Genomic DNA, 230686 nt, shown 5'->3' with positions numbered 1-230686 from the left:
GTTTTAGATGACGGGGATACCCAGCATGGATTATCGGGGCTTGTTCGACCTTTTTTAGGTGCCCATTCTGCTGACTTTATCGACTGGGTTTACTATTCATTATGGACGATCAATATTATTGCCGAAGCTGTAGCGGCTGCATCCTTCTTACAATTATGGTTTCCAACGATTCCACCTTGGACCTTTGTCTTAATTCTAGCCGTGTTGACAACGTTGATTAATTTATATTCTGTGCGGTTATTTGCTGAAACTGAGTATTGGTTGGCATTTGCTAAAATCAGCGTAATCATATTGTTGATTATCTTCGGGATATACCTGGTAGGTCATCAAATGTTTGACATTGGGGTCTTTCCTACACTAAACAGTATTACGGATCATGGTGGCTTTGCCCCTCATGGTATGAAAGGAATCGTCAACTCGTTACTCGTAGTTATTTATTCTTATGGTGGTTCAGAATTGATTGCGATCACAGTAAGTGAAGCCGACAATCCCAAAAAAGCGATTCCTAAGGCAATTCGTGGAGTAATGGGACGAATCATTTCATTTTATATCATTCCATTGTTCTTGTTGTTAATCATTTTCCCTTGGGATACCTTGGCAAACTCATCTGCTAGCCCATTTGTGATGGTATTTGAAAAAATGCATATTCCATTTGCCGCTGATCTTGTAAACTTTGTGATCATCTTAGCGCTCTTTTCTTCCATCAACTCAGGTGTATATGCTTCTTCACGTTTGCTGTATTTCCGTTTAAAAGACAAAAAAGGTGCAGCAAAAAAACTATCTGTTTTAAATAAACACCATGTTCCACAACGTTCCGTATTATTTTGCGCAAGTGTTTTATATTTAGGCGTTGTTCTTTCTTACTTTGTTGGTGACAAACTATTTGGCTATTTGGCTGGTTCTCTTTCCTACACTGTCTTAGTCATCTGGCTTATGATCAGTATTGCAGCCTTTATCCTTGCATTAAAGAAAGGTTCTCTTTTTGAAAAAGGGGTAAACTTATTAGCAATCGTAGTTTTAGGATTGATCTTTGTGGGAATCTTCTTCACTAATTCAATTGGTGTGACATTATTGACTGCCCTTCTTTACTTGGTGATTTTCTTTAGCTACCGCAAGAAAAATGATATCTTTGCTTAAAAGCCCTATAAATAGCTTGAGTTCCTTAAGCCAAAAACAAGCAACTAAGTTGTACCAAACAATTTAGTTGCTTGTTTTTTTGTAAGCTGAGAAGATAAAAGTTGGGGAAAAAATAAAAGGAGTGTTTTTAAATGAAAAAGTATTGGAAATTTTTATTAATGATTGGGGTATCGACCGTCATCATGTTTGGTATGATGTATTTGAATGTCTACTCGATCGATCATCTTTTCTTTAGTCGTACACGGGTGTTCATGGCATTGATGATGGGCGCTGTAATGGCGATCATCATGCTCTTATTTATGTGGAAAATGTATGAGAATAAAACATTGAACAAAATCATTTTAGGGGTAAGTGTCTTAGTATTTGCCGGTTCTTTGTTTATGGTCCGTAGTCAAACAACAGTCAGTGATGTCGCTTGGATGAAAGCCATGATCCCTCATCATTCGATTGCTATTTTAACCAGTAAACGTGCCAATTTGAAAGATCCTGAAGTCAAGAAATTAGCAAACGACATCATCGAAGCGCAAGAAAAAGAAATCGAACAAATGAAGAAGTTGATTGAAGAACAAAAATAAGTATATCGTAAAAAAACGCCCGAAACATTGCTGTTTTGAGCGTTTTTTTGATTCAAATATTCCGAGAGTTTATTCGTTTGTATCGATACCAAGCGTTCCATTCGGCTTTTCGTCTATTTTTGCGATCCCTAATCCAGTAAAGGCGCTAACCATTGAAAAAACTGGTGAGAGTAAACTGAAAAAGACAAATGGTAAGTATGTGAGGGTTGGAATCCCAAAGGTACTAGCTACAAAGCTGCCCGCAATTCCCCAAGGTACAAGGTAATTGATCACTGTGCCACCATCTTCTAACGTTCTACCTAGAACAGTTGGGTCAAACCCAGCTTTCTGGTAAGTCTCTTTGAACGCATTCCCAGGTAAGATAACTGATAAAAATTGTTCTCCAATAAAGAGATTGACACCAATACTTGTCATCAATGTGGTGAAAATCAATTTTGGTGTATTGGTCATTTTCTTAGAAACGACATCCATAACAGTTGAAATCAAACCGAATTCAATGAGTAATCCACCAAGTGATAATGTTAAAATGATCAAAGAAACAGTTGGCATCATACTTTCGATCCCACCACGACTAAGTAATGAATCAATTTGTTGATTGCCAGTAGTTGCAACGAATCCAGATTCAATCACTGTCGCTAAACCACTAAGAGAAGTTTGCGGATTCTGAATAAAGATCATCCCCACCGCCACAGCTATATTTAATAGAATAGTCAAGATAGCTGGTACTTTTTTCCAAGCACATAATAACATCAAGAACAAGGGAATCAACGACCAAAAAGAAATTGTAAAGTTTGCTTCCAGAATATCAGTGACTTCTCGGATAGCCGTTAGACTAGTTTCTCTATTTGTGTGTCCAAGAACCATGAACAAAAAGAAGGAAACGACAAAAGCTGGAACCGTAGACCACATCATATGTTTGATGTGCTTGAATAAATCGGCATCAACGATTGCTGCGGCTAGATTGGTTGACTCTGACAAAGGAGACATTTTATCTCCAAAAACAGCACCTGAAACAATTGATCCCACGACTAACGCTGGATTAATTCCTAATGTCGTACCAATACCGAAAAATGCGATCCCAATCGTTGACATGACAGTAAAAGCACTCCCTACTGCACTACCGACGATAGCACAAACAACAAATACAGAAGGAACAAACCACTTGACACTTATCAATTTAAAACCAATAACCATAAGTGTCGGGATAATTCCTGCTTGGATCCACACCGCAATCAGTGCGCCGACCAATATAAAGATAAAAATCGGAATGATCCCCGGTTTGATTCCATTGATAATTCCTTCATGTAACCACTCTGTTGGGTATCTTTTCACTACAGCGTAAAGCATGATCATTCCAATTGCTGCTAAGATCGTAATGTTTGGTGATAGTTTTAATCCGACAACCCCAATTGCTATACTTGCCACAATCACCAATAAGACAAATACAGCTTCTTTAAAACTCGGTTTTCCTTTTTTCTTCATAATCATTCTCCTTTTTTAGTTAATCGAAGTACTAAAAAAGAATAGATATCGAATGACTCCGCCACAATTCATGGGCATTTCCCCCTCTGATCAAACAAAAAGAACTATTTTCAACTAAGGACGAATGACTCCGCGGTACCACCTTAATTAAAAACAGTTCTGTTTTTCACTTTGATTTAACTATTTAGTTTTTATTCCTTTTCATGTAATTCGACATTTCGGCTTGATCGGTTCGCAGCTACCACCGACTTTCTGAACAAAACACCTGAAACGCTACTATGTGAAAAGTTGACTTTCATGAAGTTTACCTTCTGCGAGATTTTTTGTCAATACAAAATGACTATTTTTTTCAAATCATAAATCATTATTTATTTAAAAAGTCGAACCAGTTAATTGACTTTTTTCTAAAAGTTGTTGGTGTTCTTCCTGAATCTTTGTCAATAAAGCTGGTTGTTCGAATAAATCTAAAGCGGTAGCCGCTAATAGTTCTGCTGCAATGGCGATCGATGCCAACCCTTTTTCACTTTTTGCGGTTGCTTTAAACTCTTCCGAATGTCCAGCGATATACTCATCTGAAATCGAAATAGTTGGTTGAATCGTCGGAATCACTTGACTGACATTCCCTACATCAGAGGACCCTAAGCTGGTCTTTTCTGTTACATCGATTTCCGTTTCTGGAACTCCAGCTGCTTTTGCATGTGTAAAAAACAACTCATCGAAAGAAGGTGTCGGAATCATATGATCTACCGCATTTTGAAACAAACCAAATTCATAGCTTGTGCCCGTACTCAACGCAGCCCCTTTCACGATTTGTTCCACTTTTTTAAAGACTATATCTAATGTTTGGCGATTGCCAGCACGTAAATAAAAACGTCCTGCAGCATATTCAGGGATGACGTTAGCAGCAACTCCGCCGTTAGTGATGATCCCATGGATATTGACATCTTTAGGTAATTGTAAGCGTAGTGCGTTGATACCATTAAAAACTTGGATCAGTGCTTCTAATGCGTTTACTCCCTTTTCGGGTGCTGCAGCAGCGTGAGAAGCAACTCCATAAAATTTGATATCAACTGGATCATTAGCTAGCGATTCGGTTGTTTTTCCGTAACGGTAAGCTGGATGAGCACATAAAGCAGCCGCCACATCGTCAAATAATCCCTCACGAACAAAGCTCCCTTTCGCTGAACCATTCTCTCCTCCTTCTTCCCCTGGTGTTCCATACACTCGGATCTCACCACCAATTTCGTCAATTTGTTTCTTAATGATACTCGCGGCTAATACGGAATACGTTCCAAAAAGATTATGTCCACACGCATGTCCAATTCCAGGAAGTGCATCAAATTCAGCTAAAAATGCAATCGTCGGACCTGGTTTATCTGAGCGATAGCTAGCAGCAAATCCTGTACGGTGTCCAGCGACCTCCTTTTCAACTGTAAATCCTTCTTTTTCTAATTGGCGAATCAAAGCAGCAGATGAATAAAATTCGTAATTGCTCACTTCTGGATGTTGATGGATATCCAAGGCAAGTGCTTGATATTCTGGTAATCTTTCTTGGATCGCTTCTTTCAATAAACTGGATCGATTCGTTGAAATAGTTGATGTAGTCATAAAAAAATTCCTCCTTGTATGCTGGCTTCAGATAAAAATTTCTAGTTCATTTGAGCTGTACTTTCTGATGATGCTCATTTACGACCAAAGGTTTTCCATGCTGGAACACTCGAACCTTTTGACGTTTCTTCAATGACTTTAGCAGTTGCTTCAGTTTGATAAGTATCAATGATTTTTTGATACGTACGGTTTGTTTCATCTTCTTTTCGGGCAACAATGATGTTGACATAAGGGCGGGCACGATCATCCACTGGTTCTAAGAAAATTGCATCTTTCGTTGGTGTGAACCCTGCATCGACTGCTATCCCACTATTGATGACCGAAAGACTCACATCGTTTAGCGCACGTGCTGTTTGCGAAGCATCCAATTCTGTGAGCTTAAGTTTTTTATCGTTTTCTGTCACATCAGAAATCGTCGGAGTCTGTCCCTTCGATGGATCAACTTTGATCAGCCCCGCTGATTGAAGAAGAAGTAAAGCGCGTCCCCCATTGGTTACATCATTAGGGATGGCTACTTTTGCACCTTCTTTTACTTCCTCAATCTTTTTGATCGTATTGGAATAGATTCCTAATGGGGCATTTACGGTGTTTCCGATTGAAACTAGATTTGTGCCATGTTCTTCATTATAGTTATCTAAAAAGAACTGGTGTTGAAAGGCATTCAAATCAATTGAGCCATCAGCTAAGGCTGCATTTGGTTGATTATAATCGGTAAACTTTACATATTCTAATTCAATATTCTCCTTTTTTAGACGTGCTTTTACATCGTCCCAAACATCTGTATCTTCACCAATCACCCCTAATTTGACAGTTGTTTCTTTTGTTTTTGTATCTGCCTTTCCTTGACTACAGCCTGCCAACCAAAATAATGCGACGAATGTCACTACAGCAAATCGAATCACTTTTTTCATTTTTTCTCCTCCATTAATGTGATATTTTTTTAATTAAAAAATTACTGATAAATTGACTTAAAAACACCAATGCCAAAATCAATAATGTCGCAACAACCGTTACGTCTGTTTGAAATCGATTATAGCCCCGAGAAATAGCTAAATTTCCTAAACCACCAGCTCCTACAGCACCTGCCATTGCGGTTAAGCCAATAACATTGATGATCGTTAAAGCTGAGACACGAATGATACTAGGTAGTCCTTCCAGTAAATAAACACGAAAAATGATACCCAATGGACTCGTTCCCATTGCTTGTGCAGCTTCGATAACACCGGGATCAACTTCAAGCAAGGCATTTTCGATTTGTCGAGCAAAAAAAGGAACGATGCCGACAATCAAAGGAACTAGTGCTGCCGTTGCTCCAATTGTTGTTCCGACAATAAAACGAGTCGTCAATGCAAGTAAAGAGAGTAAAATGATAAATGGAATGGATCGTACGATATTGATCACCTTATCAAAAAGTTCAAAACATAAGCGGTTTTCAATTAATCCTTTAGGGCGGGTAACGACTAAAACGACCCCTAAAATAATGCCCAAGATTCCCCCAATCAAAGCAGACCAGAAAGTCATATATAGTGTTTGCTTTGTCGCTTCAATGAATTCATCTGGGATCAAATAAACATTTGGCAGATAGCTTTTGAGCCATTCGTTCATCTTAAACGCCTCCTTCAACGAGTTTGATTCTTTCTTGTGTTTCATGTTTTTGTAAGAGATTGACTTTGATACCTAATTGGATCAAATAATCTAGAGCTTTTTGTTTTTGAATGCTATCTCCCGCTAAAGTTACCACCAAGCTACCTATCGGTGTTTCTTGCAGCCATTCGATATTGCCATAAAGAATGTTTGCTGTTACTTGGTATTTGCTATACAACTGGGCAATCAACGGTTCATTCGTTTGGCTCCCCACATAACTCAGTTCAACTAGCCATTTATCCGTAAGCTCTTCTGCAAAGCCTTGCTGTCCAGTAATCTTTTCCAATGCTTGATCTAAGTGAGTCGCTGTACGTATAAAATCTTTCGTTAGTTCTTCTTTTGGATGACTAAAAATTTGAACACTACTTCCACTTTCGATGATTCGTCCAGCTTCCATCACCGCCACTTTATTACAAATTTCTTTCACTACTTGCATTTCGTGGGTGATCAAGACGATCGTTAATCCTAATTGGCGATTTAATTTTTTGAGCAACGCTAGAATTTGATGAGTCGTTTTTGGGTCAAGGGCACTCGTCGCTTCATCACAAAGCAATATTTTGGGATCATTTGCTAAAGCTCTCGCAATCGCTACTCGTTGTTTCTGTCCTCCAGATAATTGGTTGGGATAGGCAGAAGCTTTTTCCTTTAACCCTACTAAATCCAGTAAGTCACTTACTTTCTGACGACGTTCCTGTTTTGATTTCCCAGTATACTTTAAGGAGAAATCAACGTTGTCAAAAATTGTGCGACTTTCCATTAAGTTGAAATGTTGAAAAATCATACCAATCGTTTTCCGTTCTTTTCTTAATTCTTTTGGTGTGAGATCACTTAAATTCGTCTGCTGAATGATTACTTCCCCCTTCGTTGGTTTCTGTAAGAAATTCATCACACGAACTAATGTGCTTTTTCCTGCCCCAGAATAGCCCACAATGCCATAGACATCTCCTTGAGCAACTGATAAATTCACTTCATTGACAGCTGGGATGTTTTTTCCTTTTTGTTCAAAATGGACACTGATATTTTTTAACTCAATCATTCGTTTTCCTCCTTGTTGTATAATAAAAAAGGCATCCTCAAGAAAATGAACTCAATCATTTCCTTGAGGACGCCCTTTTGCGTGTTACCACCTCATATTCAAGCCACATTCACATGTCGCTCCTCTTCAAGTACAAACATACTCTAGCGAGATACCGGTCGCAGCCGTTACCGCCTCACAAAATGCTTGGGGTAAAATGCTCAGTAGCCATTTTCCAATCGTTCCTCTTTGCTTCTTCTCAGCTCCCGAAGCTCTCTGTTAAAAGATTTCCAACTGTACTTACTACATCATTGCAAAAAAATATATAAAAAAAATCCTCTTACCAACAAAAAATGTTAGTAAAAGGACGACAAATCGTGGTACCACCTTTATTCGGAAGTTTCCTTCCCTCTAGCCAACGTCTCATTCCTGAGAGATTGGGGTTCAGTTTAACGGTTGAACGACGACCGAATTTATCTACTTATCGACAAATTATTCTCCAAGGCCATTTTCAACTTTGCGGATTTGACTCTTTTCACCAAACAGAGCCTCTCTAAGAAATCGTTCAAGTTTACTTTCCTTATCAACGAATATACTTATTTAGTTGTTGCGAATAATTTACCGTACTCATAATTAAAAGTCAAGGAAGAAGTTTACAAAAAAATGATTGAATTATTTTGTTGTTTTTTTATCTAACATTTCAATAACAGTTCGTAAGTCGTTTCCTTCAGCAAGTAAATTTAATTTTTCTTTTTCTTCTGCTGTATAATTTCGTTCAAAACTAGTATCTGGAATTAAAACAACGCCCATCCCAGCTCGGGAAGCAGAAGTAGCTCCAACTAAAGAATCTTCCACTGCAAATGCTTCTGAAGCAACTAATTTTGTTCTTTCTAAAGCGGTTAAGTAAGGAACAGGTGAAGGCTTGTTTTCACTTACTTCATCACCGAATGTCATCGTATCAAAATAATTAGCCAAATCAAATTGGGCTAAGATATCAGTCGCTCTTTTAGTAACTGTCGTTGTCGCTAATCCAAGTCGTAAGTCACGTTTTTTTAATTCAGCTAAAACTTCTTTCGCATAGGGTTTTAATTGTATCCCACCGTTATGAAGCTGTTGATAAAAATATTCTTCACGCTTAGCACGAACTTCTTGAACTTTTTCAGGGCTTCCAGCTGCTTTCACTAAAATGTCAAAACTTTGCTTCCAGTTTTTACCTCCCCAAGCATCTACTACTTCTTTGGGAATCGCTAAATCATACTGTTGGAATCCCCATAACCAACCATCACGATAAGTTTTCTCCGTGTCAACTAATAGTCCATCTAAATCAAATATTGCGCCTTTCATTTTTCACTATTCCTTTCAGAAAACAATATCCATAGTTTAGCATGTTTCATTGTTATTTGCACAGAACGAATCATATTTTCCTTTCATAATAAAATGAAAGGTGTAGAAAAAAATGAGTCCGAGGCACTTTTGAAGTGCCCCGAACTCATGATTAGAGGTGAGAACGGACGGGTAAACGGTGTTCATTCATCAACTCCTTGCAATAAGCCTGAATTTTTCAAAACATGAGAAGCTGTTTCAAAAAATTCTTTCTTATTGACTTTGGAGCTACCCGATGACTTCACAACCTCTTTTTAAATGGTATTCATCAACCATTACAATAGTTCACCAAATTTTTTAATATAGAATTTTTTGACCATTGTCACTAATGTCAAGTAAGCTAAAATCGTTACGACTAACCAAGTCCAGTAAGTTCCTGGTAACGGCATCAAACCTAGTTCTGCACCAAAGCCTGTAAATGGCAGAATCGAACCTACAACGATTCCTAATGTCGTAATCGTAAACATCGCAAATGTCGCATTGCTTTGAATAAATGGAATCTTTGGTGTCCGTAGTGCGTGTAGGACTAATGTTTGTGACCATAATGATTCAACGAACCAACCTGCATGGAACAACGCAATAAATACGATCTTTTGTTGTGCATCTAATGTATGGAAATCTCCACCTACAACTGCTGGACAAATGATAAAGTACATCAATAAGTAGGTAGTGATATCAAAAATCGAACTCGTAGGTCCAAAATACACCATAAATTTCCCAATGCTTGATGCTTCCCATTTTTTAGGCTCACGTAGATATTCTTTATCCATTTTATCCCATGGAAGTGAGATACAAGACACATCGTAAATCAAATTCAAAAAGAGAATTTGCAGTGGCAACATTGGTAAAAATGGTAAGAATGTGCTGGCAACTAAGACAGAGAACATATTCCCAAAGTTTGAACTTGCAGTTGCCTTGATGTATTTCATGATGTTCCCAAATGTTTCTCGACCAGATAAAAGACCTCTTTCTAAAATCGTTAAATCTTTTTCTAGTAAGATCACATCGGCTGATTCTTTTGCGATATCTACTGCTGTATCAACCGAAATACCGATATCCGCTACTTTCATTGCCGGTGCATCATTGATACCATCACCTAAAAAGCCCACGGTATGGCCATTTTGACGTAAAGCAGTCGTTAAACGAGCCTTTTGTTGAGGATTCAATTTAACAAATACTTCATGATTTTCAGCAACTTGTGCTAATTCGCGATCATCCATTTCTGAAATCTTTTCGCCAGTGATCAATTCATTAATTTCCAGACCCACTTGACGACAAACCGAACGAGTGACTAATTCATTATCACCAGTTAAGACTTTGACTGCAACACCATGATCTTTCAATGCTTTTAGTGCTTGTTTCGTCGTTTCTTTTGGAGGATCAAGGAAAGCAAGGTATCCAATCAATACCATATCTGATTCATCTTTCACTGAAAATTCGCCAACTACGCTTGGGTTTGTTTTTTGGGCCACTCCGATTACACGTAGACCATCTTCATTTAAATCTCTCACTTTTGCAAGAACTGATTCTCTTTTTTCATTGGTTAATGGACTAACGATCCCATCAATGTCGATGTAATTAGAGATACTCAACATCTCTTCGATCGCACCTTTGGTAATCATTTGTGTTTTACCTGCGGTGTCCTCTACAACGACACTCATCCGACGACGTTCAAAGTCAAATGGAATTTCATCCACTTTGCGGTAATTGATTTTATCGGTTGCTAATGTTTGTTTGGCTTCATCAATAATTGCTACATCCAATAGATTTTTTAATCCTGTTTGATAGTAACTATTTAAATACGCATGGCGTAAAACACGATCATCTTCTTTACCAGAACAATCCATGTGGTATTCTAAAATGATTTTATCTTGAGTCAATGTCCCAGTTTTATCCGTACATAACACGTCGATCGCACCAAAGTTTTGGATTGCATTCAAATTTTTGATGACTGTTCCTTTTTTCGCCATCACACTAGCGCCTTTAACTAAGTTCGTAGTAACAATCATTGGTAACATTTCAGGTGTAAGACCGACTGCTACAGATAAACCGAATAGAAAAGCTTCCAGCCAATCCCCTTTAGTCAACCCATTGATAACGATAACTGTTGGTGCCATTAAAGCCATGAATTTGATCAATAACATGGATGTTTTATGAATACCAATTTCAAAGCTTGATTTGATCGGTTTTTCAGAGAGCGTTTGAGCCACATGTCCAAATAATGTTTCATTACCAACAGATACAATAATACCTTCAGCACTCCCACTGATAACGTTACTTCCCATAAAAGCCAAATTTTCATAACTAGTTTCACTCAAAGTCTCATCATCGTAAACAATCGCTTGCTTTTCGACAGGGTAACTTTCACCAGTTAAGGCAGCTTGTGAAATAAATAAATCTTTGGCTGACAACAGACGCATATCTGCAGGAATCATATCACCTGCTGATAATCGAACAAGGTCTCCACAAACGATTTCTTCCATTGGAATCTCAGTATAATCACCGTTACGTTTAACTGCTGCGGTTACTTTTACCAATGATTTTAATTTTTCTGCGGCTTGGTTAGAGCGAACAGATTGAACCAACGTCATCGTTCCACTGACGATGACCATCGTAAAGATGATAATTACTCCAAATAAATCTTTATCCCCAGGAGCGGCTAACACGTATTCTGTGATAAATGAAATCACTCCGAGTGCAATCAATACCAAGGTGAATGGTGTAATATAAGCTTTTAAAGCTTCTACAATAAAGGGTGTTTTCTTCCCATAAGAGATTGAATTTTCACCATATTTTTCTCTTGATTCTTCAATTTGTTCGTCTTTCATTCCTTGATCAGTCGAATGAAAGAAGTTCAATAATTCTTGTTTTGTCTTTCCTGCAAATGCAGCATACATTTTTTGTGTATCTCTCTTTTTTTCCATCTCATTTTTCTCCTTAGACCCAGTAAATATAAGCAATACTTATTTAAGCTGGGTTATTTTTAGTTAGTTGAGTAATGGAGAAAATGCTGTATTTAAAGGGGCTGAAAACAGATAGATAATAGCCTCAGCCAGCAATTTCTCTCGCATTATTTTCTTCGCAGGACTGTCATCCATTTGTTCTCATCTCCTTTAACTTGATAGAATTGTTCTTGTTTCTCTTTCGTTTTAAAAGCATCAACTTCCCAACGAAACCACCTCCATTTTTTGTTTGTTAGGATTGTTTCAACACAAAAAGACCTTTCATCAAAAATTCAGCGAAAGGTCGAAAAAGCACATAAAAAAAAGCTTCTTTGATCTCATCGTTGAGTTTTGACACTGTACAACGTAAAAAGCAATTCCTTGCTTTTAGCTACCTTATGAAAAGCCTTGTCTCGACAATTCCTGTTCTACCCATTGGCGTCTCTCGACGTTTTTGGGCAGTAGCCTGTGTTTGTATAGGAGCCTCACCTAACAAATCCTATTTAGTTTTCCTTCGTAAATATAACAACTTATGCACCGATTGTCAAACTTATTTTTTGCTTTTTCCAAACATTTATGGTAAATAAATTGTTTTTGATTGATGGGGTTAGAAAATTCTTATTGTACTTAATAGCTCGTATGTTGATCAGCTTTTTCACTTTGATTGTGGGTTTACTCAGACACCAGTATAATAAAGGTATAACAAAAAAAGGGGTGTATCAGATGGAACGTACATTGGTCATTATCAAACCGGATGGTGTCAGACGTCATTTAATTGGGCGGATCATCCAACGATTTGAAGAAAAAGGATTAGCAATTACTGAAATGAAGTTTGCAACAATGACAAAAGAACTCGCACAAGAGCATTATCATCACTTAAGTGGTCGGAGCTTTTTCGATGAATTGATTGATTATATGACCTCGGGACCAGTAGTCTATCTTGTTTTAGCTGGAGAGGATGTCATCGATATCGTCCGTAAGATGGTCGGTGCAACTAAAGCTGTAGATGCTGTTCCTGGAACGATTCGTGGAGATTATGCCTTACCTGGAACTGAAAATATCATTCATGCATCTGATTCAAGAGATGCTGCAACCAATGAAATCAATCGTTTTTTCCCATTATTCGATACAAAAAAGCAAAAATCTGAGATCGTTCATCCTGAATGACCAAACAGATTTGCTCTGACTGATAGTTGAGTGAAAGAGCAGAAAAGTACCTGACAGTTCGTTTAGTCAATGATTGTTGCAAGGTCTTTTCTACTCTTATTCACTTGTCTTACTTATTCTTGTTCTATCTTGGCAATCTGTTCAAACAGCATTATTTTTTTCTCTTCTTCTTTTATCACTTCCAAGAGTTTCTCTTCAAGACGTTTGCGCTCTTTCTTGCCTAGGGTATATTCGATGACCGTAAAAAAAGTATTCAACTCTTTTGAAAGTGGCTCACCTAAGGCTTGTGCAATTAGCTTTCTGTAGTATTCTGTCATCAAACTTTCATAAATGATTGTTGATTTTTCTTTGTGTGCCAAACTGCGAGACATATCGAGGTTGATACTACGCGCTTTTTTGAAACGTTTTTTATCGATATAATAAAGCGTGAGATTCATTAAAAATGTAAATAAATAGTCTTCATTCAAAGAATCGGTCATTTGTCGCATTCTTTTTTTGATTTTCAAGTAATGATTATCTAGAAATGAATCACTGAAAATATAGGGATACTTGGAAAGAATATCTAACTCAAAATGACCATATTCCCTGATTTTCATAAAGTATTCTTCAATCGTACGACACTCATATCCTAGAAATTCTAATTGCAACTCCATTTTTCCATTCGTCTGCCAAAACATCTGTAGATTTAACATTAAATAGTATAAATCAGCTGTTTTTTTATATTGCTTTCGGTTGTTGGCAATTTCCTTATAAGGATCAAAGTTCTCTTCTTGGATTTTATTTAAAAGATGCCGACTTTTCTTCGTTTTTTTGGGTTCTTCAAGCTGATTACGTAACCATTCATATTCGGCCAAAGAAATATTTAAGCGTTCCAAGAAGGCTTTTAGTGTACAAAAAGAGATCTTCTTTACGGTATGATTTTCGATTCCTACTAGAGATGTTTTAGAACAGATTCCCTTTGCTAACTGTGTTTGTGTCAACTTTCGATTCACTCGAAGTTGCTTGATTAATTCTCCATCATACATAATTGATCGTTACCAAAACCAATAACTGAGTGAGTGCCATGTACGAAACAGTTGATCTTTCATCCTTCTTGTAACACTTCTACAACACGTATCACATGACCGTTTGTATGATAAGAAATGTTTAGCCAAAGTGTTGAAAAATAAATTAGCTGCTTGGATCTGTGCTTCTATATGTACATGTTCGTTCATTGCCAGTTGTTGTTTTGATTAAACGTTTCCCCTCCTTGTTGTTTCTGATTTTTATTCTTCGGTCAACCTATAGCTGACAAGTTTATCCTATTTTCCTTTTCTATTTTTATTTGATTCAACTGAATTCAGCCATCATTTTTTACACCTATCCAAATTTCCTCGGATTTTTCACTTCCAAAAGAATCGCTGTAAAAAATTTGTTTCCTTCACTAATTACATACGCTAAAATAAAAAAGTTTACGAATTATATAAAAAAAACTTCCAAAAAAGTGAAAACAAATCGACTTTTTTGGAAGTTTTATCAACTATTCATTTAATTATTCTCATCTGTATCTGCAGGGTAAAGGTTAGTCGTTGTTTTATTTCCATTTTTAGAATAAACACTCGTGGACTTGCTTCCTTTTTGTTTTTCAATGGTTTCATTTTTCTCTGCATCATTTTTATAATCATACTTTTTAGGATCAATCGTTTTAAAGTTATCTGGTACATAGAAACGTAATAGATTCTCTTGATTCAACTTATCAGATAAACTTAAAGCCGTTTTGACTTGATTCTGATCTTTTTCCACTTCTTTTTGGATACCAGCTTTTTTAGGATCAATGATTTCCCCTGTTTGGTTATCATAAGTTTTTCCATCTAAAACGGTATATTTAGGTGTCACAAAATTACCATTTCTAAAGGCAACCAACTGATCATGCTGTGGTGAAAGCAAATCTGTACCAAAATGGATATAGTCTTTATCATTGATTCCTACTAAGTGTAACAGGGTAGGTAACACATCAATTTCGCCACCATATTCATGATTGATCTCACCTTTTTTATAACCTGGAATGTGGAACATCAATGGCACTCGCTGCATTTGAGCATTATCAAAATCATCCCAAGTAGCAGGGTCTTTTCCTAAAGCTTTCGCCAAGTCTTTATTATCCGTATTGGATATTCCAAAATGATCTCCGTAGATGACAAACATCGAATTTTGATAGATACCGGATTTTTTCAAATACGTAAAGAATTGTTCCAACGATTGATCTAAATAATGAGCTGTCCGGACGTAATCATCTACTCTGCTATTGCCAGTCTTCAATGATGGGAAATTAAAATGTTTATCGTCTGTATAGTATGGCGTATGATTGGTTACCGAAAGAAACTTAGTGTAGAACGGTTGTTGTAAATGTTCCAAATATTTAGCTGATTCTCTGAATAAGTCCTTATCTAAAATACCATATCCCAATGTTTCATCTGAACTATTGAAATAAGAACGATCAAAGAAGTTGTCATAGCCTAAATTTTTATACACATGATCTCGGTTCCAGAAGCTCCCGACATTCCCATGGAAAACCGCGCTCGTATAGCCTTGCTGTTGCGCCAAGATTGCTGGAGCAGCTTGGAACGTGTTATCTGAACCTAGCTCGGTAAACAAAGAACCTTGTGGTAAACCAAAAGTTCCCGTCTCTAACATATTTTCTGCATCACTTGTTTTTCCTTGTCCAACTTCATGGAAGAAATTGTCAAAGCTGATCGTTGATTGATTCTTATAGATACTATTTAAGAATGGCGTTACTTCTTGACCATCTACCTTCATATTGATTAGAAATTGTTGGAAGCTTTCTAAATGCAGGACAATGATGTTTTTCCCTTTAGCCACGCCAAATGTTGCTGGATTAGGAGCAGCATAATGATTTTCGGTGTATTTTCTCACTTCTTCCACACCATTACTACTTGCATGCGCACGAACACTACTTGTCATCCCTGTTTTGATAGCATCGTAAATAGTATAGGCATCGATTCCCAAATATTTGACGATGTAAGAACGGTCAAACGTCCGTTGCAACAATTGGGGACGATTTGCTTCACTAAGCGCTAAATTTCCTGAAAAAATCAACGCTGACAGACAAGTGACTGCGATCGCCACTGGTTTAGAGACTGCAGGACTTTTTACTGGTATTTTTTTAACAAACATCCAGATGATGAGTCCTACAAATACTAATATATCCAACCAATACAAAATGTCATGAGGTCTCATTAATGCAAAGGAACTTCCTGATAAACCTTGCGAAACTTTAGAAAAGCCTAGAATAGACTTTACGGTCACGAAATCTGTAAATTCTCGATAAAAAATAATATTCAAATAAAGCAAAAGCGTATTTAAAATATCAATGATTAAAAGAACAATCAATGCGGGTTTCAATTTTTTTATATATAATGCTAAACCAAAAAACAACAATGTCGTTGCAATTGGATTAATCCACAGAATAAAGTATTGGATGCTGCCTTCAACGCCCAATGAAAAATCAACGTAATAGGCAAAGATCGTTTTCAGCCAAAAGAAAAAACTAGCTGTCAAAACAATCAGCAAACGATTTTGGCACAATTTTTTCAAATGTGTCACAAGTATCACTTCTCTCTTTTATTTTTTTTTATTCTGCTCCTAAAAAATGAAAATTTCCTAAAAAAAGGGTTATTTTAAGATTTTTTTTAGAAATGAAGGGAGCAATTATGGATATCTATGCCAAAAAAAAGAACCCCTCGGACTAAATATGTCCATCCTGAGGAGTTTTTGTTAGCTGTTTTTGTTTTGGTCAACCTGAACTACAATAGTTCTAGTTATCGAATGAAGCAAGAACAATCAGTCAAAGATTCAGCAAAAAACAGTAACTTAGTAAAAACAAATGAACTTCCATCATTTCAAACGAATGACTATCATGCACCTTTCAGTACTTGAGCTGGAAAAGACGTGTTGTCCCATCTATTTCACAGTTTGCGTACTCTTACTAAAATACTCGTGTTACTTTGCCTTCTGTTGCTGACTTGCTTTGCTGTTTTTTGTGCTATTTTTAGTTGTACGACTCAATTGCGTCTTGGACTTACTTTGGGTCGTACTTTGAATTGTTTTCGAACGTTCAGAAGAACTTTCCTGAGTCGGCTCAACCTGAGTCGTATCAGAATTTTCTTTGACTTCTTTATTCATTTTTATCCAATCTTTCAGACGGGTACTAACAACCTCACGATTCACCTTATCTGAATAGCTGGTTATTACTTTTCCGTTCTTTAATCGAGCTAGTTTTTCTCCGTCATTGGTTAAAAGTAAGACGGTCAAATGTTTATCGTTGAATTGATATTGTCTTAACGAAATAGCACTTAAGACATCATCAATATTGATAAACTGATTACTTTCCTTGTCTTTTGGCAAATAAAGCTCTAATTCTCCCTTATCATAGTTGGCTACTATCTTGTAATCCTTCCACCAATAAGTAGAAAATTCTTTTTTAAATTTATCTACTGATTCTTTACTTGCAATGATTTTTTCTGTTTCTAGTTGAGCGATATCTGCTGTCATTTTTCCTGAAACTGCGGCTGATAAAAAAAGCAGTAAGAAAAAACCAACTAACCAAAAGAGAAGAAAAGGACGTTTTTTTCTCATACCTTTCTCCACTCCCATTCAAATTTGCCTATTCCATTATATACAAAAAATGAAGAGTAAAGACAAAAAAGTAAAAAAAGATATTAAATAACGAAAATTTTTTTATAAATAACCCATACTGATGGATTGTTTTATAAAAAAGGTTGTAACTAATTTATAGTAAAGCAAATTTAGAACGTTTCTAAGATCATACTTTCACCAAAAAAACGTTATACGTACATTGAAAATAACCTGAAACTTACAACACTTAAGACTATTAATCATTTACAATAATTACCTTTTGGATTAGTTTTGATAAACAATTTTGTTAATTGCATGCTTCGATTTATTTACCTTCGTTTTGGCTTGATCTTTTCTTGAATAGACTTGAATAGACAGATTTCACTAATTTCTGTCCCCCTTGTTTACTTGATTACCCGAAAGTTATGATTTACTTCAGCATGAATTTGTTGATGTTTTCTTAAATAATCAGCAATCAGTTCAGTCATATCGATTTGGATTTCACGAATGATTTTATCGGCAGAAAACATGTGATAATTCCCACCACCGACCGCTCTGTACTGATTCATGACTACTTCCAGCTCTTCCTCAGGATGGATCGGTTTGCCTGCTCTGGCTAATTTAGTGATCCTTTGCCCTACTGGTTGACGTAAATCGATCTCATAATCAATGCCCTCATACATGTCATAATTATAATACTGTGGTTTAGGTTCAATGAACGCAGGATTAAATACGATCTCGCCTGATTCTATTGCCAAGAAGTTTGCTGTTTGTTCTAAGGCATCTCTTAGATCCTGCCCTGTAATTTTAAGAACTGCTAAAGTATTAGGATAAATATAATTGGTAATAATTTCTCTCATTGTAATAGTTTCATTGAATCCTTGACCTTCATTGTTGAACAGAGCCGTTCCAGAAATCGATACTCCGCTGGCAGCCATTTGCACCCGATTAATAAACTCAATATAAGGATGTTCCACGATTCGTGCTTGCATCGGATCAGTGATTTTCATGTCTCCTTGTACCTCTCCCACTGGTTGATCAAGCCATGTTTGCAATTCATTTTCTGTTTTTTGAACAAGCGAAAGAATGTCTTCATCTGCCTCGTCAGTTACTAAGGAAATCAGTTCTGCTTTTCCGTCCGAAACACGATAACCATTAACCGTTCGTTCCAAGGATAATTCGATTTTACCTAAAAATTCGCCACGATAGCCCGGTTGGATAATCGGCACACCATTTACCTTCGTAGCAATCACTCGATGTTGGTGCCCAGTAATCAACGCATCCATCCCAGTTACTTCTTGGAGTAGTTGGAAGCCTTCATTTTCGCCAGTCAATGCTTCGGTGGGTTCGCCAGTCTCTAAATCTTTCTCGAATCCACCATGATAAGCTACAACCACTACATCTGCTAATTCTCTAAGTTTAGGTACATATTGTTTTGCTGCTTCAACTGCAGAAACAAATTGTAGGTCTTTAATTGTTTCAGGTTGTTCCCAATGGGGGATATATTGCGTGGTCAACCCTAAAATCGCCACTTTGATCCCTTGTTTTTCAATCATCACATAGGGCTGTCCAAAATAAGGATCGCCTTTGCTCGTTAAAATATTAGCAGATAAGACAGGATGATAATAACTAGCGATAGCTTGTTCTAAGTAAGATAAGCCATAATTAAATTCATGATTTCCTAATATACTAGCATCCACATCCATTTCATTTAAGACATTCGTTAATTCTGAGACGTGGTGATCTTGTTGTTTTGCTAAGTAGTAACTAAAAGGTGACCCCTGAATGAAGTCACCGTTATCAATGACATAAAGAGGGTCTGGGCTAGTTTCTCTGATTTGTTTGATCCTACTGGCAATTTTTGCATAGCCATAAGGTTGTTCTTGATCCGTCGCATAGTTCGTTGGATAGATATACCCATGGACGTCACTAGTTGCTAACAATGTTATTTTCATACTTGTCTCCCATTTCATGAGACTGAACCAAAACTTGCATCAGTCTCTTTTAGTCTCTCTAAAAACGAATAAACGGCGTTCAAGAAGCAACTCCTCAACAATAAGCGATGATTTTCTAAAATATGAGGAACTATTTTAAAAAATCCTCTTTTATTCGCTCGGAGCTAAACGCTTCTCTCACAGCCTCTTGTTCACAGCGAGACAAAAGCAGCATCTTCGAAAAATAAGCCGAAATTGACCCAAAATTTGAGAAGAAAATTTCGGAAAATCCTTCTTATTTCTTGATGTTAAACACTTTTGTCACAACCGCCTAAAGCAAACAAGCTAACGTTCTTAACGTTCTTTCGTTCGATTGTTTATTGATTCCAAGCATCTTCCAATTGAGGAACGGAATCTTTTATCAGTTTCTTCGTATCTTGATTCGTATTCGATAAAATGTTTTCCATGATCGAACGTACCTCATTATAAGCAGGATCTGCGTTTTCAATCACAGGGATCGAGAATAGATCAGAAGTAGCTGCTTCTAAATATTGTGGTACTTTTGTTTCTGTAGAATTCTTGTATTCATCACTTTCAAGAACCGATTCAACGATTGGCATATAACCAGTCATATTTGCCCAATACAGTTGGTTTTCCGGTTGCGCTAAAAATTTCATATATTCAAAAGCAGCTGTGCGTTTTTCAGCACTGGCACTACTGAACATATAGATATCCGTTCCTTGTTGCAAATTGATTTTTTCAGGACGTGGCGCAACGCCATACTCAAATTTTCCTTCAGTATCTTTTTTCACATAACCTTCTCCAGCAATCGAGCCAACAAACATTGCCACTTGTTCATTTGCAAAAGGACCTGACAAGTACTTATCCGATCCAGCAATTCGGAAATAACCATCTTTGACGCCCTCAGCATAGTAATCGATCACTTTTTGTGATTCTTTCCCATCTAAAGCTAAGTCTTTGTCAAAATCAACCCCTTGATTCTTCATACCGATCGCATAGTAGTTATTCAATGAATCAAACCCAGCACCCACCACTTGCCCATCTGATTTTTCATAGATCGTTTTTGAAGCTTCTTTTAATTCTGCTAGTGTCGTCGGCACTTCAACGTTATATTGTTTTAATAGATCTGCATTGTAGAAAAGCATTTCCGTTGATTTGTTAAAAGGGATACCATATTGTTTGTCATCAATTTTAGCACCTTCTAATAATGAATCACGGATTTCTTCCTGATCCTTCCAGCCAATCGTATCATTTTCGATATATGGGTTTAAATCAACCAACATCTCATCTTGAGCGGCATTCCATAGCCATCCTGGGTAAGCTTGAGTGATTGTCGGCAGATCCTTAGGTGAAGGTAATGTCGAATTGATTTTTGCTTGAAGATCCGAATATTGCGATTGATTTTGCAACTCTACCTTGATATTAGGATTTTCTTTCATGAAGTCATCTGTAAGTTTAGTTAATGCTTCTTCTTGCGCACCATTCATCGCATGCCAAAAGTTGATCGTTGTCTTTTCATTGATTTCTGTTACGATATCCTCACTTGAACTATCTACCTTTTCATTCTTTCCACAAGCACTTAACGCAAATACTGCTGCTGCAGCCACAAACACAGAAGCCCATTTTTTCATTTTCATCTTCTTTTTACTCTCCCTTTTCTCTTATAAAATAATTTGTTCGCCACGTTTTGGCAAAATTCTTTCTCCATAAGGATTGACTAATTTCTCGGGTTTTAACGTATGGATCGGCACTAACACTTTTGGTTGTATCTTGTCGATGATTTCAGCTAAATCAGCTGGAAATGCGTGTCCAGACAGCGATAATCGAACAAATTCAACTTGCTTTTCAGCTAAAATCTTTAAAAAGACAGCATATTGTGGATCAAAATCTCCCAATGGTTGGGCATCACTATGAATGTATAAACCTCCTCCTTGCAAGTTTTCTATATTATCAACGACTTGCCAAACAAAAGTTGTTTCATCGTTGCGTAAAACTTCGTAGGGATATTCTAATTCTGACTGAAGAATCGGAATGACTGGACTATCCGTTAAATAGTAATAGGGGACATCCATTCCTAAAACTTCTTTCATTAATGCAGCCATATTTGCTTCTAAAACCATCGTTCGTGGGGATTGTTTTACCAGCATCTCAAAGCGTTTAAGGTTTGCTGGGTACCCATTGAAAGTAATTTGACGATTAGGATATTGATCGACCAGTTCACAAAAGCGCTGCACTAGCTCTTCTTCCGTAGCAATTGGCGTTTGTTCGCTTATTTCTCGGTCAGGAAAACTGATGCTGACGCCTTCCATCATCAATAAGTCAGTCTGAAATGATTTTTGACAAAACGTTTCTGTCATTTGCCGGTCATATCCATGAAGACGCAAGTCACCAGTGTAAGTCAAGAATCGGTCAGGCGTTTTGATTAGTAAAGCAGCTGCACCATACGCATCATGATCGACTGGTAGAATCTCCACACTGATTTCTCCGATCTGGACAGTTTCATAAGGAGATAATCCATTCATTTCACGTACAAACCCTTCTTTTTCAAAAGGAGAAGGAATCAAGAAATCGTTGTTTCGATGGAGGGAATGTAAGATTTGCTTCGTTTCATTTAAAGTGTATAAAGGAATTGCTGGATCAAGATAATTGATCATTTTTGAATGATCCAAATGAGCGTGAGATAAGAAAACGGCTGTATGCTGATACGGCTCTCTTTCTCCTGCTTGTATGTGCTGTACTTGATCAAACAGCCTTGGATCATATAATCCATTCAAGTCAGGAATCAATCGATGTTCAAGCAATGTATTTAAAGATTCATCAGCTAAGTCTAATTCTGGACGGTACTCTGTGCCAAAATCAAAAAAGATGTGTGAATCACGGTAGGCAACTTCAATGATCGTTCCACCGATCGTTAAGATTCCACTATGGAAAGTAATCACTGTTTTATCCTTTGATTCCATTTTTCGCCACTCCTCGTATAATTTCTTTTCTAAAAATCAAATAAATAATCAAAATTGGGATAACTGTTAACGTCGCCGCCGCCATTTGTAAATGAACGTCACTCCCACTTTCAGAGGTAAAAGCAGCTAAACCATTATTTAACAGGCGGAATTTTTTCTCGTTCGTCACAAGCAGTGGCCATAAAAATGAATTCCAACTTGAAATAAACGTCAAGATACCCACCGTGACTAATGCTGGTTTAGACATCGGCACTAAAATTTTCCAAATATACTCTAGATCACTGGCACCATCGATTTTAGCTGCTTTATAAAAGGTACTGGAAATACTCTTTAAATACCCGTTCAAATAATAAATATAAAAAATACTGGTCAAGAAAGGAATGATCAATGCACTATAGCTGTTTAGTAATCCCATTCGTGAAATCGTATTGTAATTCGTAAAAATAATGGACTCATAAGGAACCATTAGTAATGAGATCATGATCCCGATAATCAATTTTTTAAAACGAAATTCCAGACTTGTTAACGCAAAAGCCGCTAAAACAGATGTGATGACTGTAGCGATCGTAGTTACTAACGAAACAAAGACGGTATTGAAGAAATAACGTAAAAATGGTGCTTTTTCAAATACCTCCGTATAATTTCCCCATTGAAATGATGTTGGCAGTAAGGTTGGCGGAATACTCGTTGCCTCGCTATATGTCATCAACCCAGCTAAAATCATATAAATAAATGGAAAAATCGTTACGATTCCTAAAATTCCGATAAATAGCAATGAGAGTCCTGTAACAACTTTTTTCATCCTCTTCTCCCTACTTTCTTCAACAATTTATTTTGAATAAATGTGATCAGTAAAATGACGAGGAACAAAATGACCGTCGCCGCCATAGCGATCCCTGGTCGACCAGCGATGTGGAATTTATCGTAAATATAAAAGACCGCTGTCGTAGCACTTTTGGCGATCCCTGGCTGCCCACCAAACAAAGCATAGACTTGAGTATAGACTTTAAACGCTCCGATGATATTGACAGTCAACAAGAAGGTGATCGTTGGGATCAATTGAGGAAACGTGATCCGACTAAAAATCTCCCAAGCATCTGCTCCAAACATTCGAGCGATTTTATAATGCTCTTCGTCAATATTTCTTAAACCAGCCAATAAGATAATGATATTGAATGCGAGACTGGTCCAAACCCCAAAGATGATCAACGTTGTCATACTCATCGAAACATTATCTAACCAATTGATTGATTCAAATCCTAAAAAATTCAGCAAATAATTAATGAGCCCATAGGACCCGTTGAAAAAATAGCGAAAGACAATCCCGATAGCAATCGTACTTGTCACATAAGGCATGAAAAAAATCGTTTCAAAAAAAGTCTTATGTTTCACTTTTTCAAAGATCACCCAAGCGATTCCCAGTGAAAGGAACAATGAAATAGGAACAACTGTAAAAGCAAACAATGCGGTGTTTCTTAATGCTTTGATAAAGACTGGGTCTGACAACACACGCTGATAATTCTCAATTCCTGCAAATTGTTGATTGATTAAGGAGCCTTTTTGAAAGCTCATCGCTAGTGAACGGAACAACGGATAGATACTGAACAAAACAATAATGACCAATGATGGCAGTAAGAAGAACCAAGCTTTCGGTTGATTTTCTGGATCATATGCTTTTTTGAACATTAGTACACCCGCTCCCCTTCTTCATCGAAAAGAAACATTTTATGGTACTGAAAATCAAAAGAGAGTACCGTATCTTCCTCGATGAGCTTTTCAATACTAACGATCGATTTCAGACGTTTCGCAGCGAGCGAAAAATTCAAAATCTGTTCACGTCCGATCAATTCAACTCCAGAAACTTGTACTTCGAACAATCCGTTAGTCGTTGGAAAAACGTCTTCTGGTCGAATCCCTAAGATATATTTTCCATCCACTAATGGTTTTCTTAATTGAGCGGATTCCAGTTTCGTCAGAGGAATTTGAAAATCCGTATGGCTGATTTTCCCTTCACGAACATTGACCTCGACCGGTAACGTATTGATGATCGGGTTACCGATAAAATTGGCAACAAACAGGTTAGCCGGGTCTAAGTATAAATTCTGCGGAATATCATTTTGTTGAATCACACCTTCATTCAGTAAAATGATTTTGTCACTAATCGAAAGTGCTTCTTCTTGATCATGCGTCACAAAAATCGTAGTGATTCCAACTTCTTTTACCAAACGACGGATTTCTTCTCGTATCTTTAATCGCAAGCGTGCATCCAAATTACTTAAGGGCTCGTCTAATAATAAAACTTCTGGTTTCTGGACTAAGGCTCGTGTAATAGCCACACGTTGTTGTTGTCCACCTGATAAAGTCCCTGGTTTTTTATCTTGGAGTTCTTCGATATTCGTTAGTTTCATATATTCCTGTGATATTTTTTTAGCTTCTGCTTTTTTGATTTTATTTTCGCCAACCGTTAATGGAAACATAATATTCTCAACCACAGTCATATGCGGGTATAAAGCATAATTTTGAAATACAAAACCAATATTCCGATCTTTCGGTTCCGTTCGTACCACCGACTCTCCACTAAAACGAATGTCCCCATGACTAGGGCTTAATAACCCCGCAATCAAATTCAAAATCGTTGATTTTCCACAACCACTAGGGCCCAGCAAACAAACCAAATCCCCTTTTTCGATTTGAAAATCAACAGACTTCAGTGCTTCAAACCCATTATCGAATACTTTCTTCAGATTGATAACCTCAATCATTTTTCATAGCCCCTCACGTAATAAAATTTCTTTTTACAGGTGTTAATAATTTCTACCTTATAATCAATGCTAACGCTTCTATGTGTAGATTGATTTAATTCTGTGTAAATATCTTGAAAAGAAAACCATCTGCTCACACTTCCTCCAAAAAAGATAACGTTCGTATTTTAATCATATAGAAACGGTTACAATTGATAAAAACTAAAAAAATCACTTAAAAAGCATACTTACTTTATAAAGATATCAAATAACATTCTTTATTTATATATATTCAAAAGCGTTTTCATTGTATTCTAATTTTTCAAACAAACAAAAATATTCCTCTTGACCGTTTATTAAACGGAGCAAGAGGAACGTTGACTTATTTATATTGTAAATTGGTTGGTATCAGATAGTTTTTTAAACCAGTGACCAGATTTTTTGATCGTCCGTTTACCATCATTCGCTAAATCAACGGAAATAAATCCATAACGATTTTTGTAAGCATTGGTCCACGACCAGTTATCCATACACGTCCACATATGATACCCCAAGCAATTAGCACCTTCTTCGATTGCTTGGTGAACGTATTTTAGATGTTCTTGGACAAATTCAATGCGATAATCATCGTGGATCATCCCATCTTCTTCGATAAAACGCGCTTCATTTTCAACACCCATACCGTTTTCAGAAATGAAACAGTCAATATTACCATAATGGTCTCGAACATTGATTAAGATATCATAAATTCCCTTTTCATAAATTTCCCAACCACGATAAGGATTCATTTTACGATTTGGCATTTCATAATTATCAAAATAATCTTCTGGCATTGGTCCATTTTCATGATCAATCGGTGTTTCTTTCGCTTTGACTCTTCTTGGTTGGTAATAATTGATCCCTAATAAGTCAATGGTATTTTCTTTAATGATCGCTAAGTCATCTTCTTGCATCGCTGGTACCATGTCTAATTCTTTCACAATGGCGATCAATTCTGGTGGGAACTCACCTTTAACTGCTGGATCAAGAAACGAACGATTAAAAAAGGCATCAGCTAATTTAGCTGCTTTGACATCTTCTGGGTTGTTTTCATCCCGAGGATAGCTTGGTGTTAGATTCAAAATGATTCCGATTGAGCCATCTAATGCCATGGAATGATATGCTTTGACGGCTAATGCAGAAGCCAGCGCTTCATGATAGCCTACTTGGATCGCCTTTTTCATATCGGACTCTTCCGGGTAATGCCAACGGTAAAGATACCCAGCTTCAACTGGCACGATTGGTTCATTATGGGTAAACCATTTTTTGATTTTCGTCCCAAATAATTCAAAACAAATCTTAGCATACCTTTCATACGCTTCAACCGTTTCCCGATTGAGCCATCCGCCTTTTTCTTGCAAAGGCATCGGCATATCAAAATGATATAAATTCACAAATGGTTCAATGCCATTAGCGATCAATTCATCGAAATACGAATGGTAAAAATCAACAGCTTGTTGATTCACTTCGCCAGTCCCTTCAGGAATCAGGCGACTCCATTGGATCGAAGTACGAAAACTATTGTGTCCAGTTTGTTTCATTAATTGAACGTCTTCTTTATACTTCGTGTACACTTGTGATGTTTTTTCAGGACCTACTTGATCAAAGAACTTTTCTGGTTCTTGGCTAAACCAATAATCAAAAATATTCTCTCCTTTACCATCGCCAGCAACACGACCTTCTGTTTGCGGGCCACTTGCGGCTGATCCCCACCAAAAATTACTTGGAAATTGATAATTTGTCATCCACTCACACCTTCTATTAAAGAGTTCAGTTTATTTGCTAAATAATACTTGTTCCCTACTCAATATAGCAAACGTTTACACCAGTTACAAGTTAATTTAGCAAACGTTTTATTTAGTGGAAACGACTCGTACACCCCTACTTTATTTGCTGTACTGAGCAAACCAGTCCTTTTGAAGGGGAGTTGACATCTGTAAAGAAATGAGATTGAATAGAAGAGACATAAACACCTTTTTTCAATGGAATAGACAAAAGCTAGTATTCCTAAATCTTATAATAGAAGCTATACTAATTTATTAGTCACAGTAAACACAACGACAGAAACCCAGCCAACTTGGTTGACTAGCGGATTCACACCGTTTGTAGTTAAAGCTGTATCATACAATGGAGGAAATATTTTGAAGAAATTAGTCATCATGGTTCTTTCGCTTGTCAGCTGTTTTACTTTATCAGGATGCAGCCTATTCGGTGGATCTGGTAACTCAGCAGACCAAACGACAGATTCATCGACTCTACAAGCTGAAAAAGAGGATATCAGTAACAGTAACTATTCATTAAAAGTCCGCAAAGATATGAATTTAGTCAGTGGGCAAATCATTTTTAGCGATCATAAAATGGAATGGACACGTACCTATACAGGAACTGAAAAAGATACCGCAAGTACTTCTCAAGAAAAAACAGTACTCAATGATATCAAGATCAAGACCGAAGCAGACACTTATACCATCTCTGGTAAAGAAGATGGTAAAGAAGTATCCGTTACCTTCAAAAAGATCGGAAACTACCGAATCGAAGATCAGGACGGAAATATTTATAGTTTGTAAAAGACCTAAAAAGACCGACTTGACCTGATCAGTAAAGAAAAAACTTTTAGAACAGCTTTTATTTTTGAAAAAACTTGCAACTGTTCTGGCTGTTTTCTTGTCACTTCGTACAAAAAAACGAGAGCTGACATCGCTCACTCGCTAGGAATTAACCGGAATTAAGAGAAATTGTTAATTTCTCTTAATTTTTTTGTTTCTGCCATTTCTTTCTGGTATATTGGGTAAGCACAATGTGATAAAGGAGAAAAAAATGAGTATATTTGATAGTCATGATTATTGTACTTGTACAACCAGTAAAAATATTCATACCGAATTTAGTGATCAAGGAAGCTTAAGTATTTGCGATCACTGTCATAAAACTGTAAAAGATTCATTTAAGTCATTTGAATCCTATACGAAAGAAAGACATGCGGATGTTTTAACTGTTAAATAAAGTCTCGGCCTTATTTTGTATAAGTATGGCAGGATACCAATAGGTCAAAAGATTTGAAGATGTCAAAAGACACGTTCAAATCTTTTGATCTATTTTTACTATCTTTTTCACTTAGCCAAAAACAGCTTTTTCCTTGATAAATTGATTACTATCGAACTGTGTCCTTTCGAATCATGTCTTTTCAGGAACCGCTCTATCAAAAACAAGCTGGAAAACCGCCAAATCGTTTCGACTATCTTGGAGGTTTTCCAGCTTGTTTCTTAAAATGAACGATGTCATCATCTTTTTAAAATGGAACATTATGACTGTTTACTGACCCAGTCCTTGTCCTTTTGCATGTTGATTCTCAGTAAAGTATTTCCCTGCCTCTACATCGCTTAATTCTGCTAATTTTTGTTGGATTTGTTCAATGACCTCTTTTGCATGTTCTGGCTTTTCAACAAAATCGAAGCGGTCACCATCGATTTGAATCTTCGGACAAACATCAAAATCTTCATACCATTGATCATAACGTTGATTTAAAGAGCGATAATAGTCATAAAGTGTCTCATCACTTTCCAGCTGTTCATAATCACGACCCCGTTTTTTGATGCGATCCAACATTGTATCCAAGGACACTTTGATATGAACCATCAAGTCTGGACGTTTCTTAGGAGCAACATCATCTAACTCGTTAAGCATCGTATCCAATAAATTATCATATTGTTGCACTTCAATATCGGTCACTCGACCTAGATCTGCATTTAAATGAAATAGCAGGCTATCTTCATAGATCGAACGGTCTAACACATTATCATCATCCACTAAAGCATTTTTCATCGCTAAAAATCGTTTATTCAAAAAGAAAATTTGCAATAAAAAAGCATACTGTTCCGGATTTGAATAAAAAAGTGGTAACACTTCATTATCCTCAACACTTTCATAAAATGGTTTTGAGTCGATTTCTTTCGCAAGCATATCTGTCAAACTGCTTTTTCCTGCACCAATCGTTCCTGAAATTAATATCACTGACATGCAATCCTTCCTCTTTCTATTTCTATAAGTACTCGCCTACGTATTTCGTTACTGGTAATGTTTTAAAATCGTAGTCACGTACTTCGTCAACTGTTTTTAAATAAGTATGCAAACTTTGAGTAATCATCAAATTAGTTGGAACAGTCTCTTCTTGGAAAACAATCATTGGTTTTTTCATCATTGTCGCTGCCCCTAATTCATAAGCTGTCCCTGGATCAATGATTTGATGTTCATAATCTAAAATAGCTACTACGTAATCAGCTGCTGTTAGTTCTGCCATATCTTTTTCATAAACTTCTTGTGCCCAACCTGCACTAAACATTTCATAATTACTTTCTTGATGATGTCTTGGTGAATAAAAACCAGTCACCGTTGGATTTTCTTCCAATGCTTTTTCGATACGAGCAACACGCTCGACTTGCTCCTCTGAAAAGAATGGACCTGCTAAATAAATTTGACTCATTAATTTGCCTCCTCTAATAATAGTTGTGTTTCACTTACTTCTGCGCGTAATAAATCGACTAGTTCTAATGGGTTATTTGAAAAAAAGACGTAATCCAGCCATTTGGCATCCATAAATTCTTCTTTGGCAAACGTTTCTAATAACGTCTTTAAACCTTCATAATATCCTCCGATATCTAAAATACCAATCGGTTTCTTCGCTGTTAAATCAATGGCCATCCAAGATAAAAGTTGAGAAAACTCTTCTAAGGTTCCCAATCCTCCAGGAAAGATCAAAACAGCATCTCCTTTTTCAAATAACAATACTTTTCGTTCGTCGATTGTCTCGGTAGGAATAAAAGTTGTTACATTTGTATTCGGTAACTCAGAATCAAAAAGCCCTGTTGGATAGATACCAGTGACTTTCCCATTGTTTTCTAGTAAAGTCTGACTGAAAACTCCCATGATACCTGATTCTGATCCACCATAAACCAGCTCAATCTCTTCTTGAGCCATATATTTTCCTAACGTTTGGGCAATAAATTTATAGCTTTCTTTATTACCAAAACGGGAGCCACAAAAAACTGTTAGTTTCAAAAAAACACATCCCAACTCAAAAGTCTAACTTCATTTTACACTTGTTTTTTTAAAATAAAAGACTAGATTTTGTGATTTTTTAGTGGTATATAAGAAAACAAACACTATATCTAGTGTTTGTTGGCGAAAACTTTTTTAATCTTTTTTATTTTAAAAAAACATTAAATAACATAAATGTTTAAATTTGAAACGACTTTCTTAATTAAGAAAGCTTGCTTTCATCGTGTTCTGACAATAACATTCACTCATTTAACGAGAATCTAGCATCATTCTTTTCTCGCAAAAAATTTGATAAAATAATTGTTATGTTTCATTATCTGTAAATGTTTCGCTAAAAATTTTATGTACATGAACTCCCCAATCAAATGTTTTCTTGAATTGTTCTATTTTCTGATATTCATCACATTTTGACAACCAATAAGAAAGACCAACTTTTTATCTAATAGCAAAAAAATAAGCCAATACTTGAAAGAAAATCTACATTCCTTCAATATATCGGTTTTATCTCATGGTACGACGGCTCACTCAATTATTGTTCTGATCTTGAAAAACGATAGAAACAGCCAAATGCTTTTATTCTAAAACATGTGCTTTTTTATGTTCCTTGAAAAAGCCAAAACCAACATTGACACACTTTACTCGCCCAAGTAAACTCTCCCCTATTTGTTGCACTTGCTATCTTCATTTTACTCGTTATCCTCAGGTGTATGTTTTTGGATAAAAAAATGGACTGGACACATCGTATCCAATCCATTTATGGCACAGTAAATAAAACACATGTAGTTCATCTATTTTTCTCATCAAAAAAGGTAGATTTCTCCTTTAAGATTCGATACAATAAACGAAGTTGATGGTTTCCATTGACTATGGCAAACTTGATTGGTCAATGTGGTTGACTTTTTCAAGACCTCTGTTTCTGGCTGCCACTAGAAATGGAGGTGCCTTTTTTTATTTGGCTGTTTCTATCTGTTCCTTATAATACTGATCGCTTACGTGGTAGTCAAGATAAAACGAAAACCTACAAAAAACTGTACTGTTTTTCTCCCAGATTTTTGTCAAAAATATTTCTCCTTCTTTTAGACCCTAAAAACAACAGAGAAAGTTAGCGATCTAAAACGACCGCTACAGTTGTAAATCTATCCAATCATTTCTGGATTTTTACCATCAGCTTATTCAACTCTTGGCTGATCCGCTATCTACTAAAAGCTAACTTTTAATATTTCAGACGATGTCAAAAAGTCTCGAAACACTGATTCCCGTTTCAAGACTTTCTTAACGCTCCGATGCATTTTATTTCGTCAATTCATCACAAGACTATTTCTTAGCGAATCAAATCGACATCTGGCGCATCTAGTAATTGTTGAACCTGTTTTCTAGTTGTGAGCGGAACATCTCCTTGGATTGCATGAGCCAAACGAGCATTTCCTGTTGCAAACTCGACGGTTCTAGTCATTGACCAGTTTTCCGCATATCCTAATAATATCCCAGCCGCAAAAGCATCCCCTGCACCAATTCGGTCTAAAACAAATAACTCGTAAAAAGGTGTTTCAACGTCTTCTGTGACGGTTATCAAATATCCTTTTAATTGTTTTCTTCCTTCATGGCTGGTTCGTTTCGTACCAGCAAACCATTCGATGTCATAATAAGCTAAAAAGGATTGGATATAGGCGATAGGATTTTTCGTTGAATCGCTTGTTCGCCATTCTAATAATTCCGTCAAATCACGGATCGAGCCAAATAAAATCGTACAATAAGGTAAAATTTCCTCATAGCGTTGTTTCAAGATGTTTCTTTGATCTTGTTCCTGGTTCAATGTTGGCCGAAAGTTGAAATCAAAACATACTTTTTTTCCCTGAGCATGAGCTTTCTTGGCAAGAGAAATCGCTGTTTCGGCACACTGATCAGACAAACTCAAACTGATCCCGCAAATATGCACAAGATCTACTGTTTCAATAAACGCCTGTAATTCATAGTCATTTTCTTGAGACAATCCAAAAGAACTATGTTTTCGATTTTGGTAAGTAACTTCAGTAGGACGAACCCCATACCCCATTTCTGCGAAATAGGTACCGATATGTTGTTCTTGTTGGATTACATACTTCGTTTCAACACCGATACTTTTTAAGTTAGCTAACGCAGCACTGCCTAAGCGATTATCGGGCAGAGCCGTCAATAGATAACTCTCCATATCAAAATGAGCTAGATTACCAACTAGATTCACACCTGTTCCGGTATATGCCAGTCTTAATGTATGGGTTTGTTCTAGCATCAAGTGTTCTGGAGGTGTCAATCGCAACATCACTTCTCCGAATGCCCCAAATTTCATTTTCTCACCTTTTTTCATCTTAGCTGACAACTTTTTTCATGATTTGTAGTAATGTCCGGACATCCTCTGGCTTCGTATTGCCCGTTTCAGGGTCAATAATCGAGCTGTAGACATGAGGAATAATCTTTTTCACCTTGGCATCGACAGCGATTTGAAGGATCTCTTCAAAGTTGGTTAAATCAATTCCTCCTGTTGGTTCTAATGCAAAATCATAAGTGGCACAAGCTTGCGCTACCGCCTCATATTCTTTCTGATGTGCTAACCCTTTCATTGGAAAATACTTGATTGATGTTCCTCCCATATCTTGCAGTAAGCGAATCGCTGTTTCAATCGTGACTACGCCTGCTGTACCTTGAGAACTTAAAGGACCGGTTGCAATATTGACATACCCTTCTTTACCTGTTGGTGAAACTAATCCATTGACCACTGTTTCATTTTGACCTAACACAGCTCGTGAAGCACCCACTCCAGTAAATACTTGGTTCACATGTTGTGGTTGCAAGACTTTTGCCAAACGAGTCACCATTTGACTCTGGTTTGGATCACCTGCTCCCAAGCCAACTGATAGCGCATTATTCGTTGCTGCTTGATACTTTTTCATGTCAGCAATCGCTGCTTCGTCTGTTTCATAGTTTTTTGAAAGCACCCCCAGCAAAATATGTCCTTCAGCTGCTTCATAACACTCCACCGCATTTTCAACAGAATTAGCTAAAACATTCAAACAAACTTGATCGTGTAAATAGTTAGGAATTCGTGACATTTTTTTCTCTCCTTTTTCACTCAAGATAATTTTGTTTCATTCATGATTTCTTGCAGGCGAACAATGATTTTTTTCATTTCTTCTTGATTGACCGAACGTATGTCAAATTCAATGATACCATGATTCGCTTGATAATCTCGTGTATAGACTGCTGGATTTTTTTCTTTTAGTGCCTGAATAACTGAATGTGCAGGACGATCACTGATTTTAACACTCGCTCGATAAATCTCTCGACCAGCTGGATCTTGAACAATAGTTGCTGACAAATGATCAATGTGATTCAACTCTTCAACAAATGGTTGTAAACGGTGCTTCATTGACTCACCAGATTCACTGCCATGTTCAAGATAATCGGTGACCGCTTGGGTAAATCCTAAAATGTTCTCTTTACCGATTTTCATCGAACGACCGATCCCTTTTGACTGTAATCGCACCCATGGTATATAAGGATTCTTTCCAATCACCATTCCTGCACTTGGACCTTCGATTGCCTTTGCACCCGAATAGATCACTAGGTCCGCTCCTAGTTTAGTGTATTTGAATAAATCCTCTTCTGCTGCTGCATCAATAATCAACGGGATTTCATGTTTTTGAGCAACTGCTACTGCTTCTTCTACTGACAACATACTTTTTTGAACCGTATGGTGACTTTTGACATAAAGAATCGCTGCGGTATTTTCAGTGATACAGCTTTCAAGATGTTCAGAGCTACACATATTGGCATAACCTGCCTCGATTACTTGCCCCCCACCTTGTTGAATCATTAATTCAACGGATGTGCCGTAATCAACATTGTGTCCTTTGGGTAAAATAATTTCCTTTTTCTTGATAGTTGTTGAATAAGGATGATAAACATGAGTTAGACTTCCTTTGCCAATAACCGCTGCCACTGCTTGAACAATACCAGCAGAAGCACAAGAAACGATCTGAACATCCTCAACTGCTAAGAGATTCGCCAGATAAGCACCCGTTTTTTCACTCAGGTCTGACATTTCAAAAAAATGTTCGCCGCCAAAGCGTTGCGCTGCCAAAACAGATTCCGATACTTTGGAAACACCTAAAATCGTCATCCGGCCTGAAGCATTGATCACTTCTTTTAAATTGAATTTATCATAACTTACACTCATAACTCTTTCCCCCAATAATTACGCTAACTGGTTTGATTTGTTGATCGATCACTTGCTGTTGTCCATTCGAGTCAGTAATCATCTTTTCTTGGTCAACAAATTCAAATATTGTAAAATCCGCATCAAAACCTACTTCTATCTGACCTTTCGTTCCTAAATGGAAATTTTTAGCCGGCACACAAGTTACCTTTTCTAAAATTTCTGACCAGGAATAGCCGATAAAATGCAATTTTTCCATCGTTGTCGCTAAATCGTAAACGGGGCCGTTCTTTCGATTACGAATATAGATATCCGTGCTAATAGAGTCCGCTTTGATTCCTTGGTCATAGGCTGCTTTTGCCACCTCAAAATTAAAACTGTCAGTGCCATGACCAATATCGAAAATCACCCCTTTGGCTAAGGCATCTTTGACAAACGGTTTAATCTGATGAGTTTCTTTCTCCATAATCCCGTTATCTTTCCCATTAAAACAATGGGTCAAGATATCGCCTTTTTCCAGTAGCTGCAAAATTTCTTCTAAATGTGGTGGGGCAGAGCCAATATGCACCATCAAAGGAATTTGATGATTCTCTTTTTGAATTTTTTTCGCCCATTCCAGCGGTGTCAATCCATTATTCCCAACCACGGTTTTGCTCATTCTGGCTTTGATTCCCACGATAAATTCTGGAAATTCAGTCAATTTTTCTTTGACCAAATTCGCTTGTATCTTGGATAAATCAGCTAATTCATCTTGTTCTACGATGCCCCACTTTGAAATATTCAACAAGGCATACACATTGGTTTTGGCTTTTTTTGCTCGTTCATAAAATTGATGGATATTTTCGGCACCTGTTGTTCCTGCATCGATAACCGTTGTTACCCCTTTACTCACACCAATCTGGTCTGGGTAATCATAATATAAAGTCATTTCCTCAAAACAATGGACATGGTCATCGATCCAGCCAGCAGAAAGATAGTGCCCTGCCTGCAACGTTTGTTCTGTTTTTCCTTTTTCTGGGATACTTGTTGCGATTTTCTGGATTTTTCCATCATTGATCCCAATATCCATTGTTTCGCCAGTTAATCTACGTGCATTTCTGATCACTAAATCGAACATCACAACGCCTACTTTTCTATAAATTTGAACTTCGACCATGGGTGGATAAAATCTAGTAAGAGATGTTCTTCTGGTACAATTGCACCAACTTTATTTTTCCTTGCATCCCGATGTGGTTCTAAAACAATTTGAAGTTCATTTTTGTATTTGCCAAATGTATCATTTCCAATGACTACATCACCAATTTGAAATTCATTTTCATTGTCATGAGCTTCATTTTCTGCATTTTTATATTTTTTTCGAACTTCAGTGGAACGAATAACCTGTTCAGTGATATCTCCTCGACGAACATGTTGTTCTCCTAATACAATTTGTCGTTCTACTTCATGAGCAGCTGTCTGCCACTCGATCGTAAATACTGTTTGATAGCGATCCATTTCCCCTAACATACGCAGCTCTTCTTCAGATGCGTAGGCATTTCCAATAATGACATCATCGATCAACCCAGTAGCAAACAAATGTTTTGCTGCTACATGGACCGGTAAATGACGGTGCATCTCTAACGTAGTCAACCCATCATTGATATTCCAAGGTCCGATTGTTCCTGCCTGAGAAGAAACAAAAGCAGCCGTTCGTAACCCTTGTTTTTTAAATCGTTGGCTGCAAGACTCAAAAAATCGGTAAGGTAAGCCTGTTCCTTCTTGAGGATAAAAATTATGACACCCATAGAGAAAGGGTTTATTTGCTTGATGAGACAAAATATTATCCAAATAAGCAACATCATTACTCATATTCAACTCAATCGCTAAATGATAAGGGTTATATGACAGCAAAGCTTCTTTTCCGCCGTCAAATCCTAAATCAAGACGGATTCCATCTGCACCAGTTTCGTGGAAAAAACTTAAGTCGTCATACGAAATGTCCAACTGTTCAAAAATGTTGGGAGCAACATCTAAAATCGTTTCAAATCCCAATTCTTTCGCAAAATGAATCAATTTTTGAAACTTTTGTTTTACGATCAGAGGATCTTCCGTTACTTCTAACATACTCATAAAAATACGGGTAAACCCATAACGTTGTGCTAATTGCAAGTATTCTTGGTCTTTGATTGGATCACTATGATCTGGGTAAAGTGAAATCCCTAGTGCACGTTTCATAACCCTAACCTCCATTTTTTATTATGCTTGTTCCTCGGTAACGCCTGTCACCATTGGTGCTTCTTCTTCCGCTTGTTCTTCTGCTTCACGAGCCAGTTGTTGTTTTTCGAATACTTTGAAGAACGGATAATAAATAGCCAATGTGATCAGGAAGTTAGCAATAACTAACACGCCAGCTGCTACGCTCCAGTTTGTACTCATCCAAGCGGCGATTGGCGAAGGAATAGCAAATGGTAACCGAGCCGTCATCATTGGGATGAGACCACTAACCGTTAAGACATATGACAAAGTAGTCGTTACTAACGGTGCAAGAATGAACGGAATCCCTAATACTGGATTCATTACAATCGGTGCCCCGAAGATCATTGGTTCATTGATGTTGAATAGTCCTGGTAAAATCGATAATCGACCTAAACTCTTTAAATATTTTGATTTGGAGAACATGAATAAAACCACTAAAGCCAAGGTTGTTCCTGCGCCACCAATCCACACGTACCACTGTAAAAACTGTTCTGTAAAAATATTCGGCATATTATGAGCATTCGTACCAGCGTTGAAAGCATCAATGTTTTCAGCAATCGAAATATCCCAAAATGGGCGAATCACTGGGCCCATAATGGCTGGGCCATGAATCCCAAGAACCCAGAAAAAACAAATCAAGAAGACTGTTAATAAACCACCAAACAAACTATTCCCTGCAAGTATGCCTTTTAGCGGCATCAACAACTCACTTAAGAAGCCATTCAGATCAAAACCAAGCATATGTCGGATCACCCAGAAGAAAATCAAAATTACCGCACCAGGAATCAATGCAACAAAAGAGTTTGTCACTTCTGGTGGCACCCCATCAGGCATCTTGATTGTAATTTTCTTTTCAATGAAGAAACGATAAATCTCGACAGAAATAATTGCTGTAACAATGGCACCAAATAATGAACCTGATCCTAGATTCGCAATATTGATATAACGTCCTGCTGTGATTCCTTCCAAGTCTTCTAATACCTGTGTCGGTGGTGCTGCCACGATCAGAAAAGACATCAATGCTAATATACCAGCCGTCAAGGAATCAACTTTATAACTTTTTGCTAATGATGAAGCAATCCCAAATGTTGCGTATAATGCCAAAATCCCTATCGTATAACGAAAAGGAATATCCAAAATTTGCCGATAGGGTTCGATCACTGCTGCCACAGATTCAATCGGAATGTTCAGTAAAATCGTAAAAAATGAACCGACGATCGTTAGTGGCATCGTTGCAATAATTCCTTTTCTAATTGCCGTCATGTGCCTCTGTGTTCCAATTCGGTTAGCTACTGGCATAATCTTTTGTTCAATCAATCCTACAAACTTATCCATTACCGCTCTCTCCTTTTATAACATTATAATGTTTATCAAAGTAATCATACCATATTATGCTAACTTTGTAAACGATTTCTATAAATAGTAAAAATTTTTCTACTCTCTAAGGAAGCTTATCCTAAAAATACACAATCCTTCCCCCATCACAAAAAAACACCTGCGAATATCTTGACCCATGTATCTGATGGCTTCTGCGGTAATAACGGCGTGCCTTACAAAATATGAAAAGCTATTTTCTGGCAAGCCTTTAACCTGAGGCTTTTACCTCCTGTTAGACGGTGTTTGAACGATTGCTTCTGCGGTAATAACGGCGTGCCTTACAAAATATGAAAAGCTATTTTCTGGTAAGCCTTTTACCTGAGGCTTTTACCTCCTGATAGACGGTGTTTGAACGATTGCTTCTGCGGTAATAACGGCGTGCCTTACAAAATATGAAAAGCTATTTTCTGGTAAGCCTTTTACCTGACGCTTTTACCTCCTGATAGACGGTGTTTGAACGATTGCTTCTGCGGTAATAACGGCGTGCCTTACAAAATATGAAAAGCTATTTTCTAAGGCACGCCGTTATTACTTGAAGCAGAACATCGTTCAAACAACCTTATGTTTCATAGTCTATATGATAAGGATGCAGATTGGTCTCGTAAATTGCTTCTGAATATTCGATTGTTTTCCCCAAGTGAGTCTTTGATTGTCGCGTTCTTTTAATCGCGATCTCTGAGGTGGTTTTTAAAATTTCCCGTTCATCCTTTGTTAGAAACACAGCGGAAAAATCATCGGCAAAGGAGTCGATGGCATAACCTTTTTGGGTCAATAATCGATATAAAGACTCTTCATCAAATACTTTGCGCTTGATTTCTAACAAATCACTTGGCAGATAATGCGTAAAGTAAATATAAGGACGGTCGTTTAAGTAGTATAATCGCTTAAAACAGACAGCCGTTGAGCCAAAAGAGGCAAATAATGGGTGATCTTTTTTTAAAGTAATTTTCTTTAATTCCAACGTTTCTTTGTGAACTGTATGTTGTGAGTTTTCTAGAATCTGTGTAAAACTTGCCGCTTTTGACAAACGATTGTATGGACGATTACTTACTACCGTCGTCCCTCGCCCGCTTTTCTTTTCGACATATTCATCTGTTGCTAATAATTCAATGGCCTTACGAACCGTGATCTTACTTACTTGAAACATTTCTTCTAATTCATTTTCTGTAGGCAACATGGTGCCGACAGGATACTTTCCTGAAAAGATATCTTCTTTGATCTTGTCTGCAACTTCTAGGTATAGTACACGTGTCCTTTTCATAACTTCACCTTTCGATTTTATTACTAGAATCATAGCACATATAAAATAAAAAAAGAATATAAACGCCATGGATTAGCTATATTGGTGGGTTGAGGATTGAGACAATAGTTCTTCTTTTTTATCTATAAAATTATAATAGGAAGAAATTATTTTATCAGTTACAAAAAACACCAAAGTAAGCAAAACGCAAACTTCGATGTTCTTATTAGGCTTCTAACTTATTGATCAACATGCTTATTTTCAATGATGCTTATAGCTTGCATAGTAAAATCCTGATACGAATATTGCACCGCCGACAATGTTACCGATATAAACTGGGATAAAATTCAAGAGAAATTCTGTCCAAGTTGCTTGTCCTTCAAAAATTGCGGCTGGGATCACAAAGCAGTTAGCCACACTATGCTGAAAGCCGATAGCAACAAAAATCATTACGGGGAACCAAATAGTCAATACTTTTCCAGCTGCATCTTTTGCTCCATAGGATAGCCATAATGCTAAGCCGACAAACCAGTTACAACCGATTCCCGAACCAAGTGCTTGCCACCAAGAAGCTTCGATCTTATGATCAGCAATATGGATGACTTGGTCCAAATAAACGCCTGAATGAGTCAATCCGACAAAGTGTCCAAAGAAATATGCAACAAAAATGGCACCCACGATATTAGCTAACGTGATAATTGTCCAATTTTTAACTAATTGTGTAAAAGTTACTTTTTTATCCATAAAAGCAATTGCAACCGCCATCATATTTCCAGTAATTAATTCCCCGCCACCAAGCAGGATCACCAATAGTCCGATAGGAAACACAGCCGCCCCTACTAAACTAGTTAAACTCGCCAGTGATTCTGGAATCGAAGCTGAAACTCTGATGTAGGCTAAATAACCTAACGAGATCATTGCTCCTCCGATAAAACCTAGAATTAATTTTGCAAGAATTGGCTTTTGGATCTTTTTCGTTCCAAGATGGATACTGATATCCATAATTTCTTCTGGTGTATACATAGATGTTCAAACCCACACTTCCCATATTTTTTCAAAAACAATAGTGATTTATTTCACATTTTCATTTTAGATTATATCATCTTCCATTCCTAATCCCTATGATTATTTTAAAATAACCGATATTTTTTTATCATTCTATGACAGGGCACACAAGTGAGACTTTCCCACATCTCGTGATTTTTTTCTTTAGAACAACAAGAGTAAAATGAATCGCTCGATCAAATAGAAAAAAGACCATTTTCGACAGTGATTTGTCAAAAATGACCTTATTTTCTTTATCAGAAATGAACTATTCTTAATTTCTTAGTAAACAACGGTTCTATCATGAATACAAACTTACAGTTTTTCTCCATTGGTGGCGATGACTTTTTGATACCAATCAAAAGATTTTTTCTTTGAACGATTTTTGGTTCCGTTCCCTTCATCATCCAAATCAACATAGATAAATCCATAACGTTTACTCATTTCACCAGTCGAAGCACTTACCAGATCAATACATCCCCATGGTGTATATCCCATGAGTTCTACTCCATCAGCTACCGCTTCTCCCATTGCTTCAATATGTCGACGTAAGTAATCAATACGGTAATCATCATTGATTTGCCCGTCTTCTTCTACCTTATCAATTGCGCCTAACCCATTTTCAACAATAAACAATGGTTTTTCGTAACGGTTGTACAACTCGTTTAATGCAATCCGTAAACCTTCTGGATCAATCTGCCATCCCCATTCACTGGCTTCTAAGAACGGATTTTTAACTCCACCTAAAAGATTACCGGCTGAGGCCGCTGCATCTGGGTCCGTTTCGTTGACTGCAGTAGACATATAATAGCTGAAACCGATATAGTCGACTGGATATGCTTGCAACAACTCAAAATCTTCAGTCGTTTGTTCTAATTTGGCACTATCTACGCCATATTTTTCATACGTGCGGTTTGTGTATGCCGGGTATTTGCCTCGTACTTGAACATCTGCACAGAAGAAATTGAATTCTTGGTTCTGGATCAATGTAGCTACTTGATTGATTGGATTAGCATCTATGCTATACGTCGTTGCATAGATAATCATACAACCCACTTGGCTATCCTCCCGTAATTCATGAGCGATTTTTACAGCTTTACTACTTGCTACAAATTGGTTATGCCATGCTTGGAAGATATTTTGATAATCAGCCGCACCATTACTTTTTACTAATCCTTGACTCAAAGCTGGAAAATGAAAAGCTGAATTGATCTCATTGAACGTCATCCAATATTTGACTTTATCGCTGAATCGTTCAAGCACCACTTTAGCAAAGCGTTCGTAAAAATCAATCAGTTCTCGGTTTTTCCACCCGCCATATTTTTTTGCTAGATTTAATGGCATCTCGTAATGGGAAATCGTAATCACAGGTTCAATCCCATATTTCAAACATTCATCAATCACTTCTTCATAAAACGTTAAGCCTTTCTCATTCGGTGTTACTTCGTCTCCTTGAGGGAAAATCCGAGTCCAAGCAATGGAGAAACGATAACATTTAAAGCCCATTTCAGCAAAAAGCGCAATGTCTTCTTTAAACCGATAATAATGATCGATCCCTTGATGGTTAGGATAGGTATATTTATCTGGTTGGATCGTCCAATCAAAGTCTTCACTGCCAATAACTGCAAATCGTTGTTTCCCCCCAGGCATCGCGTCAGCAACTGAGAGCCCTTTCCCATCTTGATCGTAAGCACCTTCTAATTGATTGGCAGCTGTAGCGCCACCCCATAAAAAATCTTTTGAAAACTTTGTAGTCATCTGCTATTTCCTCCTTATTTGACAATTGCTAGAAAATCTTCACTAGCAATCAGTTCTTCTTGATTTAATTCCAACACATCAGCAAAATGTTCCGTATTTGTAATAACAATTGGCGTGATCACACTGTATCCAGCGGCTTTAATCGCTTCAATATCAAATCGAACCAATAAATCACCAGCTTTTACTTGATCCCCTTGTTTTACAAAAGTCTCAAACCCTTGTCCTTCAAGCTCAACGGTATCCATACCGATATGCATCAAGATTTCAATTCCATCTTTCGTTGTTAAACCAACCGCATGACCTGTTGGGAAAATGGTCGTGATCTCCCCATCTGCTGGCGCAATCAATTCACCTTTTTCCGGATCAATCGCAAGCCCTTTTCCCATCGCTCCAGAAGAGAAAACTTTATCCGGAACATCAGATAATGGCAGGACTTTCCCGCTTAAAGGACTTTTTAGATTATGTCGAGCAGAACTAATCGTGTCACCTGCTGTTGTTTGTTGATTTGTTTCTAGTTTTTCATCTTGGACGGTTTCATCAAATCCAACGATCAGCGTACCTACGAATGCTAAGACAAATGAAAGAGCTGTCGCAAGGATTGCCATGGTCACATTGGATTCAACTGCTTGGTTCGTACTAATAAACGTTGGGATCGTTAACAAGCTTACTAACCCGCTAGAGAAAGCTTTCACACCAGCAAAACCAATCATTGCGCCTCCGATACCGGCTGACAGACAAGCAACGACAAACGGTTTCTTTAACGGTAAAGTTACCCCATAAACAGTTGGTTCCGTAATGCCAAAAAGTGAGGTAATTGTAGATGAAATACCTAATGAACGAAGCTTAGTATCTTTGGTCCGAATCGCCACTGCTAAGGCTGCACCACCTTGAGCTAAAACGGCTGGTAAAAGCATTGGAACCATGACGTCAAACCCATATTGTTCAATATTCAAGAACATGATCGGTACAAAGCCCCAGTGCATCCCAAACATTACGAACACTTGCCATAAACTTCCCATAATCAAGCCCGCAACTAATGGACTAAAGCTGTAAATCGAATTAAATAGACTACCTAACCCATTACCGATAACTGTCCCGATTGGACCTAACAGTAAGAAAGTTAATGGCACCATCACCAATAAAACGATCATTGGTACAAAAATCATTTGTAAAAATTGTGGAATCACTTTTTTCACCAGCGGTTCAAATTTGCTTTGGACCCAAACAGCCAAAATGATCGGAATCACTGAAGATGTGTAACCTGATTGAGCTAACACGATTGGTAATCCAAAGAAATCCACTGCCCCTCCAGCTCCAGCTAGTTGCGTGATTGCTGGATAAACTAACGCCATAGCAATTGCCACAGATAAAAATTGGTTCGTTTTGAATTTTTTGGCTGCAGTAAAAGCTAACATCACTGGTAAAAAGGTAAAGACACCATCTGCGGCTGCAAATAGAATTTGGTAAGCCCCAGTATCCGCTGAAAGCCACCCTAACACTGTTGCCAAAGATAAAAATCCTTTTAAGATCCCTGCAGCTGCCATTGCGCCTAAAAATGGCGTGAAAATACTAGAAATAATATCAATCAAGCGATTCAAAGGATTTTTTGACTGATCCTCTGTTCCTGATTGATCTGTCAGACCTTGCTCATCAACGATTGCTTGGTAAACGTCAGCCACATTACTACCGATAACTACTTGGTACTGACCACCACTTTGTACTACTTGAATCACATCTGGATCCTGTTTTAACTTTTGTGTGTCTGCGACCGATTCATCTTTTAATTTGAAACGTAAACGTGTCGCACAATGTACTAAACTATTGACATTCTTTTCACCTCCGACTGCCTCCCATACTCTTTTACCAACTGCTTGATTATCCATCTTATTTTCCTTCTTTCTAGTTGATTTAATCAAATAAAAAACCTAGATTGAAAAAATGGTCACGAAAATTCGTGCCCTATTTTTCAATCTAGGTTTTGCCTGCTTTACCAGTAACAATCCTTAAGATTGGGTACTTTGTTTTTCACTCACTACACGTTGGATGTGAATCGTTAAATAGATTTGTTCTGCGACTCCCATTGGTTCCTGTTGCGTTTTTAAGAGATAGTCATTGATCCGTTCCGAACAGCGAAAGGCTTTTGGATATTTCCCTTGAACGAGCGCATAGAGAAATTCATCCTGCTCATCCGAACTTTCGCCTTTTAAATAGCGTTGTGTAAAAAATTGTAAATGGGTGATGATTCGTTGGTAATTCAACGATTCCTCGTCAAATGTCACACCAAAGAACTTACTAATAATGCTGAGAATATCTCTAACGATCGTCGTTGCAGTCATCGTGACTTGCATATCCCCATTTCCTTGTTGGCTATTCACTAAATGAAAAGCGATAAATCCTGCTTCGTCAATCGGTAGACTGACTCCAACTTTTCTCTGGATCAATTGCAATACTTCTTTGGCCACCAAGTATTCTTTCGGATAAAATTTCTTTGTTTCAAAAAGAAGCGGATTTGGTAACTGGATATTTTCGTTCGCTCGACAAATCGCATAATGAATATGATCGGTCAATGTCAAATAAATATTTGACGACAACGAAACGCCTAATCGTTCTTCCGCCACATCAACGATCTGTTTGACTAATTCTACTTCTTCTAATGGGACATCCGCCATCAGCTGTTGAAATTGATTGGTTGCTAAGGAATCTTTTAAAACAAATTCTTTTTGAACTGCTGTTTTATCAATCCTATCACCAGGTCTTTTTTGAAACGCGAGGCCTTTGCCCATACAGATAATCTCTTCACCTCGTTCGTTTTTTGAAATGACGACGTTATTATTTAAGACTTTTTCAATAACCATTTTCCCTCGCCCTCTCATAAAAAAATAAAAAAACCTAGAATCCCCCTGTACTTTAGGTTGAATTCTGGTTTTGCCTGCCGAACAGTAACAATCCATCGATTATCTGAACCAAGCATAGCACCCTTCTTTTATTTTTGCAAGCCTTTTCAACTTTTTTTTTTTAGTAATTGTAAAAATGAGAAATTAAAAAACCGGCGAAAACTATTAGCTATTCGAGCGAACTAGCAATCGTCGGTTTTTCATTAACTATTTTCGTCTAAAATGTTCGTGTTTCCATATTGAATGCTGCCTTCATTTCTTTCGTCGCTTTTTTCATTGGTGTAACCTTCTCTAATTCGCCTTGAACGACTAATCGAGTCACCGCATTCATATCTCCGCACGTAATCAACGTAACGAGCGATTTTCCTTCTTGGATATTTAACAGCTGGGTTTCCGTCGGTGCCACTTTTTCTTTAAAGGTTGCTTTATACGTATAGACATTTTCCAAATCTACCAAATAGATTTTATCTCCTAATGATAAATTTTCTAGTGGCGTGAATAATAGTTGTGGATTGCTCGAACGATGACTCGCTAAAGCATAATTTCCTTTTCCCATTTGCTGATTAGGATCTAATGTCCCCGCACCATAAAGCAAGTTCGCATTATCTAAACCTCTAAAAATCGGGATATTGATTGCCACAGAAGGAACAGCAATACTACCAATAACTGGTAAGTCCGTTCGATTCAATTGGGCACGCAACACACTTTCCGTACTCATTGACTCCACTGCATCAAAATCAAAACTTGCCTCTTTTTCGTTGTTTTTCTTGATTTCATCTTTTGTCACATTGGCAATTGCGTATTTATCTCCGGTATTTTTAACAAAATAATCTTTGATCTGTTCATTAAAAATTAACGCTAAGCCAACCAATAATAGTAAAAATAAGAAAAAATTGGCGATCCATCTTTTTACTCGACCTTTGCTTGGTTTTTCCTTCATTCACTTGCCTCCCTTATTTAGCTAAAATAAACACAACCTGTAGTTTCACACTTAAAGTTCTGTATATTTCTTTCGTTGTCCTCGACTTGCTTCTACTGGATATTTCAATTTATTTTTTGCTAATTTTTCTTCAATAATTTCATCAAGATCCAACTGTAAATTGTCAGCCATCATGTAAGAATAGATCAAGACATCTGCCAGTTCTTCTTTGATCCGTTCTAATGAAGTTTCCTTCACTTCTTCTGGTTGCTTCCATTGAAAAAGCTCCAGTAATTCAGAAGCTTCTAAGGAAATAGAAATTGCAAGATCTTTTTCGTTATGAAATTGTCGCCAATTTCTTTCGTCTCTAAATTGATTGACTTTCGCCATACTATCCATGAACATTCACCTATTTCTTTATTCGATTACTAATAATCATACCATGTTTTTAATAGAAAATAAGTATATTTACCTAGATAAAATAAAATATACGTATTTATTTAACGATCTTTTTATAAAGCAAAATGATAACGAATGTTACTTATCCACTGATAACTTACACCAATGGATGTTATTCTTGTAAGCTGAATTTTAATTCTTTTACACCAGTAAGTGTCCACAAGACCACTAGACTGACAAGATAAATACTACTTAGAAAAATAATCACAGCAGATAATTGATAATGATCCATCAAAAAGCCAATAATGATCGAAGAAAATCCACCTACAGCTCTACCTAAATTCATAATAAAGTTATTGGCTGTTGCACGGATCTCAGTAGGATACAGGCTACTAATGATTGCACCATAGCCGCCATACATGCCATTGATAAAGTAACCAACAACCACCGCTGCTGCTACTAAACTCCATTGACTACGAGCTAAAACGAGTAAGAAGACCGAGAGCGCTGAACAAATCAAGAATAAAGTAAAGGCTGTTCTGGGACCTAATTTATCCATGATGATCCCAAAAGTCAACATACCTAATGACATCCCCACAATCGTACTCACCATCCATAAAGACGAACCTGAAACGGATAATCCTAGTTGTGCTTGCATGATCGAAGGTAACCAATTCATCAAACCAAAATAACCAGCAATTTGGACAGTCACCATGATACTCAAGCCAATCGTCTGCCAAGTAAGTTGTTTCGTTTCAAATAGATTGCGTAACTTTGTCGCCTTTTTAGTTGCTTTCGCAGCTTGAAATGCCTCCGGTTCTTTTAAGCCATGTCGGATGACTAAAACTAATAATACAGGTAATACACCAATCACATATAACATGCGCCACCCGAGCCATGGAATGACGATTGCCGCCAAAATAGCAGCTAGAGCCGCGCCTACTTGGGCTCCAATACCAGCAATGGACGAAGCTCGTCCAATTTGTTTTTTTGAAAAAGTTTCAGAGATCAAAGACATACAAGCGCCATACTCGCCCCCAGCCCCGATTCCGGCAATAAACCGAAACAAGTAGACTAAATAAATCGTTGAAGAAAAATACATCAATAATGAAGCAATTGAAAATAAGATAACCGTTTGAGAGAACACCTTTACTCGACCATATTTATCCGCCATCAGACCAAAAAAAATACCTCCAACGAGCATCCCCAGATTAGTGATCGTCGCAATCATTCCCGCTTGCGTTCCACTAATATGAAAAGTTGCAATCATTGAAGATAAAGAAAAAGCTAGGAACATGATATCCATATTCTCTAATGCAATCCCTGATGATGTTGCTAATAAAACCTTCCGTTGATACTTCGTCATTTTTGTTACCCCTTTTCTTTCATTTTTACCCTAAATTGTTAAAATCATATATAAAAATCAAGAAAAAAGCAAGAAATTTTGTTTTTTTATGTAAATTCATTCACTCAACTGATCTACGCTGTTTTTGAGAACTATCACTTGCTCAATAATTACGAAATCGCTACACTTATTTTGTAGTCAAAAAATAAAGCGTTTTTCTAAATCGCTTATTTGTCTGAGCAAGCAATTTATCTTAGATAACCGTTATCTAAGTAATCACTTTTTTGCTATCATTGGCATAGCCTTAGCCTTTTGCGAAACGTTTTTGTGAAACTGAGAAAAAACTATAAAGGAGAAAATCAGAATGGACAAACAATTATTCTTAGAAAAAATTGCTGGTGGGCTGATCGTTTCCTGCCAAGCCTTACCTGGAGAACCTTTTTATACAGAAGAAGGTAGTTTGATGCCTTATTTTGCTTTAGCTGCTGAAAAAGCAGGAGCTGTTGGTATCCGTGCGAACTCAGTACGGGATATTATGGCGATCAAAGAAAAAGTGGCCCTGCCGATCATCGGTATCATTAAACGTGATTATCCTCCTGAAGCGCCATTTATCACAGCAACCATGCGAGAAGTTGATGAACTAGTAGCCACAGGGGTTGAAGTTATCGCTTTAGATTGTACTTTACGCAAACGCCACGATGGTCTGACCATCAATGAATTCATTGCTAAAGTCAAAGAAAAATATCCACAACAATTATTGATGGCTGATATCGCCACTTTTGAAGAAGGAAAGAATGCTTACGAAGCAGGAGTTGATTTTGTGGGGACAACTTTAAGCGGCTATACAGAAGAAAGTGTGAAACAAGCTGGTCCTGATCTCCCACTCATCCAAGAACTGATCCAAGCTGATATATGCGTTATTGCAGAAGGTCGGATCCACACGCCACAACAAGCCAAACAAGTCAAAGATCTAGGCGTAGCTGGCATCGTTGTAGGTGGTGCGATCACACGCCCTCAAGAAATTGCTCAACGCTTTATCGAAGCATTAGATTAAGAGACTCCTTCATTTTTTCAGGAGAAATGCTTTTTCGTCCTTCGAACTAAATCAGCTAAATAGAACTAACCAAAAACAGCCAGAACGAGACTGAGCCAAAATTTGCCTCAACCTCATCCTGGCTGTTTTTCAGTTTATTATTCCAAATTTATTCACAGCCTCTGTCTCACCAGATTCTCAGATCCGCTTAAAATCGACATCAGATGACAGGGGGACCTACTGTTCAAAACAAAGGCTATGACTCAGATCAACAGCTTAGAAAGATGATCCTCCCTGGTTTCTCAACAATAAATCATCAGATGAGAAGGAAGAACTTTTAGTGTGACAGGCAGATTGACACCTTCATCGCCATCCACATTTGTTGCTAATTCTTGGTCTTCATTCAAAGCAATCTGGATCGTTTCACAGGTGTAATAAGCCAGATGATCGGTAGAAGAATCAACACCTTTTAACAAATCAGGCAATGTTTTTAGCGTATCTAACAATGAAGTATCTTTTAAATAAACCAAGTGCAATTTGCCATCGTTTACTTTAGCATTAGGTATCAATGTTTCAAAACCACCAATTGAATTAGTTAATCCTACCAGCAATGTACTACTTTCAATTTGTTTTTCCTGCCCATCAATGACTAACTGGAATTTATAAGATTGGGTTCCAGCCAATTGCTTGATTCCTGAGATAAAGTAAGCAAACTTACCATATTTTGTTTTCTTTTCTGGATCTACATCATTGATTGACTCAGGAATGGTCCCGATCGCCACGACATTCATAAAATATTGGTCATTGATTTTCCCAATATCTAATGGTTGCAACGCATCCATTGAAAGATGAGCGATAGCTTCTTCGGGTTCTAACGGTATCCCTAAAGCACGGGCTAAGTCGTTGACTGTCCCTAACGGAATAAAACCAAAATTTGGACGATGTGCTTGTTCAGCGATCCCATTGATTCCTTCATTAACAGTACCATCTCCACCCATGACAAACACGCTGTGATACCTATCCACTGCTGCTTCTCGAGTAAAATTCTTGGCATCTCCAGCTTTTTTCGTATGAAGAACAACGACTTCATCAAACATCGTGGTTAACTTTTGATGGGCCAGTTTTTCATATTCTTGTGCTTGTTCTCCTCCAGAACTTGGATTAACGACCAACAACGCTTTTTTCATCCTGTTTCCCCCTTCGTTTCACAACATGACTTTGACTAAACTATAGCACAAAAAAACTCAGAACATCTAGTTTCAGACATTCTGAGCTACACCAGCTGATTGGCTATCTTATTTTACGAATCAAATAATAACCCACCGATCCGACGATCATCGTTCCCAGAAAGACCAGAATGGATGAGGAATGTTCATTTGTTTTTGGTAAATGTTCCGCTTCAGAATCAGTCGAAGATTCAGAAGCAATCTGGAGCATCGCCTCTTTTTTAGTTGTACTTGGTCCAGAGTTTCTTAAGTCGATGGTGCTTGATTCCGTTGTGCTTGGCTCCGTCGTGCTTGGTTCCGTTGTGCTTGGCTCCGTTGTGCTTGGCTCCGTTGTGCTTGGTTCGGTCGTTTTTTTCGTATTCGTGATCACAAAAGAATTGCCATTATTGGTTACAGTACTCTCAAACTCATCAGGTACATTCACTTCCGCTACTTGATAAGTAAAGTCTTCTCCTTGATTATTGTATTTTGGTAAGACCGCTTTTTCGTTTCCCACTGGCAGTTCCTTGATCGTTGCTTGATAATTATCTTGTTTTCTTAAAGAAAGCACCGCTGAACTTTGCCAACTCGTAGGATCAACGACCGAACTCCTGCGAATCACATAGTCAATAGTCTCTGGGATCTCGGATGCCGCTACATTTTTCCATTTTTTTGCTACTTGGATTGTGGTTGTCGGTGCCTTGATTGAAGGGATTGGAAAATCAAGTAATTCACTTTCATTTGTTGGTGCTAACGTTGTCCGTCCATTACACAAATACCAAGTTTCGCCTTTAAAATGAGTATTTTCAGTGTTTAAACGGACTTGATAGGTACACGTAAGCCGTTCATTTTCCCCTAATGCAATATTTGCAATCGTAATCGTTTGGTTCGCTTCCGATACAACTACATCAGCCACTACATCATTGGCTTGTTCCCAATTTCCTTGTTCATTTTTTCGCCAACCGACTAATTGATAGGAGCGTTCATTAAACTCACCCGCTCCTTGGAGTAAAATGTCTTGCCCCATAGGATCAGTGATCGTACCATTAGGAATCGTTTTATCAATTTGGTTGGCGATCTCTGTTAAGGCAGAACCCAAACCGCTTAGATTTTCATCGGTTGTAAGGTATTGTTGCGGTTTAGAAGCTAAGTTTCGCCCAATATATTCCCCTCGAGCAGAAGGTGCTGTCGCTATCGAATAACAGGTAAAACCCGAATGCTTGAGAGAAACAATCGTCCCTAAGGTCGCATCTGTCACAATTGAACTACTAACAGAAATTGCATTGGGATCAGAAGGGTTACTGTTTGTCGTATAGTATTTGTCAGAATCAGTTTGAAAATCTTGAATATAATGATCGGTATGGTAGCCATTATAATCAATGATCTCTCCCTCATTTGGATACTCTTTCGCTCCTTGTACTGGAAGATAACTACGATTGGCACTATCATCACCAATATGAATAAATAGTTTTTCCGCTTCTGGCCGACTTTTCTCCAATAATAACCGTTGCCCTGCTAATAATCCTTTTTGCATAAATGTTCCCGAATGTGACTCAGCGGTATATTTCAAGAAGTTCTCTAAGTCATTCATATTACTTGAAAAACCATTTGTTGAATAAACCTCCCGATTGTATGCTACGATCCCCACACGTATATTCCCATTAGCTAACGAATCCGCTAATTCATTGCCAAATTGTTGTAATCCGATTAAAGCATTGGTTAATTTTTCGCCAGTCATGGAGGAAGAATAATCGATCACCAAAACTAAATCAATCGGTGTTCCGATCTGGTTACCTTTCACATCTAACGTGACGTCAAATAAACCTTGTGTCTTGCTATCTTCTGTGACACTCTTTTTTAAATATGCACGGTCGGCGTAATTAACATAATTTTCTTCGTCAAATACGGCTTCTGGTGCATGGCCATAATCATAATTATAGGTATTCCCTACTGCTGTTCCATTTGTTAAACGTTGTCCCGTAGAATCGGTATAAGCAAAATCAACTGTCTCCGCAAATGATTTTTGCATTCCTATTCCCAGTAAAATACTCATTAATCCTACGAATAAAATCACTATCTTGAAATAGCTGTCTTTTCTCGTTCCCATCATTTCTCTCCTTTTCTACCAACAGATTTCCCCATCCTTATTAAAACCCTAGAATTTTTTCAACAATTGCTAGTATAAATTTTCTGGAATCTTTTCTGAGCTAAAAAAATGTACATTTGGAATACATTAAAATCCTCTTTTTATGATAAGATGGCATCAAGTAACAGCTAAGAATCGAGGGAAATCTTTGGTTAGGAGTTTTTTTATGGAAATATTCAATGATTTTTTTGGAAATGATGTCAAAAAAGAAATCGAACTTTTGCATTTTTTATATCATCAAAAGCGCTTTGTAACGATTGAAGAAATGAGCCAAGCCCTCAATATGGATCGGCGTTCGATCTACAAATATTACGATGTCCTAAGCAATCATTCCCTAATGACAGATGAAAGTCGTGAACCAATTTTTCATACAAAACATGGTCTCGGCTATAAATTCACAGGAACCAAAACAGACTATAAAACGGTGATTCGTAAAATATTACAAGAAAATCCTTTTTTCAATTTATTTGAAACTTTATTGTTGGAAAATGAAGTGAATCTAGTCAAATTCGCCTACGAGAATTATTTATCCGAATCTACTGTACGAAAGCGAAGCTATGAACTAGAAACGCTACTACAGCCATTGGGGTTTACCGTAAAAAAAATAAAGGAACGCTCTATTTAGTCGGTGATGAACCTCGTATTCGCTATTTTATGGTTGCTTTTTTTTGGAAAAATTTTTCTGGTCTTCACTGGCCATTTCCAGGTATTTCTCAACAAAAATGTGAAATGCTCGCCCGACACTTTTATGAAATCAATGAAATTCCTTTCAATGAGATTGAACTAAAAATTACTACTTATGTACTAGCAGTGACGATTATTCGGTTTAGAAAAGGTAAAAAAATAACAGCTGAAATGATCACTTTAGCTCCTGATCTACCGTCTAAAGACCACGAACTGTTCCAACAATTGACGGATCAGCATTCATCACTCTTAAAAAAACTGACAGATGAGTTGAGTGAACACTTCTTACTCGAAACAATGGAGAGCCATTTTATTTTCTTGTGGCTACGATCAAATCTGGATCTCACTTTTTCTAAAGAGCAGTTAGCTGATTATTTTGCCATCCAAGAGGAAAGCGCTCAAAATCGTTCTTATTTGCAAGCAATCATCCATTTGTTACTGAAAGATACAGACTCTCAACAATTGTCTACCAGAAAAAAGAACTTGATTTTGCGAACGATTCTTTCTGGAATTTTGTCCGTCGAACTATTTGGAGAGACGATCCATACCTTGACCGGCTATAATCTACAGCACTATGTCTCGCAGAATTTTCCCAACCTTTTGATGCGTTCTGAACAATTGTTAGATCAAATTGATCTTTACTCATCCTCAGATAGCAAACGAAAAGGACTTGCGTTACATGTAGCAGTTGCTTGGACCTTGGTTTCACCACCATCCACCTTTATGAAAAAAATCAACCTTAAACTCGAAACAGATTTACCTTTGGCACTTTCTTTAACAATCAAAGAACGTATCGAGTCTTCTTTTCAAAGCTACTACCATCTGGATATTCGCAGCCATTTTGAAAACGAAGACTATGATCTCTGCCTTAGTACCGCTCCTTTAACAGAAAGTTTTGAAACCGTCCCCGTTTTACTGATCAATGCCCAAGTCACATTAGCCGATCTGCTGGCAATCAAACAAGTACTTGAAGAGCTGGTGTAGTAAGAGCAGAAGAAATGGAATGTTCATTATTTGAACTGCGAATAACACTTCTTCGATCATATTTATACTTTTTCAATTCATAAAAATAGCCTAAGATTTGTGGGAAATAAAAGCAAAAAAACTGGGACATTCTTCAGATTTATTTCTGATGAATGTCCCAGACTCTTAGTCAATACTATATTTCTAAAGTTAAAGATCTTATTTTTTTAAAGCCAGACTAGGTGATAGGTTGACCAATCGATAATTAACAAAACCAGTTATGCCAAAAACTAAACCAATATTTACTAACAACAAAAGCAGCCCTAGTTGGAAATTAAACTCTAGATTATAACCAAAGTTATGGCTATATACAGTATTAAAAATAAGAAGCCATATACTACTAAATAAGATGGATAGTAGACAAAATAGAACGGTTTCTCTTCTCAATATCTTAGAGATATTTCTGGTACTATATCCTAAGCAACTTAGTATACCAACTTCAGAATATCTAGTGATAGAAATTCGATAGATTATAATAAAACTAACAGAGATAAATAGGAGTAAAAGTAAATTGGATAATATGGTAAACAACTTTATAGTATCAGCAAAACTATTTTTAAAAGCACGAATGTCTTTTTCCTTAGTGTATATATCGTACCCCTCACTTTTCAGCAGGCGATGAATTTTGGGAATGTCCTCAAAATTTTTCACACTAAACGCTATAGCAGATGCCTCACCTTTAGCTACTTCTTTATAAATTTTCTTTTCCAGCTTCGTACTCATTGTAAAGTTATCAAAAGTATCGTTTGAGATACCACTCACTTTCATTTTTATTTTATGTTTTTGTCCCTCCTTATCAAAGTATTCAAAGTCAACGTACTTTCCAACTAATTGATTAATATTCTTACTCAAAGACGAGGCAACACTTAGAGATAGACTGATTTCATTCCTATTATCTTTAGGCATGTCCCCATAAATCATCGAAAGATCGGAAGAAATGAATGTTGGTGATTTAGTATCTAAGTGTTTATTCTTATGATCATATTTAAGATTAATATTTTGGAGATTATATTGGTAATACACATCCTTAACGTTTGGTAATGTTTGTAAATAAGTAAGCCCTTCAGATAAAGGCTTTTTTGAAAAAGCAATTGATCCTTTACTATAGTAATCATTTTTTTCTTTAAATGACTGTATTTCATTTTTTATTGTATTTTTTATTCCTAACGTTGAAATAAAAGAGACCGTTCCTAATGAAATCAATACGATAGCAAGTAAATTTTTTAAAAAATGTATTCTAAAATTCCTGATTGCTATCCAAAAAAGTAATTTTGAGTTGAGTTTTGGGACAATCTCTTTAGCTTTTTTCGCTGTGAAAGTCTGACTTTCTTTACTATAGTCTAATTCATATCGCTCTTTTTCTTTAACTATTTCTATTGTATGATTTTTTAAACAGACTATTTCATCGGCGTACTTTGAAACTTTTTCACTATGCGTAATAACAATCACGGTTCGATTCCTTGCCAACCTTTTTAGTATCTTCATCACACCATCACTATTTAATTCATCTAAAGCAGCCGTTGGTTCATCTGCAAGAATTATTTTAGGATCGTTCATTAAGGCTCTCGCTATAGATGCTCTTTGTTTTTGACCACCGCTTAACTCATGGACCATTTGATTTGCCTTGTTTTTTAAACCGAGTTCCGTTAATAAATTCAATGCTTTTTCGATTTTCTCTTCTTTCGTTAGTTCAGAGTCTAAATGTGCCCCCATTATGACATTTTCAAGTACTGTATATCCATTTAAGAGATGATAATCTTGAAAAATAAATCCCACATTGTTGAATCTATAATTAGACAAGTTTTTATTCGAGAAATTTTTTTCCTTAAAACATAAATTTTCAATTTCCCCATCATAATCTATATCTAAGCCTGCTATTAAATTTAATAATGTTGATTTACCAGCTCCACTATTCCCTAATACACAAGTTAACGTACCATCTTTAAATCGATAATTGGCATGTAATAGTATATCCAAATCTTTGTACTTTTTACTGACATTATTTAAGTAAATCATTCGAATCACCTTGTTTCATTTTATGAGTAGGATTAGTTTTAAGAAATAATAAGTAGGATAGGAAACTGATTATTATTGATTGGACAAATGGTAGCAACAATACAAAAACTAAGTTATTAGTAGATACTATATATATACTAAATAATTTTTGACTTAAAAGACTAAGCATTGGGAAAGTTATCAGAAATAGAAGAGAAGACATTATTCCAAGTATAAAGTATTCTGAAATGATTAAACTTAAAATATTTTTATTACTGAAACCATTGAATTTGAAAAAACGAAATTCACTTTTCTTTATATAAAAATTGAACAAAGCCAGAACAATACTAATTGTTAGTGACAATACAAAGAATATCAAACTGATGGTAACCCCTTGCTCCTCATTTTTCTTTCTCAATCGGAGCATGTCTTCAATCATGCTAAAATCTCCAGAAGGTTGTAAACCTGCTTGTTGTAGTTTATTCACGATAGGTAAAATATCATCTAATGTTTTTGCTCTTACGTTATAACTTATCGATTTCTCAATGCCTGCTTGTTGGCGCATTTTTTTGATAGCTTCTACACTAAACAACAACGGGCCATCCGTTAGTTTCCCGTCACGTCTTCCTAAAGTGCTGGTAATTGCTCCACCTTTAGGATTATTTTCAATGACTCCCACTACTTTTACATCATTTAATGAGACCTTTGATCCTGTAATTTCATTGCTTCCAATCTTTGGATTTACGTCTATAAGTCCTGTCATATTTAAGTTTTTCCCGATTACGTCGGTGGGTTTTAGACCTAGTAAATCCAGTAACCGTTTAGGAACAGCCACTTCTATTTCTCCAATTGAAGGATATCTTCCAGCTATCAATTTCGTAATTGCAGGCAAGTTAAAGCTATCCTTCACTTCATAATTTTTAATCAAATCTCCTACGTTTAGTTTCAAATCACCCACTATTTCCAAGGGTGCCACAAAATCTACTCTGGGATCATCTTTTAATAAATCTACTGCTCCTGAAGTATCTTGTTTTAGAGAACCAGAAGGACCACCACCTGTCGATTCTTTTGACAAAGAAATATCTTTGATCGTCTCTCCTCTTTCTTTAACAAGACGGCTAAAATTATCATCTTGTTTTTCTTTTATTTCCCCACTCAAATTAATCAACATAAAAAAGGAAGAAAGTATGAGTAAAATAATCGTTAATATAGAATATATGGATGCGCCTTTTAGAATGTTAAAAGATTGAGAGATACAATTTTTTAAAGATAAATAAGGAGGTTTATTCAATCGATTGTTTTTCCCGTCATCTTTTGAGTATTGTTTACTTTGCCCTACTAATTTTAGTTGTCCTTGCTCCATGCTATAGACATTTGCGTCTTTTTCAATTAAACCTTTATCATGAGTGACTATTATCACTATTCTTTCTTTAGCGATTTTTTTTAGCTCCGTCATTATTTTATTAGCAGCTAAAAGATCTAATGCTTTAGTTGGTTCATCTGCTATGATTATTTCTGGATCTTTTACTAATGCTCTAGCTATCGCTACTCGTTGTTTTTGTCCGCCAGATAATTTTGCCACTTTCATTTTAGCTAATCCAGATATTCCTAGTTCCTCTAATACCTTTGCTACTTTCATTTTTCGTTCTGCTTTATTTAAGTTCGATAGGCTTAGAACTAAATCAATGTTACATTCTACACTTAAGTATTCTATCAATTGGTAATCTTGCCAGATAAAACCGATTGAATTGTAATAATAGTCGGATAGTTCTTTTTTCGTAAAACGTTTCATCGACTGATTGTTAAAATAAACATCTCCTTCAAAATTTTGATCCATACCACTAATGATATTTAATAGCGTTGTCTTCCCACTACCCGATGGACCGTAAATAAAATTGAGGCCTTTTTGGAAATCTCCTGATAAATGATTCAATACTATTTCATTTCCAAATACTTTTTTTATTTCGATTAAACTTAACATAAGAATCTCCTTTTATAACGAATTTGGGTTATTGCTCTGCTAGAATAAACTGTAACGTTACGTTATATTCAAGGAGGTAATTATGAATAATTATTTAACAATCAGTGAATTTGCAAAATACGTCAATTTAAGTAGAAGAACCTTAATTTATTATGATCAAATTGATTTATTCAAACCAAAAAAAATATCTACTCATGGTTATAGATATTATACTTGTGACCAATGCTTTGAATTAGACGTTATACTAACCTTGAAATTTCTTGATGTACCTTTAGAACAGATTAAATATTTTCTCGATAATCGAAACATGGATGACACGCTGACAGAATTTAAAAAGCGAAAAGAAATTTTAGATGAAAAAATCAATGACTTAAAACATATGCAGACGTTTTTAGAAAATTATATCGATCGGTATACAACATTGAAAAATATAAATTTTGATATAATTACTCATTCTTACAGAGAAGAAGAATCTTTTATTTGTTCTGATTTAATGCATTCTCATTACTACGACTCCATCGATTCTTTATCTAGTTATAGTGATTTTTATTTATCCTTAGATCAAAAAGATTTATTTAATGGCTATCCTATAAATTTTTTAGTAGAAGATTCTATTTTTTCTGACATTCAAAAAACTCCTTTTAGGTCACTAATTAAAATAAACAAGGAACAAAGCCATCTTTACGACGCAGAGAAAATTATAACCAGATCGAATGGAACATATGTCTCTTTCTTCATAGAGGATTCAAATTATAATAAGCAAGAAATCAATCAGAAACTACTGAACTATTTTCAAAAAAATAAATTTATTCCAGAAAGATTTTTTTGGAAAATATTATGGCAAGATGAAATTACTACCACGATTCCTGAAAAACGTGTATTTGAAATCTTGATACCTGTAAAAAAGAATTAATCGTTTACTGAAACTAAGAAAGTTCCTTATTTCCCCTTCTTAAAACAACCTCTTAAAAATGATTCAATTTGTATATATATGCATTATTGTTTTAAAATATACTTAAAAGGTACCTAGGAGATTTTTATAGGTTTGGGAAAACTATGAAAAGATCTCACCCACATCTGGCTTCCTCTAATGGTTGAATCACCAAGCTGATCGTCAGCTAATGATAGACAATGAAAAAAAAGAGATTGGGACAAAAGTTGTCTCAGTCTCTTCTAGTATCTCTAAAAACAAATAAACGGCCGTCATTGATCAGGTCAGTAATCGAATTTGCTGCTTTGGGCTTTGGTCAATTGTTCATGAGCAGCGTCGCCTAAAATTCCACCCAATGCGATGACAATTTTTGAGATAAGCCTCCACCTATCTTTGCGGTTGTTGTTGTGTGATACAGTGAATATTTCCACCACCGTATACGATCTCAACTGTATTTACGCCTACGACTTCTTTATCTGGAAAGAATTCTGCTATTTCCTCAAGTGCCAGCTCATCATTTTTATCTCCATACTGAGGAACGATCACACCGTTGTTCGTGATCAGAAAATTCATATAAGAAGCAATACAAATGTCGCCATCTTCACGTGGCATCGTTCCTTCTACGTAATCGATCTTGAAATCCCCATTGATCGTGACATTCTCTACTGGGCAACAAAGCTTATGAACTTTTAATTTGCGACCTTTGGCATCGGTCATTTCATTCAAACGCTTGTAAGCAGCTTGAGCCGCTTCATAAAATGGGCTGTTTTGATCTTCAGTATAGATACAAGCCACTTCTCCTGGACGAACAAAACATGCCACATCATCCACATGTCCATTGGTTTCTTCCGGATCGATCCCGTCACCTAACCAAAGTACTTTCTCACAGTTTAAGTAGTCACATAATTTTTGTTCGATCTCTTCTTTTGTCATATGAGGATTCCGACCTTCACTCAATAAACACATCTCAGTCGTTAAAACAGTGCCTTCTCCATCAACATGAAAGGAGCCCCCTTCTAAAATAAAATCCTCCGTTCGATACGAATCCACGTGTTCGATTTCACAGATCTTTTGTGCAATCAAATCGTCTTGATCCCAAGGGAAATACAAGCCATCGACTAATCCGCCCCAAGCATTGAATCCCCAGTCATTGCCTCGTAATTCACCATTGTCGTTGATGACAAAGCTAGGACCACAGTCACGAATCCAAGCATCGTTGTTCGACATTTCATAGACAGTGATGTCGGCAGGCAATTGACGACGGCAGTTTTGATATTGCTGTTGCGACACGACCACATTCATTGGCGTGAATTTGCTGATCGCTTTTGCAACTTCGGCAAATGCTTCTTGAGCCGGTTTGCCTCCATCACGCCAGTTATCCGGACGCTCTGGCCAAATCATCCATACTTTCTCTTGTGGTTCAAACTCTCCAGGCATTCTAAACCCGTCTTGTTTCGGTGTGGTCTTTTCGATTCGCTTTGCCATGATACAGCACTCCTTCTTTTTTGATTTTTTTGATCCAGATAATGATTTCACCAACGAGGGCAAATATAATTGCTCCAATCGTGATTGGTAATTGCTGACTCAGCGATTCAGCATCAAACTGCAAAGGAATCGCTGTGAAAATCAATGAGATCACGATCATGATCATCGGTAGTGCGACTAATACCTTCAAGAACAAGTCGCTGCCGCTCACCTTGAAAGGTCGAGGTGTTTCTGGATCGATTTTGCGCAATTTATAAAACGCAGGAAAAACAGGTACATATGATAGTAGGAACATTACTAGGTTCAACGAGAAAAATGCCCAAAATAAATCTTGATTTGGTAAAATTGGTGCGATGATGACAACGATAGAAGCAACAATACCATTCATAATCGCCGCACCAGTAGGCATGCCGTTTTTTTTGCTGCGTTTGGCAAATACTTTCGGCATATCGTCATTTTCGGCTGCATAACAAGCAGTATTGTTAACCCCTAACGACCAAGAAATCATATTGCCAAACAATGTCAGTAAGAATAAAAAGGCCATCGAAATAATGAACCATCCGCCTGTTGATCCTGTCAATAACTTAAAACTATCCATCAATCCGCTGCCTGTACTAATCTGATCCGTAGGAATTGCTACACCTATCCCGAATGCAGAAAAAATGTAAATGGCTGCAATCACCAGTCCACCGGCAATGATCGATTGAGGGATTTGCTTTTTAGGATTTTCCATATCATTCGCGAATGTACAAATCACTTCGAATCCTAATAAGTTAAAAATGATTACTGAAATAAAGGACAAACTATTTAAATTGAAACTTGGCAGCATGGAAGAAAGAGTAAACTCATTCGCCACACCCTTAGTAAACGCAGTATAGAGACCTAAGCCACCGATCAAGATTGCCAGCAGCATTTTGATAACAGCTGCTCCATTCAAAATCCACACGCTGTCACTGACCGGATAAAAACTAATCCAAACGATGATCCATATAAAGATCAGTTCGATCACGATAGCAGCCGCTGTTGAAAATTTGCTTCCTGTGATCGTCATCAATAAATCAGGGCAGACTACTGCTAGAGAAGCTAACCACAGTGGATAATTGATCCAGTAATACCAAGAAACGCGAGATCCCCAGCGATGTCCGAAGGCTTGTGTCACCCAATCATAGATACCGCCATCACCGATATAAGTTGTTCCTAACTCTGACGAGATCAATCCATACGGCAAAAGGAATGCAATCAATAAAAAGATCCACCAAAAAAATTGTGAATTTCCGATTGCTGCTACCGGTGCAGCCGCTTCTGCCACAAATACAACACAAATAACAGATAATATAGCACTCATCAAACTAAATTTTTTCTTTTCTCCCATTGTTTTCTTCCTTTCCGGTACAAGGGAATAAGGTTGGACCAACGATTGAACGATTCTTGTAACCTGCGGACTCACCTCGTATGATTTCTAGTGCGGCATAAAAGCTACATTAGTGTGAGATCAAGATTCTGCTAGAAAGAATCGATTTTCAGATCGTTAGCCCCTCCTCTAGAACAGAGACAATCCTCACGCATCGTCATGATACGCAGATTATTTCCTTTCCTCATCTCTTGCGTCTAAAATGTTTCACCTAGCAAAGCTTCCAAGTCTTTTTTAGCCGCTGCTTTTTTGGTCTCATCGATTGGATTTTTTTCCGCATAATCCCGCATCAAGTACACTAAGAGACCGCGAATCGAAGTCAACCGATTTTCTGCTTCATCAAAACAGATCGAGTTCGGTCCATCCATGACTTCATCTGTGACTTCTTCCCCACGAGTGGCAGGCAAGCAGTGCATAAATTTCGCTTGTTCCCCAGCACTTTTCATCAGGTCCGTATTCACTTGGTATTTAGGATAAAAAATACGCATGCGTTCCTCTTCTGATAGTTCAGCTTCATACAGTCCATACCAAACATCTGTATAAACAAAATCCGAACCTTCGATAACATCGATTTGATCGGATATCGTATAGGAGCCGCCAGAATCTTTGCAAATTGCGTCTAGTCGTGCGCGATGGTCTTCGTTTAACTGGAACCCTTCTGGTCCAAATTGAACGAATTCCATTCCCATTTTTGTTGCAATCAATCCTAAAGAGAAACAGACTTGTGTGGCATCTCCAATAAAGGAAACCTTGCAGTCTTCAATTTTTTTGCCTGCTGGAAGATGTTCGATCATGGTGCAAAGATCGCCAATTTCTTGCGTTGGGTGGTTGAAGTCAGACATCCCGTTAATAACTGGGATCGTGGCATTCGTTGCTAAGTCATACACACTATGATGACGTTCCACACGAGCCATCAAAATATCAACTAAACGAGAAAGAACTCGGCTCGTGTCTTCTATCGTTTCATGACCACCCAATTGAATTTGCCCTGGTGCTAGATATTCTGCGTGCCCCCCTAATTGTGTCATTGCTGTTTCAAACGAAACCCGCGTTCTGGTAGAAGACTGTTGGAAGATCATCCCTAACACTTTGTTCTTTAGCAAAGGAGGATAAAAACCATTCTTGATGGCCGCTTTGATTTTCAATGACAGGTCAACAATTTGTTGAATCTCTTCCTTCGTGTAATTTTCAGTTGTAATAAAATCTTTTTTTCCCATAATGAAACCTCCTAAGTAATTTGTTTGCTTTGCATCTTCACTTTAGGAAAAAAAGTGAGAGTTTACGATAAGCTATTAGTTGTAAACGTTATCATTGTCGATCTATACGTGCTACAGGCTGGTTTATTTTTGGATATAAACCATTTATTTTCCAAGGGTTTACAAAAGTTTAGAAGGAAGTTTATAGGAATTAAAAGTAAAGATAAAAAAATCGGTGTTATAATTAAAATAAGAAATTTAAGGTAAGGAAAAAATGAAAGGGGATTCAATATGATAGCTATTTTTGTTTACAACATTCTGTTGATCATTTTATATTCAATCACGATGACTTTTGCTATTTATGCTTATTTAAAAGAAAAAAACAACTTATTTCTCTGGATCAGTTTGTATTTGGCATTCTTCATTTTTGATAACACGATTATTTATATGACGGAGTTCCTCAATTCCTTTGCACAAAGTTATGATCAAGCATTTATGAGTGCGCCAGCAGTTAAAACGATTATTTTTATGGGAAACGCCTTTTTTTCCATTTCTATTCTTGCCGAACTACAAAAAGAAAAACTTTCCCCTCTCCATTATGCTTTACTGCTTGCTTTGGCTGCTTGGATGATTACCATCCCATTGATGGATAATTCAGCCTTTAAAGTCTGGCTCTATTATCTGGGCAATCAACTCTTCCTGTTTTACCTAGGAATTTATTGTTGGCGAGGAACAAAAAAGGATGTACCTTTGCTGAACAAACGCTATTTAAAGCAATTGATGTTCATTAATCTCTTCTTTAGTATTTTGATCATTATTGAAGATAGTTTCGTGATTTTCAATGTCGATCAATATAGCTCCTTAGTGACAAAAATTTATAATCGTAGTGTCTCAGAGGATATTTTTTCGATTGTTATATGTGTTTTATTACTGCACTTCTTTATCAAAAAATATCAACCTCAGAAAGAAAAAACACAAAATCAAGACACCTCTCTCTTGATTCAAGACTTTTGTCAGGTTCACCAGTTTACTCAACGAGAAACGGAAATTTTTGTATTGCTACTGTCACATCGAACCAATCAGGAAATTGCTGACCAGCTCTTTTTCTCATTAGGAACGGTTAAAACTCATGTCCACAATATTTTTATTAAACTTGACATAAAAAAGCGCACGCAAATTATCCCCCTTTTTGAAAAGTATAAAGAAGCCATTGAGTCAACCGTTTAAAAAAGTCCTGGAAGTATCCCTTCCAAGTTCTCAGTCTGTAGACGAGTCTGGGACATTAATCAGAAAAAATCTAATTAATGTCCCACTTTTTTATGAGGTTAATCATAAAATAAAAAAATGGAGAATGAGACAAAAGCGGCATCTTCAAAAAATTTTGATGCTGAACACTTTTTTCTCAATCTTTCACCAATCATTCTAGAATTTCTCTTTACCAACATCATTTGACAAAGGGTCTCTTTTTTGTCCAAAATTTTGAACAAAACTAGATAAAAAGACATTCCAAACTCAAATTACAAGTTTGAAATGTCTTTTATCTATAGTCTGATCAGCGAAATATTTCTTTGGCTTCATCACTCATATATTTTATCTTACTCATCTTCATCATCGTCATCACTGAAAATCCGTCCATTCACATAACAAATGTTACTTGTAGCAGATTCGATTAATGAAAGTTCTGTTCCAATTAATTGACTGTTAATGAAGTCAATGACCATTGGCATGTTCATGCCTGCGTATAAGTCAATTACTTGACCCTCGAGAATTATTTTTGAAACTACATTACACGGAGTGCCACCCATTAAATCTGCTAATACTACGAAATCATCTAAATTGGCAATTACTGTTTCAAACTTTTCACGAAAATCTTCCGCTGATTCAGAAGGAAGAAGGCTTACTGTGTGAATACTTTCCTGAGGCCCCATTATCATTTCTGTACTTTTTTTCAATTCTTCACAGAAAAGTCCATGACTAATTAAAACTAATTGTTTTCCCATTGAACCACTCCTCATCACTAATTGGAATCAGCCTGACTTATTTTGAAATCACGCCTAAAGCTGATAATGCTACACAAACCACTAATACTATGAAAATTGCCTTAGTAGAAGTCATATTCTTTTTGCCAAGCATCCAATAAATTGCTGCAACGATACCGGCTGGTAATAATCGTGGTAAAATCATATCCAGGTTGTTTTGCATGTTTAACGTCACATCACCAATACTTGGTGCCCAAGACAATTTTACATTAATCATGGTAGCGACCAACGCTCCAACCATGAAGACCCCTAACAAAGTTGCAGCATCTGTCAAGGCAGTTAAGCGATGTTGCATCGTGGTAACTAAAGAGATTCCTTCACGATAAGCAAATTCTAATTGTTTCCAACGGAAAATCATAACAGCGATTTGTGCGATAATCCAAATAAAAATTCCAGTTGGGTTGCCATTAATTGCCATATTGGCTGCTAAGGCTCCAAAAATTGTTGGAATTAACGCTGCGAAAATCGAATCACCAATTGCTGCAAAAGGCCCCATCAACCCAGCTTTTAAACCTGAGACAGTGTCTTTACCATCAATACCTTCCTTTTCCTCAATAGCCAAGTCAATCCCGGTAACGATAGTATTGAAGAAGTTTGATGTATTAAAGAATTGTGTATGAGTTTTCATCATTTCTTTTAATTCAGGAGAATTATCACCATAAAGCTTGCGTAATTGCGGCAGAATTGTATAAAGATAGCCTGATCCTTGCATCCGTTCATAGTTCCAGCCTAATTGGAAAGTAAACAAGCTTCTGCGATTGATCTGCTTAAAGTCTTCCTTCGTTAACTTATAATTAGATTTCGTCATCTTCAATCTCTCCTTCATCTGAATCATTCGATGTAACATCTTTAGGGGCTGGCGAATGTGGTATCAGCTGTCCATTTTTGTAACTGATGGCTGCTAAAGAAAATCCAACTAGGGCAATTGCTAACATTGGAAGTGAATTAAATATTCCTTCGAAATTCTTCACAACTCCTGCAACACCCGTTCCTAAAACCTGCATGTTAGTAAAGACGGTTCCTAGTAATGCCGTTAATGTAAATCCTAAAATTAGGTAAGGGAAATGCTTTTTAACTGGCAAGTAACGTAGTAGAATAGCAAAACCGACAGCTGGTAAAACTGCTCCAGCTACTGATAATCCATCGCCTAACCACTTCAAATCACCATTTAGCACGGCTACCACTTGTTCTACTAGTCCTCCTCCAAATGCTAATGCTAGAAAAACGGGAATCATACGAGAAAGTGACCAAGAGAGGGCTCCCATTAAGAAATTACGTTCGATCCCTTTATAGTTCATATCTTCAACTAATTTATCAATGCGATGCGCAAAATACGTATTCGCAAAACGGGCTAATATATCTAATTGAATCATCAAGCTAGCTACTGGTACCGCAATTACGGCAATTGCTTGCTCTGGGTTCATTCCTAGCGCTACTGAGAAAGCTGTCGCTAAAATCGTTCCAGAGTTGGCATCAATTTTTGATGCACCCCCAAAGGTACCAACACCAAGTACAGTCAATTGCATACTACCACCAATAATAAGTCCTGCTTTTAGATCCCCCATCACTAGACCAGCAAATAATCCGGCAAAAACGGGTGCACTCAGCGATGAATAAATTTGTAACTCATCTAAAATTTGATACCCTGCGTATAATGTTAATAATAAGATCTGCCACCATAAGATATCCATTTATTTATCCTCCTATTTCGCTAATAAAGCCATAAAATTTTCTGCTTTATCACTTGGAACCATCTGCGCTACTAAGCGAACACCTTTAGCCTGTAATTTGTTAAATACTTCTACATCTTGATCAACCACATTGATTGATTTAGTAATGGACCGTGTTTCATTCGTCTGTGACATATTCCCAACATTAATTTCTTCAATTGGGACTCCTAATTCTACCAACTTCAATAAACGATCCGGCTCCCGAGCAATAATCAATAATCGTTGAGAATCATATTTTCCTGCTAAAATATTATTAGCAGCTTTTTCAATCGGCAATACACTTAATTTAACTCCTGGTGGAGTTGCCAGCTTTAATCCACTTTTTTCAATATCATTTTTTGCAACTTCATCATCTACAACCATAATCCGTGTGATGTTCAACTTGGTTGTCCATAAGTTGGCTACTTGTCCATGAATTAAACGTCCATCAATTCTTACTCCGATAATACTCATTGTTTATCCTTCTTTCATTTCTTTATATAGTGGTGCTTTTACTAATTGGATCTCTGGTTGGAAAGTTCCTTCTGTTTCAAAAATTACTATTTCATTGTTTCCTTTTTTAAATAAGCTTTTCGGAATATATAGCGAAAGTGTTGGCCCAACTTCCCAAAAACGTCCAATATTGGTCTGATTAACAAATACGACACCTTTCCCAAATTTTGATAGATCAATGAAGCTATCTTCCACTTCATCAAGTGTTACTTCATAGCGATAAAAACTTGGCTGGTTAGGATGCCATTCCTTTGAAAAATCAACCTTCTCACATGACTCTAGTGGTAAACAATACTGATTCCAATCAGTGATAAAATGTAGATCAGCCATGACCCCTGTACGAATTCCCTTTTTTTGTGTATCGGCTAATAATTTATGACCATAATTAACACGCCCCATATTTTCAATTAGAATATCTAATTGATTGTTTTCCTGAGGCATTGGAACAATGATATCTTCACCAATTTCTGTCTGATATTGTGTAGCTTGCAGTTTTTGATTTAAAAATAGTTGGCTACGGTCTCTTCCATCGATTACTCTCAGTCTTTCATGTTCTGCATCTTTTTTTATTGAGGTGCGATACAGAATATAACCTGTATTTTGTCCTAACATTTCCATCGTTTCTGGATATTTCATTTTTACTGATTGACTAATTGTATCTAATGTTGAAAATAAACTGACTTTATCAATTAATGGAATATCTTTCATTTCCATTGTGTCTTTTGTCAAAGGTTCCATTTGTTGGATATCAGGGAACGTTTCATGAATCATTGTCTGGATTGCATAATATTTTTCGGTTGGATTTCCTTGCTCGTCTAAGGGTGCTCCGTAATCATAAGAAGTAATCTGTGGCAAATCAATCACTCCTCTAGCTGAGCAACCATTCATAAATCCAAAATTTGTTCCTCCATGGAACATATACAGGTTAATACTTCCTCTCAGCACGACCTCTTTGATTGCCTCAGCTAATTCTTTTGCATCACGTTGTACAATCGGTTCCTTCCAACGATTAAACCAACCATCCCAGAATTCCATACACATTAAAGGCCATTTTTTCCCATGCTCATTGAAGAAAGCTTCCATTGAAGAAAAATTTTCTTCAGCCTTTGAACCAAAATTTCCAGTAACTAAAATATCTTCATCAATCATGCTGCCTGCTCTGAGTGTCGCTCGCCATGGTCCATCCGAAGTGAAAAATGGCACTGTTATTCCTCTGTCCAACATTAAATCACGTATCGAACGTAAATAGTCTTTTTCTTCTCCATAAGAACCGTATTCATTCTCAATTTGTATCATTAAAATATTTCCACCATTTGTCAGCTGATGCGGCACGATTTTTTTTATTAAAACATCATAATAATCTGCCACATGGTTCAAATAAACGGTTTCATTTGTTCGGATCCGAGTTCCCTCATTAAGTAACCAAGCAGGAAAACCACCAAACTCCCATTCTGCACAAATATATGGAGATGGTCTAACAATCGCGTATAGTCCTAATTCCTCAGCAATGGACAAAAAATGTTCTAAGTCCAAAATTCCCTCAAAATGGAAATCTCCTTTTTTAGGTTCATGTAGATTCCATGGTACATAAGTTTCAACTGTATTAAATCCCAATGCTTTCAGATTATATAACGAGTGATACCAATCGGCTGAATCCACTCTAAAATAGTGGATAGCTCCTGAGAGTATCTTAAAGGGCTTACCGTTTAGAAGAAAATCTTCTTTAATCTCAAATGTGTTCAAAAGCTCCCTCCTTAAATAAAAGCGTTTTCAATATATTGATATATCAAATAATTTGAAATAGAAAGTCAACCCTATCCAACATAACAGAACGTGTTAAAATCAAATTATACATACAAAACCAAAGACTCTAACGAAAAGTTTAATTCTTTGATGTTGTTTGAAGGGTTAATTTAGACATCCCAAAATGGCAATAAACTTTATACAGAAACAGAATTAATATAAATATTTAACGTAAGCTCTATTACAGTCATTCGCTCCCTGAATGAATAAAGGATGGATTCATAATTTGTCATCAAGGTCGTGACTCATTTGTTTCACGTAAAGAAAAACTGGTCTAGTTTTCTGACATTGAATTATTCACTATCAGTAATGATCAAGTCCAAGTTTTATCAATCGCTCGAGGGAATGATCCACACTATTTAAACAAGCTTGAACTGCCAGCCTTAGCATTTTATGATTGCATCAGACATTTACGAAAAACTAAAAAACTGCATATATCTATCAGCAAACTTATTTGCCCGAACAATATGTGGATCCTAATTCTCAAGAATTGTGTTATTACAATTCCAGCTGTCAGCGCTTTAAACAAGACTACAATATCCACATGAATGAGGAATATTTTACGGAAACAAATAAAATTATATTTCCAACTCCTTTAAATGTTGCGAAATTATTAAAGATTCTTACCGATGAAACGACCGTTCTGCAAGTCCGAGTGACGAAACTTAGAGATTCACAACAACTACTGGAGTACGCTGAATCCTACAAAAATGGAACTTCTACCAAATTGAGTTGGTCTCAAAAAATCATTGATTTTATCTAGATCGATTTTCTCACTCAATCTTTTTTACAGTTATTTTTTCAATATGCGATTGAATATTCATCAGTGAAACATGACCTGTTTGTCCTTCTTGTGCATTAGCCATACCAGTAGCCATACAAAACTTCAAAAGTTCTATTTCATCCATTTCTTGTGATAGGCCGTAGGCAAATCCAGCGACTGTAGCATCTCCTGAACCAACTGGGTTGACTGCTTTTATCGTAGGGAGCGTAACTCGATAAAAACAATCTTTATGTTTTGCGAGAGCTCCAGCTTTTCCTAGAGAAACAATGATCCATTCAATACCTGCGAAGATAGGTTGAATCAATTCTTCCTGGACTTCTTCTAATCGATCAATCGAAAATGAATGTCTCAGTAGTGTCGATAATTCCTCAAGATTTGGTTTGATTAAAAATGGCTTCTGTTTGCCAGCTAAAACCTGATGCAAGCTTTCCCCAGAGGTATCGACAAGAACCTTTGCGGACTGCTCTTCTGTCAATTGGACCAACGTTTGGTAAAAATTTGATGGCAATCCTTTTGCAAGACTACCTGAGATTGTGACAATCTTTGCTTTTTTTATTAGCTCCTTGAAGTTTTCTAGGAAATTCTGCTGTTCTTCATAGGAAACTGTTGGGCCCGCTTCCAAAATCTCAGTTTGATTTCCTTCATGCAAAATAGCGATTGAATCCCGGCTTTCTTCTTTGATCTCTGTAAATTTCTGCTTAATACCGGCATGCTTTAATTCATCTGCAATAAACGCCCCATGAAACCCACCGAGAACTCCTGTAGCGAGTACATCCCCCTTTAGATCATGGATTACTCGGGTTACATTAAGTCCTTTTCCACCTGCTGTTTTATTAACTTGATCTGTTCGATTGACAGTATCCACATTCAAGGAAGCAAGCGGATAGGAAATATCAATTGACGGGTTCATCGTTACAGTTACTATCACGAGCTCTCCTCCTAGTTCACAGCTGCTTCTTTTTCAACTTGGACTTTGTCATACCAAGAACTGGCTGTTTGTGCCAAAACGTTGTTCAAGCTTTCGATATTTTCACGACCTTCACTTTTCAGCCAGGCACGAGCAGATTCTTCACCAGATTTGATAAACGGCTTCACACCATTTTTCCAAGTAGCTCTACCACAAAGCACACCATTAAAGGTCGAACCTGAATCTTTAGCAAAAAACAATGTTTGTTGGAATAGCTTCGTAGAAACACCGGCACTCAAGAAAATAAAAGGCAAATCTGTCGCTTGACTTTGTTCCAAGAAGTACTTTGCCGCCTCCTCTTTGGTATACGCTACTTCATCTGTACTGAAACCCTCTACAAAGTTCATATTGACAGGAACTTCTACCTTTAAAACATCTACTTTGTACTGTGGTTTCGAAAATTCCTTCATCATGCTATTGACTTTATGCGGTTTTACTTTGGCATATTCAAGTGAATGAACATCTGAAATTTGAGTATCATATGATAGCAATTCTAAATAGAATGGCAAATCTTCTTCGGCACACTCGCTACCTAAACGTTCTACGAAGACATGCTTCTGATGATTGATTTCCGGATCTTCATCTACGTCATAATAAAGTAGAAACTTAATCGAATCGGCTCCTTGCTCTTTTAATCGTAAAACTGACCAATCTGCTAATAAATCAGGCAAGCGTCCCGGTGTTGTTACATCATAGCCGGTTTTTTCATAGGCCAACAACAAACCAGCATCTTCATGTCGTGCACTTGCAGCAGGAAGACCATATTCTGGGTCCAATAAAATAGAAGATGCATAAGGGGTTAATTCACTAGAAACTAACTCCTTGAAACGCTCAATCTGTTCATCGTTTAATTCTACATTTAAGGCTTTGATCATTTTTTTTAATGCTCCGCGTTGATCAATCGCTAAGGCACTGATAATACCATCTTTTGTCGATAAACGATCCATTGCTGCTTTTTTTCCTCTGGTTAATGTAATCATGGTTCTTCCTCCCAGTTTATTTTTACTTATATTTGTGAATCGTTACACCTTTTACAACTCGGTTAACTGTTCCTGTTGGTGATGGTGTATCTGGTTTATTATTCACTTTAATCGATGATAACAAAGCGACTATTTGGGCAACCATGATATAGCTTAGTGCTAAATAGCCATCTGGCAATAATTCGGCCTCAGTTGTAAACTCGAATTTATCGCCAGTGAAATTCCGTTGCCCTGGTTGAGTAATGGCGAACACTCCGGAAGCGATTTCATCTCCACGCACTTCTTCTAAGACATCCAAGTCGTAATCACGCGTGTAAGGATTATTATTAACAAAACCGAACATGATTGTTTTTTGATTAATAAACGACTTTGGACCATGGCGAAAGCCCATTGATGAATCAAAGATGGTAGCAATTTTTCCGGCTGTCAATTCCAGAATCTTCAATTGCGCTTCCCTTGTTAATCCAGCTAGACTTCCTGAACCAACATAAACAATGCGTTCAAAATCAAGCTGAACGATTTTTTCAATTTCATTTACTCGGGTAATTACTTCATTTCCTAAATTACTTAAAACCTTCAGGTATTGTTGTTTCTTCACTAATACTGTTTGATCGAATGTCAACAAAGCTCCTAAAGTCATGCAGGAAAAGCTACCAGTCATAGCAAAGCCACTATCATTCGAACGTGCTGGCATCAAGAATAAAAAACTATTGGAATCGGATTGACTAATTTGAGCTAGTTTTCCTTCTACAGCACACGTAATTGATAAATGATAGATCGTATCAACCACCTGATTTGCAATTTCAACTGCTGCCAAGCTTTCAGGACTGTTTCCACTCCTCGCAAATGATACAAGTAAAGTTGGTTCTTCTTTAATTAAATACTCTTCAGGTTCTGCGACAATATCAGTCGTTCCAATACTTTCAAAGCTAAATGCTTGGCGATCACCGTTCTTGCGCAAATAAGGAACTAATGTGTCTCCTACATATTGAGATGTTCCTGCACCAGTGAAGATTACACGTGTTCGCTGACCATTTGCCTTTTCTTTAACTATTGCAAGAAAATTATCTAATTCCTTTTGAACTGTTTGATAGTGATCAAGGGTTTCTTCCCAAAGTTCCGGCTGTTGGCGTATTTCGCGAGTCGTGATCTCAGCACCCAGCTGATCCAGTTTTTCTTTTCCTACTGTAAACATGTTTCGATTCTCCTAACTATTTCGAATATGGCGGATCTGATAATGAAATTGATCCGCACGGGCGACACTTAAAGTAAATTCGATAATTTCATTTTTCATATTATAGGTTTGACGTGCTAAATGAAGGACAGGTGCTCCTTCTGAGATTATCAGCTGTTTCGCATCTTCCTTTGAGGCAACACTTGCATATAGCTCTTCATCTGCCAATCGAACGGTCTGATTAAAATCCTCGGAAAAAAGATCATATAGAGGTTTGCTTCTTAAAAGCTGATCATTTAATGATAAGAAAAATTTGACTGGCAAATAGGTATCTTCGATCATAAGCGGTTCCCGATCAGCTATCCGCAATCGACTTAATTTGAAGACTACTTCTCCTAATGAAAGATTCAATTGTTTTGCAATAAATTTGTCCGCTTCAATTTTTTCAAAAGCTAAGATCCGCGTCTCAGCAGTTCTACCTAAACTTTTCATTTGTTCAGTAAAGCTATAGGTTCCTGCTAAATCTGCTACGTTCTTTTTGATATCGGATACAAATGTTCCTTTTCCATGTCTCCGATAAATATAACCTGTATTTTCCAACTCTTTCAAAGCTAATCGAACCGTTGTCCGACTAACTCCGTATTGAGCAGTTAATTCTCGTTCAGAGGGTAATTTATCATGGGGTATCATGTTACTTTCCATCTGATTTTTAAGTAAATCTACCAACTGATGATACAAAGCTTTGTTTTTAAAAGAATTTCCCATAGGTTTCTCCTTCTTTTAAACTGGTTATAACCACAAACTAATGGTAAGATGGTTTTTTTATTTTTGTCAACAAACAATCTGGAAAAAATTCTACAACCGTCTTAAATCATTGATTTAGCAATGATTATTTTATTGAAATAATAAAACTATCCATTTTTAAGAAATTGTTCCTAGCGAAAATAACAGTCATAAGTGCTGAAATCTGATACCAGTTGAAAAAAATAGGAAATAAAAACCTACTAATCTGAGTATCTTTATTTGCTTAAAAAAGTTTTACCGTGACGAATCAAGATTCGCCGTTTGAAATGATAAAAATTTCGTTTAAATACTTTGATAGGCTTGTTTAAACATCCTAGTGGTCCATTTGAGTAATTGTAGCAGAAGGCATTTCGGATCTGTGTCAGAAACTTTCTAAATGTTCGCAAAGTTGTCGTATAGGTTTCGATTTCTCTGGTTAAATAGCCCCCAAATAGTGAATAATGTCTTTTCTATACCGTTTAAATCATAAAAAATGTTGGCGAATTTCGCCAATATCAAAAAATGTAGAGCCTAAAAAAGCTTCTGCTTTCGTATAGATAGTACAACTCTCCATCCAATCTATATATTCTTCCTATCTGTATTTAATCTAGAAAAAAAGAATCAATCCCTTATTCGTTGGGATTGATTCTCTATCCGTCTCTTTTTTAACTTCTGTAGGCAATTTTTGTTTTATACTCTGAATCTTTCAGCTAACCTCAGCTCTCATCAAAGAGCTCCCTTATTCACTTTTTCTGACTAACTAAATTTGTTACAACTGATTCTCTGTATAATTCATTTCGATAAAACTGGCATTATGGTAATTGGCATCTAATTTTCTCTGACATAAGTCAAAAAACTGGCGATTATGGGTGGAAAAGATGATCTGTGTTCCTAGCTTAAATGCAAGGATTCTTAATAGATCAATAAAAGATAATTCATTAAGACTATCTAAGTGTTGGATTGGATCATCCATGAAAATCGTATTCACTTTGTCTGTATTCTCTAGAGCGGTTCCTAGAAAAATACTTAAAGACAATATATTTACTTGGGCAGAACTTAGATATAAAATCGGGGCATCCTCTTCGTCCTCTGTTCGTTTGCACATAATATCCAGTCCTAATTTATCGGGATTTGCTTCATTGATTTTAAAACTAATCTTACGAAAATCAGGGTGAGGTTCGATCATTTGAAAAATCTGATTGACGGTATCTAAGTTAAATGTACTTTTGATTTGCTTTTTGATCTCGGTTAATTTACTGTCTTTTAATTCTTTTAGTTCTTGTACTTTGCTACTTAAGTGGTCATAGATTTTTTTTACTTTTGCTTGTTCGCTTCTTTTCTCTTCGATACCTGTTTCAGAGATAAAATCACTGGTAAGCCCAGATAGTTGACCCAACAGTTGATTTTTTTCATTTAATTTGTAAATAGCTGTAGTCAACTTTTGCTTATTTTTTTCCAATTCTTCTGGTGCAATGATTACTTGGTCAAACAGTTGATAAGATATCTTTTCGATATATTTCCTCCGTACAACGAGCTGCCGAATCTGCTCTGCTTGGATTCGTTGTTCTTCTACTAATTCTGTTTTACTTTTCCCATTTACTTGTTCTAGTCGTTGTTCTTTTTCAGCAATAAGCTTGGTTTCTTGTTCATTGATTTTTTCTAACTCGCGTTTACATTGCCTTTTAAAATCAGAGATAACAAAAATACCAAGCGCTTCATAAAACGCCTGTTCTTGCTGATAATATTGATACTGTTCGTTTCCTTTTAAATCATTTAAGCTTTTTTTCGCTTGTTGATAATGTAATTCGATCGTTTTGAGCGTATGAGTATTCTTGACATTCAGCTGTTCATTTTGATTGATTTTTTCTTTGATATTTTGGTACTCATTCGTTAATTTTACCAATTCCTCCTGTAGTGACTTTACTCTTTTCTGGGTTTCTTCAGCAATTTTTTCACAGTCAATCCCATATTTTTGGCTGTATTCATTTAACTTGTACCAGTGTTTCTCATTGGTTAAATACGCTTCTTCTTGTTGTTTTAATTTTAAGGTTACTTGTAACAGATCTTGGTCAAGTTGGTTGATTTCAGTTTCCTTAATCGTTATTTGTATCTGAATCTGTTGTTTTACTCCAGAAACTACATCAGTTAACCGCCTAGTTGATTCATCGATCATTCCTTCTAAGTGGCTGATTTCCTTCGTCAGTTGCTCAATCGGTAAAAGATCTGCCGTACTAGCTTCAATTTTTTGGATGATATGTTGAAATTCTTGATGATCATGGAGACATAATGGACAGACAGACGAAGACGTATCCGTTACGATAGAATAACCTAATTTTTTCAACTGTTCTAATTGACTGCCCAGATCTTCTAAAGAGGAACGTTCCTTCTTCTTTTGTGCTAAATCAACTTCCAATTTTTTTCTTTCTTGCCAAATGTCATCAAGTTGGCTTGTCTGTTCCAACAAAAATGAATAATCAGGATCTTTTGAATAGTCTTTTTGGCTTAACTGATGATCGTCTAAGTTTAGTAATGAAAACAATTTTGTCAACGTTAGCTTTATCTTACCTAACTTGGCTTCCAACTCTATTTTTTTCTTTTTCTGTTGTTTGATTTCATGATCAAGTAATTGTCTTTTCGCTTTAACATCGGAATAACTGTTTAATTCTTTGATTTCTGTTAATTGATTCGTCCGCAACGCTCGTTTATTTTGACACTCACTTAATGTTACTTCTTGCTCTTGATGCTCCTTTTGTAAAGTAATCAATGCTTGTTCACATTTTTTTCGTTGATTGATCCATTCATTGATTTCTCTATTACTGTTTTGTTCAGCCATTTCTTGTGCCTGAAAATCTGCTTCATGATTGATAAGAAAGTTACAACGCTTGAGATGGTTGATCAAGTCTATTTTTTCGTCAAACAGTGCTTTCTTTTTTTCTTCGATTGTCTCAATTTCTGTCAAATGGGCTAACTTTTCGTTGACATCAGCAACCTGCTTTTCAGACCATTCGATCTGCTGCGGTATTTGTCGATACTCTTGGGTCATTGTGATTAAATTTTCTAGCTGTTGTCGCTCCTCTTCAAACTGGTTCAATTTTATTTGATTATTGCTTTTTAATTTGTTCGATTCGATATACAATTCTTGTAAACCTAATTGATTCTTTAACAATGGATCTTTTTTACTATTCTTTCCGTTTAACTTGGCATAATTTTCTTTCAGCCGGTTGATTGTTTGCCATATTTTTGCATTACTTTCGAGTTTTTCAATCTCTTTTGTTAGCTGATTCATTTTAGTTTCTTGTTGTCCTAATACTTTATTCATTTCATTGACGAATAAGACTAGATTTTTATAATCCTCAGATACATTTTCTTTGTCCCAAAAATTACTTAAAGCATCATATCTTCCTTCGGCACTCTGTGATCGCAAAAAAGCATCGATTTGATTGTGTGTCAATAAATTTTTTTGTCGTAAAATCTTTAATTCTTTCGCTGTTAAATCAACCGTTTTTTTGATCTTATTCCCTTCAACGTAATCCGTTGTTTGCTTTCCATTTAACCTTTTCGTCGTTAATGCATAAAAACTGCCATCATCAAATGCTAGTTCCACACTGCCCACTTCGGCTGAGGAATATTTGTTCTTTAAAATATACTTTCGCTCTTGGGAGGCGATATCACGGACATTTTTATTTTCATTCAGTCGACTGATTTCGCCAGTCAAGCTCCATTCGATGGCATCAAAAAAAGAGGTTTTTCCGGTTCCATTTGGCGCATACAAAACAATCAAATTTGATATTTCATTAAAAACAGGATTCACACAATCAAAATATTTTTGCCTTTCAAATGCTCGAAACGAATCAATTTTTATCCCTTTCAATTTAAGACTCATCGGTTCCTTCCTTTACGTTAAGATTTGACAGCTCATGTTTTATATACTCTTGTATTCGTGCTTTTTTCTCTTTTTTAGCCATCGTTTTTAATTCTGCTAACAAATGGATGATTTTCTCATCATTTTGCCGCTCATTCTTAGCCAGTTTCTTTAATGGTTTTGTCTGTTCCAGATTCAATAATAATCTTTCTTGAATTTTATTTTTTTGTGCTTCTTTTTGTGCTTCTTTTTGCGCATCATTAGTACCAGATTCTCGAAAATTATCCACGATCACCTTTCTGGTTGCATACTTATCTTGTTCAATACTGGCTTTGATTGGCTTCGCTACTTTGGCTTTGACAAAAAGAAAAAAATAAATATTCCATCGTTCAATCTTCCTTTTTAATTGACTTTGAAAACTGTAGGCAATCTGATCGTTGATTTCTTCATAGTTGGCTAATAACTCATCTTGATTATCAAATACATAACAAAAAAAATGGAGTCGATACTTTTTGTTTGCTTGTTGGTACGTGTAACAGGTCAATCCCGTCGTTTTTTCTATTATTTCATACGTAGTGATTTCTTTTAATATCTCTACCATTGTTATCTACCTCCATTAGTTTGCAATTTCTTCAAACAAACGAGTTAACTCCTCTGGAAACCTCTGAGAAAACTCAACGGCTGTTAACCCTTTTGTGTCGTGTAAAATCTGATCAATTTCATTTTCGATATAATCGATATGAACAATAGGAAATAATTTTTTTTCATTGGGATTATCAATCGTTAACCGATCAGAAACTTCTGGATGATCGATGTTCACGACGATTCCCTCAATTTGTTCTCGCTTGGCAATACTCCCACCCCGAAATTTTCTCCTTTGATTAGTTACAAACAAAACATCTTGTTTATCTAGCTTGTCATAAAGTGTACTTCTAAATAAACTCCCAATGAAACGGTCAAGTGTTAGATGATTTGTAAATAATACATGGATACCAGCTCTTTCCTTTTCCTGAGTGAGTAATTTGAAACAATCATCAATCTCAAAAGCAATACTTGTTTGTAATAACTTGTAAAGCAAGATCTCCAGCCAAGCGATCCACAAGAATTTATTGGTATAATCCTCATTTTTCTGAGAAGGAAGAAACAGGTAATCACTTAACCGATTATGGATCAATTTAGGTGTTATGTCGGAAAAACATTCACGATAACATTTTTCAATCAGAAAAATCAGCTTATTTTCTTGTCCACCTACTTCTCGTAATTCATTTATGATAGATGTCAAATATTCACTAAAATCATTCAAGCAACGAGGTACCAGCATGATATCAAACTCTTCTAAAAAGAAAGCAACAATATGTGCGATATGAATCCCTTCAACAATTCCTTGTTGCCCCGCTGACTGAAGTTTCGTAATAATCCCAGTCAAATAACACTTACCTTCTCTTTCGACGTACACTCCTGATCCTGAGCAACCTCGTATGTTCTCATACTCCGTGTTGTTAGACGATCCTATTTCATTGTCCAGTACCAATTTAAAAATATCTGGCTTACTGATTTGAGTTGCCTTTCCTCGATAAGGAGTTCCACCGTCTTCTTTCATACACTCTGGATAACCATAAAATACGATTTCTTGCTTATTTTCTGGTTCCATTATAAGCAGTTCAGGATAACCTTTTTTTACCTTCACTTTGATAATCGCTAAATCTAGACTATCTGAGCATCTTGGTGGTTCTAAGATTTCTAGTTCAGATTGGGTATAATCAAATAGTTTGAAGTCATTAATTGTTTCCCCAACCACACAATGTTTTGCGGTGATCACAAAACCCGTTTCACAATCCTGCTGATACAATAAACCTGAACCATAAGTATTGGTTCCTCTAATATTCACTGATAACTCTTCAAAATCATTCATATGTCAATCGTTAGTACCCTCTCATTCATTTTTTTCTTAATCAATTGAATCCCGTATTTTTTTATTTCTTCATTTGTAAATGACCCCTCACTCGCATCAGAATAATTAAAATAAAAATTCGTTGGTCGTTTTTTTGTGTAGTTGTGGTAAACAATCCTTGATAAGGCTTCTTTGTGTGGAAAACCATGACGATTCCCCTTATTTGAACTAATCAAATAATTTTCACATTCAATCTGTTTTAATAAATCGTCACTAGTATTCGCTTTACTCCCATGATGAGCCACTTTTACCAAGTCAAAATGCAGCTCTTTTTCCCCATACAGTTCTTTTAACTTCGCAGTGACAGTACTTGGATGAGCATCTGCTAGCATCAACAGTCGTTTGCCTTCATACTCCAATATAAAGCTAATACTGCTCCCATTTGCGACAGCGCGATCTTCTTGGAAAGCTTTTTTGATCAGTTCTTCTACGCTTCCCTGATGATTGACATTACGACCACTGATCAGTTGATCCCTGGTTTCTTTTTGAATTGCCTTTTCCCAATCTGTATATAATTTTCTTAGACTTGCTTCATCAGGTGTCAAAATCGTCATTTTTGCCCCATTGAGTAATTTGGGCTGACAAGAATTGTCAATAACTGTCATCTTTTCAATCTTCAAATCCTCCAAATACCGATCGAAAGACTCCCCTTGTTTAAAACTAATCTCTGACTTTTCTTGAACGATCTCCAGTTGATCATCATAAACAACCTTTGTATCAAACTTTTGCGATAACAGCTTTCTAGAATTAAAAAACACTCGTTTAATACATGACTTGTCAAAACTCGACTGAGAAAACAAACTCAAAAATCCCCGAATATGATCGGCATCAATATGTGTCAAAACCAGTAAGTCAATGCACTCGCCTTTCTGGCTAATTGTTGCAATTTCCTCTTTCAACTGCCTAACAACTTGTTGTCCTTGACCTCCATCGACAAACAGATTCGTCCGTTGATCTTCTTCTCCATACTGAACAATCAAACAATCGCCATCATAAGCAGGTAAAGCTTTCACTGTAATCATTTCTCTTTCATTGCAGTCCTGTCCCTGCAATCTCCTCCTTCTTCTGCTTTCTTTTCGCTGATCTTGTTATTCTTTACTAACCAAAATCACACACAATAAACTTCTATTCATTTGTTATTGGCGCTGGAATTTAGCTGACAAGAAGAGCTTTCAGTCCATTAGTTAATTGCGCGAAATACACTCTTTTCTTTCTTATCTTACTCCCCATAACATTGTTATTGTAAATAAATTTTGATTTTTAAACGCCAATCATTCTCATAACCAGAAATAATTGCTTGATTCATAACTTGCCAAATAATTGAGAAGGCGACCAAAAAATATCGCAAGCAAAAAAAGCCAGCAAGACCGTTTTAAGGCTTGCTGACTTCAATTCTTGATTGTTAAAATTTAGCACTATACAGACAAATGAAGCTCAAATGATCACTCAATTCCCAAAAAATACTGACTCTCACTGGTTCTTGAGTTCAATTACCATTGCTTTAATTCTATCTCTTGTTTTTCTAAAAGCTGATGCTATTTCTGCTTCGGTTCCAACTGCTTGTGCGGGGTCTGTTAAATCCCAATGAATGTGCTGAACACCTACAGGAATCGTCGGACATTTATCTTTTGCATCTCCACAAAGCGTAATAATCAAGTCTGCTTGTGTAAAATAATCCTGATCGATCAAATCAGACGTTTGGTTTGAAATATCAATTCCATCCTCAGCCATAACCTGAACCGCTCGTGGATTCAGTCCATGAGTTTCAATACCTGCGCTTTTAATTTCCACATCCGAGGCAGATAATAATTGACGTGCATATCCTTCCGCCATTTGGCTACGACAAGAATTTCCCGTACATAAAAAATAAATTTTTTTCATTTTTATTTCTCCTCCTGGATATGAGCATTCAATATAGCTCGGTCATTATTTTATTCTCTAACTAAAAGCAAGCATACAGGAATTTTTGTAGGAAAGCATCAAAAAAGAGTGAAATGATTGAAAAGTTACGTCATCAATTATCAGTTTGGTATGTTTTGGCCATCAGTTCTGATCTTCTTTTTACCTGATAAATAATAAATGTCATTATCCATGGATCGCCTAAAATTGAAGAAAATTCATCATATTCGATGTCATGAATCGCTTCCTAAAAGGATTTTTTACTAACGAATGCTAAATGAACGCTTTGTTTTAAACGGCAGTTTGACGAACCTTATTCTATTGAGAGAAGCTAGAATAACCGTAGCTATTAGCACCCCACCCATAATTTCACTACATTTGGTTTTATACTAAAAAAATGAAATAAATTGATTGATTGAACACATTGAAACCTAAACTTGTTCCTTTAAACTTAAATTGTAAGCGAAGATCGTTTACATAAATTATATTAAAGGGAGGAATACCATGAAAAAAAAATTACCATTAGTCAGCCTATTGTTTGGTTTCATTGCTTTAGTGTTTTTCTTACCACTAACCAAAACACATGCTGATGTCACCGTAACAAACGATTGTACAGATCCGTCACATTCATTTACAGCTTCCATTAACGCAGATAATGGAAAAGATGTCTCGTCAGACTACTACAAAGTAACAGTTGGACAAACAGAATCTTGGCGCAGAAATGATCCTAGAGGCCATATTTTAGCCATTGTTTATTTAGAACAACTTAGGACCTACTATACTCCAACTAACGCCGCCTACTCTTTTAAAGATGGAAAACTTTATTCCCAAGGTAGCACAACAGAAATCACTCCGTTAAAAGTTGAAACAAATTCGCTTGTTACGCGAAGTATGAACGTTAACATGATTAATCTTTCCACAAGTCTTACAACAGTATCGTTAAGTAAATGGAAAAGTGGCGGATCGACAGACTACTTTACGCTAAACCACCTTGATAGTGAAACTTGGAGCAGAAATGATGATCCAAGAGGCTTTTTAGTTTCAGTCCTATATAATAGCGGATTCTCAAAAGAATACATATATTATTTACCTAGCATACAATACCTAGGCTACAAAAATTTTCTGACAATCAGAAAAGATGCTATCTATGATTGGGATGAAACACAGAAATTAAAAGTAGTTAATGTGATTGACTACTAAGCATGAAGAACCATTAAAGCGATCAAATAATAACTAATGATGAGCCTAGGGAGAAAAGATGCCCTAGGCTTTTTCATTAAGTACAAAAATAAATAACTAGTGTTTTTGAAGTTAATCTTCACACAATAGAAATACCGTCGTATAAAGTATAAAAAACGTTTATAAAGGCAATCCGCTTATTCACTCATCTTACAGTACTTTTTCCAACCTCTTGCTAAATTTCAGTCAGCTCCTCCGATATTCAAGAACTGATCGATATCCCAAAGAAAATTCCACTATACTTGACTCTAAAATAAAAAAAATGAATAAAATAGTAAATTAGAATCATTGAAAAATAGTCTGCATCCTTTAGACTTAAATTGTAAGCGAAAACGTTTACGACTATATTATATTAACAGGAGGAATATCATGAAAAAAAAATCATCACTGGTCAGTTTATTAATAGGAATGGTCGCTTTAGCCATCTTTTTAATCCCGACCAAAGCAGCACATGCTGACATCACTGTAACAAACGATTGTACGGACTTTTCAAGTATTCAGGTTTCAGTTAGTGCAAATTCTACAGGAAAGGGTAACACCGACTACTTCAATATCACACCTGGTCAATCAGACTCTTGGAGTAGACTTTCTCGTAGTGGATTTATCTTGGCGATTGTCCATAACGGAATGCTTAGAACCTATTATACGCCAACAAGTGCTTCTTACTCTTATAAAGATGGTAGCCTTTATCAACGAAACAGCTCAACTGAAATCACACCACTGAAAAAAGTAGTCTACTCTGATACAAAAGGAACTAAAATTGTAAATATGGTCAATCTCTCTGATGGAACTGTTCAGGTTGCATTAAGCAAATGGAAAACTGGTGGATATGCAGATTACTTTGAACTTGCTCGTCCAGCTGTAGAGAGCTGGAGCAGAAACAATGATCCAAGAGGCTTTTTAGTTTCAATGAAAGCCAAAAGTGAAATGAATGAATACATATATTATTTACCTAGCATTGAATATATCGGTGGAAATTATTTAACTATTAAAAACCAAGCAATCCTTGATTGGGATGAAAGAACTCCATTAAAACTTGTAAATGTTATTAAATATTAATTTATAAGCAAATAAACCAAAAGAGACTGGGCCAAAAAATTGACGGCTCTATAATTTATGGGATTGAAGAATCAAAATTGATTCTTCAGCCCCATTTTCATTTTTGCTATTAAAAAACATATCGTTCTCTAGTATGATTAAATCACCATAACCTAACCAACTGAGAGAACGATATGCTCTATGAATGATTCTATCAAAAAGATGGCGAGATTAATAGATAAAATATAGAAAAATTAAAATAACAAAAAATGAGACAGAATGAGCTTCACTCTGACCCAAATTGGATTTTACACAACTTATCAGTCCTTATTGACAAAGAGCCCTTAAAAATACAAATAAAAAAAAGCCCGAAACGCTTTAATATCAACGTTTCGAGCAATGAATTAGTTGTTATCCAACAGACCCTTCCATCTCATAACTGATCAAACGGTTGAGTTCGACTGCGTATTCCATTGGGAGTTCTTTGGTGAATGGTTCGACGAAGCCCATGACGATCATTTCGGTGGCTTCGGATTCGGTTAGGCCTCGGCTCATAAGATAATAGAGTTGTTCTTCTGAGATTTTTGAGACTTTGGCTTCGTGTTCCAAAGAGACTTGGCTGTTGTGGATCTCGTTGAATGGGATCGTATCGGATTTGGAGTATTCGTCCATGATGATCGTGTCGCATTCAATGTGAGAGATGGAACCGGCGCTGTTTTTAGCGAAGGTTACTTGTCCTCGATAATTGACTTCGCCACCGTCTTTTGAGATGGATTTGGAGACGATGGAGCTTGAAGTGTTTGGTGCGTTATGGATCATTTTCGCCCCAGTATCTTGGATTTGGTTTGCGCCAGCAAATGCGATGGAAAGCATCGTGCCACGCGCACCTTTGCCGTCTAGATAAACACTTGGATATTTCATCGTTGTTTTAGCTCCTAGGTTGCCGTCGATCCATTCGACTGTGGCACCTTCGTAAGCTTTGGCTCTTTTGGTTACTAAGTTATAGACATTGTCTGACCAGTTTTGAATCGTGGTATAGCGACAATAGGCGTCTTTTCGGGTGAAGATTTCAACGATTGCTGCATGAAGACTGTTACTTGAATACGTTGGTGCTGTACAGCCTTCGACATAATGGATGCTGGCTCCTTCGTCAACGATGATCAATGTTCGTTCAAATTGTCCGGTATTTTCGGCATTGATCCTAAAGTATGTTTGTAATGGAACGTCGACTTTTACCCCTTTAGGTACATAAATAAATGTTCCTCCTGACCAAACAGCTGAATTTAAAGCAGCAAGTTTGTTGTCAGTGGGTGGGACTAATTTGGAAAAGTATTCTTTGAATAACTCAGGATATTCTTTCAATGCAGAATCAGTATCGGTGAAGACGATCCCTAATTTTTCAAATTCATCTTTCATGTTGTGGTAAACGACTTCTGATTCATATTGAGCAGAAGCACCTGCGAGGTATGCTCGTTCTGCTTCAGGAATCCCGATTTTTTCAAAGGTTTCTTTGATTTTATCAGGTACATCTTCCCAATCTCGGGCGGGTTTATCACTTGGTTTTTGGTAATATTTTATGGCATTGAAGTCGATGTCTGACAGGTCTGGTCCCCACTTTTGCATGGGCATTTTATTGAATGTTTCTAAGGATTTCAAACGAAATTCTAACATCCATTCAGGTTCACCTTTGATTCGAGACATTTCTCGAACGACTTCTTCAGTTAAGCCTTCTCCGGTACTGAAAACTGGTTCCACATCATCGTGAAAACCAAATTTATATTCTTCTAATTCTGGTACACCCATGTTCTCACTCCTCTTCCTGATGCACATGATGGAAGGTTGCAGTGCCGTTTTCTTCCATTGCTTTTTCTAAGGCTTTCCAGCCTAATGTGGCACATTTGATTCTTGCGGGAAATTTGGCTACGCCACTGAGCATTGCTGCATCGCCTAATTGGTCGATGGCTTTGACTTCTTTTCCTTGGACTAATTGCGAGAAATCAGTGATCAATTGTTTTGCTTCTTCAACAGATTTTCCCATGACAGCATCGGTCATCATGGATGCACTGGCTGTACTAATGGAACAACCGTTACCGTTGAATGCGATATTCTTGATGATTCCTTCTTTGACTTCGACTTGTAATTCGATGACATCGCCACAGGTCGGATTATTCAATTCGATTCGACTGGTTGATTCAGTCAATGTACCTCGATGATGAGGATGCGAAGAATGATCAAGTATGACCTGACGATAAAGATTATCTAGTTTAGAGAGTGCCATGTTGGAAAAACTCCTTCGTTGCAAGAATTGCTTCGACTAAACGATCTGCATCTTGTTTCGTATTATAAAAATAAAAGCTTGCTCGTGCGGTCGCTGAGACTTCTAAATAGTTCAATAAAGGTTGGGCACAATGATGACCTGCACGAACAGCGACACCTTCCATATCTAAAGCAGTAGCTACATCATGAGGATGTAAGCCATCTAGATTAAAGGCGATGACCCCTGTGCGAGTAGCGGGATCTTGTGGACCATAAATGGTCAACCCATCGATTTGTTGTAGTTTAGGTAAGACATAGGCAATTAATTCTTTTTCATGATCATGGATATTGTCCAACCCAACGTTTTCGAGATAGTCAATCGCTTGACCTAGTGCGATGGCTCCAGCGATATTAGGTGTGCCGGCTTCGAATTTCCATGGAAGTTCTTTCCAAGTACTATCGTACAAGTCGACAAAGTCGATCATTTCGCCACCAAATTCGACTGGTTCCATTTGTTCTAACCATTTTCGTTTGCCATATAAGACTCCGATCCCAGTCGGTCCACACATTTTGTGTCCGCTAAACGCAAAGAAATCACAGTCTAATTCTTGGACGTTGATTGGCATATGGGGAGCGGATTGTGCGCCATCTACAACTAGTACCCCACCTTGCTCATGGACAAGTTTTCCTAGTTCTTTGACGGGATTGATCACACCTAAGACATTTGAAACATGAGCAATCGATACGATTTTTGTTTTGTTAGTGATCAATTGTTTTGCTTGTGCCATGTCTAAAAATCCGTCGGTAGTCAAGTCAATATATTTTAATGTTGCTCCTGTCTTTTTGGCTAATTGTTGCCAAGGAATGACATTGGAATGGTGTTCCATGTAAGAAATTAAGATTTCATCCCCTGCTTGCAGAAACTGTTCACCAAAGCTGCGAGCGACCCAGTTCAAACTCGTGGTGGTGCCACGAGTAAATAGGATTTCAGCAGTTTCAGCTGCATGGATAAACTTTCTGACCTTTTCCCGAGCGCCTTCATAGGCAAATGTTGCTCGTTCGGCTAAGGTGTGGACTCCTCGATGCACATTGGCATTATCTTGTTCGTAGTATTTTTTTATTGCTTCAATTACTGCTATTGGCTTTTGCGTAGTGGCTGCATTGTCTAAATAAACGAGCGGTTCATCATTGACTTCTTGAAATAATATTGGAAAATCTTCGCGAATGATTTCTTTCAGAATCATACATTCAACTTCCCTTCAATAACCTCCACTAACTCTTTTCGGACTGCTTCTACTGGAATTGCTGTTAACACAGAGCCAAGGAAGCCTCGAATAACCAATCGTTCTGCTTCTTCTTTATGAAGACCACGGCTCATCAAATAATACATTTCTTCAGGATCGACCCGACCAACACTGGCAGCATGTCCTGCAGTGACTTCATTTTCATCAATGAGTAAGATCGGATTGGCATCTCCTCTTGCTTTATCTGAAAGCATCAATACTCGACTTTCTTGTTGGGCATCGGCTCCTTTTGCGCCTTTTAAGATATGTCCGATCCCGTTGAAAGTCAACGTTCCTTTTTCTCGGATCACACCATGTTGTAAGATATGTCCGATCGTATGAGGCGCTTTGTTCGTGACACGCGTATCAATTCCTTGGATTTGTTTTCCTGAGCTAATGGCAACGATTTTCACTTCTGCATGGGCGCCTTCGTCAACTAAATCAGAATCAAAATCAGCAATTACATGTCCATCATTCATCACGCCGATTGCCCAATCTACAGAAGCATCACGTAAAATATGACCTCGACGATTGATATAAGAAGTGATATTTTCTCCTAATTGATCGACAGCTGAATATTTGATTTTTGCTCCAGCTTTAGCGATTACTTCGACAATGATATTACCAGAAGCTTTTTGGATTTTCTCTTTAGTCGTTTGGAATCGTTCCAAGTAAGAGAACTCACTATGTTCCTCTGCGACGATCAAGACATGTTTAAAGAAATGCTGTGCTAATTTGCCATCTTGGATGAATAAGCTCTCAATTGGCTCATTGATCACGACATTTTTAGGAACATATAAAAACACTCCGCTGTTCATGAAAGCAGCATGTAAAGCGGTCAATTGATCTTCATCCATTTTCACTGCTTTTTCCATATAGTATGGTTTGATTAAATCTGGATGCTCTTGGAGCGCTGTGAAGATATCTGTAAAGATCACGCCTTTTTCCATGAGTTCCACTGGTAATTGTTCAAAGATCGTATTTGTTCCTTCCTGCACCAACACAGGGTTATCTTTCATTACGTCAAACCCAGCTACATTTCCTGTCTCACTAAAGTGGTCTGTGAACTCATGGATATCGAATAATGGCCAGCGATGGAATTTTACACGATCGATCTGAGGAAGTGGTAATTGATTGGCTTTTTCTAACGCTGCTTGACGTAATTGGGTCATCCATTCAGGTTCCCCTTTGCTTAAAGAAAAATTGGTAACTGCGTCAAGTTGGTCGAGCCAGTTCGTTTCTTTCATTTTCCGCTCCTCCTTACGCTTCTTCTTTATAGTCGATTCCTAGTTCTTTGCTGATACCAGCATACCCTTCTGCTTCAAGTCGTTTCGCTAGATCTGCATTCCCAGTCATCACGACACGTCCTTCCATCATGATGTGGACGACATCCGGAGTGATATAATTCAATAATCGTTGGTAGTGGGTGATGATCAATGCGCCAAAGTTTTCGCTACGCATTTCATTGACCCCTTTTGCTACGACTTTCAATGCATCGATATCTAATCCAGAATCAATTTCATCTAAAATGGCAAAAGTTGGTTCTAACATCAATAATTGTAAGATTTCATTTCGTTTCTTTTCGCCACCAGAAAAGCCTTCATTCAAGTAACGTTCGGCCATTTCTTCTGGCATATTTAACAGCGCCATTTTTTCATCTAATTTTTTCAAGAAAGTCAAAACAGACATTTTATCGTCTTCATCACGTTTGGCATTGATCGCTGCACGCATAAATTCTGCATTCGTGATCCCAGGAATTTCACTTGGGTATTGCATCGCTAAAAATAATCCTAGACGTGCCCGTTCATCGACCTCTAAATCTAAGATATTTTTTCCGTCAAATAGGATCTCGCCTTCAGTGACTTCATAGTTTGGATTCCCCATAATAGCGGCTGACAGCGTCGATTTCCCTGTTCCATTTGGTCCCATAATGGCATGGATCTCGCCTGTTTTCATCGTTAAGTTTACGCCTTTAAGAATTTCTTTCTCTTCAATTGAGACGTGTAAATTTTTTATTTCTAAGACAGACATGCAAATTCCCTCCAGATTCTGTTTCGTTCTCACTTATTTTAGACTAATTGAGAATAGAGCGCAATGTTATAACCCACTAAAATCAAAACTTTTTTCACGAGTTATCATTAAATCAATATTACTAGATAATAATATTTATAAAGAAACTTCTGTTTTTAGCATTCATTGATCACTGGTTATGTTGATTTGTTTTATGTAAAACGATAGGTGAACGTTGGTTTGCAGAATGATGTAGTACGCATCTCTTGATTACCGCTTACCTGTTCTTAATAAATTCTTCTTGAAAAATGCCATAATAAAGAGAGTTCTCTATTGGTTAGATAGCTAATTTATTCACTATTCACTCTGCAAAAAAACATCAAAGCTAGTAAAATCAACTAACTTTGATGTTTTTGACGACTTGATTATTTTTTAGATGAACATTTGATTTTGTTCAACTCTATTTTTTGAAGTGCTTATTTGGCATCAGCTGCGACAGGTTTGACTGAACCGCCCCATTTGTCTTCGATCCATTTTTGAACGTCTTCACGGTGTAAGACTTCAAGTAATTTTTTGATTTTTTCGCTATTTTCATCACCTTTACGTGTGGCAATGATATTCACATATGGTGAGTTGTCTTCTTCTAATAAGACAGAATCTTTCAATGGATTCAAACCAGCACCATAAGCAAAGTTTGCATTGATCGCTACTAAGTCACCTTCATCATTTTGATAAGTAGAAGCTAACAAAGAAGGATCAATCGAATGATTGAATTTTAAGTTTTTAGGGTTTTCAGCGATGTCATCAAACGTAGCTGTTTCTAGATCTACGCCATCTTTTACCTTAACTAAGCCAGCATTTTGTAAAATAGTGATGATTCGTCCCCAGTCAGATTCTGAATTTGAAGTAATCACTGTTGCGCCGTCTTTTAAATCAGCAATGTCTTTGATTTTCTTTGAGTACAAGCCCATTGGTTCAATATGGACAGCACCCGCATTGACAAAATCATAGCCTTTTTCTTTGATTTCTTTATTTAGATAAGGAATATGTTGAAAATAATTGGCATCGATATCGCCTTCTGCTAAAGATTGATTTGGTAAAATGTAGTCATCGAATTTCACGATCTCTAAATTAATGCCTTCGTCTTTCAATAGCGGTTGGACGTGTTCCAAGATTTCTGCATGAGGTGTTGGTGATGCGCCTACTTTTAAAGTTGTATCGTCACTTTTTGATGAAGCACCTTTACTATCGCTATTATTGCCACAAGCTGCTAACCCTACAGTCAGCAAGACCGCTGCTGCAAATCCAATAATTTTCTTTTTCATATCCTTTATCCTCCTATTTCTTCTTATCTTTTATCTGTTTTCTTTGTTAAAAAGTCCCCGATTCCTTGAACAATAAATACAATGACTAGTATCACTAACGTTGCCACAAATGTCACGGTCAGATTACCACGTTGGTAACCTTCTTGCCAAGCAAGACCTCCCAAACCACCAGCTCCGATCGCACCCGCCATCGCAGTAAAGCCGATCATCGAAATGGTAGTAACTGTCAATCCGGAGATCAGTGCAGGCACGCTTTCTGGTATCAAGACTTTCCAAATGATTTCCCAGTAGCTGGCACCCATCGCATCCGCCGCTTCTAAAACTCCAGGACTAACTTCACGAAAAGCAATTTCAACTAGACGAGCATAAAATGGGGCAGCTGAAAGTACCAAGGCAGGAATAGCAGCTTGCGCCCCTAGCATGGTTCCGACGATTGCTTTCGTGAAAGGAATGATCAAGACCATCAAGATCATAAATGGCGTAGATCGAAAGATATTACTAATAATCGAAACAATGCCATAAATGATTCGTGCATAAGGTTTATTTTTTCGTCCAATCGAATACAGGATCAAACCTAGTACCAAACCAATGATGGTCACTAATACCATGGACACCAACGTCATATAAAGCGTATCGATGAATGCTTGTTTCATCGTTTCCATGTTGATTTGACTAAAATCTAAATACGTTTCTGCAAAGCTTTTATCCACGGTGGATCACCTCCACTCCAACACCTTGTTCTTTAATAAACCGCTCTGCTTGATCCAATTCGTTCTCTGACCCAGTCATCAATGTCGTTAAGGAACCAAAAGAACCTTCTGCTGTTTGTTTGATTTTACCGTAAACGACATTGATGTCGACGTTATACTGACGAATGGCTTGAGAGATGACTGGCTCGTTAGCATTTTTTTCGTTGAACACTAATGTCACTAATCGACCTTTTGGATTTTCTTTGATCAATTCAGCCAATAATTCTTTTGAGTCTGCTTCTGGTTCGATATCTTGTTGCACGAAACGTTTTGTTACTTCTTGTTTTGGATTTTTGAAGACTGTCAAAACATCGCCTTCTTCCACAACTTTTCCTCGTTCCATCACAGCTACCTTGTTACAGATTTTACGAATCACGTTCATTTCGTGCGTGATCAATACGATCGTTAAATGTAATTTCTTATTGATAGCTAATAAAAGATCCAATACTTCTTCAGTGGTTTGTGGATCTAGCGCACTGGTTGCTTCGTCACAAAGTAAGATCTCGGGATCGTTTGCTAACGCTCGTGCTATCCCAACTCTTTGTTTTTGTCCTCCTGAAAGCTGAGAAGGATAGGCATTTCCTCTACCTTCTAACCCGACTAATCCAAGTAATTCTTCTGCCCGTTCTTTACGTTGGGCTTTAGGTACGCCTGCTAATTCTAATGGTAGTTGGATATTTTCTAAAACTGTCCGTGACCATAACAAATTGAAATGTTGGAAAATCATACCGATTTTTTTACGAAATGTTCTCAGTTCTTTATTTTTTAGTTTGGTAATCTCTTGGTCATTCACAACAACCGTTCCGCTAGTAGGTAGCTCTAATCCATTCAATAAACGGACAAGTGTACTTTTACCTGCTCCAGAATAGCCAACGATGCCGTAAATATCACCCTTTTCAACAGTTAATGAAACATCATTTACCGCTTGGATCGTTCCATTTCTGCCACCAAATGTTTTCTCAACATTGGTTAATTGGATCAATGACATATCGCTCACATCTTTCTTTTATTTTTTACATGGAGATCAAGTAGGAAACAAAAAAGCTTCCGCCCCCTTGCTTTAGCAAAAGGACGAAAGCTGAAACTTCCGTGTTACCACCTTGATTTGCTGCTATCTCACAATAACAACCTTTACCAGTACTTGGGTCATCGTTCTTTCATCATAATCATGCCCGTATACCGTTGTGCTGTAACGGGCACCCCCGTAGTAAGTTTGCAAGGCTCACCTACTCTGCTCTAAGACCATCTTCCATCTCATTTCCGTTACCCTTTTTCAGCAATCAGGGCTCTCTTTGAACGTCTGTGACATGTACTCTTCTTTTCAAAGCTTTATTTATGATTGTTCTGATTATAGCAGTTGGAAAATAACGTGTCAACATTTTACCGGTTACTTCTTTAAAATTTTCTGAAAATTGCTAACTCTTATAATTTCTCAAATTCTGTTGGATCGACTTCTTTAAAGCTTAAAAGCCAAGCATTCATTTCATCTTGATCATTTAAGACATTGATATCTTCATTGATTTTTTCATTCACGGAAGAAACCGTACCGCTTAACGGGCTAGCAAATTCACTGACCGCTTTTTCAGCTTCCACTTCGATCAAAGGCTCCCCGATTTGATAAGACTGACCAGCTTTTGGCAAATTGGCAAATGTGATATCACCTAATTCTTTTTGTGCTTCATTAGTTAAACCGACACAATATTCTTTCCCATTAAATAAGATCCAAAGGTTATCTTTTTTCTTCAAGTGTTTCCCAGCCATTTTATATCAATACTCCTTCGTATATTTTTTCATTAAAACCGATTGCGACGAGTTGTTTGCCTTTGACGATCAGGGGACGTTTGATCAACATCCCATCACTTGAAAGAATGCGACTAGCTTCATTGATCGAAAAATCAGCCACTTGGTCTTTTAGCCCCATTTCCCGATACTTCATGCCACTAGTATTGAACAGACGACGTAATGGAATCTCATTATGTTCCAACCAGTCTGTGATCATTTCTTCCGATGGTGGACTAGCAATCATATCAATTACTTGATAATCAACATGATGCGCATCCAACCAAGCTTTCGCTTTTTTGCAAGTGGAACATTTCGGATACCAATAAAAACGATACAACAGTGTTACCTCCTAGAAGTTTTCGCAGGCGCCTCATTTTGATACCTCATGGATAATATCAAACCGATACCGATCATATTTCCAAGGATCGATGATCCACCTTGACTAATGAATGGCAGGGGAATCCCTGTTAATGGTAAGAGTCCAATATTAGCACCAATATTTTCAAATACATGGAACAAGAGCATCATGATCAAGCCGCTGGCGATATAAGCATAAAATTCATTGTTCGTATCAAAGCAGACACGAATCATACGATAAATCAAAATAAAATACAAGAAGATGACGAATGCGCCACCGATAAACCCAAAATTCTCACCAATCACGGTGAAAATCATATCTGATTCACGAACAGGTACATAGATATTACTTACATTAAATCCTTTACCTAATAATCCACCAGTTCCTATTGCAAGCAACCCTTGTGCTGGCTGATAGCTCATCCCAGTCGTGTCATGGAATGGATCAAGCCAAGAATCGATACGAGCAAACTGGTAAGATTTAAACCCGATTTTATATAATAAATCTCTTCCGCCTTCTGTGGTAACTAAAAAGATCGTTCCAGCACCGACAATCACTGCCAAAGCAATTACGGGCACGATAATGCGCCAAGAGATACCAGACATTAAGAAAACTCCACCAAAAATTGCTAAGAATACCAGCATGGTCCCAAAATCATCTTGTGCCATAATCAAGGCTAAAACCGGGAGCGTCACAATCAACATCTTGGCGATCAACCAAAAATCTGATTTGAGCGTTCGTTCCTTCATCTGAGTATTATGTTTTGTCACGATCAGCGCCATCATTAAAATATAAGCAATTTTCATTAACTCTGCTGGCTGAAACGTCAAGGAACCAAAACTAAACCAGTTTTTGGAACCGGTCGACTGGGCGAGGTTGCGGTCATAAAACTTTAACAAGAGTCCCATTACAATTAGACCAAAACCATAGAGATAAGGTGTTAATTTCCAGATCCATTTGGAATTCAAATGCATAATCACGACAATAGCAATTGAGCCCACGATATACCAAATCGCTTGCATCCCAACACCTCTTACTACCGAAGGGTGGTTAGGATCATGACTCAGCGCGACATATAAAGAAAGCAATCCAATCAAACATAATAAGAAGACTGGTAATATGACGCCATAATCAATGCGATTATCACGATTATTATTAGAAGCTTTTATTTTTTTTTCCATGTTTCATCCCTTTTCTTAAAAACCATACTGTTCTATATTATAGCGGTCTAGCGGCATAATTGAAAGCCAAAGCAAATACATTTGGGAAAACTTAAAATTATTCTTATCTAATCATCTGCCTTGCTGCTCTTCAGTCAGACCCATCATCGAGATAACAGATAACGTTCTGACGAATCATTTTTGATAGCGTTCATTATATCTCAAGATCTCTTTACCAATCGCTTGTAAATTCTCTGAAACTAAATTTGTTCGCTGGATCAAATAAAAATTTCGATGATACGCTAATTTCTCGGTTGGTACTTCTGGTGGCACCGCACGTTTTGATAAAATCGAACGTCCTACTCCTTCTTTTAAAAGAGCGGCAATGACTTCGTTGCTTTTTACTAACAACTTTTTCCCATGGATATTTTTTTCTTCAAAATACCGTTGCGTATAATGAAAAACTCCAGAAGTTGTTTCTCGAACTAACCATAACTGACTGTCAGGATCCCCCGCAATCACTAGTTCATCCTCCATCAATGAAAACCTTTGAACACCAGAAGTTTCTAAAGGTTTTTCGATAAAACCAAAGTCAGCCTCGTGTTTTGCTATTTGTTCCAACGCATCATGAGAATTGGCATAGGCAATCACAAAATTAATTTTAGGATATTTCAAAAGCAAATCTTTCAACAATTTTGGTAACAGATAGACGGCAAAAGTGTGAGAAGCAACGATTCGGCAAACTTCTTCTTCATTTTGTTCATCTAGTAATTGTTGTTGTGTTTCTTGCCACTCCTCTAATAAAACTAACGCTCGTTCGTAGAGTAGATCTGCTTGTTTTGTCGGCTTCATTTCTTTCCGACCATTTCGCTCAAAGAGAATCACTCCTAATTCTCTTTCCAGCTGTTTGATTTGATTTGAAACAGCAGGTTGAGATAAGAAAAGTAATTCGGCTGTTCGAGAAAAATTTCTTGTTTCGTATACGACACGAAAAGTTGTTAACAATTTCAGCATGCGATCACTTCCATAATTTTTTTTTATAGTAACTATATCAACTATTTGATTTAAATATATCATGAAATGACTATAATAGTAAATGTAACGCACAATATATGAGATTGAAAAGCAACGAATGTTTCGATCTCGCTCAGACATAAAAAGATCGTTACTTGTATTCTTAATGATCAGTCAGGGCTACCGATTTGTTTATTTCCCAATAAATAGTCATTCATAATTATTTATGCAACCTACTATCAACCTTTCCACCTGACTGATCATTTTGTTCTGAGCTTTAGACAACACACTCATCTTATGAAAAGGAGAATTCAATTAATGAAGAATTTTTTAAAACTTATTCCTGTCCCGATTTGTGGGCTCATTCTAGGTTTAGCTTCGCTAGGTAATCTGTTTAAAGAATATCATTGGATTCATCTAGGGAATATCATTGGTGGGATTAGTATGATTCTCATGATCCTAATGTTTAGCAAATTGTTCCTATTATTTGAACATACGAGACAAACATTACATGATCCAATCATTGCCTCGGTTTCACCGACTTTTACGATGTCATTAATGGTTATTTGTACTTACTTTGTTCCATTTACGCACCTTTTACCAATCGTTCGGATCATCTGGCTTGGCGCTGTCCTTCTACAAGTGATTTTAGTTGTTTACTTTACTTACCATCATGTAATCAAAGCAGACTTATCACTGGAAGTCATTTATCCAAGTTGGTTCATTATTTATGTTGGTTTCGGGGTAATTACAGTAACTGCTGGAAACTTTTTCCCATTCATTGGCCAACTATTCTTTTGGCTATCTCTAGCTTGTTACGTTTTCTTATTGCCAATCATCATCCATCGGGTATTTTTCGTGAAAAACATGGCACATCCTACACTACCATTGATCACGATCGTTGCAGCTCCGGGATCGCTTTGTTTAACTGGCTATTTGAAAAACTTTGCGCAACCTTCCTTTTATTTAGTCGTTGCCTTATTTATCCTTTCGCAAACTTTATATTTTATCGTGCTATCTCTTTTACCACGATTACTTAAACTACATTTTTATCCAAGCTACGCTGCTTTTACCTTTCCACTAGTTATTTCTGCAACTGCTATGTTTTGTGCTGTAAATTACTTTCATTCATTAGGGATCGCTACTGGCTTTTTAACGGTCTTGAAACTGGTTGAATTAGTAATCGCTACTGGAATGGTGCTTTATGTATTAGGTCATTATATCCGCTTCTTGTTCAAAGAGCATGGAAACACAAATAAATATGTCCCTAAAGAAATTTAATTAAGATGTTATTCTTCTGTCTTTTTCAAATTTAGAAAAAGGCAGAAGATTTTTTGCGTTTTTAAACTTTGTCAATCAAAACGAATAGTGCTACTATTATCAAGGATATTCTTGAGTTCAGAGTCGTCGTCCTCTAAATACGAGTACCCGTTTTTCAACTCTGAAACATGCGCACAGATAATGAAAGGAATTTTTAGAACATGAATCTACAAGTAACCATTAATCAATTTAAAAATCAAGGCTCACGAAGAATCTTACCTGGATTACTTCTTGCTTTTTCAGTAGCAGTCATGAGCAAACTTCTCGCATTGTTGCTCCCACAGCTTGGTGCTGCCACGATCGCCATTTTATTAGGGATCTTGTTAGGTAATACTTTTTTCAAACAACCTTCTTTAGCCATTGGAACAAAATTCGCTGAAAGCAAATTATTGGAATGCTCCGTTTTCTTATTGGGAGCAACGGTTACGGCTCAAACGATTGCTCAAATCGGCATCAAAGGGATTGCCTTCGTCTTGTTGCAAATGAGTGTGACGATCGTCGGTGCCTATTGGATCGGCAAAAAATTGTTGTTTAGTGATACAGCTTCCTTGATGATGGCAGGAGGAAATGCTGTTTGCGGTTCTTCGGCTATTGCAGCAATCGCTCCAGTGATCCATGCTGAAGAGGAAGAAAAAGGACAGATCATTACATTAGTGAATTTATTAGGAACGATCATGATGCTTTCTTTACCTTTTCTTGGCTTACACTTATACGGAGATCACTTAATTGAAAAAAGTGCCCTTTTAGGCGGAACACTTCAATCTGTTGGACAAGTAGTCGCTGGCGCCAGTTTGCTTGATGCTTCAGTTGTTCAATTTGCCATGCTCTTTAAAATTTTAAGGATCATGATGTTAGTTGCTGTTGTCTATTTATTTGAAAAATTTATCCAAAAAAAGACAGCTTCTGCTGAAACGATTTCGTCTGACAGTCCCAAGAAAAGAAGATTCCCATTACCATGGTATGTTTTAGGCTTTTTAGTTTTCTGCTTGCTCAACAGCCTATTTACGCTCCCAACTTTTATCGACAAAGGGGCTCACTTTATTAGTAATTGGTTTGAAATCACTGCTTTAGCCGCAATTGGTTTACGTTTAGATTTCGCTAAATTCATGAAAGAAGGACCTCGATTCTTATCTTATGGTCTAGCAGTTGGTTTACTGCAAACTGTTGCTGCGCTGCTATTCATTTGGTTAACAACACTATAACTACCGGATGCCACTGGTATAAGCGATCTGCCTTTGTTGGCTTCATAAAATCCCCAGACTTAAAACCACCCCTTCGCCCCAAAATAGTCATTTCTATTTCAGGGCGAAGGGGTGGTTTTTAGTTCAATGATTCCAGTTCTTTTTATTCAGATAGTGCTTTTTCTAATACAAGTAGTTGACGTTTGATCAACAAGCCAGCTTCCGAATTTCCCATATAACCGGTTAATTGACCGTTTTGTCCAATCACTCGATGACATGGAATCACGATTGGTAATGGATTCATGCGATTCGCTTGTCCGATTGCTCGGACCGCTTTGGGATGATCAATGGTTTCTGCTATTTTTTTATATGTGCGTATTTCTCCATAAGGAATCTCTTGCAATGCTTGCCAAACCTTTTGTTGAAAAATCGTGCCTGTGTTTATTGATAACGGAAGTTGAAAGTCCTGCCGGTTGCCCTCAAAGTACTCAGCCAATTGACGTTCTGTTTCAAGTAGGATTTCTTGTTTCTTTCCTTGATCCTGTGCACCATTTACCGCCATTTCTTCAATCGGATGAAACGAAACCTTCGTCAACCCATTCTGATCTGCATCTAACCATAGTTCTCCAATTGGCGTATTTATTTTCATTTTCATCGTCTAATCCTGAATGAACTAGACTTGCCCTCCTCTACCGTTCTACTATTTTATTTATCTTGTATTATTTTAGCTAAAAATGCAATTTAAAGTTTTATTAAGTGTCAGCTTAATGATAAACTAAAAATGATGATTACTTAAGTAACAGAAAATACAGTTTATTTACTATTCTGTTTGAACAAATAATATTTGCTTGAAAGGATTTATCATATGAAAATATCAATTGTTGTCCCTTGCTATAACGAAGAAAAGACTGTACCGCTTTTTTTCGATGAAGTAGAAAAATTCAAAGACGGACACGAGTTTGAATACTTGTTTATTGATGATGGCTCCTCAGATGGTACGCTACAAGCCATTAAAGCATTAGCGAGAAAATATGAATATGTGAGATTCGTTTCTTTTTCTCGAAATTTCGGAAAAGAAGCTGCCCTCTATGCGGGTTTACAAGCTTCGACTGGGGAGCTAATCACAGTAATGGACGTTGATTTACAAGATCCTCCAGAATTACTACCACTCATGATTGAAAAAATCACGACAACTGACATTGATTGCGTAGGAACGAGACGCTCAACAAGAGAAGGAGAACCAGTGATTCGGAGTTTCTTCGCTAAACGGTTCTATCAGTTGATCAATAAAATCAGTGACACAGAAATGGTAGATGGTGCAAGAGATTTCCGCTTGATGACTCGACAGATGGTTGATGCTGTTTTAGAGTTAACCGAGTACAATCGTTTTTCAAAAGGATTATTTAGTTGGGTCGGTTTCAAAACAGAGTATCTTTCTTTTGAAAACCGTGAACGAGTGGCTGGTGAAACCTCTTGGTCCTTTTGGAAATTATTCAATTATTCGATTGATGGAATCGTCAATTTTTCAGATGCACCACTAACGATCGCCTCTTTCACTGGCGCTCTTTCTTGTATTGGTTCGGGAATTGCTATTTTATTTATCATTGCACGAGCATTATTATTTGGTGACCCGACAGCAGGCTGGCCTTCAATGGTATCGATCTTTTTATTTATCGGCGGCATCCAATTACTATGCCTAGGGATCATTGGCAAATACATTGGTAAAATTTTCCTTGAAACCAAACAACGCCCCGTTTATATCATACGTGAAACAGAACAAACCATCGTTTCTCGTGAAAAAGAATAAGTCGTGAATACTGACCGTTGTGAGAATAGCTATTTCTATTTCGAGATTTTCTCCCTTCGTGCCCAAGGTTTTCTCTATAAAAAAACACCTGAAATGAGCGTTTGATTTCAGGTGTTTTTTTATTTTTCTAGTTAGCAAATACATTACTTCTAAACACAACAATAACATTCCGATAAAGCTATTGAATAAATCTCTGTCACATTATAGGCAAGTAAAAGAAAAGAGACTAGCTGGTAGAGGAAACATTGGACGTTTCCTTTTGATTTACGACATTTTTTTCGCTGATGCATTGTTTAATTTGTTTAATTAGTTCTTGCCAATTATGATTGTTGGGCAATCGTTGCCATAAGATATGGGTACATTGAAGGTTTCCTAAATGAAAGTCAGAAATATAGATATCCGTTTTCGAAGAAATAACTTTTTCAATGACTATTTTTCCAGCTAAGGAATATTGGAGATGTTCTGCAATAAACTCTTCATACGCTTTTCCATAAGAAAAATCCAACGTAATATAAACAGCTTCTTCAACTGCTTCTAAGGGAAAATTTTCAATCAATTCCATCATATAGTACATGTATAAATCTGCTTTTTCTTCTTCATTAAGTAAAATAGAACGAGCTGTTTCCATAATGGTTTCATTGACTTTCTGATCAAATAAAGGATATTCTTCTCTTAAAAATTGAAAATTATGGATATTTCCAAAACGATGATGGATATCGGGCATAAATAACAACCGTTCATGTATCGGTTGCACATTTTTCAATAACACTTTAAACAGACGTTGATCAACAAAAGTTGAATCAGCAATACCTTTTAGCATACTTGAATAATTATTGTTAAAAATTGACAGTGTCGGATCTAGTTCAGAAAAATCTAGACAAGACTTCTTATCAATGATCCGATTAACATATAAATAGGCATACAAGACTGAAGCTTCTTTTACTGCTACTGTATCTGATATTTGGTACTCTGTCTTCAATTTTCCTGCAAGTTTTTGAACCAATATTGAGGTCTGATCAACTTTGATCGTCAGATGTGCTTCATCCAAATACGCTTTTCTCTGAATCCGAAGCGCACTGATTGATAGAAATAAAGATAATTTATAACGTAAACTATTACGGATTCTAATCCTAAAAAATTGTTCGATCCAAAATACAAGCCGGTCACTTTGATTTTTTTGTTGCTCAGTAAAAGGGGAATCAATCCCATTCAAATTATGGAGAATGCCATAGCCCACCGAGCGAATCTTCCATTCATTCCCTACTATCTTATTTTTCTTAATAATGAGATGATCTTTTTCTAACAATTTATTGATTCGTTTTTTATAAAGATATAAAGAAGAATTTGAAATGTAATGATCGGTCGTAAATTTATTAATTGGTCGGTTTGAAAACAGCAGGAAAATAAGCAGCTGATAAGTTAGCGAACTATTTAAATAGTGCTGACGTAATTTAAGAATGTTCTCATCACAAATAAAAGAATATACTTGAATAACGCCCCGCTTTACGACAAAAAAATCATTTAAGCATAATTTCTGTTCTAGCTCCATTTTCAACTCATGAATTAATTTACTTAATTTAAATTTAGATATACCTGTTTTCTGCGCTAAAAAAGAGATTTCTACTCTTTCACCAAGTTTGGTCTGAATAAGTTCCAGAAGTTTAATTTTCATTTTTGAGTTTTCATCTAGCAACTGAACGATATCCATTTCGCCATTCCTTTCCCTAATTACTTCCAGTAGATGAATTCAATACACTAGAAGTATGTTAATTATTCAGTTTTGCTCTTTTTCCAAAAGACCTGATTGTCTTCAAGAGCATTGAATCCTATTCCAAACATTTCGAATCAGAGGCTAGAAAGGTTCTTTTCGTTCGTTTTTGACAAACTTCGTTGTTTTATTTGTTGCTGTGTAGTTGGTTTTATTTGTTGTTTTATTTGCTGATGAACTTGATAAACGATCTGTTTTACTTCATTTTTATTTATATTTTGAGTTTCAACAAGCTCTTTATTTTGAAGTTGACTAGGAATTTTAGGCGCTTCATTTATCGTTATTTTATAGTAAACATAAGTAGCTGGTTGATACTGATCATTCAATGCGCCTATACGCTCATCTGAAAACTTGCTCTCATCCAAAAGATTTCTTTCAAGTGTCGCTGCGTAAGCAAATGTTGTCCCGTTAGTAAGAACCTGACCAACAACTAACCCCATCACCAATACCTGATAAATTTTTTTCTTTTTCATTTTTCCCTCCTAATTTAAAATAAATTCAAATATATAATTAGAATAGAGTGTTTTTTATTGAATAAACACCAATTTTTTCCGTTTTTTTCTATTTTTTTCACTTTTAAAATAAAAAATAATAGTATTATGAAGGTTTGCTGATGTTTGCATATAAATATGAAAAATAAATAACTAATTTCAAGTGAATTTTTTTTGATCGTCAAATTTCTTCAACTTTTAAATCAGAAGGTCATGAAGCAAGATCATACAGACCATCGTTTATTTCAATATAAAAATATAACTACAGAACTAGTTCGCTATCATTAATAACGACAAATAAATAACCAATAAAAAAATCGGTATAACATTTTAAAAATTAGTAATCTATATTTACAGTGAAAAAAAAGGCGACTTAGATAGCAAAAAAAGGAATAATGTGCCAAATAATTGACTTGATTTAAGAAAAAAATCATTTCCTATCCGCTTTTTTCCTATCCATAATTTTACATTTATTAGAAATCCCACTTAGTTTTTTTATAAAAAAGAACGAAACCTCTAGTTGTGCCAAACTCCTTTATTTTTCAACAGTTTTATATTCCATCTGTTTTAGCACTTGATGGCTGTCATTTGTTCAACAAAAAAACATCAAAACTAGTAGAATCTACTAATTTTGATGTTTAAAAAATTGGTTGAAGAACCAGATCTTGATGCTTCTTCTCAGTTATTGAATAGTAAAACAGATACAGAATAGACATCCCTGTATTCGCTATTTTTAATGATGGTCCTTCCTCTACTTTTCAAATTCCTTACGAAAAAAAGCAACGATCTCAAAATAAAAAAACTTTGAGATCATTGCTTTTATAAATGATGCCAGCTGCAGGGATCGAACCTGTGACCTACGCGTTACGAGTGCGTTGCTCTACCAACTGAGCTAAGCTGGCGTTTCCATATGAAATTATATACGTATTTTAAAAATTTGTAAAGGGACAAGTGTAAATTTCGTTCTATTTCATGATTTTTTTCATAAAACGTGGTATAATTGATATGAAAGGCAGGTTTTATGAAAATGGCAACGTTTGGAAAATTTGATACAACTATCGTACCGTCAGAATTTGGGGAAAAATTTACGATCGACACTCACGTGACATTTATGATTCATGGAACACCGCAAACTGGAACAATTTCAAAACAACTGAAAAACTCGGCTGTGGTTGAAATTGACAAAACAGATGAAAATGCCAATTTAATGACGCAAAGCAAAGGTGTAATCATCATCAATTACAAAGAATTGAAGAAAATTTAACACTGACCATCTCTGCGTTTTTTGGGATGGTTTTTTTATTTGAAAAATTTCATCAACTATCTAGGGTTACTTATTCCATTCATGTCATCATAAACGTGCCTATTGCTCTCTCTAACTAAAAAACAGTTTTTTTCTCACATCAATAAAGTCTTATGAGATGGCAAAAATCATCCTCTATTCTTTTGCTGTTCCTCTTGTTCACTTAAGATTCCGCAAGACTCCATCCGTTTTTTCAAATTGCGTATATTCTTTGATCCATCTTCTTGCAGCTATTCTTTGAATAAACTACTTTCTATCAAAACCATGATAAAATTACTAGAATTAATAACAAACAAAAAACCATAATAGAATAAGAAATTCTACTATGGTTTGGTTCCTTAGCGTTTATTATTTTTATTTCGTACCAAATAAACGGTCCCCTGCATCGCCTAGACCTGGAACGATGTAGCCGTGTTCATTCAATTTTTCATCTAATGCAGCTGTGTAGATATCAATATCTGGATGTGCTTCTTGTAAAGCTTTTACACCCTCTGGAGCAGCTACTAGACAAACAAATTTGATATTTGAAGCGCCACGTTCTTTTAATGCATCGATCGCCATGATTGCTGAGCCACCTGTCGCTAACATTGGGTCAACAACAAATAATTGTCGTGCATCGATATCTTCAGGTAATTTTACGAAATATTCATGAGGTTCAAATGTTTCTTCGTCACGGTATAACCCGATATGTCCGACTTTCGCAGCTGGGATCAATTCTAAAATACCGTCAACCATCCCAATACCTGCTCGTAGAATCGGAATGATCGCTACTTTTTTACCAGATAACGTTTTTTGAGTTGTTTCTGTAATCGGTGTTTCGATTACGATATCTTCTAATGGCATGTCACGTGATACTTCATATGCCATCAACATAGCAATTTCGTCGACAACCTCACGGAAAACTTTTGTTCCACAGTCTTTGTCACGAATAATAGTTAGTTTATGTTGGATCAATGGATGGTCGATTACTTGGAATTTGCCCATTTTTCTGGTCTCCTTTGTTCTGTCGTTTCTTTTTAATTGTAAAACAAAAAGACCCAATTGACTAGTCAAACCAACAACTTTTCAAAAGAAAATAAAATAAATAAAACAACAGTAATCAAAAATAAAAAAAAGCAGTAAAAAATAACAAAAAAGCTTTAAACAATGAATTTTTTTGTTATTTTTACTGTCTTTTAGTCAGATTAATATTACATATATCTGGTTATATAAATAGGATCATCGATCCTGCTGTAACCACTGAGTCGCTAAAAGCATCGCTGCTCTGGTAGCATTGGTTTGGTCCAATGAATTGACCATCACAAAATCGTGGATCATCCCTTGAAAACGAACCTGGGTGACTGCCACACCTGCCTCACGTAATTTCCGAGCATAAGCTTCTCCTTCGTCTCTTAAAACATCTGCTTCACCAGTTAAAATCAAAGCTGGTGGTAAGTCTGCCAACTCTTCAGAAGTCGCTCGTAATGGTGATGCTGTGATTTCTGACCGCTCTGAATCATCAGTTGTATATTGGTCCCAAAACCATTTCATTCCTTCTTTTGTTAAAAAATAGTTTTCGGCAAATTCTTGATAAGAATCAGTAGTGAAATTGGCATCCGTCACCGGATAAAACAAAAGTTGTTTTTGGATCGGCAACCCTTGGCGTTCTTTGGTTAAAATAGTCATTACAGTTGCCATATTACCTCCAACTGAATCGCCCGCTACCGCTAATTCAGATAAATCTAACCCTTTTGATTCCGCTAGTTCACTTAGCTTTTGTAAGACTGCATAGCTTTGTTCGATCGCTGTTGGATATTTTGCTTCCGGCGAACGGCTGTACTCTGGAAAAACGACGACCGAGTTCGTGCGAACGGCTAATTCACGAATCAACTTGTCATGAGTTTGTGCGCTACCAAAAACCCAACCAGCTCCATGAATATAGAAAATCACTGGTAATTTATCAGTATTTCCTTCTGGACGGACAAAACGAACGTTGATGGACCCCCATTGACCAGTATCAACCGTTAAATCTTCAATGTCGACTGGTAGTTTATCAACGGGCGATTCTTGGACTTTTTCTAATAGCGCTCGTCCTTCTTCAGGTGGTAATTCGTAGATTCTTGGGTGGGGAGCATTTGCATCACTAAATTCGATTGCTGCTTTTTCTAATGAGATTCGTTCGGTCATCATGGTTCCTCCCTAGATTATAATAAAAAGCCAAATTACACCTCATATACTAGTGAGCCCCAATGAAAAAGTCAAAAAATCAGTTTGTTTGTTTTCTCTCAAACTCAGTAAACATAAGCATTCCTCATACTTCCCCCAGTACCTGCGTCTTAGTTTATCCCTTCATTAAAACAAAACCTCAACACTTCCATACCTAATCCATCTCAGTCCTATATCTCAGGCTATTTTAAATAGATCTCACCAATGTATTCGTGCTACATCGATAGAAGAAAACTTTTGCCTAAATAAAACTAAAACACCCAAAAGAAGCGATTCCAACAACTTTCCCTTGAAAAAGTATCCACACACAATAAGCCATTTCAAAAAATAATCCAAAGAATTCCAAAAACAGGAGAAGCGATTTTGGATTCTTCGGATTATTTTTAATACACAGTAAATTTCAGCAAACTAAGAATTTTGGAACAGTTGCTTTTTTATGTCTGCGGATGGTACTTCTTGCGTTAAGCGACTCGTTTTGTAGTGATTATTCCTTTTATTTATTATATAAAGGATATTTTTCAGTCAATTCACGCACACCAGCTTTGACTTCAGCTAATTCGGCTTCATTCTCTTTGGCTTGTAAAGCTTTGACGATCAATTCCGCCACCTTCGCAGCATCTTCTTCTTTGAAGCCTCTTGTAGTAATTGCTGGAGTACCGATACGGATACCGCTAGTCTTGAACGGGCTAAGTGTTTCAAATGGAATTGAATTTTTGTTAACCGTAATATTCACACTATCTAAAATACTTTCGGCTTCTTTCCCGTTTAACTCTAATCCACGGACATCGATTAAAACTAAATGATTATCCGTTGCGCCAGAGACCACTCTTGTACCGATTGCTTGATTGAAGACTTTTGCCATCGCTTTGGCATTAGCAATAATCTGTTCACTGTATTCTTTAAATTCAGGTGTCAATGCTTCTTTGAATGCTGCTGCTTTCCCTGCAATGACATGCTCTAGTGGTCCACCTTGGATGCCAGGGAAAACTGCACTATTGATTTTTTTCGCTAATTCTTCATTATTGGTCAAAATCATACCACCACGTGGTCCACGTAATGTTTTATGAGTGGTTGTCGTAGTAATGTCCGCATAAGGGATTGGACTTGGATGGACACCAGCTGCAACTAAGCCAGCGATATGTGCCATATCAACCATTAATTTCGCACCAACTTCATCAGCGATTTCTCTAAATTTTTCAAAATCAATGATTCTACCATAGGCACTTGCTCCGGCAACGATCAATTTTGGTTGATGTTTTCTAGCTAAAATCCGCACAACATTGTAATCAATGACTTCTGTTGTTGGATCAACACCATAGGCTACAAAATGGTACGTTTTTCCACTAAAGTTCACAGGAGAACCATGAGTCAAATGTCCACCTGCTGAAAGATCCATCCCTAAAATCGTGTCACCGGGTTCTACTAAAGCAAGATATGCTGCCGTGTTCGCTTGTGAACCAGAATGAGGTTGAACATTGACAAATTTTGCACCAAATAATTCTTTTGCACGATCGATCGCTAAACTTTCAACGATATCGACAAATTCACAGCCACCATAATAACGATGCCCAGGGTAACCTTCTGCATATTTATTTGTCAAGATACTTCCTTGAGCCGCCATCACTGCTTCAGAGACAAAATTTTCGGAAGCGATAAGTTCCAAATTATTTTCTTGTCTTTCTTCTTCTTTTGCGATTGCTGCCCATAAATCTGGGTCAAACGTTTTGTAGTCTACCACACACAACAGCTCCTTCTTATTGTTTACTAAGAAATCATGAATCAACTAGCAATCTAGGCACGATCAGCTAAAATCCTTAACTGGTCATTCAGATCACGGTAAAAAGCTCTTTCTCACGAATGATTGCTGATTCTTTCTCTTTTGAACATGATCTCTCAGTTTTATTCAAGTTTATTCAAGTAGTGTTTACTTTATTGCATTGTATCATAATAAAGTATGGGTACAAGCTACCTACGTTCTTTTTTCAAAATATTTTTGTCCCGCTGATTTTTTTAAGCGATTCATATAAGCATTTCCCAGACCTTCTTCTGGAAATACTGCAACAAAGATCATATCAAGTCCAAGTTTCTTTTCATCTAACCCACGTAATCCTGCAAATAATCCTTTCGTAGCGGCTTCTACTGAATCATCAAAATACATGTAGACTGCTGCTACATCAAAACGAACAGCTTCAGCAATTTTAGGACCTGCAATTACTCCAACACGCAAATGTTCTTCTTTCGCCCATTTTACAGCGGCTTCCCAATCATTTTCTTGGACCATCATGACTTGCGTATCAGGCGAATAGTGCTTATATTTCATTCCTGGTGATTTAGGTGTTTCAGTGCTTTGGACTAAATGACGATCAACGGCTACCTTTCCACCGATTACTTTTTCAAGCTGTTCTTTGGTCACCGCTCCTGGACGTAAAATCATGGGTTCACGATCCGGATCACTGAGATCGATCACGGTTGATTCCACACCAATTCGGGTTGCCCCATCATCAATGATCCCATTGATTTTTCCTTTTAAATCATGGTAGACATGTTCCGCAGTCGTTGGACTAGGTTTTCCCGAAGTATTCGCACTAGGACCAACAATTGGTATACCAGCTAATTGGATGACTTCAAGTGTTTTTTTGTTATCTGGCATACGAAAAGCAGCTGTGGATAACCCACCTGTTACAATAGGTGGTAAAGACCCTTTTTTGATCTCAAAAATAAGTGTTAAGGGACCTGGCCAGAAATGATTGACGATTTTTTCCGTTAAAGGATGAAAGTTATCCACAAATTGTTTTACTTGCTCAAACGATGAAACATGGACAATCAAAGGATTATCTTGTGGACGACCTTTGACCGAAAACACTTCGGTTACCGCTTCAGGCAAAAGTGCATTAGCGCCTAGTCCATAGACAGTTTCAGTTGGAAAAGCAACGAGTTCGCCACTTTTTAATGCTTGTGCTGCTTCTGATAATTGTTCTTCATGATAATAGTTTGTTTCCACAGTCTATCCACACCCTCATTTTTCAATATGCTTGATTTATTCTACTTTATCCTCATGTTATCAACAGAGTGTTGATAACTATTTTGTCAATAGTGGATAAGTATGTTGATAAGTCAATAACTCGTTTTCATCCTTGTAAAATCAATGTTTTTTTATGATAAAAAAACATAAAAAATATTTTTCATCCACAATCAGCTCATCACAGAAACTATTCGTTCATTTCCAAATAAATCTTTATGAATACTTACTTGTTTATTGGGGAATGCCGTTTGAAAGATTTGTTTCACGATCTCCCCTTGGCTAAATCCTATTTCCAAAAAAAGTTTTCCCTCTGGTTTCAAACATTGTTTTGCTTCTTTTGCTATTTTTTTATAGATGGCTAATCCTTCATCTTCGGCAAATAATGCCATTTTAGGTTCAAATGTCCGAACACTTTCATCCATCAATTCCCATTCATCGAAACGAATATACGGCGGGTTGGAAATAATGACGTCAAAGGTTTTATCACTGACCGGTGCCAGTGTATCTCCATGATAAAAATGGATCGCCAGTCCAGCTTGTTGCGCATTCTCTTTCGCTACTGAAAGAGCTGCTGGAGATAGGTCCACAGCCGAAACGTCCCAGTTCTTTCTTGCAGCTTTTAAACTGATCGCAATTGCCCCTGTTCCTGTTCCAATATCTATGACCTTCAAGTTTTGTTCTGACGTTTCTTGCAAACATCGTTCAACTAATTCTTCTGTTTCCGGTCTAGGGATCAAAGTGTCCTCTGTCACTTTTAGGCGGTGACCATAAAAGTCAGCATATCCCAACAAATATTGAGGCGGATAATTGTTCATCAAATGCTCCAGATCTTGTTCGATCATCTGTTGATCTTCGCTAGAAATGGGCTCATTCATCTGCAACAACCAATCAAGTTTTTGCCAGCCTTTACGTTCAAGAAAAAGAAATTGGATACTATGACCTTCTTTTCCATGATCTTCTAAAAAAGAAGAAGCCCGTGATAGGACTTCTAAATACGTGGTCTTACCCATTTTGCATTTCTTCCAATTTTGATGTTTGGTCATACATGATCAACGCATCCACGATCTCATCCATTTTTCCAGCAAGGATTTGATCTAATTTTTGGATAGTTAAACCAATACGATGGTCTGTCACACGGTTTTGCGGGAAATTATACGTACGGATCCGCTCAGAGCGATCACCCGTTCCAACGGCTGATTTACGGTTTGCATCGTATTCACTTTGTGCTTCTTGTTGGATTTTATCATAGACACGGGCACGTAAAATCTTCATGGCTTTTTCACGGTTTTTCAGCTGTGAACGTTCATCTTGCATTGCTACCACGATTCCAGTAGGTAAATGAGTTAGACGAACTGCCGATGCTGTTTTATTGACGTGCTGACCACCCGCCCCTGATGCATGATAGATATCTGTTCTGATATCTTTATCTTCAATATCGATTTCTACTTCTTCTGCTTCTGGCATAACCACAACGGTTGCTGTTGATGTGTGGATTCGTCCTTGTGATTCTGTAGATGGCACTCGTTGTACACGATGCGCACCACTTTCATATTTTAATTTTGAATAGACATTTTCTCCAGAGATCATCATGATGACTTCTTTATAGCCACCGATACCAGTAATACTTGCCTCCATCACTTCCGTTTTCCAACCTTGTGATTCTGCATATTTCTGATACATGTTGAATAAGTCACCAGCAAATAACGCTGCTTCATCTCCACCTGCTGCCCCGCGGATTTCCATGATGATGTTTTTATCATCGTTCGGGTCCTTTGGTAGTAATAAGATTTTGATTTTTTCTTCTAATTCTTCTTTTTCTTTTTTCAAATCAGATAATTCTTCTTTGGCCATTTCAGCCATTTCATCATCTAACTTTTCACCTAACAGTTCTTCTGTGTCTTTGATTCCTTGTACGACATCTTTGTAACGGCGATAGACATCAACAGTTTCACGAGTGTTTGCTTCTTCTTTTGACAATTGCATAAAACGTTTCGTATCTGAAATTACTTCTGGATCGCTCAGTAGCTCGCCCAGTTCTTCATAACGGTCTTCAATTGCTTGTAATTGATCGTACATCTTTATTCTCCTTCTGTCATAATTGATGGTTCAAAATAGTGTTTCCGACAAACGGGGTAATAGGCTTCATTTCCACCAATTTGTACCTGATCCCCCTCGTAAACTGGTTGACCATCGATATAATGTAAATTCATGATTGCTTTCTTATGGCAGAACCAACAGATCGTTTTCATCTCTTCGATTTTGTCTGCATAAAGCAATAGATATTTTGATCCTTCAAATAACTCATTTCTAAAATCATTCTTCAAACCAAATGCCATCACCGGAATGTTTAATTCATCAACAATTTTCGTAAACGCAATTACGTGTTTTTTCTTTAAAAATTGCGCCTCGTCGATCAATATACAATATGGCTTATCCTCCATTTGAAAAATGACATCAAAGACATCTGTTTCTTCAAAAATCGGCGTGGCTTCTCTTTTTAACCCAATACGACTAGAGACAATACCAACACCATCTCTGGTATCGATCCCACTTGTCATCAAGACAACTGGTTTATTCTGTTCTTCATAATTATGTGCGACTTTTAAGATCTCAATTGTCTTGCCGCTATTCATTGCGCCATACTTAAAAAATAGTTGTGCCATTTACTTGCTCACCTTCCAGTTTGTTCCTATGGTATTATACTTGATTTTCATTATTTTTTACAGTGAGAATTTTTCATCTGGTAAAAACGTTACTTTAGATTAAAACACTCATACATTTAAAACAATAGCTGCGTGTCTTTCAATTCTTCAAAATCAACTAGTGGTTTGGGAAAACAGATTTTTTTGCTATACTTAATAAAATTCATCTAACTTATGAAGTCAGGAGTGACCTTATGTCAGAAATCTTCAATCAAATCGCAAACCATTATGATACTCCCGAAAGAAAAGCACTAGCAAAAATTATTCAAGACGAACTAATTTCTCAACTACCTTCTTCCACCAAAAAACTGACTTTTATGGATTATGGCGGAGGTACCGGTTTGGTTTCGTTAGCTTTAGCTGACCGATTCAAGCAACTTCTTCTAGTTGATTCCTCTGATGCGATGCTAACAATTGCTGAAGACAAAATTAAGACTAGCGGATTAACAAACGTCTCTTCGGCAACGTTCGATGCCACAACCGAATCCATCGATCAAAAAATCGATCAAAAAGTAGATCTTATTTTGATGTCATTAGTCCTACTGCATATTCCTGACACACGTTTGATCTTAGAAAAACTCTACCACATGCTTACGCCAAACGGTCAACTTTTGATCATTGATTTTGATCACAATGATGCGATCAACCATCCAAAAGTCCATAATGGGTTTGACCATGAAGCACTTATGGCTCTACTTGAACAAATTGGGTTTCATTCCACGAATATCTACACTTTTCACTCTGGTAAAAATTTATTCATGAACCAAGATGCTTCTTTGTTTTTTGCTAGCGGAAAAAAATAAAAAATAAGCCACAGAATCCTTAAAATAGGAAAAACTATTTCGGATTCTGTGGCTTATTTTCTGGGCTAGACAACTTGGTCATGACCACTGTTGCCTGCATTTTTGCTCATGCTCTTTCTGATACCTGCTCAGAAAGAGACTTAAAAGATTTTGATTTCGTTCAAAGGCCAGTAACGGAAAACTACTTTTCCTTGAATCATGTCTGCATCCACCAAGCCAAATATTCGGCTATCTTTAGAGATCAAACGATTATCTCCTAAAACTAAATATTTTCCTTTGGGCACGACATATTCAAAATCACTTGTGAAATGCTGCGAATTTTCAGCCTGTGCTTGGAAAGCTTCACTGTAAGAATATTCATTCTGCAATTTATCTTTCGCAAAATCTTTTTTAAACTCATTTAAATAAGACTCATTATATTTTTTACCATTAATCGTCAATTGATCATTTTCCATTTTCACGGTATCGCCCGGCATGCCAATGATTCGTTTAACGATCATTCGTTCTTCATCTCCAGGTTCTTTCGTCGTGATAATATCAAAGCGTTCATATTTTGAGATTTTCGACGAGATCAATCGTTGACCATCACTCAACGTCGGATCCATTGAATGTCCATTAACGGTAACTGGCGTAAATACATAGACCCGAGCTAATAAAATAGCTGCTAGTACTACGATCAAAATACCCCAATTTTTAAAAAATTCTTTCACAACATACCTCCCGCTTTACTTTTGTTTTCTCTTCGTATTATTCAATTGATTTTTTTATTGTTCTTTTTTATTTTACCTTTTTTAGAAAGTAAAGGAAAGAATAAGAATACATCACGTATAACTCTATTTTTTTCTTTTATTATTCAAAGGGAGATTCTGTCATTTTTCATCCACAATTTTCCAACCTGTCTTGATCAACGTGATCCATTAACTTCGTGAATGCTTTCTTCGTTGACTTCTACTGTAAACCATTGCTTCATTTTCTGGTTGTTCTTTTTTCACGATAAGTTTTAAACGATAAGGCTCATGATACCTTAAGCCTTCTTTGACGAAGTCACCACCTACAATAAACAACCCAACTGGTTCGAGCTTTTCATCCGCCGAATCCATAAGAATCGTTCCAACAGGGGCTAAATCCGAGTAGCTGCGCCCAATACTCAACTGATATTCTTTTTCTGCTACTTTTTTAACGTAATAATAAGGATAAAGTGTGTTACGATCCACAAGATAGCCATCCATTCTTCCTAGATCATTTGTTTTAATCTCACCATTCCCGATTAAATAACGCATGTTTTCAGCTAATCGCAATTGATAATCTTCATCATAAGAAACACTGACTTCTTTCGTGTTCACTTTGTCGATTGCACCGCTATTCAGCATCGCTTCTTCTGTTTGAATATTGAATGCTTCTTCCGGTAAATATTTGACAAACAATTGTGTCACATCCGCTTTGGTATTCTTATCCAGAAAGTAATAAAATACATTCAAAATGATAAAATACACTAACACTAAAAAGCCGATTCCATACAAGAAAAATTGTAAGTAATTTTGGTTTTGCCAAAGTCCATAAATAATCCGTAAAAGATACATCGTTGGGATCACACTTAAAATCGTATAGCCTCGATTTAAATATTTAGGACTAATATCTAAATAACCTAAAAACTTATGCACGCTATTGATAATATCTAATAAAATTGTCATTGTGAATCACCTGCTTGCTGATTATACACTTGCTTCCCATCTGTATTTTGGGTTGGCGTTACATTTTTCACGGTAGCCTCTCCACTATCTTGTCCTTCAGTACTTGGTGTCGTATTACTTGGTACTGTTGACGAACTTGAGCTTGGTTCTGTATGATTTCCTCCATTGATCGCATTCGTATCACTGGTTTCGGATGAACTGCTTCCTTGCTTGTCAGACTTTTCTTTCGAACTACTTGGTTGCTCTGTAGAATACGTATTTTCATTGGTTGAACTCGTATTTTCTTCCCATGTGCTCGATGAATCATTCGTCTGATCCAGTGTTGTCGACGTTTCATTAGATGTGGTCTCTGGTGTTGATGTTGGTGTTGTTTCTTCCACCGAACTTGAACTAGGGGTACGATAACTTGAACTGTTGACAACACCGGTCGCAGTAGCAACGATTGTTGAAATAGTTAAGACTGCTATTGGTTTCAAAATAGGTGCTACTTTTCGCATCATATCTCTTCCTTTATGTTTTATTTTTCATCACTATTATTTTTTATGCTTGGTCTAAAATTCATTTTTCCACCAAACTGAATATTCGTTTTCAATCGAATCAATCGCTTTTATTTTGACACTTAATTATACTTAACATAAATTTCTTATTTTTTTCTTACGTTTTCTTGAAAATTTTATAATAGAGCTAATTAATTGAAATTTTTGAAATTGCTAAATAATCCTTTGCTTCTTGATTTATTTTCTTTAAATCACAACCTTGCTGTTTAGCTGCAAAGACACAGCCACAGTAACACTGACGAAAAATGTCATACTCTTTACACATCTGGATCGATCGCTCATATCCTTTATTTTTCTTAAAATCACTTGGTAAGTAATGAGTTCCATAAATTTTTTGGATATCCATCCCGATTTGGTTGATCAGAGCAGCATTTTTCTTGGGTGAGATCGTTAATGCACTCCCAAAATAATCATAACCAAGTTCTTGGGCTTTTTGTGCTACCAGGTCTAAACGCATATTAAAACAGGCACTACATCTTGCGCCACCTTCTTTTTCTTCCGTAAGGCCTTGCGTAATGACCATTTTATTAAACTCGCTGGGGCGGTAATCATCAACGATCAGCTGAACATGATGATTGGTTTGCTCGTTAAACTGATCAACAAATCGCTTTTGTTCATGGAGTCTTCTTAAATATTCATTTTTAGGATGGATATTAGAATTTGAAAAAAATAAAGTAACCTCTGCAAATTGGCACATAAATTCTAACGTATGTGTGCTGCAAGGAGCACAACAAGTATGGATTAATATTTTTGGTCGAGTTTCTTCTTGCTGCCATTGTTGGATCATTTTTTGTAGTACTCGATCATAATTTATTTTCTGGTTTTTCATTTTTTCAACAATTACCTTTGCATCAATCATTGGGAGACCTCGCTATTCTTCAATTCTTCCATAATTATATGCTATTTGATAGCAAATCAAAAGAAAACGTACATTTTGTTTAAGATTTCTTTGAGTATTATTTATAACCTCGGTATACTGAAAGAAACAACTTTTAAAAAGGAGGATAGTTTCTTGAAATTAACCCTTTTCATGCGGAAATTAAGACGTCGAAGCGAACGTTACGCTTCTAGTCATTTTTCTTCAATCCAAGTCATTGTTTTTTACTATCTTATTATGACCATTGTCTCTTTAGGATTGTTTTACATTCCTTTTTTTCGTGAACCAGATAGTCATGTACCTTTTATCGATATGCTTTTCATGGCGATCAGTACAATCAGTGTAACGGGATTGTCCACATTTGATATTAATTCGGCTTTTAATGATAACGGGGTAATCTTACTTGAAATACTATTCCAAGTAGGTGGATTAGGGATTATGATGATCTCTACTGCTTTTATTATCTTTTCTAAACGAAGAATCACGTTACGACAGCGACAACTGATCATGACGGATATGAATCAGCCACGCTTATCTGGTATTGTTCGTTTGATTCGTATCACCTTTGTAATTTTGTTGTGGTTCCAAGTCCTTTTTGGTGCTTTCTTTTCCATTTATTTCTATTATCGAGGCTACTTTGATCATTGGCGGGATGCACTTTTCTATGGATTTTACCAATCGATTTCTGCTGTTACCAATTCGGGTTTCGATGTCACAGGAAACTCAATCGAGCCGTTTGCACATGACTATCTGTTCCTATTTGTTATCATGTTTTTGATTTTTATTGGTGGGATAGGATTTCCTGTTTTGATGGAATTTCGTGAATGGATTTTGTATAAACGCTCAAAAGCAAAATTACCGTTTCGCTTTTCCTTATTTACAAAATTAGCGGTTTTAGCCTTTATCATCTTATTTGTTGGTGGGACGCTGTTAATCTTTTTACTTGAAAAAGACCATCTTTTTCAAGATTCTAGTTTAAGTGTCAAGTGGATCAATTCTATGTTTTACTCTATGACTACTCGTAATGCTGGCTTACAAATCCATGATTTGGGTAATTTCCAAATCACTACATTGATCGTTTTTTCTTTATTGATGTTCATTGGATGTAGCCCCAGTTCGGTAGGTGGAGGGATTCGTACAACGACCGTAGCAATTATTGGTCTTTATCTCTACTCTTTTCTTAAAAGCGAAGACAACATCAATATTTTTGGTCGTCGAATCGATAATGATGATGTGCGTAAGTCAGTCGTTGTATTTATGTTATCTCTTGGTATGTGTTTTTTCTGTATCGTCTTTTTATCAGCTACAGAAAAGCAGCCTTTAATTGCAATTATCGTTGAAGTAACTTCAGCGTTCGGAACCACTGGCTTATCCCTGGGAATTACTGGGAACTTGTCAGTAATTGGGAAAATCACGATCGCAGCTTTAATGTTTATCGGTCGTATCGGTATGTTGTATACTTTGATGTTATTTGTTCCAAAAGAAACACGAGATTTAGGCTACGAATACCCTACTGAAAAAATCATCATTGGGTAAAATTTCAGACAATCGACAAACCTTGAAAGGCTGAATCTGTATTTAGTCTACAAAAATGCATCCTGTGTCGCTCTAATAAAAATAACCCAAAGTAGTCAGAAAATAGAAAAGCTATTTTCGGCCACTTCGGGTTATTTATTTGTACTGAAAGCTTTGTTCTTATTTGTCTAAGAGGATAATAAACTTCCTAAAACAAAAGCAATTAAATCAAAAGCATAATGCACTGCCCAACTAGTATTCAATGACTTTGTTTTTAAATAGGCTTGGTTAAACCAAAGTCTAATTCCTCCTTGAACTAAGATGACTTGCACAATCGTGAACAACGCTGAACTTCCTAGATAAGTTTCAAAATGAATCAGTCCAAAAATAATTGCTGTGAGCAATGATGCCACCTTAGTATTGATCCCCATTTTTTTACGTAAAGTATCAAAGATAGTGATCGAAAATAGTTCTTCTCCCAGTAAAGCAATTGGTAAAATAAATACAAAAAACCACCAAGGATTATCTTGCGCACTATTTGCTTTCGTCTGAATATCTAACAACTGTGCCAGTATTCCCATGATCATCGAAGCCAACATACCATAAATTTGTGAACCAACTAAAATCAGCAAGAATGTTTTTATAAATCGTTTAGGTGTACTAAATAATTGCCTCACACCAACAAAACCAAATACCAGTAAATAGCTTACTAAACCACTAATGACAAGAAAACTAAACTGAATATAATAAAAGTCAACCTGAGTCAACCCATAGAACCCTGCCCCTAATACTCCAAAAGCAATCATTATTCTAAGGACTTGATTATTTGGTTCTGTAATTCTTTTTGTCATATTTCTTGTTCCTCTTCCCTTAAATAATTATCATTTGTTCATTGATTAGTCGCTGACGACCCTTCACATGAGTATTGTTTACGTGTCTTTTATACTGCCCCATCTCCTCAAACAAGCCTTCATCACTGACAGATTTCCAATGATTTATCATGAATGTTTTCCTTTAATTTTCCATAGTATAATCATCTACGAATGAAAATTCTTTTATAGTCCTATATTTAAGACTTTTGGTACTTTGTATCTAAAAATAACCTGACCATAAACACAATAAATATGCGAATAATTAGTTTTTTTGAACTCCACTTAACCTTCATTCGTACTTATTTGTTATAAGAAACGTGCGGATAACACCCCTCGTCTAACTCTACTAATTTCTCTTTCTTTCAGTCGCTTTTCTGGTCACTTTTCCAAAAGTATCTTTCTTAGAATTTTGACAAATTTTTTGCTACTATTACTTCATTACATAAACACATAAAATAATTTTGATGGAGAGATACTATGGAGTATGGTCAGTTAGTACGAAAAATCCGATTAGATAAAGGTTTTTCTCAAAAGGAAATCTATTCAGGAATCGTAACAAAATCTTATTGCATTGAATTTGAAAAAGGAAACCATGACTTGTCTTTCCGACTTCTAGCTCAAGTGTTGGAGCGATTGCTGGTAGATGTGGAAGAATTTATCTTTTTATATGACTATTATCACTCTTCTTCACAAAATTTATGGAAACAATATGAATTGGCTTCTAATACAAAGGACTTAGAAAAGCTCTTTGAGATCTATCAAACGACAACCGCTTCAAAAGATAAAAAAATTCAGCTTCTAAACGCTTTAACTAAAATTGGCCATGATCAATTGAGCGACCATCAAATAGACAATGAGACCTTGGAGTTCCTTGTTGATTATTTAAAATCCATCGAAACATGGACACTACAAGAAATCAAAATTTATACCAACACCTTGAATTACTTTTCAGAAGAACAGCAACAAATTTTCTATAAAAATTCATTAAAAAAAATTCAGATCTATCAAGAATATCCCGCTGGTAAAAAAATTTATTTGACTTTGCTTCTTAATAGTTGCGGTCATTTTATTTCCTATGGGAATTTCTTTTTAGCAAAAGATGCGCTTAGTCATTTAAAGGAATTAACTACCGGAACTGAAGATACAATCTTTAAATTATATCGTATTTATTTTGAGAACATTCTGATTTACTGTACAGAAGAAAAAAGCACAAGTGAAACAATGATCCACTTTATTATCGAAACCTTAGACAAACTGGAGTATTCTTTTTTAAGCGAACAATGTACACTCTTTTTTCAGACGATCAAAAACAACTATTAATTCACTATAGTTATTCCTAAAAAATCAACTGTTATCCGTTGGGGCTATTCTTAGACTAAACGAAACTTCAAATAAACAATCAAGACTAGTACCAATCGTTGTTAGACAAGAGAATCGCAACCATTTCTTAAAAAAAAGAAAAGCAATTTAACCTTTTTTTGAACATATGGTATGATTAATTGAATTTACTCGTCGTTAAGACGTTTTATGGAGGTTACATAATGGGAGTACGCAGTCAATTTGCGATTGCTGTTGGTAAAACATCACAATGGGCATTAAAAACCTTCTTTAAAGGAGGATCAAGTTTACCAGGTAAACTTGCACTTAAAATCGACCCACACATTTTAGACAGTCTTGCAAAAGATTATCAAGTGGTTGTCGTTACTGGAACAAACGGAAAGACATTGACAACTGCTTTGACAGTTAATATATTACGGCAACAATTTGATGAAGTTTTAACCAACCCAACTGGGGCAAATATGGTTCAAGGAATCGTTTCTACTTTTTTGCAAGCAAAACCTAAAAAAGGGCAAAAAAAATTCGCTGTTTTAGAAATCGATGAAGCAAGTTTGAGTAAAGTAACTGAATACATGAAGCCTGAACTATTTTTATTTACAAACATTTTCCGTGATCAAATGGATCGTTATGGAGAAATCTATACCACCTACAAAATGATTGTAGACGGAGCAGCGAAATCACCTGATGCCACAATTATCAGTAATGGAGATTCGCCAATCTTCAACTCTGTGGAAACAATCAATCCTCGCCAATATTATGGGTTTGATCATGAAGAAGACCATGAACAAATGGCTCATTATAATACGGATGGTGTACTCTGTCATAAATGTCATCATATTTTACATTACAAGATGATCACGTATGCAAATTTAGGGAAATACTATTGTCCAAACTGTGACTTTAAACGTCCTGAACTTGATTATCGACTAACGGATATGTTGCGCATGGACAATGTCTCAGCTGATTTTACGATTGATGGTCATAATTATGGAATTGAAGTTGGCGGGATGTACAATGTCTACAACGCGTTAGCTGCCACAGCGGTAGCTGAATATTTTGGGGTAACCCCTGAAAAAATCAAGCAAGGTCTAGGATACGACGAAAAAATATTTGGTCGTCAAGAAATCATTGATATCAATGGTAAAAAATGTACACTCGTACTTGTTAAAAATCCTGTTGGGATCAATCAGGTCATCGATATGATCGGCTTAGCCCCTTATCCATTCTCACTAGTTGCTTTATTAAATGCAAACTATGCAGATGGAATTGACGTTAGTTGGATCTGGGACGGGAATTTTGAACATTTTGCTGATATGGATATTCCTGCAGTGATCGCTGGTGGGGATCGTCATACCGATATGTCGTTACGTCTAAAAGTTGCAGGAATCCCTGAAGATAAGATCATCGAAACAAAGGAACTGAATGAAGTCATTAAAAATATCAAACAATTACCGACCGAACACGTCTACATCCTAGCTACCTATACAGCAGTTCTTCAATTACGAAAAGAATTAGCGAATCAAGGATTTATCAAAGGAGGGATGAATCATGCCTAATTATGAATTGAATATCGCCCATCTCTACGGTAATTTGATGAATACTTATGGAGACAACGGCAATCTATTGATGCTTAAATATGTCGCTAAAAAATTAGGTGTGACCTGTCATACCGAAATTGTCAGTCTGCATGAACCATTTGAAGCAGATAAATTTGATCTAGTCTTTTTTGGTGGCGGACAAGATTATGAGCAACTGATCATTTCAAAAGATATCCAAGAAAAAAAAGCAGCACTAACAAACTACATTGAAAATGATGGTGTGATGTTAGCTATCTGTGGCGGGTACCAATTCCTTGGTCACTATTATGTGGGTGCCAATGGAGAAAAAATCCAAGGAATCAGTGCATTAGACCATTACACCTTAAGTCAAGAAAATAATCGTTTTATCGGCGATATCGTTATCTATAATGAAGAGTTTAATGAAACCTATTATGGCTTTGAAAACCACAATGGGCGGACATTCTTAGGGGAAGGCGAACGACCTTTAGGAAAAGTCGTTCAAGGTCACGGAAATAATGGTGAAGACCAATCCGAAGGCGTCATTTATAAAAATGTTTTTGGCTCTTATTTCCACGGACCGATTCTTGCCCGAAATGAGAATCTTGCGGAACGATTGATTCGTTTAGCACTTAAACAACGTTATGGAACAGAACTTGACTTACCAGTCGAATCTTTAGCATAAAACATAACTTTTGTTACCATAAATATTTGCTGGATTGTGATTGGAAATGAATCAATAGTAACAAGCGCAACATCACAACAGAAATAGCAAACTTTAATAATTGAGCCAAAGAATACGAAAATCACTGCTCTGATTTCTGGTATTCTTTGGCCTATTTTTGATCAAGTAATGATCATTACCTTGGGATACGATTGGAAAAGCAAATGACTTCACTGACGATAAGAAAGAATCGTTTGAAAAAGCGAACTAACTTTTCTGCCGTTACCTCTTTTCATTAACACTTCAACACTATCATTTAACTAATAATTTTAGCTAATTTGCCAATCAGTTTTTCTTTTTTATTATTTTATTCCCCTTAATTAGTTACCCTTCGACAAATAACAACTGAATCCAAGACCACTCATTCCCTATCATTGATATCTGATTGACCAATCATTTCTAATCGTTGTTCCCACAATAATTGATTTTCCGGATCTTCATTTTGCTGGTATAACTCAATAAAATCAATAATGATGGAAGCTTGTTCGATATAAGTTTGTAATATTTTTTTCACTTCTTCCTCTTGGATCAATTCTAAATGTTTCGTTGTTTCTGCAATCTTCTTCTGTTTTAAAAAAAACAGCCCCTTCTGTAAATAATTTTGGTCTAACTTTTTTGATAGTTCTTCACTTTCTAAATATTTCTTTAATATCTCTGCTTCGGCCAATTGTTCTAATTCAATGTAAGCAAATGCAAGCATCACTTTTCTTTTGTCAGATAAGTTTTCTGGGGACGTTTCAATAACTACTTCCCAATTTTTTTCAAAAAAAGCCAAATCAAATTGTGCATCTGCGGTGGGGTAATATTCATTAATCTCTTTCAACCATGTAAATTCTTGTTGCTCTGTCAAATAGTCGATCAATTCATGACGCTTTTCTGGATATTCCGTTGCCGCTTGAAGATAGGCTTGCGCTTCGATTAATTTTGCCCACTCCTGCTCCTCTGTCGTGGTAATTTCTTTTTGATCTACTTTCGTAATAAAGTGTGGCCACATTACGCTAATGCCTATGAAAAGACTGAAAACAATCACCACAATAAACCAGGCCCTTTTGATCGTGGGAATCAAAGATAGTAATTTTCCTTTGGTTGATCTGCTAGGTTCACCATACTTAATTGCTTTTTTCGTGCGTATCGCTGCTTTACTTTTTGTCGTCTTCTTTTTACTTCGGACTATCTGATATTGCCCACTGATTATTTCTTCTATGGCATCCTTTAACGGAAATTGTAATTCCATTGAATGAAGAAGGTGATTTTTATGATTGTAAATCCGAATACGACAACTACCTATGCTTTTATTAAGGATCGTTTGTTTATTGACCTCTTCTAATAAAATGAGGGCCTCGAAAATCGGTAGACGTTCTTCTTCGATTTCTAGCCTTTTGACATGATCAATCAGTACAGTTTCTCTTGCCATAGATAGACATCCTTTTCATTTACCAAAAGTGATGGACAAAACCGGTATTTTCATTCTGCGTATTCTTTCGATTCCTTTTCAGCTATCTCTAATGGTTGATACCTTTCCACCAAAAAGTGTTTTGTAGCTGAATCAAACACATACCAAATTTGAAACAGTCCTTCATTCTCAAGTGTTTTAGTAGACTTACCTTCTTGATTCAAACTATCAATCGTCCTTGTGACGTTGGCAATCACTTCAATTTGTTGGTCATTCACGTGACGTATAAAATTCTTACTTTTTATAAAACGAGAATGGCCAAAAAATTGTGGAAAAAAATCGCTTTGCTTTCTGCTTTCTTCTTCAGCAATTTTCGCTTGTTTCGCTAAAAATTTCTCATAATTCAAATAATTATCCCCGTACTCTGTGAAAGTAAAATACGAGTGTAAAAAATCATTGACCTGTTGTTCCGAGAAATGAGCAACAGGTATACGGTTATTTGCTTCTTGTTGTGTGTTCTTTTTACCAAAAGTATATCCAATACTTACCGCTATACTGCTACTGATAACCAAACAAGCAATCGTTGTAAATAATTGATGTTTATTTCTGATTTTTACCCGCTCCCTACGATTCGATAAAAGTAAACTGGTGCCAGTTGTGGATCACCATAATACCCTGCAAATGGAGTAATGACGACATCACCATTTTGACTAAATCCTTTTTTCGTAGCGGGTGTACAGTGAATAATCGTTTTTCCACCAGCATCTAAAAAGAATCCTGTATGCCCAAAATCGCCCGACGAATTACCTTTTTCTCCCCAAATAAATAAGTCACCTGCTTGTACTTCGGAATAGTTGATCGGATAGAGAAGTTGTCCTTCCAAACCATAAAGTGTTTCTGTATTTCCCAACGGTACATTTAGTCCCATTTCATTCAACACCCAAATTACGTAAGACGAGCAATCGTGATAAGGAAATACGCCTCTTTGGTTTCCCTGAGAATAATACACACCTTTTTGATGAAGACTTTGTGCTTTAGCTAAAAGAGCCTCATGAAAGTCAGAGAATCGCTCCCACAGCAATCCCATCTCTTGCTTTCCACCCAATTGCACCATTAATTGTTTGATCGCAGGCACCCAATAATGATTGAGACCCATGGGATCATTTGTCGCATCAATCGGGCAATAGACCGCTCCTAATTGTTCGACAGTTACTCGTTGTTGGTCAATAATCAGCTTTTTAAGTGTTCGACCAGTTGCTTCGATTCCTTCGTCTAACGTACGATATGAAATTAAACCTTGATCATTCATTAGACCAGCTGGGTTATTTTTTTCTAAGATTCCTTTACTAGTTCCCCAGGCACTTTCATGAATCATGATCGCCGCTAAGATCACCGGTGAGATGCCGTTTCTTTTTGCTTCTTGTAAAATTTTATCTGCTCGATCGCTAAACGCATGACACTTAAGCAGAATTAATTGCCGAAATGTCCATTCATCAAATGACGTGTTTTGATTACCAGAGTCTAATTGGAATGTTTCCGAATATGCTACTTCTTCAAAATAAAAACTTGGATTTACTGATTGTCCGTTTTTGGAATATTCAATGGTTACTTCATTTTCTTTCGCTACAGTTCCAATCAATTCTCCCGAAACGACTTCTTGGTCATGATTGACTAATGGTGAAACATTCTTTAAGACAAGCTGTCGATTATTGAATTGGATCACGATTGACTGATCAGTCACAGTCGTTTTCCCAGCCATCGGAGCATATAATTCTATATTTTTCTCAGCTTGTAATTGGATTCCCTGAAATAGCTTTTTTTCTTGGCCATCGAGAAAGTAACCATATCTTTGATTGACCATTAATCGATGATCTTCCTTAAATGGCGATTGTAGTTCCATCAATTGACGATAACGACCAATCGTTGAACCAGCATTCAATCGTTCTTTCAATTCTTCTGTCCATTCAATGATCTGAGTAAAATATTTTGTTGTTAATGTTGCTTCGTTCCCTTTTGCATGAAGGGACCATAAGTTATCATGGATCTCATGGATTTTCGCTTTGATTACTGGATTTTCGAGTTCCACATTCTCATAACAAATACCCAAATAAGACAATACTTCATCAATATTAGAAACCAAATTCATATCTTGTGTCATCCCTATCTGTCCGTTGATTTTAATAATGTTATGCTGCTGACGAAGCACTCGATTTTTTTCAACATCCAAATGAGTCATGTACGTCCAAATATTTGTTAATTCAAATTCATTGATATTGGGTACACTCGAATAAATGACACTGGTTATCCCTATCGTCAGTAAGAATAGTAATACACAACTAAGAACCATGAGTGATCTAAAAAAATGCCATTTATTGGGCTGAACAGCTAAGAACTTACGACGCTTTTTTCTGAAGGGAACTAACATTTTATTTGTAACGCTCCGTTTTATCGATTGATTCAAGCTACTTGATAGAAAAATTTTCCGATACTCGTTGTCTCGTTCGTTCCAATTAGATTTATTCATCGGATTGTTCCTGTTTTCTTTTTATCCGTTCCTCGGGATCAGTCGTGATTAATTCATATAATCTTGTGGTTGAATCAACGGTATTAGAAAAAGGCACGATTGCATGACCTGCACGTATCAACCCTGCACCTTTTGGCGGATGGATCAAGTGTTTTTGTTGTTGAGTAGAAAGACGAAAAAGAGTAGAAAGTTCGTCCAGATCACTTTTAGCCTGTTTTAGCATAATGATAAATTCAGTGTTGCTTAGCATCCTCCGTGCTTTATCTGAAAGCAGTAACGTCTCCACATTTTGCGTGATCCCTGTAGGAATTGCTCCCCACTTTCGGATACGACTCCATAATTCAAAAAAATAATTTTCACAGTAAGGATCATTTAGCATCAACTGCATTTCATCAATGTAAATCCACGTAGTGATCCCTCGATCCCGATTACGTACCACCCGATTCCATACTTGCTCTAAAACCACCATCATCCCAAATGTTTTTAACTGACTTCCTAACTCTTTGGTGTTGTAGATGATAAAACGCTTATTTAACTCAATATTTGTCGTATGGGAAAAAATCGCTAAAGAACCTTCAATATATAATTCTAAGTCTAATACTAGTGCCTGCGCTTCTTTTTCCGGCTGTTCTTTGAGCAACGTAAACCATTCCTTCGCTAATGTTGGCATTTGCTTGTCCTGAGAATGAAAATAGTTAAAATAAGTCAAGCGAGTCACACGATCAATGATGGAACGTTGTGCGGAATTCAAACCCGATTGTCCACCGATCAAAGCTTCAAATGCTGTTAACAAAAAGTCGGATTTTAATTTTACTGGATCAACTTCCCCACTTAAATCATCTGTGATATCCAATAGATTGATAAATGTATCGGTGTTTGGTGCAATTTTAACAATTTGCGCATCAAAAGTTTGCCCAATTAATGTATCTTCATCTTCAGGATCAATCGAGATGATTTCGTCTGTTGGATTTTTTAGTAGTGTAGTAATTTCTTCATATTTTTTGGCTACCCCTTTTCCTGAGCCTGAACTACCTAAAATCATTCCACTTGGGGTATTCAACCGTTTCCGATTGATCCGAACTACATTTTTCGTTAGCTCATTCATTCCATAGTATTTACCCTCCTCGTGGTCAAGTTCTTGCGCAGTAAATGGAATAAAGATAGCTGCACTTGCTGTAGTCAATGTTCGGCGGGTTGTTATCCAATTTTTTCCAAATGGAAGGACGGAGTTCATCCCTTCTAGTTGTAGATAATCCAAATAATGAAAGCCACAACCATTTTTTCTGGCAATACTCAAAACTCGTTCGGCTATATCAGTCAATTTTTCTTTTGTGTTTGTTCTGAAATAGACAAAAACCGAAACGAAAAATAAATTCTGTCCTTCTTTTAACAAATCATCTAATAATAAATTAGCTTCATTGATACTATTGGTTAATTCATATGGAATACTTGTATAAGGATCGTAGCCTTTTTGAGTTGCTTTTCTTTGTGCAGCGACTTTGTCTCCTTCCATATAGGCTTTTTTTATTTGAACCAGATGATTGGCTTGCTCAGCCCCGACTGGATCAATGTGGATCGATAACGTGATTTCTTCGGGTATTTCCATCAATTCTGCCATGAGTTTATCTGACAATCTAGCTGGATAGTCTTTTAGGTAAAGAATCTGGGCATATTCCTCATTGATTTCAAAATAGTTTTTCTTTTTAAAATTAAAACTGGAAGGAGCAATCACAGCTTTTGTTGAAAGATGATTAAAGACTAAATCGGAATAGTTAAATTGAAAGTGTTCCGATGATTTCAACAACTGATTGACCAATTTTAGACGCTTTAAACCGTCTAATGGGTCAACCGTTGAGCCAATTTCTTCCAAATTTCCGATTAAATTCTTTTCGATTCGTCCCAATAATTGTTTTGCCTGCTCTAAGTGATTGGCTGGAGTACTGAAAGTCAAATAGTTTTCTTTTGTAAAACGATTCTCCCCTTCATTGATTTTTTGAAGAAGCATCTGATTGACTTCTTCACGATAGCTATCATGTTGATCGCCTTTACTCTCATAAAAAAGCTTATCCGTCATCTCATCAAGCTCAACTCTTTTTTTTAAGATCGTGATTGTTAGATGGATCGTATCATCAAGACTGTTCAATAGTTCACCGTACCTTTGGAATATCAGCAATTGTTCATCTTGTTGAGCAATTTGATAATTCACATCTGAAAATCGAACACTTTTGGAATAATAATTAGGTACAATTTCACAAATGCCACTTTCAAACATTTTTTCATAACGCAACAAATCTTGGACATTACGCTTTGGCGCTAACTTTTTTTGATATTGCCCTCTTTTTTTCTTTTGTTTTTGCATCAAACGAATAAATTTTTTATTATTAGTTTCCGTACTCAACTTGTTTTCTTTCGGCACGCTTACTCCTTTGACCCACCATGGCATTTGAATACAACTCCTCTACAATAGGATAAGTATAATAATTCGCCAATTGAAAATAATTCCATCGAATCTGCACATACTTTTCTAAAGATAAGTGATTAGGTGTCAGCCAGCCCACTGACAAGATAGGGGCACTGAGTACCATAAAAACGATCCCGATATCATCAATCGGATACTTCCAACTGACATAATTTAAAATGCCCAGAGGAACGATCAAAAGCAACGTTACAACAGCAGAGATAAATTGTCTTAACGAAACGCCAAAAAACAATTTTTCTTGGTAGGTTAAAATTTCTTTTCGAATTGGTACTTCAATCATCGATTTTATTTCCCTCCAGTTAAAAATGATTCTCTAGGCAGTTGCAAGAATGATTTTTGCCCATTTATTGGTATAAAATAAACTAGCACATAATGTTAGACAATTCCCTGATATCCCACTGATCACTGCAATCATTCCCTGTTTTTCATCAATTGAAAACACAGAATGTACGAGCAGTGGATAAAAACTTAATATAATAAATAAGAGGATCCCTTGCAGGGAGGAAGCACAAACTAATTTCAAAAAATTTTTACCAATCGAACTAACTTCTTCATTAAGAAACGTCACAAGAGGTAATGGAGAAATGCTAAAATACAAATAAATTTCAAAAAAACGCATGAAAATAACCAGTTTTGTTAGCACACTTGTTAGTACGGATAAAATCAACGGGATCAACAAAATAATTAACAACGTAAGTTTTTCAAAAAAGCCCCAATGGTAGATTCCCTCAATCAATGAAAGAACATCAACAGCCTTACTTCCACCTTCTCGAATCCCAATTTGACTGATACCATTACTGATTGTTGTACTAATTTCAACGATCATATGGATAAATATTGTTAAATGGCGCATGATCAACAGGCTTACTCCTAATTTAAGAAAGAGCGGGAGGAACAACTCCATGCCACCAAAACCGGAATAATTTCCATAAATCTTTTGTGCCATTTGTTGAAACTCCAGCAATAGTAAAAAGCCTAGTACAGAATAAGCAATTGGTTTGATTACTCCATTCATAATTAACTCACTGTATTGATAGATATCAGGTAGATAGGTTTCTAGATTTTGTAGTAGCATATTTTTAGGGTCGTTTGAAAAATTTAATTGATCAGCAATTGTTTGTAGTAAAAATTTGATTGCACCGTCCAGCTTAGCCACTTCCTTAGATTGAAATAGTTGCTACCCAAGCGCCAGCTGCAACGATAACAGCCCCACCAACGATTTGAAAAAGAGCATTTTGCATTCCGGGACCATTATGTTCTTTGATAGCCGCACCGAGTTGAATAATCCCCCATACAGTGAGCAGACTGCCAGAAGCAAGTACTCCTTTTGAAAACAACGACATCGCTTGCTCAAAATAGTCCATATTATTCTTTCTCCTTTTCTATCGCTTGTTGATTCATAACTGTTACTTGGTAACTAGCATGTACCCGCTCAAAAGAATCACTGATACTCAAACTGACAGTGTAAGTTCCTGGTTTGTTGACATCGACGTTTTCAGTCACTTCGACATCTGTTAAAGATAATGTTTCTTCTTTGTCGTAAACCTCAATTCCGGCTAGCGGATCAAATGCCTCTCCAATAGCTAGCACCTTATCGGCTATGCCTATAAATCGTGGTGGTTCATTGATGACCGTTATTTTCCCATAACCACTGGTTGTTTTGCCATTTGTATCAGTGACTTTAAGAGGAAGCAAATATTTTCTTAATTTAGATGTATCGATCCGATTCCATGCTGCTTCATCTATTTCAATATTTAATCGTTCTAACGGATCTTCTCGATCTGAAACAACCAGTTGTGCAAAATAATCTTCTTTCTTCAAAGCAGAGAAAACATTGACTTGAAGATCCGCCTGGATGATTTTAGGGGCTTCATTCGTTACTTGTACGAGAAGTCGCCTCTCCTCTGCATATTTTCCATATCGATCTTGCACATTGCTAATCCTAAAGAAATATTTTCCTTCTTTATTGGAATCAAAATTAGTTTCTAAGATATTGGTTTTAATTAATGAGATATCTCCGTCTTCTCTATCCCAAGCTTTCACATAGTCGAAAATATTCAACTCTTGATTTATCTGATGGTCAATCCATTCGGGTATATGGATTACCGGTGCCTCATTTTCAATTTTGATAAACGCTTTCGTTTTCGCTTGAGCCCCATGTCGATCATTGACAGAATAAAGCACCTCATAGCTTCCTTCTTTGTTGATATCAAGATTTGTTTCGACTTCAATCTTTGCGGTTAGATCCCCATCTTCTTGGTCCATTGCGGATACTCCCGCTAACAAATCAACTGGTACACCGATCTGCTGGTACATTGTCGTCTGCTTCAAGTTGATTTTCGGTAAGCTATTAACAAAAAAGTAGATGGTGGCATCTGTAAACATTCCTGCCGAGTCGGTGACACGGATCGTAAATTTTTGCTCGCCTAGCTTCGACGTGTCAATAAAATTATGTTTGACTGTGGGAAAAGCGTCGTTACCCGTAAGAATCTCAAAATAGTCTGTTGGTTCAAATTTACTGTATTGCTCAATGACCATGTAAGTGGATGCTAGTGAAATTTGTGGTCTCTGCCAAGTCGTTTGGTCATTCTCAAGATTCTTTTCTTTTTCAACAGAAACTGGAGGGGCCTCATAGACTGGGGCTTGTTTACTATCCGCTCTTTCTTTTGAAGTTTCTAAAGTTGTGACTTCTGTTTTCTTTTTTTCTTTAGCAAAGGCAACGACTAATTGCGCTACCTCATGCTCTAGTTGTTGAAGTGGCAATTCCGTTCCCTCAGTTTTAGAACTAAAATAGTCAAATTGTTCCATGACTGCGATTGCCGGATCATGATCCTCTTCAAGAAAATAATGAGTGGGTATTTCTTCTTTTTCTATGTTTTTTGTATCAATGATATTTGCTACTTGTTTTTGTTTACTTGCTACTGTTTTTTCCTGATTGTGACTTAGGTAGATGCTAGTAATTCCTGTGATACTTCCACTGATAAAAAGGAACAAAAGTCCATATTTTATCCTGCCTAGATTCTTTTTCGATAACTGATCTACACCGATTGAACGTTTCACCATTCTTTAGACCATCCTTTCTTTTATCTTCTAAACACTTTGATCATACTTTTAGTAAAAATAAGCGAAATCAATTTTTTCACAACTTTACATGTTTCTGCTTTTTTTGAAGATAGAGATAACTGCTAACGATAATAACCAAGCTTATCCCAAGAACAACCATCCCTAGCGAATGTCTTTCATTCGTTTTTGGCAATATGCTTTGCTTTAATAATAATTTTTCTTTTTTTAATGTAATTGTCTGATCTTTGTTCCTTAAATCATCCTCACGTCCTACTTCATTTTTTTGCTCTTCTTCGTAATATAAGACGTGGGTCGCTGTTAATTGATCGCCATCTTTGAGGATATTTGCCTTCAACTCAAGAAATACTTCAAATGTATCTTCTTTGCTTTTCGCAGTATAGGTTGACGTTGATTCACTGACCATTTCTCCTGTTTTCGTATTCTTATATTGCGTAAAAACAGTATAAGTGTGTCCGATTTCGATTGCCTCGCCTTTGACCCACACCACATCTTTCAACTGATTGTCTACTGTTGGATCAAGTATTTTTTCGCCAGCAATATCGCTAAATAAAGAGGTCAACTCTAATGGTTCCCGTTCATTGTAGGCTTCAAGAACAAGTAGTTCGCCATCTTTTTCAACCGTGACAGAAAAATCCATTGGTTCTTCTAATGGTAAATAGCCTGCCAAAGGTTCCACTTCAACAAATTTATAGTCGCCATAAGGTAGTGCCTCTACATTGATTTTCCCTTCTTTATCAGTCAAATATTTTTCAATTAAGGTTTCAGTCAATTCTCCATTTTCATCCGCTGCTATGTTGTATAAATGAAATGGGACATTTTCTAATGGTTGTTCATTCAACCGATCTCGTTTGATCAATTGGATATCTTGTCGAGCTAAGCGATTCGGAATTTCTAAACGAATCAAGGCATCAGCATTCTCTTTTGTGACACTAAAAATGAGTGGTTCTTCTAGTGGTACATATCCTTCTGGTGCTTTGATCTCATGGAGTTCATAGCGATCCACACCCCAAGGCAAACTTTCTGTGGTAATGATTTCGCCTTTGTCATTGGTTTCAAAAATATCGGTCTGTTCCGTGTCATTGGGTCGTACCATCGAAACAAATTCGCCTTCTCCTTCATTTGCCCATGTATCAAAAATTTTGAACTGAGCGCCTGCGTAAGGTATGTTCTCGCCTGTTTCTTCATCCACTTTGATGATATGCAATCGAGATTCAATCACTTTATCTTCCAATAAAAAGAAATGGGTATAGCCGTCTTCCGTGATCGTCACTTCAAATGGTTCGATCAATAAATAGCCATCCACACCTTGGGTTTCTTCAATGGTATAAGTGTCATAAGGTAGATTCTCAAACTTGAAATACCCGTTCTTACCAGTGACTTGGACATATTCTTGTCCAGTGGTGTGGGAAGTAGCTGTCAGTTCAACCCCTTCTAAAGGTGGCTTTATCCCCTGTTGCTCTTTTTTCAGTCTGGCAATTACTTCAAAAACGGTTTGAGGAATCAAGGGACGTGAACCAAACTTATAGCCTTCTATATTCCCTTTGATGACTCGATCGGTCACCGTTTTACTGTGAAGCGCTACAGTTTCATTTTGTCCAGCATACGTGAGGTTAACGGTATGTTTTGTAGTATCTAAAGTGTAGCCTTCTGGTGGTTCGATTTCTTGGAGATAATAGGTTCCCAGCTTTAATCCTTTCACCTCTGCTTGTGCTACGCCATCGATATCTTGCATCGTTAGTTTGCTAACAGAAGTCCCATTCTTATCAGTTAACTCATAAACAGCTCCTACCAATTGAGAAGCCCCTTGTGGTTTACTGCCTGTTTCTTCATCTTCTTTGATCACTTTGAGATTTGCTAGTTGCTCTTTATTATCTAAACTGATCGTGGTGGTCTCATTGGCTTTGATGGTCACTGTCTGAGGTGTGGCATTGAGGACATAGCCATTCGGTGCTTTGATTTCTTGTATCGTTACTTTTGTGTCGACTAACAAATCATTCCAGGTAGCATAGCCATCAGAACCTGTAGTGATTTCTTTGGTTTTTCCATCAGACGTAGTAAAACGAAAAACGGCACCTGCCAGTGGTTGCTTGGTCGTTTCATCTACTTTGCGTACACGGGCATTGCCGTTTTTTAAAACATTTATGGTTAAAGAAATTTTTCTATGTTCATTTAATCTGCCAACCATCATATTTTGGGTATATGGGTGTTGATAAATTAGCGGAACACCTTGAAAAGTAGAGGCAATACCATAGTCAAATTCAACTCGACTAGTCGCTTCTGCATTTTTGTTGGCAAGAATCGTTAATTGATTTCCTTTTTTAGAAATACTTAGTCCTTGTGAGACGAAAGATGGTAATGACTGATAATTACTAAAGGCATGGGTCGTGTCAGTTAAGGTGATACTTTCTCCAACTTTTAAGTTTATCGTTTGTTTGTCAAAAGAAGGTGATGTATAGAAATAATTGACATTTTTCATGACAGCAGATTTAAAGGTTTGATAGTCCGTCATCGAAAATACCCCTGAAATACTTAACGGTGTAATCCCTTGTTGTTCCCATACCAAAATTTGAGTCATCAATTCTTTTTTCAACGTGTGGCCCGAAACCATCAGCCCGTAATACTTAATCAAAGAAATTTTTTTCATCTGTTCAGTATTTCGCTCAGCGACTGTATAGCCAGAGTTATTTCCAAGATTAAGTGCAGCACCTGGTTCTATGCACAAGGCAATTTCATTGTTGATCCGTTTACCGTACCAGCCATATTCACGTACACCGTTCGATAAGCGAATATCAATATTGGAGATATGAGCATTGGGGTCAACATAAATCGTTTGATTGTTTCGTTGGTGGGTTTGAGTTTCTCCTAAAGCAGCATGAATCGAGTGAGTGATGTAATTCGAAGGAGTTGTCGTATATAATTTGCCGTCTTCAGTTTGAATCAACTGATTTTCTTGAAGAAAACTTATCTTACGATCGTCTTGATCTGTATTTTCTAAATTTCCTGCTAAAACAACAAGTGGTCGGCAAAACGAAACGGATAATAAATGAATGATCAAAAATATGCGTACAACTAACTGGTATTTTTTCATCGAAATTCTCCTGTTTTTTGATAATAAACCTGCTTATCTACAAAAGTTCTCTCATAAACATAGAATTACTACTGACACTAAAAAACAAAATATTCGCTACTGAATCAAGCGAATCACATATTCATTTTTAGTGCGGTCATACCTTAAAACGCCACTTTTTTGTATCTGATTGATCAATTTTGCTTTGTCTCCATTTGTCCATCCATCTTGATGAACAAGCTGTTCATATTCACGCAAAGTAATCTGTTTTCTTTTACTACTACGCATAAAAGTTAATAATCGCTGGAGTTCTGTCATCAAGTTGTCACTCCTTAAAAATTTTAAGGCCACACCATTTTTAGGATAAATGGAAACCTGACTTTTTTAGGAAAAAGCCAACCCATATCCTCACTGTCCTCGGAAAAAACATTACGTAAGAAATTTTTCTTCAAACCATTAATCACAGTTATCGGTTCCGTCCTCCGTAAGAGATTCTAGTCATACTTTTGCTGTTAGCATGCCAACACTAACAGGACTGTTATTTAGTTGAGCATCGATAAAGATTGACAGCAAATCATCGTTATCAGTTAGATTGCTAACCAGTAATGATGCTCACATATAACGTTTTCAACGAACAAATATGTTTTTTTGCAACGACTAAACTTGCCAAGCTTTTACTTTCATTGGTCGTTCCACGTACTGTAAGTTTTGTTTTGTGTTCCTTCGTTTAGCAAAGATAAGACCGCCAGAAGAAACGGCTGTTTTTATTTGTGGATAAATCTTGTAGTCAGGTAATTCTTTTTTTGTCTCTTGATTGATAAACTGTCCATTCCCTAAATTAGCCCACGTAGAACCATCAAATAATCGAATCGTTAGTGCTTTACTTCGAATTGCTTTTTTTGAACAGATTCGTAACACGTAAATCCCTCCTCACTCTATAATTACGATTTATTTGCGATTCTTCCAAAAAAAATAAAAGACATTGATCAACTTAAGTCAATCAATGTCTTTCAGTTCAGCTTATTTTGTTTTGGGGAAGAGTTAGATCATTACAGTGATCGTAGCAGCAGCTAAAATCAAGACTAGTCCAATAACTGTAACAGTCATTTCTTTCTTGGTTTTCTTTTGTCCTAGGAACCAAATACCAGTCAGTGTCGCTAATACTACGGATGTTTGAGAAAGAATAAACCCTGTTGCTAACCCATTCATATCTGGTTGAGCTGAAATTAAATAAGTTAAAGCAGCGAAGGCAAAGAAAAATCCTGAAAAAATATGTTTATAAGAGACAACTTCGACAAACGCTGATTTTTCTTTAAAACTTAAAACAGCTGAATAAACAACAGCAACGATTACCATACCAATTGCTTGAGGTAAAAAGGCATGCATTCCATCAATTGAAGTTGCTTGAGGAGCTGCGGAATAAGCCCAGTAGCCGATTTCACCTACTGCTAACAAAAGGACCGCTTTTTTCAATAAGTTACTGCCTTCTGTATTTTTCTTTTCAGTCCAAACAGTCATCCAAGCACCTAAAATAATCAAAACTAAAGCAAAGGCACCCAAGACTTTCGCAGTAGCGCCAGGCCAATTTCCTAAAGCAAACACGCCCCACAATGAAGCCCCTAATAATTGAAAAGCAGTAGTAATAGGCATTGCACGAGAAGAACCAATCAAGGTAAAGGATTGGAATGTAATGATTTGGGCGATTGCCCAACCAACACCAGATAAGATTGAAAAAGTCAGGTCAGATCCTGTTGGTAACTCCATTCCTTTATATAAAGCAAAAACAATTGCAAAAATCAATGTTCCTAATGTTGAACCTAAAATTTGATTGACCGGACGTCCCCCGATCTTAGATGCGATCGTAGGATATAACCCCCAACCAAGTAGTGGGCCTAAGCCAATTAAAAGCGCGGTAGTATTCATGGTAGACTATTCCTCCTTCTTTTTTAAAAAACGACGCCGCTTTCTAAAATAATATTAGCATAAGGTGTCATTTCCCCCGTGCGAATAAACGCATGACACTGATTCAAATCAGCTTTCATTTTACTATGAGGGATAAAAGTAATAGGTGTTTCAGGTAGCCGTTGTTGAATTTCCGATAATACTTTAGGGTTTTCTGACTTGATTTCTTCAGCTAAATAAATACGTTGAACTTCTAACTCTTCAAGCACATTGTTCAAGACTTCCATAAAGCTTGGAATACCATTATCTACAGCCAAATCGATTTTTTCAGTTGTCATCGGCACGGGCATACCTGCATCACCGATACTTAATGTGTCAAAATGTCCCATTTGTGCGATTACACGAGAGATATCTGAATTGATTACTTTTGATTTTTTCATAATAAAAACGTCCTTTCTTAATTCAATTCTTGTTTATATGGAATAGAAGGTTGTGCGCCAAAACGTTGAACAGTCAAAGAAGAAGCTTTATTTCCATAGGTAATTGCTTCCTCTAAATTACTAAAATCAGTTGCTAACATGCTACTCATCGCACCAATGAATGTATCACCTGCAGCTGTCGTATCGACTGCATTCACTTTGAACGCTGGCACGATCCCATTTTTGCTGTTTTTAATCGAGTAAAATGCGCCTTTACTTCCGATCGTGATAATTACAACTTCGATTCCTAATTGATGTAAGTGAGCTGCAGCCTGTTTTAAGCTTTCTTCGTCCGTAATCGAAATCCCTGTTAAAATTTCTGTTTCTGTTTCATTAGGAATAATCATATCTGTTACTTTCAATAACTCTTCAGGCACATTTTCTAATGCTGGGGCAGGATTCAAAATTGTTTTTACTCCAACCTCTTTTGCTAGGTTAAAAGCTTCAATCGTACTTTCTATAGCGCTTTCAAACTGTGCGATGATAAAATCACTTTTTTCGATGATCGCTTTGTTTTGTCTAACTTGTTCTGGTGTAAACGCATTGTTCGCTCCGGCATGGATCATAATACTATTTTCCCCAGCATCATCAACGATGATGTAAGCTTGACCAGTCGCTTGGTTTTCAAGAGTTGCTACACCTTGTAAATTGATTTCTTCTTGTTCTAAAAGCTCAGCCATTGTTTTGCCAGCTTCATCGGTACCAATCGCTCCAATAAAATGAGTAGTAGCTTCTGAACGTCTTGCAGCAACTGCTTGGTTTGCTCCTTTTCCTCCGCCAGCTGAAAATGTTTCTTTCGTGTGGATCGTTTCTCCTGGTTTAGGCATGTGTTTAACTCGGATGGTCCGATCTAAATTAATGCTACCGATAACTGTTACAGTGTTCATTCCTTCATCACTCCATATTACATATTAATTGAATCAAACGCCATTCATCAATAATTAAAACGTTTTAACTCTACACCGAAAATATACCACAGATTGAAAGCTATTTCAAGAACCTATTTTTCCTAATTTTTTATTAGCAATCAGCAGCTTCATTTTTACCAGCATTCTAAAACAAAAAAGCTGAACACTTGTGCTGACTTGCTTCAGTTAGATCTTGGTCTAACTTAAGACATTCACAACACAAGGCTCAGTTTTTTTATTTCACAACACTAATCAGAAAAAATAACCATCTGCAAAGTTAACTAATAAATCACTGATTCTTTATTTCGATGCTTTACCTGGTTCAGAGGCAATGATTGATAACTCTCCTTGAACCGTCCATTCTGTCACATCATTTGGTAAAATAAAACTTGCCCCTTTAGTTAATGGGTAAATTTTTTCATTAACAACTAACTCTCCTGCTCCATCGATTACTGTCGCTAATGTATAAGGTGCTTGTTTTTTAAATGATGTAATTCCTTTGATATCCCATTCATAAACATTAAAAAACTCGGTCTCTAAATACGTAACGATCGAAGAATTCCCTTTACGTACTTCTTTCATTTGAATCTGTGGCGTAATAGCTGGAACAGTTGTCACATCAATTGATTGTTGGATATGCAATTCACGCGTATTGCCATTGGCATCTTTACGGTCATAATCATATACACGATAAGTCGTGTCCGAGCTTTGTTGCGTTTCTAAAATCATGATCCCTTTACCAATTGCATGGATCGTTCCACTAGGGACATAGAAAAAGTCGCCTTTTTTAACTGGGACTTTTTTCAATAAGCCATCCCAACGACCCTCTTGGATCATCTCAGCAAGTTCTTCTCTTGTTTTTGCATGATGGCCATAAATGATTTCTGCTCCAGGTTCAGCATCAATGATATACCAACATTCTGTTTTTCCTAACTCACCTTCGTGCTTCATTCCATAAGCATCATCTGGATGGACTTGTACTGATAATTCATCTTCTGCATCTAAGATTTTAATTAATAATGGAAAGACAGGCTCAGTTGGGTTGCCAAACAATTCCTTGTGGTTTTGCCATAACTCGTCTAATTTTTGTCCTTGGTATTCACCGTTTTCAACGACACTTACACCATGTGGATGTGCGCTGATCGCCCAATCTTCACCGATTTTATCATTAGGTATATCAAATCCAAATACTGATCTTAAACGGCTGCCTCCCCAAATTTTTTCTTGAAAAACTGGTTTTAAAAACATAGGTTCTTGCATAGTTCAAACTCCTCTCAATGTTCATAGTTATTATAGCATCATTTTTTTAATAACGCTTTCTCTTTCAAAAATTTTTCAACAATTTCATCACGACAACGAATATAAGCTTCACGATGATCCGTTGGATGGATACGGTTTGATAAGAAAATAAATGCTTCTTGTTCAATAATGTCAATTAGTAAGAACGTGCCCGTATAACCAGTATGAAAAAGAATTGGTTGCTGTTGTTCTAATCCTTTTTTTAAATCCCATCCTAAGGAACGATTGCCTTTTTTCGTTGGCGTATGATCTTGTAAAAGTGAGCGAATCGTTTGTTCTTCTAAAAAACGCCCATTTTCAGCTTTCCCTAAATTCAAATACATTTTTACAAAGGTAATACTGTCCTCTAAATCAAGAAACAACCCAGCATTTCCTGCATGCTCAGCGAGTACTCTCGCTTTAGGATCATGTGTAACGCCCCGCAAAACCTCACCTGAAGCAAGTTGTTGTGTGGGAACAATTCTTTTGGAAGGATACGGTAAAAACGTACTGTGCATCATCCCTAAAGGCGCTAATACTTGTTCTTCGAATAATTCTGTGGCTGGCTCTTGGAAAATCTCTTCAAGCATCAATCCTAATAAAATCGTGCCTGCATCTGTATATTTCACTAATTTCCCTAACTGATCACCAGGTTGAAGCTTTAAATAGGCTTCGATCAGCTGTTCTTGAGAGAGTTGATCTCGATTAGGAATCCAAGTTTCAATATTTGATGTATGAGTCAGTAAATGTCGTATCGTGATTGTTTCATTTTCAAAAGCCGGTAAATAATGGTGTAACGGTTTGTCTAAGTCGATTTTACCATCTTCCCACAAGCGTAACACTAGACTGGTGGTAGCGATCACTTTTGTTAAAGAAGCCACATCAAATAATAGATCTGCTGTCATTGGTTGGGTTTCAGGTACGATCTGTGCATGACCTGCTGAAAAAGTTTCAACATGCTTATGCTTAATAAACGCACCAACAACACCAGGATAATAACCTTCTTCAAGTTTATTTAAAATCAACTGTTTCGTTTCTGGGTACATTTTATTCTCCTTCTCTGTCGAAGAAATCAATTTTTGTTCATCATGCTAAGTCAAATCATATAGCTTTATCCAAGAGGATGCAAGTAGATAAAGGTCGTGAAAACATCGGGTAGCTCCGATGACAATAAGAAAGAATTTTTTGAAACAGCTCCTCATGTTTTGAAAAATTCAGGCTTATTTCAAGGAGCTGATGTTTGAACGCCATGGATAAAGGTTGTGAAAAGAGCGTTTTGCCCTGAGTAATAAGGAGGAAAATCTCGAAACAGCTTTCCATGTTTTGAGATTTTTTGACTTATTACCGAAGGGCAGCTCTTTGAACACCGTGGATTAGGTCGTGATAGAAGCGTTCAGCTCCGAACGAATAAGAGAGGATTTTTTAAAATAGCTTCTCATATTTTAGAAAATCATCGCTTATTGCTGAGGAGTTGCTTCTTGAACACCGTGGATTAGGTTGTGAAAGAAGTGGTCAGCTCCAATGACAATAAGAAAATTTTTTAAATCAACTTTTCTTCTATCCTCTTGTATCTTAGAGAAACTTCTTTAGTTGAAGAGTTGTTTCTGGTATCCCTTTATATATTGAACAAAAAATCAGCTTTCGATTTCCGTTGTTGCTTGTGATGCGCTTTGCCAACAATGAACAAAAGCAAAAGCCCCTAAACATCAAATCGTTAGGAGCTATTTCTACCTATTCAATTATTTGTCTTCGCTTTATTTTTTGGCTTTTTTTGTATCGATCACAAACCACCATTCGATACCAATCGCATCATAAATTGTTAACACAGTATGTCTTTGATCGATAAAGAAGTCAACTGCAGTTTCATTTAAATGCTGAATCAACTGTTCCATGCTTTCTTGATCAATCACGAATTTCAAGAAATCTAAACCTAATACTTCATGAGTCGGCAATGCTAATGCCTCACTATTTGCTTCTGAGATTCCTACATGGAAGTTCCCTTCATTTAAAACATGTAATCCGTTCTTTTCTTCCCGAACTTTTAGTCCCAGTAAATCACTTAAAAAACGGCGTTCTTCTTCGCTATCAAAAACGTTTAAATGGATTTTTTCAAAGTAAGAATTAGCGGATAATTTTTTGTAACGCTCTTCTGACTTACGTAATAATGACTCTTGATCCATTGCTTCTGGTTGATTTCGTTCTTGAACATTGTCCTCTTCGTGATAAATTTCTAATTCGTTACCTTCTGGATCCTTAAGTAAGATCCCCATGCGCCCTTGATCTTCTAACGCATCTTCAATTGGATAGTTTGTTTTACGGATACGGGAAAGGATATCAGCCATTTCTGCTACCGTTGGAATAATCAATGAAAAACGTTTCAGTTTTTTGATTTCCCCAATGTAATCATGCGCTCTAGGACTTTCTTCCAGCAATAGCATCTCACTATTTTGCTCTTGTGTCCCTAAAATAGCTAATTCATTTTCTTCCCGTTTCAAATCAAAACCGATCGTATTTTTGTAAAAATCAATCATTTTATCTCTATCTTTAACCCGGATTGCTACACTTTTTAGGTAAGTAGTAGACCCCAATTTAAATTCTTTCATTTTTCTTGCTCCCCTCTACGTCCAGCTTTATTTTAACGATGCTTCACATTTCTTTCAAGCAATAAATGGGTTTTTATTAAAAAAAATGTGAGAATTTTCGCATTTTCCACGCAATACTGCAATTATTTTTAAATAACATTCATTATAATAAATAAAACGCATGGAACGCTTCAGATGCTCTTTCCATGCGTTTTACTATTAATGAATTGTTAAGAAACAGCTTCTTCGGAAAACTGGCTATTATATAAATCAGCATAAAATCCATCTTTTTCCATCAATTGATCATGATTTCCCGTTTCAACAATTGAACCATGGTTCATGACAATAATGTTATCGGCATCTCGAATGGTTGACAGACGGTGAGCTACTACAAAGCTTGTTCGATTTTCTAATAAACGATTCATCGCTTTTTGGATCAAAATCTCTGTCCGAGTATCCACACTAGAAGTTGCTTCATCAAGTATCAATACATCCGGATTAGCTAAAAATGCCCGAGCAATCGTGATTAACTGTCGTTGCCCTTGGGAGATGTTGCTGGCATCTTCATTTAATACCGTTTGATAACCTTCAGGCAGTTTGCGAACAAAGTCATCAACATGGGCAGCTTTGGCTGCTTCAATCACTTGTTCGTCAGTTGCATCATCGTTTCCGTATTTGATATTGTCGTAGATGCTACCTGTAAATAGCCATGTATCTTGCAGAACCATTGAAAATTGAGCACGTAAGTTATCTCGAGATAAATCTCTCGTATCTACCCCGTCATAACGGATACTTCCGCCAGAAACATCATAGAAACGTTCTAACAAGTTGATCAAGGTCGTTTTACCAGCACCAGTTGGACCAACAATTGCCACCATTTCTCCAGGTTTCACATCCAGATTAAAATCTGTCATCAATAGTTGATCTTTGGTATAACCGAATTGAACATTTTCAAAACGAACTTTATATGGTGTATTCTCTTCAACAGGTAACCCAGATTTTTTATCAGACATTTCCTCTTCATCCAGCACTTCAAAAACCCGTTCCGCAGATGCAACAGTTGACTGGATCGTATTCATTAAACTTGCAAGTTGAGTAATCGGCTGTGAGAATTGTGTCGTATATTGTAAGAACGCTTGAACGTCCCCAAGTGTCATATTCCCATTTGCAACTTTGACCCCACCTAATACAGCAACAAATACATAGCCAAGATTTTTAACGAAGTTCATCAAAGGCATAATGATGGCAGAGATAAACTGCGCTTTCCACCCAGCAGCATATAACTTGTCGTTTTCTTCTTCAAAAACTTCTTGGTCTTTGGCTGTATGATTGAAAGTTTTGACGATCGTATGACCACCATAGGTTTCTTCTACTTGGTTGTTTAAGAGACCTAAACTTTTTTGTTGATCTGCAAAAAAGACTTGGGATTTTGGTGCAATGATCATCACGACGATCAAACTCAATGGAATCATCAGTAAAGCCACTAACGTCAATTGCCAACTAATAGAAAGCATCATAACGATGACACCGATCAAAGTAACTGCACTTGTTACAAACTGTGTTAAGTTTTGTTGAAGGGTACTGGCAATATTATCCATATCATTGATTGCACGAGACATGATGTCTCCATTTGTATGTGTATCATAATAAGAAATCGGTACTCGATTCATTTTTGCTTCTAGATCTTGACGTAACTCATAAACTGTTCGTTGCGATACTCGTGTCATAATAAATTGTTGCAAGAAATTGAATACTGCAGAAATCAAATACATCACAATAACCGTGGCGATGATTTGAGCAATTTTATCAAAATCAATTGGGAATTTAGAAATTTGTTGCCCCGCTTGCATTTGTTTTGCTCCAGCCATTACCCCATTAAAAATCTCAGTAGTTGCTCTCCCTAATACTTTTGGTGTTTGGATCTGGAAAATGACTGCTGCGATCGCTAATACAAATACAGCAATGATCGCAACCGAGCGTTTTGACATATAGCCAAATAAACGTTTCACTGTGCCCCAAAAATTCTTTGGTTTTTCTCCTTTTGCCCCAATGTTTCGACCGGGTCCGTGACCGCCGCCAGGCATTGGTCGTTGAGAAGGTTTGGTCGTTCCTTTACTCATGCTAGATCCTCCTCTCTTAATTGTGAATGAACGATTTCCTGATAGGTTTCATTCGTTTTAAGAAGTTCATCGTGTGTGCCTTTGCCAACTAGTTTTCCTTCATCAAGGACTAAGATCATATCCGCATCCATTACTGTACTTACTCGTTGTGCAACTAAAACCGTAATACTTTCTTTCATATTTTGTTTTAAAGCTTGGCGTAATTTTGCATCTGTTTTAAAGTCCAAAGCCGAGAAAGAATCATCAAATACATAAATGTCAGCTGGTTTGACTAATGCTCGAGCAATCGCCAAACGTTGTCTTTGCCCACCAGAAAAATTTCCTCCGCCTTGTTCAACATGGCTGTCTAAGCCCTCTTCCATTTCTGAAACGAAGTCTTTGGCTTGGGCGATTTCTAACGCTTTCCAAATCATTTCATCAGTAGCATCTGCTTTCCCGTACTGCATGTTTTCTCTGATCGTGCCAGAGAACAACATGGCTTTTTGTGGAACAAAGCCCATCAATTCACGCAAATTATACTGAGTCATATCGGTAATACTTACACCATCAATCTTGATTGTTCCTGATTCGACATCGTATAGTCGTGGGATAAGGTTGACTAAAGTAGATTTACCCGAACCAGTTCCACCAATAATCGCAACAGTTTCGCCTGATTTTGCTGAAAAATCAATATCTTCTAATGCCAGCTTCTCAGCTCCATGGTACCGGTAGTTGACATGTTCAAATGAGATTGTGGCAGCTTTACCTGCAGGAGTCACCTCAGTTGGGTTCTCAGGATCTGAGATACCTACTTTTTCATCTAATACTTCATTGATCCGATCAGCAGAAGCTTGCGCTCGAGGGACCATGATAAAAATAGCTGAAAGCATCATAAAGCTAATTAAAATTTGCATAGCATACGTCATAAATGCAATTAGGTTTCCGACTTCTAACGTCATATCTGCTATGTAGTGTCCACCAAACCAAGTAATTGCTACGTTTGTTCCACTCATAATCAAAGTCATCATCGGCATCATCAATGCAACGATCGTGTTGACTTTAATTGCTGTATTTGTATAATCTTTGTTTGCTAAATCAAAACGATTTTCTTCAAAACGTGTCTTATCAAACGCTCGGATTACCCTTACCCCTGTTAATCCTTCACGAAACACTAGGTTCAAACGGTCTGTCTTCTTTTGCATGCTCTTGAATAGTGGTACCGCAAAAAACATGATTCCGCCGATCACCACTAGCATGATTGGAATAACTACTAAGAAAATTTTGGTTAATTGATGATCTTTTTGATAAGCAAGAAAACTTGCGCCAACCAATGTGATCGGTGCATTGATCATCATTCTTAAAAACATTTGCGTAACCATCTGGATTTGTGTCACGTCATTAGTTGTACGGGTAATCAAGGATGCTGTACCATATTTGTCAAATGCATCTTTTGTTAAACTTTCAGATTTTTTATAAACATCGGTACGTAATTGCTTTCCTAATTTTTGTGACTCACGTGTAGCAAAAAAGGTATTTGCGATTGCTGCGATGATACTAATCAAAGAAAAACCGATCATAACAAAACCTGTTTGCCAAATATAATCAACATCACCTCGTGCTACACCTTTATCAATGATATTTGATGTGAGCGTCGGCAAATAAAGATCTGATAAAACTTGGATAACCATGAACAACGTGGCTGCAATAGCTGAAGTCAGTGAAATCCGTTTGACGATTTTTAGCATGTAATTCCCCTCTTTCTATTGATATACGCCGTCTTTCAACCATGATAGTTTTAATTTAAATTCTTTAATGGCATGATCCACGGAGTAATTTTCGTTTTTTGAAAATGATTTATAGGCATGAGCAATCGTAGTAAAGACGATATTCATGATCAATTGGATCAGTAGTTCCAGTTCATGATCATCGTTTACTTTCAGTGTCGTTCGATCAATCAATCCAATTAATTCTTTTGCCTCTTTTTGATGTTTTGCATGTGAATGACGCTGATCATCTTTTGTATGTGGCACGACTTTACGAGAAGCACGATAGTCCAAGTTCATGAAAAGATTACGATAAAAAGAAGCATTTTCCCCGACTAAAATCTCCCGAATGATTTTAGTAAAATAAAGCTCGAATCCTTCGAATAAATCCCCATCGACATCTTTTATCAGTTGGAACATATCTTTTGAACTATCACGTCGAACAGTTTCAAAATAATAATAGTAAAGATCCTCTTTGTCTTCAAAATACTGATAAAAACTACCTCTAGGGATTTCTGCGATTTTCACGATATTTGCGATGGAAGCATCTTTTAATGGTACTCTGGAAAATTCAATCCTAGCTGCTTCTAATAAACGTTTCTGCTTTTCCTCTGGTAGATGAAAAAAAGTTTTCGTAGGCATCTTTTTCCTCCTTCCTAAAATGACACACTGTCACATGACACTATGTCATTATAACACCAAGAAGATGTTTTGCAATGCTTTTCCATATTTTTTTCATGAAAAGACTAAAAAAATTCATAATTAAAAATCGAACCTTAAAAAAACTTGATAGCCTTTTCTCTTTCAAGTAAACTAGCTATGTTAGTCAGATAACAAGTCAGCTTAAAGGAGAGAATATTATGGCATCAGTTTTAGTAGTAAAAGGGCACCCATTAACTGCACAGGAATCACGTTCAGTTAAAGCATTAACAACTTTTTTAACTAGTTACAAAGAAAATCATCCGGAAGATGAAGTGACTGTTTTAGAGCTTTATCGTGATGATATCCCAGAAATCGATGAAGAATTACTTTCAGGATGGGAAGCACTTCGGGCAGGTGCTGAGTTCTCTACTTTGTCTGAAAGTCAACAACAAAAAATTGCTCGTTTCAATGAATTGACCGACCAATTTCTTGCTGCAGACAAGATCGTTATTGCGAATGCTTTATGGAACTTGAATATCCCAACAAAATTAAAAGCTTGGTTTGACACCGTCAATGTCGCTGGCAAGACATTCCGTTATACTGAAAACGGACCAGAAGGATTAGTTTCTGGTAAAAAAGCTTTGCACATCCAATCCAACGGAGGCATTTATAACGGTCAAGACTTCGCTTCTCAATATGTCAAAGGCATCTTAAACTTTGTCGGTATCGATCAAGTGGATCAATTATTTATTGAAGGTATCGACTATACCCCTGACCGTGCAGAAGAATTGATGCAATCAGCTTTAGATAAAGCTGCAGCATTTGGTCAAACTTTCTAATAAAAGCTACTTGCACGTTTACCATAAAGTTAGTCCCTTACTAACTTTGATTGTTGCATAGTGGGCACCTAAAAATTTCTTGAAATTTTCTTAAAAATTTAAAAAAATGAAGAAAGCGAAAATAGTTAAACTATTTTCGCTTTCTTCGTTTTTTTAGTCATGTGTTTTTAGTGCACAATTGGTTAGTCACTTTGTTTTTCTTCATATAAACTAGAGATAGTTGTATACCATTCAAAAACATGTGAGATGACCACTTTTGCTGCAGCATATACTGGAATACCTAAAATCACACCGACGATTCCAAACAGCTTCCCAGAAGTTAATAAAACTAATAAGATTGTGACCGGATGGATCGCCAATTGATTCCCTAAGACTAATGGAGAAATCAATCGTCCTTCAATCGTTTGTTCTAAAGCAAATACGATCAATACTTTGATCAACATGATCGGTCCCGCCACGATTCCTAAGAATACGGCCGGAATCATTGCTAAAAATGAGCCTAGATAGGGAATCAAATTTAAAAAGCCGGCAATGATCCCTAAGGTGACTGCATAATCGAGTCCAATGATCGCAAATCCAATCATAAACATGATCGCTACTGCAAAAGCCACCGTCAATTGTCCACGGATATAAGAAGAAACTTGATCGTTCATTTCACTTAATACTTTCAAAGTTGGTTTTCGCATACGTGTTGGTAGGAAATTCACAAAATAAGGGGCAAGTTGCTTGCCATCTTTCAATAAATAGAAAAGGATAAACGGCATAGTTAGCAAAGCAACAATAATCGTAGCAACTGCTCCCACAAAACTTCCTAAACTTTGAACCGTACTTTTTGAAATATCTTGGAGCATATCCCCCGCTGAACTCATGAACTTATCGCCAGTAGCTTCCAATTGTTCCCTAAATTGGTTGAATAGAGGATCTCTTAGTATTTCTGTCAATTTATTATCGATCGTATCCACATATTGAGGAAAATGATTGATAAAACTCACGGTTTGCTCTTGGATTTTAGGAATGATTACCACTGTTCCCCAAGCAATCAGTGCCACGACTAATACAAATAACCCGATGATGCTATAGAGCCTTGGAACTTGGCGCTTTTCCAAATAGTCAACAACTGGATTCATCAAATAATACAAAATTGCCGCTAAAATAATGGGTAAGCCAACGATCGCCAGGAATTGCCAGATCGGGGCAAATAGATAGGACACCTTAGTAAATAAAAAAACGATCAATAAGATCAAAAGTACTACTAATAACGCAGTAACGACTTGATTATTTAAAAACCATCGCCAAAACCAAGAGACTGGTTTTGATCGCTTGTTTTTTCCTTCCATAATCTCACCTACTTGTATTTGATTTGTGTACCGACATGAATCTCAGGTAACTGATGTGGTGTTAAGTAAAGACCGTTCACAATACTATTTTCCTCAGAATAATGATCAAAAATCAGCGTAACATGCCCTACTGTGTTTAAATTTTCATTTGCCAATCTTCCCACATGCTCAATCTGATATTCTTGTTGATCAAAAAAAAGTGAATCCCCTTTTTTTAATGAAAATTTTTCGGTAGAAGTAATCTTTTGGATCACTGAATAGTTACGTAGTGTAGTTGTTGCTGTTCGATCAAATAAAATCAAGATCGGTTCTTGTTCACTTACTGCATTTTCTCCGATTTCTTTGATGGTTGCATGAATCATTTTATTCTCTCCTTTGTTACAAATTCTGTCGCTCACTCTATATTCAGTATAACATATTCTCATTGTTTAACTCTCCTGTTTGAAATGTGCTAAAATAAACAAGGAACCTATTTCATACATTCTAGGAGGGATAAAATGAAAGAAAAAATCATTTTAGGGACGTACACAAGACGTGTGAGTGAAGGAATTTATACCATTGAATTAGATACAGAAAAAGCAGAAGTCTCAGGATTGAAGCTAGCTGTAAAAGAAAATAGTCCAACTTACTTAGCAAAAAGTGAAGCTGGTAATCTTTATAACGTCACAAGTCTGGACGGTTTAGGTGGGATCGGGGCTTATGATCAAGAATTCCATTTTTTGAATGCGGTAACAGAATCAGGCGCTCCTTTATGTTACGTTGCAGTTGATGAATCTCGTCAATTAGTATATGGTGCTAATTATCATAAAGGTGAAGTCAATGTTTATCGTATTTTAGACGATGGAGGTCTCGAAGCAACTGATGCCGTTTTTCATCAAGAAGCAACTGGTCCTCATAAAAATCAAGACCATGCACATGTCCATTATACTGATTTAACTCCAGACAACCGCTTAGTGGTTTGTGACCTAGGAACGGATCGGGTCTATACGTACGATGTATCTGATCAAGGAAAATTAACTATAGTTTCTGAATTTGTGGCAGAACCTGGAACTGGTCCCCGCCACCTTGTCTTCCATCCTGCAAATGAAACCATTGCTTACCTATTTGGTGAACTTGATAGTACTGTTCGTGTGCTTTCGTATAATAAAGCCCAAGGCAGCTTTGAAGAAAAACAAAAAATTAGTACACTACCAGATGATTTTCAAGGAGAAAATGGTGGTGCTGCAATTCGTATTTCAGATGATGGTCGATTTGTATATGCTTCCAATCGTGGCCATAACTCAATTGCAGTCTTTGCAGTTTCTGAAAAGGAGCAACTGTTGGAATGTATCCAAATTATTTCTACTGAAGGCGATTTCCCTAGAGATTTCGCTTTAGATCCTACGAACGACTATGTCTTATGTGCCAATCAAAATACCGATAATCTTACGCTTTTCGCGCGAAATAAAGAGACTGGTTTACTAGAATTACGCCAAAAAGACATCTATGCACCAGAATGTGTCTGTGTTTATTTTGAAAAGGAGCAGTAACATGAACAAAGATGAAGTATTGGATCGATTACGGGAAGAGTTAGAAATTCCTTTTTTCCAAGGAAAGTTAGAAGAAAAAGAATATAGTGAAGCAGATTATCAAAAATTAAAACAAGATTTACTTCAATATTTTGATGATTATGTCAGAAATGTTGAAAATTAAATAAGTGATCGGAAAAGCGTTACTTGATTTGCTCATGACGAAAACTCGAAACAAGTTTTTCACGTTTCGAGTTTTTTTGCTTAGTGCTGAAACTCCGCCGGGTATATTATTTGTTCATCTGAACTACATTGTTTTCGGTGAACGATTTGTTGAGAGCAGCCTCTATAAGTTGAACTTGAATATGGAGGGATTGAGTTGAACTGAGACAAACGATCGGTAAATAGCAAAAACCGTCAAGTTGGTTAGGCTTGACGGTAAAAGTGAATTATTCGATCGAGTAATTCAAAATTGTTGTTGGTATAGGTTACTTTCATATAATAAGTGATTGACTGATTTTTATCATAAAAAACATATGATAATTAAATTAAAACACTCTATTTTTCAATGAAACTTTATACTGTTTTATTTTTTCAACAATAAATTTGTCATTTTTTGGATGGCTGAAGAAATATTTTCTGTCGCTTGATCCTGTTTTTCTTCAGAAACATCAAATAAATCATGGTCAACTCCAGACTCTGGTTGGATACTTTGAGTCATTTCTTCACAACCAGCCACGTAGGAAGTATAGGCTTTTTCAAAACTTTTATGAATACCCATTACTTTTGCTGGTGGTCGCAACTGACTGATTTTTTTCAATATCACACGATATTTTTTTGTTCCTTCTTCAAACAAATGAACGATTTCAGCTAACTCTTCTGGAGACAAGTCTTCTGTTTTTTTCTGATCAATCGCTTCTCTGATCACTTGATATTTTGGATGCATCTGTTCACCGATCTCTTCCGTCTCTTTGACCATTCGATCGACTGATTGTACATAATAACCAATATTTGGTAACATTCTTTCTCCTACTTTCGATTTTATTTCTCTTTTATTTTACCTTTTTTTAGCACAATTGAATAGGCTTTCTACCCAGAGTAATAAAGTCATATGTTATTTTTCAAAAAAATTTGTTTGTAAACTGTATTTTTCCCCAGAAACAATATCATATTGAATCATCTCATAAGCTTGATAAAGTTCTGCTTGTTTTTTGTTTAATTGTGCTTCTCGATGCCATTGCCCCTCTTGGTAGTATAGTTCTCGCTCAAATGCTGGTAATTCATTTTGAAGTGCCAACAATAATTGATAAAAACCAGTTGTCTGTTGATTAGTCTGATTCATCAAGTCAGCAGCAAAATAAAAAGGACTTGTAACAGGAGCTTCGTTTTTTTCTAATTCTCCTTGACTATCAAACATCAAAAACTGTGTTTCGTGTAAGGTGTGTTTCTCATTACTATTTTGAATGGTGTCAGAATAGATCCCTGGTAAATGATCTCCCCAGAAAACAACTAGCGTTCTTCTTGATAACTTCTTCAGTTCTTCCGTGAACGCTTTTAAGGATTGGCTACTATACGAAATATCTTGAAGATAATTTTCTAAACTACTTATCCCACTATTATCCTCTGTTTTGGCTGTATATTCGAGCTGCTGATATTTTCCATCATAAGGCATATGGGTTTGCATCGTCACAAGATGGATAAATTGGGGTGTATCGTCCTCTTTTAAAAGATCCATCACTTCTTGATAAGCAGAAGCATCAGAAATGTAGGGATTATCTTCAATGGTGTCAGTATACGTCATCGTATTTTCACTAATAAATTCATCAAAACCTAAAACCTCATAAACATCTTTTCTTTTGTACATCGAGGTGTTATAAGGATGGATCGCAGTCGTATGATAATTTTGATCTTTCAATGTTGAAACGATCGAAGGTAATTGATTCATTTTGGGTACTAACATTGTGTAGGGTGTTGTTAATTGGGCATTGAATAGTCCCATTGAAAAACCTGTTAATGCTTCAAATTCGATATTGGCTGTTCCACCACCATAATTTTGAGAAAGCATCTGACCACTATAAGTCTGATCAGCAACCGCATAATAATCTGCCAAAGGATCACCGGTAATTTCCACCCCATTCAAACGACTAGGATCTGAAAAACTTTCGCTCATCACATAAATGATATTCGGTTGTTCTTCTGAGGCAGTTTTATTTTTTTCATCTGCCAGCTTTTGATAGTGTGATGTAATTTCCTTGATTTTTTCTTCGGAGTACCCTTTTGGCTTTTCCATTGGATCGATTTTTAAATTGTATAAGAAACCACCAATAAAACCTGTATTATAATAATTCATCTTTTGACTATAAGGGATCCACAAAGCCGTTTTGTTATATGCTTTACGTAATAAATTATTTGGGTTATTGAAATGACTAATATAAATTAGCGCAAAGATCGTAGTAAATAATGTGATCACTCGGATGGCTTGAAATTTCTTGTCTTTCTTAAAACTCCGATAGATAGCCCAGCAACCACCTGCTACCACCAATAGGATCATTCCTCCTAATAGATAAAACGAGGTTGTGCCTGTCATATCTTTTAATAAACCAAACTCTTTGATCATCTTTAGGTCGTCGGGATAAATCGGTTCTTGTCGATAGGTCATTTTTAAATAGTTTGCGTAACCTAATATTCCAATGCCAACAAGATAAAAGAATGTTCCAAAGAGAAAAGAACCTAATACTGCCACTAAAAAAAGGAAGATCATTAATAACACTAAACAAGCTAATAAAAATTTTTCCGTATGCCACGAAAAAGCAAATTTTACAGCTAGATCAAAAGAAAGATCGTTTTGACACCATTGTAAATACAAATTGCTTAGTCCAACGACAAAAACGATACTTATCGCCACTAATGTATATTTTAACCAATTTTTCTGTTTGACAGACAATTGATTGAAACTATCTTTTATATGTCTTTTCAAATGGATACTCCTTTAATTCATTTATTATTCGATACCGCTTTCCTTATTTTAATGATTTCCAGATAACAAGTAAAGAACTGTCTGCAAACCCTTATCTTTTTTTATTCGTTGTCCGATTTGATTGTTCACAAATTGTCGACTGCTCAATATCGTATTGTAAAAGCATAACAATAGTATGCAAGTAGCGACTTATAAAAAAGGCGTTAAAAAATCCATGTGAAAGAAGTCTACTGACATAACTTTAATTTTTAACACAAGATGTTTAAACAATTTATTACAGCTACTAAAAAAATCCTCCATGCGTTTATAATCTTAATTAATAGTACTTCATTGACGTACTACTACAGAATAGAACTGAAACCCAATGAATAGCTATTTTTAATCTTTTGTCTTAAATCTTGAAAAAGAACATGCGGTTCATATTCTCTTGATAATAGAAATAACCCGCTATATCCAGAAAATGCGAGAAGCTGTTTTCGGATATAGCAGGTTATTTTTCCATCTGAACTTTACTATGACAACCTTATTTTTTACTAAATAACGAGTTCATTAAAAACAAGCAATGTTACTTCATTCATTGGTGTGATCTTCAACAAAGTTATTAGGCTTATTTCCAAAAATCATCTAACACTGAGATAGGTAAGTGTCGTTTATGCTGCGTTTTGTTCCACCAAGCTTCAATTTTTTGTTTGGCATCTGTTGGAACTTCTTTACCTTCTAAATAATCATCAATCTCAGTGTAAGTAACACCTAAAGCAACCTCATCGGCGATCAACGGCTTGCCATCTTCCAAATCAGCTGTTGGGATTTTGGTATAAAGTTTCTCAGGTGCCCCTAGTTCTTGTAATAATTGTTTTCCTTGACGTTTGTCCAAGCGGAATAATGGTAACAAATCGGCGCCACCGTCGCCATACTTTGTAAAGAAACCAGTAATATTTTCAGCTGCATGATCCGTTCCCAGAACTGCTCCTGCATGCCCACCTGCAATTGCATACTGTGTGATCATCCGTTGACGAGCTTTGATATTTCCTTTATTGAAGTCACTGACTTCAATCCCCGCAGCGGCTAATTCAGCAACTTGCGCATCAACAGCAGGTTTGATATTCACTCGTAGGCGAACGTCAGGCTGGATAAATTCAACTGCAGCTTTCGCATCCTCTTCGTCTACTTGTTCGCCATAAGGTAAGCGTACAGCGATAAATTGATAACGATCGTCTTGTGTTTCTTCACGCATTTCTTCCATTGCTAATTGAGCCAAACGTCCCGCTAACGTAGAATCTTGTCCCCCACTGATTCCTAAAACAAAGGTTTTTAAGAAAGGATATTTCTTTAAATAAGCTTTCATGAAATCAATACTAGTTCGAATCTCACCTTGTGGATCAATGGTTGGTTTGACACCTAATTCTTGGATAATCTCTTCTTGTAAGCTCATTCTTTTTCCTCCTTAATATTCATTGTATAAAGTAGCTACGTTTTTCTTCATCCGTTCCATCGTAGCCATTTTATGATTCCAACAATCTGTTGATAAATCAACTGGGTATTTTTGTGGATTAAGGTCACGTTTGTACTCTTCCCACAGTGAATCAAGGTTATCACGTGTATATGCTTTGATTTCATCTAAAGTTGGTAATTCATAGACCCGTTCGCCCTTCACGAAAATATCTTGTAAGATAGGTCGAGCTGTAAAGTCACGCACCGTTTTATTGATAAAGGTATGCACAGGATGAAACATAAAAATCTCTGCTTCCTCTCTAGGATCTTCATCCCAAAGCGTAACGTAGTCTCCTTCTGATTTGCCATCAAAATTGCGAGTGATTCGCCACACTTGTTTCTTGCCAGGAGTTGTTACTTTTTCTGCATTGCTGGAAAGCTTGATTGTATCGATCATTTTGCCCTCTTTATCTTCAATTGAAACCAATTTGAAGACAGCACCAAGCGCGGGTTGGTCATAGGCTGTAATCAATTTCGTTCCTACACCCCAAACGTCGATTTTAGCTTTTTGCATTTTTAAATTTAAAATCGTTGCTTCATCTAAATCATTTGAAGCATAAATTTTAGCCTCAGTGAAACCAGCAGCATCTAATTGTTCACGAACACGCTTCGAAATATACGCCATGTCGCCACTATCGATACGAACCCCAAGGAAATTGATTTTATTGCCTAATTCTTTTGCTACACGGATCGCACTAGGTACACCAGATTTCAAGGTATCGTAAGTATCAACTAAGAACACGCAGTCTTTATGAGTTTTCGCATAAGCCATAAACGCTTCATAATCATTTCCATAAGATTGAACAAGTGCATGCGCATGCGTTCCACTTGCAGGAATTCCAAAGATTTTCCCAGCTCTGACATTACTAGTAGCATCTGCTCCACCGATGTAAGCAGCTCGAGTTCCCCAAACAGCAGCATCCAATTCTTGCGCTCTTCTAGTACCAAATTCTAACAATGGATCATCGCCGATCACTGATTTGATTCTTGCTGCCTTCGTAGCGATCAACGTTTGAAAGTTCACCATATTCAGTAGGGCTGTTTCAATCAATTGACAATGTGCTAACGGACCTTCCACTTGGATCAACGGTTCATTGGCAAACACTAATTCACCTTCGCGCGCCGAGCGGACAGTAGCTTTAAATTTAAATTCTTTTAAGTATGTTAAAAAACCTTCTGGGTAGATGTCCATTTTGCGTAAGTATTCAATGTCTGACTCACTAAACGTCAAATTTTCTAAGTATTCCACAAGACGTTCTAATCCTGCAAACACGGCATACCCATGGTTAAATGGCATATCACGGAAATAGCATTCAAAAACAGCGTGGAGATCCGCACGACCTAATTCCCAGTACGTTTGCATCATGTTGATTTGGTATAAATCAGTATGCAACGTCAAACTGTCATCTGGGTAAATTTTATTCATCTTTATATTACTCCTCTTGGCAAGTTTTCATTTCTTATCCATTATAACAAAAAAACGCTAGAGTAGAAGAAATCTTGATTATTTTCTGAAAAAGGACAAATGAAAATAAATTTATAACCCAGAACAATAATGAACCAACCTCAAAAAATTTAGACTAAAAAGTGACCTTTTTTGGGGTCGACTTTTTTATGGTTACAGACAATTTTGAAGTGAAATTAAAAGTTGTCCAATCTTCCATGATTTTTCCGAAAAAACTGACTTTAATCACCGCTTCTCTCATAAAAGACTACAGACATTAGGCTGTTCGCCCTCCGTACAGTGCAGAGGACAAACAGCCTATGTCAATTTTTTTACTTCCCACTTTTAGGTGTCGTGCCTATAGGAATATTTAAAGAAGTGAAAGGTTATAAATTTTCTATTTTTTATAAATGAACAGATAGTGCTAATAAACTTTCCGCCTTCTTGCATAAATTACTTAAATGAACGATGTCGCATTTTCCTACAGCCTTAAGAATCAGCGTTCTAGCTTCTTTGATTGTTTCAGTTGTTGTGTTTGGAGATAATGTGGTATATGTATTGTCGGTAAATAAATTGTTTACAGCCTCTACAGCATTTTGGACAGCTGAATCTACTGAATTGGTACTTTCTAATAACAATTTTTCCGCCTTCTTGCATAAATTACTTAAATGAACGATGTCACATTTTCCTACGGCCTTAAGAATCAACGTTCTAGCTTCTTTGATCGTTTCAGTTGTTGTGTTTGGAGATAATGTGGTGTATGTATTGTCGGTAAATAAATTGTTTACAGCCTCTACAGCATTTTGGACAGCTGAATCTACTGAATTGGTACTTTCTAATAACAAGCTTTCCGCCTTCTTGCATAAATTACTTAAATGAACGATGTCACATTTTCCTGCGGCCTTAAGAATCAGCGTTCTAGCTTCTTTGATCGTTTCAGTTGTTGTGTTTGGAGATAATGTGGTATATGTATTGTCGGTAAATAAATTGTTTACAGCCTCTACAGCGTTTCGGACAGTTGAATCTGAGACAGTTACTTGTTGAGCTGCGTTAACGGTCATGGTATTTATTGTCCCAGCACTAATGCACAAAAACGAGGTAAATAATAATAGTTTACTATATTTCATCAAATCAATCCTTTTATATTTTATTTTTTATCATGACATCCTAAAGTTCATATTCTCTAACCATTAATAAATGTCGGTATTGATTTTTCTCCAAGTAATCGGATGATTATGTTTATTCTATAATAGATGTCTGAATGGTTTTAAATTTGATTATCATCTAAATAAATCATCCTTGGATTCAATAGAGATCTAATAATACATAGTTACATAAACTTAATTTTCTTTTCCTAAATAAAAATATTACACTTTGCGCTTTCTTATATATTTAACGACCTCCCTTTATCTATAGTAATAAGATTTATGTAACGTATCTCCCGACACTTAGCATTATATACTGATAAAGAGGTACCATCATAAATTTTTTTTTATATTTTAATAAGTATTAGGAAAGAGTTATAGTTTGATGTTGGAATTGTTGTAATAAACTAGATAAAAAGTGAAGGAAAATCGAGGATTTATATTATGCCAAGAGATTCAGTTGATAAAGTAAGTAAAATTGTTGCCGTCAACCTAATGATCGAAGAATAATTTTTTGTGAAAGAAGTTAGCCTGTAGCTAAAAAAACAGGCTCACCACTTGTATCGTTGGATTCAAGAAGTTAAAAAATATAAAGCAAGTGCGTTTCTTAGAAAAGGGAACGCACTTTTTGATGCTCATGATGACATGAAGAAGTTAGAACAAGAAAAGCATTACTTAAGAGAGGAACGAGGCTTATAAAAAAGTTCCTAGTTTTTTTGAAGTCAAACAAGCGTCCGATTTCCAGTTCAAAAAAACAGAAAGAAGTTTTCTTCTTTCTGTTGAATTTATCCTAAGATTTCTCGTTACCAACCTCGTGGGACAAAGAGACTCAATTCAGAGACATCACCTCAAACTCAGATGGAAATATTTAAATGTATTAAAACTTACTACAATACTAAAGGGATGCATTTTGCCCTTAGTCATCCATCCCTAGAGACCTGGAAAAAATTTTTTCTCTTGTTCTCTGAACCAAGTATCTAGTTTTTCTTAACAGCTCCAATTTTGAGACCGGTACACAACTTACTCATTTGCAGAAGACTGTTTTATTTTTCCTCCACTGAACGACCTACTTTCTGTTCAACAATCACGATATCTTTATTTGGTCGTTTGAATTGGACACCTGCTCGTTCTAAGTCTTGTTTTACACCAATATGGACCTTGACGTCTTCACGTTCTGCTTTCAAAATACGACGGATTGCAAAATCAATTTCTTGCTTGGTGATTTTTTTCTTCGTATTAATCATCAATAATTGGGATTTTTCATACGTATCAATGTATAAAATCTGTGTTCGATCAAGCGAATAAAGTTTATAGTATTTGATGGCTTTACTACTAAAGAAAAAATCTACTACTTTAGGATAAAACGTCTTAATATTTAAATTACTTGTAACTGGCGTTTCGATTAATTTCATCTTATTCCTCTTTTCTATTATTATTTATAACAAGCGCTCAACAAAGGAATCGCTTTCAACATGACATATTTAAAGCAGAAAAATTCGTTTTTCTACTTTACTTATTATAACATAAAAATAAACACAAAAAAATATTCAAAATTTCTTGACCTTCTAGTTACGTCAAGGAATAAGATCATTCTATAAGGAGGTTAAGCATGGAATATACTATAAAAAAAATGGCAGAAATTTCTGGTGTTAGTCCTCGTACCCTGCGTTTTTACGATCAGATTCACTTACTGAAACCATCACGGGTGACTGAGTCTGGCTATCGGATCTACACTAGCCAAGAAGTTGACCGACTACAACAGATTTTGTTTTATCGCTCCCTTGATTTTAAGTTAGAACAAATTGCAGAAATTTTAGATAATCCAGCTTTCGATCATCGACAAGCGTTGATCCAACATCAAGAAATGTTACAAGAAAAAAGAAAACAGCTCGATACACTATTAATGACTATTCAACATACACTGGAGAGTTACGAAGGAGGAAAACCGATGAAAGATCATGAGAAATTTGAAGGATTTAAAAAACAAAAAATAATGGAAAATGAAACAAACTATGGACAAGAAATACGAGAAAAATATGGAGATGACACCGTTGAGAAAGCAAATAAAAAATGGCAAAATATGTCTGAAGAAAAATTTAAAGAAATGCAGTCTTTAGAAAAACAACTCTTAGCTGATTTGACAGCTTATTTACAATCAGACTCTGATCAAAAACTAGCATTGAAACTATTTGAAGAACACAAAAAATGGCTTACTTTTAGCTGGCCTTCTTATAGTTCCGAAGCTCATCGTGGCTTAGGCTTATTGTATATCTCTGATGAACGATTCACCGCTTACTATGATGAGCGTTGTGGGAGCGGAGCTGCCCAAGCATTGAATACGATCATTCAAACATACGCGGTTGAATAAGTTGTCTTTGAGTGTACGTTCATTTTAGGAAATAAGTAGCGAAGATCTCACTTTATGATCCATCCTGTCAGAATGCAGACACTACATTCTTTCATAATCCATTGACGTCAAAAAGAAACCGAAGCAATCACAAAAATAGGAGAAACTATTTTTGGCTATTCGGTTTCTTTTTTAGGTTTTTGCGTTACTTCGATCTACTTTTGATTCCGCATTAAAACCATTTCGACTATCGCACAATAAATCGATAAGGAATTTTGATTTGATCTTTTTTTTCTTCGATAAAAAGTAGAAAGGCCGTTTCTCCACATTCTCTTAAGCCATGATCAATCGTCGAAAAAGACATTAGCTCACTGATCAACAGATTATCACGACCAACAAGACGTTTTTTACTTTCTAAGATGGAGCTTTGCAAAATACCGGCAGCAACTGTATCTGAATTAGTGAAGACACCATCTACCTTTTTTTCTTTAAAATACGTCGCTGCATTCACCCCTTGCTCATAGTCAATACAGTTCCAAAAAACATTTTCCTCTTTGAAATCAGGAAATATTTTTTTACAAAGTTCCAACGTCACTTTTGTATTAAAACTAAGCCGTCCGCTTCTTCCTAGAGTAACGCCTAGATTTTCCACGCCTTGATTTTTTAAATACAATAATGCTTCAGTAATAGATTGTTCACGATCGATAAACACGCAACTAGCTTCTGTTTCTTTTATTTCTTCACAAAAAATGATTGGCCCATACTTTTGATAAGAGAGCAATACATCTAAACTGTTGGCACGAGAAGTAACGATCAAACCATCAAATCGTTTACCTGCAAATTCTTCTAAATACATTCTCTCTCTTTCTGCCTGATAATTTGTTGGTAACAAGGTCACCTGATAATCTTCGTTGAAGGCGACTTCAATGATCCCACTAAGCAATTGATCGAAATAAGGATGATCCGTATAAGGCAGAATAACACCAATATTTTTTGTTTTTCCATAACTGAGCTGTCTGGCACTTGCATTAGGAACATACGATAACTCATTAATGACGGATAGAATCTTGGCACGTTTTGTTTCGTCAACATAAGGATGATTATTGATCACCCGTGAAACGGTAGAGACAGAATAGCCCGTCAGTTTTGCAATATCTCTGATGTTTGTCATGCTTTACTAAAACCACCTATGCAAAAAGATTTTCTTGTAAATAGTCTACCACAGCATGCCCACATTCAAAAAATTGATAGAACGTTCCATCATATTCAAAGCTAATACGTTGCCCACCCAGATACGTATCTTTAGCCAATCCACTAATTTCATCTAAAGGAATTTTTTTCATTACCGTTTTATTTAACCCTTGAGGACTAGACAATTCAAGCACTGTTTCTTTAAATTCAACAAAAGCATAAAAATAGTCATTCGTAGCGCCATTGGTCGTTTTGATATAAGTATTCATCAGTAATTCCTCCTTTTTGATGAATTGAGTATAGCTTATGAAACGCGTCTCATAGCAAGATCTTTGCTTCACCTTCTAAAAAAACGAGCAATACGATACATACTTTTGTCTGCGAATCTTTAAACTTGTCTTTGAATTTTTAAAGCAGAACTTTATTTTAATTATCTAGAAAAATAAGTTCAGGTTCCTCATTCAAACTCTGCTACTATACATTTAAACCATTAATTGAGAGGAGTTTTTCAATTGTATAAAAAGACGAAAAAAGCAGGTATACTAAAAAGAGGAGTGAGAGGGGTGCTGAGACTAATAAAGACTACAATAAAGATCATATTTCAACGTCTGATTAAATCAAGCACAATGAAAAGAACACAGAAAAACGAAAAACAAATGTCTAACCTAAAAAACAGCAGAGAACCTTCTCTAGTGTCATTGGAAATAAGAAAGAAAAAAGAAAAGTCTTTGTTGCATAAGAACCTAAAAAGTATGGATAAGATAGAGGAAGAAAAGAAAAGAATTTATAGCTCATTATGTTCCAATAGCTTCCCCTCTATTGATCATTCTAGCAATAGAGGTAGTTCTAGATCATAAGCAACTATCCGCATCGAATGATTGATTAACTAAATATCCCTTAATTTTTTGCCCCTTTTACTTAAAACAAAAAAAAAGAAGAAAGAACCCTTTTATATCAGGGTTCTTTCTTAATTACTACATCATGCCGCCCATCATTGATGGATCCATTGCTGGCGCTGCAGGTGCTGCTGGTTCTGGTTTGTCAGCAACTACTGCTTCAGTTGTTAATAATAGAGCTGAAACAGATGCAGCATTTTGTAATGCTGAACGAGTAACTTTGGTTGGATCAACAATCCCTGCTTCAACCATATTTACCCATTCGCCTGTTGCAGCATTGAAACCTGTTCCTAATTCAACATTTTTCAATTTATCAACGATGACTGAACCTTCATATCCCGCATTTTCTGCGATTTGACGAATTGGTTCTTCTAAGGCACGAACAACGATTTTCACACCTGTTGCAACGTCCCCTTGAGCTTCAACTGCTGAAACTTTGCTGATGACATTCACTAATGCTGTACCACCACCTGAAACCATACCTTCTTCAACGGCAGCACGAGTTGCATTCAATGCATCTTCAATTCGTAATTTCAATTCTTTTAATTCTGTTTCAGTTGCTGCACCAACTTTGACCACTGCAACCCCACCAGCAAGTTTTGCTAAGCGTTCTTGTAATTTTTCACGGTCAAAATCTGATGTTGTTTCAGCAATTTGATTTTTGATCAATTGAACACGTGCTTCAATGGCTGTTTTATCGCCAGAGCCTTCAACGATTGTTGTGTTATCTTTGTCTACCACAACTTTTGAAGCATTTCCTAGGTTTTCGATTGTTGCATCCTTCAATTCTAATCCTAAGTCGTCCGTAATCACTGTTCCGCCTGTTAGGATAGCGATATCTTCAAGCATTGCTTTACGACGATCACCGAAACCAGGTGCTTTCACTGCAACAACGTTAAATGTCCCACGGATTTTGTTCAAGACTAATGTTGGTAAAGCTTCTCCATCCACATCGTCAGCGATGATCAATAGCGGACGAGATTGTTGTAAGATTTGTTCTAATAAAGGCAAGATGTCTTGGATATTAGAAATCTTCTTATCTGTGATCAAAATGTATGGATTTTCTAAAACAGCTTCCATTTTGTCATTGTCAGTCACCATGTATTGTGACAAGTAACCACGATCAAATTGCATACCTTCAACAACATCTAATTCGGTTTCGATTCCTTTTGATTCTTCAATAGTAATAACACCATCATTGCCGACTTTTTCCATTGCATCAGCAATCAAATGTCCCACTTTTTCTGAACCAGAAGAAACAGCTGCAACTTGAGCAATTGCTTCTTTAGAATCTACGACTGTTGAAATGTTGTGTAATTCTTCAACTGCTGCTTTTGTTGCCAATTCAATTCCACGACGAATACCTAAAGGATTTGCCCCAGCTGTTACGTTTTTTAATCCTTCACGAACAATTGCTTGGGTTAACACAGTAGCGGTTGTTGTTCCGTCACCTGCGATATCATTGGTTTTAGAAGCCACTTCAGAAACTAATTTTGCACCCATGTTTTCAAAGTGATCTTCCAATTCGATTTCTTTTGCAATCGTTACGCCATCATTAGTAATCAATGGTGAACCGTATGATTTTTCTAATACAACATTACGACCTTTTGGACCTAATGTTACTTTTACTGTATCAGCTAATTTATCAACTCCACGTAGCATTGCTGCGCGTGCATCTTCTGCAAATTTCAATTCTTTTGCCATGTCTATTCACCTCATCAAATTTTTTTCGTACTTTTTTATTTATTCAACGATCGCCATGATATCTTTTCCTGCAACGATCAAATATTCTTTTCCTTCAAATTTTACTTCTGTACCGGCATATTTTTCAAACATCACTTGGTCGCCCGCTTTTACAGCAGCAGGAACTTTTTCTCCGTTTTCCAATAAACGGCCTTCACCGACTGCAACAACTGTTCCTGTTTGTGGTTTTTCTTTAGCGGATGAAGCTAAAACAATTCCTCCAACAGTTGTTTCTTCTTCTTTTGCGACTTCGATAATGACGCGATCACCTAATGGTTTTAACACGATAAATCCCTCCGATAACTCTTTTTTTGGATTCGTTAGCACTCTTACACATCGAGTGCTAACCTACATTTTTAATAATACTCATACTTTGATTTTTTTGCAAGCTTTTTAAATGAAAGTACACTAATTTTATCCGTAACCGTTAGAAGTCCCTTAGTAATAGCCTCTAAATTGATCTATGTTATAATTAATTTCTATTCTTGCAGTCTACTTCTGCCTATCTTTAAGGAGGTATTTTATGTCATTAAAAAAATATAGTTTCGCTAGTATCTTTTGCTATGGACTCATTTTTCTTTCCCCATTGATCCTTTCATCTATCGGAATCATCCATACTGTTACTGGTGTGATTACAGCAACGACGATTGCCTATATCATAGGAGCAATTGTTTTAGCTTTCTTTTATTTCAAGCAAAATGAACCACTACCACTAGAAGCAGCCATTCCTAGTGCTTCGACGCCAAAAATCATCTTATATGGGTTTGTTGGGATTTTCATTGCTTTGATCTTACAGGCGCTTGCAGTGACGTTGGAAACTCTTTTATTTGGTAACAGCGCTCCTTCTGAGAATACACAAAATATTATTCAAATGATTCTTGAAGCTCCAGCCTTTTTAATAGCTACCACAGTTGCTGGTCCAGTCATGGAAGAATTCGTCTTTCGCCGCAGCATCTTAGGTATCGTTGGCAAATATACAAACTTTTGGATCGGGGCAATCGTTAGTTCCTTATTGTTTGCTTTTGCTCATAATGATGGTCACTTACTGATCTACTTTTTCTTAGGTTTTTTCTTTAGTCTACAATACAAAGTAACAGGAAGAATCTGGACCTCGATGATCACACATGTAGGAATGAATACATTAGTGGTAGTTGTACAAATCGCCGTTCAAAAGGGCTGGATTGCTGCTTCATAAGCTACTAAACAACCCCTTATCAAAAGACTCTTCTTATACCATCCACTGACCAGCAACTCTTAGTCGCTGGTCTTTTTTTGTGTTCTTTCCGATCCTAGCTCATTCTCTTAACAAATTTTTCCTTCGTAGTCATGAAAAAGATCGATTTATTTAGAGCTATTCATTATGTTTTATCCGCTAGCTACTAACAGTTTCCATTTATCGTGACACTCGCCATTTCCTCTGTTAACCTTCTCAAAACACTTTGATAGTCTTTTCTAATAGCACCCTTATTTTAAATACGACAGAAAATAGCAGTCATTGCCATTTGGATTATTTTCAGATCCTATTAAAATCATGTTCATCTAGATCTAACTATAAACATTGAATTAGATTGGTTCATGGAAAAATTTAACCACATCGTCTTATGGGCGCCCACAAGAGTTATCAACTTTGCACTAAACCAACTCGTTCCCCTTCTCTTCCAACTAAAGTGTCTTTGCTTTCGTTTTACAAAAATACGCAGTATGAGAAAAAAACAGCCTAACAAAAATACGATTAAAAAACACTTTATTTATAAAAAGATAAATACAAAAGTGATTTTAAAACAATTAATATTGTTTTGTTTTTGTTATTAAATGAGGAACTTGCTAATTCATTACATACTTTAATTAATTTTATCAATCATTACTACTTACGAATGCACCATCTCTTAGAAAAATCATTTAAAGAAAGACATCTCCTTTATATCAGACTGACTGCTGTCATTCACGATTTTATAAAGAATAAAACAAAAATAAAATTTTTTATTAAAAAACTGCTGTTTTTATTATATATCTATCAGACTATCATTTATTTAACTTTTACAAAAAGTTATTTTATATGTCACAAAATAACATTTTTAGGAACGTATCTTTCAAAAAATAAAGGTAGTGTGTTGCGAAATGAATATCTGGCAAATGATTGATGACTTATTGAAGAAATATTATCTGACGAATGATAAAGATATCTTAGATTTAATCATTTTAGATTTAGACCCTTATATAAAATCTTGTGCGCATCGTTTTGTATTTAAAGCACAATCTAACGGAGTATTTATTCCTTTTGAAGACTTCTACAGTAACCTTTGTTTAGCAATTTGGGAAGGCATTGAAGATTTCAAGAGTATCTCAGGCTCCACGTTTAAAAATGTTACGTTGCGAAGGATTTATATTGCTGAAAAGAAGACTTGGAAACAATATAAAAAATCCGGAAGTAAGGTCTTCAATAAAGATGGGATTACTTATGACGTGACAAGATGGGAAAACATCGAATCGCTACATCATTCTAAAAATTGCACAGTTAAAAGTGCAGAACGTTCGATCGAGGAAAAACTTCTAATAGAAAATTTTAAAAAACAGGACTTTTTTAGAGGTACCTTCATCGAACTGCTTTATCACGGTTATTCTTGTAAAGAAATTTGTCTCCTTTTAGGAATCAGTAAGACTTACGATGCAAAAACCAGAAAAAAATGTCAACGAATCAAAGAATCCTTCTTGAAATATATTGCCTAATCACTATGTTTTTCTTTCCCTAATCATCTACTTTGAAAAATAGCAAAGCATTTCAATGGTATGTCTATCGTCAATGTGGATCACATCTGACTATGTTTCCTACTTTGAGTGTTATCGTTATCCCAAATGGAGAGTGCAAAACAGCGAAACATTTGATATGTTCTAATCATTTTTCTAAAAATTTTTAGCTGGTTTCAACTTTTTGATTATGTAAAAGTAAGTGATACACCTATTAGGCGTAATAAAAATTTTCAATCTTTTCACTAATACAATAATAATGGGAAGCTAGTTTCACTTTGTATCTGTCTGTTTTGAGCAATGTCCCTCTTGCCTAGTCTTCTCTATTATATTTTTCATTTACGGTCTAACTATACTTGATCTTTGAATAGCTGTTTTAGCATTTGTCAAAAAATGCCGAAGGGACTGGGACAAAACTTGTCTCAATCTCCTTCGGCTAATTTTTTCAGAAAGGATCCTGTTAATCACAACTATTTTTCCTTATTTATTATTGACCATTCAGCACTTGTTTTAAACTAGTTTGGATCAACTGAGTATCTGCTGGATTGTCCAATTCCAATTGGCTAGCTTTGGCGTTTGCGGCAGCAGACGGTGTTTGAACAGATTGTTTCACCTTAGGATCTGTTAACGAGTTGATATATTCAGATTGTTCTTGCCACGCCTGCTTGATTAAACGATAGTATTCATCTGTTTTCTCGCTTTCATTAGCAGTCGTTTCAGTAGTAGTTGAAGAATCCTTTATTTCTTGCACATTTGAATCCTCTGCAGGATTATTTCCCGTCGATTCTACATTACTAATAGGTTGATTCTCTTTTTCCTTGGTAGTACTATTTTGTGCATTTTCCGTAGAAGTCTTGGTGATCTGCGTGGAAGTCTGATCCGTGCTGGAAGAGGTACGATCAACTCCTGGGTTTGAACATCCCGCCAACAATAACAACCCTAAAATAATAAAATAACTATTTTTCATAAACACACCTCTATTAAACAAACATTTATATTTAATTAAATATAATAAAAAATCACTATCAATAACCAATGAACAATATATCTTATCTAAAATTTAAACTATTATAGCCTTATTGAAAGTACACCCCGTTGTTAATAAAACGTAACTGAATGAGACAAAAATCCTCTCTGCTTTAAATGAACAAAAAAACACTCAAAACAAGTTGTTTGAGCGTTTTTTGGGTTATATAGTTGACTACGGCTAAATCGAAAATAACTCCGTTGCTTCTGAGGGATCGGTATCATAAATATCAAATTCATAACCGACACCTAGATCTTTTTCTTTTAGGACATTCTCCATCGTCAAGTGAGCTAGTTCTTTTAGATTGTTTTCTTTACTCAAGTGACCAAGGTAGATACGTTTGGTACGATCACCAATGACATCTGTCATGACTAAGGCGCCATCTTCATTGGATAAGTGCCCCCGATCACCTAAGATCCGTTGCTTTAAATTCCAAGGATAAGGTCCCATCCGCAACATCTCTAAATCATGGTTACTTTCCATCAAATAGCCATCTGCATTTTTGATGATTCCTCGCATATGATCACTGCAATAACCTGTATCAGTTAACATCACAAATGAACGGTTTTCTTTATGGAAACGATAAAATTGCGGAGCTGCAGCATCGTGAGAAACGCCAAAGCTTTCAATATCTAGATCCCCAAATGTTTGCACCTTCCCCATTTCAAACAAATGCTTTTGTTCAATAGGAACATTCCCAATTAATGGAGACATTGCTTCCCATGTTTTTTCATTGGCAAACACATCTAAATGATATTTCCTTGCAAGTACCCCTACTCCATGAATATGATCACGATGTTCGTGAGTGACTAAAATCCCGTCTAATTGGTCAGGTGTCCGATCAATTTGTGCCAACAAAGAAGTAATTTTTTTCCCGCTGAGACCAGCATCTACCAAGAGCCTTTTTTTATCACTTTCGATATAAAGTGAATTTCCAGAGCTTCCACTGGCTAGGATACTGATTTTAAAAGCTGGTTTTTCTTCAGCCATTTGACTACTTCCCTTCTTACTTTGTAAACTTTTTTCATTATACTACTTTTTTAATGATCTTCCACCTTTGGAATCGTATTATTTGTTACAATCGTATTACTAAATGCATTGACCGACTCTACTTGGATCGATTTATCAGGCGTTTCTATCGCCACATACCAGACTGGAACATACACATTCTTTTCTCGCACTTTCAAAATACAAGAGTAAGCAAGCTGCCTCCAAAGGATTTTTGAACCTCGAGAAATCTTATTATTTACATACAATGTTTTGATTGCATCTTCTTCTGTGTGTAATTCTGTTTTTTCCCGTAATTGTTCAATATCGGATAAATGTGTCTGCGTGTACTTCGTGACAGCATAACTTTTATCTTGCTTATTCAGTGAAAACACAATTTTTGCTGTATCATCATAAAAAGGTAGACCATCATATTTCTGACTCGCTTGTACTTCCGGCGTTGCGCTGTCTAGATCAGAAAAATTCTTCATATAAACATAATCGCTACCAAAGAGTACATTGTTTTTTTTGTTTAAAAAGCTATTCACTGAACTTCCCATTTTATCAGGATCAAAAATACTATTTTCTGATTCTGTCTCAGATAAAGTTTTTGTTAAAACATTGTCATTGAAAACAATCCCACTACTCAACAGTCCTTTTTTACTTGTCCCATGACGTTGACTGTCCAGTTCCTTACTAAGGTCCGTTTCCTCCGCACTTAAATAATACCCTTGTCTACTTTCTGAAGAGATTTTACCAGTATAAGAAATGTCATCACTAGAAAGTCGTTGTTGAATGGATTCGGTTTGTCCTGATCGGATCACATTATTTTCTTGGCTGATCGTTTCTTGATAACTTCTAAATAAAAAAACATTTAACCCTAAAAAAGCAACGAAAAAAATCCATTCAATTTTTTTGAAATCCATTTAATTCGCCTCCGTTTCAGGTAATCGTCCAAGCAAATCATTGACAGCGTACCATTGACCTTGGTATTTTACATACCACTCAGGTAATAAATCGACGACTCGATTCGTTTCCTTGATATTTTGCCACGTGTAGCCAACAATCAACGACTCGATTTTTTCTTTGTCTGCCCCTTTATCCAAAAGACTCTGGATGACTTTTTCTGTTTGTGGCAATTCAACTTCTTCATCAGATGGAATCGGTACTTGGATCGTATTCAAGCTGGTTTGGATCTTCACTTGTGAATCTACTTGATCCGCTCCAATTTCAATCTCAACTTTCCCTTTACTGTCTGAACCAAATACAGGAAATCCTTCTACAAATATTCGATAATCGATCTGATTGTTCTCTCGATCAAAATAACGCATATTTCCTAATGAATTGCCTAATTTACTAATATATGGAAAACTTTGTGAGAAAATATTCGCTGTGACGTTGTCTTGTCCGATTTCTCCCCGAAAATCAACGATTTGTGTTTCTGAATGAATCCTCATCGTCTCATTTCCATCATAAAAAAGCAGTTCATTGCTCTCATTATTTGTTTTGACCTCATCTGGTTTTTGGAAAAAGGCATTTCTAAACAAAGTATATGGTTGTTGTGACAGGATATAACTATATTTTTTTAATTTGATTTTATCTTTCGTTTCATATTGTGTCTCAACAATCGAAGGCGTTTTTTCCATCTCTGTCCACGTACTATCGGTTGCCTTTAATTCTTTTTCCAACTCTTTCCAATCAACTGAAAGATTCGATTCGTAAATGGAATCCGTCTCAAAATCAAGGAATCGCACTTTGTTCTCATTTTTATCAAACTGGATACGCATAAAGTAAATAGAATCTGTCCGATTAGGAAGCGCTGAAAAATCCAAACTTAGATGAAAGGCTTCTTTATACTCACTAAGTAGCAGCGGCGCATTATAAGTAAGCTCAATGCCTTCTTGAATAGTTTTTAGCTTGTCAAATTTCTCTTTATCGCCATTGACGATTTCTGTTACTCTGCCAAATCGAGCGCCCTCGATGACTGTTTGGAGGCGAGAAACAAGATTTTCACTATTTGTTTCCTTTATTTGTCCTGAATGCAACCAAGTCACATGTAATGGAAGAAAAACTTCAGATGCTTTTCGGTAGTTTTGTGAATCGATCATCTGTGAATTGGATTCGTCAAAATTAACCGAGGTTTTACCTGCTGGACTTAGCCAAATGGCATATGAGAGGTAGATACTTAAAGCAATCATTAGGAGTAATCCTATTCGAATAACTTTTTCAGAAATTTTCATTCCCACCATTCCTCCTCATATGGTTCATATGGCAACGAGATATAGAAGGTTGATCCTTTTCCTTCTTTACTCTCTGCCCAGATTGCGCCACGGTGGGCTTTGACTACTTCTCTAGAGATAGCCAATCCTAACCCCGTTCCACCTTGGGCTCTCGCACGCGCTTTATCCACGCGGTAAAACCTTTCAAATACCCGATTCAAATCTTTTTTAGGAATCCCAAGTCCTTGGTCAGTAATACTTAAAATCACATTATTGTGTGTTTCCAACAAACGACATGTGATCATTCCACCGTCTGGAGAATATTTGATCGCATTATTCATAATATTATCAATCACTTGGATTACTTTATCGGTATCAATCTCTACCCAAAGATCTCTTTGGGTAAATTCCCGTTTAATCGTATAGTTCTTTTCTTGGTTACCCACCATCATATCAAAGCGGTCAAGAACAAAATTGACTAATTCATTAAAATTGACGTACTCTAACTGTAATTGTGTATTTCCTGTATCCATTCGCGAAAGATTCAACAGGTCATTGATCATGCGGATCATTCGATCTGTTTCATCTAACGTTACTTTTAGGAAATTAGGAGCAACTTCTTCATCTTTCCAAGCTCCCTCACTTAAAGCTTCAATATAACTACGCATACTTGTCAACGGTGTGCGAAGTTCATGAGACACGTTCGAGACAAATTCACAACGTTCTCTTTCTGTTTTTTCTTGTTCTGTTACATCATGCAATACGGCTACCAATCCACTAATAAAACCTGATTCTCTGCGGATCATGGAGAAATCTACTCGTAAAATCATTTGGTCGCTTTCCATTAATCCAGTTGAACGATCAAGTACCATTTCATTTGGGTCTTCTAGCAGTTTACGTAATGTATATTCTTCTTCAATATCTAACAAAGTCAAAATCGACTGACCGATTGCATCTTCATTTTTGACATCCAATAAAGAAACAGCCATATCGTTGATCGTAATGACTTTACCTCTTCGATCGGTCGCAATGACACCATCTGTCATATGTGACAGGACGCTATCTAACCGATTCCTTTCCGCTTCCATCGTGTCTTGAGCTTCTTCGATTCTTTCAGCCAGCTGGTTGAATGTATCCGCCAGTTGCCCTAATTCATCTTGTCCATGGACTTTAACTTTACGACTATAATCTCCCCGAGCAATCCTAATCGCTTGCTCTCGCATCTCGCCAATTGGCTGAGTGATCGACCGTGCGACTAAGACTGATACGACCATGGAGATCAGGGCTGCGATCAACGAAGCTGTGAAGAATATAATCGCAGTATTATTGATTTCAGAATATTTTTGCTCAATATTACTTTTGACGTAAAGAGCCCCGATAACGGCATCGCCGGTCGGGGACAGGATCGGTTGAATATTGATATTCACTCGCTTATCGTCACTATCTAATGCGACATACCTTTTTGTTGTGAAATCATTGATATCTACATAATCGTTTTTCTTACCGATTGAGCTTTGATCACTAACATCCGTTGTCCCACGTATAATCCCTTTTTCATCAATAACTCTAATCTCTAAAATGTCACTCGAGGCATTGTTTTCAATGAATCGTTTGATATTGGCATTGACTTCTTCAATGTCTGCGTTGTCTTTACGATTTAATTCGGGACTGATCGTGGTCGCTAAAGATTCAACTGTTTGATTCATATCTTTGATAAATGTATTGATTGTTGAACGCTCTAACCCTCGGATAAAGTAGGCACCAATAATCTCAATCGAAATCAGTAAGATCAAAATAAACGTGATCGCAATTTTGAAATTGACTGATCGAAAAAAGCGCACTTTTCCTTTCATCAATTACTCCTGTTCCTGGTTACGTAAATAGTAACCAACACCTCGCCGTGTCACTAAATAATTAGGATGACTTGGATTATCTTCAATTTTTTCGCGTAGACGTCTCACGGTTACATCTACAGTTCGCACATCACCAAAGTAATCATAGCCCCACACGGTTTGCAGCAAATGCTCTCGTGTCATCACTTGTCCGATGTGTTTTGCTAAGTAAAAAAGCAATTCAAATTCACGATGCGTTAATTCAATTGTTTCGCCTCGTTTCGTTACCATATAAGCATCCGGATGAATCGTCAGGTCACCAATCACGAGTTCAGAAGGGGCAATTTCTTCTACTTCTTTGGTAGCAGTTGCGCCACGACGAAGATTGGCTTTCACTCGAGCCACTAGTTCACGATTAGAAAAAGGCTTCGTCACGTAATCATCAGCACCTAATTCCAGTCCTAATACCTTATCGATTTCAGAATCTTTTGCAGTCACCATAATGATCGGCATGTCGTAGGTTTTCCGTACTTCACGCGCGACTTCTAAGCCATCCATTTTTGGTAACATCAAATCTAGCAAGATCAAATCAGGTTCCACCTCAGTGACTTTTTCTAAGGCTTCTTCCCCGTCATATGCAGTATAAACATCATAGCCTTCCTTGGCTAAATTGAATTTGACGATATCCGAAATCGGCTTTTCGTCATCGACAACTAAAATCTTTTTCATTAAAGAGCCACCTCTTTTTTATTATTGTCATACTCTCCCATTATAACGTATTTTCCAAGATGTTTCATCTTTGTAAAAAAAGCCTTACAGAAAACATACACTTCTCACTTGAATCCTCATTTTGTTTATCCTTTATTTGTTTTTGGTGACAAAAAATAAACGAATCAAAAAATAGCATTTTTTCGATTCGTTTTACTGATTGATAGGGCTATTTTATTTTTTATAGAAAACGACGGTATTCATCAGTTATCTACAACTTGTACCGCAATTAATTCTTTGACATCTTCAGGATTGCCAGTCGGGATCGAAACAATCGTTGCTTGATCAAGGATTTCTTGTTCCTGCTTTTTCACTGCTGCTTGATCTCTTGGATCACCTTGAAAATGACTCGGAACAGGATAACAAGTGATCGTACCGTTATGATTGCTTGAATAAACAACTAAACTTTGATAACCATATTCTCCTGAAAGAGTGCCCGTTTCAGTTGGAAAAGTCAAACTCGTGCTATCATAAGGATTGACTGCTGCTCCAGCAGCTGAATGTGACACATGAAGTTTAAAATTCCCACTGGCTAAATCGGTTTTGTAATGTGTACCCATAACTGCTAACCAGACACGGGCATATTCAATTTGGTCGTTTGTATAGCCACTTAGCGGATCGGGAGTGACCATTGTTTCGGTGGTGCTGCTGATTGTCGTTGATGCGCTCGTTGTTTCATTTTGCGTAGTATTCGTATTTTTCGCGACAGACTGGGAGTTAGTCGTAGTAGATTGGGTTTGTGATGATGCTTGTTTGGCTGAACTTGAAGAGTTAGTCATTGTTTGAGTTTCACTGGATGAAGCAGCCTTTGATTCTTCTGCTTTATTTCCTTTTGTGCCACAACCAACAAGAAGAAAAGCTGAAATAACCATTACAAATCCTACTTTTTTCATTTATACCACCTCTTTTTATTAATAGTTCGTATTATAACATTTTACGCTGCCAAATACATCGCTACTTAAGCTATATAATATTTATCTTTTTTTGTTTAAGTTGTAAAATGTTGATTTTTATCTTTCCTATCGCTCAGAGTCATTCTTAGCTAAACGATCAAAAACGATCAAAAAGAGACTAAGGCAAAACTTGCCTCAGTCTCTTCTAGTATCTCTAAAAACGAATAAACGGTGAGACAAAAGCAGCACCTTCGGAAATAAGCCGAAATTTACCAAAAATTTGAGAATCAATTTTCGGAAATTCCTTCTTATTTCTTGATGCTAAACACTTTTGTCTCAACCTCTTCTAGTATCTAGAAAAACAAATAAATGGTGAAACCAACATCTTCGAAAAATAAGCCGAAATTAACCACTAATTTGGGAAGTGCCAAGTAGATAACAATTAACAGCAAACACTAGTATTTATGTTTCGTTTCAATTTTCGAAAATCCCTTCTTATTTCTCGATGCTAAACACTTTTATTTCAACCTCTTCTTTGCTATTTTAAGCTGTTTGACTTTGTTGAATAGCTATTTTTCTGATTACTTTTCTAATACTTGAACCCCGACGCCTAACAAACCAGGACCTGTATGAACAACAAGTGCAGGGGATATTTGACCAAAATAGATTTGTTGCGCTTGTGGAAATTCTTCTTTCAATCTAGCCATCATCTCAGTTGCTTCTTCTTTGGCGTCTCCATGCGCAACGGCTAAGTTAAAGACTTTAGCTGTTCCAACTCGTTCTTTCACATAGGAAACAGTTCGATCTAGACTTTTTTTACGACCTCTTGCTTTGCCCACTGTATAGTAAATGCCTTCATCATTACAAGAAATGATTGGATTTAATTTTAAAGCCGTTCCTAATATAGAAGCAACTAACCCAATCCTTCCCCCTTTTTGTAAATATTCAAGGGTTGCCACGTTAAAGAATACTTTGGTCTGTTTGACTAATTCATTGAGTCTTTCAATCAATAATGACCATTCCATTCCTTCTTCTAACCATTTAGCTGCTTGAATTGCTGAAAAGCCTGCTCCGATCCCAATGTTCTTAGTATCTAGTACATACGCTTCCAATTCTTCTTGTTGTTGGGCAATCAACCGAACGATGTTATACGTACCACTTAATCCACTTGAGATTGTTACTGCTAAGATTTTTTCATAGCCGTCCTGTTTGATCTGTTCAAAAATTTTGGTAATTGTTTCGCCATCAGGTAAAGATGTTCCTGGAATCTCTTGAGGTAATCTTTGATAGATTTCCTCCGGAGTAATATCAACTTTATCAGTATATACTCGATCTTTATAAATAATCTTTAATGGAATCACATACATTTGATATTTTTCAATTAGCTCTTGTGGAACGTCTGTCCCAGAGTCTACTAAAATCGCCACTTTATTTTTCATTTTTTTTCTCCTCAATTAAATACTCAGTTTCTAGACTAATCGTTTTTTCTGCCAACAATTTCATCGCAAATGATAAGGTCGCCGATCGAACTGCGATATATTCTACGGGTATCTCTTGCTCCAATATCTGTGGATAGACTTCTCCTTGAGCCAATTGGCTAACCATTTTGATGGCTTTTTCTTGTTCGTGACAAAATAGATTGTAGGCTTCACGGATACCAACCGTTTTCCCTTGAAAGAGGATTCCTTCTTTAATTTCCGGAATCGTTAGAACTTGCTTCAATGATGTAATTGCAATTAAAAACGCAACATGCTCTTTGTTGTATCGTTTTTTGATGGGCGCTGGAACTAGCCCTAATTTCACATAATTATTTACCATTGAAGAGGTCAACAATGGATGTTTCTCACCTCGGATAACAGGAGAAAGATAACGATCAACTAACGTTCTGACCTGATCCATATAAAGTTCTAAATCAGGAAGTTCATCCCACTGAGGTAAATGATAATTTTCCAGTTCTTTTCCCCATTCAATTAATTGTTGTCGCATTTTTTCCATTACTTGTTCTCCTTTGTTGTTTTCACAAACATCTTATTAGAGTTATTAAAAACATCCAATCTAGTTTTTTTAACTAGGTAATTCAATTATATTAAATTTCTCGAGAAAATAAAACAATTTTACTTGCGAATACCTAAAATAAAACAATCTTTCACTACTTAAACAGATACCTTGGTTCTTTGTTTGCTATTTTTTCTTACTTTTCTGATTCCTTAAGCCCTACGGATAGTAACTTGCTTACTTCTAAGCTTATTTGAAACCTTCAGTCCATTCGGCATGGTACACTGAATAAGAGTGAATGGAGGGAAATAAAGATGATTCCAACAGATAAATTTTTTCAAGGAGAAAACAAAACCCACCCTTTTTTTGAAGGATGGTATTTTAAACATCAAATCGGAAATAACGTTTATGCTTTCATTCCTGGCTATTCGATTGCGGAAAATGGCGAAAAGTCTCCCTTTATACAAGTAATCAGTCATGAACATTCCGAGATTTTTTATTTTGATAGTGCGCAACTCTTTATCGAAAAAGAACATTTTTTCATAAAAATTGGTGAAAATATCTTTAGTGAAAAGGGTATTTCTCTTTCGTTAACCAATGACAATCTGTCGATTCATGGAACGATTGATTATGGCGATTTTACACCTATCCATCGGACCTACTATGCTCCTAGTATCATGGGTCCTTTTTCTTATTTCGCTTTTATGGAATGTTACCATGGGATATTAAGCATGAAACATTCACTACAGGGAGAATTAGTCTGGAATGATCAACCCATTGATTTTGATCAGGGGATTGGTTATGTAGAAAAAGATTGGGGCTCTTCTTTTCCTGCAACTTATGTATGGGCCCAGTGTAATCAATTTGAGACGTCCGATGCACGTTTTTTCTTTTCTGCAGCAGAAATTCCATTTCTTGGTGGACGTTTTTTGGGAATCATCGCAGTGTTGCAGATCCAGAGCGAAGAATATCGCTTTGCTACTTACTACGGAGCTAAAATTTTATCGATCGTCCAAGAAAAAGACTATTTAGTTATCACGATCAAACAACAACAGCTTAAATTAACACTGGCAGTCCTGCAAAAAGACGGACATCCATTAATGGCGCCTCACAAAGGATTGATGAATCGAGTGATTCGTGAAAAAGCCAGTACAGAAATCTATGTAACGTTACAAAAAAATAATGAAACGCTTTTGGAACAAAAAGGGATCGCAGCAGGATTTGAGGAAGTGGATCATTTGCATGGTTTTACCTACTAAAATAGGAGACCCGCCATTAAAAATGGCGGGAAGGAGTAAAAATGAAAAAGTGTTAGGGTTCGTTCTTTTGCAAGAACTTTTGTTGGTTGGTATGGTTATATCATACTGAGCATTTGTGAATAAACTATGAATGAATTTCTATAAAGACGTAAAGTTTTTTATGATTTTTTTTAAGCTAGTCTTGCATTTTAAAATCCACAGTGCTACTATTATTAAGTAATATTCAGTAAATATTTCATAAATTTATTGGGCCGTTAGCTCAGTTGGTAGAGCAGCTGACTCTTAATCAGCGGGTCGCGGGTTCGAGCCCCTCACGGCCCATTGGGTGCCAAACCCACGTCATCAGTACATTCTTGGCTACTTCGGTAGTTTCGAAAAGAGTGTACGTGATGACATTTTTTGTTTTTCGGATATATTCTTTTGATTGATCACTTAGTATTGTTTTGGAAAAAACTACGAATGAATGAACTCCGCCAAATCGTCAATTAATTAAACCACATTGCTTCCTCTAACAGATCTCTTCATCGTAACCAAATGATAGCGTTTACTTTATTAATAGAGCATTTATCGTTACAATCTAATTAAAGTTTCAATGAAACAAAGTAAGTCTAGCCCTTTTGACGTATTACCAGAGAAGTTCGTACACCTTGGGATCCTATTTAGTTGATGAGACAGGCTTTTGCCAACCATTAACTAACTATTGGATCGTTTTATCAACTAGTGATTGGAGGAAAAAATTATGTGTGGACGTTATTTTTTTGATTTAGCATCCGATGAACTGAAAAAGTATTATGAACAAGTAAAGCCACAGGCAGAAAGTCAGCAAATCCACATCGGAAAAAATGAAATTTTTCCATCGAACCATGTAGTAACGTTAGGTCTTAATCAAGAATCCGCTGTTGTGCCAGGTATCACTCGTTGGGGCTTTACCGGTTTTAAAAAAGGACAGCTAATGATCAATGCTCGAGCAGAAACAGTCGAAGAAAAAAAGACATTCTCTCACCCTTTCAAAGAGACTCGTTGTGTTTTCCCAATGTCGGGTTTTTATGAATGGGATTCTGACAAACACAAAGTAATGTTCACTGACAGTCAAACGTCCGTCCTTTATGTCGGTGGTTTTTATCGGATCCATAAAAATGAAGCTGGATTTGAAACCGAATCAATCATTTTGACCACTCAACCAAGTCAATCAGTGCTTCCCGTTCATGATCGCATGCCCTTAATCCTAGCAAAAGAACAGATTAAAGACTGGCTTAATGATTTAGATTTTGCAAGAAGTCAATTGACAGCGAATATGCCTGAGTTAATTCGGCATGACGTAGACTAATCAAAATTGAAAGTGTACTAGAGTCTTTCCCAAATACTCACCTCAAGCAAAAAATCTCAAAACACGAAAAAGATGTTTTGAGATTTTTTGACTGATTACTAATCCACGACATACTAAAAAGATTTTCTCCTTGAGGACCCATTACTGAGATACTGAAATACAGTTTATTTTTCAATTGATCATTCATCACTACTGACTGACCTGGTAGATAATTTTCGCTGATCGTTAGCTGTTGATCTTTGAATTGTATCAAAATTTATTTGGATTCCCATCAACTGATTGTCCTTTGATATCAAAGTTTTGCTCTACTGATATCGGCACCATTTGACGACTGATTTCTTGGTAATCTTGATCATACAAGACAATCTTCACCTGATCAGTTTGCTTTAATGAACCCTCATAGTAATTGATTTCCCATTAGTGGGAAGATATCATGTTTTCTCAAAAATTTTTTCATAAATGATCGTTTTAGAGATCATTTTTAAATTTCCAAGTATGGAGACTGAAACAAAAGTAGCATCTTCAAAAAATTGGAGAAGAAATTTCAGGAAGTTCCTTCTTATTTCTTGATGCTAAACACTTTTGTTTCAACTTCAACTTATCATTTAGCTTTCGATTGCTACTCTAAAAAACAGAGCGCTGTACAAATTTTCCTATTTTTTTAGTATCAAGCTGATGAATCATAAAAATTTAAATAGGCTGTTTTTGCTATAGTATCTCCTCGCCTAACACCCGTTTCCACTTACGCAAGGAACTAACTGATACTTTCCTTGCATTATGGAACCTTTCTGTGATCATCTTTACCGTAATAGCATTCTACTGCAGTTGGATAGCCAAGTAATTCTCCAACTGTTTTAAATTGATACCCTTGTCCTTTTAAATATTCAATAATTTGAGGCATCGCATTGATTGTTTCCGAATAGATATCATGGAATAACAGGATAGCCCCATTATGAACGGTATTTTGAACACGTTGTACAATCATTTCCGAATTTCTAGTTTTCCAATCTTCTGAATCAACTGACCATAAAATGATGGGGCGTTTAATTAGTTGAGCGACTCTATTTGATGTGCTCCCGTATGGTGGACGTACGAACGCAGCTGTTTTACCTGTCACCTTTTTAATTTCTTCGTCCGTTTTTTTGAGCTCACTCTCAACTGATTCCAGAGAGAGTCTCGTGAGATCTTGGTGATCATATGAGTGATTTCCAACTTCATTACCGTCCATGACTGCTTGTTTCACAACTTCAGGGTATAGCTGAATATTTTGGCCCAACGCAAAAAACGTGCCATGTATCTGTTGGTCTTTCAAAATTTTTAAGAGTTTTGGTGTCGTTGTTCCATTTGGTCCGTCGTCAAAACTGAGTGCAATCGTTTTTTGTGCTTTAGTTTCCGTATTAGTTGTTGCTGTAGAAGGCTTAAGCTCCTGTTCTTTCGATGTCTCTATTGTCTGTGATGAGGTAATTGTTTGTTGCGTTACGGTGGTTTTTGTTAAATGTAAAGCCCGCAGTGAAATAACTTCCACCAATAAGACACCTGTAAAAAAACAAATTCCCGCAATCAAAAATTTTTGTTTCAATATCTTTTGGTCACCTTTCTACTATCGGTTTTTATGATTGATTTCAATATACCAAACTGATTTCCTCACTTTTTCTTTTAATTTATCATCTTTTCCTTTTTATAATGAATTAACAGTTTTGACATTTTGTCTAAAAATAATTTCGTTTATGCCTTTATAAAAAAATTGGAATTTACACCATTTTTTCACTCAAAAAGTCTCTATGAACTAGAAAAAATTTTTTAAATAAAGAATCACAAAAAAAATCAAAAATGTAATTGATTCTTGTTTTTTTATTGAAAGATTGATTTTTCAAAGTCATGTGTTGCTAAATGATAAGATTTCATTACTTGCGCTTTTAAATCATCCATATAATGCATTTTTCTGTTTTGTTTCGCTAGTGTTAAATCTTTATTCAAAGCATCTTGGAATAGTATCTCGAATTCATTAGAAGAATGAATCGTCCGTAGACTGTTTCAATTGACGGTAATTGGTTTGAACAAATCTTTTTCATTGATTGCGCTTGATTGTCCATTTCATTTTTTGAAGTTGTCACAACATTCGTACTTGTTAATGAATTCGTTGGTACATGATTATTTGGGATTTCTTCTGTATGCACGTATCCTTAGAAAGTATACTCATGAATATTGGGATCAATTTGTGGGAGTCTACTACCAATGGGAACTTCAAATGTTTGGTGCTAATGTTCTACCGAGGGGTGACCTATCATAGATAAACCTAATACGTTCGTACCAGTGAAAGCATTCAATAATAAAACACTAAATAAAAATTTAGATTTTTTTGCTTTCTTAGATAATAAAATCCAGCTAGCTAGCAACATACCCGAACCAATATAGATATAAATCAGTGAAGAACCCGTATCACCTGTTTTCGGCAAGACACTTTGATTATTTTTTTCATAAACTAAATAATATTTTTGATTTTTAGTTAAAACTGCTTTAGGGAGCTCTTTACTGATTTTTTCTTGTTCTACTGTACTTAAATTAGTTTTTAATATGGGGATAAATTCGACCTGTAGTAATTTTTCCTGTTCATTCGGTTTTTCAATCAATCGTTTATGTTCTGTAAGCAAGGTATCCGCATTAACACTCGGAACTACCGGTATTCCATATAGCAATACCGATCCTATAGCCACAGAAAAGACACCTTGTGAGAATTTTCTTAGTGCATATTTTATCTTCTTATCGCCAAATTTTTGTTTGTCCACTTTATTTTTCTCCTTAAATGTACATTTAGTTAAAGAAATTATAGCGAGAGATAAAGAACTTAATTATTATATTTTTTAAGAAAATCTTCTATTTTCTATCATAAAATAAAAATAGCAAACAATAATAGCCTCTTTTACATTCCCTTAGTACCATGGCTTATGTATTTTTCCCATCAACAGTGAGTTACATAAAAAAGTTCTGAATACTAACAAAAAATGAAGCGTTCCAAAAATAGTAAAGACTATTTTCAGAACGCTTCATTATGATTTACTAGAGTTTGATCGAACTTTTCGTGATCAGTTACCTAAACATTATTCTTTCCAGCTATCGACTGTTTTTTGATTTTCTTTGATCCAGTCTTGCGCTGCTTGTTGTGGATCTTTTCCGTTATTGATTTCTAACATGACTTTTTCCATATCTTTTTCTGACCAGTGGAAATTATCTAAGACCTTATATGCTTCTGGTTGGTCTTCTTTTAATCCTTTGCGGACGATCGTATGGATTTCTTCAGCACTTCCCATGGCTTTTTTAGGATCTTCAAGATACTTCAAGTCATATTTAGCAAACATCCAATGTGGAGTCCAACCAGTAATAACGATTGGTTCTTTCTTTTTGATGGCTTGACCTAATGCCACTGTCATCGCACCTGAAGAAGAAGTTTCTACGGTCCAATCTTTTAAGTTGTCATATTGCTTGATTGTATTTTCAGCAGCATTGACGACTCCGGCACCAGGTTCAATACCGGTGATTTTCTTACCTGCTTGATTGGTTAATTCTTCAATTGAGTTGACATCCATATAGCTTGGAACAGCTAAGCCAACTTTAGCACCGGTTAAATTAGCACCTAGATCATTTATTTGGTCTTTGTACTGTGCATATTGGGAACCATGGGTTTTTGGTAACCAAGCAGCTACCATCCCATCTGATTCTCCTTTAGAAACAGATTCCCACATGATGGAATTATCTAATGGTGTGATCGACACATCATAGCCCATTCCTTTAAGTACTTCAGCAACTACATTCGTTGAAGCTACTTCAGTATCCCATTCTACATATGAAAGATTGATTTTTTTCGTTTCTTTGTTATTAGCTAAACTACCTAAGCCAATGGCACCTAAAATCACAACCACTACAGCTCCAATAATGATTCCTTGGCGTTTTTTACTTTTTTGTTTGTTCGCACCTGTCGCTTTTTTATTATTTGGTTGATTCAAATGTTGCGTAAAACGGTCAATGATGATCGCCAAGATAACTAAAGCTACCCCGTTAACAAATCCATTTCCGACTTGCGCACGTTGTAATGCTGACAAGACGCCACGACCTAATCCTGGCGCTCCGATCATTGAAGCAATCACGACCATTGAAAGTGACAACATGGTGGTTTGGTTGATCCCCGCCATGATCGTACTTTTAGCCAATGGTAATTCTAACTTGAACAGTTTTTGCCAACTGGTACTACCAAATGAATCAGATGCTTCCACCAATTCTTTTGGTACTTGGCGAATACCTAGATTTGTGAAACGAACAGTTGGTGGTAACGCAAAAATAACCGAAGCGAATACCCCTGGAACCATCCCAATCCCAAAGAATGCGACTGCTGGGATCAAGTAAACAAATCCTGGCATAGTTTGCATAAAGTCAAGGATCGGTTTGATGATACTTTGCGCTTTGCTGCTTTTTGCCATTAAGATTCCTAATGGTACACCAATAATGATGGAGATCATACTAGATAATAAGACAAGTGTCACAGTATTCATCAAATCAGACCATAACCCTTGATTGTAAATAAACCATAGACCAATCAACGTAAACAAGGTCAGTCCTGGACGTTTCTTAGAGATAAAGAATGCAACGACTGTTAATAAAAGGATGAACACTGGTGCTGGAATAACTAATAATAAATTAGTGATCCCAGACATCACTGCTTGCCCGATCGTTTGTAGAAAAGCAAATAATCCTGCAAACGTAGTCGTAAACCATTCTGTCAATTTTTCAACCCAATCTGCTACGGGTAATTGATAGTTTAATAAATTATTCATGTTCATTCACCTCACCTGATTCTGCTAATGCTTCAATCACACTTCCTCGAATGACAACCCCTTTAAGTTTACCGTTGTCAACGACTGCTAGTGGCGTAGGTGAATCATAAATAATATTGAAGATATCACTGACAATCATGTCTTTCCCAATGACAGTGACATTTTCATCTAAGAAATCAATCAACGGCCGTTTTTGGCGTCTGGCTTCTAGCGCTTGATCAGCTGTAATGATTCCTTTTAAGTTTCGTTTTCTATCGACTGCCATCAACATACTTACTTCTTCGTTGCGCATTCGAGTCAATGCAACATTCGGACCATCTGATTCAATATTGGTAGTCAATGCTGGAACCATGATATTTTGAGCTGTTAAGACTTTGGAGCGGTCCACTTCCTCCACAAATTCTCGAACATAATCGTTAGCAGGATTTGTTAAGATTTCTTCTCCTGTGCCGATTTGCATGATTTCACCATCTTTCATCAATGCAATACGGTCACCGATTCGCAACGCTTCGTTTAGATCATGGGTGATGAAAATGATTGTTTTTTGGACATTTGATTGTAATTCGAGTAGTTCATCTTGCATTTCACGGCGAATCAACGGATCAAGAGCAGAAAAAGCTTCATCCATCAATAAAATCTCTGGATCGTTGGCTAATGCTCGAGCTAGCCCTACACGTTGTTGCATCCCACCAGATAATTGATTTGGATATTGATCTTTAAATGAAAGCAAACTTGAGTTTTCAAGTGCTTGTTCTGCTTTTTGTTGGCGTTCTTCTTTCGGAACTCCTCGAACTTCTAAACCATATTCCGTATTTTCTAAGATCGTACGATGTGGAAATAACCCAAAGTTTTGGAAAACCATATTGATCTTGTGACGACGAACTTCACGAAGTTCTTCTTTACTCAATTTTGAGATGTCTTCTCCATCGATATAGATGTTTCCTGCTGTTGGTTCGATCAAACGATTCAATAATCGAATCAAGGTTGATTTCCCACTACCGGAAAGACCCATGATAACGAATATTTCGCCTTCTTGAACATCAAAGCTAGCATCGTACACACCGACCGTTGCGCCGGTTTTTTTCAATATATCTGTCTTCGGTTGATGATTCTTCATCATTTCTAAAGCTACTTGTGTCTTTTTACCAAATATTTTTGTTAAATTTTTTACTTCTACCTTTACCAAACAAATTTCTCCTTTTTTATGTTTATGTAAATTCATTTTACTTTCTGAAAAAAGTGACCACACTATACTAACATCGTGTAGTCACTTTGTCAAAAAGGAGACTTTTTTGTTTGCTTCCAAAATAAAAAAAACTTGAATAAAGCCCTAGCGGTTAGGCTTATTCAAGATTAAAATTTGATGATAAAAAATAATTAAAGGACTAGTTTTCTGGATAGAAGAAATTAGTCATTCTTTGTAAGGTAAATTCGTTTCCAATGAAATGTACAGTGTCACCCGCTGTGAATTTGGCATACGGTCCAGGTGAAACGAGCAACTCTTCTTTATGGGAAATCGCAATCACTGTCGCTCCTGTTGCTTGCCAAATATTCAACTCGCTGATGGAGCGGTCAAGATGGGTCGCTTCTTTCGTCAACGTTAATTCAAATGGCAATAAAGGATTCATCTTATGTATCCGTTTCGTTTGACTGACTAATTGATCTAATAATTGTGAAAAATGATCCAATTCTTCTTGTTGCTTTTCTACACTTGCCATAATTTCGGCTTTTGTTTCTTGGATCGATTGAACATCTTGGTATTGCAATAAAAAATCTTTGGCTTTCTCTTTTGAGGCAACGAATGCCCCACTGCCATGGCGAACCTCCATGATCCCTAGATCAACTAGCACATTGATTGCTTTTCTTGTAGTTTCAGGAGAAGCATTATATGTACTTGCTAAAGTGGATCTCGCATGGATCTTCTCCCCCACCTGATAACGGTTTTCCACGATTCGTTCAGCCAGATCAACTGCGATTTGTTGGTATCTTGGACGAACAATTTTTTTCTTTCCTGCCATTTATTCTCCTCTTCCTTCTCTTTTTCAGTTACATCTTACTATGGGAAATCAAAATAAGCAAAAAATCTTAAAAAGGTTTTAAGTCTGTTCCTTGGAGAAAAATCAAAAGAAGCAGAATCAACCACAAAAAAAACAACGAACGATGAACTGTTTTTCGATCATCACTCGTTGTTTTTATCATCTCACATCCGTTAGACTTTCTTTACTGGGCAAGCACTTTTACAGTCATCACACGTTTTTCCTGATTTGACACGTGAAAACACGATATAACCAGCACTGCCAAAGATCAATACACTTAATAAAAAAGTCGCCATTTAATTTCCACCTTCTAATGATAACGTCAAAATTTCTTGTTTCTTCTGCTGCTTTTTAAATAAAGCGTAACCTAATCCAATCAGGACCATACCTGCTAAATAAGTCGAAAATACGATAGAGCCGCCTTCTAATAAATGAGCGAACTGATAAATCATGAAGCTTACCAAGTAAGCAAACCCACATTGATAGCCAACTGCGATCAGTGTCCATTTCCTTGAATTCATTTCACGATGGATCGCACCGATTGCTGCAAAACAGGGAGCACAAAGCAGATTGAAGGACAATAAGGAATAAGCAGCAGCGGAAGTATACGTACCTTGTAATGCTTGCCAAATCTCTCGACCATTTTCCGCTACTTCTTTGTGCCCAAACAAAATACCAAAAGTCCCAATGACATTTTCTTTGGCCACTAATCCAGTGATCGTAGCTACTGTTCCTTGCCAATTCCCCCATCCTAGTGGTTGGAAAAGAGGAGCCACAATCCGTCCAACACTTGCTAGAATACTTTGATCTTCTGTAACAGGTTGACCAAAAAAGTTATACGAAGAAGTAAACCAAATCAAAATACTTGAAACAAAGATGATCGTTCCTGCTTTTTTGACGAATGATTTACTGCGGTCATAGGTTTGGCGTAAAATCGTTGTTCCTTGTGGAAAATGATACGCTGGTAGTTCCATAATAAATGGTGCGGTATCGCCAGCAAATAACTTCGTCTTCTTCAACATGATCCCTGATAAAACGATGGAAGACATACCTAGAAAATAAGCAGAGGGTGCTACCCAAGAAGTATGGGGGAAAAACGCTCCTGCTATCAAAGCAATGATTGGTAATTTAGCAGAACATGGCATAAACGTCGTGACCATGATCGTCAAGCGCCGATCTTGCTCATTTTCAATGGTTCGGCTAGCCATCACCCCTGGAACGCCACAACCTGTAGCAATCAACATAGGAATAAACGATTTCCCTGACAAACCAAATTTCCGAAATAAACGATCCATCACAAAAGCGATCCGTGACATGTAGCCACAATCTTCCAAGAAACTTAAACACAAGAACAAGACGATCAGCTGAGGTAGAAAGCCCAACACTGCGCCTACCCCTGCTATGATTCCATTGAGGATCAATTGTTGCATCCACTGTGCCACTTGCCAGTTGACCAGTACCTGTTCGACGTGTTGTGGCAACCAGCTGCCAAATAACGTGTCATTGATCCAATCAGTTCCCATTGTTCCGATTGTTTGAATCGCTAAATAATAGATCAGCCACATGACAAAAGCAAAAATTGGTAAAGCGAACCAGCGATTAGTAACGATTCGATCGATTTTATCACTGATGGACAAGCGAAATGAATCCGTAGACACGACACAAAGTGCAGTAAGTTGCGTTAGCCATTCATATCGTTCATTAATAACTATTGTTTCGCTATCTTCATCAAATAGTCTCTCTGTCAGACGAATCAGCTGCTCAATTTCTTTTTCTTGTTTTGTCGTTATTGTTTGTTTTTCCCATAACTGTGGATCACGCTCAAAATATTTGATGGCAGACCAGCGTTGAAAAGGCTGATCTTTTCCTAATATCTCTTCGATTTCATGGATTGCAGCTTCTAGTCGATCGTCATAATTAGTTAGTAAGGATACCTTCTGTTCTTTTGGCTGCTTGAGGGCATCAATGATTTTCTTCGTGAGTTTATCCAACCCTTCTTTTTTCAATACACTGATAGGAACCACAGGTATGCCTAAACCATAACTTAATTTTTCGACATTGATTTTTTTGCCATTTTTTTTAATGATATCCATCATATTCAGTCCGATAATGATGGGGATGCCTAGATCTAATAATTGTGCAGTCAGATAAAGATTTCTTTCTAAATTTGTGGCATCGACAATATTGATGATCAGATCAGGACATTCGTTGGTCAGATAATCTCTCGCAATTACTTCTTCAGGTGTATAAGGTGACAGGGAATAGATTCCAGGTAAATCTTGAATCTTGATTATCGGATTCTTCTTCATTTTTCCTTCTTTTTTTTCCACCGTTACCCCTGGCCAATTCCCTACGTATTGTTTAGCACCAGTTAAGGCATTGAATAAACTACTCTTTCCACTATTAGGGTTACCAACTAAAGCTACCTTCATTTTTTACACCTCTTTTTGCACAAGGATCAACATTGCTTCTTCTTTACGAAGCGTTAACTCATACCCTCGCAAGGTAATTTCTAACGGATCTCCTAGTGGTGCTAATTTTCTTACGGTCAAAGGAACATTTTTCGTTACGCCCATATCCATCAAACGCCGTTTAACAGCGCCTTTTCCATGTATCCCTACAACGATTCCTCGTTCTCCAACAGTCAGTTGATCTAATGAAGTCCAGTTATCCTTAGAAAGTTCGTTCTTTTTCACTAAAATTTGTTTAAACAACCCTCGATCGATCGCGATCCGATTATTTTTTAGCAGGACGATTCCATTACTTCCTGATCGATTGATAACAACGAGTTTACTTCCAACGATTATACCGAGATTTTGCAAATGTTTTTTGACTGCTTCACTCGTTTGCAATTTTTCAATTTGGTAAACAAGATTTAGCTTCGCTTCTTCTAAAGGGACAGTGGCATCTAAAGATAAAGTAGCATTCAAATTCATAAATCGATTTTCATCTCCTTCTTGTGAAAAACATCATGATAGTTCTTTCTATTTATTTTTCCTAGTATTTACTTCATTTATCAACATACATTGAGAATCATTCTCAATAAGAATACTCTCGTTACTTGATAAAGTCAACGAACGTTGTGATTTTATGAGCGAACTTTCATTTAACCACTTAATAAGGAAATAAAAAAATCTTTTCGGGGATTTTTCCACAACCTTCACTGTACTAAAACAAGTATTTTTTCCCCTGTTACTTGTTTTCAGCTGTTTTTCAAAAACCACAAAACATAGTATTCCACAGTTTCCACAACACAAGATGTAGTGTTTGTTGTTTGACTTTTTTACTAATAGTTTTATACTATTCATTATAGAGAAACAAGAGCTGTGGAGGAGGCAATACACATGAATGTCAAAATATTTTCTAAAAATAATTGTATGCAATGCAAGATGGTCAAACGCTTTTTAACTGACAACCAAATCGATTTTGAAGAAGTTAATATCGACGAACAACCAGATGCAATTGAATGGTTAAAAGCTCAAGGATTCCAAAGTGTTCCTGTTATCACGTCAGATGCACAAACGGTGATCGGGTTTCGACCAGATCAACTTCGCAAACTTGCTAGTTAGTCACCAGTCAATCGAAATGGAAAAGAACGTAGAATTGGATTTGATGGAATTGAGGCACTTGTTTTTGCCGTAAACTCCCCAAATCCTTTTTTACAGCACGAAACAATATTCACTATCAAAATATGGAATGAAGGTTGGGCGTACTTATGAGTCTTAAGCAGTTAAAAGATGTTAGTTACTTTAAATTAAACAATGAAATCAATCGACCAGTAAATGGTCAGATCCCGCTAAATAAAGATAAAGAAGCGCTAACCGCTTTTTTTGAAGAAAATGTCAAACCAAACACGATGACGTTTGCAACAGCAATGGATAAAATCAATTATTTGATTGAAAACGACTATTTAGAGTCAGAATTTATCCAACTGTACTCTGCTGAATTTATTGAATCACTTTATCAATTTTTAGCAGAACAACACTTTACCTTTAAATCATTTATGGCTGCCTACAAATTTTATTCACAATATGCGTTAAAAACGAATGATGGTACTGCTTATCTTGAATCTTATGAAGATCGAGTAGCTTTCAACGCACTTTATTTTGCTAATGGTGATGAACAATTGGCGTTGTCTTTAGCAGATGAAATGATCCACCAACGTTACCAACCTGCTACCCCTTCTTTCTTGAATGCCGGTCGGAAACGTCGTGGGGAACTCGTTTCTTGTTTCTTGACACAAGTAACTGATGATATGAACTCTATCGGTCGTTCGATCAACTCTGCTTTACAACTATCACGTATCGGCGGTGGTGTTGGGATCACTCTTTCAAACCTACGTGAAGCGGGGGCACCGATCAAAGGTTATGAAGGAGCAGCAAGTGGTGTTGTCCCTGTTATGAAATTATTTGAAGATAGTTTTAGCTATTCAAACCAATTAGGTCAACGTCAAGGTGCTGGTGTCGTTTATTTGAACGTCTTCCACCCAGATATCATTGCTTTTCTTTCTGCCAAGAAAGAAAATGCAGATGAAAAGATCCGAGTAAAGACACTTTCACTTGGTGTAATCGTTCCTGATAAATTTTACGAGTTAGCTCGTAAAAATGAAGAAATGTATCTTTTCAGTCCTTATAGTGTGGAAAAAGAATATGGCGTGCCATTTTCTTATGTCGACATCACTGCTGAGTATGATCATTTAGTAGCGAATCCTAATATTCGGAAACAAAAAATCAAAGCACGTGAACTTGAAAATGAAATTTCGAAATTACAACAAGAATCCGGTTATCCTTATATCATCAATATTGATACAGCGAATCGTGAAAATCCAGTTGACGGAAAGATCATCATGAGTAACTTGTGTTCGGAAATCCTACAAGTTCAAACACCTTCTGTTATCAATGGAAAACAAGAATATGAAGTATTAGGAACGGACATCTCATGTAATCTCGGTTCGACTAACATCGTTAACTTGATGGACAGCCCTGATTTTGGTCAGTCTGTGCGTACGATGACACGGGCATTGACTTACATCACAGATGCTTCCGATATCGATGTTGTCCCTCCAATCCAAAATGGAAACAAATTGAATCATACGATCGGACTAGGAGCAATGGGCTTGCACACTTTCTTTGCGAAGGAACAAATGGCGTATGGCTCTGAAGAATCCTTAGATTTCACAAATATTTACTTTATGCTTTTAAATTACTGGACATTAGTTGAAAGTAATACGATTGCTCGTGAAAGAAAACAAGTCTTCCATAACTTTGAAAAATCTGCTTATGCAGATGGAAGCTATTTTGATAAATATGTTACTGGAGAATTCCAACCAAAATCTGATAAAGTAAAAGCTTTATTTGAAGGAATCTTTATTCCAACTGCTGAAGATTGGGAAAACTTAAAACAAGCGATCATGACCGATGGTTTATACCATCAAAATCGTCTAGCTGTAGCACCGAATGGTTCGATTTCTTATATCAATGACACTAGTGCAAGTATTCATCCGATTACACGCATGATCGAAGAGCGTCAAGAAAAGAAAATCGGGAAAATCTATTACCCAGCGCCTTATCTGTCAAATGAAACAATTCCTTACTATACTTCAGCTTATGACATGGACATGCGAAAAGTCATTGACATTTACGCAACTGCTCAACAACATGTAGATCAAGGAATGAGTTTAACCCTATTTATGCGTTCTGAAATCCCAGAAGGTCTATATGAATGGAAAACAACGACTAAACAAACAACACGTGATTTGAATATCTTACGTCACTACGCTTTCCATAAAGGAATCAAATCAATTTATTACGTTCGGACGTTTACTGATGATGCAGAAGAAATCGGCAGCAATCAATGTGAAAGTTGTGTCATCTAAAACAAGTAAGCAAAAAATGAACAGACAGGTAATTTAAATAAAGGAGCATTTCTCATGTCAGAAACTTACTATGAAGCAATAAACTGGAATGAAATTGAAGATATCATTGATAAATCTACGTGGGAGAAACTAACTGAACAATTTTGGTTAGATACCCGTATTCCTTTGTCTAATGATTTAGATGACTGGCGGACACTGTCACAGTTAGAAAAAGATACGGTTGGCCATGTCTTCGGTGGACTGACTTTACTCGATACTGTCCAATCAGAAAGCGGAATGGATCAGCTGCGTAAGGATGTCCGTACGCCGCATGAAGAGGCTGTATTGAACAATATCCAATTTATGGAATCGGTCCATGCAAAAAGCTATTCTTCCATTTTTAGTACATTGAATACAAAAAAAGAAATCGAAGAAATCTTTGAATGGACGAATACAAATCCTTATTTACAAAAAAAAGCGGAACGTATCAATGAAATCTACAAAAATGGCACACCTTTAGAAAAGAAAATCGCTAGTGTGTTCTTAGAAACATTCTTATTTTATTCCGGCTTTTATACTCCTCTTTATTATTTAGGAAATAATAAGTTAGCGAATGTAGCAGAAATCATCAAATTGATTATTCGAGATGAATCTGTTCATGGGACTTACATTGGCTACAAATTCCAATTAGGTTACAATGAACTATCAGAAGAAGCACAAGAACAGCTAAAAGACTGGATGTATAATTTATTATATGAATTGTACGAAAATGAAGAACGTTATACCGAGGAACTGTATGATCCAATCGGTTGGACGGAGGAAGTAAAAACATTCTTGCGCTACAATGCCAATAAAGCATTGATGAACCTGGGAATGGATCCACTTTTTCCAGATACAGCGAATGATGTCAATCCAATCGTGATGAACGGTATCTCTACCGGTACCAGCAACCATGATTTCTTCTCACAAGTGGGAAATGGCTACCTCTTAGGGCATGTGGAAGCAATGCAAGATGACGATTATTTGATTGGTTTAGATGACTAAATAGGAAAAGAACGTTTAAGCGTTGGGTTGTCCCCACCTTAAACGTTCTTTTTTATGTGCTTTTTCTCAGTCAATCATTTGATATGTTCATGAAACTAAATATGGAAAATTCTCTCTGCATACTGGTCTTCGATTTTTAGGTTTCGTTCGTGTCCCCCATCGATATTCGCACTTAAATAAACTGGCGGTTCAAAACCTTGAGCAACCATTCGCTCAATGGCTTCTAACATCGTTTGTTGGAGTAACAATGTAGCCGCATATGTCGAAGTCCCGCATACTTTGGTCTCTAATCCATCAACAGGTAATACCGCATCACCATAAACAGAGTGGTTATCTAAAACAACATCTGCAAATTCATACAATAACTTTCCACTTTCATGTCGTGAAGTGGATGCTTTAGAGGCAGCCAATGCCGTGACCACGATCAATTTATTTCCACGCTTTTTGATTTCCTCAGCCATTTCAATTGCCATGGGGTTTCTCCCAGAATTAGAAATCAGGAAAAAGACATCATTGGGATGGATGGATACTTTGTGCATGAGTGTTCGTCCGACACCAGCATGTTGTTCGTACATGCCCCCCGCAGGATCTAAAATCAGTTTTGACGGTATCAATCCACCTGCACGCCCACTGATTTCTAGCGCTGCTGCATGGGAATATCCGCTACCAAAAGCCTGCGTAATCCCACCGTTCATAATTCCATCGGCTACGATTTGGGCTGCTTTCGTTATATTTTCTGTTTCATACTTCTCTAATGTTTCAGTTAATTTTTTACATTCTTCAAAAAATGCGAGTGTCATAAGGCTCTCTCCTTTTTATGATTATTCCTCATTTAGTTAGAAAATCACATGATTCCGAATACTCTTAATAAAATCGATAACACCATGATCGCTAAAATCGCTCTTGTTGAATTAAAGTATTTTTTGCCTAACAACCAATAAATGACACCCACTAAAAGGGCTGGAATCATCATCGGCATGATCTGATCTAGTGTTTCTTGAAGGTTAAGTTCGACATCTCCCGTTTTAAAGGTCCAAGTAATTTGGGCATTGATCACCGATGGAATCATGGCACCAATCACCGTGACCCCTAATAAAGTGGCAGCATTGGTCAATGCATTCAAATGTCCGGACATACTAGTCACTAATTTCACGCCTTGAGTATAACCTATTCTTACAGAGAAAAATCGAAAGACTAAAATCGCCAGATTTACTAATACCCAAACAGCAACTCCGATCGCGTTTCCTTGTAGAGCTAAATAGGAAGCCACTGAACCAAAAACAGTTGGGAACAATACTCCAAAAATCGTATCCCCGACACCAGCAAATGAACCCATTAATCCAGTTTTCAAACTAGACACCGTATCTTTTGATTGTTTGCCTTCCGCTTCTTCAGTAGCGATATCGATTCCCAAAATAAAACCGCCCATATGTGGTGTTGTATTAAAAAATTGACTTTGCATGTTCATCATGGCAATCTTGGTTTCTTCATCGTCGCCGTAGAGTTTTTCGATGATCGGTAACATGGAGTACAAATAGCCCCCACCCATCATTCGCTCATAGTTCCAAGACAATTGGCTACCATACAACCAATTGATACTTACTTTATCTAGGTCTTTTTGATTAATCTTCGTACTCATCAGCACTTAATCCTCCTTTTCCATTTGCATCAGCTTGAGCCACTTGTGTCAGATTGTTTTGCTTTCCAATCAAATTCTTAAATTGTAAAATGGCTAAAGCCAATCCTAATAAAGCCACGCCAAACATAGGCATCTTTAAGTAAGCAACTGCCAAAAACCCAATCATCAAGTACGTAATGAAATTTTTAACTGGTAAAAATCTTAATAAAATGGCGATACCAACTGCTGGTAACATGCCTCCTGCAACTGCCAACCCGCCAGTCAACCATTCTGGAATTACATCTGAAACAATTTGAATCACTCGGTCACCAAAACTAAAGACGATAAAAATAGGAACGCCTCGTGATAATCCCCAACTCATTGCTCCCAACAAGTGATAAATTCTTATTTTTTTAGTATCAGCTAAACGAATATTTTTATCGATTCTCTTTTGAAAGAACACATTGCAAAAACGAGCAAAAATATCTAACTGGATCATCAACAATGCTACTGGTACAGCTAATCCGATACCAAATTCCACACCTCTTCCACTCGTAATCGCAAAAACAGTTCCCACGATCGAAGCGGTCATATAATCTGGGACACTTGCTCCTCCATAAGCTTGAATACCCAATCCCATTAATTGCAATGTCGCACCTACTGCCAATCCAGTGGTCAGATCCCCCATTACTAAACCTGTAATGGTACCTACGATCAGTGCTTGGTTAGCAATCACATTGATCCCTAAATTTTCGATGATGACATAAAATCCTAACAGTGATAATACGATGATTTGCCAAATTTCTATATTCATTCGTTCCCCCTACTTTCCGTAAAATTGTGAAAATCGTTTTTCTTCTTCCATTGGTACCATTTGTGCCGTCACAACGACTCCTGCTTTTTCCAACTCTAAAATCTTCGCGATTTCTGCTTCGGTTAAAAAGACGGATTTTTTGATTTGAAGGGTTCCTTCTCTCGAACTGGCATTGCCTAAATTAAATGATTCAATTGGTACACCCGCATCGATCAAATCAAAGATCGTTTGAATCTTTTTGGTAAGCAACATGATTTTTTGATCTTGATAAATCCCTTCTTTTAACCGTTTTGCAGCGGTAACCGTTTTCAATATACTCAATTTGATACCACCAGGAACAGCAGCTTTTAAAGAGGCCTTAGCAATTGGATCATTGACCACTCCATCATCAACGATCATAACTCTTGTTGTTCCCATTTTCCCTAACCAAAGTGTCGCTACTTGACCATGGATCAACCGTTCATCCAATCGGACATGGCTGATCCCCAATTCACTCATTTTGTTGGAAACGGAAGCCACAACTGATGGCTCAGTCTCTGCTGTGTTCGATGGTAAATCCGCTGTGGTGCTTCCAAGGGACGTTTTAATCCCTTGAACACCGACGGTCGAAATATTCTGAACGATTTCATTCAGCGAAGCCTTAGGATTAAAGCGTTCGCTATAAGCTTGAAGCAGCATCGGAATATTCAAACCAGAAACAATTTCGATTTTTCTGCTTCCTTCTTCTTTCAGCTGGTTCAGCTGATTAAAAGGTGTCCCACTCCATAGATCAACTAAACACAACAGTTCATCATCAACGGAATACTTCGCTAACACCTGTTCCACTTGGTGGCGAAACTCTTCTGGACTATTTTCAGGCATCAATACACACACGTCTACCTGTTCTTGTTCTCCAAAGATCATGTCCCCCGTTTGCTTTACGCCTAAAGCGAACTCGCCATGGCTTGCAAGAATAATGCCGATACTCATTTTTCTTCCTCCTTTAGTGTTAATTCAATCACTGGGATCAATTCATTTGGTTCTTTAATCGGAATGTTTAGCATCAACATGCTCGGGTCAAGCGCCTCCTTCACATGAACTTCAGTAATCTCTTTGTATAAATTAGTTGTCGCTTTTCTTTCTCCTCCTAAATGCTTCGTATCGACAAAACGAATCTCGGAACCATCATTGAGTAGTTTCGCAAACTTCACTTTCCCACCTAATTCTGGTAATAAAATCGTTCGATAAGGCCAACTAAAAATGTGAAGATATAATTTATTTCCTTTTTGAGTGTATCGACAATCTTGAGGTGGTGTAAAACTAGATAACCCCGCACCGTAAATCGCTTTTCCATGTTTTCGTAGCCATTGACCAACAGAACTTAAAATACTATCGCTATTCTCATCCCACTCTCCTCGTGCGTTTGGTCCAATATTCATCGTGAAATTCCCACCTTTGGAGACAGTATCCACTAGTTGTTTCGCTACCATTTCACTCGTTTTGAAATTAAGGTTATCCCGATCGTAACCCCAACTATTATTTAAGGTTTGAACGGTTTCCCATACCTCTTCTTCGTTGTCCATTGCCTTACTTCTAGCAAATTGTTCTGGGGTAAGTACACCACGATGCAAGTCTAACCGGTCATTGATCAAAATATTGGGTTGAATCTCATGGATCATTTTTTCTAATTCAACACTTCCCCAATCTTGCGCCCCTTTACCGACCGAAGTCCCCCAATCTCTGCTTTTATAAGAAAAATCAAACCATAGATAGTCAATCGTACCGTAACTTGTCAATAATTCTCTGACTTGATTTGCCATAAATTGGCGATAATTTTCCATGTTGCCAGGATGTTGTTCGATATAGGTTGGATTATTTCTCATTGGATGATAGCCATCTACTAAGAAATCTGGATGATGCCAGTCTAATAGAGAATAATAAAGACCAATCTTGATCCCCACTTCACGAAATGCTTCAATCAATTCTCCTAACAAATCTCTTTGATACGGTGTTTTTCCTATATGATATTCTGTTTCTTTTGTATGCCATAAACAAAAGCCATCATGGTGTTTTGCTGTAATGATGACATACTTAAAACCTGCTTCTTTGGCTTTTTGAGCCCATTCATGTGGATCTAATAAATCAGGATCGAATTGATCCAGATATTTTTGGTAATCTGCTACACTAATTTCTTCTAAAGTCTGGACCCATTCATGTCTTCCTGCCACTGAATACAATCCGAAATGAATAAATAAACCATATCGACTCTCAGAAAACCATTTTCGTTCACTATTTACACTCATTTTTTTCCTCCGTTAACATTTCTATTTGATTTAACCAAAGTATAACGAGCAATTTAAAACGTTTCCATACTTGAATAATTTGTTGACATTTATTCAAAAAATGATTCACGCGAAAATATGTAAGCGTTCTATTGTATGATTATAACCGAAGCAGATTTGCTATCCACTTAGAAAAGGAGGAAAAATCTATGAGTACGATCTTAGCCTTTGATTTAGGTGCTACCAGTGCGCGAGGTATCGTTTTTTCCTTAATGAATGGTCAAATCAAGGAAGAAAAAGTTTATCGTTTCACTGATTACCAAGTGATTGATCCCAACAAAGATGAAATCCATTGGAATATTGAGAAAATCATGACGAATATCAAGGAAATCATTACTTTAGCAACTACAGAATATGTCATTGAAAGTATCGGCATCGATACATGGGGCTGTGATTTTGGTTTGATAGATAAAAAAGGACAGCTAGTGCTACCACCACTTTGCTATCAAACTATGCTGAAAGAACCTAATTTACATTATGGTGGGGATTTACCAACTCACTTTCACGAACGTACAGGGATTCCAAATGCATCGATCAATACCAGTTCCCAACTACTCTACTTGAAAGAACATTATCCTGAGCAGCTAAATAAAGCAAGTACTCTTTTGATGATGCCTGATCTGATCCATTTTTTATTAACAGGTACGATCTTAACAGAATCTTCGATCGCCTCAACGAGTCAATTATTCGATATCGATAAACATCAATGGGCATCCGACCTTATTGAACAATTAGGGATTTCCCCTTCCTTGTTCTCAACGATCGTTCTTCCATATACAAAAATCGGTTTGATAAATCTAGCCGAAAAACAACTTCCGATTCATTCGGTGATGTCCCATGATACTGCTAGTGCGATCTTTGCTTTACCAACCAACGATCACTCTTGTTTCTTTTTATCCTCTGGCACCTGGTCTGTTCTAGGAGAAAAATCAGAAAGAGGAATTTTGGTCAATCACCCATTAGATACGAACTATTCTTATGAACAAGCCGGTGATGGAAAAATATTAAAACTCAAAAACATGTTAGGAATGTGGTTCATTGAGGAAGCTTTAGCGTTCAGCAATCAAACCCAGTCAATCACGATCCAACAGATCCAAGACATGCTACTTACTGCTGAGCCGATTCATTTTTTCTTTGATAACGAACATCCTGAATTTTTGAGTAAAGGTCAATTTGTAAAAAAATTGCAGCAATACGGAAACCAACATCATTTTTCATCAATTGAAGAGCCACAACAATTGTTTTTAGCCATCTATCAAAATCTAGCATTTAAATACGCTGAAACGTTCGATAAATTAGCAGGTTCCGCTCCTTTCACTAAGCTATATTTATTTGGTGGTGGGAGTAAATCACACTTTTTGACTCAACTAACAGCCAATTTAACGCAAACGACGATAGAGGTCTGCTATTCTGAAAATTCAGCTTTAGGTAATGCGTTAGCCCAATTTTTAGCGATCAAAGCAATCAAAAATAGAGAGGAATTGGTGACACTCGTTACAGAAAATTATCCACCAATTTCTTTTTTTCCAGAAACTTCGACACCCTTTAACCAAACTTATATCAACTATAAACAATTTATGAGGAGGAACATCAATGAATTATCCTAAAATCGGCATTAGACCCACGATCGATGGCAGACAAGGAGGCGTCCGTGAATCATTAGAACAACAAACGCTGGACATGGCGCGTCGAGCAAAAGAATTGATCGAAACATCCCTTTATTACATGGATGGCACTCCAGTACAGTGCGTTTTACCAGAACAAACGATTGGCGGTTACGCCGATGCCAGCTTTGTTGACGATGATTTTGCCCGTCAAGATGTAGTTGCTACCTTAACGGTGACACCTTGCTGGTGCTATGGCACAGAAACGATCGATTTACGACCAGATACCTTTAAGGCGATTTGGGGATTTAATGGTACAGAACGACCAGGAGCTGTTTACTTAGCTGCCGCTATGAGTGGCTATGCGCAAAAAGGAATTCCTGCCTATAAGATCTATGGTGAACAAGTCCAAGATAGTGACGACAAGTCGATTCCAGCTGACGTCCAAGAAAAAATCTTACTCTTTGCACGTGCGAGTGTGGCGGCTGGGGAAATGAAAAACAAATCTTATGTGAACATTGGTGCTTCTTCGATGGGAATTGCCGGTAGTCAAATCAATCAAACCTTTTTTGAAAAATATCTAGGGATGCAAGTCGAATATGTGGATATGACTGAAGTTTTACGTCGAATCGAACTAAATATCTTTGATCCGAAAGAATATGACACCATTAGAACTTGGATCAAACAATATTGTCAGGAAGGAATCGATATCAATGCAGGCAAGTCATTCCCTGAAGTTATTACAAAATCACGCTATATCGCTGAAGAAGATCAGTGGGACTTTATTGCCAAACAAACCCTAATCGTTCGTGATCTTTTATTTGGCAACCCTGAACTAGCAAAATTGGGTTGGCTGGAAGAAGCAAAAGGCAGAAATGCCATTGCTGGAGGGTTCCAAGGACAACGACAATGGACCGACTGGCTACCCAATGGCGATTTTATGGAATCTATTTTAACAAGTACTTTTGACTGGAACGGCCCTAAACAACCCGTCTCATTCGCTACTGAAAATGATACCTGTAACGCTGCTGCTATGTTATTTGGCTCTTTATTGACTAATAAAGCACCGATTTTTTCCGATGTCAGAACCTATTGGAGTGCGGAGTCAGTGGAAAGAATCACTGGGCACAAATTAACGGGTAAAGCACAACATGGCTTAATCCATCTACTGAATTCAGGTGCGAGTGCTTTAGATGGCAGTGGTGGAAGTATCGATCACGAAGGTAATCCAACGATGAAAGAATTTTGGAATATGACAAAAACCGATATCCAAGCTTGCTTAGAAAAAACAAAATGGTGTCGTGCTAATTATGAATACTTTAGAGGCGGTGGCTTCTCCAGTCAATACCATCTACAAGCAGAATTACCTTTAACGCTCATTCGTTTGAATATCGTTGAGGGTGTGGGACCAACTTTACAAGTAGCAGAGGGTTATTCCTGTTCATTACCTGATGAAGTCCATGACATCTTAAACGAACGAACCGATCAAACATGGCCAACACTCTGGTTTGCACCAAACTTAGGTGAGAAAGGTTTTGAAGATGTGTATACGATGATGAACCACTGGGGAAGCAACCATGGCGCTAGTGTCCACGGTCACGTAGGCGCAGAACTACTGACATTAGCCAGTATGCTTCGCATTCCCGTTTCACTTCACAACGTACCTAGTGAAAAAATCTTTAGACCCCACGCCTTTTCTGGTTTCGGAACAAAAGATTTAGAAGCAGCTGATTTCAATGCTTGCCAATCATTTGGCCCCTTTTATAAATAAGATGATGGAAGAAGGATTATGATGTATTCAATACAAAAACAAGAATTGATCGATTATGGAAATAAATTAATAGCAGATGGCTATACCTTAGGAACAGGCGGAAATTTAAGTACGTATATCCGACAAGATGAAGTGATGCTCATCACGCCTTCTGGAATCCCATTTGATAAAATCGAATTACCTGACATCGTGACTATGCGATTAGATGGAACGATCGTTCAAGGTCATCGTCGCCCTTCCAGTGAATGGCGAATGCACGGGATCATGTATGAAAAGCGGGAAGATCTAGACTATATCATCCATGGTCACACGATTTATTCCACTGCGCTAGCGGTCCTCAGACAACCATTGCCTGCATCACATTACATGATTGCTGTTGCCGGTAAAGATGTTCGTTGTGCAGACTATGCTTCATTTGGCACGGAAGAATTATCTCTAAATGCCTATGAAGCCATGAAAGATCGAAAAGCCGTTTTATTAGCAAATCATGGCGTTTTGACTGGTGGAAAGACAATGACTGAAGCCTTTGCCGTTTTAGAAGAATTAGAATATTGTTCAAAAGTCCATATCATAGCTTCAAGTGTTGGCAAACCAACCTTGATGTCTGAAAAAGAAATGGCAAATATGGCGATTCGTTTTAAAACATACGGACAAAAATAAGTTTCTTGTGGTACACTTTAGTCATGTTAGACCAGTGGTTAAGGAGGGATAGCCATGACTGAGTCACGAAAAGAACAAATCTTAACTTTGCTAAAAAAATATAAAAAATTAGATAACTCAGAACTGCAAAAACAGTTGTTTTGCTCTCCTTCGACTTTAAGGCGTGAATTAGTCGCACTTGAAAAAGATGGGATCATCCGTCGTTACCGTGGTGGTGTCGTTTTAGAAGTCGAACGAAATCACGTCATCTCAACAAATTATCGTGAAAATGTCATGGTTCAAGAAAAAGAAAAAATTGCGGAGATCGCTAGCACATTTATCGGACCAGGAATGAGTCTTTTTATTGACTCAAGTTCAACTGTGAAACAGCTGCTTCCCTATTTAGTTAAACTGTCAAATCTCGTTGTCATAACAAATGGCTTGAAAATCGCCTATGAGCTTTCTCAAGCTTGTACGGAAGATTCCAAAGTTTTTATGCTGGCGGGTGAAGTAATCAAGGATGCCGAGAGCGTTGTTGGGGACTATGGGAATTCTTTCTTAGACCTTTTTCAAATCGATTTATGTATTTTTAGTTCGACAGGAATTGATTTATCAGGGATCTATGAAGCTAATTTTGCTCAAGCCTTAGTGAAAAAGAAGGTAATGTCTAGAGGAGATAAAAGTTTGTTATTAGTCGACTATACAAAATTTGATAAAAAACATGCGTATAAATTTTCTGATTGGACCTCTTTTGAATACATCGTCACGGATCAACAACCAGCAGATGATTACTTACAACTTGCGTTGAAACACGATACCGAATTTCTCTATTGATCGATCATTTTTGAGAGATCGTGACAGAGGTACCTAAACCTAAGTACGCAAAATAAACCAAAGAATCCAAAAAATAGATTTCCCTATTTTTGAAGTTCTTTGGTTTATTTTTTGTTTATATTCTCAGCATTCCTTACACGGGTATTGCAAGAAAAGCGTATTTATTCCCTAAAAGTAATTTTTGATTCTTGTATAGCTATAGACTGTACGCATTTATACTATTTGATTCGACTGTTTTTCCAGTCATCTCTTCAAAATCTTTTTTCATGATCTCCCAAGAAGTTTTGATATCCTCATCTAAGCCGAATAATCCGCTACGCCCAATAATATAAATATCTGGATTGGCTTGATCAATTCGCTTAAATGATTGACGGTTAGACGAACCATCCATTTCGATCAAATAATGATATCCTTTTTCTTGCCGCAATTGTCGTAATGCGGTGATTTTATCTAATGTGCTTTCGATAAATCGTTGACCAGCAAATCCTGGATCAACTGTCATGATCGTTACTTTATCAACTAATTCGATATAAGGGAAAATCGTTTCAATTGGTGTTTCAGGATTTAAGACTACTCCAGCTTTTAAGCCAGCATCATGGATTTGATCAATCAAACGAAAAGCTAAACCGTCAAGTAATTCAGCATGCATACAAATCCATTCACATTTTTGTTGGATTAGTTGATTTACCCAAAAACTTTGATCGCTGACCATTAAATGAGCAGACATAGGTAATTGACTGATTTTACGTACTTCATCGATGAACCATGGCGATAATGTAATGTTCGGAACGTAATGGCCGTCCATGATATCGATATGGTAAGAATCAACATGTTCATTCAAAAATTCGATTTGTTCTTTGAATTTATCTAAATCCATCGTCATTAAGGATGGTGAAAAAGCTACTTTGCTCATTGAAAAAACTCCTTTATTCTATAATTTATCTACACTATAGCGACACCTTTTAACTAATTTGCTTTATCGCTTAAAAGATTTGAATGTCATCTAAACGAATGTCTTCCTCTTCTTTTTCTGGGACTGTTGTGACTTCCTCACCAACATCTTTCTTAATGATGGCTAAAACAACCGCTGTCACGATCACATTGACTAAAATGGCGATAACGCCTGCCCAAGGACGTGACATCGTTGGGATCATTAAAACGCCTCCAAAAGGAACCGTTGCATCTGCACCTAAGATCATAGTAGTCGCACCACCAGCAAAGCCCCCGATTGCAGTTGCTACAACCCCACGAACAATATCATTCATCACTAGCGGGATGACCCCTTCAACGATATTGATCACACCCATAGGAACTGCTGACTTTAAGGTTTCCACTTCAACCTTTGTATAAATGTTTTTGCGGAAAAGTTTAGCTATGAAATATGCCAAGCCAAAACCGATTGGTGTAGCGGTATTCACGAGTTGTAAAGCTGTTATAGGACCGTTCACACCTTCTGCTTGCATCGTTAACACAAAAGCAAAAACCGTCTTGTTGATTGGTCCACCATAGTCAACGCCACTTAGTAAACCGATCACTCCCCCAAAGATCAACAAGGAAGAGTTCCCCAATCCATCCAAGAAGTTCGTTAGTAAAGAAGTGAATGCTGCGACTGGAGCTCCAATCACATAGACCATCACTAATCCACCAATAAATGAAGCAACAAAAGGAATAATCAATGTTGGCATCAAGCCTTTTGCCCAATTTGGTACTTTGAAATATTTTAAAATTGCTAAAACAAGATAACCAGCTAGATAACCACCTAATATTCCACCAATAAACCCTGCACCGATCGCATTAGCTGTTAAACCAATAATAAAGCCAGGAGCAATACCAGGTTTTCCAGCAATCGAGTAAGAAATCCCCGTAGCAATCACGACTGGTAATAAGCCTAAACCAGCACCACCCATCGTTGCTAAGGCATCAAAAAATGAAAATTCGCCTTGCACCAAAGTTCCTTGGCTCGTTCCACCAAATGCCATCCCAATCGCAATCAGAAATCCCGCACCACACACAATGGGAATTAAATAAGAGATGGCAGTTAACAAATGCCCTTTCAGATTCAGCTTCTTTATCTTTTCCATCAGTCTTCCTCCTTATTTTTATGAAATACTTTGCTGTACTAACACTTCTTGCGCTTTTTCAATCAATTTATTGGGTGATTTCACCGCAATCTCAGTTGGTACTTGGATGATTCTTTTCCCTTCAAAGCGTTCTCGACCACTGATTTTCACGTCAACTGCTAAGATTACCAAATCTGCTTCCTTGATTTGTTCGGGTGTTAATTCATTTTCGATCCCGATGGTTCCTTGAGTTTCTACGTGCATCTCATGTCCTGCTTTTTTTGCCGCATTCTCTAGTTTCTCTTGGGCAATATAGGTGTGGGCAATCCCCACGGTACAAGCTGCTACTCCAACGATTTTCATCTTTTTATCCTCCTTTGATTTTTAGCTGAATGCTGCGACCACTTCATCTGCATCTTTTGCTTGGATCAATTGCTCGATTACTTCATCATTACCTAGTTTCCTAGCAAATAGCGAAAGTAACTTCAAGTGTTCTTGTGCCCCTTCATTATCATCCCCCACTGCAAATAAAATAATTCCTTTGACTCCCTTACCATCTAATGATTCCCACGGAATTTCATTTTCTGTAACACCGATTGCTACACCAATTCTATCTACATAAGGACTTTTCCCATGAGGAATGGCAATATAATTGCCGATCCCAGTTTGTCCTTCTTCTTCTCGCGCATAGATATCTGCCATGAAGCCATCTACATCTGTAATATAATGATTTTGCAATAACACCGTTGCCAATTCTTTGAGTACTTCATCTTTCGTTTCCCCCACTAAATTGGTCTTAATATTATTTGGATCAATGATTTTTGCTACTTCTACCATCAAATTTCACTCCTATTCTTTACTGTTTTACGACTTCCATGGCTTTCTCAATCAACTTATTTGGTGATTTGATCGCAATTTCAGTCGGTACTTGGATGATCCGCTTTCCTTCAAACCGTTCTCGACCACTGATTTTTACATCCACTGCTAAGATCACCAAATCTGCTTCTTTGATTTGTGCAGGCGTTAGTTCATTCTCGATCCCGATGGTTCCTTGGGTTTCTACGTGTATCTCATGCCCTGCTTTTTTAGCTGCATTTTCTAATTTTTCTTGAGCAATGTAGGTGTGGGCAATCCCCACGGTACAAGCTGCTACTCCAATGATTTTCATTTGTCATTTCTCCTTTCGTTTCCATCGATTGTTTCCAGTCTTTTTCCTTCTTTTAAAGTTTCGATTACTTGTTCATCTGCTAGTAGGCGCATGAAGTTTGCTATTTGACGCTTGGTTTCGATTTTTTCTTGCGGTGCCAGAAATACCGCAAGAATCAACTCGACTTGTTGGATTGCTGGGTTCCAGTTCGCAATTCTTTGTTCTAATGGCAAAATAATGACTTTTGTTGCTTTGACTAATTGATTTTCAATATGAGGTAGAAGTACCCCTTCATCAATTTGAATATCTCCAGTTTCCTCGCGTTCCAACAACGCTTGTACGATTTGTTCTTTTTTTATTCCCATTTCTGAATCGACTTGCTGTGCTAGCCATTCATAGACTTCATTTCGTGAATGGAATACTGTGGGAGGAACATATTCGAGCCAATCATCTTTCATTGTATATTTCCTCAATCTTTCGTTGGATTCTTAACTGATCATCTGCTGTTAACATGCCGCTAACAAGTAATGTACGTGCAGGCAGCGGATCTTTGATTCCAATGGTTGTTAAAATCAATTCAATTCCGGGATTTTTTTCTAATGCTGATTGGTAATTCTTGGTGGCAATCACATCAACGACCGCCAGTTCAGGAAACTTCTTATTGATTTTTGCTCTTAATAATTCTGAAGTACCGATCCCTGTAGTACACATGATCAGTGTTTGAATCGGTAGTTGCTGTGTTTCCAACATCCGTGCAAAATATAATGTGATAAAACCGATTTCATCTTGATTGATCAAAGGCAGCTGATACTTTTTGCTAACATCTTTAGAAACAACTGATACATTTTTATAAATCTCTTCATAGGTCAATTGAATTTGTTCTAACAATCCGTTTTTGACATGGATATGATTTTTTAACCGATTGAGCATTGGTTTGATGTGATTGGCTAGATCAACAAAAATCGCTTCATTCGCCACCTTCAGATTGATTTTATCGCCCACCTCTTTCAGGTAATAAGAGGTAATTTCTGATACTTTATCTGGAAAAACCTGTTTCTTTTGCGTTGTTTTTTCCATCCGTGAGGATACCAGATATTGATACAAATAATAGACTTCGTTCATCGGTAAGCGAGTAACGAGATAACGTTCCACGTTTTGGATCACGATCATCGCCATCTCATAAATTGGACTTTCGTGGTCTAACGATTGAAGTTGCTCGGTAGATAACTCGATTTCTTTGATTTGGTAATTCGTCTTTCTGGAACGGCTGATCATGATGTACAGATGTGAAAAAATATTGACGTTATAAGGATAAGGGATTCCACCGCCTAATGTTTTTTCAATCAATTTCAATTGTTCTGATACAAACAACACATCGTAACGATTAAAATTCAACTCTTTTGTTCGATTGATTTCATCAATATCAAGAATATTCATCCGCCAGATGACTTCGGCGATCCCTCGCCGAATATTTGTTTCTGATCCTTGGATCGCAAGCGTGCGATTTTTACGGATCAGTTCAAGATCAAACTTTTTTATTTTCTTAGCTATCTGCTTTTCATCATTGGCAATAGCAGAATCACCAACATAATAATCTCTGAACAGCTCAGTGATTTTAAGTGCTTTAGGTGAAACCATCAGTAATTCTTCCATTACTCGATCTTGACGTTCAGCAGGCGATAGCTCTACAGAGGGTTTATTCAGTTCATTGGTTTGTTCGATAAACTTCCCATAATCTAATTTGTACCCCCGACCTTTTTCGGCTAGGATCAAGTGACCGTTAGGAAATTCAAGATTGATTTTCTTTATCAAACGGTAAATTGTTTTGGTCGAAGTTTCTAATAGAATGGCTAGTTCTTCTGAAGTCATATAATCTTTTTGTTTTGATAACAAAAGGATCAACTTATTTTCTCGATTCATCTGACTAGTCATGTTTCATCCCCCCTGTGTATCTTTATCATAAGACACATTATTTATTTTGTTTCACTGGACTTTGTCCATTGCAACAGACAATTTTGTATGCGTTTTCTTTAACTTCGTTATCCGTTACTTACTTTTTACGAAAGCGTAAGAAAGATTTTGTTTATTATAGTCTTTTTTAACTTATTATGGGCAAAAATTACTCATTTTCAAATAATCCCAGGAACTCATAAGAATTTTAACAAAAAAAGAGGATGTTGAGACAAAAGTGTTTAGCATCAAGAAATAAGAAGGAATTTCCGAAAATTGCTTCTCAAATTTTTGGTAAATTTCGGCTTATTTCCGAAGATGCTGCTTTTGTCTCACCGTTTATTCGTTTTAGAGATACTAAAAGAGCCTGAGACAAGTTTTGTCCCAGGCTCTCTCTAATAAATAATGAATGGTGTACAAAATTACTTAGTGACTACTGTTGTGCTACCTTCTACTTCTTTATAGTACCTTTAATTTTCACGTCCATTCGTTTTTATCTCTTGGATCGTTGGTTCCACACCAGAATCAAACTTTCGCAATAAGTAAATTTTTCTGATATTCAAGACTAATGTTTTAATGACAGCATACACCGGAATACAAATCAACATTCCTAGAATCCCTGCGACACTGCCAGCACCGATCAACACTAAGATAATCGTTAATGGATGCATATTCATGTTTTTCCCAAATAATAACGGTTTGATTACATTTCCATCTAATTGTTGGATAACAAGGATCGAAAGCGCCATGTATAATGCTTGGAATGGCGAAACAAATAGACCAACGATCACTGCCGGGACAGCGCCAATAAACGGTCCCACATATGGAATAATATTGGTGATACCACAAAATACAGCTAACAATAAACTATATGGTTGTTTAAAGATGGTCATAGCAATAAAACTCATGATACCAATGATAACCGCATCAACGATCGTACTACTGATATATGCCGATAACGTCTCATTTAGTTCTTTGACCGTTTGACGTACTTCACCTCGAATCCCTTGTGGAAAGAATTTTGCTAAAGCATCGATAAATTTGTGTCCGTCTTTAAACATGAATAATAGAATAAAAGGCACGGTAAACAGTAAAACAAAAAACTGCATCATAAATGAAAAAACTTTAGAGACACTGCTGGATAAGCTTACCAATACAATATTGAACAAATTACTCAACGAAAGATTAGCCGAAGCTAATTGTTCTTCAATATTGAAATTTTTGATTTCCTCACGCTGTGCCAATTCATTGAGCCATTTACTTGTCTCTTCCGCATACATCGGCAAACTTTTAGTCAACTGGATCGTCTGTTCTGCCAATTGAGGAATCACATTCATTATCGCTAAAACCGCTAGTACGACTAGAACAACTAGCGTTAATATGTATCCATAAACCCTTGGGATTTTTCGTTTTTCCAAAAAAACAACGACCGGATCAAACATATAATAGAAAAATCCAGCAACCAGCAATGGCAATAAAATCGCTGATAACATTTTTAACACTGGACTAAAGACATTTGGCATCTGTAAAATAAAATATACCCCAATGATCGTTAGTACCAACTCGACAGTCCAAAATAATAATTTTGAATTTTTAAACTTTGCTTGCATACATCTCCTCCAACACTTGATACTTTCATTTTATCATTTTATTAGAATTAAAGCGCTCTTTTCTGATAAACAGCTACAAAAATATTCTTTCTTTTTCTAATTACTAGTAGCTAATTTTCAAATTTAAAAAACTTCTAAGCTTAATGACTGAAATCATTATCTAAACAAATGCAAATAAATCAAAAAAAGACACCAAAAACGCTCATTGGCTAAAATAGGAAATACTCTCTTAGCGAATGAGCGTTTTTTCTTTTGTAACCGACTCTTCATAAAACCAATGTGTGAAAAGCCTTATATTACCAACTGAAAGGAATTGTTTCATTGTGCCACACTAACTAAATGAAGCTTCATGATATTTTTATGGACAGATAACTCTTCAATGACATCTGCATAAGTCATGTCCTTTGGTAAGTCAATTGTATAAATATTTTTATATACCCGATAATCCTCCACGAAATCCACGTCAAAATTTACGTCTTCAATGATAATTCCTCGTTGTTCAAAATACTCGGTCAAGAAATCTTTGGTTTCTTTCCGATGGATATATTGGATTTCTAGTTTTTTGGTCGTTGGTACGTGGATAATTTTTTTGACAACCGTTAATGCAATCACGATCCCGATAAAACTAATGATCGCAATCCAATAAAATCCCATACCAATGGCGATTCCTAGTCCAGCAATCGCCCACAGGGAAGCAGCTGTGGTTAGCCCGGTGACTGATTGTTTCGTCACAATGATCGTGCCAGCTCCTAAAAACCCAACGCCACTAACGACTTGTGCAATCAAACGTGCTTCATCTGAGCGAATCGTACCAACTAGTTCTGGGTATTCTAACGCATCACGTAACGCTTTACTTGCAATTTCCACTTGGATCAGCGCAATGATACAAGCACCCATACATACTAAAATATGCGTCCGCATCCCTGCTGGACGATTTTTATATTGCCGTTCAAATCCAATCGCCCCGCCAAAGATCAATGCAATCCCTAGTCGTAAGATGATTTCTGGGACCGATAAGATCATCTCATCCATATAAATCCCCTCCAAACCAATATAGCATGTTTCGCAACTTCAAACAAAGCAAATCCCCCCATTGCTTTGTGCGACAGATTAAAAATCTTATTCGATCAAAAAAGGGAGCTGAAAACGAGCAGCCCCCCAAAATTTTTATTTATTCTTATAGTTTGCTTCCTGCTGCATCATCAATAATCACGATCACGTTGTCGTGTTCTTGTAAAGCACTTGCTGGCAAATCAGTGGTCATTGGTCCTTGAATCATTCCTTTGATTGCATCTGCTTTGTTTTCACCATAAGCAAGTAAGACAATCTCTTTTCCTTTTAAGATCGAACCAATCCCCATTGAGACAGCTTTTGTTGGAACATCTTCTGCCTTTTCAAAGAATCGTTTATTCGCATTGATCGTTGATTCTGTTAAGTCCACTACTGAAGTTGTGCCATCAAATGGTGCACCAGGTTCATTGAATCCGATATGCCCATTTTGACCAATTCCTAGAATTTGGATATCGATTGGATGTTGTTCAAGGATTTCATCGTATTCTTGACAAGCCGCTTCAAGATCAGCAGCTTTTCCATCTGGTACATATGATTCTTTAAATGGTTTTTTATCAAACAATTGGCTATTCATAAAATGACGGTAACTTTGATCATCTGAACCGCCTAGTCCAACGTACTCGTCTAAGTTTACAGAAGTCATGTCACTGAAATCCAGATCGCTTGAAGTCATTTCTTTGTATAAAGTAATTGGCGTACTACCTGTTGCAAGACCTAATACTTTTGCCCCATTTTCCATGCCTTTTTTAATAATTTCAAAAGCTTTTTTTCCGCCCTCTTCAGCATTTTTCACTCGAATGATTTCCATAACGACTACTCCTTTGTTTTTGGTATAGCCCAATTATAGCACGACTTGTCTTTTTTTACAATATTAGTATAGACCAAAACCGACGATTTTTGTTTTCTTGACAATCTTGTCCCTTGCATGTTAGGTTGCATAAGATAACCTATCGCATGTCCTTTAAACTGATACTTTTAGTATACGTTTTTTATAATTAAAACATTAAAGACCAAGAAATTTAGAAAACAATCGCTACTTCTCATTAACTGAGAAACGATTTTCTAAAAGACGAGCAACTTATTTAAAAATTTTAACTGACATGTTCTCCTAGATTCGTTCGATCATGTCGAATGATCCTATAGTATGTTGAACAACTTCAGATCAGCTTTTTTATTTGTTTTGCTTTCTTCTATTAGTCTTCTTAACATGCATAACATTATTAGAAAGGAACAGAACATGAGTCTTTTAACATTAACAAATATCACGCAACAATTTGGAGATAAAATCTTATATGAAAATGTACAACTCCAAGTCAATGCTGGAGAACATCTAGGATTGATCGGACAAAATGGGGCTGGCAAAAGTACGTTGATCAAGATCATCACAGGAGAAATTCTACCAGATGATGGACAAGTCCATTGGCAAAAAAATATCCATAGAGGCTATTTAGATCAATATGTAGCGGTGGATGAAACATTGACCATCGAAGAATTTTTAAAAACAGCCTATTCTGATGAATTTAAAAAAGAAGCATTGATTACCCAACTTTATCAAGAATACAGCGAAACAATGGAAGAGGCGTTACTCGAAAAAGCGGGAAAGCTTCAAACGGAATTAGACCAAGGAGTATTCTATCAAATTGATACCTTAGTCGCTGAGATGAGTAGTGGTCTAGGCATTGACGTTTTAGGTTTGTCGACCCCCTTGAAAAAACTGAGTGGCGGACAGCGTTCTAAAGTGATTTTAGCGAAACTACTCTTAGAAACCCCCGATGTCCTGATCTTAGATGAACCAACCAATCACTTAGACGACCAACACATCCAATGGCTTACTCAATTTTTACAGTCATTCGAGGGCGCTTATATCGTGATTTCTCATGACCAAGAATTTTTAGATAAAATCACAACCCATATCGCTGACATAGAATTTGGTAAAATCACCAAATATACGGGTCATTTAAAACAAGCATTACGACAAAAAGAACAAAACCGTGAAAGTTATCTACGCCAATTCCATGCCCAACAAAAGCACATCGAAAAAACCGAAGCTTATATCCGAAAATATAAAGCTGGTTCTCGCTCTACCATGGCAAAAAGTCGCCAAAAACAATTAGATAAAATTGAGCGATTGACTCCGCCTGCCTCAACAGCTAAGCCAATCTTTGATTTTCCTTATTCTCCGATCGTAACGACATTGGCTGTTGAAACGACCGATTTAGTCATTGGGTATGACCGACCTTTGCTTTCGCCGATCAACCTAACCATCCGCTTTGGTGAAAAAGTAGCGATTCGTGGATTTAACGGTATTGGTAAATCCACACTTTTGAAAACCTTGATTGGCGAAATCGAACAACTAGCCGGCGAATATCACTTTCCCGACAACACAGCGATCAATTATTTTTCACAAGATCTCATTTGGGAAAAACCTTTAGAAACACCCTTACAATATCTAGGCGCACAGTTTCCTAAAGCAACCGTTAAAGAATTAAGAAGACAACTAGCCAAATCTGGTTTAGTCAATCAACTAGCTAGTGAACCACTTTCTACTCTTAGCGGTGGTGAACAAACCAAAGTAAAATTAGCACAACTCACGATGAACCAAGGAAACTTATTAATTCTTGATGAACCAACGAATCATATCGATCATGAAACAAAAGATAGCTTACAAACCGGTATCAAGCATTTTCCTGGGACGGTAATCATCGTCTCTCATGAACAAGAATTTTACCAGGATTTAGTCGATCGAGTCATTGAAATCGAGGGATAAAATTGACTAAATTCTCTAAAAATAGATTATGTACATCATTTAACACCAGCCTGTCTCCTCTACACAAGAACCCTTGTGTGGGTGGGGGCTTTTACTGTTTCGCTCATCGTTTTTTACAATCTTTTCTTTTTTCTTAAGTGTTCAGGTAAACATCGCCCCAATATAGAATCGTAAAAAAAAACGGTAGTCTCCTTAAGTGTCTATTGTATCTTCATTCGCCAAAGTTCGAAGATGGTTACTTTTTTTCTACATGGTCAATTATTAGCAAAACCAACGTCGTAAAAGCGGTGAGTAATCTAACTTTCTCTAAAATGGAAATTACTACTTTGCCCGTTATCTCCTACTAAATAAACATCCCTATCACTTTCACCACTTCAATCCACGTCAACAAATCGCATTGTTCAATTTTTTCAATATTTCTTGTGGTATAATCAACCGATCTTAATTGGTGTGTAGCTACTTCACCCACTATTTTCTGCGGGTCTTTTATTTCAATATATGTTGCAAAGTTCCTCTTTGTAGAAGTGATAGGACAAACTAAGCAAAAACCTGTACGCTCATTAAACTCGTCTCTACTAACTACTAACGCAGGTCTACGCTTTCTTATATCTTTACCTTTAGGAGGGTCAAAGTCGATCCAAATAATATCCTTTTGTTTTGGATATTTCCTCTAGTATTCCTCGCCTTCAAGTTTCATGCTCTTCCATTCGGATTCTTCGGCTGTAATCGATTCTCTAAAACCTTCCCAAGCCTTTTCGTTTTTAAAAATATCTTCTTTCTTAGGTTTCAATATATACGCTTCTCCTACTTTCAAAATAGTAAATATTTCTCCCACTTTTGGAGATATATCCTTCGGGAAAATTGTTCCCACAGAATTACCTATTTTTCTTGCTACTGTTTCCATATCTTTCATCTCCAATCCTTTTGCTAAATTAAGTTAAACTCAGTTTAACGAAATTATCAAAACATATCTTTCAAGTGAATAGATTTTTATGGAAACAACTCATTTTCATATGAAAATGTTATACAAATTAAATATAAAAATTTCTAAGTAGTCTACTGAATATTTTTTTGGATCTTTCATAATATAACTGGTACTAAACAAAGTGATTTTATACTATTGAACGTATCCATATTATTTTTTCGTTGGAAGTTGCACGAAATTTTCTAATAACTGCGGTTGATCACGAAATCAGTTATAGAAACTCCCAAATAAAATAGGATAGAAGTATATTAAAAAAGTAAGCGAAGGAATCGAAAAACGACTTTCGAATCCTTCAGCTTACTTTTCAAGTTGGACACTTCTATCATGACCGCTTTTGAAAAATGATGTATTGACAAATATAGGCACATAATTGAAAGGCTAAACCAGTAAGTGTCACACCGAGCCAACCAAATTGTTGCCACATCGTTGTGCCTAGTAATGAACCCGTAGCACCACCAATAAAATACATAAACATAAATACTGTATTATTCCGATTACTTGCTGCTTCGCCTAGTCCTTGTACTCGTGTCTGATTTGCCACTTGCCCAAATTGATTCCCGACATCTAACAGAATAATTGCCACTAACAAAACGACTAAATGACTCCCTGCAACTAATAAAGCAACAAAACTGAGCGTTTGCATCGCAAGTCCCATTCCGACAATCTTTCTCTCGGAATAAGAATCAGACAACCGGCCAACAATCGGTGCAGCTACTGCTCCTGATAGTCCAAAAATCGCCAAAATTCCTGCTTCAAATGTTCCCCAATGGTACACCGGACTACTGATATAAAAAATCAATGTTGACCAAAAAATCGAAAAAGTTCCAAACATAAAAAAGCCGCTAATAGACGCTTCTCTCAATAAGCGTTGTGTTTTCACTAAATAAGGTAAACTTTTTAAGGAATCAAGATACGATACAGATGAAGTTGTTTTTATTTGCGTTCTTGGCATTTTCCAATACAATAATCCGGTCAAGATAGCCACTAATACTAAAGCAAAAAGATAAATCATCCGCCAAGAAAAGAGGCTTGCTACAATGCCCGAAACCGTCCGTGAAAGTAAGATCCCCACTAATAAACCGCTTAACAAGGTCCCCATCACTTTTCCTCTAGCCTTGGGCCCTGCCAATACTGCTCCATAGGGAATAATGATTTGGGGCACGATCGATAATAAGCCGATCAAAAAAGAAGCACACGCAAATAATGTAAATGACGGTGCAAAAAAGGCCGCTAATAATGAAATCGCAGAGAGTGCAGCCATTCGGATAATCAGCTTCGGACGATCGACTACATCCCCTAATGGCACCAAAAACAACAAACCTAACGCATAACCAAGTTGAGTCAACATCGTCAAAATACCAATTGCACTTGTGCTAACCGATAAACTGGCTGCCACTTTCGTACCAATCGGTTGGATATAATACATATTCGCTACTACCACACCACAAGTAATTGATAAGAGCAAAATCAGTGAAGATGTTAACGTCGTTTTTTCATTTTTATCCATTTATCTCCCTCATTTCCTTTATTAGTTTACAACTTCTTAGAAAAATTGGGAATAGGAAAGTTCAGTGTTTTACTACTTTATGAAACATAAGTTATCGTGAAATTAAAATAAAAATGAATCTTAAAAGTATAGAACGAAATCAAAGGGATATTTCTTTTAATCATTGATAATATCAATTATTTTACATGTCGTTTTCTACGATCCTTGTAAATAATTACCACTAGAAGTGTCAAAATAAGGACACTAGCTACTAACAACAAAGCCGTCTTACTATAGCCATGAAATAACGCTTCGCCTCCACAAGCATAAAGAATCGAGGAAGGAATCACGCCAATCACGATTGATAAAATGATGTCACGAATTTGTAGATTTAACGTCATCGCTGCAAAGTTGATAACGGAAGAAGGGATCACAGGAACCATGTACCCCACCATTACGCCAATTTTGGGATGTTTCATATTGCGGATCGCTGTTACCCAGCGATTGGATTTTTTTGAATGATCAAACAGCTTTAAATGTTGCATTAAAAAAATCGATAACATATTCCCAAAAGCATTACCAGAGACATTGATTAAAGTTCCTAGCAACGGACCATAGCTTAAACCTACCAATACACCGATGACAGAAGTAGGGATACCTGGAACAGCACACATCACGCTGATCAGTAATATCAAAAAGAGCGCTGTCCGAAAGCCATGTGATCGAATCTGATCCAGTAATGCTTGTCGACTGGTCTTGGGATCCAAAAACATTTGGATATCCGTCTGATACTCCAAATATAAACGATAACCAATAAATAGAATCAAAAGGAGTCCAATAATGATTAAGAAAACACGTAGTTTTTTTGTTTTCATTTTTTCACCTGCCTAAAATAATCCATCTTCTATTAGAGTATCACAAAAATAACTATGAGTCTTTTTTATTCATTTTACGCTTTTTATCACATTGGTAATTATTCAGAAGTATGAGAAAAAGAGTCTGGGGAATCACTTTAAAAACGGGTAAACGGTATTCAAAGAGCTGACCTTAGGCGATAAGTCAAAAAATCTCAAAACATGGGCAGCTGTTTCAAAAAATTCTTTCTTATTGTCATTGGAGCTACCCGATACTCTCACAACCTCATTTCCACGGTATTCCAAATTCTATCAGAAAATAAGCCGTAGAACACCAAAAATAGGGGATGCTATTTTTGGATTCTCCGGCTTATTTCTCAGAGCTAGACACTTCTGTCACAGCCTCTTCTGTTCATTTATTTTCCTTTTTTATGTGTTCGAAAAAGTCTTTTTTTATCGTTAATCTGGCAAAGAAAATAACCAAAAGGATTCCTAAGATAATTAGATAGGGTATAAATGTAAGTGTTATTTCTTCTAACCCAAAATGATCGAATATTTTTTTTAATAAATAATCACTCAAAAAAACGAGAAAAAGCACACGAAACGTTCCCCAACCTTTCTCATTTGGTAGCATCTCAACCATACCGACAACAACAATAGGTACTCTAAAATAAATTTCATTGAGAATAAATGAGTGATGCCCTTTCAAAATGAATTCTACACTTCCTATTAAAATAAACAATACAAGAAATACACCTATTATATATCTGGAATCGAACTTTTTCATCATTACACCTTACTTACATTGTTTTATATTCTGTTCCAATAAAAACAGTCTGCGAATCATTCCACATTTCCCGAACGTATAATCCAATCCAACCCGTTCCCATTTGTATGTAATGCTGCTCTCCAGTTCTTAATCTGTCATGATATCTGGCGGGCTATGAGTTGGCAATATGCTTAAAAATAAACGACAATGGTCTTTCTCGGCTTCAATTACAATGATAACATACGCAAAAAGAACGAAATAATAGCTATTTAATACTTCGAGTCCGTTAAAACAACCTCTCATCCCTACCTCACTATCATCCCACTCCTAAAACGAGCTTTCTCTTTCAGAAAATCTTTAATGTTGGAATAAAAAATAACACCTAATCATTAGCTGATTAAGTACTATTACCAAATATCTAAGTACAAAATATCTAACGCGTGTTTACCGTCTTCTGAAAGATTATAGTTCTCATCAAAGGATTGAAGGATATGAAAATCTTCAATTTTATCGTAAATCTGCACAACTTCATCATCCGTATAATTACGATCTTGAATAATGACGTTCAATTTAGTTTTCAAAAACTGGATATCTGCAGGACTTAGCATTTTATAAAGTTCCATCTTTTACTCCTTATTTCTTTTTTAGAGACATTGGATAGACTGTCATCCTTCAAATATTATCAATCACATAAATTATAGAGCCATAATAAAAAAGCATTGAAACCCTATCGTATCAAGGGTCTCAATGCCAACTAATTTCGAAAAATTATTTAACAGTTACAGATGCGCCAACTTCTTCAAGTTTAGCTTTTAATTCTTCAGCTTCTTCTTTAGATACGCCTTCTTTAACTGGTGCAGGAGCTCCGTCAACTACAGCTTTAGCTTCTTTCAAGCCTAAGCCAGTTGCTTCACGAACTGCTTTGATAACTTTAACTTTTTGGTCTCCAGCTGCAGTTAATTCTACAGTGAATTCTGTTTGTTCTTCAGCAGCAGCAGCGCCACCAGCAGCAACTGCAGCTACAGGAGCAGCAGCAGATACGCCAAATTCTTCTTCAATAGCTTTAACTAAGTCGTTAAGTTCTAGGATAGTTGCTTCTTTTAACTCAGCAACAATGTTTTCAATGTTCATTGCCATTATAATTTCCTCCGTTTTAGATGTTCGTATTTTTATTTATGCTATGCGGCTATTAAGCTGCATCTCCATCTTCTTTGTCTGCCACTGCTTTGACAGCGTAAGCCACGTTGCGGACTGGCGCTTGTAGTACAGATAGCAACATAGATAGAAGTCCTTCGCGGTTTGGCAATTTTGCCAATGCTGTGATTTCTTCCAATGAAGATACTTTACCTTCGATGATACCGCCTTTGATTTCTAATGCTTTTGCTTCTTTAGCAAATTCGTCCATGATTTTCGCTGGTGCTACAACGTCTTCGTTACTAAATGCAACGGCTGTAGGTCCAGTGAATACTTCGTCTAAGCCTTCTAATCCAGCTTTTTTAGCGGCACGTGAAAGGATTGAGTTTTTGATAACTTTCATTTCTACGTTTGCATCACGAAGTTGTTTACGTAAACGAGTCACTTCATCAACAGTTAAACCACGGTAGTCAACTACGACTACAGAAGCTGCTGCTGTAAATTTTTCGCTCACTTCATCAACGATTGCTGCTTTTTTTGCGATAATTGCTTCACTCATTTTTGAGTTTCACCTCCTGAATTTTGATGGAAGAGTTTTTACACTTGATCATTGACCAAGTATTGTTCATCATCTATTCACTTTGTTCTTAGTGATTCATCATGCTTCGCTTGAGAGGGAACTTCGCTCACTCTGTTCGCCAAGTATTGTTCATCATCTGCTCACTTCGTTCTTAGTGATTCACAATAAAAAAACTCTATGCCACCGTAGACATAGAGGGACTATTGAAAGTATTCAATAAACGTCCTCGGTAGGAAATTAAGGCTACGCCACCTACTGTCTTCGGTACAAGTTAATTATTAACCTCAACTAGCTTAGCATGCTAAACTAGTTGAGTCAAGAATTATTTTTCAGTTGGATCAATCAACGTTCTAATTCAAGAATTAGAAAGAAGCTTGGTCTACATGGATACCAGGTCCAAATGTTGTTGTAACTGTGATATTTTTCATGTATTGACCTTTAGCTGCTGATGGTTTAGCTTTCACTAATACATCATGGATTGTTGCAAAGTTTTCAACTAATTTTTCATTGTCGAATGATACTTTACCGATTGGTACATGGATGTTTCCAGCTTTGTCTACGCGGTAAGTAACTTTACCAGCTTTTACTTCGTTAACAGCTTTTGTTACGTCCATTGTTACAGTACCTGTTTTAGGGTTTGGCATTAAGCCTTTAGGTCCTAAAACACGTCCTAGACGACCAACAGTTGCCATCATATCAGGTGTAGCAACAACTACGTCAAAGTCAAACCATCCGTTTTGGATTTTTTGAACCATGTCGTCGTCACCAACGAAATCTGCACCAGCTGCTTCAGCTTCTTTTGCTTTGTCTCCTTTAGCAAAAACTAAAACAGTTTGTGTTTTACCAGTTCCGTTTGGTAATACTACAGCACCACGAATTTGTTGGTCTGCTTTTTTAGGGTCTACGTTCAAACGGTATGCAACTTCAACAGTCGCGTCAAATTTTGCAATGTTTGTTTCTTTTGCTAAAGCTACAGCCTCGGCAACAGGATAAACTTTACTTGAATCAACTTTTTTTAATGCGTCTTGCATTTTTTTGCTCTTTTTAGCCATTTTGGTTCCTCCTTGATTGTGGTTATAACGGTTGTACCTCCCACGTGTTCTATATCTTTCAATACAGAGCCAACTGAGAAGCTACTTTCTTAGGGTGTAGCGATTATTCTACAGTGATCCCCATGCTTCGTGCAGTTCCTTCAACCATGCGCATAGCTGCTTCGATGTCAGCTGCGTTTAGGTCTTCCATTTTTAATTCAGCGATTTCTTTTACTTGATCGCTAGAAACTTTAGCAACTTTAGTTTTGTTTGGTTCGCCTGAACCTTTATCGATTTTTGCAGCTTTTTTCAATAATACTGCAGCTGGTGGTGTTTTTGTAACGAATGTGAATGAACGGTCTTCGTATACAGAAATAACAACCGGAATGATTAAACCTGCTTGATCAGCTGTACGAGCGTTGAATTCTTTAGTGAATCCCATGATATTGATACCCGCTTGACCTAGTGCAGGACCTACTGGTGGAGCTGGAGTTGCTTTACCTGCAGGAATTTGCAATTTAACGATTTTTTCTACTTTCTTTGCCACGAGACATACCTCCTTAAGTCCGTGATGTGGTTAATTGGAGATGCATATTTCTCCTCCCACGTTTTCACTCATAATCCTTCGATTATCAGTCAAAATAATGCATATGACAATGCACACTGATACAGTATAGCAAATATATTCTTTTTTTCAAGATTTTTTTCTGATAAATGTTTAATTTATTGCTTGAACCTCTAAAAAAAACTAAAAATCAACTAGAAGTCCCCCTCATCTTCCTTCTTTTGTGATACACTTACGCTGAAAAGAAAACAAGCGAAAATACATAAGGTATCACTGCCGCTCACTCATTAGTAATTTAGAAATTTCTGCTTTCTTCTATTTAAAAATATAAAAATATTGTTCGATATATTTTCATAGCTATCATTGATGCGTTCCTTAGATTAATGCACGCTTGTGAAATATTTATTTAATTTAACTAATGTTGTTTATGTTTCAAAAATGATGAGGAAACGAGTAAGCGAGCTATACACAGTTCACTTACTTTTGCTGGGGTGTTTATCTATTTTAAAGAGGTGGAAAAATGAAAGAATTAAGATATCGTAGTGTTTTTGACATTATTGGTCCAGTCATGATCGGTCCAAGCAGCTCTCACACTGCTGGAGCTGCTCGAATCGGCAAAATCGTCCGTAGTATTTTTGGGGAACAACCAGATTCTGTGGATATCTATCTTTATGAATCATTTGCAAAAACCTATCGGGGACACGGAACAGACATCGCCTTAGTTGGTGGTTTGTTAGGCATGGAACCAGATGATGAGCGTCTGGCAGATTCACTGCAGTTAGCTTATGAAGCAGGAATGGAAGTTCTCTTTGTGCCTAAGGGTGAAAAAGCAGAGCATCCTAACTCCGTTAAACTATTGTTGAAAAAAGGAAAACGGAAACTTTCAGTCACTGGTATCTCGATTGGTGGCGGAAATATCCAAATCTCGGAATTAAACGGCTTCAAAATCTCATTAAGTATGGGAACACCGACCTTTATCATCGTTCATCAAGATGTACCTGGGATGATTGCTAAAGTAACGAATATCCTTTCAGAAACAAATACAAATATCGGTACAATGACTGTTACACGAGAATCAAAGGGTGAAAATGCCATTATGATTATCGAAGTAGATGATCCACAAGTAGATGACACTATAAGTAAACTAACGCAATTACCGAAGATCGACAGCGTTAATTATTTTGATTAAAGGAGGAAGAAAGATGTTTTTCTCTATTGAAGAGTTGGTTCGCCAAGCAGAAAATTATCCTAGTGTCGCAGAATTAATGATTGCTGTTAAAATGGATATGAGTGGTCGTCCACGAGAACAAATCATTGCAATCATGGAAAAAAACCTCAGTGTCATGGAACAATCCATCGCTGAAGGAAACGAAGGTGTAACGTCTGTGACTGGAATCACTGGCGGTGATGCCCAAAAACTAGCTCGTTACTTAAAAGAAGCCGACTTTTTAAGTGGTGAAACCATTTTGTCAGCAGTCCGCAATGCTATTGCTGTCAACGAAGTAAATGCAAAAATGGGATTGATTTGTGCCACACCTACAGCGGGAAGCGCTGGTGTTGTACCCGGCATCCTCATGGCTGTCCGTGACCGATTGTCGTTGACCCACGAACAACAGATTGAGTTTCTTTTTACCGCTGGCGCCTTTGGATTAGTCATTGCCAATAACGCCTCCATCAGTGGTGCAGAAGGCGGATGCCAAGCAGAAGTAGGTTCAGCAAGTGCAATGGCCGCTGCCGCTCTTGTCTGTGCAAAAAATGGTACGCCCCATCAAGCAGCCCAAGCTATCGCAATTACGCTGAAAAACATGATGGGTCTGATTTGTGATCCTGTCGCAGGCCTCGTTGAAGTCCCTTGTGTTAAAAGAAACGCCCTTGGCTCTTCTCAGGCGTTCATTTCGGCAGATATGGCATTAGCAGGAATCGAAAGTGTCATCCCACCAGATGAAGTCGTCGCAGCGATGTATCAAGTAGGTCGTCAAATGCCAGCCATCTTTAAAGAAACAGCTGAAGGTGGCTTGGCGGTGACACCAACAGCAAAACGTTTAACAACCGAACTCTTGAATCACTAACAATAGTTTCATTATAAAAAATGAATAGTTATCTGTTTCATGTGAGGGTGTGTTGATTTCCCTCATCTTGAGTAATAAAAAGAGGCTCTTTTAAAATCGTTTTTCGCATTTTAAAAGAGCCTTTTTTTATTGTCAAAGAGTATTTCTATTTATAAGCCGTCGTAAAAACACATGATTTACACCCCCTTGCTCACGTTTGCTCATTATAGAAGAACTTTTTTTCTTTTTTTGGAAAAATAAGGTGTTAGAGAACATTCTTTTTCAAATAAAACGCTTTCTTTATTTTGTACACTTGTGGTATCAAACTAAAGGAGTGATAAAAAATGAAAAACAAAAAATTAACTTGGGGCTGTTGGTGGCTTGTCCTCTCTCTTTTGTTTACCACGATACTTCCGCCTAGCATCACGGCTTTTGCTACAGAACAAACACTTCAAGCCGCACGTAAAGAAGCGACAGTGCCTTTCACGTTGCCTAATACGCTTTCGCCACTCGAAGAACCACAAAAAATAGCAGAAATAGAAAAACTTACCTTTCAAAAAGGCTTCTCTTCGTTAACGAGTCAACGAAACGTCTTCGATAATTTGATCTTAAATGACTACATAGATTTAATGTATGGCCCAGCGTTCCTACCGTTAAGCACCCGTTTCAATCTTGCACCGATCGCACCAATTATTCAAGCGGTCACCTTAGCAGAGTTTACTACCCCGTATCTCAAACCCGGTGCACAAGAAACCGCCCTTAGTCAAGCTTATCGTCTCACACAAAAGAAGTTGTTACGACATACCCTTGCTGTTTTTGACGAAATCATTGATCATCCAGAAAATCCTACCGATTTAGACGAATTTAGCAAAATGGAAATGGCTAGCTGGATTGCTTTACAAAACCAATTTATCGATTACTTAAATGTCAGTCCCGATCTGTCAGGCTATCAACTCATCAAAACCAAAGAAAAATTGACTTTTCGACCAAAAACAACTGATGGACAAAGTTTATTAGTTTATCTAGAGAATTCGATCAATAATTACTACCCCGGGAACATCAAAATTCCACCTAGGATCGGCTCATTACAAGAAATCACGTTTGTTCCTTCGATGTGGACCGATAAGCAAGTGAATGCTACTTTTGCATTTACTGCCTATGATCATGAGAAACAAACCTACAATAACTACAGTTCTAATACGATCAATATTGCCATCGAAACAGATTTTGATACCTTCCTTAACCAAATGGACACACCTGAGACCGTACTACAGTTCTTTTTGAATCATGCAACCGTTCAAATAGGTGCGATCCCACCAACCGATGTCGATACCGTCAATCGGACAGGAAAAGACATCACTGGAGCAATGATCAAGGAACGTGACCAGCTGATCAGCCAATTTCCAGAAACATTTTATACTAATTTCTTCCGAATCGTTGCACAAGCCAATGGGCAGGATTTAGTACTCAATCGAGAGGGCGCATTTGTTTATCGCGGGACACAAACCGTTGTGCCGATGGAACAAATTACCATCGGCTATAACCAACAAGTCATCTATTCTTTACGGAAAGTCCAGAAATTTTTTGGTATTTACGCTACATACTACGCATTAGCTGATGGTCTTTATGACGAGGAACGAACCGACGCCTTACCTAAAACCTTAAATGACGACACGGTAAATGTCTTAGAAGAAATTGGTGGCAACGTCTTAAAGAACCTACCGAATTACGAAAATACCGAATTGCGCATCAAGCAATCTGAGATGAAAATTGAACCACTGGATGTGCTTTTAGTGGCCATGTGTTTGCCGTGGAGTGAGATGCGTTCCTTATTGACCACGGTCGAACGAGGAGAACTCATCGGTGCTGTTGAAGTCGAAGAAGCACAAGCCAAAACCATTTTAGCAGCAGAAGAAGAAATCCTTCTCAAAGGGTGCCCAAATAAAGGCATCGTAGAAAAGATCCAACCGACGAAATATTTTAAACGAAAAACTCTCAATCATCTAGCGGGTGAGGTCAAACCAGGCAAAGATGGTGTTCCTAATCTGTCAGGTGCGCATTCAAGACACCCAGATTTTTATAGAAAAGAAAGCGGCATTATCTACGAACCAGTCGGGAAAGTAACAGAAGGTATGCCTTATGAAGCAAAAGTAAAATATGCGTGGGAATACAAGAAAGCTAATTCTACTGTTTTTCCCGATGATTGGGGTGCAGAAAAAATCATGCAAGAAGTCGAACAAATCATTTCCGAAACGACCTTTAATGGCACCGGAAATAAACCATTCAGCGGAAAAGCAAGCAACGGTCTTTTTGAGATCCAAGGTCATGTCAATATCAAAGAAAATGGAAAAATAACGATTTCCACCGTCTATCCTCTTGTAAAAAAATAGAAAAAAGTTGGGACTTTGCTTACTCTAAGTCCCAACTTTTTTGATAGCGTCTTATTTCTGTTTGAAAATCTGCAGGAGTATATAAATGTCGCCAATAATAGTAGTTATAAAGGCTAAATTTATTCATTATTCTTAGGATTTCTTCCGTAAATTCTTGAGATAGTCCTAAGTATTCCCTGCTAGGGATTCCTCCTCTAAAATAGTCCCCATGGTACCCATAACCTAAGGAATAAGGGGTTGAAGCATATAAAATCGTATCCTCATAATAGACGGTATACTCTGTATCTGCTAGCCCCGCTCGTGGATCATCAGGATCATCCTCTTCTGGATCAAAAGGACACTCGGATAAAAACAGCCCATCTTCTGGGCCAAAATCAATAAAGTCCTCATGGTAGACCACGGACAAGTGCGGATCAAGCTCAGCTAATTCTTGAGCCATTTGTTCTGTGGTTCGTCGGACAAATTCAGGGTCTCGTTGTTTTGGATCAATAAAAAGGAGTGTGCGCGCCTCGTTATTTGTTTTTTCGGGGATCAAGGATACTCTACTATTGATTTTATTGATTTCTGCTTGAAATTGGGTTACTGAATAAAGATTCCGCCAGTAATGAAGATTTTGGATCTGATACTCATGGATGAGCGATAAAATCTCAGGATCAATACGTCTCATCAAAGACCAAAAGGGATCTTTATCTCTCCCTTTTCTTGTATAAGTTTTATCTATGACCTCACTATACGGTGTGATCACATAAATAGGAAACCCATTTAATCTCAAAACATATTCATAGTAAACAAAGTGTTCCATTGGGTGATTCGGCACTCGTGGATCCCAATAAAGCGGAGCTAATTGAGGAAACACTTCAGGACCGTAATCAACAAAATCATCAAAATGTTCTAGTGTTAATCGTTCATCAATTGCTTGAAATTTTTTAGTTAGCTTTACAGTCATTTCTTGGATGGCTTTTTGTGGTCTTCGTTGAGGATCAGGGAAAAAAACTCTCATGCTCATTTACTCCTTTCGCTAGCTTCTATCTTTTATTATTTCATAGAAAATGCTGAAACACGGGTACATTTTTCCTTATTTTTCGAAAAAAGTTCCTTAGAGGTTGAGCTAAAAACATTTATTATCCAAAGATTAGAAGGAAATTCTCGAAGGCGCTACTTTTGCATCTCTGTTTATTCGTTTTTATACATGCTAAAGAGCTCGGGACGACCTTTTTGTCCCAAGCTCAGCGACTATCGAATAATTAGAGGTTACTGGACTGATCTTCGTAACAAGCGCTACTTTTCTAAAAAATAGAAAGCGACTGAAAATCCAACATGCCATTCCTGCCGATTGCCATAGTTTTTTTATGATATATCAATAGTTTAAAAATATATTTATATACTTTAACAACCTATTTTTTTCATTAGTCGATGTTCCAAAGAAACTGGCGCGTGAGGGCATCAACTTCTTTATTCTCATGAAGCATACTATGCGTTACGTTCTCCCCTGTGATCACTTTTTCTTCCACTTGATTTCCATGTTGCTTCAATAACGCATACACTGCTAAAGCGCTGCTTAATGGCACCGTTCCATCACTTAAATCCGTCTCACTCACTTGTCCTGCAATCAGCAGGATTTGTGTAGTGGTTGGCACATTGCCAATAAGTCGTTGGTAGTCTTGATAACGACTAGAAGCTATCGCTGGACCATTAGCTAATTCATCGCTGATACTTTGCCCATTATTTTCTTCAAAGTCATTGAATGGTGCGGCAATTGCCACGAATTTATCCACTTTAGGCAACGTTTGATCTTGTCCATAAGTAGCTAAATACCGAAGACCACTGACGCCCCCCATCGAATGTCCTACCAGATTCACTTGATTGATTCCATACGTCTGTTGCAAATAACTTAAGCAGTCTTTGATCCATTCTGTTTGGTTCCATTCATTATTTTTATTATCTACAAATAGAACTTGGATCATTGGATTATCTGCTTCTTTTGAAAGTTCTCCTTCTGCCTGTACATTGCCATTGACATCAACCGTCAATGTTAATTCTTTTTTCCCACTCTCTGATGATTCCAGGCGCTGGATCATTCCTTTGAATGAATTAACTGTCCCACTATATCCATGGAAAAACAAAGTAGGGGTAGTCGATTGCGTTTCCTTTTCTTTCGTTGCTTGCGTTGTTTCAACTGTTTTAGTAGCTTCAGACGACTGACTTGTTTCTTTTGTCTGACAGCCACTTATAAAAAGAACACTGACCATCAATAAAAAGCCGACGATTCCAGACTTTCTCCAATTTTTCATTGTTTCTCCTTTCTAATTTGATCGATTCTCTGACTAGCATTCTCAATTTTCCACTGACAAATCGGCTCAAATTCCCAACCTATATTAGTGGTTATTCGTGAACGACTTGAAAAAATAAACCGAAATATTGCAAAAATAGGTTAAACAATTTTTGCAAATCTCGGTTTCAATCTTTTAGTCGTGATGCTATCTGATCGTCGCATGGATTTCTATTTAAAAATCCATCCTCAGATAGTTGAATACTTAGTCGATTTTATCTACTTGTTCAAAATCAAGTTCAGTACTTGTTTCACGACCAAACATATCAATATTAACTTTTAGTTTTTCTTTTTCTTCATCTACTTCAGTTACTTGACCTTCTAAGCCTGCAAAAGCACCTTCGATGATCTTGATTACTTCGCCAACTTCGATCTCTAGATCTGTTTGACGAAGACTCATACCGATTGAACGTAAGATGTGACTTACTTCTTCTGGCAATAATGGAGCTGGCTTACTACCTGCACCATGTGACCCTACAAATCCTGTTACACCAGGTGTATTACGTACAACATACCAAGAAGCATCTGTCATAATCATTTCTACTAAGACATAACCAGGAAATGTTTTATGAACGATTTCTTTTTCTTTTCCGTTCTTTACTTCTTTCTCAGTTTCTTCAGGAACAACTACACGAAAAATAAAGTCAGCCATTTTCATACTTTGCGCACGTGATTCGATATTTGCTTTTACTTTGTTTTCATAACCAGAGTATGTATGTAGTACATACCAATTTTTTTCAAAAGATTCCATTAAAGGCTCCTCATTTCGTTGTAAAATAAAAAAACCCCAGTTTCCCGAAGTTTTTCTTCACGTTGATTATAGCACGATATCCTTGCTTTTACTAGCGACTTATTTTAGTAAGTAAGCAAATAAGCTTTGGATCGCTGTGTCCATTACGAAAAACATCACACCAAAGATAATTGATGTTTCAATGACAACTAGTGTGTCTTTGCGTAATTGTTTGCCACTAGGCCAAGTCACTTGTTTCATTTCATCTTTTACACTTTTAATGAATTTCATTGCGGGCCCTCCTGTCCTCTATTTTGTTTCTTTATGTAATGTGTATTGATTACAATATTTACAAAATTTATTGATTTCCAAACGTTCGCCACTTTTTCCTTCACTAACCGATTTGGTATAGTTTCTAGAACCACAAACGGAACAAGCTAATGCTGCTTTCTTCTTTGCCATCCGCTCCTACCTCCTCACTGAAAATCAAAATTATACTCATTTACAGTATCATGGAAAAGATTTTCTGTCAATTCGAGATTGAATAACCTATTGTTTTATAATTAATTATGATATGATTAATTTGAAATTAAGTAAAAATGAGATACATGGAGGTAACTTTATGCTACTAAAAACACTCGTATATAAGAAAAAAGATTTAACAACTGTCACAGAAACTAGTACCTTGGAAGAAGCCTTAGCGATTCTAGAATCCTCTGGTTATCGTTGTGTGCCAATTTTAGATGCTTCAGGAAATATTTTCCGTGGAAATATTTACAAAATGCACATTTATCGTCACAAAGCGAATGGTGGAGATATGACTTTACCCGTCACCCACCTCTTAAAAAATGCAACAAAATTCATTTATTTAGATACTTCATTCTTTAAAATATTTTTTACGATCAAAGAGTTGCCTTATATTGCTGTTCTTGACAATGACAATCATTTCTACGGTATTTTGACCCACAGTACATTGCTAAACATGCTTTCACAATCTTGGAGCGTAGAACAAGGCAGCTATGTTTTAACGATTGCTTCTACTGGAAAACAAGGAGATTTAGCTACGATCGCTAAAATTATCGCAAAACATAGTAGTATCGCAAGTTGCATCACTTTAGATATTGAAAAAGAAGAATACATCCGTCGTACACTGATCACGTTACCTGCACATACAGATCAAAAAGTTTGCGACACGATCGTGAACCATCTTGAAAAGAAAAATTACAAAGTGATTGAAATCGAAAATTTACAAAACCCTGAATAAATGTGTAAAGGATCAGTCAACTTTACGACTTTACGATAGAAAAAAACATACTAAGATTAGAGACTGGGACAAAACTTGTCTCAGTCTCTTCTAGTATCTCTAAAAACGAATAAACGGTGTTCAAACATCAGCTCCTTGAAATAAGCCTGAATTTTTCAAAACATGAGAAGCTGTTTCAAAAAATTCTTTCTTATTGTCATCAGAGCTACCCGATGTTTTCACGACCTCTGATTCACGGTGTTCAAGAAGCAACTCCTCAACAATAAGCGATGATTTTCTAAAATATGAGGAGCTATTTTAAAAAATCCTCTCTTATTCGCTCGGAGCTAAACGCTTCTTTCACAACCTCTAATTTTGTGTAAATAAAAACAGTAGCTAAAGATGAATTTCTTTTAACTACTGTTATCCCTTTTTATAAATATATTTTAACTGATTAACAGGTTTTCCTCTATCTACCTATTGATCGCTATACTCTTTTTTCAAAGTCTAGGGAACGATCCAAGTAATACATCAATGGTGCAGAAATAGCCATAATGATGAACTCACTCAAAGCTAGCGTACCATAAGTTGTCCAAAATGCTTGTCCACCAGTTGGTACCAACATGTACGCAATCAATCCCATACTAATTGTAAAGAAAAGCGTATTTAATGCTAATCTTATTTTGACATTCTTTACTTTATTTTGTAGCAAAGCAGTCAACCCCAATGAAATCAAGGTTTGTCCCCCACCATAGACCACATCTAATATACCAAAACCAAAAAATGCGTTATAGACAATGACGCCACCTAACACGCCCCAAAGTAATTTCCGGTTGAAGACTACTAAGTGATTCAAGCTTTCAGAAATACGAAATTGAATAGGTCCAGAAGAGACTGGTGCCACTAAAATCGTAAGTGCCAAATACAAAGCCATAATAATTCCATTTACTACAACGACCATCAATCGTTGGCGTTCCACCGTTTTTTGCATAAAATATTCCTCATTTCTCCTAGTTTTTTTAATGCGGGATGGTTGATGAACCGCAGCTGTCATAAGCAAGGATTCATTATAGCAGATATCCCCGCGATTTGAAACTGCTCCTACAAAAAACGTTCTCTAAATATAAGTCTTTTGCTTCCATGCTATTTATTCAAATCAGGGTGAACTTTACCTCTTATTTATGCACGGTGCTTTTTCAAAATTCCTCTTCTCTGCTATAATAGCCAAGGATAAAAAATAATGTTTGTTTTCTTAGTTTCGCTAAGACACAAACCATGTAAAATTAACGATAGAAGTTTCAGTTGCTTGTTCACTAAATGACTAAGCAAAAATAGTTTGATCATTTTTTCTATTTTAATGAATGAGTGGAATGAGTGAGATTTACTCATCTTCTGAATCAGATACAGGAGGTAAAAATGAATTTCCATTATTACTTATTGATCAATCCAGCTGCTGGAAGTGGTGCTGGTAAAAAAGTAGCAGAAAAAATGATTCCGCTATTTGCCGAAAAAAAGCTTCACTATTCGATCCAATACAGTGAGTATCCAGGGCATGATGCTAAAATTGCCAAAGAGTTAGCGAAAGAAACATTAGTTGAATGGACAGACGAACCACAAGAAAGCGAGTCTGAATTTCCCCTACTCGTGATCATCGGTGGTGATGGCACACTGCATCAAGTGTTAAATACCTTTTATCAACTAGATGTGGCATTTCCAGTAGCCTATATTCCCGCAGGCTCTGGCAATGATTTCGCTCGAGGGATTGGGTTACCTAGAAATGCCGAGAAAGCATTAGAAAATATCCTAAAGACGAACAAACCTCAAGAAATCAACCTCTTAACTTACGAGGAAAAAGTGAGTGACAAACAAGGTGTAGTAGTAAACAATTTTGGCATTGGCTTAGATGCGGCAATCGTCCATGCTACAAACCACTCTACTTCAAAAACAAAATTAAATAAATATAATTTAGGTTCTTTTGCTTACCTGTTCTCTATCCTACGTGTCTTTTTTTGGCAAAAAGGGTTTCCAATCTTAGTGGACATTGGCGGAAAACAAATCAGTTTTGACAAAGCTTTTTTATGTACTGCAACGAACCATCCTTATTTTGGCGGCGGTGTAGCGATTGCACCGACAGCAGAAATTACCAAACCAACGATCGATCTAGTTGTTGTTGAACGAGTGAATTTATTCAAAATCTTGGGAATCATCTTCTTATTACTACAGAAAAAGCAAATGAAATCAAAAAATTTCCATCATTTTACTACTAGCAGATTGCGCATACTATCAACTGTTCCTCAGTATGGTCAAGAAGATGGTGAAGATAGCCAAAAACAACCTTTTGATTTGCAATTAGCTACCAAAAAGCAACTGTTTTGGTGTAACGTGTCACATTGATTTTGCCTATTTTATATACATTTTCTTCCATGGGTAAGATAACCCCATAAAAAGAGCTGGAGATATTGAAGAGACCGCAAAAGTCAGACTTGTTTGGCTAACTTTTGCGGTCTTTATCTATCTCTTGGCTCTTAAAAAATAAGTAACATTCTCATTAGGAGCGATTCAAGTGAGCCTGAGCCAAAACTTGCCTCAGGCTCTTCTACCTATCTCTAAAAACGAATAAACGGTGTTCAAACATCAGCTCCTTGAAATAAGCCTGAATTTTTCAAAACATGAGAAGCTGTTTCAAAAAATTCTTTCTTATTGTCATCAGAGCTACCCGATGTTTTCACGACCTCTGATTCACGGCGTTCAAGAAGCAACTCCTCAACAATAAGCGATGATTTTCTAAAATATGAGGAGCTATTTTAAAAAATCCTCTCTTATTCGCTCGGAGCTAAATGCTTCTTTCACAGCCTCTTGCTCCATCCCAATCATTGGATCAATCCACTGTTTTTCAATCGCTTCGGTTGTTAAAATATATGTTTTTGGTAGTTGCTCTGTTGGTGCTTCTTCCATCGCTTTTGATTCGACAGACGTTTCGGTTGTGTCTTGTTCTACTGATAAAGTAAAGAGATCATCGCCAACATTTCCCTCCGTTGAATCTACGGCATTTTCTTGAGTGGCTTGTTGACTTGTCTCTGCTTTTACGGGATGAGCAGTTTCTCCCGCCTTGGTATAATTTCCTTCTTCAAAAGGATCATTACCTACAAGGGAATCTTCATAAGCGAC

The 230686-nt window shown here is 36.8% G+C and carries 208 protein-coding genes, 2 tRNA genes, 1 pseudogene, 1 riboswitch and 4 other annotated features (2 of these 216 cut by a window edge); of the genes and pseudogenes, 46 read left to right on the top strand and 165 right to left on the bottom strand.

The features are described from left to right. Positions 1-1137 carry the 3' portion of an amino acid permease gene (locus IGL28_RS02880; RefSeq protein WP_010719900.1) on the top strand. Its footprint begins 201 nt before the window's first position, so 1137 of the gene's 1338 nt are visible here — the last part of the coding sequence; its start codon lies off the left edge, out of view; it ends in the stop codon at positions 1135-1137. A 131-nt stretch (positions 1138-1268) separates the two neighbouring features. Next, on the top strand, positions 1269-1712 hold the full coding sequence (locus IGL28_RS02875) for a DUF305 domain-containing protein (RefSeq protein ID WP_034699754.1): 444 nt from the start codon (positions 1269-1271) through the stop codon (positions 1710-1712). 69 nt (positions 1713-1781) lie between these two features. Here the strand turns inward: IGL28_RS02875 and nhaC are convergent, their stop codons facing one another. From nhaC to mgtA, 7 genes are all read right to left on the bottom strand, one after another. After that, entirely contained in the window at positions 1782-3194 is a 1413-nt protein-coding gene (nhaC, locus tag IGL28_RS02870; RefSeq protein ID WP_081127832.1) for a Na+/H+ antiporter NhaC, read from the bottom strand. 372 nt (positions 3195-3566) lie between these two features. After that, positions 3567-4802, bottom strand: coding sequence for a M20 family metallopeptidase (locus IGL28_RS02865; protein WP_081127830.1), 1236 nt, complete (start codon positions 4800-4802; stop codon positions 3567-3569). Positions 4803-4876: 74 nt separating this feature from the next. Beyond that, positions 4877-5713, bottom strand: coding sequence for a MetQ/NlpA family ABC transporter substrate-binding protein (locus tag IGL28_RS02860; protein WP_438843885.1), 837 nt, complete (start codon positions 5711-5713; stop codon positions 4877-4879). A gap of 13 nt (positions 5714-5726) precedes the next feature. Beyond that, complete coding sequence (locus IGL28_RS02855) at positions 5727-6407, bottom strand: methionine ABC transporter permease (RefSeq protein WP_010719905.1); 681 nt, start codon at positions 6405-6407, stop codon at positions 5727-5729. A gap of 1 nt (position 6408) precedes the next feature. Next, on the bottom strand, positions 6409-7482 hold the full coding sequence (locus IGL28_RS02850) for a methionine ABC transporter ATP-binding protein (protein WP_081127826.1): 1074 nt from the start codon (positions 7480-7482) through the stop codon (positions 6409-6411). 62 nt (positions 7483-7544) lie between these two features. Then, positions 7545-7782: a binding site (T-box leader), on the bottom strand. A gap of 39 nt (positions 7783-7821) precedes the next feature. Further along, positions 7822-8057 (bottom strand) — a binding site (T-box leader). A 76-nt stretch (positions 8058-8133) separates the two neighbouring features. Further along, entirely contained in the window at positions 8134-8805 is a 672-nt protein-coding gene (locus tag IGL28_RS02845; RefSeq protein ID WP_063626674.1) for an HAD family hydrolase, read from the bottom strand. Positions 8806-9119: 314 nt separating this feature from the next. Next, positions 9120-11768, bottom strand: a complete 2649-nt coding sequence (gene mgtA, locus IGL28_RS02840; RefSeq protein WP_081127824.1) for a magnesium-translocating P-type ATPase — start codon at positions 11766-11768, stop codon at positions 9120-9122. Positions 11769-12115: 347 nt separating this feature from the next. Continuing rightward, positions 12116-12290: riboswitch (M-box (ykoK) riboswitch) on the bottom strand. 219 nt (positions 12291-12509) lie between these two features. Here mgtA and ndk point away from each other — a divergent pair. Then, positions 12510-12953 (top strand): nucleoside-diphosphate kinase, encoded by a 444-nt coding sequence (gene ndk, locus IGL28_RS02835; protein WP_010719910.1) that lies wholly within the window; start codon positions 12510-12512, stop codon positions 12951-12953. A 113-nt stretch (positions 12954-13066) separates the two neighbouring features. Here ndk and IGL28_RS02830 read toward each other — a convergent pair whose 3' ends face one another. Together IGL28_RS02830 and IGL28_RS02825 are read right to left on the bottom strand one after the other, a co-directional pair. Beyond that, positions 13067-13978, bottom strand: a complete 912-nt coding sequence (locus IGL28_RS02830) for a helix-turn-helix domain-containing protein (RefSeq protein ID WP_081127822.1) — start codon at positions 13976-13978, stop codon at positions 13067-13069. Positions 13979-14480: 502 nt separating this feature from the next. Continuing rightward, positions 14481-16556, bottom strand: coding sequence for an LTA synthase family protein (locus IGL28_RS02825; RefSeq protein ID WP_053765867.1), 2076 nt, complete (start codon positions 16554-16556; stop codon positions 14481-14483). A gap of 117 nt (positions 16557-16673) precedes the next feature. Here IGL28_RS02825 and IGL28_RS02820 point away from each other — a divergent pair, with 117 nt between their 5' ends. After that, positions 16674-16889 (top strand): hypothetical protein, encoded by a 216-nt coding sequence (locus IGL28_RS02820; protein ID WP_053765868.1) that lies wholly within the window; start codon positions 16674-16676, stop codon positions 16887-16889. A 63-nt stretch (positions 16890-16952) separates the two neighbouring features. On the opposite strand, the gene IGL28_RS02815 is transcribed toward IGL28_RS02820, so the two are convergent. The 8 genes from IGL28_RS02815 to IGL28_RS02780 form a co-directional block, all read right to left on the bottom strand. Then, the gene (locus tag IGL28_RS02815) at positions 16953-17588 is read right to left on the bottom strand and encodes a hypothetical protein (RefSeq protein ID WP_081127820.1); all 636 of its coding nucleotides are present in this window, start codon (positions 17586-17588) and stop codon (positions 16953-16955) included. A gap of 404 nt (positions 17589-17992) precedes the next feature. After that, complete coding sequence (locus tag IGL28_RS02810; RefSeq protein ID WP_081127818.1) at positions 17993-19543, bottom strand: bifunctional metallophosphatase/5'-nucleotidase; 1551 nt, start codon at positions 19541-19543, stop codon at positions 17993-17995. Between the two features lie 356 nt (positions 19544-19899). Further along, positions 19900-21180 (bottom strand): extracellular solute-binding protein, encoded by a 1281-nt coding sequence (locus IGL28_RS02805; RefSeq protein WP_063626665.1) that lies wholly within the window; start codon positions 21178-21180, stop codon positions 19900-19902. A 24-nt stretch (positions 21181-21204) separates the two neighbouring features. Next, positions 21205-22503, bottom strand: coding sequence for an MBL fold metallo-hydrolase (locus tag IGL28_RS02800; RefSeq protein ID WP_081127816.1), 1299 nt, complete (start codon positions 22501-22503; stop codon positions 21205-21207). Continuing rightward, positions 22487-23305, bottom strand: coding sequence for a carbohydrate ABC transporter permease (locus tag IGL28_RS02795; RefSeq protein WP_081127814.1), 819 nt, complete (start codon positions 23303-23305; stop codon positions 22487-22489). The genes IGL28_RS02800 and IGL28_RS02795 overlap by 17 nt, the downstream gene beginning before the upstream one ends. After that, a complete protein-coding gene (locus IGL28_RS02790) occupies positions 23302-24189 on the bottom strand; it encodes a carbohydrate ABC transporter permease (RefSeq protein WP_081127812.1) in 888 nt (295 codons plus the stop codon). The genes IGL28_RS02795 and IGL28_RS02790 overlap by 4 nt, the downstream gene beginning before the upstream one ends. Then, positions 24189-25265 (bottom strand): ABC transporter ATP-binding protein, encoded by a 1077-nt coding sequence (locus IGL28_RS02785; RefSeq protein ID WP_010738341.1) that lies wholly within the window; start codon positions 25263-25265, stop codon positions 24189-24191. The genes IGL28_RS02790 and IGL28_RS02785 overlap by 1 nt, the downstream gene beginning before the upstream one ends. A 365-nt stretch (positions 25266-25630) precedes the next feature. Then, positions 25631-27028: a glycoside hydrolase family 1 protein gene (locus IGL28_RS02780; RefSeq protein WP_010719922.1), complete on the bottom strand. Its 1398-nt coding sequence runs from the start codon at positions 27026-27028 to the stop codon at positions 25631-25633. 396 nt (positions 27029-27424) lie between these two features. Here IGL28_RS02780 and IGL28_RS02775 point away from each other — a divergent pair, with 396 nt between their 5' ends. Together IGL28_RS02775 and IGL28_RS02770 are read left to right on the top strand one after the other, a co-directional pair. Continuing rightward, positions 27425-27850, top strand: coding sequence for a hypothetical protein (locus IGL28_RS02775; RefSeq protein WP_010719923.1), 426 nt, complete (start codon positions 27425-27427; stop codon positions 27848-27850). A gap of 250 nt (positions 27851-28100) precedes the next feature. After that, positions 28101-28283 (top strand): hypothetical protein, encoded by a 183-nt coding sequence (locus IGL28_RS02770; RefSeq protein WP_010719924.1) that lies wholly within the window; start codon positions 28101-28103, stop codon positions 28281-28283. 309 nt (positions 28284-28592) lie between these two features. On the opposite strand, the gene IGL28_RS02765 is transcribed toward IGL28_RS02770, so the two are convergent. From IGL28_RS02765 to IGL28_RS02685, 17 genes are all read right to left on the bottom strand, one after another. After that, entirely contained in the window at positions 28593-29297 is a 705-nt protein-coding gene (locus tag IGL28_RS02765) for a deoxynucleoside kinase (RefSeq protein ID WP_010719925.1), read from the bottom strand. Positions 29298-29319: 22 nt separating this feature from the next. Next, positions 29320-29760, bottom strand: a complete 441-nt coding sequence (locus IGL28_RS02760) for a nucleoside 2-deoxyribosyltransferase (protein ID WP_010719926.1) — start codon at positions 29758-29760, stop codon at positions 29320-29322. Beyond that, a complete protein-coding gene (locus tag IGL28_RS02755; RefSeq protein ID WP_081127808.1) occupies positions 29760-30335 on the bottom strand; it encodes a TIGR00730 family Rossman fold protein in 576 nt (191 codons plus the stop codon). Before IGL28_RS02755 ends, IGL28_RS02760 begins: the two co-directional genes overlap by 1 nt. A 1321-nt stretch (positions 30336-31656) precedes the next feature. Then, the gene (locus IGL28_RS02750; protein ID WP_081127806.1) at positions 31657-32661 is read right to left on the bottom strand and encodes a sugar kinase; all 1005 of its coding nucleotides are present in this window, start codon (positions 32659-32661) and stop codon (positions 31657-31659) included. Positions 32662-32680: 19 nt separating this feature from the next. Beyond that, positions 32681-33421, bottom strand: a complete 741-nt coding sequence (gene dagF, locus IGL28_RS02745) for a 2-dehydro-3-deoxy-phosphogluconate aldolase (RefSeq protein WP_010719929.1) — start codon at positions 33419-33421, stop codon at positions 32681-32683. Positions 33422-33441: 20 nt separating this feature from the next. Next, positions 33442-34548 carry a DgaE family pyridoxal phosphate-dependent ammonia lyase gene (locus tag IGL28_RS02740; protein WP_081127804.1) on the bottom strand — a complete coding sequence of 369 codons (1107 nt, stop codon included), beginning with the start codon at positions 34546-34548 and terminating at the stop codon, positions 33442-33444. Further along, complete coding sequence (locus tag IGL28_RS02735) at positions 34532-35644, bottom strand: amidohydrolase/deacetylase family metallohydrolase (RefSeq protein ID WP_081127920.1); 1113 nt, start codon at positions 35642-35644, stop codon at positions 34532-34534. The genes IGL28_RS02740 and IGL28_RS02735 overlap by 17 nt, the downstream gene beginning before the upstream one ends. Positions 35645-35652: 8 nt before the next feature. Beyond that, positions 35653-36741, bottom strand: a complete 1089-nt coding sequence (locus IGL28_RS02730) for a DUF871 domain-containing protein (protein ID WP_081127802.1) — start codon at positions 36739-36741, stop codon at positions 35653-35655. 21 nt (positions 36742-36762) lie between these two features. After that, positions 36763-38097, bottom strand: a complete 1335-nt coding sequence (locus tag IGL28_RS02725) for a PTS sugar transporter subunit IIC (RefSeq protein ID WP_081127800.1) — start codon at positions 38095-38097, stop codon at positions 36763-36765. A 601-nt stretch (positions 38098-38698) separates the two neighbouring features. Continuing rightward, on the bottom strand, positions 38699-39400 hold the full coding sequence (locus tag IGL28_RS02720) for a GntR family transcriptional regulator (RefSeq protein ID WP_010719934.1): 702 nt from the start codon (positions 39398-39400) through the stop codon (positions 38699-38701). 240 nt (positions 39401-39640) lie between these two features. Beyond that, positions 39641-40402 (bottom strand): formate/nitrite transporter family protein, encoded by a 762-nt coding sequence (locus IGL28_RS02715; RefSeq protein ID WP_081127798.1) that lies wholly within the window; start codon positions 40400-40402, stop codon positions 39641-39643. A gap of 336 nt (positions 40403-40738) precedes the next feature. After that, positions 40739-42181 (bottom strand): glycoside hydrolase family 1 protein, encoded by a 1443-nt coding sequence (locus IGL28_RS02710; RefSeq protein WP_081127796.1) that lies wholly within the window; start codon positions 42179-42181, stop codon positions 40739-40741. 14 nt (positions 42182-42195) lie between these two features. Next, on the bottom strand, positions 42196-44064 hold the full coding sequence (locus IGL28_RS02705) for a beta-glucoside-specific PTS transporter subunit IIABC (RefSeq protein WP_034699718.1): 1869 nt from the start codon (positions 44062-44064) through the stop codon (positions 42196-42198). Positions 44065-44184: 120 nt separating this feature from the next. Further along, entirely contained in the window at positions 44185-45036 is an 852-nt protein-coding gene (licT, locus tag IGL28_RS02700) for a BglG family transcription antiterminator LicT (RefSeq protein WP_010738350.1), read from the bottom strand. A 256-nt stretch (positions 45037-45292) separates the two neighbouring features. Further along, on the bottom strand, positions 45293-46015 hold the full coding sequence (locus IGL28_RS02695; RefSeq protein WP_010738352.1) for a class A sortase: 723 nt from the start codon (positions 46013-46015) through the stop codon (positions 45293-45295). Between the two features lie 51 nt (positions 46016-46066). Then, the gene (locus tag IGL28_RS02690; RefSeq protein ID WP_010719940.1) at positions 46067-46393 is read right to left on the bottom strand and encodes a nucleotide pyrophosphohydrolase; all 327 of its coding nucleotides are present in this window, start codon (positions 46391-46393) and stop codon (positions 46067-46069) included. A gap of 172 nt (positions 46394-46565) precedes the next feature. Further along, positions 46566-47759, bottom strand: coding sequence for an MFS transporter (locus IGL28_RS02685; protein WP_010719941.1), 1194 nt, complete (start codon positions 47757-47759; stop codon positions 46566-46568). Between the two features lie 343 nt (positions 47760-48102). On the opposite strand from IGL28_RS02685, the gene IGL28_RS02680 reads away from it, so the two are divergent. Next, positions 48103-48792 carry an N-acetylmannosamine-6-phosphate 2-epimerase gene (locus IGL28_RS02680; RefSeq protein ID WP_081127794.1) on the top strand — a complete coding sequence of 230 codons (690 nt, stop codon included), beginning with the start codon at positions 48103-48105 and terminating at the stop codon, positions 48790-48792. A gap of 281 nt (positions 48793-49073) precedes the next feature. Here the strand turns inward: IGL28_RS02680 and IGL28_RS02675 are convergent, their stop codons facing one another. Together IGL28_RS02675 and IGL28_RS02670 are read right to left on the bottom strand one after the other, a co-directional pair. Beyond that, positions 49074-49958: a diacylglycerol/lipid kinase family protein gene (locus IGL28_RS02675; protein WP_081127793.1), complete on the bottom strand. Its 885-nt coding sequence runs from the start codon at positions 49956-49958 to the stop codon at positions 49074-49076. A gap of 103 nt (positions 49959-50061) precedes the next feature. Beyond that, a complete protein-coding gene (locus IGL28_RS02670; RefSeq protein ID WP_438843884.1) occupies positions 50062-52083 on the bottom strand; it encodes a VWA domain-containing protein in 2022 nt (673 codons plus the stop codon). Between the two features lie 205 nt (positions 52084-52288). Between IGL28_RS02670 and IGL28_RS02665 the strand changes: the two genes are divergently transcribed. Together IGL28_RS02665 and IGL28_RS02660 are read left to right on the top strand one after the other, a co-directional pair. Next, on the top strand, positions 52289-52747 hold the full coding sequence (locus IGL28_RS02665) for a helix-turn-helix domain-containing protein (protein ID WP_240187699.1): 459 nt from the start codon (positions 52289-52291) through the stop codon (positions 52745-52747). A 29-nt stretch (positions 52748-52776) separates the two neighbouring features. Then, positions 52777-53790, top strand: coding sequence for a hypothetical protein (locus tag IGL28_RS02660; RefSeq protein WP_368026611.1), 1014 nt, complete (start codon positions 52777-52779; stop codon positions 53788-53790). A 198-nt stretch (positions 53791-53988) separates the two neighbouring features. Here the strand turns inward: IGL28_RS02660 and IGL28_RS02655 are convergent, their stop codons facing one another. Beyond that, positions 53989-55845, bottom strand: coding sequence for an ABC transporter ATP-binding protein/permease (locus IGL28_RS02655; protein ID WP_081127784.1), 1857 nt, complete (start codon positions 55843-55845; stop codon positions 53989-53991). Next, a complete protein-coding gene (locus IGL28_RS02650; protein ID WP_081127782.1) occupies positions 55829-57805 on the bottom strand; it encodes an ATP-binding cassette domain-containing protein in 1977 nt (658 codons plus the stop codon). The genes IGL28_RS02655 and IGL28_RS02650 overlap by 17 nt, the downstream gene beginning before the upstream one ends. A gap of 82 nt (positions 57806-57887) precedes the next feature. Between IGL28_RS02650 and IGL28_RS02645 the strand changes: the two genes are divergently transcribed. Next, positions 57888-58718 carry a MerR family transcriptional regulator gene (locus IGL28_RS02645; RefSeq protein ID WP_010719950.1) on the top strand — a complete coding sequence of 277 codons (831 nt, stop codon included), beginning with the start codon at positions 57888-57890 and terminating at the stop codon, positions 58716-58718. Positions 58719-59123: 405 nt separating this feature from the next. Here the strand turns inward: IGL28_RS02645 and aguA are convergent, their stop codons facing one another. From aguA to ptcA, 3 genes are all read right to left on the bottom strand, one after another. After that, entirely contained in the window at positions 59124-60221 is a 1098-nt protein-coding gene (aguA, locus tag IGL28_RS02640; protein WP_010738362.1) for an agmatine deiminase, read from the bottom strand. Further along, positions 60175-61593 carry an APC family permease gene (locus tag IGL28_RS02635; RefSeq protein ID WP_438843883.1) on the bottom strand — a complete coding sequence of 473 codons (1419 nt, stop codon included), beginning with the start codon at positions 61591-61593 and terminating at the stop codon, positions 60175-60177. The genes aguA and IGL28_RS02635 overlap by 47 nt, the downstream gene beginning before the upstream one ends. Positions 61594-61829: 236 nt before the next feature. Continuing rightward, entirely contained in the window at positions 61830-62849 is a 1020-nt protein-coding gene (gene ptcA / locus IGL28_RS02630; protein WP_081127778.1) for a putrescine carbamoyltransferase, read from the bottom strand. A 270-nt stretch (positions 62850-63119) separates the two neighbouring features. On the opposite strand from ptcA, the gene IGL28_RS02625 reads away from it, so the two are divergent. Next, positions 63120-64055 carry a response regulator transcription factor gene (locus IGL28_RS02625; RefSeq protein WP_438843882.1) on the top strand — a complete coding sequence of 312 codons (936 nt, stop codon included), beginning with the start codon at positions 63120-63122 and terminating at the stop codon, positions 64053-64055. A gap of 368 nt (positions 64056-64423) precedes the next feature. Here the strand turns inward: IGL28_RS02625 and IGL28_RS02620 are convergent, their stop codons facing one another. From IGL28_RS02620 to IGL28_RS02600, 5 genes are read right to left on the bottom strand one after another with little or no spacing between them, the layout of a single operon-like run. Beyond that, complete coding sequence (locus IGL28_RS02620) at positions 64424-64828, bottom strand: PTS sugar transporter subunit IIA (protein ID WP_010719955.1); 405 nt, start codon at positions 64826-64828, stop codon at positions 64424-64426. A 37-nt stretch (positions 64829-64865) separates the two neighbouring features. Continuing rightward, the gene (locus IGL28_RS02615; RefSeq protein WP_010719956.1) at positions 64866-65675 is read right to left on the bottom strand and encodes a PTS system mannose/fructose/sorbose family transporter subunit IID; all 810 of its coding nucleotides are present in this window, start codon (positions 65673-65675) and stop codon (positions 64866-64868) included. Further along, the gene (locus IGL28_RS02610; protein ID WP_010719957.1) at positions 65662-66558 is read right to left on the bottom strand and encodes a PTS mannose/fructose/sorbose/N-acetylgalactosamine transporter subunit IIC; all 897 of its coding nucleotides are present in this window, start codon (positions 66556-66558) and stop codon (positions 65662-65664) included. Before IGL28_RS02610 ends, IGL28_RS02615 begins: the two co-directional genes overlap by 14 nt. A gap of 12 nt (positions 66559-66570) precedes the next feature. Further along, positions 66571-67050: a PTS system mannose/fructose/N-acetylgalactosamine-transporter subunit IIB gene (locus IGL28_RS02605; protein ID WP_010719958.1), complete on the bottom strand. Its 480-nt coding sequence runs from the start codon at positions 67048-67050 to the stop codon at positions 66571-66573. Between the two features lie 3 nt (positions 67051-67053). Further along, positions 67054-68832: a glycoside hydrolase family 35 protein gene (locus IGL28_RS02600; protein WP_081204183.1), complete on the bottom strand. Its 1779-nt coding sequence runs from the start codon at positions 68830-68832 to the stop codon at positions 67054-67056. Positions 68833-69361: 529 nt separating this feature from the next. Between IGL28_RS02600 and IGL28_RS02595 the strand changes: the two genes are divergently transcribed. After that, positions 69362-69655, top strand: a complete 294-nt coding sequence (locus IGL28_RS02595) for a hypothetical protein (RefSeq protein WP_241547362.1) — start codon at positions 69362-69364, stop codon at positions 69653-69655. 10 nt (positions 69656-69665) lie between these two features. Here the strand turns inward: IGL28_RS02595 and IGL28_RS02590 are convergent, their stop codons facing one another. The 10 genes and pseudogenes from IGL28_RS02590 to arsC all read right to left on the bottom strand — a co-directional run bounded on the left by IGL28_RS02590 (position 69666) and on the right by arsC (position 81274). Beyond that, positions 69666-70604, bottom strand: a complete 939-nt coding sequence (locus tag IGL28_RS02590) for a hexose kinase (protein ID WP_081127770.1) — start codon at positions 70602-70604, stop codon at positions 69666-69668. An 11-nt stretch (positions 70605-70615) separates the two neighbouring features. Next, entirely contained in the window at positions 70616-71623 is a 1008-nt protein-coding gene (lacD, locus tag IGL28_RS02585; protein ID WP_010719961.1) for a tagatose-bisphosphate aldolase, read from the bottom strand. 22 nt (positions 71624-71645) lie between these two features. Beyond that, positions 71646-72818 (bottom strand): SIS domain-containing protein, encoded by a 1173-nt coding sequence (gene agaS / locus IGL28_RS02580; RefSeq protein ID WP_063626617.1) that lies wholly within the window; start codon positions 72816-72818, stop codon positions 71646-71648. A 12-nt stretch (positions 72819-72830) separates the two neighbouring features. Then, complete coding sequence (locus IGL28_RS02575; protein WP_010719963.1) at positions 72831-73562, bottom strand: GntR family transcriptional regulator; 732 nt, start codon at positions 73560-73562, stop codon at positions 72831-72833. Between the two features lie 254 nt (positions 73563-73816). After that, a pseudogene (locus tag IGL28_RS02570) lies at positions 73817-74050 on the bottom strand (transposase); the annotation flags it as partial. 299 nt (positions 74051-74349) lie between these two features. After that, positions 74350-77463, bottom strand: a complete 3114-nt coding sequence (locus IGL28_RS02565) for an AAA family ATPase (RefSeq protein WP_438843881.1) — start codon at positions 77461-77463, stop codon at positions 74350-74352. After that, the gene (locus tag IGL28_RS02560; protein ID WP_081127766.1) at positions 77453-78043 is read right to left on the bottom strand and encodes an ABC-three component system middle component 1; all 591 of its coding nucleotides are present in this window, start codon (positions 78041-78043) and stop codon (positions 77453-77455) included. The genes IGL28_RS02565 and IGL28_RS02560 overlap by 11 nt, the downstream gene beginning before the upstream one ends. A gap of 15 nt (positions 78044-78058) precedes the next feature. Next, complete coding sequence (locus tag IGL28_RS02555; protein ID WP_241546317.1) at positions 78059-79330, bottom strand: ABC-three component system protein; 1272 nt, start codon at positions 79328-79330, stop codon at positions 78059-78061. A gap of 20 nt (positions 79331-79350) precedes the next feature. Then, positions 79351-80415 (bottom strand): ComEC/Rec2 family competence protein, encoded by a 1065-nt coding sequence (locus IGL28_RS02550; protein WP_081127764.1) that lies wholly within the window; start codon positions 80413-80415, stop codon positions 79351-79353. Between the two features lie 448 nt (positions 80416-80863). Then, positions 80864-81274: an arsenate reductase (thioredoxin) gene (gene arsC / locus IGL28_RS02545; RefSeq protein WP_010719969.1), complete on the bottom strand. Its 411-nt coding sequence runs from the start codon at positions 81272-81274 to the stop codon at positions 80864-80866. Between the two features lie 522 nt (positions 81275-81796). Here arsC and IGL28_RS02540 point away from each other — a divergent pair. Then, entirely contained in the window at positions 81797-82492 is a 696-nt protein-coding gene (locus IGL28_RS02540; protein WP_081127762.1) for a hypothetical protein, read from the top strand. A 408-nt stretch (positions 82493-82900) separates the two neighbouring features. After that, positions 82901-83590 carry a hypothetical protein gene (locus IGL28_RS02535; protein WP_228011830.1) on the top strand — a complete coding sequence of 230 codons (690 nt, stop codon included), beginning with the start codon at positions 82901-82903 and terminating at the stop codon, positions 83588-83590. A 390-nt stretch (positions 83591-83980) separates the two neighbouring features. On the opposite strand, the gene sufB is transcribed toward IGL28_RS02535, so the two are convergent. From sufB to IGL28_RS02475, 12 genes are all read right to left on the bottom strand, one after another. Next, the gene (gene sufB, locus IGL28_RS02530; RefSeq protein WP_010719974.1) at positions 83981-85372 is read right to left on the bottom strand and encodes a Fe-S cluster assembly protein SufB; all 1392 of its coding nucleotides are present in this window, start codon (positions 85370-85372) and stop codon (positions 83981-83983) included. A 4-nt stretch (positions 85373-85376) separates the two neighbouring features. After that, complete coding sequence (gene sufU / locus IGL28_RS02525; protein WP_010719975.1) at positions 85377-85847, bottom strand: Fe-S cluster assembly sulfur transfer protein SufU; 471 nt, start codon at positions 85845-85847, stop codon at positions 85377-85379. Then, positions 85834-87069, bottom strand: a complete 1236-nt coding sequence (locus IGL28_RS02520; protein WP_081127760.1) for a cysteine desulfurase — start codon at positions 87067-87069, stop codon at positions 85834-85836. Before IGL28_RS02520 ends, sufU begins: the two co-directional genes overlap by 14 nt. After that, complete coding sequence (gene sufD, locus IGL28_RS02515; protein WP_438843880.1) at positions 87066-88355, bottom strand: Fe-S cluster assembly protein SufD; 1290 nt, start codon at positions 88353-88355, stop codon at positions 87066-87068. Before sufD ends, IGL28_RS02520 begins: the two co-directional genes overlap by 4 nt. Positions 88356-88368: 13 nt before the next feature. Next, the gene (gene sufC, locus IGL28_RS02510) at positions 88369-89139 is read right to left on the bottom strand and encodes a Fe-S cluster assembly ATPase SufC (protein ID WP_010719978.1); all 771 of its coding nucleotides are present in this window, start codon (positions 89137-89139) and stop codon (positions 88369-88371) included. 455 nt (positions 89140-89594) lie between these two features. Further along, positions 89595-90443, bottom strand: a complete 849-nt coding sequence (locus tag IGL28_RS02505) for a MetQ/NlpA family ABC transporter substrate-binding protein (RefSeq protein ID WP_081127758.1) — start codon at positions 90441-90443, stop codon at positions 89595-89597. 23 nt (positions 90444-90466) lie between these two features. Then, positions 90467-91153 carry a methionine ABC transporter permease gene (locus IGL28_RS02500; RefSeq protein WP_010719980.1) on the bottom strand — a complete coding sequence of 229 codons (687 nt, stop codon included), beginning with the start codon at positions 91151-91153 and terminating at the stop codon, positions 90467-90469. Further along, on the bottom strand, positions 91146-92180 hold the full coding sequence (locus tag IGL28_RS02495) for a methionine ABC transporter ATP-binding protein (RefSeq protein WP_010738389.1): 1035 nt from the start codon (positions 92178-92180) through the stop codon (positions 91146-91148). The genes IGL28_RS02500 and IGL28_RS02495 overlap by 8 nt, the downstream gene beginning before the upstream one ends. 76 nt (positions 92181-92256) lie before the next feature. After that, positions 92257-92526 (bottom strand) — a binding site (T-box leader). 88 nt (positions 92527-92614) lie between these two features. Then, positions 92615-92953, bottom strand: coding sequence for a glycine cleavage system protein H (locus IGL28_RS02490; RefSeq protein ID WP_010738390.1), 339 nt, complete (start codon positions 92951-92953; stop codon positions 92615-92617). A gap of 1 nt (position 92954) precedes the next feature. Then, on the bottom strand, positions 92955-93311 hold the full coding sequence (locus IGL28_RS02485; protein WP_010719983.1) for an arsenate reductase family protein: 357 nt from the start codon (positions 93309-93311) through the stop codon (positions 92955-92957). A gap of 5 nt (positions 93312-93316) precedes the next feature. Continuing rightward, positions 93317-94513, bottom strand: a complete 1197-nt coding sequence (locus IGL28_RS02480; protein WP_010719984.1) for an FtsW/RodA/SpoVE family cell cycle protein — start codon at positions 94511-94513, stop codon at positions 93317-93319. Positions 94514-94687: 174 nt separating this feature from the next. Beyond that, complete coding sequence (locus tag IGL28_RS02475) at positions 94688-95506, bottom strand: LysR family transcriptional regulator (RefSeq protein WP_081127756.1); 819 nt, start codon at positions 95504-95506, stop codon at positions 94688-94690. A gap of 318 nt (positions 95507-95824) precedes the next feature. Between IGL28_RS02475 and IGL28_RS02470 the strand changes: the two genes are divergently transcribed. Both IGL28_RS02470 and IGL28_RS02465 read left to right on the top strand, forming a co-directional pair. After that, positions 95825-96787, top strand: a complete 963-nt coding sequence (locus tag IGL28_RS02470) for a TDT family transporter (protein ID WP_034699625.1) — start codon at positions 95825-95827, stop codon at positions 96785-96787. 200 nt (positions 96788-96987) lie between these two features. Next, positions 96988-98028, top strand: coding sequence for a YeiH family protein (locus IGL28_RS02465; protein WP_034866233.1), 1041 nt, complete (start codon positions 96988-96990; stop codon positions 98026-98028). Between the two features lie 142 nt (positions 98029-98170). On the opposite strand, the gene IGL28_RS02460 is transcribed toward IGL28_RS02465, so the two are convergent. Then, positions 98171-98656: a methylated-DNA--[protein]-cysteine S-methyltransferase gene (locus IGL28_RS02460; protein ID WP_063627689.1), complete on the bottom strand. Its 486-nt coding sequence runs from the start codon at positions 98654-98656 to the stop codon at positions 98171-98173. A gap of 216 nt (positions 98657-98872) precedes the next feature. On the opposite strand from IGL28_RS02460, the gene IGL28_RS02455 reads away from it, so the two are divergent. Continuing rightward, positions 98873-99814, top strand: coding sequence for a glycosyltransferase family 2 protein (locus IGL28_RS02455; protein ID WP_034699620.1), 942 nt, complete (start codon positions 98873-98875; stop codon positions 99812-99814). A 226-nt stretch (positions 99815-100040) separates the two neighbouring features. Here IGL28_RS02455 and IGL28_RS02450 read toward each other — a convergent pair whose 3' ends face one another. The 3 genes from IGL28_RS02450 to IGL28_RS02440 form a co-directional block, all read right to left on the bottom strand. Then, positions 100041-101522: a helix-turn-helix domain-containing protein gene (locus IGL28_RS02450; RefSeq protein ID WP_053765904.1), complete on the bottom strand. Its 1482-nt coding sequence runs from the start codon at positions 101520-101522 to the stop codon at positions 100041-100043. 137 nt (positions 101523-101659) lie between these two features. Then, positions 101660-102055, bottom strand: coding sequence for a hypothetical protein (locus IGL28_RS02445; RefSeq protein ID WP_438843879.1), 396 nt, complete (start codon positions 102053-102055; stop codon positions 101660-101662). A gap of 847 nt (positions 102056-102902) precedes the next feature. Further along, positions 102903-102975: transfer RNA gene (locus tag IGL28_RS02440), tRNA-Thr, on the bottom strand. A gap of 119 nt (positions 102976-103094) precedes the next feature. Between IGL28_RS02440 and IGL28_RS02435 the strand changes: the two genes are divergently transcribed. Continuing rightward, positions 103095-103337 (top strand): hypothetical protein, encoded by a 243-nt coding sequence (locus IGL28_RS02435; protein WP_010719992.1) that lies wholly within the window; start codon positions 103095-103097, stop codon positions 103335-103337. Between the two features lie 393 nt (positions 103338-103730). Here the strand turns inward: IGL28_RS02435 and upp are convergent, their stop codons facing one another. The 7 genes from upp to IGL28_RS02400 form a co-directional block, all read right to left on the bottom strand. Next, positions 103731-104360, bottom strand: coding sequence for a uracil phosphoribosyltransferase (upp, locus tag IGL28_RS02430; RefSeq protein ID WP_010719993.1), 630 nt, complete (start codon positions 104358-104360; stop codon positions 103731-103733). A gap of 234 nt (positions 104361-104594) precedes the next feature. Beyond that, positions 104595-105542, bottom strand: a complete 948-nt coding sequence (locus tag IGL28_RS02425) for an alpha/beta hydrolase (RefSeq protein WP_081127750.1) — start codon at positions 105540-105542, stop codon at positions 104595-104597. A 532-nt stretch (positions 105543-106074) separates the two neighbouring features. After that, the gene (glyA, locus tag IGL28_RS02420; RefSeq protein ID WP_034699610.1) at positions 106075-107319 is read right to left on the bottom strand and encodes a serine hydroxymethyltransferase; all 1245 of its coding nucleotides are present in this window, start codon (positions 107317-107319) and stop codon (positions 106075-106077) included. Positions 107320-107550: 231 nt separating this feature from the next. After that, positions 107551-108582 carry an L-threonylcarbamoyladenylate synthase gene (locus IGL28_RS02415; RefSeq protein ID WP_081127748.1) on the bottom strand — a complete coding sequence of 344 codons (1032 nt, stop codon included), beginning with the start codon at positions 108580-108582 and terminating at the stop codon, positions 107551-107553. A gap of 191 nt (positions 108583-108773) precedes the next feature. Beyond that, entirely contained in the window at positions 108774-109613 is an 840-nt protein-coding gene (gene prmC / locus IGL28_RS02410) for a peptide chain release factor N(5)-glutamine methyltransferase (protein ID WP_081127746.1), read from the bottom strand. After that, the gene (gene prfA, locus IGL28_RS02405) at positions 109606-110679 is read right to left on the bottom strand and encodes a peptide chain release factor 1 (RefSeq protein WP_010719998.1); all 1074 of its coding nucleotides are present in this window, start codon (positions 110677-110679) and stop codon (positions 109606-109608) included. Before prfA ends, prmC begins: the two co-directional genes overlap by 8 nt. A gap of 2 nt (positions 110680-110681) precedes the next feature. Further along, positions 110682-111266, bottom strand: coding sequence for a thymidine kinase (locus tag IGL28_RS02400; protein ID WP_081127744.1), 585 nt, complete (start codon positions 111264-111266; stop codon positions 110682-110684). A gap of 233 nt (positions 111267-111499) precedes the next feature. On the opposite strand from IGL28_RS02400, the gene IGL28_RS02395 reads away from it, so the two are divergent. Further along, on the top strand, positions 111500-112108 hold the full coding sequence (locus IGL28_RS02395) for a class I SAM-dependent methyltransferase (protein ID WP_081127742.1): 609 nt from the start codon (positions 111500-111502) through the stop codon (positions 112106-112108). 140 nt (positions 112109-112248) lie between these two features. Here IGL28_RS02395 and lepB read toward each other — a convergent pair whose 3' ends face one another. From lepB to IGL28_RS02375, 4 genes are all read right to left on the bottom strand, one after another. Then, positions 112249-112818 (bottom strand): signal peptidase I, encoded by a 570-nt coding sequence (gene lepB / locus IGL28_RS02390; RefSeq protein ID WP_010720001.1) that lies wholly within the window; start codon positions 112816-112818, stop codon positions 112249-112251. 207 nt (positions 112819-113025) lie between these two features. Beyond that, positions 113026-113799 carry a DUF6681 family protein gene (locus tag IGL28_RS02385; protein ID WP_010720002.1) on the bottom strand — a complete coding sequence of 258 codons (774 nt, stop codon included), beginning with the start codon at positions 113797-113799 and terminating at the stop codon, positions 113026-113028. After that, positions 113796-114296, bottom strand: a complete 501-nt coding sequence (locus IGL28_RS02380) for a hypothetical protein (protein WP_025480242.1) — start codon at positions 114294-114296, stop codon at positions 113796-113798. Before IGL28_RS02380 ends, IGL28_RS02385 begins: the two co-directional genes overlap by 4 nt. A 187-nt stretch (positions 114297-114483) precedes the next feature. After that, positions 114484-115215: an epoxyqueuosine reductase QueH gene (locus IGL28_RS02375; protein WP_081127740.1), complete on the bottom strand. Its 732-nt coding sequence runs from the start codon at positions 115213-115215 to the stop codon at positions 114484-114486. A gap of 171 nt (positions 115216-115386) precedes the next feature. Here IGL28_RS02375 and IGL28_RS02370 point away from each other — a divergent pair, with 171 nt between their 5' ends. After that, positions 115387-116769 (top strand): TrkH family potassium uptake protein, encoded by a 1383-nt coding sequence (locus tag IGL28_RS02370; protein WP_164885422.1) that lies wholly within the window; start codon positions 115387-115389, stop codon positions 116767-116769. Between the two features lie 167 nt (positions 116770-116936). On the opposite strand, the gene IGL28_RS02365 is transcribed toward IGL28_RS02370, so the two are convergent. Beyond that, the gene (locus IGL28_RS02365; RefSeq protein ID WP_010720006.1) at positions 116937-117599 is read right to left on the bottom strand and encodes a CPBP family intramembrane glutamic endopeptidase; all 663 of its coding nucleotides are present in this window, start codon (positions 117597-117599) and stop codon (positions 116937-116939) included. Between the two features lie 498 nt (positions 117600-118097). On the opposite strand from IGL28_RS02365, the gene IGL28_RS02360 reads away from it, so the two are divergent. The 3 genes from IGL28_RS02360 to IGL28_RS02350 all read left to right on the top strand — a co-directional run bounded on the left by IGL28_RS02360 (position 118098) and on the right by IGL28_RS02350 (position 121199). After that, the gene (locus IGL28_RS02360) at positions 118098-118940 is read left to right on the top strand and encodes an Rgg/GadR/MutR family transcriptional regulator (RefSeq protein ID WP_010738404.1); all 843 of its coding nucleotides are present in this window, start codon (positions 118098-118100) and stop codon (positions 118938-118940) included. Positions 118941-119161: 221 nt separating this feature from the next. Next, positions 119162-120514 (top strand): Mur ligase family protein, encoded by a 1353-nt coding sequence (locus IGL28_RS02355; protein ID WP_081127737.1) that lies wholly within the window; start codon positions 119162-119164, stop codon positions 120512-120514. After that, a complete protein-coding gene (locus tag IGL28_RS02350; protein ID WP_081127735.1) occupies positions 120507-121199 on the top strand; it encodes a type 1 glutamine amidotransferase in 693 nt (230 codons plus the stop codon). The genes IGL28_RS02355 and IGL28_RS02350 overlap by 8 nt, the downstream gene beginning before the upstream one ends. A gap of 400 nt (positions 121200-121599) precedes the next feature. Here the strand turns inward: IGL28_RS02350 and IGL28_RS02345 are convergent, their stop codons facing one another. From IGL28_RS02345 to IGL28_RS02250, 20 genes are all read right to left on the bottom strand, one after another. Then, a complete protein-coding gene (locus tag IGL28_RS02345) occupies positions 121600-122652 on the bottom strand; it encodes a hypothetical protein (protein ID WP_081127734.1) in 1053 nt (350 codons plus the stop codon). Positions 122653-122702: 50 nt separating this feature from the next. Further along, complete coding sequence (locus IGL28_RS02340) at positions 122703-123203, bottom strand: hypothetical protein (RefSeq protein ID WP_232088556.1); 501 nt, start codon at positions 123201-123203, stop codon at positions 122703-122705. Between the two features lie 41 nt (positions 123204-123244). Next, the gene (locus IGL28_RS02335; protein WP_081127732.1) at positions 123245-125155 is read right to left on the bottom strand and encodes a peptidoglycan amidohydrolase family protein; all 1911 of its coding nucleotides are present in this window, start codon (positions 125153-125155) and stop codon (positions 123245-123247) included. Next, positions 125148-127598, bottom strand: a complete 2451-nt coding sequence (locus IGL28_RS02330) for a VirB4-like conjugal transfer ATPase, CD1110 family (RefSeq protein WP_010738410.1) — start codon at positions 127596-127598, stop codon at positions 125148-125150. Before IGL28_RS02330 ends, IGL28_RS02335 begins: the two co-directional genes overlap by 8 nt. After that, the gene (locus IGL28_RS02325) at positions 127537-127914 is read right to left on the bottom strand and encodes a PrgI family protein (RefSeq protein WP_081127914.1); all 378 of its coding nucleotides are present in this window, start codon (positions 127912-127914) and stop codon (positions 127537-127539) included. Before IGL28_RS02325 ends, IGL28_RS02330 begins: the two co-directional genes overlap by 62 nt. 33 nt (positions 127915-127947) lie before the next feature. After that, positions 127948-128790, bottom strand: a complete 843-nt coding sequence (locus tag IGL28_RS02320) for a hypothetical protein (protein ID WP_010720015.1) — start codon at positions 128788-128790, stop codon at positions 127948-127950. Positions 128791-128794: 4 nt separating this feature from the next. Continuing rightward, positions 128795-128998: a hypothetical protein gene (locus IGL28_RS02315; RefSeq protein ID WP_010720016.1), complete on the bottom strand. Its 204-nt coding sequence runs from the start codon at positions 128996-128998 to the stop codon at positions 128795-128797. Position 128999: 1 nt separating this feature from the next. Then, positions 129000-130697 carry an immunoglobulin-like domain-containing protein gene (locus IGL28_RS02310; RefSeq protein ID WP_438843878.1) on the bottom strand — a complete coding sequence of 566 codons (1698 nt, stop codon included), beginning with the start codon at positions 130695-130697 and terminating at the stop codon, positions 129000-129002. 76 nt (positions 130698-130773) lie between these two features. Then, positions 130774-133806, bottom strand: a complete 3033-nt coding sequence (locus IGL28_RS02305; protein WP_438843877.1) for a SpaA isopeptide-forming pilin-related protein — start codon at positions 133804-133806, stop codon at positions 130774-130776. Positions 133807-133902: 96 nt separating this feature from the next. After that, the gene (locus IGL28_RS02300) at positions 133903-134103 is read right to left on the bottom strand and encodes a hypothetical protein (RefSeq protein WP_010720019.1); all 201 of its coding nucleotides are present in this window, start codon (positions 134101-134103) and stop codon (positions 133903-133905) included. A 339-nt stretch (positions 134104-134442) separates the two neighbouring features. Beyond that, complete coding sequence (locus IGL28_RS02295; protein WP_010738415.1) at positions 134443-134703, bottom strand: hypothetical protein; 261 nt, start codon at positions 134701-134703, stop codon at positions 134443-134445. A 123-nt stretch (positions 134704-134826) separates the two neighbouring features. Further along, positions 134827-135708 (bottom strand): ribose/proton symporter RbsU, encoded by an 882-nt coding sequence (gene rbsU, locus IGL28_RS02290; RefSeq protein WP_010720021.1) that lies wholly within the window; start codon positions 135706-135708, stop codon positions 134827-134829. Between the two features lie 23 nt (positions 135709-135731). After that, positions 135732-136127, bottom strand: a complete 396-nt coding sequence (gene rbsD, locus IGL28_RS02285; RefSeq protein WP_010720022.1) for a D-ribose pyranase — start codon at positions 136125-136127, stop codon at positions 135732-135734. A gap of 17 nt (positions 136128-136144) precedes the next feature. After that, positions 136145-137053, bottom strand: coding sequence for a ribokinase (gene rbsK / locus IGL28_RS02280; RefSeq protein ID WP_010720023.1), 909 nt, complete (start codon positions 137051-137053; stop codon positions 136145-136147). A 321-nt stretch (positions 137054-137374) separates the two neighbouring features. Then, the gene (manA, locus tag IGL28_RS02275) at positions 137375-138334 is read right to left on the bottom strand and encodes a mannose-6-phosphate isomerase, class I (protein ID WP_081127726.1); all 960 of its coding nucleotides are present in this window, start codon (positions 138332-138334) and stop codon (positions 137375-137377) included. Between the two features lie 38 nt (positions 138335-138372). Next, positions 138373-139398: a serine hydrolase domain-containing protein gene (locus tag IGL28_RS02270; protein ID WP_010720025.1), complete on the bottom strand. Its 1026-nt coding sequence runs from the start codon at positions 139396-139398 to the stop codon at positions 138373-138375. A gap of 708 nt (positions 139399-140106) precedes the next feature. Continuing rightward, positions 140107-140955, bottom strand: a complete 849-nt coding sequence (locus IGL28_RS02265) for a VOC family protein (protein WP_010738419.1) — start codon at positions 140953-140955, stop codon at positions 140107-140109. Between the two features lie 209 nt (positions 140956-141164). Further along, on the bottom strand, positions 141165-143054 hold the full coding sequence (locus tag IGL28_RS02260; RefSeq protein ID WP_081127725.1) for an ABC transporter ATP-binding protein: 1890 nt from the start codon (positions 143052-143054) through the stop codon (positions 141165-141167). Next, on the bottom strand, positions 143051-144778 hold the full coding sequence (locus IGL28_RS02255; protein WP_034699574.1) for an ABC transporter ATP-binding protein: 1728 nt from the start codon (positions 144776-144778) through the stop codon (positions 143051-143053). Before IGL28_RS02255 ends, IGL28_RS02260 begins: the two co-directional genes overlap by 4 nt. Positions 144779-144793: 15 nt before the next feature. Next, the gene (locus IGL28_RS02250; RefSeq protein ID WP_010720029.1) at positions 144794-145438 is read right to left on the bottom strand and encodes a TetR/AcrR family transcriptional regulator; all 645 of its coding nucleotides are present in this window, start codon (positions 145436-145438) and stop codon (positions 144794-144796) included. 218 nt (positions 145439-145656) lie between these two features. Here IGL28_RS02250 and IGL28_RS02245 point away from each other — a divergent pair, with 218 nt between their 5' ends. Further along, positions 145657-146277, top strand: a complete 621-nt coding sequence (locus IGL28_RS02245; protein ID WP_010720030.1) for an NAD(P)H-dependent oxidoreductase — start codon at positions 145657-145659, stop codon at positions 146275-146277. A 182-nt stretch (positions 146278-146459) separates the two neighbouring features. Here the strand turns inward: IGL28_RS02245 and IGL28_RS02240 are convergent, their stop codons facing one another. Beyond that, a complete protein-coding gene (locus IGL28_RS02240; RefSeq protein ID WP_010720031.1) occupies positions 146460-147614 on the bottom strand; it encodes an AI-2E family transporter in 1155 nt (384 codons plus the stop codon). An 8-nt stretch (positions 147615-147622) separates the two neighbouring features. Next, positions 147623-147976, bottom strand: coding sequence for a PTS glucitol/sorbitol transporter subunit IIA (locus IGL28_RS02235; protein ID WP_034699568.1), 354 nt, complete (start codon positions 147974-147976; stop codon positions 147623-147625). A 135-nt stretch (positions 147977-148111) separates the two neighbouring features. On the opposite strand from IGL28_RS02235, the gene IGL28_RS02230 reads away from it, so the two are divergent. Then, on the top strand, positions 148112-149143 hold the full coding sequence (locus tag IGL28_RS02230) for a lactonase family protein (RefSeq protein WP_010720033.1): 1032 nt from the start codon (positions 148112-148114) through the stop codon (positions 149141-149143). Position 149144: 1 nt separating this feature from the next. Next, a complete protein-coding gene (locus IGL28_RS02225; RefSeq protein WP_010720034.1) occupies positions 149145-149306 on the top strand; it encodes a hypothetical protein in 162 nt (53 codons plus the stop codon). Positions 149307-149708: 402 nt separating this feature from the next. Here the strand turns inward: IGL28_RS02225 and IGL28_RS02220 are convergent, their stop codons facing one another. The 6 genes from IGL28_RS02220 to IGL28_RS02195 all read right to left on the bottom strand — a co-directional run bounded on the left by IGL28_RS02220 (position 149709) and on the right by IGL28_RS02195 (position 157591). After that, positions 149709-150143 (bottom strand): hypothetical protein, encoded by a 435-nt coding sequence (locus IGL28_RS02220; RefSeq protein ID WP_063626564.1) that lies wholly within the window; start codon positions 150141-150143, stop codon positions 149709-149711. Positions 150144-150236: 93 nt separating this feature from the next. After that, complete coding sequence (locus IGL28_RS02215) at positions 150237-152087, bottom strand: LTA synthase family protein (protein ID WP_376116025.1); 1851 nt, start codon at positions 152085-152087, stop codon at positions 150237-150239. Positions 152088-152706: 619 nt separating this feature from the next. Beyond that, a complete protein-coding gene (gene nadE, locus IGL28_RS02210) occupies positions 152707-153531 on the bottom strand; it encodes an ammonia-dependent NAD(+) synthetase (protein ID WP_034699558.1) in 825 nt (274 codons plus the stop codon). Positions 153532-153543: 12 nt separating this feature from the next. Continuing rightward, a complete protein-coding gene (locus IGL28_RS02205; protein ID WP_010738428.1) occupies positions 153544-155016 on the bottom strand; it encodes a nicotinate phosphoribosyltransferase in 1473 nt (490 codons plus the stop codon). Between the two features lie 422 nt (positions 155017-155438). Continuing rightward, complete coding sequence (locus IGL28_RS02200) at positions 155439-156161, bottom strand: hypothetical protein (RefSeq protein WP_016249921.1); 723 nt, start codon at positions 156159-156161, stop codon at positions 155439-155441. Between the two features lie 1061 nt (positions 156162-157222). Next, positions 157223-157591 (bottom strand): DUF1827 family protein, encoded by a 369-nt coding sequence (locus tag IGL28_RS02195; RefSeq protein ID WP_034699551.1) that lies wholly within the window; start codon positions 157589-157591, stop codon positions 157223-157225. Positions 157592-157788: 197 nt separating this feature from the next. Here IGL28_RS02195 and IGL28_RS02190 point away from each other — a divergent pair, with 197 nt between their 5' ends. Continuing rightward, complete coding sequence (locus tag IGL28_RS02190; RefSeq protein ID WP_081127720.1) at positions 157789-158547, top strand: MerR family transcriptional regulator; 759 nt, start codon at positions 157789-157791, stop codon at positions 158545-158547. Between the two features lie 226 nt (positions 158548-158773). On the opposite strand, the gene IGL28_RS02185 is transcribed toward IGL28_RS02190, so the two are convergent. Beyond that, positions 158774-159697, bottom strand: coding sequence for a LacI family DNA-binding transcriptional regulator (locus IGL28_RS02185; protein WP_081127718.1), 924 nt, complete (start codon positions 159695-159697; stop codon positions 158774-158776). A 16-nt stretch (positions 159698-159713) separates the two neighbouring features. Next, positions 159714-159986 carry a hypothetical protein gene (locus IGL28_RS02180; protein ID WP_034699533.1) on the bottom strand — a complete coding sequence of 91 codons (273 nt, stop codon included), beginning with the start codon at positions 159984-159986 and terminating at the stop codon, positions 159714-159716. A 243-nt stretch (positions 159987-160229) separates the two neighbouring features. On the opposite strand from IGL28_RS02180, the gene IGL28_RS02175 reads away from it, so the two are divergent. Continuing rightward, a complete protein-coding gene (locus IGL28_RS02175) occupies positions 160230-160574 on the top strand; it encodes a hypothetical protein (protein WP_081127717.1) in 345 nt (114 codons plus the stop codon). Between the two features lie 117 nt (positions 160575-160691). Here the strand turns inward: IGL28_RS02175 and groL are convergent, their stop codons facing one another. Then, on the bottom strand, positions 160692-162317 hold the full coding sequence (gene groL, locus IGL28_RS02170) for a chaperonin GroEL (protein WP_010720044.1): 1626 nt from the start codon (positions 162315-162317) through the stop codon (positions 160692-160694). A 39-nt stretch (positions 162318-162356) separates the two neighbouring features. After that, positions 162357-162641, bottom strand: a complete 285-nt coding sequence (gene groES / locus IGL28_RS02165) for a co-chaperone GroES (RefSeq protein ID WP_010738436.1) — start codon at positions 162639-162641, stop codon at positions 162357-162359. A gap of 238 nt (positions 162642-162879) precedes the next feature. Between groES and IGL28_RS02160 the strand changes: the two genes are divergently transcribed. Both IGL28_RS02160 and bacL2 read left to right on the top strand, forming a co-directional pair. After that, positions 162880-163551 (top strand): CPBP family intramembrane glutamic endopeptidase, encoded by a 672-nt coding sequence (locus IGL28_RS02160; protein ID WP_081127715.1) that lies wholly within the window; start codon positions 162880-162882, stop codon positions 163549-163551. A 923-nt stretch (positions 163552-164474) separates the two neighbouring features. Then, positions 164475-165083 (top strand): BacL2 family protein, encoded by a 609-nt coding sequence (gene bacL2 / locus IGL28_RS02155; RefSeq protein WP_034699527.1) that lies wholly within the window; start codon positions 164475-164477, stop codon positions 165081-165083. Between the two features lie 505 nt (positions 165084-165588). Here bacL2 and IGL28_RS02150 read toward each other — a convergent pair. The 9 genes from IGL28_RS02150 to IGL28_RS02110 form a co-directional block, all read right to left on the bottom strand. Continuing rightward, positions 165589-166068 (bottom strand): hypothetical protein, encoded by a 480-nt coding sequence (locus tag IGL28_RS02150; protein WP_081127714.1) that lies wholly within the window; start codon positions 166066-166068, stop codon positions 165589-165591. 240 nt (positions 166069-166308) lie between these two features. Next, the gene (locus IGL28_RS02145) at positions 166309-167118 is read right to left on the bottom strand and encodes an MBL fold metallo-hydrolase (protein ID WP_010720049.1); all 810 of its coding nucleotides are present in this window, start codon (positions 167116-167118) and stop codon (positions 166309-166311) included. Between the two features lie 50 nt (positions 167119-167168). Continuing rightward, positions 167169-168041: a two-component system regulatory protein YycI gene (locus IGL28_RS02140; RefSeq protein ID WP_010720050.1), complete on the bottom strand. Its 873-nt coding sequence runs from the start codon at positions 168039-168041 to the stop codon at positions 167169-167171. After that, on the bottom strand, positions 168042-169355 hold the full coding sequence (locus IGL28_RS02135) for a YycH family regulatory protein (protein ID WP_010720051.1): 1314 nt from the start codon (positions 169353-169355) through the stop codon (positions 168042-168044). Next, positions 169352-171187, bottom strand: coding sequence for a cell wall metabolism sensor histidine kinase WalK (gene walK, locus IGL28_RS02130; RefSeq protein ID WP_081127712.1), 1836 nt, complete (start codon positions 171185-171187; stop codon positions 169352-169354). Before walK ends, IGL28_RS02135 begins: the two co-directional genes overlap by 4 nt. 3 nt (positions 171188-171190) lie before the next feature. Next, positions 171191-171895: a response regulator YycF gene (yycF, locus tag IGL28_RS02125; protein ID WP_010720053.1), complete on the bottom strand. Its 705-nt coding sequence runs from the start codon at positions 171893-171895 to the stop codon at positions 171191-171193. Positions 171896-172137: 242 nt separating this feature from the next. After that, positions 172138-172827: a hypothetical protein gene (locus IGL28_RS02120; RefSeq protein ID WP_081127711.1), complete on the bottom strand. Its 690-nt coding sequence runs from the start codon at positions 172825-172827 to the stop codon at positions 172138-172140. A gap of 581 nt (positions 172828-173408) precedes the next feature. Next, positions 173409-174266 (bottom strand): DegV family protein, encoded by an 858-nt coding sequence (locus IGL28_RS02115; RefSeq protein ID WP_010738442.1) that lies wholly within the window; start codon positions 174264-174266, stop codon positions 173409-173411. Next, positions 174256-174822: a DUF1836 domain-containing protein gene (locus IGL28_RS02110; RefSeq protein ID WP_010720056.1), complete on the bottom strand. Its 567-nt coding sequence runs from the start codon at positions 174820-174822 to the stop codon at positions 174256-174258. Before IGL28_RS02110 ends, IGL28_RS02115 begins: the two co-directional genes overlap by 11 nt. Before the next feature lie 314 nt (positions 174823-175136). On the opposite strand from IGL28_RS02110, the gene IGL28_RS02105 reads away from it, so the two are divergent. The 3 genes from IGL28_RS02105 (at position 175137) to IGL28_RS02095 (ending at position 177408) form a co-directional block, all read left to right on the top strand. Further along, complete coding sequence (locus IGL28_RS02105; RefSeq protein WP_081127709.1) at positions 175137-176081, top strand: tocopherol cyclase family protein; 945 nt, start codon at positions 175137-175139, stop codon at positions 176079-176081. A gap of 248 nt (positions 176082-176329) precedes the next feature. Next, positions 176330-176402: transfer RNA gene (locus tag IGL28_RS02100), tRNA-Lys, on the top strand. A gap of 418 nt (positions 176403-176820) precedes the next feature. Continuing rightward, positions 176821-177408 carry an SOS response-associated peptidase gene (locus tag IGL28_RS02095; protein ID WP_081127708.1) on the top strand — a complete coding sequence of 196 codons (588 nt, stop codon included), beginning with the start codon at positions 176821-176823 and terminating at the stop codon, positions 177406-177408. A gap of 775 nt (positions 177409-178183) precedes the next feature. Here IGL28_RS02095 and IGL28_RS02090 read toward each other — a convergent pair. From IGL28_RS02090 to IGL28_RS02055, 8 genes are all read right to left on the bottom strand, one after another. Continuing rightward, positions 178184-178987, bottom strand: a complete 804-nt coding sequence (locus IGL28_RS02090) for a polysaccharide deacetylase family protein (RefSeq protein ID WP_202607881.1) — start codon at positions 178985-178987, stop codon at positions 178184-178186. 679 nt (positions 178988-179666) lie between these two features. Further along, positions 179667-180194, bottom strand: coding sequence for a YSIRK-type signal peptide-containing protein (locus IGL28_RS02085; protein WP_081127912.1), 528 nt, complete (start codon positions 180192-180194; stop codon positions 179667-179669). A gap of 312 nt (positions 180195-180506) precedes the next feature. Next, positions 180507-182234 (bottom strand): ABC transporter permease/substrate binding protein, encoded by a 1728-nt coding sequence (locus tag IGL28_RS02080; protein ID WP_010720060.1) that lies wholly within the window; start codon positions 182232-182234, stop codon positions 180507-180509. After that, positions 182227-183420 carry a quaternary amine ABC transporter ATP-binding protein gene (locus IGL28_RS02075; protein WP_010720061.1) on the bottom strand — a complete coding sequence of 398 codons (1194 nt, stop codon included), beginning with the start codon at positions 183418-183420 and terminating at the stop codon, positions 182227-182229. Before IGL28_RS02075 ends, IGL28_RS02080 begins: the two co-directional genes overlap by 8 nt. 199 nt (positions 183421-183619) lie before the next feature. Continuing rightward, a complete protein-coding gene (locus IGL28_RS02070) occupies positions 183620-184252 on the bottom strand; it encodes a GntR family transcriptional regulator (RefSeq protein WP_010720062.1) in 633 nt (210 codons plus the stop codon). A 191-nt stretch (positions 184253-184443) separates the two neighbouring features. Further along, the gene (locus IGL28_RS02065) at positions 184444-184566 is read right to left on the bottom strand and encodes a hypothetical protein (RefSeq protein WP_053765766.1); all 123 of its coding nucleotides are present in this window, start codon (positions 184564-184566) and stop codon (positions 184444-184446) included. Next, entirely contained in the window at positions 184567-186702 is a 2136-nt protein-coding gene (feoB, locus tag IGL28_RS02060) for a ferrous iron transport protein B (RefSeq protein WP_081127706.1), read from the bottom strand. Positions 186703-186705: 3 nt separating this feature from the next. Next, positions 186706-187206 (bottom strand): FeoA family protein, encoded by a 501-nt coding sequence (locus tag IGL28_RS02055; protein ID WP_034699516.1) that lies wholly within the window; start codon positions 187204-187206, stop codon positions 186706-186708. Positions 187207-187614: 408 nt separating this feature from the next. Between IGL28_RS02055 and nrdH the strand changes: the two genes are divergently transcribed. From nrdH to nrdF, 3 genes are all read left to right on the top strand, one after another. Further along, on the top strand, positions 187615-187839 hold the full coding sequence (gene nrdH / locus IGL28_RS02050; protein ID WP_010738447.1) for a glutaredoxin-like protein NrdH: 225 nt from the start codon (positions 187615-187617) through the stop codon (positions 187837-187839). A 146-nt stretch (positions 187840-187985) separates the two neighbouring features. Further along, a complete protein-coding gene (nrdE, locus tag IGL28_RS02045; RefSeq protein WP_010720067.1) occupies positions 187986-190145 on the top strand; it encodes a class 1b ribonucleoside-diphosphate reductase subunit alpha in 2160 nt (719 codons plus the stop codon). A 54-nt stretch (positions 190146-190199) separates the two neighbouring features. Further along, positions 190200-191168 (top strand): class 1b ribonucleoside-diphosphate reductase subunit beta, encoded by a 969-nt coding sequence (gene nrdF, locus IGL28_RS02040; protein WP_010720068.1) that lies wholly within the window; start codon positions 190200-190202, stop codon positions 191166-191168. A 95-nt stretch (positions 191169-191263) separates the two neighbouring features. On the opposite strand, the gene IGL28_RS02035 is transcribed toward nrdF, so the two are convergent. From IGL28_RS02035 to IGL28_RS02015, 5 genes are read right to left on the bottom strand one after another with little or no spacing between them, the layout of a single operon-like run. After that, the gene (locus IGL28_RS02035; RefSeq protein ID WP_438843876.1) at positions 191264-191968 is read right to left on the bottom strand and encodes an SIS domain-containing protein; all 705 of its coding nucleotides are present in this window, start codon (positions 191966-191968) and stop codon (positions 191264-191266) included. Between the two features lie 44 nt (positions 191969-192012). Further along, complete coding sequence (locus IGL28_RS02030) at positions 192013-192807, bottom strand: PTS system mannose/fructose/sorbose family transporter subunit IID (RefSeq protein WP_010720070.1); 795 nt, start codon at positions 192805-192807, stop codon at positions 192013-192015. Continuing rightward, positions 192791-193600 (bottom strand): PTS mannose/fructose/sorbose/N-acetylgalactosamine transporter subunit IIC, encoded by an 810-nt coding sequence (locus IGL28_RS02025; protein WP_010720071.1) that lies wholly within the window; start codon positions 193598-193600, stop codon positions 192791-192793. The genes IGL28_RS02030 and IGL28_RS02025 overlap by 17 nt, the downstream gene beginning before the upstream one ends. A 9-nt stretch (positions 193601-193609) precedes the next feature. Beyond that, the gene (locus IGL28_RS02020) at positions 193610-194569 is read right to left on the bottom strand and encodes a PTS mannose/fructose/sorbose transporter subunit IIAB (RefSeq protein WP_081127705.1); all 960 of its coding nucleotides are present in this window, start codon (positions 194567-194569) and stop codon (positions 193610-193612) included. After that, the gene (locus tag IGL28_RS02015; protein WP_081127703.1) at positions 194566-195882 is read right to left on the bottom strand and encodes an alpha-L-fucosidase; all 1317 of its coding nucleotides are present in this window, start codon (positions 195880-195882) and stop codon (positions 194566-194568) included. The genes IGL28_RS02020 and IGL28_RS02015 overlap by 4 nt, the downstream gene beginning before the upstream one ends. Before the next feature lie 188 nt (positions 195883-196070). Between IGL28_RS02015 and IGL28_RS02010 the strand changes: the two genes are divergently transcribed. Genes IGL28_RS02010 through IGL28_RS01995 form a run of 4 tightly spaced genes read left to right on the top strand, consistent with a single transcriptional unit; the run spans position 196071 to position 200769 of the window. Beyond that, entirely contained in the window at positions 196071-197528 is a 1458-nt protein-coding gene (locus IGL28_RS02010) for a rhamnulokinase (RefSeq protein ID WP_081127702.1), read from the top strand. Continuing rightward, positions 197515-199296, top strand: coding sequence for an L-fucose isomerase (locus tag IGL28_RS02005; protein ID WP_081127700.1), 1782 nt, complete (start codon positions 197515-197517; stop codon positions 199294-199296). Before IGL28_RS02010 ends, IGL28_RS02005 begins: the two co-directional genes overlap by 14 nt. 21 nt (positions 199297-199317) lie before the next feature. After that, entirely contained in the window at positions 199318-199956 is a 639-nt protein-coding gene (locus IGL28_RS02000) for an L-fuculose-phosphate aldolase (protein WP_081127698.1), read from the top strand. Between the two features lie 54 nt (positions 199957-200010). Beyond that, positions 200011-200769, top strand: a complete 759-nt coding sequence (locus IGL28_RS01995) for a DeoR/GlpR family DNA-binding transcription regulator (protein WP_010720077.1) — start codon at positions 200011-200013, stop codon at positions 200767-200769. Positions 200770-200965: 196 nt separating this feature from the next. Here the strand turns inward: IGL28_RS01995 and alsE are convergent, their stop codons facing one another. From alsE to IGL28_RS01945, 10 genes are all read right to left on the bottom strand, one after another. Continuing rightward, complete coding sequence (alsE, locus tag IGL28_RS01990; RefSeq protein ID WP_010720078.1) at positions 200966-201682, bottom strand: D-allulose 6-phosphate 3-epimerase; 717 nt, start codon at positions 201680-201682, stop codon at positions 200966-200968. A 70-nt stretch (positions 201683-201752) separates the two neighbouring features. After that, positions 201753-202850: a PTS fructose transporter subunit IIC gene (locus IGL28_RS01985; protein ID WP_010720079.1), complete on the bottom strand. Its 1098-nt coding sequence runs from the start codon at positions 202848-202850 to the stop codon at positions 201753-201755. 18 nt (positions 202851-202868) lie between these two features. Further along, a complete protein-coding gene (locus tag IGL28_RS01980) occupies positions 202869-203192 on the bottom strand; it encodes a PTS fructose transporter subunit IIB (protein ID WP_010720080.1) in 324 nt (107 codons plus the stop codon). A 21-nt stretch (positions 203193-203213) separates the two neighbouring features. Further along, entirely contained in the window at positions 203214-203666 is a 453-nt protein-coding gene (locus IGL28_RS01975; RefSeq protein ID WP_010720081.1) for a PTS sugar transporter subunit IIA, read from the bottom strand. A gap of 19 nt (positions 203667-203685) precedes the next feature. Beyond that, the gene (locus IGL28_RS01970; protein WP_010720082.1) at positions 203686-203997 is read right to left on the bottom strand and encodes a PTS fructose transporter subunit IIB; all 312 of its coding nucleotides are present in this window, start codon (positions 203995-203997) and stop codon (positions 203686-203688) included. Then, positions 203994-204434, bottom strand: a complete 441-nt coding sequence (locus IGL28_RS01965) for a PTS sugar transporter subunit IIA (RefSeq protein WP_034699503.1) — start codon at positions 204432-204434, stop codon at positions 203994-203996. Before IGL28_RS01965 ends, IGL28_RS01970 begins: the two co-directional genes overlap by 4 nt. Then, complete coding sequence (locus tag IGL28_RS01960; RefSeq protein ID WP_010720084.1) at positions 204424-205908, bottom strand: BglG family transcription antiterminator; 1485 nt, start codon at positions 205906-205908, stop codon at positions 204424-204426. The genes IGL28_RS01965 and IGL28_RS01960 overlap by 11 nt, the downstream gene beginning before the upstream one ends. A 488-nt stretch (positions 205909-206396) precedes the next feature. Next, entirely contained in the window at positions 206397-207536 is a 1140-nt protein-coding gene (locus IGL28_RS01955; protein ID WP_010738456.1) for an AI-2E family transporter, read from the bottom strand. Positions 207537-207854: 318 nt separating this feature from the next. Continuing rightward, positions 207855-208568, bottom strand: a complete 714-nt coding sequence (locus IGL28_RS01950; RefSeq protein ID WP_010720086.1) for an MgtC/SapB family protein — start codon at positions 208566-208568, stop codon at positions 207855-207857. A gap of 145 nt (positions 208569-208713) precedes the next feature. Then, complete coding sequence (locus tag IGL28_RS01945) at positions 208714-209415, bottom strand: glucosamine-6-phosphate deaminase (protein ID WP_010720087.1); 702 nt, start codon at positions 209413-209415, stop codon at positions 208714-208716. Between the two features lie 429 nt (positions 209416-209844). On the opposite strand from IGL28_RS01945, the gene IGL28_RS01940 reads away from it, so the two are divergent. Then, positions 209845-211374: an ABC-F family ATP-binding cassette domain-containing protein gene (locus IGL28_RS01940; RefSeq protein WP_081127697.1), complete on the top strand. Its 1530-nt coding sequence runs from the start codon at positions 209845-209847 to the stop codon at positions 211372-211374. 343 nt (positions 211375-211717) lie between these two features. On the opposite strand, the gene IGL28_RS01935 is transcribed toward IGL28_RS01940, so the two are convergent. The 10 genes from IGL28_RS01935 to rplK all read right to left on the bottom strand — a co-directional run bounded on the left by IGL28_RS01935 (position 211718) and on the right by rplK (position 218760). After that, a complete protein-coding gene (locus IGL28_RS01935) occupies positions 211718-212020 on the bottom strand; it encodes a type II toxin-antitoxin system PemK/MazF family toxin (protein WP_081127695.1) in 303 nt (100 codons plus the stop codon). Positions 212021-212044: 24 nt separating this feature from the next. Further along, complete coding sequence (locus tag IGL28_RS01930; RefSeq protein WP_438843875.1) at positions 212045-212278, bottom strand: AbrB/MazE/SpoVT family DNA-binding domain-containing protein; 234 nt, start codon at positions 212276-212278, stop codon at positions 212045-212047. Positions 212279-212681: 403 nt separating this feature from the next. Further along, the gene (locus IGL28_RS01925; protein ID WP_053765777.1) at positions 212682-213866 is read right to left on the bottom strand and encodes an MFS transporter; all 1185 of its coding nucleotides are present in this window, start codon (positions 213864-213866) and stop codon (positions 212682-212684) included. A 176-nt stretch (positions 213867-214042) separates the two neighbouring features. Continuing rightward, complete coding sequence (locus tag IGL28_RS01920) at positions 214043-214720, bottom strand: TVP38/TMEM64 family protein (protein WP_010720092.1); 678 nt, start codon at positions 214718-214720, stop codon at positions 214043-214045. A 391-nt stretch (positions 214721-215111) separates the two neighbouring features. Beyond that, positions 215112-215486 carry a hypothetical protein gene (locus tag IGL28_RS01915; RefSeq protein WP_010720093.1) on the bottom strand — a complete coding sequence of 125 codons (375 nt, stop codon included), beginning with the start codon at positions 215484-215486 and terminating at the stop codon, positions 215112-215114. A gap of 389 nt (positions 215487-215875) precedes the next feature. Continuing rightward, positions 215876-216091 (bottom strand): Spo0E family sporulation regulatory protein-aspartic acid phosphatase, encoded by a 216-nt coding sequence (locus tag IGL28_RS01910; RefSeq protein WP_081127692.1) that lies wholly within the window; start codon positions 216089-216091, stop codon positions 215876-215878. A gap of 145 nt (positions 216092-216236) precedes the next feature. Continuing rightward, positions 216237-216605 (bottom strand): 50S ribosomal protein L7/L12, encoded by a 369-nt coding sequence (rplL, locus tag IGL28_RS01905; protein WP_010720148.1) that lies wholly within the window; start codon positions 216603-216605, stop codon positions 216237-216239. A gap of 52 nt (positions 216606-216657) precedes the next feature. After that, the gene (rplJ, locus tag IGL28_RS01900) at positions 216658-217161 is read right to left on the bottom strand and encodes a 50S ribosomal protein L10 (protein ID WP_010720149.1); all 504 of its coding nucleotides are present in this window, start codon (positions 217159-217161) and stop codon (positions 216658-216660) included. Between the two features lie 178 nt (positions 217162-217339). After that, positions 217340-217465 (bottom strand) — a sequence feature (ribosomal protein L10 leader region). A gap of 79 nt (positions 217466-217544) precedes the next feature. Next, positions 217545-218234, bottom strand: a complete 690-nt coding sequence (gene rplA / locus IGL28_RS01895; protein ID WP_010720150.1) for a 50S ribosomal protein L1 — start codon at positions 218232-218234, stop codon at positions 217545-217547. Between the two features lie 103 nt (positions 218235-218337). Next, positions 218338-218760: a 50S ribosomal protein L11 gene (gene rplK, locus IGL28_RS01890; protein ID WP_010720151.1), complete on the bottom strand. Its 423-nt coding sequence runs from the start codon at positions 218758-218760 to the stop codon at positions 218338-218340. A gap of 538 nt (positions 218761-219298) precedes the next feature. On the opposite strand from rplK, the gene sdaAB reads away from it, so the two are divergent. The 3 genes from sdaAB to IGL28_RS01875 all read left to right on the top strand — a co-directional run bounded on the left by sdaAB (position 219299) and on the right by IGL28_RS01875 (position 223216). After that, on the top strand, positions 219299-219967 hold the full coding sequence (gene sdaAB, locus IGL28_RS01885) for an L-serine ammonia-lyase, iron-sulfur-dependent subunit beta (RefSeq protein WP_010720152.1): 669 nt from the start codon (positions 219299-219301) through the stop codon (positions 219965-219967). Positions 219968-219980: 13 nt separating this feature from the next. Further along, on the top strand, positions 219981-220847 hold the full coding sequence (sdaAA, locus tag IGL28_RS01880) for an L-serine ammonia-lyase, iron-sulfur-dependent, subunit alpha (protein WP_438843874.1): 867 nt from the start codon (positions 219981-219983) through the stop codon (positions 220845-220847). A 323-nt stretch (positions 220848-221170) separates the two neighbouring features. Then, positions 221171-223216, top strand: coding sequence for an EndoU domain-containing protein (locus tag IGL28_RS01875; RefSeq protein ID WP_081127688.1), 2046 nt, complete (start codon positions 221171-221173; stop codon positions 223214-223216). A 19-nt stretch (positions 223217-223235) separates the two neighbouring features. On the opposite strand, the gene IGL28_RS01870 is transcribed toward IGL28_RS01875, so the two are convergent. The 5 genes from IGL28_RS01870 to rpmG all read right to left on the bottom strand — a co-directional run bounded on the left by IGL28_RS01870 (position 223236) and on the right by rpmG (position 226737). Beyond that, positions 223236-224216: a hypothetical protein gene (locus tag IGL28_RS01870; protein WP_081127686.1), complete on the bottom strand. Its 981-nt coding sequence runs from the start codon at positions 224214-224216 to the stop codon at positions 223236-223238. Positions 224217-224622: 406 nt separating this feature from the next. Next, positions 224623-225507, bottom strand: coding sequence for an alpha/beta fold hydrolase (locus IGL28_RS01865; RefSeq protein ID WP_081127685.1), 885 nt, complete (start codon positions 225505-225507; stop codon positions 224623-224625). Positions 225508-225750: 243 nt separating this feature from the next. After that, on the bottom strand, positions 225751-226296 hold the full coding sequence (gene nusG / locus IGL28_RS01860; RefSeq protein ID WP_010720157.1) for a transcription termination/antitermination protein NusG: 546 nt from the start codon (positions 226294-226296) through the stop codon (positions 225751-225753). Between the two features lie 99 nt (positions 226297-226395). Then, a complete protein-coding gene (gene secE / locus IGL28_RS01855) occupies positions 226396-226566 on the bottom strand; it encodes a preprotein translocase subunit SecE (protein ID WP_010720158.1) in 171 nt (56 codons plus the stop codon). Positions 226567-226584: 18 nt separating this feature from the next. Then, positions 226585-226737, bottom strand: coding sequence for a 50S ribosomal protein L33 (rpmG, locus tag IGL28_RS01850; protein WP_002294578.1), 153 nt, complete (start codon positions 226735-226737; stop codon positions 226585-226587). A gap of 160 nt (positions 226738-226897) precedes the next feature. Between rpmG and cbpA the strand changes: the two genes are divergently transcribed. After that, positions 226898-227539, top strand: coding sequence for a cyclic di-AMP binding protein CbpA (gene cbpA, locus IGL28_RS01845; RefSeq protein ID WP_010738510.1), 642 nt, complete (start codon positions 226898-226900; stop codon positions 227537-227539). Between the two features lie 466 nt (positions 227540-228005). Here cbpA and IGL28_RS01840 read toward each other — a convergent pair whose 3' ends face one another. Next, on the bottom strand, positions 228006-228509 hold the full coding sequence (locus IGL28_RS01840; protein WP_010720160.1) for a QueT transporter family protein: 504 nt from the start codon (positions 228507-228509) through the stop codon (positions 228006-228008). Positions 228510-228934: 425 nt separating this feature from the next. Between IGL28_RS01840 and IGL28_RS01835 the strand changes: the two genes are divergently transcribed. Continuing rightward, on the top strand, positions 228935-229912 hold the full coding sequence (locus IGL28_RS01835) for a diacylglycerol/lipid kinase family protein (RefSeq protein ID WP_081127683.1): 978 nt from the start codon (positions 228935-228937) through the stop codon (positions 229910-229912). Between the two features lie 405 nt (positions 229913-230317). On the opposite strand, the gene recD2 is transcribed toward IGL28_RS01835, so the two are convergent. Next, positions 230318-230686, bottom strand: partial view of an SF1B family DNA helicase RecD2 gene (recD2, locus tag IGL28_RS01830; protein WP_081127682.1) — the 3' portion only. Its footprint extends 2271 nt past the window's final position; the window shows 369 of its 2640 coding nt (coding positions 2272-2640); the start codon falls outside the window, past its right edge — the gene reads right to left on this strand; the stop codon is at positions 230318-230320.

The organism is Enterococcus sp. AZ077 (assembly GCF_051714965.1).
Classification (GTDB): Bacteria; Bacillota; Bacilli; order Lactobacillales; family Enterococcaceae; genus Enterococcus_B; species Enterococcus_B hirae.
This window is presented reverse-complemented; position numbering and strand designations above follow the sequence as displayed.

Bases quoted from the DNA above. Each gene is read 5' to 3' on its own strand.
- IGL28_RS02875 (WP_034699754.1), top strand. From the start codon at position 1,269: ATGAAAAAGTATTGGAAATTTTTATTAATGATTGGGGTATCGACCGTC.
- nhaC (WP_081127832.1), bottom strand. From the start codon at position 3,194: ATGAAGAAAAAAGGAAAACCGAGTTTTAAAGAAGCTGTATTTGTCTTA.
- IGL28_RS02865 (WP_081127830.1), bottom strand. From the start codon at position 4,802: ATGACTACATCAACTATTTCAACGAATCGATCCAGTTTATTGAAAGAA.
- IGL28_RS02860 (WP_438843885.1), bottom strand. From the start codon at position 5,713: ATGAAAAAAGTGATTCGATTTGCTGTAGTGACATTCGTCGCATTATTT.
- IGL28_RS02855 (WP_010719905.1), bottom strand. From the start codon at position 6,407: ATGAACGAATGGCTCAAAAGCTATCTGCCAAATGTTTATTTGATCCCA.
- IGL28_RS02850 (WP_081127826.1), bottom strand. From the start codon at position 7,482: ATGATTGAGTTAAAAAATATCAGTGTCCATTTTGAACAAAAAGGAAAA.
- IGL28_RS02845 (WP_063626674.1), bottom strand. From the start codon at position 8,805: ATGAAAGGCGCAATATTTGATTTAGATGGACTATTAGTTGACACGGAG.
- mgtA (WP_081127824.1), bottom strand. From the start codon at position 11,768: ATGGAAAAAAAGAGAGATACACAAAAAATGTATGCTGCATTTGCAGGA.
- ndk (WP_010719910.1), top strand. From the start codon at position 12,510: ATGGAACGTACATTGGTCATTATCAAACCGGATGGTGTCAGACGTCAT.
- IGL28_RS02830 (WP_081127822.1), bottom strand. From the start codon at position 13,978: ATGTATGATGGAGAATTAATCAAGCAACTTCGAGTGAATCGAAAGTTG.
- IGL28_RS02820 (WP_053765868.1), top strand. From the start codon at position 16,674: ATGCCAAAAAAAAGAACCCCTCGGACTAAATATGTCCATCCTGAGGAG.
- IGL28_RS02815 (WP_081127820.1), bottom strand. From the start codon at position 17,588: ATGAGAAAAAAACGTCCTTTTCTTCTCTTTTGGTTAGTTGGTTTTTTC.
- IGL28_RS02810 (WP_081127818.1), bottom strand. From the start codon at position 19,543: ATGAAAATAACATTGTTAGCAACTAGTGACGTCCATGGGTATATCTAT.
- IGL28_RS02805 (WP_063626665.1), bottom strand. From the start codon at position 21,180: ATGAAAATGAAAAAATGGGCTTCTGTGTTTGTGGCTGCAGCAGCAGTA.
- IGL28_RS02800 (WP_081127816.1), bottom strand. From the start codon at position 22,503: ATGGAATCAAAGGATAAAACAGTGATTACTTTCCATAGTGGAATCTTA.
- IGL28_RS02795 (WP_081127814.1), bottom strand. From the start codon at position 23,305: ATGAAAAAAGTTGTTACAGGACTCTCATTGCTATTTATCGGAATTTTA.
- IGL28_RS02790 (WP_081127812.1), bottom strand. From the start codon at position 24,189: ATGTTCAAAAAAGCATATGATCCAGAAAATCAACCGAAAGCTTGGTTC.
- IGL28_RS02785 (WP_010738341.1), bottom strand. From the start codon at position 25,265: ATGATTGAGGTTATCAATCTGAAGAAAGTATTCGATAATGGGTTTGAA.
- IGL28_RS02780 (WP_010719922.1), bottom strand. From the start codon at position 27,028: ATGACAAATTATCAATTTCCAAGTAATTTTTGGTGGGGATCAGCCGCA.
- IGL28_RS02770 (WP_010719924.1), top strand. From the start codon at position 28,101: ATGAGTATATTTGATAGTCATGATTATTGTACTTGTACAACCAGTAAA.
- IGL28_RS02765 (WP_010719925.1), bottom strand. From the start codon at position 29,297: ATGTCAGTGATATTAATTTCAGGAACGATTGGTGCAGGAAAAAGCAGT.
- IGL28_RS02760 (WP_010719926.1), bottom strand. From the start codon at position 29,760: ATGAGTCAAATTTATTTAGCAGGTCCATTCTTTTCAGAGGAGCAAGTC.
- IGL28_RS02750 (WP_081127806.1), bottom strand. From the start codon at position 32,661: ATGAAATTTGGGGCATTCGGAGAAGTGATGTTGCGATTGACACCTCCA.
- dagF (WP_010719929.1), bottom strand. From the start codon at position 33,421: ATGTCACGAATTCCTAACTATTTACACGATCAAGTTTGTTTGAATGTT.
- IGL28_RS02740 (WP_081127804.1), bottom strand. From the start codon at position 34,548: ATGAGTGTAAGTTATGATAAATTCAATTTAAAAGAAGTGATCAATGCT.
- IGL28_RS02735 (WP_081127920.1), bottom strand. From the start codon at position 35,644: ATGTTCGATTTAGTGATCAGAAATGCACGTAGATTAACTGGCGAAACA.
- IGL28_RS02730 (WP_081127802.1), bottom strand. From the start codon at position 36,741: ATGAAACGTGCACTAGGGATTTCACTTTACCCAGATCATAGTGATCCA.
- IGL28_RS02725 (WP_081127800.1), bottom strand. From the start codon at position 38,097: ATGGATAAGTTTGTAGGATTGATTGAACAAAAGATTATGCCAGTAGCT.
- IGL28_RS02720 (WP_010719934.1), bottom strand. From the start codon at position 39,400: ATGAAAAGGACACGTGTACTATACCTAGAAGTTGCAGACAAGATCAAA.
- IGL28_RS02715 (WP_081127798.1), bottom strand. From the start codon at position 40,402: ATGTATACACCAGAAGAAATTATGGATATCAGTATCCATCTTGGAACG.
- IGL28_RS02710 (WP_081127796.1), bottom strand. From the start codon at position 42,181: ATGACTACAAAGTTTTCAAAAGATTTTTTATGGGGTGGCGCTACAGCT.
- IGL28_RS02705 (WP_034699718.1), bottom strand. From the start codon at position 44,064: ATGGATAATCAAGCAGTTGGTAAAAGAGTATGGGAGGCAGTCGGAGGT.
- licT (WP_010738350.1), bottom strand. From the start codon at position 45,036: ATGGTTATTGAAAAAGTCTTAAATAATAACGTCGTCATTTCAAAAAAC.
- IGL28_RS02695 (WP_010738352.1), bottom strand. From the start codon at position 46,015: ATGAAGGAAAAACCAAGCAAAGGTCGAGTAAAAAGATGGATCGCCAAT.
- IGL28_RS02690 (WP_010719940.1), bottom strand. From the start codon at position 46,393: ATGGATAGTATGGCGAAAGTCAATCAATTTAGAGACGAAAGAAATTGG.
- IGL28_RS02685 (WP_010719941.1), bottom strand. From the start codon at position 47,759: ATGACGAAGTATCAACGGAAGGTTTTATTAGCAACATCATCAGGGATT.
- IGL28_RS02680 (WP_081127794.1), top strand. From the start codon at position 48,103: ATGGACAAACAATTATTCTTAGAAAAAATTGCTGGTGGGCTGATCGTT.
- IGL28_RS02675 (WP_081127793.1), bottom strand. From the start codon at position 49,958: ATGAAAAAAGCGTTGTTGGTCGTTAATCCAAGTTCTGGAGGAGAACAA.
- IGL28_RS02670 (WP_438843884.1), bottom strand. From the start codon at position 52,083: ATGGGAACGAGAAAAGACAGCTATTTCAAGATAGTGATTTTATTCGTA.
- IGL28_RS02665 (WP_240187699.1), top strand. From the start codon at position 52,289: ATGGAAATATTCAATGATTTTTTTGGAAATGATGTCAAAAAAGAAATC.
- IGL28_RS02660 (WP_368026611.1), top strand. From the start codon at position 52,777: ATGGTTGCTTTTTTTTGGAAAAATTTTTCTGGTCTTCACTGGCCATTT.
- IGL28_RS02655 (WP_081127784.1), bottom strand. From the start codon at position 55,845: ATGATTTACTTAAATAATGTCAGTAAAAAGTACAAAGATTTGGATATA.
- IGL28_RS02650 (WP_081127782.1), bottom strand. From the start codon at position 57,805: ATGTTAAGTTTAATCGAAATAAAAAAAGTATTTGGAAATGAAATAGTA.
- IGL28_RS02645 (WP_010719950.1), top strand. From the start codon at position 57,888: ATGAATAATTATTTAACAATCAGTGAATTTGCAAAATACGTCAATTTA.
- aguA (WP_010738362.1), bottom strand. From the start codon at position 60,221: ATGGCAAAGCGAATCGAAAAGACCACACCGAAACAAGACGGGTTTAGA.
- IGL28_RS02635 (WP_438843883.1), bottom strand. From the start codon at position 61,593: ATGGGAGAAAAGAAAAAATTTAGTTTGATGAGTGCTATATTATCTGTT.
- ptcA (WP_081127778.1), bottom strand. From the start codon at position 62,849: ATGGGAAAAAAAGATTTTATTACAACTGAAAATTACACGAAGGAAGAG.
- IGL28_RS02625 (WP_438843882.1), top strand. From the start codon at position 63,120: ATGATAGCTATTTTTGTTTACAACATTCTGTTGATCATTTTATATTCA.
- IGL28_RS02620 (WP_010719955.1), bottom strand. From the start codon at position 64,828: ATGGGAAAACAATTAGTTTTAATTAGTCATGGACTTTTCTGTGAAGAA.
- IGL28_RS02615 (WP_010719956.1), bottom strand. From the start codon at position 65,675: ATGACGAAATCTAATTATAAGTTAACGAAGGAAGACTTTAAGCAGATC.
- IGL28_RS02610 (WP_010719957.1), bottom strand. From the start codon at position 66,558: ATGGATATCTTATGGTGGCAGATCTTATTATTAACATTATACGCAGGG.
- IGL28_RS02605 (WP_010719958.1), bottom strand. From the start codon at position 67,050: ATGAGTATTATCGGAGTAAGAATTGATGGACGTTTAATTCATGGACAA.
- lacD (WP_010719961.1), bottom strand. From the start codon at position 71,623: ATGATTACATTAACCAGAGGAAAAAAAGCAGCAATGGATCGTTTATCG.
- agaS (WP_063626617.1), bottom strand. From the start codon at position 72,818: ATGTTTACAGTAGGAAAAGAAAAACTGGATCAGCTGGGTGCTGAGATC.
- IGL28_RS02575 (WP_010719963.1), bottom strand. From the start codon at position 73,562: ATGGGAAATTCTTTTAAAAACAAAGCTTTGTATCATCAGTTGGTAGAT.
- IGL28_RS02565 (WP_438843881.1), bottom strand. From the start codon at position 77,463: ATGAGTCTTAAATTGAAAGGGATAAAAATTGATTCGTTTCGAGCATTT.
- IGL28_RS02560 (WP_081127766.1), bottom strand. From the start codon at position 78,043: ATGGTAGAGATATTAAAAGAAATCACTACGTATGAAATAATAGAAAAA.
- IGL28_RS02550 (WP_081127764.1), bottom strand. From the start codon at position 80,415: ATGATTACAGTGAAAGCTTTACCTGCTTATGATGGCGATTGTTTGATT.
- arsC (WP_010719969.1), bottom strand. From the start codon at position 81,274: ATGAAAAAAATTTATTTTTTATGTACGGGAAATTCTTGTCGTAGCCAA.
- IGL28_RS02540 (WP_081127762.1), top strand. From the start codon at position 81,797: ATGAAAAAAAAATTACCATTAGTCAGCCTATTGTTTGGTTTCATTGCT.
- IGL28_RS02535 (WP_228011830.1), top strand. From the start codon at position 82,901: ATGAAAAAAAAATCATCACTGGTCAGTTTATTAATAGGAATGGTCGCT.
- sufB (WP_010719974.1), bottom strand. From the start codon at position 85,372: ATGGGTGTACCAGAATTAGAAGAATATAAATTTGGTTTTCACGATGAT.
- sufU (WP_010719975.1), bottom strand. From the start codon at position 85,847: ATGGCACTCTCTAAACTAGATAATCTTTATCGTCAGGTCATACTTGAT.
- IGL28_RS02520 (WP_081127760.1), bottom strand. From the start codon at position 87,069: ATGATTCTGAAAGAAATCATTCGCGAAGATTTTCCAATATTATTTCAA.
- sufD (WP_438843880.1), bottom strand. From the start codon at position 88,355: ATGAAAGAAACGAACTGGCTCGACCAACTTGACGCAGTTACCAATTTT.
- sufC (WP_010719978.1), bottom strand. From the start codon at position 89,139: ATGTCTGTCTTAGAAATAAAAAATTTACACGTCTCAATTGAAGAGAAA.
- IGL28_RS02505 (WP_081127758.1), bottom strand. From the start codon at position 90,443: ATGAAAAAGAAAATTATTGGATTTGCAGCAGCGGTCTTGCTGACTGTA.
- IGL28_RS02495 (WP_010738389.1), bottom strand. From the start codon at position 92,180: ATGTCATTGATCCAATTAACCAATGTTGAGAAAACATTTGGTGGCAGA.
- IGL28_RS02490 (WP_010738390.1), bottom strand. From the start codon at position 92,953: ATGGCTGGGAAACACTTGAAGAAAAAAGATAACCTTTGGATCTTATTT.
- IGL28_RS02480 (WP_010719984.1), bottom strand. From the start codon at position 94,513: ATGGAAAAAAAAATAAAAGCTTCTAATAATAATCGTGATAATCGCATT.
- IGL28_RS02475 (WP_081127756.1), bottom strand. From the start codon at position 95,506: ATGCTGAAATTGTTAACAACTTTTCGTGTCGTATACGAAACAAGAAAT.
- IGL28_RS02470 (WP_034699625.1), top strand. From the start codon at position 95,825: ATGAAGAATTTTTTAAAACTTATTCCTGTCCCGATTTGTGGGCTCATT.
- IGL28_RS02465 (WP_034866233.1), top strand. From the start codon at position 96,988: ATGAATCTACAAGTAACCATTAATCAATTTAAAAATCAAGGCTCACGA.
- IGL28_RS02460 (WP_063627689.1), bottom strand. From the start codon at position 98,656: ATGAAAATAAATACGCCAATTGGAGAACTATGGTTAGATGCAGATCAG.
- IGL28_RS02455 (WP_034699620.1), top strand. From the start codon at position 98,873: ATGAAAATATCAATTGTTGTCCCTTGCTATAACGAAGAAAAGACTGTA.
- IGL28_RS02450 (WP_053765904.1), bottom strand. From the start codon at position 101,522: ATGGATATCGTTCAGTTGCTAGATGAAAACTCAAAAATGAAAATTAAA.
- IGL28_RS02445 (WP_438843879.1), bottom strand. From the start codon at position 102,055: ATGAAAAAGAAAAAAATTTATCAGGTATTGGTGATGGGGTTAGTTGTT.
- IGL28_RS02435 (WP_010719992.1), top strand. From the start codon at position 103,095: ATGAAAATGGCAACGTTTGGAAAATTTGATACAACTATCGTACCGTCA.
- upp (WP_010719993.1), bottom strand. From the start codon at position 104,360: ATGGGCAAATTCCAAGTAATCGACCATCCATTGATCCAACATAAACTA.
- IGL28_RS02425 (WP_081127750.1), bottom strand. From the start codon at position 105,542: ATGACCGAACGAATCTCATTAGAAAAAGCAGCAATCGAATTTAGTGAT.
- prmC (WP_081127746.1), bottom strand. From the start codon at position 109,613: ATGGGTAAGACCACGTATTTAGAAGTCCTATCACGGGCTTCTTCTTTT.
- prfA (WP_010719998.1), bottom strand. From the start codon at position 110,679: ATGTACGATCAATTACAAGCAATTGAAGACCGTTATGAAGAACTGGGC.
- IGL28_RS02400 (WP_081127744.1), bottom strand. From the start codon at position 111,266: ATGGCACAACTATTTTTTAAGTATGGCGCAATGAATAGCGGCAAGACA.
- IGL28_RS02395 (WP_081127742.1), top strand. From the start codon at position 111,500: ATGTCAGAAATCTTCAATCAAATCGCAAACCATTATGATACTCCCGAA.
- IGL28_RS02385 (WP_010720002.1), bottom strand. From the start codon at position 113,799: ATGACAATTTTATTAGATATTATCAATAGCGTGCATAAGTTTTTAGGT.
- IGL28_RS02380 (WP_025480242.1), bottom strand. From the start codon at position 114,296: ATGCGAAAAGTAGCACCTATTTTGAAACCAATAGCAGTCTTAACTATT.
- IGL28_RS02375 (WP_081127740.1), bottom strand. From the start codon at position 115,215: ATGATTGATGCAAAGGTAATTGTTGAAAAAATGAAAAACCAGAAAATA.
- IGL28_RS02370 (WP_164885422.1), top strand. From the start codon at position 115,387: ATGCGGAAATTAAGACGTCGAAGCGAACGTTACGCTTCTAGTCATTTT.
- IGL28_RS02365 (WP_010720006.1), bottom strand. From the start codon at position 117,599: ATGACAAAAAGAATTACAGAACCAAATAATCAAGTCCTTAGAATAATG.
- IGL28_RS02360 (WP_010738404.1), top strand. From the start codon at position 118,098: ATGGAGTATGGTCAGTTAGTACGAAAAATCCGATTAGATAAAGGTTTT.
- IGL28_RS02355 (WP_081127737.1), top strand. From the start codon at position 119,162: ATGGGAGTACGCAGTCAATTTGCGATTGCTGTTGGTAAAACATCACAA.
- IGL28_RS02350 (WP_081127735.1), top strand. From the start codon at position 120,507: ATGCCTAATTATGAATTGAATATCGCCCATCTCTACGGTAATTTGATG.
- IGL28_RS02345 (WP_081127734.1), bottom strand. From the start codon at position 122,652: ATGGCAAGAGAAACTGTACTGATTGATCATGTCAAAAGGCTAGAAATC.
- IGL28_RS02335 (WP_081127732.1), bottom strand. From the start codon at position 125,155: ATGAATAAATCTAATTGGAACGAACGAGACAACGAGTATCGGAAAATT.
- IGL28_RS02330 (WP_010738410.1), bottom strand. From the start codon at position 127,598: ATGCCATGGTGGGTCAAAGGAGTAAGCGTGCCGAAAGAAAACAAGTTG.
- IGL28_RS02325 (WP_081127914.1), bottom strand. From the start codon at position 127,914: ATGATTGAAGTACCAATTCGAAAAGAAATTTTAACCTACCAAGAAAAA.
- IGL28_RS02315 (WP_010720016.1), bottom strand. From the start codon at position 128,998: ATGGACTATTTTGAGCAAGCGATGTCGTTGTTTTCAAAAGGAGTACTT.
- IGL28_RS02310 (WP_438843878.1), bottom strand. From the start codon at position 130,697: ATGGTGAAACGTTCAATCGGTGTAGATCAGTTATCGAAAAAGAATCTA.
- IGL28_RS02305 (WP_438843877.1), bottom strand. From the start codon at position 133,806: ATGAAAAAATACCAGTTAGTTGTACGCATATTTTTGATCATTCATTTA.
- IGL28_RS02300 (WP_010720019.1), bottom strand. From the start codon at position 134,103: ATGACAGAACTCCAGCGATTATTAACTTTTATGCGTAGTAGTAAAAGA.
- rbsU (WP_010720021.1), bottom strand. From the start codon at position 135,708: ATGAATACTACCGCGCTTTTAATTGGCTTAGGCCCACTACTTGGTTGG.
- rbsD (WP_010720022.1), bottom strand. From the start codon at position 136,127: ATGAAAAAATCAAAAGTAATCAATTCAGATATCTCTCGTGTAATCGCA.
- rbsK (WP_010720023.1), bottom strand. From the start codon at position 137,053: ATGAACACTGTAACAGTTATCGGTAGCATTAATTTAGATCGGACCATC.
- manA (WP_081127726.1), bottom strand. From the start codon at position 138,334: ATGCAAGAACCTATGTTTTTAAAACCAGTTTTTCAAGAAAAAATTTGG.
- IGL28_RS02270 (WP_010720025.1), bottom strand. From the start codon at position 139,398: ATGTACCCAGAAACGAAACAGTTGATTTTAAATAAACTTGAAGAAGGT.
- IGL28_RS02265 (WP_010738419.1), bottom strand. From the start codon at position 140,955: ATGAAAGAATTTAAATTGGGGTCTACTACTTACCTAAAAAGTGTAGCA.
- IGL28_RS02260 (WP_081127725.1), bottom strand. From the start codon at position 143,054: ATGAGTAAAGGAACGACCAAACCTTCTCAACGACCAATGCCTGGCGGC.
- IGL28_RS02255 (WP_034699574.1), bottom strand. From the start codon at position 144,778: ATGCTAAAAATCGTCAAACGGATTTCACTGACTTCAGCTATTGCAGCC.
- IGL28_RS02250 (WP_010720029.1), bottom strand. From the start codon at position 145,438: ATGCCTACGAAAACTTTTTTTCATCTACCAGAGGAAAAGCAGAAACGT.
- IGL28_RS02245 (WP_010720030.1), top strand. From the start codon at position 145,657: ATGGCATCAGTTTTAGTAGTAAAAGGGCACCCATTAACTGCACAGGAA.
- IGL28_RS02240 (WP_010720031.1), bottom strand. From the start codon at position 147,614: ATGGAAGGAAAAAACAAGCGATCAAAACCAGTCTCTTGGTTTTGGCGA.
- IGL28_RS02235 (WP_034699568.1), bottom strand. From the start codon at position 147,976: ATGATTCATGCAACCATCAAAGAAATCGGAGAAAATGCAGTAAGTGAA.
- IGL28_RS02230 (WP_010720033.1), top strand. From the start codon at position 148,112: ATGAAAGAAAAAATCATTTTAGGGACGTACACAAGACGTGTGAGTGAA.
- IGL28_RS02225 (WP_010720034.1), top strand. From the start codon at position 149,145: ATGAACAAAGATGAAGTATTGGATCGATTACGGGAAGAGTTAGAAATT.
- IGL28_RS02220 (WP_063626564.1), bottom strand. From the start codon at position 150,143: ATGTTACCAAATATTGGTTATTATGTACAATCAGTCGATCGAATGGTC.
- nadE (WP_034699558.1), bottom strand. From the start codon at position 153,531: ATGAGCTTACAAGAAGAGATTATCCAAGAATTAGGTGTCAAACCAACC.
- IGL28_RS02205 (WP_010738428.1), bottom strand. From the start codon at position 155,016: ATGAATAAAATTTACCCAGATGACAGTTTGACGTTGCATACTGATTTA.
- IGL28_RS02200 (WP_016249921.1), bottom strand. From the start codon at position 156,161: ATGAAATATAGTAAACTATTATTATTTACCTCGTTTTTGTGCATTAGT.
- IGL28_RS02195 (WP_034699551.1), bottom strand. From the start codon at position 157,591: ATGAAATTAATCGAAACGCCAGTTACAAGTAATTTAAATATTAAGACG.
- IGL28_RS02190 (WP_081127720.1), top strand. From the start codon at position 157,789: ATGGAATATACTATAAAAAAAATGGCAGAAATTTCTGGTGTTAGTCCT.
- IGL28_RS02185 (WP_081127718.1), bottom strand. From the start codon at position 159,697: ATGACAAACATCAGAGATATTGCAAAACTGACGGGCTATTCTGTCTCT.
- IGL28_RS02180 (WP_034699533.1), bottom strand. From the start codon at position 159,986: ATGAATACTTATATCAAAACGACCAATGGCGCTACGAATGACTATTTT.
- groL (WP_010720044.1), bottom strand. From the start codon at position 162,317: ATGGCAAAAGAATTGAAATTTGCAGAAGATGCACGCGCAGCAATGCTA.
- IGL28_RS02160 (WP_081127715.1), top strand. From the start codon at position 162,880: ATGTCATTAAAAAAATATAGTTTCGCTAGTATCTTTTGCTATGGACTC.
- bacL2 (WP_034699527.1), top strand. From the start codon at position 164,475: ATGAATATCTGGCAAATGATTGATGACTTATTGAAGAAATATTATCTG.
- IGL28_RS02150 (WP_081127714.1), bottom strand. From the start codon at position 166,068: ATGAAAAATAGTTATTTTATTATTTTAGGGTTGTTATTGTTGGCGGGA.
- IGL28_RS02145 (WP_010720049.1), bottom strand. From the start codon at position 167,118: ATGGCTGAAGAAAAACCAGCTTTTAAAATCAGTATCCTAGCCAGTGGA.
- IGL28_RS02140 (WP_010720050.1), bottom strand. From the start codon at position 168,041: ATGGATTTCAAAAAAATTGAATGGATTTTTTTCGTTGCTTTTTTAGGG.
- IGL28_RS02135 (WP_010720051.1), bottom strand. From the start codon at position 169,355: ATGAAAATTTCTGAAAAAGTTATTCGAATAGGATTACTCCTAATGATT.
- walK (WP_081127712.1), bottom strand. From the start codon at position 171,187: ATGAAAGGAAAAGTGCGCTTTTTTCGATCAGTCAATTTCAAAATTGCG.
- yycF (WP_010720053.1), bottom strand. From the start codon at position 171,895: ATGAAAAAGATTTTAGTTGTCGATGACGAAAAGCCGATTTCGGATATC.
- IGL28_RS02120 (WP_081127711.1), bottom strand. From the start codon at position 172,827: ATGAAAAAAGTAGGATTTGTAATGGTTATTTCAGCTTTTCTTCTTGTT.
- IGL28_RS02115 (WP_010738442.1), bottom strand. From the start codon at position 174,266: ATGAAAAATAAAGTGGCGATTTTAGTAGACTCTGGGACAGACGTTCCA.
- IGL28_RS02110 (WP_010720056.1), bottom strand. From the start codon at position 174,822: ATGGAAAAAATGCGACAACAATTAATTGAATGGGGAAAAGAACTGGAA.
- IGL28_RS02105 (WP_081127709.1), top strand. From the start codon at position 175,137: ATGATTCCAACAGATAAATTTTTTCAAGGAGAAAACAAAACCCACCCT.
- IGL28_RS02095 (WP_081127708.1), top strand. From the start codon at position 176,821: ATGTGTGGACGTTATTTTTTTGATTTAGCATCCGATGAACTGAAAAAG.
- IGL28_RS02080 (WP_010720060.1), bottom strand. From the start codon at position 182,234: ATGAATAATTTATTAAACTATCAATTACCCGTAGCAGATTGGGTTGAA.
- IGL28_RS02070 (WP_010720062.1), bottom strand. From the start codon at position 184,252: ATGGCAGGAAAGAAAAAAATTGTTCGTCCAAGATACCAACAAATCGCA.
- IGL28_RS02065 (WP_053765766.1), bottom strand. From the start codon at position 184,566: ATGGCGACTTTTTTATTAAGTGTATTGATCTTTGGCAGTGCTGGTTAT.
- feoB (WP_081127706.1), bottom strand. From the start codon at position 186,702: ATGAAGGTAGCTTTAGTTGGTAACCCTAATAGTGGAAAGAGTAGTTTA.
- IGL28_RS02055 (WP_034699516.1), bottom strand. From the start codon at position 187,206: ATGAATTTGAATGCTACTTTATCTTTAGATGCCACTGTCCCTTTAGAA.
- nrdH (WP_010738447.1), top strand. From the start codon at position 187,615: ATGAATGTCAAAATATTTTCTAAAAATAATTGTATGCAATGCAAGATG.
- nrdE (WP_010720067.1), top strand. From the start codon at position 187,986: ATGAGTCTTAAGCAGTTAAAAGATGTTAGTTACTTTAAATTAAACAAT.
- nrdF (WP_010720068.1), top strand. From the start codon at position 190,200: ATGTCAGAAACTTACTATGAAGCAATAAACTGGAATGAAATTGAAGAT.
- IGL28_RS02035 (WP_438843876.1), bottom strand. From the start codon at position 191,968: ATGACACTCGCATTTTTTGAAGAATGTAAAAAATTAACTGAAACATTA.
- IGL28_RS02030 (WP_010720070.1), bottom strand. From the start codon at position 192,807: ATGAGTACGAAGATTAATCAAAAAGACCTAGATAAAGTAAGTATCAAT.
- IGL28_RS02025 (WP_010720071.1), bottom strand. From the start codon at position 193,600: ATGAATATAGAAATTTGGCAAATCATCGTATTATCACTGTTAGGATTT.
- IGL28_RS02020 (WP_081127705.1), bottom strand. From the start codon at position 194,569: ATGAGTATCGGCATTATTCTTGCAAGCCATGGCGAGTTCGCTTTAGGC.
- IGL28_RS02015 (WP_081127703.1), bottom strand. From the start codon at position 195,882: ATGAGTGTAAATAGTGAACGAAAATGGTTTTCTGAGAGTCGATATGGT.
- IGL28_RS02010 (WP_081127702.1), top strand. From the start codon at position 196,071: ATGAGTACGATCTTAGCCTTTGATTTAGGTGCTACCAGTGCGCGAGGT.
- IGL28_RS02005 (WP_081127700.1), top strand. From the start codon at position 197,515: ATGAATTATCCTAAAATCGGCATTAGACCCACGATCGATGGCAGACAA.
- IGL28_RS02000 (WP_081127698.1), top strand. From the start codon at position 199,318: ATGTATTCAATACAAAAACAAGAATTGATCGATTATGGAAATAAATTA.
- IGL28_RS01995 (WP_010720077.1), top strand. From the start codon at position 200,011: ATGACTGAGTCACGAAAAGAACAAATCTTAACTTTGCTAAAAAAATAT.
- alsE (WP_010720078.1), bottom strand. From the start codon at position 201,682: ATGAGCAAAGTAGCTTTTTCACCATCCTTAATGACGATGGATTTAGAT.
- IGL28_RS01985 (WP_010720079.1), bottom strand. From the start codon at position 202,850: ATGGAAAAGATAAAGAAGCTGAATCTGAAAGGGCATTTGTTAACTGCC.
- IGL28_RS01980 (WP_010720080.1), bottom strand. From the start codon at position 203,192: ATGAAAATCGTTGGAGTAGCAGCTTGTACCGTGGGGATTGCCCACACC.
- IGL28_RS01975 (WP_010720081.1), bottom strand. From the start codon at position 203,666: ATGGTAGAAGTAGCAAAAATCATTGATCCAAATAATATTAAGACCAAT.
- IGL28_RS01970 (WP_010720082.1), bottom strand. From the start codon at position 203,997: ATGAAAATCATTGGAGTAGCAGCTTGTACCGTGGGGATTGCCCACACC.
- IGL28_RS01965 (WP_034699503.1), bottom strand. From the start codon at position 204,434: ATGAAAGATGATTGGCTCGAATATGTTCCTCCCACAGTATTCCATTCA.
- IGL28_RS01960 (WP_010720084.1), bottom strand. From the start codon at position 205,908: ATGACTAGTCAGATGAATCGAGAAAATAAGTTGATCCTTTTGTTATCA.
- IGL28_RS01955 (WP_010738456.1), bottom strand. From the start codon at position 207,536: ATGCAAGCAAAGTTTAAAAATTCAAAATTATTATTTTGGACTGTCGAG.
- IGL28_RS01950 (WP_010720086.1), bottom strand. From the start codon at position 208,568: ATGGATGAGATGATCTTATCGGTCCCAGAAATCATCTTACGACTAGGG.
- IGL28_RS01945 (WP_010720087.1), bottom strand. From the start codon at position 209,415: ATGGAAATCATTCGAGTGAAAAATGCTGAAGAGGGCGGAAAAAAAGCT.
- IGL28_RS01940 (WP_081127697.1), top strand. From the start codon at position 209,845: ATGAGTCTTTTAACATTAACAAATATCACGCAACAATTTGGAGATAAA.
- IGL28_RS01930 (WP_438843875.1), bottom strand. From the start codon at position 212,278: ATGGAAACAGTAGCAAGAAAAATAGGTAATTCTGTGGGAACAATTTTC.
- IGL28_RS01925 (WP_053765777.1), bottom strand. From the start codon at position 213,866: ATGGATAAAAATGAAAAAACGACGTTAACATCTTCACTGATTTTGCTC.
- IGL28_RS01920 (WP_010720092.1), bottom strand. From the start codon at position 214,720: ATGAAAACAAAAAAACTACGTGTTTTCTTAATCATTATTGGACTCCTT.
- IGL28_RS01915 (WP_010720093.1), bottom strand. From the start codon at position 215,486: ATGAAAAAGTTCGATTCCAGATATATAATAGGTGTATTTCTTGTATTG.
- IGL28_RS01910 (WP_081127692.1), bottom strand. From the start codon at position 216,091: ATGGAACTTTATAAAATGCTAAGTCCTGCAGATATCCAGTTTTTGAAA.
- rplL (WP_010720148.1), bottom strand. From the start codon at position 216,605: ATGGCAATGAACATTGAAAACATTGTTGCTGAGTTAAAAGAAGCAACT.
- rplJ (WP_010720149.1), bottom strand. From the start codon at position 217,161: ATGAGTGAAGCAATTATCGCAAAAAAAGCAGCAATCGTTGATGAAGTG.
- rplA (WP_010720150.1), bottom strand. From the start codon at position 218,234: ATGGCTAAAAAGAGCAAAAAAATGCAAGACGCATTAAAAAAAGTTGAT.
- sdaAB (WP_010720152.1), top strand. From the start codon at position 219,299: ATGAAAGAATTAAGATATCGTAGTGTTTTTGACATTATTGGTCCAGTC.
- sdaAA (WP_438843874.1), top strand. From the start codon at position 219,981: ATGTTTTTCTCTATTGAAGAGTTGGTTCGCCAAGCAGAAAATTATCCT.
- IGL28_RS01875 (WP_081127688.1), top strand. From the start codon at position 221,171: ATGAAAAACAAAAAATTAACTTGGGGCTGTTGGTGGCTTGTCCTCTCT.
- IGL28_RS01870 (WP_081127686.1), bottom strand. From the start codon at position 224,216: ATGAGAGTTTTTTTCCCTGATCCTCAACGAAGACCACAAAAAGCCATC.
- IGL28_RS01865 (WP_081127685.1), bottom strand. From the start codon at position 225,507: ATGAAAAATTGGAGAAAGTCTGGAATCGTCGGCTTTTTATTGATGGTC.
- nusG (WP_010720157.1), bottom strand. From the start codon at position 226,296: ATGGAATCTTTTGAAAAAAATTGGTATGTACTACATACATACTCTGGT.
- secE (WP_010720158.1), bottom strand. From the start codon at position 226,566: ATGAAATTCATTAAAAGTGTAAAAGATGAAATGAAACAAGTGACTTGG.
- rpmG (WP_002294578.1), bottom strand. From the start codon at position 226,737: ATGGCAAAGAAGAAAGCAGCATTAGCTTGTTCCGTTTGTGGTTCTAGA.
- cbpA (WP_010738510.1), top strand. From the start codon at position 226,898: ATGCTACTAAAAACACTCGTATATAAGAAAAAAGATTTAACAACTGTC.
- IGL28_RS01840 (WP_010720160.1), bottom strand. From the start codon at position 228,509: ATGCAAAAAACGGTGGAACGCCAACGATTGATGGTCGTTGTAGTAAAT.
- IGL28_RS01835 (WP_081127683.1), top strand. From the start codon at position 228,935: ATGAATTTCCATTATTACTTATTGATCAATCCAGCTGCTGGAAGTGGT.